The organism is Microbacterium sp. bgisy189, from assembly GCF_965345345.1.
Classification (GTDB): Bacteria; Actinomycetota; Actinomycetes; order Actinomycetales; family Microbacteriaceae; genus Microbacterium.
Map to the genome: position 1 here is coordinate 279,760 of NZ_CBDRMZ010000001.1, position 229,018 is coordinate 508,777.

Consider the following 229,018-nt stretch of genomic DNA (forward strand, 5'->3'; position numbering starts at 1 on the left):
CACCTGACGGATCGGATGGGATTGATTCGCGGATGCCGGTTCTGCGCCCACATGCGGCATGCTAGGACGGATGGTCATCGACGGGGTGGACGTACCGGAGGACGGGCCCGCGAGCGATCACGCGGCCGACCTCCTCGTTCGCATTGCCGACGGCGACCAGCAGGCGTTCGCGGGGCTCTACGACATGCTGTCGTCCCGCGTGTTCGGACTCATCCTCCGGGTACTCGGCGATCGATCGCAGAGCGAAGAAGTGCTGCAGGAGGTCTTCCTCGAGGTGTGGCAATCCGCATCCAAGTTCGCTCCGAATAAGGGGCAAGGACGATCGTGGGTGCTGACGATCGCGCACCGTCGAGCCGTCGACAGGGTGCGGTCCGCGCAGTCGGGCCGAGACCGCGACGTGCGCGTGGGGATGCGAGAGCTCAACACCCCGGTCGAATCGGTCGCCGAGGCGGTCGAACTGCGGATCGAGGGGAGGCGCGTGGCGCAGGCCCTCACCGTGTTGCCGGAGGCGCAGCGTGAAGCGCTCACGCTCGCGTATTACGGCGGTTACAGCCAGAGTGAGATAGCGGCGCTCGTGGGAGCACCACTGGGGACGATCAAGACGAGAATGCGCGACGGACTGCGTCGCCTGCGCACCGAAATGGGGGTGACATCGTGAACGAAGAGGAATTCCGCGTGCTCTCAGCCGGATTCGCGCTCGGTTCGTTGTCGCCCGACGATGCACAGACGTTCCGCATCGCGAGGGAGCAGCATCCCGAGTGGGAGCGGAACGTCGAGATCGACCTCGACACTGCGGGGCGCCTGGGCGATGCCGTCGTCGAGCAGACCCCTCCGCCGGCCGTCCGAGACCGTCTGCTCGCCGCGATCGGTGACCTCCCGCAGGAAGCGAACCGGGACGCTCCCGAGCCTGCGCAGTCCGCACCGCCCACCCGTAGGTGGCGGCGCATCGCCTTCGCGCTCGCCGCCTCGCTCGCGCTGCTCGTCGGCATCGGTTGGGGCGCCGGCACCCTCATCGACCGGTTGGCGGCAGACCCCGCCATGACCGCCCTGACGGCGATCGAAGCCTCCGATGACGCGCGAGAAGCGACCGTCGACATGGGAGACGGTGAGGCGACCCTGCACTGGTCGGAGTCCGTGGGCGACGCCGTCCTCGTCACGGACGGGCTGCCCGTGCTCCGCGACGATCAGACGTTCGAACTGTGGTTCGTCCGCGACGGTGCCGCGATTTCCGCGGGTACGTTCGCGGCGCGGGACGGTGCGGCGACCGCGCTGCTGGAGGGCGAGATGCACGCCGGAGACCTCATCGCCGTCACGGTCGAGCCGGCCGGCGGTGCTCCCGACGGCGTCCCGACGAGCGATCCGATCATGGCGATCGAGACCGCCTGAGCGACCTGCGCAGACTGTCGGAACGCGCTGCCGAGCCTGCCTGAGCGCGCTGCGCTCCCGCATCCCTCTCGGATGGGGCATGCTGGATGGCGTCCCGCGACGAGGAGGAACCCGTGGACGAGACTCCGGCACGCCCGACGGAACCAGCGCCGTCGACCGAGGCGCTGCAGACCATCCAGCACCGCAACTGGACCCGCAACATCGCGATCGCGGTCGTGTCCGCGATCGTGCTGATCGGACTGGGATGGGGTGCGGGCATGATCGCGAATCAGTTCGCGACGCCCGAATCCGAGGTGGCGCTGGCCGAGATCCAGGCGGCATCGGATGCCAGGGAGCAGCCCGCCGAGACCCAGGGCGGCCCCGAGGGCACGGTGTACTGGTCCGAGTCGCTCGACCGGGCCGTGCTGACCGTGAAGGGGCTTCCGGAACTCGGCGACGGCGAGGAGTTCGCGGCCTGGTACTTCACGGAGGAGACGCCCCGCCAGGTCGGCGCCTTCAAGACCGCGTCAGGCGCCGAAGCGGGCTCCGCCACCGTCGAACTCGACGCCGTCTGGCAGGAGGGCGATGTGCTGCAGGTGACGACCGAGGCGTCCGCCGGCCTGTCGTCAGGTGCGCCCGAGGGGGAGGTGCTCATCTCGATCGACAGCGCGACCGGCGAGGACGAGCCCGCCGAGGAAGATACCCTGGACGGGTGAGCTCAGCATCCCGGGACTTCCACAAGCCGGTCCGGCGCCCGGGCGAGACGTTCGATCGGGCGTTCGCCGCAGAGGATCCCGCCGAGGTTTCGCGAGTCGCGCACGCGACGGCATCCGCCCTGCTCACGCGCGTTCGCACGGAGCCGTCGGATGACGTGCTCGAACGCCTGGTCGGCTTCACCGATGCCCACGGCATCGACACGATCGCCGAACTGTGGTCGCGATCCCCGGCGCGGTCGCTGCCGGGCGCGCTGTGGCGGCTGTACCTGCTGCAACTGATGATCCACGACGATGCACGTACCTCCGCCCTGCTGTACGAGCGGGGCAGGGACGCGGTCGCATCGGCCGATGACCTGGTAGCCGGCGCGCCGAATCCGGCGGGCCCGGACGAACTGGTGCAGCTGATCGACACGATCCTGCGGGGTGTCTTCGAGGGGGACTTCGCGGTCGCGCTGGATCGTGCGGCATCCTTCTGCCGTGTGCAGGCATCGGGCGCCGCCGACCTCGCCGACGACTACGACGACACCGAACCCGAGCGCGCGAGCGTGCTGACCACACGCGCCCTGCGGTTGTCGACCTACGCAGAAGACCTCTCGGCGTGCGCGGGCCTCTGGCGCCGCGACGCACTGGCCTGATCGGTCACCTGCGCGGGCTCGCTGCAATACTCGCGGCAAAGAAAGTGCCGGGCCGCAGAAACGCCTCTCGGCGCGAGGCCGCTCGCAGCGGCAGAAGTTGGAGCCCGGGGTTTGCTGCGGCCCGGCACGCTCAAGTCTAACGGAGCCCGCCGCGGCGGTATTCCCGGCGTAGGCTCTGCTCATGGCTTGGCGTTTCGCGCTCATGATCGATCCCGTGGCAGTCGAAGACGACCGCACCGACTTCGCCGACACCTTCACGGTGATCGACCCGTCCGCGCCCGCGTTGACCGTCGGAGAGCTCAGCACGCAGCGCGGCGACGGCATCTTCGAATCGATCGGCGTCGTCGACGGGCACCCGCAGGAGGTGCAGGCGCACCTTGAACGCCTCGCGCACTCCGCGAAACTGTGCGACCTGCCGACCCCGCACCTGGAGCAGTGGCGGCAGGCGGTCACCGACGCAGCCGCAGCATGCGGCGCCGGCGAGGCGGTCATCAAGCTCATCCTGAGTCGAGGCGTCGAGCATGGCCCCGCCCCGACGGCATGGGTCACGGCCGCTGAAGCGTCCGACTTCGCGGCTGCGCGGCGTGACGGCATCCGTGTCGTCACACTCGACCGCGGCTACGCGATCGACGTGCCCGCGAGGGCGCCGTGGCTGCTGCTGGGCGCGAAGACGCTCTCGTACGCCGTGAACATGGCAGCGATCCGCGAAGCGAAGTCTCGGGGCGCCGACGATGCGGTCTTCGTCTCGAGCGACGGGTTCGTGCTCGAGGCGCCGACGGCGTCGCTCATCCTGCGGCGCGGCGACACGTTCGTCACGCCGGCGCCGAACGGCGGCATCTTGCACGGCACGACGCAGTTGAGTCTGTTCGACCACCTCGAGTCGCGCGGCTTCGAGGTGGCGTACGATACGATTCCGGCATCCGACCTGTCTGCGGTCGACGGAGCCTGGCTCGTCTCGTCCGTCCGCCTGGCGGCGCCGGTCGTCGCGATCGACGCGAACGAGATCCCGATGGATGCCGCGTTCACCGCTTCGCTCAACGACTACCTGCTGAGTCCGCGCGACTGACTCGAACGAGACGACGGACCTGTCGCCCGCCGTGCACAACTGCGGGGATCTTCGGCGGCACGCCGGATACCCGGCCGCCGCCGCGGGGTGTCAGCCAGAATCCCCGCAGTTGTGCACGCGCGGGACGTGGCGTGGATGCGAGCGAGCGCCGTGCGGTCAGTCTTGGAGTGCGGCGAGGATGGCTGCTTCGACCGCGGGCCAGTCGTGCAGGACCAGGGCGTAGTCGATCAGCGCGTCGACGCAGCCGACACCGAACACGTCGACCTGTGTGCGCACCGTGAGGCCGTATCGGCGCAGCCGCCAGCGCAGAAGGGATTCGAGTCCGCTGTCCGCATCGTCTCTCGCGAACCCGATGGCGTCGCGACCCTCCTCGTTGACGTGGTGCTCGAGCCATCGGCGCGCCGCGGTCGTCAGCATCCCCTGGCGCAGCGCTGACTCCAGGGCGACGAAGAACGCTTCCACGCCATCGCAGACCAGAATCTGCCGAAGCACCCGTGGTACGTCCGGCTGGGTGAGACGCGGCAGGTCGGATGCATCCCAGTGCTCGACGCATCGGCATCCAGGATGCGCGTATCGGTACCCTCCGCCGCGCATCCAGACGTGCGTACGCTCATCGCCGAGCACCCACAGGCCGAGATGGCGCGCGGCGGACGTGCACGCGAGCACGCCTCCGTGCATCGCGGCAGCACGCAGGTCTTCGCACGCGCCTTCAGCGACATAGACGCCGCGCCGCGCCCTGACGAGGCTCCCCGCGGCGAGTTCGTCAGCCAGGCGGCGGCGTGACAATCCGGATGCACGCAGCGGGCCGATCTGTCGTGGCTGCCGCGGCAGGAAGACATTGTGCTCGCGCTGCCCGAGGGGGGCGCGGGCGTGGTGGTGCTGTACGAGGACGGGCACCTGCTCGAGTTCGCCGCCGCGCACCCCGCAGAGCTCGAGAGGGCGCTCGCGGGACTCACCACCGTGACCGTCGACGACGAGGCGGGCACTGTTGCGACGCTGATTGACGAGTCGCAGGCGCGGGCCGCCGCGAGTATCGCGATCGACCCGGCGCTCGAGGCGGGCCTCGCGCTCATCAAGCTGCGCATCGGTGTGGGTCGCGACCGCCGCGGCGAGGTGGTCAGCGGCGGACTGTTCGTGCGCACCTGGGCGCTGCAGCACCTGGTGCGGGCGTTGCGCGGTCGGCTGCTCGACCCCGATGAGCCGCTGCGCGACATCCTCGAGCCGACTCGGCGCCTCGAGCGCGTGCTGCCGGGGCCGGCGGCGGCGCTCGCCGAGGCGGTCGCGCAGCCGGTCGAGCCAGCGGCGCGAGCCCTGTTCGCGCTGATGCGCCGCGAGCTTGAGCCGGGCTGGCCCGAGTTTCCGAGCAGGGCCGCTGACGTCATCGCCGCCCGCTTCGGGTGGTGAGGGGAGAGCGCCGCGGCCCGGGGCAGGTCGCGGCGCTCTCGCGCTCGGCTAGTTGGTCGTAGTCGGCTGCTTGTCGCCCGCGGGGGCGCCGTCGCCGTCGTCGGCTGCCGCGGCCCGCGCCCGGGCCTTTGCCTCGCGACCGCGTCGTCCCCACACCGGCTCGGCACTCGCAAGCTCCTCCGGGGTCGCCTGGCGGAACGGCGGGGCACCTTCGAGCTCGATCGCGTGGCGCTCCTGCCCGCGGGTGGCCCGCAGGCTCGCGACGATCGACACGGTGATGATGACGGCAACGACCGCGAGCGACACCGAGGTCGGGATCTTGTAGACGTCGAGCAGCAGCATCTTAATGCCGACCCAGATGAGCACGAACGCGAGGCCCAGCTTCAGGTAGGTGAAGCGGTGAATCAGGTCGGCGAGCAGGAAGTACATGGCGCGCAGGCCGAGGATCGCGAAGGCGTTGGCCGTGAACACGATGAACGGTTCGCTGGTCACACCGAAGATGGCGGGAATCGAGTCGACGGCGAAGATGATGTCGGTGATCTCGACGAGCACGAGCACCGCCAGCAGCGGGGTGGCGACGATGATGCCGGCGCGGCGGATGAGGAACTTCTGCCCGTGGTACGCGTCAGTCATCGGCACGAAGCGGCGGAAGGTCTTCAGCACCTTCGAGTTCTCGACGTCGATGTGCTCGTTGCGGGTGCGGATCATCCGGTAGCCCGTGTAGAGCAGGAACGCGGCGAACAGGTAGAGAATCCACGAGAACTGGTCGATCAGCACGGCGCCGGCGGCGATGAAGATGCCGCGAAAGACGAGCGCGCCGAGCACGCCGAGAAACAGCACGCGGTGCTGCAGCTCGCGCGGCACGGCGAAGAAGCTGAAAATGATCGCCCAGACGAAGACGTTGTCGACGGCGAGCGACTTCTCGATGAGGTAGCCGGCGTAATACTGCTGGCCGATCTCGGCGCCGTAGGTCGCCCACAGCCACGCGCCGAAGCCGACGCCGAGCGCGACCCAGACGGCCGACCAGGCGGCGGCCTCCTTCACGCTGATGACGTGCGCCTTGCGGTGCGCGACGAGGTCGATGGCGAGCATCACGAGGATGCCGCTGATCACGGCGAGCCAGAGCCACAGAGGTGCGTCCATGGGGGATCTCCTGATTGGTCGAAATCAGGAGGTCTCTCCCAGACCGGCCTTTGGCCGATCCCGCGTCACCGGAGCCGATGGCGGCTCGTCATGACGATGACGCGCGGGTGTGGGGGTACTCCCCTCCGTGAATGAGTGAAACAGATCTCATACGTTCCGCACAAATCGAATTGAGGATACGCGCGGAGATTCCCAGCTACGCGCCTGCGAAAGCCGACGGGCGTGCACAACTCCGGGGATTCTCGATGACACGCCATGGATGCCGGCCACCTTCCGGCGCGTCGACCAAAATCCCCGCAGCTGTGCTCGCACGAGAAGCGCCAGAAGCGGGAGGGGCGAGAGGGGCGAGAGGGGCGGCGCTCGTTCGAACTCAGCCGAAGCGGCCGGAGACGTAGTCTTCGGTGGCCCGCACCGACGGGGTCGTGAAGATCGTCTTCGTGTCGTCGAACTCGATGAGCTTGCCGGGCTTTCCGGTGCCGGCGATGTTGAAGAAGGCCGTGCGGTCGGACACGCGCGATGCCTGCTGCATGTTGTGGGTCACGATGACGATCGTGTAGTCCTGCTTCAGCTCTTCGATCAGCTCTTCGATCGCGTACGTCGAGATCGGGTCGAGGGCCGAGCAGGGCTCATCCATCAGCAACACCTGCGGCGAGACCGCGATCGCACGCGCGATGCACAGGCGCTGCTGCTGCCCGCCCGAGAGTCCGGAGCCGGGCTTGTCGAGACGGTCCTTGACCTCGTTCCACAGGTTCGCGCCTCGCAGTGAACGCTCGACCAGCGCATCGGCATCGGACTTGGAGATCTTCTTGTTGTTCAGGCGGACGCCGGCGAGCACGTTCTCCTTGATCGACATCGTCGGGAACGGATTGGGGCGCTGGAAGACCATGCCGACCTGACTGCGAACCAGCACGGGATCCACACCGGCGCCGTACAGGTTCTCGCCGTCGAGCAGTACCTCACCCTGCACGTACGCACCCGGAATCACCTCGTGCATGCGGTTCAGCGTGCGCAGGAAGGTCGACTTTCCGCAGCCGGACGGGCCGATGAACGCCGTCACGCTGCGGGGCTCGATCTGGAGCGAAACGCCTTCGACGGCGAGGAAGTCGCCGTAGTAGACGTGGAGGTCGTTGACTTCGATGCTCTTGGACATCTGGTGTTCCTTCGGGTTCTGCGGAAAGCGTTTGCGAGCCGGTTCAGCGGCCCGTCTTGGGGGCGAAGACCTTCGCGATGATTCTCGCGACGAGGTTCAGCACCATGACGATGAGGATGAGGACGAGTGCGCCGGCCCAGGCGCGGTCGACGTAGGCGGATGCGGGGATGCCCTGGTTCATGTACTGGGAGTAAACGAAAACGGGCAGTGAGGCCATGCGCCCCTCGAACAGGTTGTAGTTCATCGAGGTCGCGACACCTGCGGTGATCAGCAGGGGCGCCGTTTCGCCGATCACACGTGCGATCGAGAGCATGACGCCGGTCGTGATGCCGGCGATCGAGGTGGGCAACACGACCTTGGCGATGGTGCGCCACTTGGGGACGCCCAGTGCGTACGCCGCCTCGCGCAACTCGTTCGGGACCAGCCGCAGCATCTCTTCGGTGGACCGCACCACGACCGGGATCATGAGCACGGAGAGTGCCACTGCGCCCATGATGCCCATCCGGGCCCCCGGGCCGAAGAAGAGCGCGAACAGCGCGAACGCGAACAGTCCGGCAACGATAGAGGGGATGCCGGTCATGACGTCCACGAGGAACGTGATGCCCCGGGCGATGCGGTTGCCGTTGCCGTACTCGATCAGGTAGATCGCAGTGAAGATCCCGATCGGGATGGAGATGATGGCGGCTGCGAGGGTGATCAGCAGCGTGCCCGTGATGGCGTGGAGCGCGCCGCCGCCCTCGCCGACGACGTTGCGCATCGAGTGGGAGAAGAACTCCGCCGAGATACCGGCGACGCCGTTCGACACCACCGTGATGGCCACCGACACCAGCGGAACCATCGCGATCGCGAAGGCGATCGCGACGACACCGGTGACGAGCCGGTCAGTGGCCTTGCGGCCGCCCTCGACGATGCGTGAGATCACCGTGATCAGCACGAGGTAGAGCGCACCGGTCACAACGGCCCAGCCGCCGGGGTTGAACGCGGCACCCGCGGAGACCGCGACGAGCGCGAACAGCAGAGCCGAGACCACTGCGGAGCCGCCGAGGAGGGCCCACGGCGCCCAGCCGGGCAGGCGTCCGCTCGTCAGTCGCTGCGCCTGGCGCTTCGCCGAAGGCGAGGGAGCGATCGTGGCAGTCATCAGTTGGCTCCCGAGAATTCCTTGCGGCGGCTGACGATCCAGCGTGCGACCGCGTTTACCGCGAAGGTCACGACGAACAGGATGAGACCGGTCGCGATGAGGACGTTGATGTTGGTGCCGTACGCCTCAGGGAAGGTGAGGGCGATGTTGGCCGGGATCGTGCTCGGGTTCTCGGGCGTGAACAGGCGCAGTGTCACGACGCCGGTGGCCGACAGCACCATGGCGACTGCCATGGTCTCGCCGAGGGCGCGACCGAGGCCCAGCATCGATGCGGACACGATGCCGGAACGACCGAAGGGGAAGACGGCCATCCGGATCATTTCCCAGCGGGTCGCGCCCAGCGCAAGGGCTGCTTCTTCGTGGAGGCGCGGTGTCTGCAGGAAGATCTCGCGACAGATGGCGGTGATGATCGGAACGATCATGACCGCGAGGACCATCGCCGCCGTGAAGATGGTGCGGCCGGTCGAAGAGACGGGGCCCGCGAAGAGCGGGAACCAGCCGGCGTGCTCGACGAACCACGAGTAGACGGGCTGAACGGCAGGGGCAAGCACGAGAATGCCCCACAGACCGAAGACGACCGACGGGACCGCTGCAAGCAGGTCGACGATGTAGCCGAGGCCCTGGGCGAGCCGGCGCGGCGCGTAGTGCGAGATGAACAGCGCGACGCTCACGGAGAGCGGCACCGCCATCAGCAGCGCGAGGAACGACGCCCAGATCGTGCCGAACGCGAGAGGCCACACGTAGTCCCAGAAGTTGGACGACAGCAGCGATGCGGTCTCACTCGTCGCACCCAGGCCAGGAATGGACTGGACGACCAGGAAGATGGCGACGGCGGCGAGCGTCACGAGGATCATGGTCCCGGCCGCCAGCGCGGTACCGGAGAACCACTTGTCCCCCAGGCGCTGTGGGGGCTTGGCGGCCTGCTCGGCCTTCGGGGCCGACGTGGTCGTGGTGGTCATGCGTCCCTGATTTCGTGTGGATGATGCAGAGGCCGCCCGGCGCGACTCGAGGGTCGCGCCGGGCGGCGTGGGGTCACTCTGCGACGATGAGCTCGATCGCGGCGTTGACCTTCTCGCGCAGCGTGTCCGAGATCGGCGCGTTGCCGGCCGCGGCGGCGGCGGCGTCCTGGCCTTCGGCGCTGGCGATGTACTCGAGGTAGCCCTTGACGATGGGGGCAACCGATGCGTCCTGGTACTCCTCGCAGGCGATCATGTAGCTCACGAGGACGATGGGGTAGACGCCGGACTCGGTCGAGGTGCGGTCGAGCTCGATGGCGAGGTCACCCTCGCCGCGGCCCTCTTCGAATGCCGAGGCGTCCACGATCGCCGCTGCGGCCTCGGGCGAGTACGACACGAACTCCTCACCGACCTGGATGGCGGCGGTCGACAGGCCCTCCTCGGCGGCGCGCGACGCGTCGGCGTAGCCGATCGTGCCGTTGCCACCGGAGACGGCCGAGACGACCCCCGACGTGCCCTGTGCAGCCTCGCCGCTGGAGAACGGCCAGACGCCGTCGGGCTCACTCGTCCATGCGTCAGGCGCTGCCTGGAACAGGTAGTCGGTGAAGTTCTCGGTGGTGCCGGAGTCGTCGGCGCGGTGGACCGGGTTCACGGCCAGGTCCGGCAGCTCGACGCCCTCGTTCAGCGCGGCGATCGCCGGGTCGTTCCAGTTGGCGATCTCGCCGGCGAACAGCTTCGCGAGCGTGTCGGCGTCGAGGTTGAGCGAGTCGACGCCCTCGATGTTGAAGATGACCGCGATCGGCGAGATGTAGGTCGGCAGCTCGATGATGCCCGAGCCCTCGACGCAGCCGGCGAACCCGGCCTCGAGCTCTTCGGTCTTGAAGGCGCGGTCAGAGCCCGCGAAGGCGACGGCACCGGCCTGGAAGGACTCGCGGCCCGCGCCGGAGCCGGCCGGGTCGTAGGCGATGGTGACGCCGGAGTTGGCGGTCTGGAAGCCGGCAGTCCATGCCTGCACGGCCACTTCCTGCGACGAGGCGCCGGAGCCGGCGATCTCACCGGACAGCGTCTCGGTCGTGTCCGTGGCGGGGTCGGTGTTCGTGTTGCCGGTGGGCTCATTCGCGGCGCAAGCGGTGAGGGCGAGCGCAGCGACGGCGGTGACAGCGCCCAACTGGGCGATGCGGGTGAGCTTCACGTGAATTCCTTCGGGTGTCAGGGTCATGCCCTTGGTGCAGGGCTCGCCATGACGGTAGACATCGACTCTTACCAGAGTGCGCTGTCCGGGTGAACGGAAGGTGAACGGCTTCGATCCCGCTGGGGCGGCGTTGATCGGTCAGATCTTGGGTTCGTGGGTCTCGATCGACACGATCCCCGAACCGGGGTTGGTGGCCGACAGGTGCACCACAGAGAAGGCGCCGACGGGCAGGGCGGACGCGCTGCCGAGGTATGACCCGCGCATCGTGCCGGTGGCGAGCGCCAGCTCGGCGAGGATGTCGGGCAGCACCGGTCCGTGGCTGCACAGCACGGCGGGTTTGCGTGCCCGCACGCGCTTGCCGACGATGGCGCGCACGTCGCCGTCGCCTGCCTCCCACGCGTCCTGGCCCAGGTGTGGCGTGCGGGTGAGGCTGCGCCCCTGCGCCGCCGCGAACGGGGTGACGGTGGTGACGCATCGGACGGCGTCGCTCGTGATGATCTTTCGCACCCCGAACGCCTGCAGTGGGCCGACGAGTGCGGCGGCCTGCTTCGTGCCGCGCCCGGTGAGGGGGCGCGCGGCGTCTTCGCCGTCCCAGTCCTCGCGCGCGGTCGCTTTGGCGTGCCGCAGGACGACGATGGGGAACGTCTCGAGCACACCGTCGTCGACGAGGCGCAGGAACGCGTCGAGGATCTCGACGTCCACCGGATAGCTCAACTGCGCGCGTGCCTTCTTGGCGGTCATCCACTCCAGCGCCGCGATCTCTTTGTTGGGCACGAACGCCGACGCGCGGATCGCATCGTCGGTCGCTTCGACGGCCCAGTAGTGGACGATCTTCTGCTTCTTGCCCGGCAGACGATACCGCGAGACGCCCACCGGCACGCCCAGCGCGCCCCGGATGCCGGTCTCTTCGAAGATCTCCCGCACGGCCGTCTCGGCGAGCGTCTCACCCGGGTCGACCTTTCCCTTGGGCAGGGTGACGTCGGCATAGGCGGTGCGGTGGATGGCGAGGATGTGCAGCTTTCCCTCGACCATGCGCCAGACGACGCCGCCCGCGGCGTAGACGGCGGTGTCGGTCATCGCACCGCCCGCGCCCGACGGCGCCGCTGCACCGCGTTCATCGTCTTCTCCTGGATGTCGACGAGTGCCTTGCCTGCGGCATCCGTGCTGTGACGGGTCCACTCGCCCTCGGCGCCGAGGCGCCATGAACTCGTGTCGTCGCTCATCGCGAGGTCGAAGAGGTCCAGCAGTTCCTTTTTGTGCACGGGATCGCTCACGCGCACCAGTGCTTCGACGCGGCGGTCGAGGTTGCGGTGCATCATGTCGGCGCTGCCGATGTAGACGTTGGCGTCCTCGTCGGCTCCGAACGCGAAGATGCGCGAGTGCTCGAGGTAGCGCCCGAGAATGGAACGCACCGTGATGTTCTCGCTCACCCCGGGGATGCCGGTCTTCAGTGAGCAGATACCGCGCACCCACACGTCGACCCGGACGCCCGCCTGGCTGGCACGGTACAGCGCATCGATGATCTGCTCGTCGACCATCGAGTTGACCTTGATGCGGATGTGGGCCGGCTTTCCGTCGAGTGCGTGGCGACGCTCGGCGTCGATGTGGCGCAGCAGTCCCTTGCGCAGGTGCAGTGGCGCGACGAGCAGGCGCTTGAACTTCTTCTCGATCGCGTAGCCGCTCAGTTCGTTGAACAGACGGGTGAGGTCGCGCCCAACCTGCTCGTCGGCGGTGAACAGGCCGAAGTCCTCGTAGAGACGGCTGGTCTTGGGGTTGTAGTTGCCGGTGCCGATGTGGCTGTAGCTGCGAAGCATGCCGTCTTCTTCGCGGATCACGTGGAGCAGCTTGCAGTGGGTCTTCAGGCCCACGAGGCCGTACACGACGTGCACACCCGCCTTTTCGAGCTTGCGCGCCCACACGATGTTGGCTGCTTCGTCGAACCGGGCTTTCACCTCGACGAGGGCGAGCACCTGCTTGCCCTTCTCGGCCGCGTCGATGAGCGCTTGCACGATGGGGCTGTCACCGGAGGTGCGGTAGAGGGTCTGCTTGATGGCGAGCACGTGCGGGTCGTTCGCGGCCTGCTCGAGGAACGCCACGACGCTCGTGGTGAACGACTCGTACGGGTGGTGCACGAGCACGTCGTGCTTGCGGATCGCCGCGAACAGGTCGGCGCGACCGTTCTGCTCGGCGGGCTGGAACGCCGGCGCGGTCGACGGCACGTGCGCCGGGTAGTGCAGCTCGGGGCGGTCGATGCGGGCGAGGTCGAACAGGCCGCGCAGGTCGAGCGGGCCGGGGAGGCGGTAGACCTCCTGCTCGGTGATGTCGAGCTCGTCGATGAGCAGCTCGAGCGTCACGTCGTCCATGTCCTCGGTGACCTCGAGGCGGATCGGCGGGCCGAACCGTCGCCGCAGCAGCTCTGCTTCGAGGGCCTGGATGAGGTTCTCGGTCTCGTCCTCCTCGATCACGACGTCCTCGTTGCGGGTGAGCCGGAACGCGTGGTGCTCGAGGATCTCCATGCCGGGGAACAGGTCGCCGAGGTGGTTCGCGATGAGGTATTCCAGCGGCAGGTAACGCGACCGCGCGGCGCCGCCGGGCACCTCGACGAAGCGGGGGAGCATGGGCGGCACTTTGAGGCGGGCGAATTCCTGCCGGCCCGTCTTGGCGTTGCGGATGCGGATCGCGAGGTTCAGCGACAGCCCCGAGATGTAGGGGAAGGGGTGCGCCGGGTCGACCGCGAGCGGCATGAGCACCGGGAACACCTGCGCCTGGAAGTAGTCGTACAGGTCGCTGCGTTCGTCGTCGCTGAGATCGTCCCAGCCGACGACTTCGATGCCGGATTCGGTCATGGCGGGCTTCACCTGGTCAGCCCAGGCGCGCGCGTGACGAAGCTGCAGGCGATGCGCCTCGGTGGAGATGTCGCCGAGGACGTCCAGCGGTGCACGCCCGACGTTCGTGGGGACGGCGAGCCCGGTCACGATGCGACGCTTGAGGCCCGCGACGCGCACCATGAAGAACTCGTCGAGGTTGCTCGCGAAGATGGCCAGGAAGTTGGCCCGCTCGAGCACCGGAAGCGTCTCGTCCTCGGCGAGCTCGAGCACACGCTGGTTGAAGGCGAGCCAGCTCAGCTCGCGATCCTGGTAGCGGTGTTCGGGAAGCTGGGCGTCGGGCGCTTCGACGGCTTCATCGAAGTCGTCGTCGTCCGCGTCGCCCAGACCGGAGTCGATGACATCGGTATCGATCATCCCCTCATCATTGCAGGGTGAGGTGACGAGTGTGTGAACGCGGTCAGGACTGCGACGACGGTGCCGGCGCGCCCTGCGGCTCGGGTACCTGGTCGTCCTCGTACACGTTGAAGCGATAGCCGACGTTGCGCACCGTGCCGATGAGCTGTTCGAGGTCGCCGAGTTTCGCCCGCAGGCGTCGCACGTGCACGTCGACGGTGCGGGTGCCGCCGAAGTAGTCGTAGCCCCATACTTCGCTCAGCAGCTGTTCGCGCGTGAACACCCGGGAGGGGTGGGTCGCGAAGAAATGCAGCAGCTGGAACTCCTTGTAGGTGAGGTCGAGGGGCTTGCCGTGCACTTTCGCTGAGTACGACGATTCGTCGATCGTGATGCCCGAGGTCTGAATGCGGGTCGAGACCTGCTCCGCGTTCTGACGGCCGATCGCGAGACGGATGCGGGCGTCGACCTCTGCGGGCCCGGCGCCGACGAGGATGACATCGTCGATGCCCCAGTCGGTCGAGACCGCCGTGAGCCCGCCCTCGGTGACGACGAGGACGAGCGGGGCATCGAGTCCGGTCGTGTTGAGGATCTTGCACAGCGACTTCGCGCCGACCAGGTCGGTGCGGGCGTCGAGGAAGATGACGTCGGCGTTGGGGGCGTTGACCAGTTGCGCGGGCTCTGCGGGAATCTGGCGCACACGGTGGCTCAGCAGCTCCAGCGCAGGCAGAACGGAGTCGCCGCTGGGAGCGGAACTGAGAACGAGGAGCTGCGCCAAAGGGGGATCCCTCCACGGGATGGCCGAACGTGCCCCTATCCTAGGCCGTCGCCGACGGCCTGCTTCGCGCGGCGGGCGCTCGCTTACGTCACAATGGAGGCATGGCCCTGCCCGAACTCGCTCCGCGCAACACCTTCATCGGTGTCGTCGTCGTCTGGGTCGCAGCCGCTGTGCTCGCGCTGGTGATCGGCATGGTCGCGCCCGCCGACTGGCGCGCCGCCTGGATGCCGCTCGGGTTGGGTGCGTGCTTCTTCCTCGCCTTCGGCATCCAGCTGTCCTACGGCACGTCGCAGGGATTCATCCAGCGCGTCGCAGCGAGCGTGCTCGGCGCGATCGCCGTGATGGGGTTCATCGGCATCGGCTTCGGGCTGGCCACGCTGTTCCCGGCCTGATCGGCGAGGTCTGGGCCGCGGGGTGCCGCGGGCGGCGTAGAGTGGGGGGCATGGACCTGTTCGCGCTCGAACTCTTCTTCGTTGGGCTCCTCGGCCTCGCGTCGCTGGCGATCCTCTTCGTCTCCGGCGTGGTGATCAAGAACCTCTACCGCGGCCAGCGCTGAGCACCGTGATCGAGATTCCGACCGATCTGCCGGCGGACCTCGTTCCGCTGTCATGGCTGCTGGGCGTCTGGGAGGGCACCGGGGTCATCGACTACGAGGCCAGTGGTCACCATTTCACGGGCGAGTTCGCGCATCGTGTGAGCTTCAGTCACGACGGCGGTGACTTCCTGAACTATTCCGCCGGCGCCTGGCTGCTCGGCGACGGCGAGGCCCGAACGCCTCTCGTGGCCGAGACTGGCTTCTGGCGGCTGGCGCGGCCGTCCGCCGACCACGACCCGGGTCCCGGCCTGTTGCCGGCGATGGTCGAGGCCTCGGCGCCGCGCACGGCCGACGATGTCGAGACACTGCGCAACGCCGACGGCGGGTTCGATATCGAGGTCTCGCTCGTGCACTCCGACGGCGTGAGCGAGTTGTACCTCGGTCAGGTAAAGGGCCCGCGCATCGACCTCGCCACCGATGCGGTCGTCCGCACCGCCGGTGCCAAGCACTACGCAGCGGCGACGCGGTTGTTCGGGCTGGTCGACGCGCACCTGTTGTGGGCGTGGGACATCGCGGCGCTCGGCGGCGAGCTCGCGTCGCACGCGTCTGCGCGCTTGGCCCGGGCGGAGTGAGCATCGTGGCAGACGCGTTCGTCGCGCTCCCCGGCGCTGTCTTCGATGAGGTGGGGCTCGTCCACCTCGGTTCGCCGATGCGTGAGCAGCGCGCCCTTGCCGCAGGCACCGCCGTCGCGCCGCTGTCCGACCGACGCGTGCTGACGGTGGCCGGTGAAGACCGGTTGACGTGGCTCGACTCGATCACGTCGCAGGCCGTCGCGCGGCTGCAGCCGGGTGAGAGTTCGGAATTGCTCGTCCTCGATCCGCACGGTCACGTCGAGCACGCCGCGGCCGTCGTCGACGACGGCACCCGCACGTGGCTCATCGTCGATGAGACGGACGCCGAGGGCCTGCTGACCTTCCTCACCCGCATGCGGTTCCGACTTCGCGTCGACCCGCAGGACGTGTCGGCGGCTCATCGCGTGATCGGCGGAACGGCCGACGCGACCGCATCACTCGACGCGGTCGCCGTGTGGCAGGATCCATGGCCCGCGGTGCGCACCGGAGGGTGGGGTTACGCCGCCACCGACCCGCACCCGGGTGCCGAGCGCGACTGGTCGGAGGCGGTGATCACGGCATCCGCGTATGAGGTGCTCGCCGCGTCACGAGCGCCTGAGTCGATCGCCGGGCGCCTCGCGGCCGACGCGCTGCGGATCGCGGCATGGCGTCCGCGCGTCGCCGCTGAAGCAGACGAACGGACGCTGCCGCACGAGGTTGACTGGCTGCGAACGGCCATCCACCTCGAGAAGGGGTGCTACCGGGGGCAGGAGACGGTCGCCAAGGTGCACAACCTCGGCCACCCGCCCCGTCGCCTTGCCGCGCTGCACCTCGACGGCAGTGATGCTGAGCTTCCGTCGCCGGGTGCAGAAGTCCGCCGCGACGGCGAAGCCGTCGGCGCCATCACCTCGGTGGCGCGCCATTTCGAAGAGGGGCCGATCGCGCTTGCACTGCTCAAGCGCACCGTGCCGGTCGACGCCGCGCTGACGGTTGCCCTGGACGGCGAGGGTGAGGTCGCCGCCGCCCAAGAGCAGATCGTGCCGCCTGACGCCGGCCGGACGGCATCGATCCCACGGATGCCGCGACTCTCACGCCGCCGGTGAGCATGAGCGAGGTGCCGCCCACGGCGCCGGTTCCGACGGGATGGCGTTCCCGGTTCGACCTCGCCGCGCGCCTGCACCGCGTGCGCGACTCGCTGCCTGCGATCGCGCAATTGGTCGTCGCCGCGACGCTCGCCTACCTCATCGCCCACATCGGCCTCGGTCACGAGGCGCCGCTGCTGGCAGCGACCGTGACGATCTCCAGTCTCGGGCTCGCGCGTGATGCCCGTCCGCTGCGGGTGCTCGAGACGGTCGTCGGCATGGTCGTCGGCATCCTCGTCGCAGAGCTGCTGCTGGTGCTGCTCGGCGCGGGATGGTGGCAACTCGGCGTCGCGCTGGCGGCGACGCTGCTCGTCGCTCGCGTGCTGTCGTCGCAGTCGGGATTCGCGATCGCGGCGGCCATCCAGTCGCTCATCGTGATGGTCCTGCCCGCCAGCGCGCCGGGGCTGCGTCTGGTCGACGGCGCGATCGGCGGCGTCGTCGCGCTCGTCGTCACGGCCCTCATCCCGCGCAGTCCGCTGCGACGGGCCGTCGCCGACGGTGAAGCGCTGTTCACGGGCCTCGACAACGCGATGGGCACCGTCGCGCAGGCGCTGCTGCGCGGTGACCGTGTGCGCGCCGAACGGGCGCTCGAGAAGGCCCGCGCGCTGCAGGCGCCGCTGGACCAGTGGCGCGGATCGGTCGAAGCCGGTGCGGCGATCGCCCGCATCTCACCGTTCCTCCGGCGGCAGCGCTCAGAGCTGGCCCGGCAGCAGCGCATGCTCACGCACGCCGACTTCGCGACCCGCAATCTCCGCGTCATCGCCCGTCGCTGCGTCTACCTCATCGGCGACGGCGAACACCGACCGGTGGCTGCGGACCTCCTCATCCAGTTGCGCGTCGGGACGGCGCTGCTCGGCGGATCGCTCGCCGACATCTCGCTGCAGCCTGCGGCTCGAGAGGCGATCCGGGCCGTCGCGGCACGACTCGACCCCGAGATCGGCGCGGGCTCGGGCGACCAGAACCTCGTCGCCGCCCTCCGTCCGCTCGCGGTCGACCTGCTGGTCGCGACGGGCATGGAGCCCGCCGACGCCCGCGGCATCCTGCCGTCGTTGTGACCTCGCCGCTGTGCGGTGCCGATCAGTCCGGGCGGACGGCATCCCATGGCACGGTGACTTCACCCAGCCGCCAGCGGGACCGCCCCGACACCGGCCACCCCGCCGATGCAAGGGCATCGAGGGCGGTGCGCCACCGCTGGACCGGTCCGAAGGCGGAGGCAGCGACCGCGCGGGTCCATTCAGCATCGAGCGCGCTCAAGAAGGCGTGGACGCGTTCGCCGTGGACGTTGTGATGGATGAGCGCCTTCGGCAGTCGCTCGGCCGCGATCGCGGGGGCGTCCAGGCCGGTCAACCGCAGTGAGACGGTGAGCGTGCGCGGTGCCGCATCGGCGCCCACCTCGATCCAGGTGCAGATGCGACCGAGCTCATCGCACGTGCCCTCGACGAGCATGCCGCCGGGCTGCAGTCTCGACGTCATGCGGCGCCACGCCCCTGCGACGTCCGCCTCGTCGTACTGCCGCAGCACGTTGAAGGCGCGGATGACCGCCGGCGCACGGTCGCTCGGCACCTCGAAGCCGCCCCGGGCGAACCGCACCCGGGCGTCTGTGGCGAAGTCGGTGAGGCCCTCGCGCACCAGCCGGAGCTGCTGCCTGGCGCGCTCGACCCGCTCGGGGTCGATCTCCAACCCGAGCACCTCGACATCGGGCCTGCTCCGCCGCAGCCGGGCCTCGAGTTCGAGGGCGGTCACCCCGCTCGCGCCGTATCCGAGGTCGACGACGAGCGGGTCATCGGTGCGACGCAGCACAGGATGCCGTGCGATCCACCGATCGATGCGCCGCAGCCGGTTGGTGCCGGTCGTGCCGCGCGTGATCTGCCCGACCGGTCCTGGCGTCATGAGCCCATGATGCCAGGGGTGACGTCGATAGGATGGCGGCATGAGTGCCCCCTACACGCTGATTCTCCTCCGCCACGGGCAGAGCGAGTGGAACAAGACCAACCAGTTCACCGGATGGGTGGACGTGCGCCTGACCGAGCAGGGCCGGTCCGAGGCACAGCGCGGAGGTGAGCTGCTCAAGGAATCGGGCATCCTGCCCGACGTGCTGCACACGTCGGTGCTCAGCCGCGCGATCCAGACTGCGAACATCGCGCTCGACGCCGCCGACCGCCTCTGGATCCCCGTCAAGCGCTCATGGCGCCTCAACGAGCGCCACTACGGTGCGCTGCAGGGCAAGGACAAGGCGCAGACGCTCGAGGAATTCGGCGAGGAGCAGTTCATGCTGTGGCGTCGCTCGTTCGACGTGCCGCCCCCGCCGCTGCCGGCCGACGCCGAGTTCAGCCAGGTCGGCGACCCCCGCTACGCCGGGATCGACGGCGAGGTGCCCGCGACCGAGTCGCTCAAGATCGTGATCGACCGGATGCTGCCCTACTGGGAGTCCGACATCAAGCCCGACCTCGCCGCCGGCAAGACGGTGCTCGTCACGGCCCACGGCAACTCGCTGCGCGGCCTCGTCAAGCACCTCGAAGGCATCAGCGACGCCGACATCGCAGAGCTGAACATCCCCACCGGCATCCCGCTCGTATACAAGCTGGATGCGGACTTCGCGCCGATCGGCGCCGGCGAGTACCTCGATCCGGCAGCGGCCGCGGCGGGTGCCGCCGCCGTCGCCAACCAGGGCAAGCACTGACACGCACGACAAAGCAGCGGGCCCGGATGCCGATCGGCATCCGGGCTCGCTGCTCGTTGCGGCCGGTGTCAGCGCGCGTCGGCGTCGACGACGGTGATCGCGTCGGTGTCGGGCGTCCAGTCGCCGGTCGCGAGGTAGGCGACCTTCTTGGCCACCGACACGGCGTGGTCGGCGAAGCGCTCGAGGTAGCGGCTGGCGAGCGTCGCGTCGACGGTTGCGGCGGCCTCGCCCTTCCAGTTGTCGCTGAGGACCTTCTCGAAGACCGAGATGTGCTTGTCGTCGAGTTCGTCGTCGAGGTTGCGCAGCGTCTCGACGAGCGCGAGGTTCTCAGTGCGCAGCAGTTCGCTGAGCGTGCGAGCCACCTCGACGTCGAGCTCGCCCATCGTTGTGAAGGTGTTCTTGAGTCCCTTGGGGATGGCCCGCTCGGGGAAGCGCATCCGCGTGAGCTGCGCGATGTGCTCGGCGATGTCGCCCATGCGCTCGAGCGACGTGCTCACGCGGAGGGCGGCGACGACGATGCGCAGGTCGCGGGCGACCGGCTGCTGGCGGGCGAGGATCTCGATGGCGAGTTCGTCGAGTTCGACAGCCTTGACGTCGATGATCTGGTCGGCTTCGATGACCTCTTCGGCCAGGCCGACGTCACTGGTCGCGAACGAGCGTGTGGCCTTGTCGATGGCGACCGTCACGAGGTCGGCGATCTCGACCAGACGTGAACGCACGTCCTCGAGCGACTGGTGGAACACTTCGCGCATGGATGGTCCTAACTTGTCTCGTCCCGGGGCGCGCGGCACTGTCCGCGCGCGGCCTCCGAGATCATCCCCCTCGAAGGTTAACGAACGGTGCCGCATCGGTGAACATCGGGCGGTGATCGGCCGTACGGGGCCGAACCGGTCGTTTCGAAGGTCGTCACCCACCGTACGCTGAGAGCCATGGAACCGACGCTGCTGGCGCTGCTGGCGCTCACGCTTGGCGTGGTGATCGGAGCGGCCGTCGTCGGACTCGTGATGATCGCCCTGCGTGCGCGCGACCGCGTGCATGAGGAGTCGTCGCTGGACGTGCCCGACGGTGCTGCCGCCGTTCTCCTGGGCATGGACGACGCCGCAGTCGTCGTGGACGGATCCTTCAAGGTGGTCGCGGCTTCGGGGCCGGCGGCGGCATTCGGCATGACGGAGGGTGAGACCCTCGTCGGCGACGAACTACGGGCGCTGGTGCGGGCGGCGCGAGGGAGCGGGCGAGCCGAATCGGAGACCCTCCGCCTCACGCGCGGCACGCTCCCCGCAGATGATCGCCTCGTCACCGCTCGCGCCAACGTCATCACACCGCGACTGATCCTGCTGCTGCTGCGTGACATCACCGAGCGCGAGCGGGTGGAGGAGATGCGGCGTGACTTCGTGGCGAACACGAGCCACGAGCTGAAGACCCCCGTCGGCGCCATCACGCTGCTCGCCGAGGCGATCGAGATGGCGGCTGATGACGAGGCGCAGGTGCGCCATTTCGCCGGTCGCCTGTCGGCGGAGGCAGGGCGACTCGGTCAGCTCACGAGCCGCATCATGAACCTTTCGCGCCTGCAGTCGGCGCCCGAGCTGTCGGAGCTGCGCGACATCTCGGTCGACGAGCTCGTCGGCTCCGCGATCGAATCGCAGGCCGTCTCCGCCGAGGCGGCCGGCATCACGGTCGTCCGCGGTGGCACCAAGGGGCTGTTCGTGCGCGGCGACGCGCAGATTCTCACCGATGCGATCGCGAACCTCATCGCGAATGCGATCGCGTACTCGCCCGAGGGTGGTCAGGTCGGCATCGGCGTCAAAGACGGTGACGGCACCGTGGAGATCGCCGTGACTGATCGCGGCATCGGCATCCCGGAGGGCGACCAGCAACGCGTGTTCGAGCGGTTCTACCGGGCCGATCAGGCCCGCAGCCGTCGAACCGGCGGGACCGGGCTCGGGTTGTCGATCGTCAAGCACGCCGTCCAGCGTCACGGCGGTGAGGTTGTGCTGTGGTCCCGCCCCGGTCGTGGTTCCACGTTCACGGTCCGGTTGCCTGCCGTGCCGGCGCCGCCCTCGGCGGGGTCCACGAAGAAGAAGAAGAAATCCGCCCGGTCGAAGACTCGGGCGAAGGGAGAGAAGCAATGACCCGCGTGCTGATCGTCGAGGACGAGCCTGATCTGGCCGACCCGCTTGCGTACCTGCTGCGTCGCGAAGGGTTCGAGGTCGAGATCGCCGAGGACGGGCCCACCGCACTCGAGGCGTTCGCCGCGCACGGACCGGACATCGTGCTGCTCGACCTCATGCTCCCCGGTATGGCAGGCACCGAGGTGTGCCGCATCATCCGCACGACCTCGAAGGTGCCGATCATCATGCTCACGGCGAAGGACTCCGAGGTCGACATCGTCGTGGGACTCGAACTCGGTGCCGACGACTACGTGACCAAGCCGTACTCGTCGCGTGAGTTGCTCGCGCGGATGCGGTCGGTACTGCGCCGATCCGACGCCCCCGAGCTCGACGTCGAGGAGCGCGTGCTGGAGGGCGGCCGTGTCACGATCGACATCGACCGCCATACGGTCGCCGTCGACGGCGCAGAGATCTCGATGCCGTTGAAGGAGTTCGAACTGCTCGAGGTGCTGATGCGCAACGCGGGTCGCGTGCTGACCCGCGGCCAGCTGATCGATCGCGTGTGGGGGAGTGACTACTTCGGTGACACAAAGACGCTCGACGTGCACATCAAGCGCATACGATCGCGCATCGAGAAGAGCCCGAGCGAGCCGGTCATGCTGCTGACCGTACGCGGGCTCGGCTACCGCTTCGAGGGTTGAGCGCCCGCTCAGGCAGCGGGGACGAACTCGCTGAGGTACGGCAGCTTGCCGTCGAGCACCGGCACTGCGGTCTCGACGGCGGTGCCGTCGCCTGACTGGAATGACACGTCGACGCCGCCGCCGACCTCGGCGCCGAGTCCTTCGAACAGCAGCGGCGCGGCGCCGTCGACGCCGAGGCTCACGGTGCTGCGAGCGGGAACGTTGACCGTCTGCGTCTGACCGGCGACACCGACGATGAGCGTCTCGGACGTGTCGGTGTCATTGACGACGGCGGCGATGAAGTTGCCGACATCCCCGGTGGGGTCGGAGACGATCAGTGCGTTGCGCACCTTGAGCGGGCCCGACGAGTCGGCGACGTTGACGCCTTCGGCGGGAGAGTAGGGGATCGTGGTCGCCTGCGGCGAGATCATGGCGCATCCAGATGCGCCGAGCACGACGGCCAGTCCCAGGGCGAGCGAGGCGATGGCGCGCTTGTTCACGGATCCTCCAGATAAGTGCAGACGACGACGTGTCCATCCTAACGGGCGCGCGCGTGCGTGCGGGATGCGGTGGGCCCCTGCGCCGGAGAACCTTAGCGTATGTCGCCTGTGGTATTCTGGAGGTTGCCGAAAGGACATAACTGCATGCTTTTTGAGGTTGGCGAGACGGTCGTCTATCCGCACCACGGGGCCGCGACGATCATCGAGGTCAAGGACCGCATCATCAAGGGTGAGACGAAGAAGTATCTGAAGCTCAACGTCACCCAGGGCGACTTGGTCATCGAGGTTCCGGCAGAGAATGTCGATCTGGTCGGCGTTCGCGATGTCATCGGCAAGGACGGCCTTGAGAAGGTCTTCGATGTGTTGCGTGCTCCCTTCACCGAGGAGCCGACCAACTGGTCGCGCCGCTACAAGGCGAACCTCGAGAAGCTCGCTTCGGGCGATGTCATCAAGGTGAGCGAGGTCGTGCGCGACCTGTGGCGCCGTGACCAGGACCGCGGCCTGTCGGCCGGGGAGAAGCGCATGCTTGCAAAGGCACGCCAGATCCTCGTCTCCGAGATCGCGCTCGCGCTGAAGTCCGACGAGGAGCACGCGTCCTCCGTTCTGGACGACGTCCTCGCTTCCTGACCCGACCCGGAGGGCCGTGCGATCGGTAGCCTCGAACGCATGAGCATCATCGCCGCACCGCGCGTGGCCGTCATCGTCGTCGCGGCGGGATCCGGAACGCGTCTGGGCGCCGACATGCCGAAAGCGTTCGTCGGTCTCGGTGCGCACACGATCCTCCGCCACGCGCTCGCGGGCGTGTTCGCGGGCCCGGAGGCGCAAGTCGTGATCGTCGCGCCCGAGGATCGACTCGGTGACGCCCGCACCGACGCCGACGAGGCTGCTGGTTCGAGACGCGACCTCGTTTCGGTGGTCGCCGGTGGCGCGACGCGACAGGCGTCGGTCGCGGCGGGCCTGCATGCCGTGTGGCCCGACGTCGAGATCGTGCTCGTGCACGATGCGGCGCGCGCCTTGACGCCACCCGACGTGTTCGCGCGGGTGATCGAGGCGGTGCGCTCGGGGCAGGATGCTGTACTCCCCGTGCTGCCGGTCGTGGACACGCTGAAGAAGGTCGCGGCATCCACCGTCGTCGCCGCCGTCGACCGCGCCGACCTCGCCGCTGCGCAGACCCCGCAGGGGTTTCGCCGGGACATCCTCGACACCGCCTACGGCGCTGCGGGAGCGGACTTCACCGACGACGCGGCGCTCGTGCAGCACGCGGGCTTTCCGGTGTTCACCGTCCCGGGCGACGAGCGCGCGTTCAAGATCACGACGCCGGCCGACCTCCAGCGCGCCGCGCTGCTCGCAACGCCCGTCACGCCGGTGCATCCGTTCCCTCGTGTCGCCGCGCCCCGGGTCGGGGTGGGCACCGACGTGCACGCCTTCGGCGGTGAGGGCGCGCTCTGGCTCGCCGGGCTGGAGTGGCCCGGCGAGGTGGCGCTGCACGGGCATTCCGACGGCGACGCCGTCGCACACGCGATCGTCGACGCGGTGCTCGCGGCCGCCGGTCTCGGTGACATCGGCACGCACTTCGGCACCGACCACCCCGAGTACGCGGGTGCGCACGCCGACGCGTTCCTCGGGCGGACGCGCGAACTCGTCGAAGCCGCGGGCTACCGGATCGGCAACGTGTCGGTGCAAGTGCAGGCCAATCGTCCGCGGTTCGCGGCACGCCGCGTCGACGCGGAGCAGGTGCTCTCGACGGCGCTCGGTGCACCGGTCGCGGTGTCGGCCACGACGACCGACGGGCTGGGGTTCACCGGCGCTGGCGAGGGCGTAGCGGCGTTCGCCGTGGCAGTCGTGCTCCCCGCGTGAGCGCGACCGTCGTCAGAGCGCCATCGTCATGAAGACCGAGTGGCGGTCCGGGCGGTAGTCGCCGAACGGCTCGCACAGCTCGAAGCCGGCCGAGGCGTACAGCCCGCGAGCAGGCGCGAACGACGCCTGACTGCCCGTCTCGAGCCAGAGCCGCGTCATGCCGCGCTCGCGCGCGTCGTCCAAGATGCGGGTGAGCACGGCGCGGCCGACACCGGTTCCGCGGAAGGCGTCATCCACCCGCATCGACTTGATCTCGCCGCTGCCGTCGCCGAGATCCTTCAACGCCCCGATGCCAGCGAGCCGGTCATCGCTCCAGGCCGACCAGAACCGCACGCCGGGTTCGCGCAGCGCATCGACGTCGAGCACGTGGCAGCTCTCGATCGGTGACGTCGCCCGCATGTCGGCGTGGTGGGCGGCGATGAGCGCCCGCGTCGCCGCACCCGACAGGTCGTCGGCACGCACGTCGAGCACGGGCGCATCGGAGGTTCCGGTCATGCGCACACCGTAGCGCGCGCAGGTTTCGCGCACATCACGCTTCGGCGGCGTACGGCGCGGGGTCTCGCGGTTGCCGCGAGAAGACGGCGAGCAGCACGAGACCGGCGGCAAGGACGAGGATGCCGATGACGGCGCCGCCCGTGAGGGTCTCGCCGAGCAGGAGCACCCCCAGCATCCCTGCCGTGAGCGGCTCGGCGAGCGTCAGTGTGGCGGCGGTCGCGGCCGTGAGCCGCTGCAGTCCCCAGGTGAACAGGGTGTAGGCGACGGCGATGGTCGCAAGGCCCAGCCAGAGCGCCACCGTCAGCCCGCCCGGCGAGGCGAGCCAGCCGAGATCCACGAACAGCAGCGCGAGTGCGCCGCAGATGGCCGAACCGGCTCCCATCGCGCCCGCGACGGTGAACGGGTCCCAGCCGTCATCCATGAGCCGCCGCTGCGCATTCGCGAACACGGCGAACGCCGCCCCGGCGCCCAGCGACCCGACGATGCCGAGCGGATCGGCGCCCCCTGCGCCGCCACCACTGATGGCGAGCACCGCGACCCCGACCGTCGCCAGTGCCGTCGCGGTCATCCACACCCGGCTCGGCAGGCGCCGGGTCATCGCCCATTCGAGCAGTCCCGCCAGCACCGGCGCCGACCCGAGCGCGATGACGGTGCCCACGGCGACCCCGCTGCGTTCGGTGCCGAGGAAGAACAGCGGCTGGTAGGCGGCGAGGCAGACGCCGGTGACGGCCATGAGCGCGAACGCACGGCGTGTCAGCCGGGGCGGTGCGGACTGTCGGGCACGCTGCCGACGGCCGATTCCGAGTCCGATCGCCGCGAGCGCCGTGCCGCCGATCACGAGCCGGGCGACGCCGACCGACAGGGGCGTCGTGTCGCCCGGGCCGAGGGCCTGCGCCGTCCCCGTCGTGCCGAAGAGCACGGCGGCTGCCAGCACGGCGAGGACGGGGATCACGCTTCCAGTTCTACACGCCCTCCGCGTGCTGCCCGTACGGTTGAGGGATGCCGATTCCCGCACCCGTCACCCGCTCGGGCCTGGCCGCTGTCGAGACCTGCTGAGCGGCCCGACGTCATGAATGCTGACCGTCACCACCCGCTGAAGCGCGCGGGCCGCCGGTAGGCTGTTCTGGTGACGGTCCGGCTCTATGACACCAAGGCGCAGGCGCTGCGCGATTTCGCGCCGCTCGACCCGTCGAACGTCACGATGTACGTCTGTGGGGCGACGGTGCAGTCGGGTCCGCACATCGGTCACCTCCGGGCGGCGCTCGCGTTCGACGTGATGCGGCGCTGGCTCGAGCACCGCTTCGGCACCGTCACGTTCGTCCGCAATGTCACCGACATCGACGACAAGGTGCTCGCGAACGCCGTCCACCCCGACGAACCGTGGCTCGACGAGCCGTGGTGGGGCCTGGCGTACCGCATCGAGCAGGAGTTCACGCAGGCGTATGCCGCCATCGGCATCCTTGCGCCGACGTACGAACCGCGCGCGACGGGTTCGATCCCGCAGATGATCGAACTCATCGAGACGCTCATCGCGAAGGGGCACGCGTATGCCGCCGCGGGCAGCGTCTACTTCGACGTGCCGTCGTGGCCTGAGTACGGCGCGCTGACCAATCAGCGGGCCGGCACGCTCGACGCATCGCCCGACACGGATGCCGGCAAGCGCGACCCGCGCGATTTCGCCCTGTGGAAGGCCGCGAAGGCGTCCGAACCGGCCGACGCCACGTGGGCGTCGCCGTGGGGTCAAGGGCGGCCGGGGTGGCACATCGAGTGCTCGGCGATGAGTCGCCGCTACCTCGGCGCTGAGTTCGACATCCATGGCGGCGGACTCGACCTGCGCTTTCCGCACCACGAGAACGAACTGGCCCAGTCGACCGCCGCCGGTGACGGCTTCGCGCGCTACTGGGTGCACAACGGCCTCGTGACCGTCGGCGACCAGAAGATGTCGAAGTCGCTCGGCAACTACGTGCTTGCGGCAGATGTGCTCGAGGGCCGGGACCCGCTCGTGGTCCGCTATGCGCTGCTCGCGGCGCACTACCGGTCCAGCCTCGACATTGGCGACAGCACGTTCGCTGAGGCGGAGGCGTCGCTGGAGCGCATCTCGGCCTTCCAGCAGCGAGCGGTGCGCGCTGTGTTCCCGACCGACGAGGGCGCGTTCGGATTCTTCGGCAGCGAGTACCCGCCGGCGTTCGGCGCGGCAATGGATGACGACCTCGGCGTACCGCAGGCGCTCGCCGCCCTGCACGAGACGGTCCGCGCCGGGAACATCGCGCTCGATGCCGGCGACCTCGATGCGGCACGCGCGGCCCTCACGGCCGTCGCGTCGATGACGGCGGTGCTCGGCATCGACCCGATGACCTCGACCACCCGCTGGAAGGCTGGCGTGCAGCGGGGGATGGGCGCCCTCGACGTCCTCGTGCGCACCATGATCGATCAGCGCGCCGAGGCGCGCGCCAGCAAGGATTGGGCGACGGCCGACCGCATCCGCGACGCGATCGCGGCGGCCGGCATCGCCCTTGAAGACGGTCCCGACGGGACCCATTGGAGTGTGAACCATGGCGAAGTTCGGTAACCCGTCCGCGGGCAAGGGCAAGAAGAAGGGCCCGACGAAGGGCTCTGGCGGCAAGGGACGCCGGTCGCTGGAGGGCAAAGGCCCGACGCCGAAGGCGGAGGACCGCGCCTGGCATCCGGCCGGCAAGCGCAAGGCCGCCCAGGAGCGCTATGTGGCATCCGGTGGCAAGCCGCGCCCGAAGCAGGGGAACGTGAACCGGGCGCCCAAGGCGAAGGCCGGCGACGACACCGAGAACGTCACCGGGCGCAACAGCGTGCTGGAGGCGCTACGGGCGAAGATCCCCGCGACCGCGTTCTACATCGCCCAGCGCGTCGAGATGGATGACCGCGTCAAAGAGATGCTGTCGATCGCGACGCACCGCGAGATCCCGGTGCTGGAGGTCACCCGGCAGGAGCTCGACCGCATGGCCGGGTTCGACGGCGTGCACCAGGGCGTCGCGCTCAAGGTGCCGCCGTACGAGTACGCGCACCCGCAGGACCTGCTCGAGGAGATCATCGAGACGGGGGAGACCCCGCTGCTCGTGGCCCTCGACGGCGTGACCGATCCGCGCAACCTCGGTGCGATCATCCGCTCCACGGCGGCGTTCGGCGGGCAGGGCCTCATCGTTCCGCAGCGTCGTTCGGCGGGCGTCAACTCGGCCGCGTGGAAGACGAGCGCGGGCGCAGCCGCCCGCATCCCGGTCGCGATCGCGCCGAACCTCACGACGACGCTCAAGGAGTTCAAGAAGCAGGGCGTCTTCGTGCTCGGCCTGGACGGAGGCGGCGACGTCTCGCTGCCGGCGCTCGAGCTCGCCGACCGCCCCGTCGTGATCGTCGTCGGCTCGGAAGGCAAGGGCCTCTCGCGCCTGGTCACCGAGACATGCGACCAGATCGTCTCGATCCCGATCTCGTCGGCTACCGAGTCGCTGAACGCGGGGATCGCGGCGTCCGTCGCGCTCTATCAGGTCTCGACGATCCGCGCCGCCGCGGAATGAACTGAGCCGTTTCGGGAAGAATCTCGCAGCGTGACCGGTTGCGTCCCAGCAGAGCCGCTACGAAAGGACACCCCATGACCCGCATCGCTGTACTCGGAGGCACCGGCTACGCCGGCCGTCACATCATCGCGGAGGCCGCAGAGCGCGGGCACACGATCGTATCGGTGGCGCGGAGCATCCCCGGTGAACGGGTGGAAGGTGTGACGTACATCGAGGGCACGCTGCTCGACGTTCCGGCGCTGGCTGCTGAGCTCGAGGGCGTGGACGTGCTGATCTCGGCGATCGCGCCGCGCGGCGACATGCTCGGGCAGGTTCGTCCGAACCTGCACGCGCTGCTGTCGGTGCTGCCGGAGTCGGTGCGCGTCGGCGTCATCGGCGGCGCCGGCGGCAGCCTCGTCGCCGAGGGCGGCCCGCGCGTCATCGACAGCGGTTTCCCCGACGAGTTCAAGCCCGAGGCCGAAGAGGCCATCGGCATCCTCGATGATCTGCAGGCAGACACCACGGGCCGCGATTGGTTCTTCGTGCACCCCGCCGGCGGCTTCGGCGCGTGGGCGCCCGGCGAGCGCACCGGCACCTACCGCATCGGCGGCGACGTGATCGTCACCGACGAGGCCGGCGAATCCTTCATCTCCGGCGCCGACCTGGCCGTCGCCGTGCTCGACGAGATCGAGAAGCCCGCGCACCACCGCGCGCGCTTCACCGTCGGCTACTGATCAGACGAGGTCGCGCCAGTCCAGCGCCTGGGTCTCGGTGCCGGGCTCGGGCACGTCGTCGTCGGACTCGATGACCGGCACCGCGGTCGTCTCGGTGGGCGGGCCCATGACGGTCGCCTCGTCACGGCGGTGGCGCAGCACCTCTTCGACGTACGACCCCAGCGCCTCGGCGAGGGGGACTGATCGGCCGAGTGCCTGCGACTTGTACCAGCGGTGCTCCAGCACCTGGTGGAAGACCTCGGCGGGCTCGAGCTTGGCGCGCAGATCCCACGGGATCGCCTTCACCACCGGTTCGAAGATGCGCGTCAACCACTCGTGGGCGACCATCTCCTCGTCGGAGCCGAGGCGTGAGACGCGCGCCTTGAACTCGTCCATGTCGTTGAGCAGGCGGCGGGCCTGGTTCTCTTCGACGTCGAGCCCGGTGAGGCGGATGAGGCGGCGCTGGTGATGCCCGGCATCCACGACCTTCGGTTGGATCGAGAGCGTCGTGCCGTCGTCGGTCGTCTGGATCGCCATTTCGCCGATGTCGAAGCCCAGCTCGTTGAGGCGGTGCACGCGTTCGGTGATGTGCCACGACTCGTTGGCGGAGAAGGACTCCTGGTCCTTGAGGGCACTCCACAGCGACCAGTACGCCGTGAGGATGCCGTCCGCGATGGCGAGGGCATCCACACCGCCCTCGAGCCTGCCGCCGGCTTCGAGGTCCATGATCTCGCCGGCGATGTTCGTGCGAGCGATGTCGAGGTCGTGCTCGCGCTGCCCGCGGGTCAGGCCGCCTTCATGCAACTCACCGGTCTCGGCGTCGACGAGGTAAGCGGCGAACGCCCCGGCGTCACGACGGAACAGGGTGTTCGACAGCGAGACGTCACCCCAGAAGAACCCGACGTTGTGCAGCCGCACCAGCAGCGCCGCGAGCGCGTCGACGAGACGGGTGGCGGTGTCGGGACGCAGCACCTGCGTGAACAGCGCACGGTAGGGGAGTGAGAATTTCAGGTGCGACGTGACGAGCGCCGCAGGCAGCGGGTTTCCGGCGGCGTCACGACGTCCGTCGATCGCGGCGACCCGGCTCACGCAGGGCACGTCGAGGCGTGAGAGCGAGCCGAGCATCTCGTACTCGCGTCGGGCCATCTCGGCAGTCGTCTCCTTGACCGCGACGACGCTGCCCGACAGGTTCGCGAAGCGGACGAGGTGTCGTGAAATGCCCTTCGGCAGGCTCACCACGATGTCGTTGGTCCATTCACCGAGCGGCGTCGACCAGGGCAGCGCCAGCAGCCCGGCATCCACGCTGCTGGCGGTGATCGTCAGAGAAGCGGGCACGAATCCTCCGGGGAGCAGGGGGCGGAATGCAACGCGGCGCAGGGGGTCTTGCGACCCGCCCGCGCCGCGGTGCGTGGAATTTCGGTCAGGCCGAAGCAATGGCCTTGTCGGTGAGACGCTCGCCCGATTCCTGGTCGAAGACGTGCACGTGGTCCGGAACCGGAGCCAGCACGACCTTCTCGCCGGCGTTCGGGTGGTTGCGGCCGTCGACGCGCGCCACGATGTCGGTGCGCTTGCCCTCGATCTCGGTGTGGCCGTACAGGTAGCCGTCCGCGCCGAGCTCTTCGACGAGGTCGACGTCGACCGTGAGGCCCTGGCCGTCGGCCGGGTTGACCACGAGGTCTTCGGGGCGGATGCCGACCGTGACCTCGGAGCCGTGCGCCTTGCCCAGCGTGTCGGCCTCGATGCGAACGACCTTGTTGCCGAACTGCACGCCGCCCTCCACCAGCGCGGCCGGGAACAGGTTCATGGCAGGCGAGCCGATGAAGCCGGCGACGAACACGTTCTGCGGCTTCTCGTACAGGTCGCGCGGGGTGCCGACCTGCTGCAGCAGGCCGTCCTTGAGCACGGCGATGCGGTCACCCATCGTGAGCGCCTCGGTCTGGTCGTGCGTGACGTAGACGGTCGTGACGCCGAGGCGGCGCTGGAGCGACGCGATCTGGGTGCGGGTCTGCACACGGAGCTTGGCGTCGAGGTTCGACAGCGGCTCGTCCATGAGGAACACCTGGGGCTGACGCACGATCGCGCGGCCCATGGCGACACGCTGACGCTGACCACCCGAGAGGGCCTTCGGCTTGCGGGTCAGGTACTGCTCCAGGTCGAGCAGCTTGGCGGCCTCGAGCACGCGCTGCGCACGCTCTTCCTTGTTGACGCCGGCGATCTTCAGGGCGAAGCCCATGTTCTCGGCGACGGTCATGTGGGGGTAGAGCGCGTAGTTCTGGAACACCATCGCGATGTCGCGGTCCTTCGGCGGGACGTCGGTGACGTCGCGGTCGCCGATGCGGATGGCGCCGGAGTTGACCTCTTCGAGGCCGGCCAGCATGCGCAGCGAGGTGGACTTTCCACAACCGGACGGGCCGACGAGAACGAGGAATTCCCCGTCACCGACCTCGAGGTTGAGCTTGTCGACCGCGGGGCGAGTGCCACCGGGGTACAGACGGGTTGCGTTGTCGAACGTGACTGACGCCATGATTTTCTCCTTCACCGGCAGGTACGTGCCGGACGATCCGTAGTGAATGGATGCGAGACGCTGCCCGCGCGCCCACCATTGGGCGTACCGATCAGTATGCCACGGCGCGGCGCCGAGTTCGCGCGAGTATCTGGGGATTTCTCAGGGGAGGTCGTTAGCATCGTCTGGTCGCAACGCCCGTGCGACATCCGTGCATCTGCACGCCCTGACTGTCGAGAGGTTCCATGTCCAGCGACGAGACCCCGAACGCGCCGGTGGCGCGAGACCGCCGTGAGGCCGTCCGCGAGAAGGCGCAGCAGGTGCACGCCCGTCAGTCCCGCGCGCGTGTGGTGCGTCGTTCGCTGCTGACGCTCAGCGCTGTCGCCGCGGTCGCCGTCGTCGCGGTCGCGGTGACCTGGGCGGTCGCCTCGACGGTGTCTCGTCCGCAACTGTCCCCGTCGAACATGTCGGGTGACGGGTTCGCGGTCGCCTCGATCACGGGTGCCGTCAATGCGCCCGGCACGGTCGAGGATGCCGAAGCGAACCAGTCGGTCGAAGAGGGCGACGCGACCGACACGACCCCCACGGCGACGCCGTCAGCGCTGCCGCAGGTCGAGATCCATGTGTATGTCGACTACCTGTCGCCGGGCGCGCGGGAGTGGCAGCTGGCCAATGCGCCGCAGCTGACCAGCTGGGTCAACGAGGGCGCCGCGACGCTCACCTACCACCCGGTGTCGATGCTCACCGCGAAGTCGAACGGCACGAAGTACTCGCTGCGTGCCGCCGGCGCGGCCGCGTGCGTGGCGACCCACGCCCCCGACACGTTCTACACGTACAACAACGAGCTGCTGTCGAACCAGCCCGAGGTCGACTCGGACGGCATGACCGACGTGCAGCTGGCCGACCTCGCCCAGGCATCCGGTGTCGACGACCCGAAGACGGTGCGCAAGTGCATCGAGAACGGCGACTACATCTCGTGGGCCAAGGAGGTCACCGAACGGGCCGTCTCCGGTATCGACGGAACCGACGACCTGGCGCTGACCGGCACGCCGATGGTGCTCGTGAATGGGCAGCCGTACGTGGGTGCACTCGATGACCCGGCGGAGTTCTCGCAGTTCGTCTCCACCACCGCGAGCGGCGCCTTCTACAAGCAGCAGCTCGAAGAGGCGACCCCGACGCCGACCGCCACCCCGACGCCGTCGGAGTGACCGGAGCCGCGGGCTAGACTTGCGGCAGCCCCGCCGGCTTGGCGCAATTGGTAGCGCACCGTACTTGTAATACGGGGGTTGCAGGTTCAAGTCCTGTAGCCGGCACAGTTTCCTCTTCCGGCGCGCGTAGGCTCGTCTGGTGACCGCCGACGCCCACGCTCCTGCACGGATGCCGGCGTGGTTGGCGCTGTCGAGTGCCGTGCTCGTGGGTGTCTTGACGGCCGTGCAGGCCCGCGCGAACGGCCAGCTCGGGGCGCGCCTGGATGACGGGCTGGTCGCGGCGGCCATCTCGTTCGGGTCGGGGCTGATCATCCTGATCGTGCTGTCGATCGCGCTCCCTGCCGGGCGCCGTGGTGCGCGCCGGTTGGCCGACGGCATTCGGGGCCGCACCCTGCCGTGGTGGATGCTGCTGGGCGGCGCAGCAGGGGCGCTGTCGGTGGCGACGCAGGGCCTGACCGTCGCGATCATCGGCGTCTCGCTGTACACGGTCGGGGCCGTTGCGGGGCAGACCTTGAACGGGCTCGTGCTGGACCGCGTCGGCTACGGGCCGTCCGGCCTGGTCGCGGTGACGGTGCCTCGCGTGGTCGGTGGCGCGCTCATGTTGGCCGCCGTCTTCTTCTCGGTGGGCACCGGCGATGTGCTGGCCACGATCCCGTGGTGGATGCTCGTGCTGCCGTTCGTGGCGGGTGTCGGCATCGCGTGGCAGCAGGCCACCAACGGCCGGCTGCGGCAGCGCGTGGGAACGCCGTTGACGGCGACCCTGGTCAACTTCATCGGCGGCACCGCGATCCTCGTCGTGGCTGCGGTCGTGTCCGTCGTGGTGCGCGGGATGCCCGACTCGGCGCCCACAGACCTGTGGCTGTACAGCGGCGGCGCGCTCGGGGTGGCCTACATCATGCTGTCGGCGGCGATCGTCGCGCATACCGGTGTGCTGCTCCTGGGGCTCGGCGCCGTCACGGGCCAGCTCGTCGCGGCCTTCGTGCTCGATCTGCTGTGGCCTGCCGCGGCGAGTCCCGGCTGGCTCGTCGAGCTGCTCACCGTGATCGTCGCGCTCGCTTCCGTGGCCGTCGCGGCTGTGCCGTGGGGCCGTCGGCGCCGACGCGGCTGAGCAGGATCAGGCCGGCTTCTTGCCCGGCATCCGGGTGACCAGGGGACGCGCGTCGACGGCCTTTCGCCTGCCGCCCTTGGCCTTGGCCGGCTTGCCGCCGACGTACAGCCAGCCCAGCAGCTCTTCGTTCTTGCCGAGCCCGTGGGCCTTGGCGACCGCCTTCGAGCGGGTGTAGCCGCCGGTGCGCCAGATGACACCCCAACCGGCCTCGTCCAGCAGCAGGCTCAGCATGTGGGCGACGCCGGATGCGACGGCCTCCTGCTCCCAGCGGGGCACCTTGTCGCTCTTGCGATAGTGCGCGACGACGGCGATCAGCAGTGGCGCACGCAGCGGCTTGGACGAAGCCCCCTTGTCGCCGTTCGCCTTGTTGATGGCGCGGCCGAGTGTCTCGCGGTCGGCTCCCCGCAACTCGATCAGCCGCCAGGGGCGCAGCGACGAGTGGTCGGCGACGCGGCCCGCGGCGGACACGAGTCGCAGCAGCTCTTCACGGGTCGGTGCGTCGTCGGTCACCTTCGAATAGGACCGACGCGTACGTGCGGCCTCGAGTGCGGTCACTGCTGTTCGGGGGTGAACGCGAGGGAGATCGAGTTCATGCAGTAACGGTCACCGGTGGGGGTGCCGAACCCGTCGGGAAAGACATGGCCCAAGTGTGAGCCGCAGTTCGCGCAGCGCACCTCGGTTCGCACCATGCCGTGCGAGTTGTCTTCGAGCAGTTCGACCGCTTCAGGGCGCACCGACTCGTAGAAGCTCGGCCACCCGCAGTGCGAGTCGAACTTGGTGCCGCTCTGGAACAGTTCGGCGCCGCACGCGGCACACGTGTAGAGGCCCGCGCGCCCTTCATCGAGCAGTTCGCCCGTCCAGGGTCGCTCGGTGCCGGCTTCGCGCAGCACGGCATACTGCTCGGGCGTCAGCTGCTCGCGCCACTGCGCCTCGGTCTTGTCGACGTGGTAGGTCATGGGTGACTCCTTCCCGCTTCTATTCAACCCGACCGGCGGGCTGCGTGTTCCGCGAGAATGAGGCCGATGGACATCGACGAGGCTGCGGCAGTCGCCGAGCGCTACGACAGGTTCGCGTGCGACGAGGCGCCCGGACGCTCCGACCTGTACGCGGCGTGGGCGCGCAGGGTCGCGGACGACCCGGCGCTGTGCGCTGTGCTCGCGAGGGTGCGCCCACAGCGACGGCAGCCACCGCTCGTGTTCGCGGTGGCGCGGCTGCTCGGCGCGCCCGAGACCGACGATCTCGACGCGTGGGCGAACTGGATGCTGACGCACGCCGACGCGCTCGTCGACGAGACCGGCCGCCGATCCCTGCAGACCAACGAGCCGCAACGCTGCGCGGCGCTGCTGCCCGCGCTCAGTCGGATCGAGGGGCCGATCGCCCTGCTCGAAGTGGGTGCGAGCGGTGGCCTGTGCCTCTTTCCCGACCGGTACAGCTACCGATACACGCACGACGACGGGCGGGTGCTTGCGCTCGACCCGACCGGCGGAGCGTCCACCGTGGTGCTGGAGTGTCGGGTGCGAGGGGAGCGGATGCCGCGGGTGCGGGTTCCTGAAGTCGTGTGGCGTGCTGGAATCGACCTCAATCCGCTCGATCCGCGGGACCCCGAGACGAAGCGTTGGTTGACGGCGCTGGTCTGGCCGGGGGAGTCCGGGCGGACCGCCCGCATCGAAGCCGCCGTCGACATCGCGGCTGCCGAACCGCCGCTGCTCGTCGCAGGCGACGCGGCCGACGCGCTGCGCACGCTCGCCGAGGCGGCGCCGAGCGGCGTGACCCTGGTGGTGACGACACCCGGGGTGCTCGCGCACATCCCGGCGGCGAACCGAACCCGCGTCATCGAGACGGCGCGATCGTCGGGCCGCTGGATCACCCTCGATGCGCCAGGGCTGCACACGGGCTGGAACGGCTCGGTCGACGGCATCCGCGACGGTTTCGCGCTGGCGCTCGACGGCGACGTGCTCGCGGCCGTGGACCCACTCGGGCATTGGTGGGAGTGGCACGACGGCACGCGGCCGAAGGGGCGTTAGCGTGGGGACGTGCCCCTCTCCGACCGCGATCTCGCCCTGCTGGACTTCGAGTCCCGCTGGCAGCGCCACGGTGCCGCGAAGGAGGAGGCGGTCCGCGTCGAGCTCGACCTGACCCCCGCCCGCTACTACCAGCTGCTCGAGCGACTCATCGACTCGGAGGACGCCCTCGCGTACGACCCGATGCTCGTGCACCGGCTGCGTCGCGCGCGCCACGCCGGAGAGGCCGAGGGCCGCCGTCGCGCCGCGGTTCTCTCAGGCTCTGCCCGGTAGCATTCTCTGGTGCCGAACCCGCCCGCATCGAAGGACCGCTTCGACGACCTTCCCGACGACGGACGCAGAGTCGGAGCCCACCGCGCCGAGCACCCCCGCATCCGCATGGGACGTCTCGTGCTGTGGTCCGCCGTCGCGACCGTCGTGATCGTCGTGGTCGGCATCGTCGGGGTGCTCTGGGCGACCGGACGACTGAGCCTGACGCCCGCAGCCGTGGCCAGCAGCAGCGCCCTCGCGCCCGTGGAGGCGGTCGTCGACACGTCGTACAGCGTGCTCGTGCTCAACGCGACCGGCCACGCCGGCCTTGCGAACGCCCTGGCCGAAGAGGTCGTCGCGGCCGACTGGACCGAGGACGCGGTCTCGGCGGGAGAAGCCGGCACCGACGACTTCGCGCTGACGACGGTCTACTACGCGGCGCCCGAAGACGAGGCCGCCGCGCGCGGACTGGCCGAGACGATCGGGGGCGCGGAGGTGGCGCTCAACGACGTCTATCAGCCGCTCGACGACCCTGACACGACCGACACCGACGAGGCCGACGTGAAGCAGCTCGTCATCGTGGTCGGACTCGACCGGGCCGGCACCGACTGACCCCGTTTCGTCGCCGTGTTTCACGCGTGTGAACACTTGGATGCGGGCGTGTCAATACTTCTCCGAGCGGCGGAATGCGGCTGTGTGCGCTGGTTAGCATTGCGACGTCCCAACGCATCAGGAGAAACACATGACCCAGGGCACCGTGAAGTGGTTCAACGCGGAGAAGGGCTACGGCTTCATCACCTCCGGCGAGGGGCAGGACGTGTTCGTCCACTACTCGAACATCGAGATGACCGGATTCCGGGTGCTCGAAGAGGGGCAGGCGGTCGAGTTCACCGTCGGCTCCGGCCAGAAGGGCCCGCAGGCCGAGGCCGTCCGCGTCGTCGCCTGACGCCTGCGCCGCCTGTCGCCGCCTCCCTCCCAGCAGCCCGCGCCGTCTCCGTTCGGAGACCCGTTTCGCGCGGCTTGCACTCGCCATGGTCGAGTGCCAGAATGGGTTAGCACTCACGACTGATGAGTGCTAAAGACTGAACGTCACGTCCGGGAGGGACGACACACTTATGGCAAAGATCATCGCTTTCGACGAGGAGGCCCGCCGTGGCCTCGAGCGCGGCCTGAACACGCTGGCCGACGCCGTCAAGGTGACCCTGGGCCCGCGCGGTCGCAACGTCGTGCTCGAGAAGAAGTGGGGTGCCCCCACGATCACGAACGACGGTGTCTCGATCGCCAAGGAGATCGAGCTCGACGACCCGTACGAGAAGATCGGCGCGGAGCTCGTCAAGGAGGTCGCCAAGAAGACCGACGACGTCGCGGGTGACGGCACCACCACCGCCACCGTGCTCGCCCAGGCGCTCGTGCGCGAGGGCCTGCGCAACGTCGCCGCCGGCGCCGACCCCATCTCGCTGAAGAAGGGCATCGAGAAGGCCGTCAAGAGCCTCTCCGACGCGTTGCTCGCTTCGGCCAAGGAGGTCGAGACCAAGGACGAGATCGCCGCGACCGCTTCGATCTCTGCCGCAGACGGCGAGATCGGCGCGCTCATCGCCGAGGCCATCGACAAGGTCGGCAAGGAGGGTGTGGTCACCGTCGAGGAGTCCAACACCTTCGGCACCGAGCTCGAGCTCACCGAGGGCATGCGCTTCGACAAGGGCTACCTGAACCCCTACTTCGTCACGGACCCGGAGCGCCAGGAGGCCGTCTTCGAGGACCCGTACATCCTCATCGCGAACCAGAAGATCTCGAACATCAAGGATCTTCTGCCCATCGTCGACAAGGTGATCCAGGAGGGCAAGGAGCTCCTCATCATCGCTGAGGACGTCGAGGGTGAAGCCCTCGCGACGCTGGTGCTCAACAAGATCCGCGGCATCTTCAAGTCGGCTGCCGTCAAGGCTCCCGGCTTCGGCGACCGTCGCAAGGCGCAGCTGCAGGACATCGCGATCCTCACCGGCGGCCAGGTCATCACCGAAGAGGTCGGCCTCAAGCTCGAGAACGCGACCACCGACCTGCTCGGCCGTGCTCGCAAGGTCATCATCACCAAGGACGAGACCACCATCGTCGAGGGTGCCGGTGACCACGCGCAGATCGAGGGTCGCGTGACCCAGATTCGCCGGGAGATCGAGAACACCGACAGCGACTACGACCGCGAGAAGCTCCAGGAGCGCCTCGCCAAGCTCGCCGGTGGCGTCGCCGTCATCAAGGCGGGCGCGGCGACCGAGGTTGAACTCAAGGAGCGCAAGCACCGCATCGAGGACGCCGTCCGCAACGCGAAGGCAGCCGTCGAGGAGGGCATCGTCCCCGGTGGTGGCGTCGCGCTCATCCAGGCCGGCCAGAAGGCCTTCGGCTCGCTCGAGCTCGTCGGCGACGAGGCCACCGGTGCGAACATCGTCAAGGTCGCCATCGAGGCCCCGCTCAAGCAGATCGCGCTGAACGCGGGTCTCGAGCCCGGCGTCGTCGCAAACAAGGTCTCGGAGCTGCCTGCCGGCCAGGGCCTGAACGCGGCCACCGGCGAGTACGTCGACATGTTCGCCGCGGGCATCATCGACCCGGCCAAGGTCACCCGCTCGGCGTTGCAGAACGCTGCGTCGATTGCCGGCCTGTTCCTCACCACCGAGGCCGTCGTCGCCGACAAGCCCGAGAAGGCGGCGGCTGCTCCGGCAGACCCGACCGGCGGCATGGACTTCTGATCCAGTCCCAAACCGCACGAAGGCCCCCAGCACCTGCTGGGGGCCTTCGTCGTTCCGCGACCGGGTGGATCAGCGGAACATCCCGGCGGCGGCGAGCTCGGTCTGGGCGTACTGCTGGCCCGTGACCGACAGTGCGGTGCTGATGTCGGCGAGGGCCGCATCGAGCTCGCGCTGCGCGGCCCGCCAACGGTCGACGACCGACTGGAACGCGACCGACGCCGTGCCGGTCCAGATGCCCTGCAGTTGCGTGAGCTGTCCGAGCATCGATGCGGTCTCGGACTGCACGCGGTCACCGGTCGCGCGGATCGCGGCGGTGGCCGAAAGGACGGCGTCACTGTCGACGGAGAAGACGGCCATGAGAACTCCTTCTGATTGATGTGTCGGCCACGCTACGCACGCGGCATCCCCACGATCGGCGAGGAGGCCGCATCGGTGGATAACCGGTCGGTATGGCCGATTGTGGAGGAGTCAGTCGTCAAGTTGCAGGCGCGGGATGGGCTGCGTCTCGATGAGCAGGTGCTCGGCCGCGTCCCGCTCCCTGGCGAGCGGGAACGACGCCCGGAAGGTCGCGCCGCCTCCCGGCGTCTCGGTGACCTCGATCGACCCGTGCAGCGCTTCGACGACGGAGGCGACGATTGACAGGCCGAGCCCCGAACCACCGGTCTCGCGCGTGCGTGAGGTGTCGGCCCGCCAGAACCGCTGGAAGATCTTGTCGCGGATCTGCACCGGCACACCCTCGCCGTGGTCGATGACCGCGATCCACCCCATGCCGATGGTCGGGTCGACGCCCACCGACAGCTCGATCGGCGATCCCTCGGGCGTGTAGCGGCGCGCGTTGCCGAGGAGGTTTGCGATGACCTGCCGGATGCGGTTCTCATCGCCCAGCACGACCGGATCGATCACGACGAGCGGCGGTGACGTGACGGCGGCCGGGTCGTCGTCTGATGGCACCGAGATCGGGGCGGTCAGCGCGACACCCGGGTCGGCCACAGGGCGTCGCCGACGCGGAATGAACCGACCTGCGGCGGCGAGGGCACCCGGGCGCTTTGCGGGCGGCTCGGGCGACGCCGCGTCGTCTGTGATGCGTGCCGGTGGCGCGCTGCCGGCCGTCGTGTCGACGAATGTCACCGTGCGGTCGGGGGCAGTCGCCCGCGCGTCGAGGGCGGCATCCCGTGCGATCGGACGCAGATCGACGGGGGAGACTGCGATGTCACGCCGTTCGTCGAGGCGGGCGAGGGCCAGGAGGTCTTCGACGAGCACCCCCATGCGGATCGCCTCCTTCTCGATGCGCTCCATCGACTGCGCGGTCTGCTCGTCGCCCGAGATAGCACCCATCCGGTACAGCTCGGCGTACCCGCGGACGGTGACCAGCGGCGTACGAAGCTCATGGCTCGCATCGCCGATGAACCGCCGCATCTGCTGCACCGAGGCGTCGCGCTGGCCGAGCGCGCGGTCGACACGGTCGAGCATGGCGTTGAGGGCGATCTTGAGCTTGCCGACCTCGGTGCCCGGTGAGATCTCTCCCATGCGCTGGCTGAGGTTGCCCGCCGCGATCGACATGGCCGTCTCCTCGACCTGACCGAGACTGCGGAAGGCGAGCGTCACCAGCCACCGGGTGAGCAGGGCACCGACGATGATCGTCAGCACGGCGAGGATCGAGTAGATGCCGACGTAGTTGGTGACCGTCTGGTTCACGGGCGAGAGGGGCAGCGCCACCATCTGCGTGTAGTTGTCGCGCGCGCCCGCCACGGTGAGCACGTCGACACTGGCGACGAACTGCCTCGAACCCTCGACGGCGATCAGCGGGAAGGGGTCGATGCCGCGCGTCACGGTCTTCTCGAGCGGATACGAGTCGGGGAACGCGGGCGGCAACCCACCGCTGCCGCCGGCGCTCGCGAGCAGTTCGCCTTGAGGGTCGTACACGGCGACGAAGAACTGTGTCGGTGCGGCCGACTCGTTGACAGTGAACGTCGGCACGCCGTCGTCGACCTCGACGGTCATCAGCGTGCTCGCCAGGTCGGTCGAGACGATCGCGCGCAGTTGCTCGTCGATCGCGGCGAGCTGCGCGTTTCGCAGGAACACCATCGTGCCGACGCCGGCGACGACGAGGCCGATCGCGAGCACGGCGACGGTGACCCCGGTGATCTTCGCGCGCAGGCTGACGCTGCGCCACCACGCGGTGACCTTGTCGTTCTTGCTCGCTGCGCCGTTCAGGGTCGCCCCCTGACTGCGTTACTTGCCGACCTTGAGCATGTAGCCGAAGCCGCGCTTGGTCTGGATGAGGGGCTCGGAGGAGTGCGGGTCGATCTTGCGTCGCAGATAGGAGATGTAGCTCTCGACGATGCCGGCGTCGCCGTTGAAGTCGTACTCCCACACGTGGTCGAGGATCTGCGCCTTGCTGAGCACCCGGTTGGGGTTGAGCATGAGGTAGCGCAGCAGCTTGAACTCGGTGGGGCTGAGGTCGATGGATTCGTCACCGACGAGCACGTCGTGGGTGTCCTGGTCCATCGTCAGCTCGCCGGCCTTGATGATCGACTCTTCGTCAGCCTGCATCGTGCGGCGCAGGATCGCCTGGATGCGGGCGACGATCTCGTCGAGGCTGAACGGCTTGGTGACGTAGTCGTCGCCGCCGGCGTTGAGGCCCTCGATCTTGTCCTCGGTCTCGTCCTTCGCGGTGAGGAACAGGATGGGGGCGGTGTAGCCGGCGCTGCGGAGACGCTTGGTGACGCTGAACCCGTTCATGTCGGGCAGCATCACGTCGAGGATGATCAGATCGGGTTCCTCTTCGAGCACAGCCGAGATGGTCTGGGCGCCGTTGGCGACGGCGCGCACCTGATATTCGGCGAATCGCAGGCTCGTGACCAGGAGGTCACGGATGTTCGGTTCGTCGTCCACGACGAGGATGCGCGGTGCGGTCATAGGCCCATACTGGCACCGGTTCTGATCGGTTCGCTGGATATCGGCGCGTCGGGCGAAGATGGAGGCATGACTTCGGATGCGTCAGTCGCGATCGCTCAGCCCGTTCCAGCCCCGCTGCGTACGCCCGCACGGCTGCCGGAGGACGCGCGGACGGGGCTCGCCTTCCACCGCCTCGTGTTCGCTCGGCAGCGCCGTGCGTGGTGGACCCCCCTGCTGACCGGGGTGCTCGGGGCCGCGTTCTACGCGGTGATGTTGGTCGTCTTGCTGGTGCCGCTCGTGGTCATCGCACTGTTCACGCCCGGGTTCGCGGACGAGATGATCGCGATGGGGTCGACGGTTCGGTTCGATCTGGCGGATCCGATCATGTTGACCATCCTGTTGGGGTCGATCGCGCTCATGCTCCCGGCCTACCTCGCCGCCTCTCGCATCGTGAACGGCCGCCGCGTCGGGCACATCTCGTCTGCCGCTGGTCGTTTGCGGTGGCGCTGGATGCTGTTGTGCACCGCGATCGCGGTCGTCGTGTACGCCATCGTGCAGGGGCTGTCGTTGCTGCTGCCGCCGGCGTGGAGCGGTGGCTCCGGCGGTGGCGAGGTGCTGAGCCCGTCCGACAACCCGGCCTTGCTCTGGAGCCTGCTGGCGATCGTGCTGGTGATTCCCGTGCAGGCCGCGGCGGAGGAGTACGTGTTCCGCGGCTACTTGATGCAGGCGATCGGACGATGGCTGCGGCATCCGCTGTGGGCGATGCTGTTGCCGGTGCCGTTGTTCGTCCTTGGGCACCTGTACGACGTGGCCGGTCAGATCAGTGTCGGCATCTTCGCGGTGGCGGCCGGGTGGCTGACCTGGCGCACCGGTGGCCTGGAGGCGGCGATCGCCATCCACGTGGTCAACAACCTCACTGTCTTCCTGCTTGGACTCGCGGGGCTCGTCGATGTGAACGACAGCGGCAGCAGCATCGTGGGGCTCGTGGTGTCGACGGTGATGATCGTCGGGTACGTCGCGGCGATCGAGTGGGTGTTCCCGAAACGCAATCTGCCGCGCACGCTCGTGCTCACTCCGCCCGTGGCTGATGCGTCAATCCAGGCACGCGCGCACGGTGCGTTCCAGCACGGGCCGGATCTCGGCGTTCGGGTCGACGGTCAGGCGGTGCAGGACCAGCCCGTCGGCGGCGGCCATGAAGGTGCGCGCGGCCTCTGACGGCGACGTCGCGCCGACCTGCTGCAGGAGTTGGGTCACCCACGTCAGGAACACCGCGCGCTGCGTCAGCAGTGGTGTGAGCAGATCGGGGGAGTGCGCGCCCTCCAAGAACAGCGCGAAGCGTGCCCTGCTGCGCCCCGCGAATCGCTCGGTCTCTGCGGCGATCATCCCGGTGAAGGCTTCGATCAGATCGTCCGGTGTGTCGATCACCGTATCGGGCGCGTCGCGCAGGTCAGCCCGCTCTCGGTCGGCCAAGTGCGTGACCACGCCCGCGACCAGGGCGTCTCTGGTGCGGAACCAGTTCGATGTCGACCCCTTCGGCAGATCGGCGCGTTCGTCGACGCGTCCGTGCGTGAGCGCGCGGATGCCCTCCTCGCCGACGAGGGAGAGCGCTGCGTCGAGCGCACGGGTGCGTGTTGCTGCCATGGTTCCACGGTAGACGCGGACGCCTCTCCGAGAGAGGTCGTGACACAACACTATAAGCGTAGTATTCTCGTGCCATGGACGGTACGAGCAATGATGCGGTCCCGACGAGCGCGATAACGATGCCCGAGGTGGCTGGGTTCACGCACGAGTTCGTCGACACTCCGGGGCTGCGGACCCATGTCGCGCAGGCCGGCGAAGGCGATCCGGTGCTGATGCTGCACGGGTTTCCACAGCACTGGTGGGAATGGCGGGCGATCGGCGGGGCCCTGGCCGACAGCTATCGGGTCATCTGTCCCGATCTGCGCGGATCGGGCTGGACCCGAGCCGCCTCGCCGCAGATCTCGCACGACGCCATTCGCGGGGACATGATCGGGCTGCTGGACGCGCTGGGGATCGATCGAGTGCGCATCGTGGCGCACGACATGGGCGCCGTCGTCGCCTCGCACCTCGCGTATCAGCATCCCGATCGCGTGCACGCGATGGTCGTGCTCGCCGTTCCGCCCCCGTTCATGCCGGTTACGGTCGGAATGATGCCGGCGTTCCGACACATGCCGCGATTCCGGTTCCACCGGCGAGGCGCCTCACTGGCCTTCATCTTCCGCCCGCCGTACGTCGTGTCCGAGTTGCCACCGGACGTGGTGGCGACGTATCTCGCGCCGCTGGGGCGTCCCGAGGTCGACGCGGCCGTGCGGGAGGTGTACCGCGGACTCGTTGGTGGGGAGGTGCCGAGGCTGATGAGCGGCGCCTACCGCAGGCAGCGGTTGCACGTGCCGAGCCTCTACGCATTCGGTGAGCAAGACCGACCGCTCACCCCGGACTTCGTTCGCCGGCACTGTGGTGACACCTCGCGCTTCGCCGACCGCCTCGAGATCGCCGCGGTGCCGGATGCCGCCCACTTCATGACCGAGGACGCGCCCGAAGTCGTCGAAGCGCTCGTCCGCGACTTCTTCGATCGGGTGGGGTGAGCCGCACGGGTCGCCTCAGGCGGCGAGTTCGTCCGCGTCCAAGATCGTGTAGCTGTAGCCCTGTTCGGCGAGGAACCGCTGCCGGTTCTGCGCGTAGTCCTGGTCGACGGTGTCGCGTGCGATGAGCGTGTAGAAGCTTGCGGTGTGGTTCGACTGCTTCGGGCGCAGCAGGCGTCCGAGGCGCTGCGCCTCTTCCTGGCGTGAGCCGAACGACCCCGACACCTGGATGGCCACGGATGCCTCGGGCAGGTCGATCGAGAAGTTCGCGACCTTCGAGACCACGAGCACCGGGATGCGGCCCTCGCGGAACGCGCCGTACAGCTCCTCGCGTTCGTCGACCGGGGTCGCGCCGGTGATCTGCGGGGCGTCGAGGGCGTCGGAGAGCACCTGGATCTGGTCGAGGTACTGCCCGATCACGAGGATCTGCTCTCCCTTGTGGCGGGCGACCAGATCTCGGACCACCCCGATCTTCGCGTGCGCGGTCGCGGCGAGCCGGTACCGGTCCTCGTCGGTCGCGGCGGCGTATTCGAGTCGGTCGGATGCCGGCAGGTCGATGCGCACTTCGTAGCAGACGGCGGGGGAGATGAACCCCTGCGCCTCGATTTCCTTCCACGGCGCGTCGAACCGCTTGGGACCGATGAGGCTGAAGACGTCGCCCTCGCGCCCGTCCTCGCGCACGAGCGTCGCGGTCAAGCCGAGGCGACGGCGGGCCTGCAGGTCGGCGGTGAGCTTGAACACCGGTGCGGGCAGCAAGTGCACCTCGTCGTAGACGATGAGGCCCCAATCGAGCGCGTCGAGCAGCGCCAGGTGCGCGTATTCGCCCTTCCGCTTCGCGGTGAGGATCTGGTAGGTCGCGATCGTGACGGGCTTGATCTCCTTGGACTGCCCGGAGTACTCGCCGATCTCTTCGGGCGTGAGCGAGGTGCGCTTGAGCAACTCGTCGCGCCACTGGCGGGCGCTGACGGTGTTCGTCACCAGGATCAGCGTCGTGGTCTTGGTGTCGGCCATCGCGGCGGCGCCGACGAGCGTCTTGCCGGCACCACAGGGGAGCACGACGACGCCGGATCCGCCCTCGCTGAAGATGTCGACGGCCTTGCGCTGGTACGGGCGCAGCGTCCAGCCGTCCTCGGCGAGGTCGATCTCGTGCGGGGTGCCGGGCGTGTACCCGGCGTGGTCTTCGGCGGGCCAGCCGATCTTCAGGAGCTCCTGCTTGATGTGGCCGCGCGCCCACGCGTCGACGACATAGGTGTCGGGGGCCGGGTGGCCGATGAGCAGCGGCTGGATGCGCTTGTTCTTCGACACTTCGGCGAGCACCGCGGCATCCGTCGATCGCAGGATGAGGGTGCCTTCGTCATCGCGCTCGATCACCAGGCGCCCGTAGCGGCCGACCGTCTCACGGATGTCCATCGACACCGACGGTGGCACGGGGAAGCGCGACCAGCGGTCGAGAGTGGCGAGCATGTCTTCGGCGTCGTGGCCGGCGGCACGGGCGTTCCAGAGCCCCAACCGCGTGATGCGGTACGTGTGGATGTGCTCGGGGGCACGCTCCAACTCGGCGAAGATCGCAAGCTCGTGCCGCGCGTCCTCCGCCTTCGGATGCGCGACTTCGAGGAGCACCGTGCGGTCGCTCTGAACGATGAGGGGGCCGTCAGCCATAGCGGATCAGTCTACCGGGCGCGCGGACGGTGGGCGCTGTCTTCGTGGGCGTCAGGCGGGGCGGACCGCGGAGATGCTGCGCACCGGCAGGGTGCGCTCGACGTCGGCGGCGGCATCGCGTCCGCGCAGACGGCCGCCGCCGAGACCGGTCGCCTCGAGGGTCACATCGCGGGACGAGCCGTCGGGCAGCTGCACCGTGATGACGAGCGTCGCGCGGGCGCGCACCGCTTGCTCGAGTTCGCGTTCCAGCCAGGCGGCGTCCGCGTCCTGGGCGTGTGCCGCGCGCAACCGCGCGATCAGCGGGGCGTAGTCGCCGCCGGCATCCACCGGCTGCGGGTCGGCCAGGCGTTGCCGATCGAGACGCCGCGGCTGCCCGTCGGCGTCGACGGCGAGCACGGGGTAGCGCGCGTCGGCGAGCATCCAGAACGCGGTGTCGGGCGAGGTGCCCGTCATGAGGGCGTCGCCGTCGCGGACGAGCCCGAGCGGACGCAGGGCCTGGTCGACGCCGACGGCCTCGAGCAGGGCGTGGTCGTCGCTCGTGATGCGCGTGCGGCCCGACCAGTCCGGGCCGATGCGGATGCCGCCGTGGCGTGTCGCGCTGCGATCGATCTCGTAGGCGAGCGGCTGCGGCAACCCGGTGAGCGAGAGCGTCTCAAGGAACGCCCGCATGGATGCCGCCGTCTCACCGGCGGTCAGCGCCGCGCCGAGCGAGTCCGACGTGAAGCGGTAGGTGGATGCCTGTGCGCGCGTCTCGCGGCGGGCCATCGAGCGCAGGCGCATGTCGAGCTGCGGTTCGAGCGGGCCGGGGGCGATGGCGGTCAGGTCGTTCTGCAGGAAGACCTTGTCGACCTCGGCAGGCAGGAGCAGCTGGAGTGCGTCGAGGTCGGCGTCGGTTCCCGCGGCGAGGCCCGCGCCCCACGCGGGCGGCGCGCCGTCGGCGCCGATCATGCCCCATCGGCGCAGCAGCGCACGCAGATGGTCCGCCTGTGCGGGCCACTGCGGATCGAGGGGGTAGGCGTCAGGCCATTGGTCGGGATGCAGCCACCCTGCGCCATCGCGCACGCCGTCGGGAAGTGTCGCCCGCAGCCTGCGGGCGACGGCCTGCCACCTGGTCACGGTCGACGAGTGCAGCCAGGCGGCGCCCTCGCCGGTGACGCGCCACTCGCGTTCGTGCGCGACGAGCAGGCCCGCGCGCTGTGCGATCGCGAGGAGTTCGTCGGCGTCGTCGGGGTCGCGGGCCGCGCGCAGATCGATGAGGCGGCGGCGGTCGGCTGCGCTCAGCGCACCCGAACCGATGCGCCCGAGCGGCGAGACCGTCGTCAGATCGAGGATGTCGGCGAGGGATGCCGCGGCGTCGAATGCGCGTTCGGCGAGCACTTCGTCACCGGTGGGTTCGGTGTGCACCGCGGGCTGCGGGGCGGCGGCATCCAGCGTGCGTCGTACGTCGACGACCGCCGCGAGCAGCTCGCCGTCGGCCGAGGCCATGCCGTGGTCGCGAAGGGCGGTGTGATCGGTGTCGACGGCATCAAGGGCGTCGACTTCGTCGCGGGTCAGTGCGGCGAGTCCGCGGAGGATGGAGGCGGGGTCGAGCAGGGCATCGGCGGCGTCGAAGAAGTCGCCCCACGTCGCCGAGGCTGGGACGCGTCGCTCGGTGAGCAGGCGGGCCAGCTGCGCGTCGTCGAACGCGGCGAGGCTGTTCGCGAGCGCGCGGGCGTCCGACGCGGCCACGTCACCGACCCTTGTTCGCCTTGGCCCGTCGCACGAAGGTCATGATCAGCACCGTCATCAGCATCGCGAACGCGAGGATCGGCGCGATGTAAACGGTCGCGCCGACGACGGGCCAGATGCCCGTTCCGAAGTCGGCCTGCTCCATGCCGGTGGCCGAGCCGATCATGATCGCGAAGAAGCACACGACCGACAGGGCCAGCAGGCCCAACGACATGAATGCGAGGATGCGGTCGATCCGTCGGACCGGAAGGTCCTCGCCCGGGGTGCGTGTGCTCATCCGCTTCAGCCTACTGTGTCGCACTCCGCTCGACAGGCGCGCGGGTACCGTAGGCTGGTTGCGGGGCTGTACGGTCCCGGTTCTTTCATGCCCGCGCGCGGGCCGATCAGCGAGGTATAGCGATGCCCACCGGCAAGGTCAGGTTCTACGACGACGAGAAGGGGTTCGGCTTCATCACCACCGATGACGGCCAGGACGTCTTCCTGCACGCCACGGCCCTCCCCGCCGACACGACGAGTGTCAAGGCCGGCACGCGGCTCGAGTTCGGCGTCGCCGACGGTCGCCGCGGGCTGCAGGCCCTGTCGGTGAGGGTGCTCGACGCGCCCGTCACGATGAGCAAGCGCAACCGTCCCAAGGCCGACGACATGGCCGTCATCGTCGAAGACGTCGTGAAGCTGCTCGACGGCATCGGCGGCGATCTGCGCCACGGGCGTTACCCCAGCGCGTCGCACGGCAAGAAGGTCGCTGCGATCCTGCGCAAGGTGGCCGATGACCTCGACGCCTGAGCCCGAGTCCGCTGCAGCGGTCGTCCCCGACGAGCGGCTGCTCCACGCGCATGACCTCGCGCTCGCGGCGCTCCACGAGATCACTCCGGCCTCGACCGTGGGTGCTCCGGCGGGGCACAGCGTCGAGCCCGACGGCGTGGTGTCGTTGCGGTTCCTCAACCGGCTCGAGGGGTACCCGGGCTGGTTCTGGACGGTGAGCCTCGCGGTGGTCGAGGGTGCCGAGCCGACCGTGCTCGAGGTCGAACTGCTGCCCGGCGAGGCGTCGCTGCTCGCCCCCGAGTGGGTGCCGTGGGCCGTGCGCCTGGCCGAATATCAGGCTGCCCAAGCCGCCGCGGCCGACGAAGACGCCGAGGCGGACGACGAAGACGAAGAGGATGCCGAGGACGACGCCGACGAACTCGGTGACGTCGAAGACCTCGACGCCGCCGACTTCGACGACGACGGCTCGTCGATCCTGCACGCAGGCGACGTCGACGGTGTCGACATCGACGAACTCGACGCCGACGAAGCCGACGACGAGGACTAGCCTCAGCCCTTCAGGCCATCAATCGTGAAGTCGATGCACTTGATGAGCTGACGCACGTCTTCGGGCTCGATCGACACGAACGTCGCGATGCGCAGCTGGTTGCGGCCGAGCTTGCGGTAGGGCTCCGTGTCGACGATGCCGTTGGCGCGGAGGCTCTTCGCGACAGCCGCGGCATCCACCGTCTCGTCGAAATCGATCGTGACGACGACGGGGGAGCGGTCTGCGGCGTCGGCGACGAACGGGGTCGCGAACGACGATGCGTCTGCCCACTCGTAGAGGGCGCTCGACGACTCCGCGGTGCGGGCGCCGGCCCAGGCGAGTCCGCCGTTGCCGTTGATCCACTCGAGCTGCTTATCGAGCAGGTGCAGGGTCGCGACGGCCGGTGTGTTGAGCGTCTGGTTGAGGCGCGAGTTGTCGAGCGCGTTCTTCAGGCTCAGGAACTCGGGGATGTAGCGGCCCGACGCGGCGACGCGCTCGATGCGCTCGATGGCGGCCGGCGAGACGGCGGCGAACCACAGGCCGCCGTCCGACCCGAGGTTCTTCTGCGGCGCGAAGTAGTAGACATCGCTCTCCGAGACCGTGAAGTTGATGCCGCCGGCCGCGCTTGTGGCGTCGATCACCGTGAGGGCGCCCTCGTCACCCACCACGCGGGTGATCGCAGTCGCGACACCGGTGGAGGTCTCGTTGTGGGGCCACGCGTACACGTCGACACCCTCGACGGGCTCGGCCGCGATGCTCGAACCCGGCTCTGCCTTGCGCACGTCGGGCGCCTCGAGCCACGGTGCGGCAGCGGCGCCGGCGAACTTGCCGCCGAACTCGCCGAACACGAGGTTCTGCGCGCGCTTTTCGATGAGGCCGAACGATGCGGCATCCCAGAAGGCGGTCGAACCGCCGTTGCCGACGATGATCTCGTATCCATCGGGCAGGCGGAGCAGGTCCGACAGGCCGCTGCGCACCTCGCCGACGAGGCTCTTGATCGGGGCCTGGCGGTGCGAGGTGCCCATCAGCACCGATCCGGGGCCGACGAGCGAGGCGAGCTGGTCGCCTCGGACCTTCGACGGGCCGCATCCGAAGCGTCCGTCGGTGGGCAGGATCTCGCGGGGCAGCGTCACATGGGCCATGTGTCCGATTGTAGGGCGGCGGGGGGAGGGGCCCCGTCCGTGTGTCGTCGCGAGCAGATAGGCTGGAAAGGACTTGTCAGACCCCGTACCGAGGCTGGAAATGACCGATCTGATCGACACCACCGAGATGTACCTGCGCACGATCCTCGAGCTCGAAGAAGAGGACATCACGCCGCTGCGCGCGCGCATCTCGGAGCGCCTCGGTCACTCCGGCCCGACGGTGTCGCAGACGATCGGGCGCATGGAGCGCGACGGCCTCGTCGTGGTCTCGGACGACCGCACACTCGAACTCACCGGATCGGGTCGGCAGAAGGCCGTCGACGTCATGCGCAAGCACCGGCTCGCCGAGCGCCTGCTGAGCGATGTCATCGGACTCGACTGGGCGTACGTGCACGAAGAGGCCTGCCGCTGGGAGCACGTCATGAGCGAGCTCGTCGAGCGACGCCTGCTCGAACTGCTCGATCACCCGACCGAGTCGCCCTACGGCAACCCGATTCCCGGGCTCGACCAGCTCGGCGATGTGCCCGCGCGCACGTTCGACGAGGGTGTCATCGGACTCGTCCGTCTGCTCAATGAGACGGGCGCTCCGGTCGAGGGCACGGTGCGTCGCCTGGCCGAGCCGGTGCAGGTCGATCCCGAGCTGCTCGGGCAGCTGCGCGGTGCCGGTGTCGTGCCCGGCGCGAGCGGTTCGTACCGCTTCAGCGAGGGCTACGTGCTCGTGCAGATGGACGGAAGCGACGAGGGGCTGGAGCTGCCCGTCGAGGTCGCATCGCACATCTTCCTCGTCGATCCGCGCTGATCCGGCGCGCCGGTCGAGGGGCCCGCGACCCTGGACATCACCGGGGAACAGCCTGGGAGCGATCGCCCTTACGTGACATATTCGTTACCTTCCGGTAGCCTCGGATGGTCCAACGGCGAGAAGCCCGCCCCGGACCGCCGCACGAATTGCCTCATCGGTTCGTCGTTCGCGCGGTGAAGCCCGTCTGTGCCCGACACTGAACGTTCGACGAACCAGCATCCCCCGATGCGGAGGCGCCGGAGGATAGCTTGGCTGAACACAACGATTCGTCGACGGAGACGCCCGATCTCACCCCGACGAGTCCCGCCGATGGCGGACGCCGCTTCGCGCTGCGTCGCCCGGCGGTGAAGACCCCCTCGACCCGTTCGACCGCCGTCGCGAAGCGCTCGCGCCGCGCCGCAGGAAAGCCGCACCCGGTACGCAGCTTCCTCACCGTCACCGCCGTCGCCGGCATGGTCGCCACCGTCGCGATCCCCGCGTTCGCCGCTGCGCGCGGTGTATCTGCCGAGGCCATGACCGTCGAGCAGGTCGCACAGGAGAACGCGCAGTCACTCGTCGTCGCCTCCGAAGCCGAGACCGACTCCCTCGAGCGCGGCAGCTATTCGGCCACGACGCCCGAAGAGATCCAGAAGAAGAAGGACGAAGAGGCGGCCAAGGCTGCACTCGCGGCCCGTCTGGCGGCCTCGGCATCCAGTGGCAGTTCGGCATCGGTGAGCATGTCGGTGCCCAGCTCGATCGCCGCAGCCGGCGACGTCGTGCGCCCGCTCCCGTACTTCAACAACTTCGGAACCCCGTACGCGGGCCACAAGGGCACCGACTACATGGTCGAGGGCGGCACGCCCATCTACGCCATGGCCGACGGTGTCGTCGTCGCCTCGACCGAGAGCGGCCCGGGCTGGGGCGTCTACGTCAAGATCGCCCACAACATCGGCGGTCAGAGCGTCACCTCGCTGTACGCGCACATGACCTACGGCACGCGTCGTGTCTCGGTGGGCGACACGGTCTCGGCCGGTCAGCTCATCGGTCAGGTCGGTGACACCGGCCGTGCCTTCGGCAAGCACCTGCACCTCGAGATCGTCGTGGGCGGCACGTACCAGAACGCCGAGGGCTGGCTCGTCGCCAACGCCGGCTGATCGCCTGGACACGCGACAACGTTCACGTCTCGTTCCGCCTCGTGTGCCGTGGCGTGCATTAGCCTGATCCCGACGCTCGTTCGAGCTGAGGGGGAGAGCCCATGGATGTCACACCCCGCATTCAATCCGTGAATGCCAGGGGCCGCACGGTGTGCGGTCGTTACGTCCTGCGGCATCGTGTGCACGAATGCCACGTCTTCGGTCGTGGAATCAAGGCGCTGTCTTCATGACAGCGCCTTTTTTCGTGCCCGCATCCCGCCTCTTCGCGCACGTCGTCACAGCCGAACAACCGCTGAAGCCGTCACCGGCCGTTCGAGAGGACACTCGATGCGCACCTTGGTGCTGAATGCAGGATACGAACCATTGGCCATCGTGTCGTTCAAGCGAGCCCTCGTGCTCGTGATGAACGACAAGGCCACCGTCATCGAGCATGTGGAGGGGGATCCGGTTTGGGGCACGAGCGACGTGTACGACCGCCCCGCCGTCATCCTGCTCAGCCGCTACGTGCGCGTGCCCGGCGGGCGCCGTGTTCCGGTGACCAGACGCGGCGTGCTGCGCCGCGACGGGCACCGTTGCGCGTACTGCGAGAAGGGCGCCACGACGATCGACCACGTGTTGCCCCGCTCCCGCGGTGGTGCCGACTCGTGGGAGAACCTCGTCGCGTGCTGCCTGCGGTGCAACAACATCAAGGGCGACCGCACGCCGCAGGAGATGAACTGGGAGCTGCGCTGGTTGCCCCAGCCGCCGCGCGGCGCGCAGTGGACGGTGCGGGGAACCGACCGCACCGACCCGACGTGGGAGCCCTATCTGGCCCTCGCCGCCTGATCGCTCTCGCGCTGTGCTCGCGCTTCTTGGCGCCCTGGCATCCACCCCTTTCGGTGAGTCCGTGATTCGAGGCTGAATCGGATGCTGTGGTGTGTTGACTCAGTCTGAAATCGCGGACTCACCGCATGTCGGAGGTCGTCTGTATCTTCGAACCTGACATTGAGAGAATAGAACATCTGTTCTAATCTGTTGAAGTGAGGTCGATCGTGCGGAATGCTGCCGACGCATCCTCTGCCAGGTCCACCACCATGGCAGAGGTGCAGCGACTGCGCGCGCAGCTCGAGCGCGTGCAGGGGCGGCGGATGGATGCGCCCGTGCTGCCGACCCATCCGGCGCTGGCGGGGCTGCTGCCGGGGCGTGGACTGCGGCCCGGTGCGGCGTACTCGCTCGGTCGGTCGATGTCGCTGCTGCTGGCGTTGCTCGCCCAGCCGTCGCAGGCGGGGTCGTGGTGCGGTGTGGTCGGCATGCCGGGGCTCGGGGTCGAGGCGGCCGAGAAGATCGGCGTCGATCTCTCGCGGCTCGTGCTGATCCCCGATCCGGGGGAGCGCTGGCTGGCGGTGACCGCGACGATCGCCGACGTGCTGCCGGTGGTGGCGGTGCGCCCGCCTGCGCGTGCGAAGCATGCCGACATCTCGCGCCTGGCGGCACACCTGCGTGACCGTGGTGCCGTGCTGCTCGTGCAGGGGCCGTGGCCGCAGACCGAGGCGATGATCGACGTCGCCGATCCTCGGTGGGATGGGCTGGGGCACGGACACGGTGTGCTGTCGGAGCGCGAGCTGACGGTCACCGTGACCAGTCGCCGCTTTCCAGTGCCGCGCAGCGAGCGGATGCTGCTGCCCGCACCCGACGGTGGCGTCGTGGCGCGGATGCCGGCGGTGCGGGAGCGCCGGTCGGTTGAGCCGGTGCCGATTGAGCCGGTGCCGATGCGGGCGGTGGGCTGATGGCGATGGATGCCGCAGCACTCACCCGCAGTCTCGTGGTGTGGATGCCGGATTGGCCGGTCGTCGCGCTCACTCGCGACGGTGATGATCCGCCCGATCCGGCGCTGCCGATCGCGGTGTTCTCGAAGGGCACGGTCATCGCGTGCTCGCCGGCCGCCCGCGCCGAGGGGGTGCGGGTGGGGCAGCGTCGCCGTGATGCGCAGTCGCGGTGCCCGCAGGTAGTCGTCGCCGATGCCGATGAGGTGCGGGACAACCGGGTGTTCGCACCGTTGATCGCCCGCCTCGAAGAACTCGCACCGGGCGTGCAACTGGTCGAACCGGGGCTGTGCGTGCTGCACGCCAAGGGTCCCGCCCGCTATTACGGTGGCGAGGCGGCCGCGGTGACGGTGCTGACCGGTGCGTTGCAAGATGCCGGGATCGTCGATGTGCGTGCCGGTGTCGCAGACGGTCCGTTCACCGCCGAGCAGGCGGCGCGGGTCGGCACGGCGGCAGACAGTCCGTTGCGGATCGTGCCGCAGGGGGCGTCGGCCGCGTTCCTGGCGCCGCTGTCGGTCGCGGTGCTCGCCGCGGCGGCGGGCGGCGCCGGTGAGGGCGATGTCGTCGACCTGTTCGCCAGGCTCGGCGTGCAGACGCTCGGGCAGGTGGCCGAGATCGCACCGTCGCTGCTCGTGGACCGGTTCGGACCGCGCGGCGCACGGCTGCACGCGCTCGCCGCGGGGCGCGACGCCAGGCCGGTCACTGCGCGCACGCCACCGCCAGAGCTGGATCGCACGATCGAGTTCGAACCACCGCTCGAGCTCGCCGAACAGGTCGCGTTCGGGGTGCGGGTCGACGCCGACCGGTTCGTCGAGGGGCTCGGCGCGGTGGATCTCGTCTGCACCGAGTTGCGCGTGCAGATCACCGGTGACCGCGGCGAGCACAGCGACCGGGTGTGGCTGCATCCGGGGGCGTTCGATGCGGCGGCGGTCGTCGACCGGGTGCGGTGGCAGTTGGCCGAGCAGCGCCTGTCGAGCGGGGTGGTGCGGGTGCGGATCGCGCCCGAGGCGGTGGATGCGGCATCCCACCACACCGCGACCCTGTTCGGTTCGGGGCCCGAAGAACGCGTACACCATGCGCTCTCGCGCGTGCAGGCGATGCTCGGGCACCGGGGTGTCGTCACGCCGGTGGTCGGCGGCGGGCGGTGGCTGGCCGAACGGCAGGAGCTCGTGCCGTGGGGCGACCGGGTGGTGACGACGCACGACCGGCGGCGACCGTGGCCGGGGAGTCTGCCCGATCCGCTGCCGGCGACCGTGTTCCCGCCCGGGGTCGCGGTGGCCGTGATCGACCGTGACGGTGACATGGTGGCCGTCGATGAGCGCGGCGAGCCGACCGCCGAGCCGGTCGCGCTGGTCGAGTCGGGCCGCACCCGTCGCATCGAGACGTGGGCGGGGCCGTGGCCGGTGATCGAGCGAGGTTGGGATCCCGAGCGTGCCCGAAACGCCCACCGGTTCCAGATCGTCGACCTCACCCAGACCGCCTGGCTGCTGGTGTGCGAAGACGGCGCCTGGCAGGCCGAGGGGCGGTACGACTGACCCCGGTCGTTGAGCGAGCCGAAGGCGAGACGAAACGTCCCAGAGCGCACGAAAGGAGTACGACTGATGGGCTTCAACAACCCGTCCGTCTCATGGTCCGAGATGGAGCGGCTGCTCAGCGGGCGGCGCAAACCGTCTGCCCCGCCCGGTGCCGACGGCGGGGACGGTCCCGCCTGGTCGCACAAGCGCGGGCCGTACGTGCCGCCGCCGATCGTACGGCCCGAGAACGTCGTGCCGTACGCCGAGTTGCACGCGCATTCGTCGTTCTCGTTCCTCGACGGCGCGTCGTCGCCCGAGGACCTTGTCGAAGAGGCGGAACGGCTGGGGCTGCACGCCCTGGCGATCAGCGACCACGACGGGTTCTACGGGATCGTCCGGTTCGCGGAGGCGGCAGAGGCGGTGCAGCTGCAGACCGTGTTCGGCGCCGAGCTGTCGCTCGAGCTGCCCAAGCCGCAGAACGGCGAACCGGATCCTGCAGGTTCCCATCTGCTGGTGCTCGCGCGCGGTGAGGAGGGCTACCACCGGCTGGCCGCCGCCCTCACCCACGCGCAACTCGCCGGCGCCGAGAAGGGCCGGCCGCGCTACGACCTCGACGAGCTCGCCGAGCAGGCAGGTGGCGCGTGGACGATCCTCACCGGATGCCGCAAGGGCGCCGTCCGGCAGGCCCTCGCCGCGGGAGGGGCTGCCGCGGCGGGGGAGCAGCTCGACCTGCTCGTCTCGCGGTTCGGCCGGGATGCCGTCGAGGTGGAGCTGCTCGACCACGGCGGGCCGCGTGATTCGCGTGACAACGACATCCTCGCCGGGCTCGCTCGGGACCGGGGGCTGCCGATCCTGGCGAGCAACAACGTGCATTACGCCGTGCCCGAGCGGGTGCATCTGGCGGCAGCGGTCGCCGCGGTGCGCGCGAACCGGGGGCTCGACGAGATCGACGGCTGGTTGCCCTCGCATGCCGGCGCGCACCTGCGATCGGGTGCCGAGATGGCCAGGCGCTTCCGCCGATACGCCGGTGCGGTCGCGCGTACCGTGACCGTCGCCGACGAGACGGCATTCCCGCTGCGGCGTGCGAAGCCTGCACTGCCGAAGTTGCCGGTGCCTGACGGGCACACGCCGATGAGCTGGCTGCGGCACCTGGTGTGGGAGGCGGTGCCGCGCAAGTATCCGGATGCCTCAGACGCCGACCGCGCCCGCATCGAGAAGGAGCTCGGCGTCATCGAGCAGAAGGACTTTCCGGGATACTTCCTCATCGTGCACGGCATCGTGGCCGAGGCGCGGCGCCGCGGCATCCTGTGCCAGGGTCGCGGGTCTGCGGCCAACAGTGCCGTCTGCTACCTGCTCGACATCACGGCGGTCGATTCGATCGCGTACGACCTGCCGTTCGAGCGGTTCCTGTCGGCGCTGCGCGATGAGGAGCCCGACATCGACGTCGACTTCGATTCGGACCGGCGTGAAGAGATCATCCAGTGGGTGTACCGCACGTACGGGCGGGATCGGGCGGCGCAGGTCGCGAACGTCATCCAGTACCGGCCGAAGAACGCGGTGCGCGACATGGCGAAGGCGCTCGGGCATTCGCCGGGACAGCAGGACGCCTGGTCGAAGCAGGTCGAACGGTGGGACGGCAGCTACAGCACCGGCGACAACGACATCCCCGAGCGGGTGATCGCGTATGCGACCGAGCTGTTGAAGGCGCCGAGGCACCTCGGCATCCATTCCGGCGGCATGGTGCTCACCGATCGGCCGGTGGGTGAGGTGGTGCCGATCGAGCACGCGCGCATGCAGGATCGCACCGTCATCCAGTGGGACAAGGACGACGCCGCGTGGATGGGCCTGGTGAAATTCGATCTGCTCGGGCTCGGGATGCTGGCGGCGCTGCAGTACTGCTTCGATCTGATCGCGGGGGCGACGGGGGAGCGGTGGGAGCTGTCGACGCTGCCGAAGGAGGAGGCCGCGGTCTACGACATGCTGTGCCGGGCCGATTCGATCGGGGTGTTCCAGGTCGAGTCGCGCGCGCAGATGGGGCTGCTGCCGCGCCTGCAGCCGCGCCGCTTCTACGACCTGGTGATCGAGATCGCGCTGATCCGGCCGGGGCCCATCCAGGGCGGGGCGGTGCACCCGTACGTGCGGCGCAAGCTCGGCCGTGAAGAGGTGACGTACGCGCACCCGAAGCTGAAGCCGGTGCTGGAGCGCACCCTCGGCATTCCGATCTTTCAGGAGCAGCTCATGCAGATGGGCATGGCCGTGGGTGGGCTGAGCGGTGAGGATGCTGATCTGTTGCGCCGCGCGATGGGTTCCAAGCGCGGGGTGGAGCGCATCGAGTCGCTCAAGCAGAAACTGTTCGACGGGATGGCGGCGAACGGTCTGGTGGGTGAGGTCGCCGAGGACATCTATGCGAAGGTGCAGGCGTTCGCGAACTTCGGGTTCGCCGAGAGCCATTCACTGTCGTTCGGCCTGCTCGTCTACGCGTCGAGTTGGATCAAGCTGCACTATCCCGCCGCGTTCCTGGCGGGGCTGCTGCGCGCGCAGCCGATGGGCTTTTACTCGCCCGCGACCCTCACCTCCGACGCCCGCCGCCACGGCGTGCAGGTGCGCCGTCCCGACCTCCACGCCTCCCGCGCCGACGCCACCCTCGAACCGGTGGATGCTGCTGGGGAGGGGTTGCGCCCACCCACCGGCCTCCCCACCTGCGCCGACCGCCGCCAGCCGCCCGTCCCGCCGTTCGACCTGTCCGCACCCGACGAGTCCGCCGCGCACCGTCGCGACGGCGCGTTCGCGGTACGGCTGGGGCTCGCATCGGTGACCGGTATCGGCAGTGCGATGGCGGAGAAGATCGTCGCGGAGCGTGAGGCGAACGGTCCGTACCGCGACCTTCGCGACCTGGTGCGCCGCACCGATGCGACGACCGCGCAGCTGGAGTCGCTGGCGACGGCGGGTGCGTTCGAGTGCTTCGGGATCACGCGGCGTGAGGGCATCTGGTTGGCCGGTTCCGCGTCGCAGGACCGTGCCCAGTACCTGCCCGATTCGATGGTGTCGGTGCAGCCGCCGCTGTTTCCCGATCAGACCAGCTACGACGTGCTGGCCGCCGACCTGTGGGCGACCGGCATTTCGACAGACGATCACCCGCTCACCCACTACCGGGCGCAGTTGGATGCCAGGGGCGTGCTCACCTCGCAAGAACTCCGCTCGCACGAGACCGGCCGGCGGGTGGAGGTGGCGGGGCTGGTGACGCACCGGCAGCGGCCGGCGACGGCATCCGGTGTCACGTTCGTGAACCTCGAGGACGAGCACGGCTTGGTGAACGTGATCTGCTCACAGGGGGTGTGGGGGCGGTATCGGCGGGTGCTGCGCGACAGTCCGGCGCTGGTCGTCCGCGGCATCCTGGAGCGTTCGCCCGAGGGGGTGACGAACCTGTTGGCCGACAAGTTCGAGGATCTGCGGGTGGGGATGCCGCATCGGTCTCGTGACTTCCGGTGAACGCACGAGGCCCCGACCCGGACGGATCCGGTCGGGGCCTCGAACGTCGTGGGGCGTCAGGCCTGCTGGGCCAGCGCGAAGCCGACGGAGCCGTCTTCGCCGACGCGTGCGTCGAGCACGCGGTCGTCGAGTGCGACGGCGGCGGCTTCGTCGACGAATACGCGGGCGCCGTCGGTTTCGACGACCTGGTCCTGCGGTTCGGGGGACGGTGCGAGGCTGAGCGCGTAGCCGGTCTCGGGGGCTGCCGCTTCGCTGATGCGCAGGCCGCCGGTTTCGGTCGGGATCTGCGATGCCAGGTTCTTGACGGCGCTGGTGGCGTTCTCGGTGAGTGTGAGCATGGGTGCTCTCCTTCCGTGGATTGCTGCGGACGGGCCACGATTCCGAACCCGGCGCGGGCATGCAACCTGTGACACACCATGGGGTGGTTCTCACACCGGATACGGAGGTTCGGTCACTCGGCCGCCGCGCAGGCCACTCGTGTCGACGCCGATCGGCGTAACGTGAAGCGGGTCGGGCCGAACGTGCGGCAGGGAGGAGCGCTCCAGTGAAATCGATGCGACTCTACGAACAGGGGGGTCTGCGCCGCTATCTGCTCGTCATGGACAAGGGCGACGAGGCGTGCGCTGAGATCACCGGGTTCGCGCGGGACCGCGGCATCCGTTCCGCTGCGCTCACCGCGATCGGTGCCGCATCGCGCAGCGTGCTCGGGTTCCTCGCACCCGGCAGCGAAGCGTACGAGTTCACCACGCGCGACGAACAAGTCGAGATCGGGTCGTTCGTCGGCGATATCGCCTGGGACGCGGATGGTCCGGTACTGCATGCGCACGGTGTGCTCGGGCGCCGCGACGGCAGCGCGCTGGCCGGCCACATCGCGGAACTGCACGTGTTCCCGACGATGGAAGTCACGCTCATCGAGACGCCCGCGAGCGTGCGCAAAGAGCGCGACCCCGACACCGGCCTCGAACTGATCGCGATCGACCGATCGGATGCTGCCGCCGCGGCATCCGCGGACCCGTCGTTGCCGCGTGGGGTGAACCACATCGGGGTGACCGTGCCCGACATCGAGGCGGCCACCGTGTTTCTGCGCGAGGCGTTCGGTGCGCGGGTCGCCTACGACGGTCTCACCCCCGACGACGAGCCGCGCGGCGGCGCCGAGGTGGAGCGGCAACTGGGGTTGCCTGCCGGGGCGCAGATCGTCGCGCAGCGGATGCTGCAGATCGGAACCGGTCCCGGCTTCGAGGTGTTCGAGGTGCACACGCCGCAGCGGCAGGGTGCGACCGGACTCGCCGATCTCGGCTGGGGACACGTCGCGCTGCTGGTCGACGACATCGACGCGGTCACCGGGCGGGCCGTTGCCGCCGGCGCGCACGCGCTGTCGGAACCGCACCCGAACTGCCGGCACGAAGACACCCCCGGAAACGCCAGCGTGTACTTGCGCGCCCCGTGGGGGTCGATCATCGAGCTGCAGACCCTGCCCGGCGGCCACTGGTACGGCACGGGCAGCGAAGTGGAGCTGTGGACACCGCCACCGGCCTGACGCGGCGAACCCGCATCCGCACACTCCGTCCGCCCGACGGGCGCACCGCCGCGCAAGACCCAGCCGAATACGAAGAGTTCTGAGAACGGAGCACACCGATATGTCGAACATCGCCGACTTCTTCGTCGACACCCTCGTCCGTGCCGGCATCACCCGCATCTGGGGACTGCCGGGCGACTCGCTCAACGCGTTCACCGACGCGCTCAGGCGCGACGGCAGCATCCGGTGGTTGCACGCACGCCACGAAGAGGCTGCCGCGTTCGCGGCGGGGGCGGATGCGGAACTCACCGGCGAACTCGCCGTCGTCGCGGGGTCGTGCGGCCCGGGCAACCTGCACTTCATCAACGGCCTGTTCGACGCGAACCGCAACCGGGTGCCGATGCTCGCGATCGCCTCGCACATCCCGTCGGCCGAGATCGGCAGTGGGTACTTCCAAGAGACCCACCCCCAGGAACTGTTCCGCGAGTGCAGTGTGTACGCCGAGCTGGTGGGAGATCCGTCGCAGCTGCCGTGGGTGCTCGAGACCGGGATGCGCACCGCCGTCGAGAAGCGTGGCGTCGCGGTGGTGGTCGTGCCCGGCGACGTGTTCTTCAGCGATGCGCCCGGGCGCCGCGAGACCGCACCGATCCGCGCGACGGCGCCTCGCGTGCTGCCCGCCGATGCCGAGCTGGATGCGGTGGCGGCGCTGCTGAACGATGCCAAGAAGGTCACGATTCTGGCGGGAGCCGGCGTCGCCGGCGCCCACGACGAGGTGATCGCGCTCGCCGAACGGCTGCAGGCGCCGATCGTGCACGCGCTGCGCGGCAAGGAGCACATCGAATGGGACAACCCGTTCGATGTCGGCATGACGGGGCTGCTCGGGTTCTCGTCGGGGTACCGCGCGATGGAGAAGTGCGACGCGCTGCTCATGCTCGGCACCGACTTTCCGTACCGGCAGTTCTATCCGGCGAAGGCGAAGATCGTGCAGGTCGATCTGCGCGGTGAACAGCTCGGGCGGCGTACCCCCATCGACCTGGGCGTCGTCGGCGACGTGAAAGAGACCGCATCCGCCCTGCTGCCGCGCATCGCCGAGGGGCGCAGCTCGAAGCACCTCGACGACAGCGTCGCCCACTACTGCAAGACCCGTAAGGGGTTGGACGAGCTGGCCGTCGATGACGGCAAGGCGCCGATCCACCCGCAGTACGTCGCGAAGCTGCTCGACGAGCTCGCAGACGACGACGCCGTCTTCACCGCGGATGTGGGGAGCCCGGTCATCTGGGCCGCCCGGTACCTCACCATGACGCCGCAGCGGCGACTGATCGGCTCGTTCATCCACGGGTCGATGGCCAACGCCATGCCGCAGGCGCTCGGCGCCCAGGCGATCGACCGGTCGCGGCAGGTGGTGGCGCTGGCCGGCGACGGGGGACTGGCCATGCTCATGGGCGATCTGCTGTCGATTCGGCAGAACGACCTGCCGGTGAAGATCGTGGTGTTCAACAACGCGTCGCTGAACTTCGTCGAACTCGAGATGAAGGCCGCCGGCATCGTGAACTTCGGCACCGACCTCGACAACCCCAACTTCGCCGATGTGGCGCGGTCGGTCGGCATCACCGGCATCCGGGTCGAACAGGGTGCCGACCTGCGTCCGGCGATCGAGCGGATGCTGGCCACCGACGGCCCCGTGCTGCTGGATGTGGTCACGGCGCGCGAGGAGTTGTCGATGCCGCCGTCGATCACACTCGAGCAGGCGAAGGGGTTCACGGTGTGGGCGTTGAAGACGGTGCTCAGCGGCCGCGGTGATGAGCTGCTCGACCTGGCCGACACCAACGTGTGGCGTCGCCTCTTCGACTGACGACCGCGGCAGGCCCCGGTGGTGGGGGTGCTGTACGCGATCTTCTTGCATCCGACGATCGCGGGGCACGCGAACGCGTTGCTTGCTGAGACGCTGTTGGCTGTGCCGCTTGGGACGAGTCTTGCGGGCGCGGTTATCGCGGGGACGGTGGATGCCGTCACGTGGGGTGTCATCGGCGGGTTGGTGCTCGCGATCGCGGCGGTCGGTGAGGTGACGCGTCGGTGTTTCCGGGTGCCGGTGGGTGAGGGGATTCCGCCTGTGGCGTGGGGGTGTCAGAAGGGCGGCGGGTCCGCGGTGCAGCGGAAACCGGTCGGGCTGGTCCACACGGGGTCGTCAGTCGCCGGGTCTCGGTCGAGCGCCCAGAGTGTCTCTTCCTTCACCCGGTGGTGTGGTTCGCACACCGGATCGTTGTTGTGCGCGCTGGTGTGGCCGCCGTCTGTCCATCGGATGCGGTGGTCGATGTCGCAGCGGTGGGCGGAGCGTCCGCATCCGGGAAAGATGCACGTGCCGCGGCGGACGGCCAGCCAGCGGCGGAGTGATTTCGGAACGCGGTAGGTGGTGCGTTCGACGTCGAGCATGGTGCCCGTGATGGGGTCGGTGAGCACGCGGATCCACTGCGTCGCGTCGCCGGCGAGTCGGCGAGCGTCGTCGAGTGGGATCGGCCCGTAGCCGTCGAGCATGGCGGGCTCGTCGCCCTGGCCGAGCAGGCTGAGCGCGGGGATTGTGAGGAACACGGTGGCGCGGGAGCGGGTGGGGTCGCTATCGGTGCCTGTGAGGAGGTCGACGAACGCGTCGGCGCGGAGTTGCGCGAGCGTGCGGGTCTCGTCGGGTGCGCTGTGAAGGGCTCGGGCTCGCTCGTCGAGCTCTTCTTCGATCATGCGGACGCTGGCTGCGGGCAGAAATGCGCTGAGGGTGGCCATGCCGTCGAGGTCGGGGGTGACGAAGATGTCGCGATCGGCTGCGGCGCGTTCGTGGCGGACGTCGAGTGATTCGGCGTGGATGCGTTCGCGGGCGGCGCGTGCGCGGGTGCGGAACCGTCCCGGTGCGAGCCGTGTGGCTGCGTCGGTGATGGCGTCGTCGAATGCCTCCCACGCGCCGGCGGCGTCGGCGGGGAGCGAGTCGGCAAGGGAGGCAGCAGATGCCGCGTTCTGCTCGGACACGTCGCCTGCGGTGTATGCGGCCCAGAGCCGCGGCATCCGTTGGCGAAGCACGCCTGCCCGATGGGCGCGCCCACGCACCGCTTGCTCGGAGAGTTGCACGCGCACGGCGAGGTCGGCGGCTGCTGCGCGGATGGCGAAGTCGCGGCGTTCGGCGCGGACGGTTGCGGCGGAGCGTCCGCGCGGATCTTGCCACAGCGGGTCGTGGGTGGGGTCCGCGCCGACCCACGGGTCGGGGTCGGCGGCTGCGTCGACGAGGAGGTCGTTGAAGGTGCGGTCTTGCTCGGCGACGAGCGCGCGACTGCGGCGGACGAGTTCGGCGACGGGATCGTGATCGAGGAGTTCTTGCTCGACGGCAGGAGGGAACGGCTCTCTGAAGCAATCCAGGTCGTCGCACTCGCCGGCTTCGTAGGCGCGCATCAGTTCGGCGAACCGTGCTTCGACGAACGCGGGATCGCCCAGCAGATCCGCGAGCGGATCGGGGCTGAGGGGAGCATCGGGTCCCCACGCGTTCGGCGAAATGTTCATATCTTCACCCTAGAGAGGGGTTCCGACATTCGCTGAAAGGGACGATCAGCAGCCGGGGCCGGTGGGGTCCTCTTCGCAGGTGTGCTCGACGAGCGCGGTGTGGGCTTCGAAGATTTGAATGTCGACGTCGGCGGTGGGGATGTCGAGGGTGCCGGGCACGGGAATCCAACCGGCGCCGAGGTCGACCTCAGCAGAATAGCGGATGACGGTGTGCGCCGTGTACGTGCCACGTTCGGCGTAGGCGTGGCTCGTGTCTGTCGCGGTCAGCTGGGCTTGGCCGAGCGCGTTCCAGCTCTGGCCGGATGCCGAGGTCGTCTGCGACGTGCCGTCACCGTACACAAACACGAACTCGACCGGCGTGAAGCGGGCCGCGATGTCGAAGCCGAAGAGCTGCCCCGTCGCAGTGTGCACGTCGGCTGGGGCGACGAAGTTGACGGGCATGCCGATCAGGCCGAGCCCGTCGGGTTCGACGATCGTCGTCACCCCGCGCGGTGCGAACGAGACAAGATCGGTGATCGTGACCGAGAACGTCTCGACGGTGTCTTCGGCGGGCTCGTCTTCGTCGGGGTCTTCGGGTGCGGCGTCGCAGTCGTCGAGCTGCTCCTCGATGCGACCGCTGTCGACGCGCCAGCAGAGGGAGTCGGGTGTTGTCTCGTCTGCGTTGGTCGAGCTATCGAACGCATCGCTGCCGCCGCCCGCCTGGAAGTCATCCACAAGACGCGGCGCCCATTCACCGTCTCTTGATGAAGGCGTAATCGCTTCCTCAGTTCGACTGCCAGCGACGTCCAGGGTCCCAGATTGCGTATTCAATGAATTGCTGCACCCCACGCCAGGGATATTGCAGGTAGATTCAGGCGAGACCCCCGTGGCTGCGGATGCTGCGAGTGCCAGACTGGCCAAATAGACCGCTACTCGCATGACGCGCCATCATCGCGATCGGATAGCGCCTCTATACGCCAATGTGCCTCATGCGCCTCGAGTGTCGCTCGCAGCGGCTGAATATCCGGTCGAGACGTACTCACGATGCTGTTGCCGTCCGGATCGACTGCGGTCACCTGCGAGACATCAAGACAGATGTCGAGTGTGGCCTCCGCCACCGTTGATGTGGAAAGGATCTCGACGCTCGTTGGAATGGAGTCGCCTTCCATGGTGATCTCATCGGCGTGGAGTTGGCTATAGGCCTTCTTCGTCCCCTCAAGGGCGTTGCCCGACAGAAACGCGAACACAGGCTCGAAGGTCGTTGGGTCCGAGACGTCGACGTCGTTGACGGCATCCACATAGGCCCGATAGGTCTCCTCCGCCGCCGCGAAGGCCTCTTCTTCGCTCGCGAACCCGGTCGGTGTCGGGGTCGGTTCGGGGGTGGGCGTGCAGCCGGTCGCCAGCATCGCAACGGCAATGGTCGCGAGGGCGAGAGCAGGGGGAGTGCGCCGCGTCATGCACCCCACGGTACCCACCCGCGTGCACGCAAGCCGGGGTTGTCCACAGGCCACCACCGGAGAACCTAGCCCTTCCGCATCTCCCGATACGCGCGCGGGCTCATCCCGTGCGTTCGCCGGAACTGCCGCGAGAAGTAGAAGGCATCGTCCATCCCGACGAGCCGCCCGACCTCAGCCACGGGCAGGTCAGACGTATCCAACACGGACCGCGCACGCGCCATCTTCAGCGCCGTGTGATGCGCGAGCACCCCGCCGCCGGTCGCCTCACGGAACGGCCGCCCTCGCCTTCCCCGCGGGGCTGGATCAATACGACGCGCTCGTCGCTGCGGTTGAGGCGGATGCGACGGATGCCGTGGCTGCAGGCCTGCTCGGCATGTGGCTGCTCGACGCCGGACGCCACGTCGATGCGCTCGACCGGCTGCGCGCCGCGACGGATGCCGGTGCCACCGATCCGGTCGTGTGGCGGAACCTGGCGATCGCGCTCGTGTCGGCGGACGGTGACGATGAGGCGGCGGATGCGGCGCTCGTGCATGCCCTCGAGCTGCGCGACGATGCCCGGCTCGTGTTCGAGCGTGACGTGCTGGCGGTGCGGCGTGGCCTTGGGCCGTGGGAGCGGCTGGCGTTGTTGGAGCGGCATCGGCATCTTCTTGCGGAGCGTGATGATCTGGCCGTGCGCTGGGCGAACCTGTTGCTCGATGTCGGGCGGGTCGATGCGGCGTGGACGTTGCTGACGACCAGGCGGTTCCGCCCGTTCGAGGGTGGCGAGGGGCTGGTGATCGCGGCGTTCGACCGTGCGTCGTGCGCGCTCGCCGAGCGGCTGCTGCCCGAGGCGCCCGCCGAGGCCGCGGCGCTGCTCGAGTCCGGATTCGTGCCGCCCATGACGCTCGGCGAGGGCCGGCACCCGGCGGAGCATCCGGTGCAGCGGTGGGTGCTGCTGGGGCGGGCGCGCGCTGCGATGGGGGATGCCGATGGTGCAGCCGCCGCGTGGCGCGCAGCTGTCGCGTCGACGCCGCTCGCGGTCGCACCGCGCCCCGCCGATGCGCGCACGTTCTGGGAGGGCGTCGCGTTCGTGTCGCTGGGGGAGGAGTCGGCGGCCGAGGTCGTGTGGCGCGCGCTGGATGCCCGCGCGGCCGAGTTACGTGCGGCACCGGATGCCGTCGACTACTTCGCGACGTCAGTGCCCGAGCTGACCCTCTTCGACTCGGGCACGGCCGCAGTGCGCGCGGCCGAGGCCGACGAGCTGGAACGCCTTGCGCGTGGGGGCGGATGCTGGTGGCCGCGGGGTGAGCGGACGACGACGGCGGATAGACTCGATGGGCCAGCCTCTGTAGCTCAATGGAAGAGCAGTTGCGTCCTAAGCAAACGGTTGGGGGTTCGAGTCCCTCCAGGGGCACCGTTTTTTTGCGCTTTGATCTGGTGTTTCACTGAGGTCCGGCCCCATCGATTTCGGCTTTTGCCCACATTCTGCCCACACTTTTTGGGATCTCGGCACCGTGAGGTGCCTGTGCCGGGTGTCTATCAAGGGGCGCCATTAGTAGGGTGTTGCGGGTGGCCGATTTCGGTGCCTGAGCAATTCGCTCAGTACGCGCGGCGGCCTGTCGGGACGCTGAGGGACGTCGGCAAGGCGATCGCACTCGTCGAGACATTGAGGCTGCCGGCGACTGCGTCGAGGTCGTCATCGAAGAGATCCGCGTACGTGTCGAGCGTCATCGCGGCGGGCGTGACCGAGCATCCGCTGCACCGCTTTCACGTTCGCGCCGGAGCCGATCGCGAGTGACGCGGCGGTGTGCCGCAGGTCATGGATCGTGAGCCCGGCGGATCGACGGGTCTATCGCCTGCGCGCGCCGGCTCGCGGTCGCGAACCAGCCTCGCTCATCCCACTCGTTCTTCATGTGCGTGTGACCGTTGCCGAAGAGCAGCCCGTCAGGTGCCTTGCCCGCACAGGCCACGTCGATCAGCGGCGCCAGCCGCTCTGGGTACGGCACCGAGCGCCGCTCGTGGGTCTTGGTTGTGCCGACGTGGACCTCCCACCCGACCAGCACCCCGTTCTCCCGGTAGCGCACGCGGTAGCGGCGGCCCTTCACCGTGTCGCACACCGTGATCGTGCCCGTCGCTACCTCGCTGACTTCGTCGACGCCAGCGTCAGTGTCGCGCCAGTGTCGGACATCGACAGAACGTCGTCAATGAGCTCGATACGAGCTGCGGATAAGAGACGGCGGACGTCGAATCATGGTGGCGGGGAGGCCATCGATCCGTGCATCAGGCCGCGGGCTTTTCGTCCCGTGACTCGAGCTCGGCGAACCGCGCCTGCATGGTCGGGTTGCCCTTGGTGAGCTTCTTCACCGTGAGGGCGGTGGCCTTGTCGTTCGCGAGGCGAAGGTTGTTCTCCGACCCGAGCAGACTCTCTTTGACCCGCTGAAGCCGATCGATGGCGGCGTCGATGTCCTTGATCGCCGCTTCGAATTTGCGCTTGGCGACGTCGTAGTTGCGTCCGAACGCCGACTTGAATTCATCGAGGTCCGACTCGAAGCTCGTGATGTCGATGTTCTGCTTCTTGACCTGCTCGAGCTCGGCCTTCACGAGGATGGTGTCCTGGGCGGCGTTGCGCAACAGAGCGATGATGGCGAGGAAGAACTGCGGCCGGACGACGAACATCTTCGGGTACTCGTGGGACACGTCCGTGATGCCCGTGTACAGCTCGGAGTCCTCCTCGAGCATCGACACGAGAACGGCGTACTCGCAGCCCTTGTCGTTGCGGTCCTTGTCGAGCTTCGCGAGGAAGTCGGCGTTCTTCTTCTTGGTCGTCGACGCGTCGGCTTCGTTCTTCATCTCGAACATGATCGAGATGTACTCGACTCCGTCGTTGCTGAAATCTCGGAAGACGTAGTCGCCCTTCGTGCCACCCGAGGCGTCGTTGTCCTTGCCGAACGCCGCATCCGGAAATGCGAGCGAACGCGCGCGATTGAACTCGGTCTCACAGTGCTGCTCGAGCGTCTCGCCGAGGAGCTTGACCGAGAGCTTCGCCTTCATGTCCTTGTAGCGTTCGATCAGCTCGTCCTTCAGCGCGAGTTCCTTCGAGTGGGACTCTTTGAGGGCGACTTCGTTGACCTTGTGCTCCGCAGACTGGAGGGCGAGCTGGTTCTTCGTCTCGGTGAGTCTCCGCTCGGCGTCCGACACCGCCTTGGCGACGGCGAGTTCCTCGGCGGTGGCGGCCTTCTCGAGGTCGCCATTCAGGCGCTGGATCTGAGCATCCTTCTCCGCGGCGGCAGCCTGCGCCTCCTGCGCGAGCTGTGCGATCGCGAGCGCACGGGCGGATTCGGCACCCTTGAGGTCGGTCCGCAGCCGCTCGATCTCGGCATCCTTCTCGGCGGCGGCCGCCTGTGCGGCCTGGGCCACCTTCGTCACGGCCAGCTCCCGGGCCGAATCCGCGCCGCCGAGGTCGGCCTTCAGTCGCTGGATCTCGGCCTCCCTCTCCGCGATGGCCAGCTGGCCCTGCTGGGTTGCCCTGGCCTCAGCGAGCGCGATCTCGGCCAGCTTGGCCTTGTCCGCCTCCGCGAGACGCGCGTGGAGCTCCTTCTCGAACTCCGCCGTACGCACCTGATTGACGAGGTTGGCGTAGTCCGCCTCATCCACTGTGAACACCGTTCCGCAGTGGGGGCACTTGATTTCGTTCATGGATGATTCCTCCCTGTCGAGTGGCTCGCCTCACTGAATGCGAGCGAGCAGATGTCGAGCCAACACTGTGCAAGTCCCACCCGCGTCCTATGCTTTGGGTGCGCGAGTGATTATGCTTGGAGCATAGCCAAGAAGCGCGCAAAGCGCAAGCAGCATTATTCAGAGAGCATCATTTCGTCTTGGGCGGCGTCGCGTGCGCGACGCGGTCTCCAGGGTGACGCCATTCGGAGAGCCGACTACGACGTTGATAGCATTCGACGCGAACGACCGAAGACGCAGGGGAGCGGCCGGATGCTCGGTTCACAGGACGACTTGGCGTATTGGCCATCGGACATCAATGCCTCGAGCCTGGGGAAGGACGTCGCGCGAGTTCTCGTCGTCGGCCCCGCGACGGATGACACCGCCCGATATGTCGAGTCGCTCCTCGGCGCCGAGACTCGGATTGCCCAGGTCCCCTCAGCTGCTCGAAAGCTGCATAACGGAACCTATGCCGTGCTCGACTCTGTCGAGGGTCTCGCGCTGATCGTGGTTCGGGGCGCGAAGGATTCAACGTCGCCAGCGACCGGACGCATCGACTACGACCACAGCCACCTTGCCGCTGCGTTCGACGTATACGACGACCACTGGCACACGTCTGGGCAATTCCTCGGGGCGTCGACTTTCACCATCGACGATGTCGTCGAGATCGTTGGCCGGAAGAAGATCGGCCGGGTGGTGAATGTGCGACGCGACGCGTCCGGGTACACGATCACGGTCGACGTCGCCGGGACTCTCCAGAGCTATTCCGAGGCCGACCTTCGCAAGCTAAGCGGCGACCCGCGCAGCCCTGAGTTCTGGCTTGATCAAGAGCCGGCAACGGCTCACGTCATTGCGCGAACCTTGTCGTGGATCAAGTTGAATCATCCGCTGACAGACTTCCTCTACTCGTTTGCCGCGACCCGGACGATCTTCAAGCCCTACCAGTTCCTCCCTGCGTTGAAGATCCTCTCGGGATCGACCGGACGCATCCTGATTGCGGATGAAGTGGGTCTCGGCAAGACGATTGAGGCGGGACTGATCTGGACCGAGCTGGAGCAACGGTCACCGATCCGACGAGGACTGATCGTCGTGCCGAGCTCACTCACCGTCAAGTGGCAGCGAGAGATGCGCGACCGATTCATGCGTCCGCTCAAGGTCCTCGGCAAGCCCGAGCTCGCAGAATTCGTCACCGAACTGCGCCAGGGGAGGGACCCGGATCTCGTCGGAATCGTCTCGCTCGAGTCGCTTCGGACGTACCGCGAGATCCTTGAAGAACTGATCACGCTCAGGCCGCGGTTCGATGTGGCCATTGTCGATGAGGCTCACAGCCTTCGGAATCGGAACACGCGGACGTCCGTCGTGGGAGACATCCTCTCGGATCAGGCGGACCATCTGCTGCTCCTGACGGCGACGCCGCTGAACCTCGGCTCTCATGACCTCTTCAATCTGATGCACCTTCTCGACGCAGACGCATTCCCTGACGGCGAGGTGTTCGCCGCGCAGCTGGAACCCAACCGCAACTTGAACCGGATCGCGCGCGAGGTCTCCGACCCAGGCACGCGCTCGAAAAGGAACGCACTTGCCCTCCTCGACCAGATCCCCGAGATGGCTCACGGAGACGCCCTCAGTCGCCGTTCGGACTTCGCCCGGCTGCGCCAGATCCTCGCGGCCTCCGACGGGTTCGACGCCGAGCAGGTGACGTCGGTGAAGCGCCTCGTCGCGGATCTGAACACGCTCGGAAGCGTTCTCAACCGAACGCGGAAAGTCGACGTTCAGGACGAAAAGGCGCTCCGCGTCGTCGACAACATCGAAGTCGAGTGGACCGGCATGGAGAGAGACCTCTACGACGAGATCGAGAGCTTTTACCTCGAGCGCGCACGACGTTCGCGCATGCCACTCGGATTCATCATGCAGATGCCGCTGCGCCAGGCGACGAGCTGTTTGCCCGTGGCACGCGATCGCATGCTCAGGAAGGCGGGCTGGCTCGGCGCAGACGAGAGAGATTCTGAGTACTGGGAGGATGACTCAACTCCTGAGGCCGACGTCGCAGGCCCCACGACTGATGCCACGGCGGGACTTCCAGAGTGGCAGAGTGCCGTCCCCTCGCTCAGCCGCGACTCGAAGCTCGAAGCACTTCGCGCGAAGCTCAGGCAGCTGCGCGACTCGAGCGGCAACCAGCCCGCAGGAGTGATGCCCCGCGTGCTGATCTTCTCGTACTTCCGCGGGACGGTGGAGTACCTCACGGAGCAGCTCGGTCGGGAGTTCAGGACTGAGTACCTGCACGGCGGCGTGCCCATGCGCGACCGGGAAGCGGTCATCGAGCGGTTCCGCGGCGGAACCTTCGACATCCTCATTGCGAACCAAGTCGGGTCTGAGGGCCTCGACTTCCAGTTCTGCAATGTGCTCGTGAACTACGACCTTCCATGGAATCCGATGCAGGTCGAGCAGCGAATCGGCCGTCTCGACCGAATCCTCCAGCAGAGTCCCAAGATCTTCATCTTCAACATGTCGATCCCCGGCACCATCGAGACCGACATCATCGGCCGGCTGTACAGCCGCATCGATCTGTTCACAGAGTCGATCGGAGACCTCGAGCCGATCATGCGGCAGACGATGCAGGAGATTGAGCGGAATGTTCTGGACGTCACACTTTCGCCCGAGCAACGCGAGCGTGAACTCGAGCGCCAGGCACAGGCCGTCGCGCGCAACCGGGCGGATGTGAAGAAGCTCGAAGAGAACAGTGGGCTTCTCGCCTCGATGGGCTCCGTCGAGATCGACGGCCTCACCGATTCCGGCCCCACCTCGGGCCGCTACATCGGAGCGAGCGAAGTCCGCTCGCTGCTGGAGTTCATCGTTTCGAAGCACGGGGGTCGGATTTCGCGAGAGTCCGAGGGCATTGTCACGATCACGGGAACGCCTGAGCTGACCGTGGCGCTTCGCAGGGCGGTATCAAACGCCACCGCCGGATCCTCGCTCGGGGCTGACCTCTTCTGGCGCCTTCGGGACGGCGATCCGGTGAGGGCTTCGTATCGCCCCGTCGAGCTGCCGGACGTCGACCTCATCAGCGCGCGCCACCCTCTTATCCGTCTCGCGGTTGCGGAGCTTGCCGGTGAACCGCTCTCGAGGCCGCAATTCGGCCGGGTTGCATTGTCGGGCGGTCGAAGGGCGTTCCTCGCGCTGGTGACGCTTGTCGAGGGGACCGGGCTCTCAAACACCCGCGAGCTCTGGGTCACCGCGGTCAACCTCGAGTCGCGCGAACGCGACGAGGCTGTCGAGGAGGGTGTCCTGCGTGCACTCGCCGAGGGTGAACTGGCGGACCCTTCGGCAGAGGACCGGCCCCAGCGGCTGCGCGCGCATCTCGGCGTGTTGTCGCGGATCGAAGGCGAACGGATCAGTGCCGCCCGCACTGTGCGCGCGGCCGACAACGAAGCCATGGTCGATGCCCGCATCCGCTCGCAGGAGCACACACTCAAGATCAAGATCGACAACGAGAATCGGATACTTCAGGAGATGGCGGCGAAACGAAGCGATCACAGGATCATCCGCCTTCATGAGGGCCGGCTCCGCGGCCTGCAGGCAGAGCTCGACGCCGTCCGACAGGAACTGGAGCCCAAGCGCAACCTGGTCCTCTCGCACAGCCAGGTCGCCGTCCTCGAGGTCTTCGCCTAGCGGTCAGTCCCCGGAGCGGTCGTAGTACCACTCCTTCTGCGCGGAGGCCTCGCGCGTGCGCGTGATATGCACGGCCTCGTTCCCGCGACCCTTGATGACTGGCCAGCGAGCGATGAACCACTCGGAGACACGGCCGAACCCATCACGCAGGTGAACGCGACCATTCGGCTCGATGCTCATGTGCGCGTTCGGATCCGCTCCGAAGTCGAACGGGATGCCTTCCACGTGCTCGCCATCGATCGTCAGTGGGATCGTCTCGCCGGAAACGGATCGCGCTCGCACGAGTCCCTTCCCATGACGAGGGAGCCGTTGGTCGGCGTTGAAGCGTCGCATGTACTTAACGCTGCCGGTCGACAGCACCTGCAGGCGGTCGTAGAAAGGCGTGTAGGCCTCGTACACAGCGCGCTCGTGCGTCCCTGTCTGATCGGTCCACTCGAGTACGAAGTCGAATCCGGGTCGGTGCAGGTTGAGGCTTTCGTATGCTTCATCGGCTCCGAGGCCGCGGACGATCAACTCTTCAGGGTCGCCGTCACGGTAGATGCGGTCGTGCCCGAACACCTCGCCCAGGAACTCGCCAACGGCCGGGACATGTGACATGCCTCCGGCAAGCAGCACGTATCCGATGCCGTCCTTGAGGTCGTCCTCACCAAGGCGGCGGGCCTGCTCGGGAGTGAGCGTCTGCGCCTCGGTGGAGCCGGCGACTTGGCTCATGAGAGCAGCGCGCGCGACTTCCCACACACGATCCATCGACCGCCTCAACAGCGGCTCGATCGCCTCGGCGACGTCTTCTCGGCGGAGCTCCACGGCTGGGATCGAGATTCGGGGATGCGGAACCACGACGATCGTCTCGTGGAGGGTCGACAGTTGAACCTTGGCTTCGCGAGTGGCGCGCAGCAGCCAGCCCGCCAGATCCGTGCCATGGCCCGGCGCATCGGCGTCGAATCCAGCCTCCGCAAGACGCGTCTTCAAGGTTTCAAGCAGCGTCCGATCGACGAGGTCACCCGCGATCTCGTTACCGTTCGCGGCCTGCACGGCGATGTCTGCGCGGCTCGACAACGCGGCGGCGTTCGCCTTGACTCGCAGGATAGCGATGTCGAGGGTTCCGCCGCCCATGTCGTACACGAGCACCTTGCCGTCGAGTCGATTGCCCTTGGCGAGCTGCCCGTTGATCCACGCGACGCCGGCGGCGATCGGTTCATCGACGAGCGTCGAGTCTCTGACGGGGACGCCCGCGTCGTTCGCGAGTTCGATGAGACGCTTCCGCTGCGGGCCCGTCCACATCGCGGGGCACCCGAGCCGAACTGTTGCGGATTCGTCCGAGACCGAGACGGCGTTGTACGCCGCGCGCTGCACGATCTCGCCGAGGATGTCGCGAATGACATCGTCCGCCTTGAGGATCGTCGTGCGGGCGCCGTCTGAAAGGGTGACGAGCTCCCGATTGTCCGTGATCGCCCGCTTGATGGAACGGACGATCGAGGGTTCGTCGAGGTTCGCGGCGTCGTCGCCGACAGACCACGTCGTTCCACTGAGGCCCGCGATGGATGGGATCCACTTGTTGGTCTGGCCGATCGGGAGTGTCTGTGCGCCACGGGCGGTCGACACCGCCAGAAGTGACGTGGACGTTCCAAAATCCACCCCAACGATGTCACCCATTGATGAAGTCCCCAGTTCCTGAGCCTATTGATCGACCGCGACCAGCGCTTTCACGAGGACTTCTTCAGCGTCCTCGCGAATCCATTTGTACCCGGGCCGTCCGACATGAACGCTGGTACCGGGGGCGGGTCGTCCGCCCGGCGCGTCGTGCAGCGCGGGATCAAAGGCGAGTTCTTGGCCGGCTGCGCCGATCGGCTCGATTCCCTGAATCCTCACGAGCTGCTGGAGTCGCGTGATCAACTGATCCGCGTCCAGTCGGCGCGCTTCGCTTCCGACAGTCGCGAGGATGCGTGCCAGCGCACGGTACGCGTCGCGCTCGGCCTGAACGATCACCGCATCGTGGGCAGTCCCTTGCGATTGGATGGCATCGGTCAGCTGCGACTGAAGGGCCTGCGCGCGTTCGGTCGCCTGGTTGGCTCGCGCACGTTGGGCGGCGAGTTCACTAGAGGCGGCCTCGACCGCATTCTCGAGTTGTGCAACTTCGCCTCTCAGCCCCTCGATCTGCTCGCGTTCAATCAGTCCGTTAAGCCACGCCATCACCGAAGTATCGACACCTGCAACGCGGCGAATCGCGGACACCGCGATGGCGGGGTCGACAGTTGTCGCGACGGCTCTCACGGACAGTAAGCGCAGCAGTCGACTACGGGTTGAGGCCGACGCGACTGCTTCCTCGGAAATCTCGCCAATCCGCGCTCGCCACGAATCGACTCGGGTGAGCCGAGATGCTTCCGAATCTGGGAGAGCAAGAAGGTCGTCTGCGCCCACGCCCCGCAGCCAACCTTCGGATGAGGTCGCAGGATCGGCGGCGGGCAATGCAACGAGGAACCGGAACCGGCCGCTCTCGGCGGTGAGCGGCAGGAGCGACAGGGGCTCCTTCGTCGCAGCGAGCGACTCGACGGGTGCGGCGTGCTTCCGCAAGGCACGCGCCATCGCGTGAGCGAGGCTATCCGCGGCAGGTGTGCATTCGGGGCTGCTCTCTGCAAGAAGCGCTAGTACCGGGCTCGCCTCGAGGAGGCGATCATGTGGTGCGCTCTCGGCCAGCGCTAGCACGACTCGAACATAGTGTGGGAGCGCTGTTCGGCGCTCCGTCGACGACAGATCGCGGATGCGCCGTGACAGCGCATTCAGGACGCTGACGCTCTCTTCATCAGTGACCCACTCAGCAAGCAAATCCTTGGACAGCAGGTCCGCGGTGAGGAGCAGCGACGTGCAAGCCCTGCGACGGTCAGCGGCGTCAAGCTTGCCGAGTGCGGCGCGAACCGACTGAGCGGAGAGTGTCAGCGGTCGCAGCTGTTCGGCGGGCTGATCGAAGAGTGTCTTGGCCAGGCCGCTCGCAACGCTCCCGCCGAAGACGAGTTCAGCGGCAAAGGCGTCGAGCGGGCTCACATCCGTCGACCGCAACTCTCGCAGGAGACCTTCGCGCGCGTCTCCGTCGGTTGTCGCCTTCTTGAGCTCCGCGAGCACCTCGGATGCAGGGCGAGACGTACGGGCGGGAACAGTCTCCGGAGCCGCGGGCTCCGCTGATGTGTCGTCCGTGCCCGACGCACGCCGTTTGCGGGAGCGTTTCCGTGTGGGCTTGGTCTGGGTCGCGACGGACTCGTCGCTCGACTCAGCATCGGCAGGCGAATCGGCCGTCGGCGCCGACGTGCCCGTCAAAGGAACCGACACCGCGTCGGGTTCGTCCTTGCGGTCAGCGTCCGCATCGCGGGCGTCATCGGCGCCGCTCTGCTCGACGGCAGGCGCCACTGCAGTGACTTCTGGATCGCCTGCCTGGTTCGGACTCGCGTCGTCGTTCAGGACGTGACCCCAACGGTCCCGCCAATCCGCCGGGAGGAGAGAGGGGACCTCGACGTCGGGCCCGAGACGCAATTTCGACGCGGGTCCAGGCCCGAGACCGATTCGCTTCCGCAGACGGCCGCGAAGCCGATCCCATCGCTTCTGATCGATCGCGCCGCGCGGGAGCAGGTCGGTTGCCTTCTTGCGAAGGTCGGTCCACTCCATCGAGCTCGGCTGTTCCGCGAGCATCACCACAAGCACATCGGCGGCTGATTCGTCCTGCGACCACAGCTCCTGCCAACGCTCGGGCACAACATGCTGGATGAATCGCGAGCTTCCGAGCGGCGCTTGAAGAAACTCGCCCGAGACGACGGTCTCGGTCGAGCCGTCCTCCCACCGCACGTCGAGGGATTTTCCGGGTTTCGACAGGAGTCTGCCGACGCGAGACGGATCACGACGGGCGAAGACGACGAGCGGCTTGTCAGACACGGATCGAGTCTACGATTCCGCCGTCTTCTGGGAATCTGCGAGAGTGGAGTCCTGATGCGCCAGCTATTCGTCTTCGAGACCGTCGACGTCGACGGCCGTGTTGGCGAGGTCGCTTGCATGACGTCAAGCGAGGCAGACGCGCGGGCAATGCTTCGGGCTGAGGGATATGACGGTGCGCTCCTCGGTGCAGCGCCGCTCGGGGGAGTTCTCCACCTCGCCGGATCGTCGAGTGCGCCGCCGGCTGACGACGGCGGCCGCGGCGATGAGCCTGCGATCGTCGTCGGTCCTGCAATCCCAGAGCAAGCCGTGCCTGCGCCTTCAGCGGAGCCGGGCGACAGCCCCGGTGTCGCCGCGGCAGCGACGCCAGGCGAGTCAGATTCTGCGGCCGAAAGTGCGGTGGGGCGGCTCGAGTCGACAGCCGCACTCGACGCGGTAGCGCGTGATTATGCGCTTGTCAGTCTGTACATGGTCGGGTTGGACGTCGCCTCGATCGCACGCGCGGTCACCGTCACTCCGAGGATTGCGGCTCACCGGATCGGCTTCCACCTGCTCGGAGTCCCCGACGATGGCGTGGATGCCGCCAGCGAGAGCACGATGGTGCTCGAACCTGACGCCGCGTTCGACGCGGTCGACGAAATGTACCTGAACGGAATGTCGGTCTTCGAGATCAGCGAAGCGATCGCGCGGCCGACGTCAGACATTGTCTGGGCGCTTCTCGACGCGCCCTCGCGAGTCGTCGCAGTCACCCGCTCCGTTCTCCAGGCGCTGCGCTCCGATCTAGAGGTGCTCAAGGGTGCGGCCGCAGCGGCCAAGTAGACGGCCCCGTCGGTTGCTTGGCCCCGGTTAGGCCGGCACGGACCGCGATGCCCTCCGAAGCGCCGTGAGCCAGGCGCCGTAGAAGTTGCGGATTGATGCCGGCGAGGGGCGACGGATGCCGGCCGCACCCTGCTTCTTGACCCACTTGTCGTAGTTCGCGAATGTCTGCTGGGTGCCGGACGCCGTGGCGTCGGCGATGAAGTCGGTGATCGACTGCGCGTAGTCCTCCTCGGTGAAGGTGAGGAGCCCCTTCTGTCGACCCTTCTTCGCCGTCGCGAGACCCATGGATGCGAGCGCATCGTTCCAACCGTCATAGCGCTTCTGGATCGTCTGACGAGTGGGCGGCCATGGCTTAGCGCCCTTGGCGGAGGTCAATCCCATGGCGTCGAGCAACTCGCCTCGCAGCTCGTTGTAGCGAGCGCCGGTGATCGTAAGAGTCGGATCTTCGAGCGCCGCACGCTGAGCTGCGCCGATCCGCGCCAGAATCGTCGCGAGTTCTTCGCGCGTCACCGAGGCTTCGACGAGGTGCGTTCCGAGCTCGTCCAGCAGGTCCTGGGAAAGGTTCGCGGCGGCCCACGCGTGATCGGGCTTGAGTCGAAGTTCGGCGCTGAGCAGAAACCACACGCCCGCCTCGAGGGCCACGTTGGAGAAGATGTCGGCGTCGTTGTTCTGATCGAAGACGATGTCCGACTCTCGGAGCGCGTCTTCCGCCAGATCCACATCCATGGCCGGGAACAGCACCGCAAGCCGCGAGATGGATTCGGTGCGCGTGAACCCTTGGTGCGCGAGCTCAGACGCGATCTCGCCGAAGTGGTCGAGGAACGAGTCGCGCCTACGCCCGGCCTCCGCGTCTTTCGCGGCCTGGCGCGCAGCGCGGGATGCCTCGGCGTTGGCTCCACCGAGCTTGACGACAATCTGACGCACTCGTTCGCGCGTCACGCCAAGCTCCGCGCCGATCTCCTGCAATGTCGCGCCATCCGCGTACCGGTCGAGGATGCGCTGATTGCGATCGGTGATCGGTTTGAGGGTATTCATCGCGTGCTGCTTTCGGGTTGGTCGATAACGTCTGGCATCACCATAGACTATGCGCAGAGCAAAATACTACTTGTGCATTGAGCGCTGTGTGTGTCATGCTCAACTCGTCGGGCCGAAACGCCCGGCGGAAAGCACCACATGGCGACTCCGGACGGAGCCGCGTCACCACACAAGAAACCCGGCAGGGCTTCTGGAGAGTCACCATCGACTCGCAGCAGCGCAGGCCGGCCTCGAGCCGGCTTTTCTGTTCCAGAGGCTCTCCTCAACGAAAGAGGACGAGCAATGAACACCACTGACGCAACGACCTTTTCCGCGTTCCACGCGGTCATCAAGTTCGAGAAGCTCGTCGAGCAGACCGTCGAGCGGATCACCCGGTTCTCGGGTTTCGTTCCGGCGCGGCACTTCGTGCCCGTCATCGATGTGATCGACCTGGAGGCGAACCCGCGCTCCTCGAAGGTGGGGCAGGTCACTGCCGCGATCCGCGAGTCGATCGAGAACACCCCGAGCGAGTTTCCCTTCAAGACGAAGGGCATCCTCCTCGGTGCGTCGAGCTATCGCCGGCTCGACCGTGAGCGCATCGGCGTGAACTTCGAGAAGCGCAAGATCGAGGGCATCCTCGACGGCGGCCACAACACGCTGGCGATCGGCCTCCATGTTCTCGCCAAGGCGGGCGTGCCGGACGCTGCGATCAAGAAGGTCAAGGTGTGGGACGACTTCCGTACCCTGTGGCACGAGCAGGCCGAGGCCGTGGATGCCCTGCGGGCCAAGGTGCGCGACGGCGGAACCACAGACCTCGACTTCCTCATCCCCGTCGAGCTCATCGTGCCTTCGGACCCCGACGACGAGGTCGTCACCGAGGAGTTCGAGGCGTCTCTCCTCGACATCTGCGCGGCGCGCAACAACAACGTGCAGCTGAAGGTCGAGGCGAAGGCCAACAAGCGCGGATACTTCGACGATCTCAAGCAGACGCTGCCGTCCTACATCAGCGAGCGCGTCGAGTGGCAGCAGGGCGACCCCAAGCCGATCAAGGTGGCCGACATCGTCGCTCTCGCCTGGATTCCGCTCGGGATGCTGGATCCGATGCCGGCGGCCGACGACGGCAAGCCCGTCGGCGCACCTCTTCCGCAGAACCTCTACCGCAATAAGGGCGACTGCGTGGTGCGGTTCGAGCGCCTGATGAGCTCGCCGGTGGTCACCAAGGAGCATGGCGCCGTCGCTGAGCTCCACAACGTCCCCGTGTTCAGCGCGCTCGCCGTCGCCGGTCAGATTCCGGAGCTGTATGAGCTGATCTATCGCAAGTTCCCGGATGCCTATAACAAGAACGACGGCAAGTACGGCCGCATCACTGCGGTGAGCAAGATGAACCCCGCCAACGCGAAGGCTCCTCACAAGACCCGGTTCACCAACCAGGATGCGAAGTACGCGAGCCCGGAGGGCTTCATCGTCCCGCTCGTGTACGGTCTGTCGGCGCTGCTCGAGCGGCGCGAGGACGGCACGATAGCGTGGAAGACCGACCCGACGGAGTTCCTCAACGACAACCTCGACGAAATCGCGAAGCGCTTCAAGGGCATTATGCAGATGGGTGACTTCGACCCGCAGAAGGTCGGAAAGTCGGGGCCTGCGTACACCATGGTGCGTGACACGTACACGACGCTGCTGCTCGCGGCGAACACGGGGGAGGCCGCCTGATGACTGACGACATCGAGTTCAACGTCGGCCTGGTCGCGATCACCATGCGCGGCCAGGATGTCGACTTCCGCGGCGTCCCGGTTTCAGCCGGGCGCGGCGGCGCCGAGCAGAACGGCAAGCTTCGCGAGGCCGTCATCGAGTCGAGCGACGGGCTGCGGATGACGATCGGATGCGCGGTGTGGGACGACGGCTCTGCCGACGTCCAGCCCCTCGACTTCCTCGCCGGCCCGGACGCGTATCGCCGGCTTGAGGCTGCTGGGCGCATGACGCTCACCGATGCCGGCGCCGGCACGCGAGTGGCGTTGCTGCGCACCCTCAAGTACGGTGATCGCGGCTACCCGTCGCTCGCGTCGGTCACCTGGGAGGAGCTGAGTGAACTGGCGGGCACGGATGCTGCCGACCTCCTGTTGTCTCACGGCGCTCGGGTCGGGGCATATGAAGACCTGAGGCCGCAGCCCCGCCAGTACCGCGAGCACCCCGCTTTCGCGGTGGCGGAGGATGGGCTCGAAGCCGTCTTCGCCGCATTCGCGATTACACGGGTGATCCCGATCATGAAGGGCTTCGGCCGTGAGGGTGGAGTGGAGGCGTTTCACTGATGGGTGCATATGTAGTGGAGTACCCCGAGCGCGACACCTACGGCGAGGTGATGAAGGGCTACTTCTCGCTCATGCGGGGATTTGGGCTCGAGTTCGCAAACCGGAGCCACGCGACGCTCTCACCGACGTACGGTGCGCGGTGGTTCGAGGAGTACGTCGCGCGGCGCAAGGCGGAGGACCCGGTCCACGTCAGGGGCAGGCTGTCGCCGGCAGACCCGAGCTTCTTCCTCAAGGAGTTCCGGCTCGCTCCTGAGAGCGTGTATCGAGACGTGATACCCGCCACCCTCGAGCTGCTGAATCTGTCGAAGAAGCTCATGGACATCCGCAACACATGGATGCATTTCGGTGACGAGCCGACGGCGCTGCAGCTGAGGGAGGCTGCCGAATACCTCCGTGACTTCGGAGCCAAGTCTTCGATGGGGGTTGCGGGTCCGGCAACTCGCATGATCAAGCGGATCGATCGGATCCGCACGGGTCAGTACCAGGCGGCAGGCGCCGAGGATCCGGCCGTTATCGCGAATCCCATGGTCTCTGACGCGGCCGAGCCGCCGGCTGAGATCCCGCTTGAACCGTTGGCGGACGAGCCCCGGCCGCCGATCGGCTCACGTTGGCGAGGCGACCTCCCCGACCGGCGTGTCCGCGTGACCAAGACTCGCGACGTGGTCGACATCTCGACGGGGGCTTCGCTTCGCAACGAGATCGCCGGCGACCTCCGCGAGAAGGTGCGCCAGTGGACCTCTCCTCGTCCGCTCGGTGACCTGTGGGTCGCGTCCGATGGCGCAATCGGCGGTTTCGTCGAAGGACAGGAGCGCCTCCTCGGCTACACGGGCGAGGATCCCGCGGGGGAGACCGCCCGGGGATTCCTGGTGAAGAGGTTCTACGACGTCCGCGACGACAGGCTCGTCGACATCGATTCGGGAGCGTTCCTCAGCGATACGGTGGGAGCGGAGTGCGCCGCGCAGGCGCGTGAGATCGAGGACGCCGTGGTCGGAGTGATGGAGCCTGGGGGTACCATCCGTGTGACCAACTACGGCGACGTGCTGTACCTCGACGAGACCGGAACGTCGCGCATCGCAGTCGCGACACCGAAGACGTGGTTCCCGGGTCACCTGGGCTAGGAGAGATCGAGTAGATGACTGGGGGAGCAGCGGTGCAGCTCACTGGCGCGCGCACAATTCCATGGACGACGAAGCTGCCCGAAGGCTTGACGCCGGTCGAGGTGGTCTTCGGTCAGGACGACACGGGCGACGTGGGCGAGGTGCAGGTCGCGGTCGCGACAGCGACTGCGCGGCCGACGAAGGCGCTCATGGATGCCGCGTGGAAGACACGCGGCGCGAACACGGCGATGCCCGTGCTGGTCGTCGCGGTGCAGGGCGAGTCAGCTTGGGTATACCCCGGCTCGGGTGATGTGCTCGGCCCCGCACCGGTGGGGTCTGCGACGCGGCAGCTGCAGTCGGTGCTCGACGAGCCGAACGTGATGGCTGCGCAGGTTCGCCTGAACACCGTCGAGCGGGCCCTCAGCTCGGGCGAGGCGGTCGGTTTCTCGAACCAGTTCCTGTTCGCGAGCTACCACCTTCGGGTGAACGTCCCGCGGCGCGCCGACTGGGCTGCGTCGCAGGCAGCAGCGGAGCCGATGCTATCCAAGCAGGGCAAGGAACTCATCTCAGCGCTGGGCTTCACCGCCGACCCGGTGAGCAATGCGTCGGGGAGCGCGCTGGTGCTCCGTGCCGCTTCTGGCTCTCGACGCGCCATCGCGGTGCTGCTGGACGAGAGCGAGAACTTCGACCAGAAGAGCCCGGCGTATCAGCTGTCCCCGGTCGCGCATGGTCTGGAGCTGGCGGGCCGTGAGGAGGTGCCGTGGCTGGTCGTCATGCGCCAATCGACGTTGCGACTGTACCCCGGGCGTGACGGGGTCGGTGTCGGCCAGCGCGGTCAGTCGGAGACCTACTTCGAGCTCGATCTGGCGCTCCTCGACCCGACCTTCTCCGCACTGCTCCCGCTAATTTTCTCGGCTGACGCGCTTGAGAAGGGCGGGTCCGCCGACCAGATCCTGGACGGCTCCGGACGCTACGCGGCCGAGCTGGGGGCGAACCTTCGCGATCGTGTTTACGAGGGCGTGGTTCCTGCGCTCTCGATCGCCATCGCGCAGCGTTTGCCGCAGTTGGGGCTTCGGATCGACGCGGACGGGCTGAAGGTCGCCTACGCCCTGACACTTCGGATCCTCTTCCGGATCCTCTTCCAGGCCTATGGCGAAGACAGCGAGCTCCTGCCCGCAGGTCGCAACCCCAACTACGACGCGAATTCGTTGCAGAAGTTCGTGAAAGAGAACCTGGATACGGATGCCGGCGAGTTCGGTTCGTCTTCCTCGGTCTGGCTCGACCTCGTGCAGGTCTGGGATGCGATCTTCAACGGCAACAAGCAGTGGGAGGTGCCCGCCTACGGAGGGAGTCTGTTCGACCCTGCGACCGAGGAAGGGGAGCTCCTGACGAAGCTCTCGCTACCCGACTCGGTTCTTGGTCCTGCACTTCAGGCGATGCTCACCGAAGTAACCGAGGACGGAACCCGCGGACCCGTCGATTTCCGGTCATTGCAGGTGCGCGAGTTCGGCACGATCTACGAGGGACTGCTGGAGTCGTCATTGTCGCTTGCCGAGGTGAACCTGACGGTTGACGCAAAGGGCGCCTTCGTGCCTGCGAAGGAGGGCGATGCGATCTCGGCACTCGCGGGCACTCCGTACTTCCACTCGGCATCGGGGGAGCGGAAGGCGACCGGGTCGTACTTCACTCCGAAGATCGTCGTCGACCACCTGATCGAGCGCTCGGTCGAACCCGCGCTCGGCGCGCACCTCCAGAAAGTCAAGGTACTGGTTGAGGAGGGCAAGGAGCGCGAGGCCGCGAATCTCTTCTGGGACTTCCGCGTCGCAGACCTCGCCATGGGCTCCGCCCACTTCCTCGTGGCCGCCGTCGACAAGATCGAGCGGGGGATGCGCGACTTCCTCACCGTCACCGATATGCCGCGCGTCCGTGCCGAGCTGGCGCGCCTCGCCGACAAGGCGCGAGAGGCGCTCGGCGATGACGTCGAAGCGGCCGGGGCGATCACCGAGGCCCAGCTGCTTCGCCGCCAGGTCGCGCGCCGCTGCATCTACGGACTCGACATCAACCCGCTCGCCGTCGAGCTCTCGCGTCTCGCGCTGTGGATCCACACGTTCGTTCCGGGACTCCCGATGTCGAGCCTCGACCACGGACTCGTGCTCGGCAACTCTCTGACTGGCATCGGCACGATCGAAGAGGCGCTCGACGCTCTCGACCCGAAGCGCGCTCCCGGTCAGGGGACGTTCTTCGACGACGTGATTCTCGACGAGCTTGCCCGCGCTAAAACCCGACTGGCTGACTTCGCTGCCGCAAGCGAGGCCGACAAGTCGGAGGTAGAAGCCGGTGCCAAGCTCCTCGCAGAAGCGAAGGAAGCGAGTGAGACGGTGCGCCGCATCTTCGACGCAGCAGTCGCGGTCCGGATCGGGGATGTGCCGGCGCAAGCGATCCTCACGACCGACGATCTCGACGACCTCGTCTCGAACCCGGCAGTGGCGGATACCGCCACTCGGCTGAGCCCCGCACACATGCCGTATCTCTTCCCCGAGGTATTTCTGCGCGACAACGCGGGCTTCGATGTGCTGGTAGGCAACCCCCCTTGGGAAGAGGTCATGGTTGAGGAGCCGAAATTCTGGCTCCGCGTTCGTCCTGGGCTTCTTGGACTCAAGCCCGCTGAGCTGAAGGCCGAGATCGCGCGGCTGCGTGTCGATCGGGCAGATCTGCTTGCTGAGCTACAGCGCGAGGTCGATGCGGTCGACGCGTTGCGAAAGGTCCTGCTGTCAGGGCCGTATCCGGGACTCGGCACTGGGGATGTGGACCTTTACCAGGCGTTCGCATGGCGATTCTGGCAGTTGTTGAGGGACGGGGGAGTTCTTGCCCTGGTGACTCCGCGCTCTCTCATGAATGCCGCAGGCAATGGACGTTGGCGTGCTGCGGTCATGCCGCGAGCGATCACCGAAGTCGTGACGCTCACGAACAGCGGGAACTGGGTATTTGAGAATGTCGATGGGCGATACTCCTTCGCGCTTAGCGCCATCCAAAGGGCTGAACGCACCGGGGGGATCATCCGAATGGCCGGGCCGTTCTACTCAGAATCGGAGTTCATCGGCCAAAGAGACGGGCTCGGTGAGCTGACGTTCGAAGCGCTCACGGCAGCTAGTGGTACGGCGGCGCTGCCGAACCTTCCAGATCCGGCAAGCGTCGAGGTATTCGCGCAGTTGCGGACCTCGCCTCGTCTGGATTCACGGCGGACGGGGTGGGACTTCCGACCGGTCGCTGAGTTCCATGCCACAAACGATCGTTCGACATTCGACGACGGAGAATTCGCGCCCGGCAAGCTACCAGTTCGTGGCGGTGCGGGCTTCGACCTGTGGACCCCTGAGACCACCGAAGTGTACGCATGGTCGGCTCCCGCCACGGTCGAGGCCGCACTTCAGGCCAAGCGCCAGCGTCAGGTGGGGCTCAAGTCGTCGGCGTTCTTTGGGAAGGGGTCGACCTGGTCATCGGACCCTGCGACGCTCCCGTTTCGATCCCCGCGGATCGCGTTCCGGGACGTAACGAATGCGACGAACACGCGAACAAGCATCGCCGCACTTGTTCCGCCGAATACGCTCCTGACAAATGCAGCTCCGTACGTATTCCGATACGACGGCGACGCGCGTGCCGAAGCATATTTGCTGGCGGTGCTGTCGACAGTTCCGCTCGATTGGTATGCCCGCAAGTATGTCGAGCTGCACATGAACCTGCACATCTTCAACGCGCTTCCCGTACCGTCGCGACCGGACGGATCGCTCTGGGCACGCAGGGTGGTCGAAATTGCTGGGCGTCTCGCAGCCGTCGATGAGCGATACCGCACGTGGGCCAATGAGGTCGGGGTCGAAGTTGGCACCGCGAACGATGCGCCAACTAGGTCCGATCTGATCGCCGAACTTGACGCCCTCGTCTCTCTGCTATACGGCCTTACGGAGGACCAGGTGAAGCACATCTTCAAGACATTCCACCGCGGATGGGACTATCAACCTCGCCTTGACGCTGTGCTCGCGCACTACGCCGCATGGAAGGACCGCTGACATGGTGAAGCCAGACAAGGCCAGCGCGAAGGACCTTTTCGACAGCAAGGTCCACTACGAGATTCCGCCCTACCAGCGCCCGTACGTATGGAACGAGGAAGAGCAGTGGGCGCCGCTCTGGGACGACATCGTGCGTGTTGCCGAGAGTCACATCCGTACTGACGACGACAAGCGCACGCCTACTGCGTCGCACTTTCTCGGCGCGGTCGTGTTTGAGCTGACAGAAGCGCGCGCCGCGGGGATCGACCACTACGACGTCATCGATGGGCAGCAGAGGTTGACAACGCTGCAGATCCTGCTCGACGCCGCCGAGCAGGTCATGGCGGAGCGAGCGCTCGAAGACGAGTCTGAGGTCTTGAGCGATCTCATCCTCAATAGCCAGCCGCGCTATAAGGGCACGCCGGAGCGGTTCAAGCTCTGGCCATCGCGTGCTGACCGATCCGCGTTTGAGAGTGCGATGGATCCGACGGGTGCGCCGGCAGATACCTCGCACCAGATAGTGAAGGCGCACCGATTCTTTGTAGCCGAGGTCGAGCGCTGGGTGTCTGGGGCGCCGGATGAGATGGGAGAGCTTCCTCCAGGGGACGAGGCAATGCGCGCAGCCGAGCTCTGCGAGACGCTCTCGCGTCGACTCATGTTCATCACGATCGACTTGAGCGAAGAGGATGACTCCCAGTTGATTTTCGAGACGCTCAACGATCGGGGCACGCCGCTCCTCAAGGCAGATTTGATCAAGAACTGGGTGTTCCGCGAGGGCAAGAAGATCGGCGCGGATGTCGATTATTGGGCCTCGAACGTTTGGGATGACTTCGACACCGAGTGGTGGCGCGCAGAGATCGCTCAAGGTCGTCTCGTGCGCTCGAGAGTCGACATCTTCCTTCAGTACTGGCTGACAATGCGCACCCTCGACGAGGTGAAATCCGACCTGGTCTTCCGCCTCTTCACCGACTACGCGTCGAGCCGCATGAAGGACGTCGACAGCGCCGAGTCCTTCCTCCGCGAACTGCGCGCCGACGCCGACACCTATCGCAACCTTGCTGCGCTCGAGGCGGCCACGGCTGCGGGTCGATTCCGAATCCAGGTCATCGAGGCGATGGAGCTCGCCGCCACGATGCCGGTCTTCCTCTGGTTCATCTCCGAGAATCACGGCATCCCAGACCAACAGGTTGCGCTCGGGCTCGAAGCACTCTCGAGCTGGGCAATCCGCCGGACTCTACTGCGCCTGACGTCGAAGGACGTCAACCGGCTGATGATCGCCATCCTCAAGGAACTCGCCGCCGTCGACCCCGCCGAGTCCGGGCAGACACTTCACCGTTACCTGTCAGCCCAGACGGCTGACTCGCGCTTCTGGCCCTCCGATGAGGAGCTCGCGGAGATGCTCCCGACACTGAAGATCTACGGACAGATCAAGCAGTCCCGATTGCGGGCAGTGCTCGGAGAGATCGAACACCACCGGCGGTCGCTCACCCCTATGCACGAGAGCGTCCCCGTCCCGAGCGGTCTGTCCATCGAGCATGTGATGCCGCAGGAGTGGCGATCGAACTGGGACTCCGACCCGAAGCTCGACCAGGAGGCCGCGCAGAAGCGCGATCATCGCGTGAACCGGCTCGGGAACCTGACATTGACGACGCAATCGCTCAACAGCTCGCTGTCGAATCGTCCGTGGACCGACGCTGCGGCGGAGGGCATGAGCCAGGGAGGGCAGGCGGGCAGGGGAAAGCGCGCCTTGCTGCAGTCGTTCAGCCTGCTGGTCCTCAACAAGGAGATCGTCGACGACCACGCAGCTGAGTGGACTGAGGATGACATCGTTGCGCGGTCGAAAGCGCTCACGGACGACATCATCGCTATCTGGCCGGGACCCGACACCGCCATCCAGGCGCAAGAGTACGAACGTGCACGGGCAGAGAAGGGCTGAGAGAGTGACAGAGCAGCTTCCCGTCTTCGCGACCAATCGGATCGCGCCGCAGATGACGGTCGGCGAGGAGATCAGCCGACTCTTCCGCGTGAATCGTGATGCGCTCGCCGTACCTCCGAGTGCCGCGATCGCCACTGCATACCTCAATCCCGCAGGCTTTCTCCTCCTGGCGGATGAGCTCGAGAGGCTTCCGCGCATCCGCATCCTTCTCGGAGCGGAACCCATTCCCGATCCTCAGATCCGTCTCGAACCCGACCAGACCGCCACGCACCGGCTGCGATCGGCACTGGCAGATCACGACAGCTGGCTCAAGGCCGAGCGGGATTCTCTCGGGTTTGACCTGAAAGCTACGTCTTCCGCACAGCGGTTGGTCTCGTGGCTGCGCGCTGCGGATGAGAAGGGCGAGCCCGTCGTCGAGATCCGTCGCTTCACGGGCGGGTTCCTTCACGGAAAGGCCTTCATCAGTCAGCATCCCACGCACCCGGCGTTCCTCGCTGGATCCAGCAACCTCACACTCGCCGGTCTCACGCGCAACGCCGAGCTGAATGTCGGTGCATCGGGCACGCACGGGTCGACCCCTCAGGTGATCGACTGGTTTGAGGAGTGCTGGGCCGATGCCGAGGACTACGACCTTGCGGCTCTCTATGAGTCGCTCTGGGCGCCTCACACGCCCTGGACGGTGTTCCTTCGAATGCTGTGGGAGCGCTATGGCGCTCACCTCGACGAAGAGAAGCCGGGGCCGACGCGTTTCGAGCTCACCCGGTTCCAGGCTGATGGCGTGAAGCGCATGAAGCGGCTTCTCGACGAGATCGGCGGTGTGCTCGTCGCGGATGAGGTCGGTCTCGGCAAGACATACCTCGCTCTCGAAGTCATCGCCGCCGCTTCCGAGGAACGTCGCCAGCGCGTTCTGATCGCCGCACCGGCCGCGCTCAAGTCGAGTGTGTGGGAGCCCATCCTGGATCGCTATGACCTCAGCCGACGCGTCAAGGCGTACTCCTACGAAGAGATCCGCAACCGGATGAACCCGGACGACCCGCGGCACGACGAGTTCGCCGACAGTGCGGAAGATGCCGCCCTCATCATCGTCGATGAGGCGCACAACCTGCGCAACGCCAGCGCCGCTCGCTCAGAAGCGCTCGACAAGATCATCCTCGCGGGCAAGCATCCGAAGAAGGTCGTGCTGCTCACGGCGACCCCCGTCAACAACTCGCTCATCGACCTCGAGACGCTCGTCAAGTACTTCATCCGTGACGACGCGCGATTCGCCTCGATCGGTATCCCGTCCATTCGTCAGTACATCAGGCACGCGCAGAAGCTCGACCCGGACGCTCTCACTCCGGGCCATCTGTTCGACCTCATGGACCAGGTCGCGGTGCGACGCACGCGGCGCTTCGTGAAGGAGAACTATCGCGGCGAGACCATCGCCGGGCCCGGGGGCAAGAAGATCGCCGTCGAGTTCCCCGATGCGGTGGTTCGCCGGGTCGACTACGAACTCGACGCGCCCGGCGAAGCCCTGGTGGACGCCGTCACATACGGGCTCCACATCCCTGAGGCGGAAGCGCACGCGGCGTCCTTCACCGTGCGCCGCGCCGACGACCGCCGGCTGCTGCTCTCGCGCTATGCGCCGAGCGCCTACCTCAAGTCGGAGCAGCTTGACGGCACCCAGGTCACGAACATGGGACTTCTGCGATCCGCGCTGCTCAAGCGTCTCGAGTCCTCGCCCCGAGCGCTCGCGAGCACGCTCGGAGTGCTCATCGCCACGCACGAGTCCTTCCTCTCGGCGCTCGACAAGGGATACGTGCTGATCGGAGGTGCCCTGCGCGACTACGTCAACTCCGAATCGGAAGACCTCGACGAGATCGTCGAGGGGCTCGACTCCGACGCAGAACACCAGGCAACCCCCGCATCCGACTTCCACGCTGACCTCCTGCGTGACGATGTCGAGCGAGATCTCACGCTCATTCGTGAGCTGCGAGGCTTGGCGCTCGACGCCGCGCACGGCCAGGAGCCGAAGGCGCAGCGGCTGTTCGACGAGCTCGGTGTGATTGCCAGTGCAGCAGCGCCGGTCAGCCCGCGGGGTATCTCGTCCGAGGACCGACGCAAGGTCATCATCTTCTCGACGTATGCCGACACGATCCGCGATGTTCACAATCGACTCGCCGAGACACTCGACAACATTGGCGACGAGCACCCGTTGGCGCCCTACCGAGGCCGGCTCGCCCCTGCAATCATCGGTGAGTACGCCTCGGGCAAGACCGGTGGAGTGAGCCAGATCGCGCGAGCCGCGGCGATCGCCGGATTCGCCCCGCGTACAGCGGGCCGGTTGGATGACGAGGGCAACCCGCGCGACGCGGACAAGTACGACATCCTTCTCACCACGGATGTCCTCGCCGAGGGCGTGAACCTGCAGCAGGCGGCCGAGATCATCAACTACGACCTGCCGTGGAACCCCATGCGCATTGTTCAGCGACACGGACGTGTCGATCGCATCGGCAGTCAGCATCCTGAGATCCATCTCGGTGTCTTCTTCCCCGCCGAGCATCTCGATGAGTTCCTGCACCTCGAAGAGACGCTCACCCGCAAGCTCAAGCAAGCGGATGCAGCCGTGGGCACGGGAGTTGTCCTGCCCGGAGTGTCGGCATTCGCTCCGAGGGATCACTACGATCCCGACCTGATCGCGCACGAGATCGAGGTGCTGGTCAACGAGGGCGGCGGTTCGGCCGCTGGATCCGGCGAGGAGTATCGACGTCGGCTGTCGAACGCGCTCGCCGCGGACCCTGCGTTGCGTGGACAGCTGGAGGACCTTCCGCACGGCGTTGGCAGCGGATTCGTGAACCCGAAGGCCGCCGAGAACGTCTATGTGTTCTGCATGCGCATGGGCGAGGGAGGCGAATCACGCGTGTGGTTCCGCAACGTCTACGCGGACCCCGCCTGGAACGTGGCCGTGGATGAAGACGGCAATCTGCGGGTGGAGGACGACACGCTGCGCTCGCTTGACTCAGCTGACCCCGGGCGGCCCGACCGGGAGCGCGAACTCACGGACCAAGCGTTCCGCGGCGCGTACGAGGCATGGGCAGTCGCTCGCGAAGACGCGCACCTTGAGTGGATGCGAAGCACGGACCCCAATGCGATCGCCGGCGCGATTCCGCGGGCATTCCGTGAGGCATCCGGTCTCGTGCTCCGGCATGGACAGCACCTTGGTGCGGCGAGGCAGGGAGAGGTGCTGCGACGGTTGAACTCCGTGCCCAGCACCAAGGCGAAGAACCGCATGCGCAACGTGCTGCAGGAAAGCGGCACGAACGCCGAGAAGGTCGACCGGATCATCGGTGTGCTCGACGAGTTCGGCATCCAGCCGGCGGCGAAGGTGGAGCCTCTGCCCGTAATCGAGCTCGACGACATTCGCTTGATCGCCTGGATGGCGGTTTCGGGAAGCGCTGAGGGAGACCAGTGACCGAGGCGGAGCGCGTGACAGGGAATGTGAACCCGGAGCTCGCGCTCCGCGTGTTCGAGTTCGGGGCTTCGCGCCCCGGTCAAGTCGACGTGGTCAGCGATGACGCGCGCGGATGGATGGCTCTCGAGGAGTCGCAGAGCACCTTCGCCTTCGCTGAAGTCGAGGGCGATGAACTGCGGGTCCTGCCGTTCCTTGGCGACGTCGATGTGGCGCGCGCGTTGCCCTTCGTTCAGTCGATCGATGAGTCCTGGCTCGACGGTTCCTACGAGATCGTGATCCATGGAACTGCGGCGCGCGAACTCGAGAGCGCGCGGTTCATCGATGAATGCCTTGAGCGTGCCCGCGAGCATTGGTACCGGACAGTCGTGCCGGCGTCGCCTTCTGCCCGATCCGAGGTCGACGCGCCCTCGACGGAGCCTGCCGCCGTTGAGGTGGTCACGGATTCGACAGCGCCGGATACCGAGGCCCCTTCGGTCCCGCAGCCCGCCACGATCGCGCGACTGCGTGCGGACATCAGTCCGGAGTGGTCGTGGGCTTCGGCCAATGCTCGCATCCCGCAGATCGCCGATGTCGTCGTCGAGCTCGCGGAACCCGCGGAACACGCTCGGCTCACAGTGACGCTTCGCGATGCAGACATCGTGTTTGGGACCACGGTTGTGCACGATGGCGAGCTGCCGGCGGGCGCCGTTCGAGTCCGCGACGTGTGCGTACCTCTGTCAGCAAGAGTGATGTCGCAGGTCGATGACCGGCGCGGCGCCATTTGCGAGATCGTTCTCGAGGTTGAGGATCAACCGGTCGCTCGTATCGACGAAGCCGTCGACGTTCAGCCGCGCGACTTGTGGAACTGGCGTGGGGATCCGCTTCGGGCACGGCAAGGGCGGGTGCGCGGCAGCGGGCTCGCGCGATCTCTTCTCGCATCGTTCGTGCGGCCGAATCATCCTTCAATCACCGCTCTCGCGCGCGAGGCGGCTGACCTGCGCGGGCGTCAAGCAGGCGAGGCATCCTTCCACGCCTTCCAGCTGATCGGCGATGATGTCCCGCGGGCAGTAGACGCGTCCATCACGGCTATCTACGAGACGCTTCGCGCGCGCCGTATCGCGTACTCAGAACCTCCGCCCCATTGGGACTACAAGGGTGTCGGTCAGCGGATCCGAGACCACGGCGATGTAGCGCACGGAGGTTTGGCGACGTGCATGGACAGTACCGTGTTGACTGCCGCAGTCATCGAGGATGTCGGCCTCAACCCTGTCCTCCTGCTTGTACCCGGGCACATCTTCGTCGGCTTCTGGCGACGCGATCCCGAAACGAGCGGGAAGAACGGTGTGCCCCCGTGGTATCCAGGTCAGGCGATCGTCGATGACGCTTCTCGAATCACGAACCTCGTCGATTCTGGATACCTCGGCGTGATCGAGACCACTGCGTTCACCGTGGGCAAGAACCTCGATGCGTCGGCCGCGCGTACCGAAGCGCGGATGGCTATCGCGACGGATGACGTGACGCTCATCGATGTCGCGTTGGCGCGCGGGCTCGGCGTGTCACCGCTCCCTGCCGTGATCGAACGGCCCGACGGGGACACGGAGATATATGAGTACCGCGTCAACGTCCCCGCCGCCGTCACCGTCGTTGAGGCTGACGCTCCCGAGGCGGCAGTCCGGGAGCGCCGCATTGACGCGCACCCGCCGCGCTACCGCACCTGGAAGTCGTCGTTGTTCAGTCTCAACGCGACGAACGCGTTGTTGAACCTCGGAAGCAACGCACGCGTGCAGCCGGTCGCGGTACCCGCAGCGGCACTCGGCGAGCTCGAGGACATGCTCAACCAGGACAAGACCTTCACGGTGCGGGGTGGCTCAGACCTGCCGGAAGTTTGGCTTGCTCAGGGGCGAGTGAATGCCCACAACATGCTGCGTTCCGGTGACTCGGACGACGAGTCCGACCTCACCCGCGCCATGCGGGATCGAAAGCTGTACGTGCAGCGGACTCGCATCGTCGACAACCGGGTGACAGGTACGCCGACCGTCCGCGAATTGCGCACGATGGCCCACAACTCCAAGACCGCTCGCGAAGAGCGCGGCATGAACCCGCTCTACCTGTGCATCGGAATCCTTCGGTGGCAGCACTCGCCGGGCAAGAGTGCCGACGCGCCTCTGATCCTGGTTCCTGTCAACTTGGTAGGTACCCGCGGTGGTCAGGAGTTCACGCTGTCGCTCGACGCAACACAGCAGACGACGACGAACGCAGCGCTTATCGAATGGCTGCGCCGCGAACACGGCTTGACGATCCCGGGGCTCGCAGAGCCGATCGCCGACCGAGCGGGCATCGACGTCGAGGCGGTCATCGCGGACGTTCGCGATGCGCTGCTCGGGCACAGCGGCACGCTCCAGGCGCAGGTGCTCGCCGAAGCCCGGCTCGCGACGCTCGACCTCTCGGCGTTCCGAATGTGGCAAGACCTCAACACCCATGCGGACCGCTACCTCGAGCGACCGATGATCCGTCACCTTGTCGAGACGCCGACCGAGGAGTTCCAGGATGCCGCCGCTGCGGCGTCCGCGGATCCGTCGGTCGACGAGGTGGAGCAGCTCGAGACCCCCATTCCCGCGGATTCGACGCAGAAGCGCGCCGTTCTCTGGGCCAAACAGGGTCGGACGTTCGTGTTGCAGGGCCCTCCCGGCACCGGCAAGTCGCAGACGATCACGAACATGGTCGCCGAGTGTGTGCTATCCGGCATGCGGGTGCTGTTCGTCGCCGAGAAGGGCACGGCCCTTGCTGTCGTGCAACGCCGCCTCGATGACATCGGGCTGAGCCCTTTCACGCTCAATCTGCACCACGAGGGCTCGAACTCGGTCGAAGTGCGAGCGTCTTTGCAGCGCGCGCTCAACGCAAGCGTGAACCCCGATGCGCTGGCGATGGAGGGCGCGCGGCGCCGACTCCGCAACGCTCGATTCGAACTCACCCAGTACCCGGCATCCCTTCATGCGCGCAATGCGGCAGGTCACTCGGCGTACAGCGCTCGCGACGAGCTCCTCGTCCTCGGCGATGGCGCAGTCATCCCCGTGCCGATCGAGTCGGTCGCGCACCACGCGGAGAGCCTGGGAGCGGTGCGCGAGACGTTCCATGACGTGCAGCGATGGACGAGTGCAGCGCGGGTGCGGCCGCACCACCCCTGGCGATTCGCCGGAGTGGGCGCGGGCGATCCGTTCGATGTTGATCTGGTTCGCGGTGCGCTCGAGCAGATCCTCGCCGGTGTCCGGTGGGCCGATACTGCGCAGGGTGACCTCCGAGCGGCGCTGGAGGAGATCACGCACCCGCGTCAGTTCGAGACTCTCGTGCTTGCCGCGAACCCTGCGTTGCCGCGCGGGGCAGAGCTTGGTTGGGTGCTCGACCCTCAGTGGGTCGATGGCGCCCCGTCCACCCTCTCAGGGTGCGAACAGGCAGTTGAGGGGTGGCGCCCCAGCCTGCGAGGCTTCCCGCACGGGGTGATCGATCTCGACCTTCCTTCGATCGCATCAGCGCTCGAAGCGGCGACCGCCTCGGGATTCATGGGGCGGAAGGCGCGGCAAGCGGCCGCGCTCGCGCCTCTGGCGGCGATCGCTCCGGCCGGGCTCGAAGTCACCGCTGCGTCCGCGCCCGACCTGCTCAAAGGTCTCATTGCCGCACGTGACACTGCGGCGCAGATTCGCGCCTCGCTCGCGGCGATCCCCGGATTCGCAAATGTGGTGCCCTCGAACCCCTTCGCGCCTGGTGCATTCGGGGGCGCGCGCGCGCGCCTCGCGGAGCTTGCTGCTGCGACCTCCGGCCTTCGCGGATCGGACGGTTGGACGCTACGCGTGCGCGCGCTCGCTGAGGCCGGCCAGCTCGACGGTCAGCTCGAGCACCTGCGGGCATTCGCGGACGCGTGGGCGACGGTCATACGCGAGCTCGTCGTTCAAGATGATGACCTCGCAGAGTGGCTGTCCGGCGAGCCTCTGAGCGCGGCCACACGCCGCCACGCCGACGAGTGGAAGCGCGACGCCGACTACGAGCGGCTCCTGGGTCTGCAGCAGTGGTGCGCGCTCGTGAGGCGTTTGGAGTGCATGCGAGCCGCGAGGCTGCAGGATGCTCGCGCGCAGTTGCTCAACGGCAAACTGCCTGCCGATGGGGTCGAAGACGCGCTCGCGCGCGGCATTGCGGCCGCCTCGCTGGCAGAACGTACGCGTACCTCGGGGCTGGATCGCTTCGACGCCGTCGCTCACGACGACCGCGTCGAGGCATATGCCACCGCACAGACGGAGGTGCGCGCCCAGTGGGTCACCGACGCCCCGAATACGATGCTCGAGCGTCGTGGGGGCGGCGGTCGCGGCGCACACACCGGTGGGCTGGAGCGAGAGCTCGAGAAGACGACTCGTCGGCTCGGGACGCGGGCGATTCTTCGCAAGTTCGGCGACGCAGTGCAGCAGCTTACCCCGCTCGTGCTCGCCAGCCCCGCGTCGGTGGTCGACCTCATCGACCCCCAGCTGATGGAGTTCGACCTCGTCATCTTCGATGAGGCTTCGCAGATCACGGTGCCCGAAGCAATCGGCGCACTCGGTCGAGCTCGTGCGGCCATCATCGTCGGTGACAGCAAGCAGATGCCGCCCACGCGTCGTGTGGGTGGCGGCGCGAGTGACGAGGAGATCGAGGACGCTGACGCCGATGAGATCCTCGAAGATCAGGAATCGATCCTGTCGGAGTGCGAGCTCGCCCGCGTCCCGACGCTGAGCCTGAGCTGGCACTACCGCAGCCAGGACGAGCAGCTCATCGCCTTCAGCAACCGGAAGTACTACAAGGGCGATCTGTCGAGCTTCCCGACGCCGACGCTGCTGTCATCCGAGACGGGAATCGAGTTCCGCCGGGTGGCGATGCCCGGCCCGGACGCCCACGCCGAGGCACGTGGGTACACCACTGTGCCCGCCGGTTTCGAAGACGGTCGCTACCTCCGCGCCGGCAGCAAGATGATCGAACTGGCGGGCGGCATCCGGGCAGGAGCGAACACCAACCCGGCAGAGGCGTTCGCTGTGGTCGATGCCGTGCGCGAACTGATCGCCGCGGCGGGAGAGCGCAAGCCATCGATCGGGATCGTGACGTTCAATGAGCGCCAGCGGGAACTGATTGAAGACCTGCTCATCCAGAGCAACGACCGCGGCATCCGTGCGGCTATGGACGAACAGAAGATGGGTCGCAACGACGTCCTGTTCGTCAAGGCGCTCGAGCAGGTGCAGGGCGACGAACGCGACATCATCATCTTCTCGGTGGCGTTCTCAAAGCAGAAGCCCAGCAACCGGATCCCGACCAACTTCGGCCCGCTCTCGAACAGTGGAGGTGAGCGGCGCCTCAACGTCGCGGTGACGCGAGCGCGGCGGAAGGACATCGTCTTCTGCAGCTTCGACCCCACAGACCTGAACGTGGAAGGCTCCGCATACGACGGTCCGAAGCACTTCAAGGACTTCCTGGTCGATGCGGCCCGCTCTGGAGGCGCCGCGATCGAGGCGCCCGGTCGGGTTGCGATTCGCGATCGTCACCGTGACGACATCGCGGAGGCGCTACGCGCGGCGGGACTTCACGTCATGACCGATGTCGGAATGTCGAACTTCCGGCTCGACCTCGTGCTCGCACGGCCCGAGTCGCCCGACCGGCCGGTTCTCCCGGTGCTCCTCGACGGGGAGAGCTGGACGCGTCGCTCCACCGTGTCGGATCGTGACGTTCTGCCGCTGGAAGTCCTGCGCGGCCTCATGGGGTGGCCCGCGGTTGCGCGCATCTGGTGGCCCATGTGGATGCAGAACCGCGAGACCGTGGTTGCACAGATTCTCGAGCAGATGGATGCTGCCGAAGAAGCCTTCGCTACGCCGGATACCGTCGCGGAGGTGGATGCAGAGGCGAACCCCGCTCCGCCCGTTGCGCCGACTCCGGAGCCCGCTGCGGACGTGTCTGCTGACGAGACGGCGTTGGAGCCCACGCAGTTCAGGTCGATAGATGTCGGCGTATCGAGAGTCGACCTCGTGCGTCCCATCAAGCCGGTCGCAGACGAGCCGGCTCCCGACGTAGCCGAGCCAGCGGTCGCGGATGAATCCTCGAGTAGCGGATCAGGTGAATCAGCTCGAGCGAGTCGAGACGGGGTGTTCGTCCCCGCGCACGCGAACGTCGTCGGTTCACGCGAAGTTCTCGACGATCTGCCCCGGCGCTCCTCGGCCGCGGCAGTTCGGGCGCAGATCCTCGATGTGATCGATTCCGAGGGTCCGGTCGAACTCGCTCGTCTGACGCGCATCGTCGCTCGACGGTTCGGGCTCAACGCGGTCCGCGCAGCGCGCGCTGAGGAGATCGCGCGGCTCGTACCGCGCGACCGCCTGAAGAAGAGCCGCCTGGGGGCATTCGCATGGCCCGAAGTGCTCGACCCGCAAACGTGGGAGGGCTACCGGAGCGCCGACAAGGACGGCTCACGGTCACTGGATGAAGTCGCCCCTGAAGAAATCAGGAACGCGATGATCGCAGTCCGGCAGCTCGCACCGACGCTGGACGACGAAGGAGTCCTTCGCCGAACCGCGGAGGTCTTCGGGATCGTCCGCTTGGGTGCTCTGGTGAAGGCACGGCTCTCCGCGGTCTACCGCAGTCTGCCCGAGTAGATGCGGTGGGTTTCTTGTGTCGGTGCTCGGGTCGGTGACATCTCTATTCGCAAAGCATAGGCTAGTGCTTGCGCATCGCAGGGAGCATGAGCTATGCTGATAGCATAACTCCCCTATTGCGATGCGAGGAACCATGAAGTTCAACACCCAACTCGATGTCAACGCCGTCGCGCTCGACGTCGAAGACGACGTCACGATCATGCTTGACATCGACGCGCCGGCCATCGATGCGCAGCGATCCCGCTCCGTCGCCTCGCTGCAGGTCGTTCTCGACCGAAGCGGTTCGATGTCGGGTGCGCCGTTGCAGGGAGCGAAGGACGCGCTGATCGCCCTGGTGCGGCGGTTGGAGCCGTCGGACAACTTCGGTCTGGTCGCATTCGACAACGAAGCGCAGATCGTCGTTGCCGCGGGACCGCTGCTCGACAAGGAAGACGCGATCGCGCGCATCCGGAGCCTATCTCCCGGTGGCTCAACCGACCTCGGGTCGGGGCTGCTGAGGGGCTTGCGCGATCTCAAGCGAGTCGCCCGCGACGGCGGCACACTGCTGGTCATCTCGGATGGGCACGTGAACGCCGGGCTTCGCGACGTCGACGACTTCGCGCGGGTCGCCGAGCACGCGCGGGAGGCCGGCGTCGTGATCTCGACACTGGGCTACGGAGAGCACTACGACGAGACGCTGCTTTCGGCGCTCGCGCGCTCCGGTGCGGGCAACCACGTGTTCGCAAGTGACCCGGACGCGGCGGGAGCTGCCATCGCCGGCGAGGTCGACGGCCTGCTGGCCAAGGTCGCGCAGGCCGTGACGCTCACCCTCGTTCTCGAGCCTGCGGTGGCGATGGTGCGGCTGTACAACGACCTTCCGAGCCAGGCGCTTGCGGACGGTCGCATCATGATCGAGATCGGCGACCTGTACGCGGAGGAGAAGCGTCGTCTCCTGATCAAGCTCAAGGTGCCCGGCAAGTCCGAACTCGGAGCGGCGAAGATCGCGTCGCTGGAGGTCGCGTACGTCGAACTCTCCGCCATGGTCGAGTACACCGCGAAACTGCCCGTCGTGGTCAATGTCGTCCCCGGCGATGAGGCTGCGAGGCGACTTGCTCACCCGGTGGTCGAGTCCGAGAAGCTGTTTCAGGATGCGCAGCAGGCGAAGAAGCTCGCCTCCGAGGCATTCGAGCGCGACCAGGTCGCGTCAGCCCGTGCACATCTCGTCGAGGCGAAGTCCCACCTCAGCCGGGCCCTGGAGCTGGCGCCGGCGGAGTCCGCGCTGGGCATCAGGGACGAGATCTCATCGGTCGACCGCATGACTGCTATGGCAGCCGAGCAGTCGACGCAGTACATGTCGAAGCTCAGCCGGTCGTCGTACCACCAGATGAACCGCAAGCGTGGTCGCACGGATGCGACCGATGCCGACGGGTCGGTCGCCGGGTGAGCCGACTGCCTCAGCGCTGTGTGCGGCTGCGGTCTTCGACGACGCCCTGCATCACCCGGGTCTGCACCTTGTTGAGCGCCTCCATCCGCACGGAGGAGGGGAGTGACTCCAGCGCGTGGACCGCCCCGTCGATCGCTTCGTCGAGCGAAGTTGGAGCCGTTCGGGCAGGGGAGCCAGCGGAGCGCATGGTGGGGAGGCTCTCCGCGGTGTCGAACAAGTCGTCGAGCGACATCCCGAGCACACGCGACAACGTCACCTGGTGCTTCGCGGATGGGAGCCGGTACCCCGTTTCGATCTGCGCGACGTACGGGTACGAGAGGTCGGTGGCCTCCGCCAGCTCCTTGCGGCTCATTCCGAGCTCCTCGCGCCGCGCCGCGATGCGTTTGCCGAGCGCGAGATCCCCGGTGCGTGGGGAGGAACCTGTTGCGCGCGGTTCGGGGCTGTCAGAAGGCATGCATCTATGCTCTCAGAACAGACGATCTCATGCAATCGGAAAGAAGTTGGCAGATTGGGGCTCGGCGACAGCCGTGCTCGTTCCTGTAGTCCGACCGAAGGATGGCGATGTTTCTCCTGCCTGACGGCACCCTCGTGACAAGCGCAAGCGACCTGACGCTGGCGTCGAACTGCGAGTTCGCGTTCCTACGCAGACTCGATCAACTCCGGGGCCGCATCGAGCGAATCGATGCAAAGGTTGACGCCCTCCTGGACCGCACGGCGGCGCTCGGCGGCGCACACGAGATGCGCGTACTCGAGGCATACCGCGCGCAGTTCGGTGACGGGGTTGCTGAAATCGAGCGACCGGATCCGCTGACCCTCGACTCGATGTCGGAAGCCGCCTCCGCCAGCCTAGGCGCGTTCGCCAGCGGGAAGGACGTCGTCTTCCAAGCGACGATGTTCGATCTCGACCCTGCCGCGAACACAGCCTTCGTCGGATTCGCGGACTTCATCGTGCGCCAGCCAGACGGAACCTATCGGATCGAAGACACGAAGCTCGCCCGGTCGCCCAAGGTGACGGCGGTCCTGCAACTCGCAGCCTATGCGGACCAGTTGAGTCGTTGCGGCGTGCGCGTCGACGAGACGGTCTCCCTCCTGCTCGGCGACGGTACCCCGTCGGAGCACCGCGTCGATGACCTGCTGCCGGTGTACCGGCTGCGCCGTCGACGGCTGCTCGAGCTCATCCGGCTCCGCGACCGCGAGGCTGCCGGCAGCGACGGTGCGCCGGTGGCCTGGGCAGACTCCAGATTCTCCATCTGCGGCGCCTGTGACCACTGCGCCGCGGAGATCGCGACGAACCGTGACGTGCTTCTGGTGGCCAATCTTCGACGCGCGCAACGCGAGCGGCTCCTGGCCGCCGGCATCCGCACGATCGACGACCTCGCGGTGAGCTCCGGGCCAGTCGACGGGATCGGCCAGCGCACGCTCGCGACTTTGCGAGCTCAGGCCGCGCTCCAACTGCAAGCGATCGAGGGCGAAGCTCCTCCCTTCTCCCTCGTCGACGCCTCTTCGATCAACTCGCTGCCCGCCCCCAATGAGGGGGACATCTTCTTCGACTTCGAAGGCGACCCCCTCTATACCGAGGGCGGGGGCGCAGCATGGGGACTCGACTACCTCTTCGGCCTCGTGGAGGCGGATGGGACGTTCCGGTCGTTCTGGGCACACAACTTCGCCGAAGAGGGGCAAGCGCTCCGTGAGTTCCTCGAGTACCTGACCGAGCGGCGCCGGCGACACCCCCAGATGCACGTCTACCACTACGCGTCCTACGAACGGACACACCTCGCGGAGTTGGCCATTCGCCACGGCTATGGCGAAGAGATCGTCGACGACCTCTTTCGGCAGCACGTGCTGGTCGACCTGTACCCGGTGGTCCGCTCGTCGGTGAGGGTGGGGTCGCCGTCGTACTCGATCAAGAAGCTCGAGCCGCTCTACATGGGCGACGATCTGCGCGACGACGATGGCGTCACGAACGCCGGGGACTCGATCGTCGAATACGCGCACGCTGTCGAGCTTCGGGATGCGGGCGACCTGGACGCCTATGCACAGAAGCTCCGCAGCATCGAGGACTACAACGCGTATGACTGCCGGTCGACGCTGCGGTTGCGTGACTGGCTTCTCGCGCTGACGCCGATCGGCGACCGCACGCAGCCGTCGCCCGCCCCCGAGCCGCGAGTGCTTTCGGACCAAGCCCGCGAAGCGATCGAGCTGGCGGATGAGCTTCTCGCACTCGCGGGCGACCCCGTGACGGCGCAGCAGGACCCTGAGCGGATGCCGATCGCGCTCGCCGCAGCTGCCGTCGGCTACCACGCCCGGGAAGACAAGAAGACGTGGTGGGAGCACTTCGGCCGGCTCCTCGCCCCCGTCGACGAATGGATCGATCAGCGCGGCGTGTTCGACGTGCAGCGCACGGAAGTTGAACGCGACTGGTACAAGGAAGGTCGGCAACGGAACCTGCGCCGTCGGTTGCGGCTGACGGGCCAAGCGGCGCCCGGGTCTCTGTTGAAGGCGTCGACTCAGCCCAACTCGTACCTCCTGTACGACGTAGATTCCGACGCGCCGCGAACCGACTTCGACGACCCGGGCGCCAGGGTCGCCCGGAAGGTCGCGATCGACGCGGTCGGTGAAGATTGGCTGACCGTGACCGAGGTGCTGGGCAAGGACGATGAGCCCTTCTCGGATCTCCCCATCGCGCTGACGCCCGGGCCGCCGATCGACACCAAGGTGCAACGCCAGGCGATCGCGGAATGGTGCCGTGCAGTCGCGAGCGATCTGCCCGACTGGCCGGCGGATGCGGCATCCGACCTCCTTCGTCGAGTGCCGCCGCGGACAACGTCGGAGGCGCTTCCGCAAGCGGACGTTCTTGATGCCGCGACACTCGCGACGGCCCTGCGAAGCGTCGACCGCTCCTACCTGGCGGTGCAGGGACCGCCCGGAACGGGGAAGACGCATGTCGGCGCTCACGCGATCGTGCAACTCGTACAGTCGGGATGGCGAGTCGGTGTCACGGCGCAGTCGCACGCGGTGATCGACAACTTCCTCGACGCGGTCGTCAGGGCCGGGGCGGACGTCGATGCAATCGCCCACGTCGCTGGCGAGAGTTCGACAGCGGTGAAGTCGGCCGAAATCTTGGGGTGGGCGGCCGACCAACCTGCGGGATACGTCATCGGCGGGACGTCTTGGGTCTTCTCGAACGCCAATCAAGTTCCGCGCGGCGAGCTTGACCTCCTGGTCGTCGACGAGGCGGGGCAGTTCTCCCTCGCGAACACGATTGCGGTATCGGTCGCCGCCCAGCGGCTGCTGCTCCTCGGTGACCCGCAACAGCTTCCGCAGGTATCTCAGGGCGTGCACGCTCAGCCGATCGATGAGTCCGCGCTCGGATGGATCGCGGGCGGTGAGTCGGTGCTGCCGGCGCGATTCGGATACTTCCTCCCGCTCACCCGAAGGATGGACGCGGCGCTTACGGCACATGTCTCGCACCTGTCGTATCGGGGGGCTTTGCACGCGTACGACGGCAATGCCGGCCGACACCTCTCCGGGGTCAAGTCGGGACTCCATGTTGAGCAGGTCGCTCATCGTGGGAACGCCGTCTCCTCGGTCGAGGAGGCGGGAGCCGTTGTCGACCAGGTGCGCGCGCTCGTGGGATCACCGTGGACGGACCTCGGGGCAGGACGCGAGGCGGACCCACTCCGGGCGGAGGACATCATCGTGGTGACGCCCTACAACGCGCAGCGCGAGCTCGTTCTTGCACAACTTGCGCAAGCTGGGTACGTCGGGGTTGAGGTAGGGACCGTTGACAAGTTCCAGGGGCGCGAAGCGGTGATTGCGATTCTGTCGATGTCGGCGTCATCCGCAACGGATGCGCCGAGAGGTATGGAGTTCTTGATCAACCGAAACCGACTCAACGTGGCGATCTCGCGTGCCCAGTGGGCGTCGGTCCTCATCTACTCACCAGGTCTGCTCGAACACCTGCCGGCGAGTATCGACGGGCTCAAGGAACTGAGCGCGTTCGTCACGCTGGTCGGCGCTGATGGCGGGCAGTGACGCGCGCACCTCGAAACACATGATTGAACCCGATGAACTCGCAAGTCGCTGTTAGCCTCCACTCATGACCGAACATGCGCCGGCGGGATGGTTCCCTGATCCCTTCGGGCGACACGAGCACCGTTACTGGGACGGAGCTCAGTGGACTGAACATGTCGGCTCCCATGGCCGCCAGTCGGTCGATGCTCCTGTCATCCCGCCGCCGTCTGCTGTGGTGCCCCAGGCGGCGGCGGCGAACCATCAGGCTGGCGGTTCGCTTCCCCTCGCCAATCGGAAGATTCAACGACAACTGCAGAAGCTCGGGGTGGGCGACTCCGGCGTCTCCGGCGGAGGCACACTATTCACCGAGCGGGTCCTCGTGGTGAACCAGAAGGCGAAGCTGTTCGAACGGAAGGCCGAGTACACGGTCTTCAATCAGCACGGTCACCGCGTGGGCGGCGTCCGAGAATTCGGGCGGAGCATGTCGCGGATGGCTGTCGGACGCGACAACGCGACGAAGCGTTTCCAGATCGTCGACCGCGATGGACGGTCGGTGCTCACATTGACGCGACCCGCGACCGTGCTCAAGTCCAAGGTCACGGTCATGCGCGACGACGGCTCGGCGGTGGGACAGATCACGCAGGAGAACCTGGGCGTCATGGCATCAGTGCTCGGTGGCCGTTTCAACGTCCGATTCCGGATGGAGTCCGCGGGGCAGGTCATCGGCTCAATCAACGCCGAGGACTGGCGGGCGTGGGACTTCAGCATCCAGGACCCGCACGGAGACGAGCTCGCCCGCATCACGAAATCGTGGGCGGGATTCGGTCGGGAGAACTTCACCAAAGCGGACAACTATGTGTTGGAGATTTACAGATCACTCGAGGATCCTCTCCTGTCCCTCGTCGTGTCGGCCTCGCTCGTTGTGGACACAGTTCTCAAACAGAGCAGCGACGCCAAGAACGTGCGCTGACACAGGGGGAGGGGGCGACGTGCCGCCCGGAGGCTCAGCGCGCGGGGGCCGTCATTCAGCGGGCGAACATCGGTCACCGTATCGAGGGCGTCTGGCGGTGGTCCGCACAACATTGATGCGCAAACAGAGCGGAATGGACACCTATGGAGACTGCGATTGAGCTTGTCAGCGACGGTCAGAGCCTCGCGATCGTGGGCCAGCCTGACGATGTCGAGCGTTTCATGCTCTCGTCGGGGCTTGCCAACTTGCCCGGGCGTAAGCTCGACTTGCATCGGGTGAACGCGCTCGGAAGCGGTGCCGGGGCAGTCGTGCAGGTCGGCTCCGAGGCCGCTGCCAACTCCGGTCGATGGGTGAAGCTCACCAAGGAATCGGCCGAGGCAGTCAAGGAGTTCGGGTTGATGCCGACCAAGGCCCCGGGTGTGAGCCACGCAATGATCGGCAAGCCCGGAGAGGTCCAGAAGTGGCTGCAGATCGACATGGTCGGCTTTGGGCTCCTTTCCGGGCCATTCGCACTGACTGCGATCGCCACGATGATGCAGCAGCAGGCGATGCAGCGTCAGATGGATGAGATCGTTGAGTACCTCCATGAACTCAACGAGAAGGTCGATGACATCCTGCGCGCCCAGAAGGACGCGGTGCTCGCAGACATGATCGGTGTCGACCTCATCATCGAAGAGGCCTTGACCGTTCGCGGTCATGTGGGCCGCGTCTCCGACGTGACGTGGTCCAAGGTGCAGGCGACAGGCATGACAATCGCGCGCACACAGGCCTACGCACTGCGCCAACTCGATGCGATCGCTGACAAACTGAAGAAGAAGTCGGACTTCGGGGATGTCGCCCTCGCCACGCGTGCTGCCGAACCGCAGGTGCGGGAGTGGTTGGCGGTGCTCGCCCGCACGTTTCAGCTGCAGGATGGCGTCGGCGTGCTCGAACTGGACAGGGTCTTCGACGCGTCTCCCGAGGAACTCGACGATCACCGACTTGGTGTGATGGCCGCGAGAGAGAAGCGGCTCGATCTCGTCGGGCGGAGCACAGCGAGACTTATCGCACAAATGGAACAAACGGTCCGCGCGGCCAACGGTCGCATGCTGCTGAACCCCCTCGATTCGCCAGCAGCGGTCAGATCGAGCAAGCAGGTCGCTATCGGACTGTTGGATTTCAGAACCCGCCTCGGCCTCGAAGGGCAGGACGCAGATCTCGAGGCCAAGCGATGGCACCAGGCGGCGAGCGAGGCCGGCGAGAAGATTCTGACCACGGTTGCCGGCGGCGCCTCGGCAGCTGGGCGAGCCGGCGCGGAAGCCCTCGATCGGGTCGCCGGCGTGTTCCGCGAGGTAGACCTCGATGGGGACGGCATCGCCGATCCGTCTCGTGCTTCCACAGCTCTCGCCGGGGTGAAGAAGTCCGCGTCGGCGATCGCAGGTGGTGTGGCTGCGCGCCTCAAGCGATCTGGTGCCGGCGGTGACGGAAACTCGTCGGTGGAATCCGAAGGCTGACCGGGCCTCGTTCGAGATGCCGACGCGTTGTGCCTACGAGCGGGCCGCGAGCAGCGTCTCGACGAGCCCCACCAACTCCTCAACCACCCCATCCAGCGACTCATCCTGTCGCGCCTCGGCCTGAAACACCCCGTCCACGACCTGCTTCGCGGCGAATGGCAGCTCGACGCTGCGCATGGTCTTGACCATGCCGAGCACGGCGAGCACGGGTAGCATCCCGACGACGCCGCGGGTGCCGCCTGAGAGCCCGCCGTAGCTGACGAAGCCGATCGGCATCCGCTTCCACTCGCGAGCGAGGTAGTCGATCGCGTTCTTCAGCGCGGGCGCGTACGAGTGGTTGTATTCGGGCGTCACGGCGATCACGGCATCCGCCTTCGACACACGCTCGCTCCACGCGATCGTGTGCGGCTTCGTGTACTCGTGGGTGCTCGGATGCTTCGGCTCATCCATGAACGGCAGCGCCAACTCGCGCAGATCGACGTGATCGACCTCGACATCGTCACGCTCTGCCAGGCGATCGAGCACCCACCGGGTGATCGGCTCACCGAGACGAACCGGACGAACGGATGCCGTGATCACCATGATGCGTGTCATGTTCCGATCGTGGCACACGCGCCCGCCGGTGTCAGTGCGCCGCGTCGTACGCCTCGAGCACCGCCGCCGGAACCCGTCCCCGCTCAGACACGGTGTAGCCGTTCTCCGCCGCCCACACGCGGATCGGCGCGTAATCGCGCTGGCCGGCGCGGCGTTGGACCCGGCCACTGCCCGAACCGGATGCTCGCGGTGTCGATGGGCGGGATGCTGAGACACGGCGCGCGGCGGAGATATACGGCTGGAGCGCGTCACGGAACGACGCGGCGTTCTCATCCGTCAAGTCGATCTCGAACGCGGTGCCATCGAGCGAGAACAACACCGTCTCACCCTCACCGACCTCCAGCACGGTCCCATCGAGGTCGTCGACGAGCTGATGCACGATTCTGCGGGCCATTTTCTGAGACTACTGATCGTGGGGCGTTTCGTCTCGCTTCGCTCGCTCAACGGGCAGGGCGTGGGGGGTGTGGGTCTCGATACACCGCAGCTTCGCTGCGGCACTCGACCACCGGAAGTCCAGCGCGGCGCGGGGGGGGGTGGGTCTCGATACACCGCAGCTTCGCTGCGGCACTCGACCACCGGGGGTGGGGCGTTTCGTCTCGCTTCGAGCGCTCAACGACCGGTTAAGGGAGGAGGCCGGCGCGGCGGGCCTTGGCGACGGCGGCGTGGCGGGTCGAGGCGTCAAGCTTCGACATCGCGGACTGCAGGTACGACTTCACGGTGCCCTCGCGCAGCACGAGCGTCGCGGCGATCTCGGCATTCGTCGAACCGAGCGCAGCACACGCCAGCACATCCACCTCGCGCGGCGACAACCGCACATCGAGCAGCTCATCGGCCGGCGGCTCCTCCTGCGTGAGCCCCGCCATGCGGCGCTCCAAACGCTGCAGGCGCGCACGGATGCCGGCATCCCGCACATCGGCAGAGATGCCACGCAACTCTGCGAACAGCTCGCGCAGCGACTCCTGCGTCGAACCGGGTAGCACCGTCTGTGCGGGCGCCGCGGGGGAGACGAGCGCCAACCGGCGCTGCACCTCATCGCGCACCCGCAACTCGACCGCGAAGTCCGACGCGACCGACAGCGCGCTGCGCGCCGCCTGATCACCCAACTGCGTCTGACCCCACGCACCGGCGTACAGCACGCCGCGGGCGCGCCCCGCCACCATCACGGGCACCGCGAACAGCGTCGAGATGCCCTCACCGAGAATCGCGCGGTCATAGTCGTGCGTGATGTGCCGCGAAGACTTGTAATCGAGCGCCAGGCGCGGGCGGTGCTCCACGAGCGCCCGACCGCCCAGGCCACGCGTGGCATGCACCACGAGGCCGTCGATGTACGGCGTGCGGGCACCGGCGACCGACGTCACCTCAACGGTGTCATCGTGCTCGAATCCGCCGAACGCGACCGGAAAACCGGTGCGGGTGGCCATCGCGCCGACAGCGCGGGCCAGCAGGTCGGCATCGGATGCGAGGCCGCTCGTCGCCATCGCGTACCTACTTCCGGGGGTGACTCCTACGACGCCCCCACTCGTATCGTCAACGGTACCATCGCGTCCGCCAGCGTCGGCGTGCGCGAGATCTCATGAGGCAAGGAGGCCACATGTCCGGATCGCACTCCGCCCCCACGGGCGCGATCGACTACGTCGAGGTCGAAGAATCCCCCCGGTTCCAAGAACTCAAACGCAAACACCGCAGCTTCGTCTGGCCCATGACCGTCGCGTTCCTGGTCTGGTACTTCACCTACGTGCTGCTCTCATCATTCGCCCCCGAGTTCATGGCGACCCGCGTCAGCGGTGACATCACGATCGGCCTGCTGCTCGGCCTCGGCCAGTTCGTGACCACCTTCGCGATCACGATGGGCTACGTCGCCTTCGCCAACCGCAAACTCGACCCGATCTCCTCCGAGATCCGCGACGAGCTCGAAGCGAAGGAGCCCACCGCATGACGACGCTCGCAGCGGCGGCATCCACCGTCGAGAACAACCCCATCCTGAACATCACGATCTTCGGCGCGTTCGTCGCCGTGACGCTGTTCATCGTCATCCGCGCCAGCCGCAACAACAAGACCGCCGCCGACTACTACGCCGCCGGCCGCTCGTTCACCGGCCCGCAGAACGGCTTCGCGATCTCAGGCGACTACCTGTCGGCCGCATCGTTCCTCGGCATCGTCGGCGCGATCGCCATCAACGGCTACGACGGATTCCTCTACTCCATCGGATTCCTCGTCGCCTGGCTCGTCGCCCTGCTGCTGGTCGCCGAGCTCATGCGCAACACCGGCAAGTTCACGATGGCCGACGTACTCTCGTTCCGCCTCAAGCAGGGACCGGTGCGGATGGCCGCGGCCATCACGACCCTCGCGGTCTGCTTCTTCTACCTGCTCGCCCAGATGGCAGGCGCCGGCGGGCTCGTCTCGCTGCTGCTCGGCATCAGCGACCAGATCGGGCAGTCCCTCGTCGTCGCCGTCGTCGGCGTGCTGATGATCGTCTACGTGCTCATCGGCGGCATGAAGGGCACCACCTGGGTGCAGATCGTGAAGGCGTTCCTGCTCATCGGCGGCGCCCTCGCGATGACGATCTGGGTGCTCGCGATCAACGGGTTCAACCTCAACACCCTGCTCGAGTCGGCCGTCGCGGCAGCCTCCGCCGACCCGCAGGACGCGATCCTCGGCCCGGGCCTGCAGTACGGCGCGAACCCATGGGACTTCATCTCGCTCGCCCTCGCGCTCGTGCTCGGCACCGCGGGTCTCCCGCACGTGCTGATGCGCTTCTACACCGTCCCGACAGCGAAAGAAGCACGTCGCTCGGTCGTATGGGCGATCTGGCTGATCGGCCTGTTCTACCTGCTGACCCTCGTGCTCGGCTACGGCGCAGGCGCCCTCGTCGGCCCCGAGGTCATCAAAGCCGCCCCCGGCGGTGTGAACTCGGCAGCCCCGCTGCTGGCCAACGCCCTCGGCGGACCGCTGCTGCTCGGATTCATCTCCGCCGTCGCGTTCGCCACGATCCTGGCGGTCGTCGCAGGCCTCACCATCACGGCGGCAGCCTCGTTCGCGCACGACATCTACGCGAACGTCGTGAAGAAGGGCAACGTGCCGCCCGACGGTGAAGTGAAGGTCGCCCGTCGCACAGTGATCGTCATCGGTGTGCTCGCGATTCTCGGCGGCATCGGCGTGCAGGGGCAGAACGTCGCGTTCCTCGTGGCGCTCGCCTTCGCGGTCGCCGCCTCCGCGAACCTGCCGACGATCATCTACTCGCTGTTCTGGCGCGGGTTCACCACCCGCGGCGCGGTGTGGAGCATGTACGGCGGACTGGCCGCAGCCGTCATCCTCATCGTGCTCTCGCCCGTGTTCTGGGGCACCGAGACGAGCGTGTTCCGCAACGTCGGCACCGCCATCTGGCCGATGAACAACCCGGGCATCGTGTCGATCCCGCTCGGGTTCTTCCTCGGCTGGCTCGGGTCGGTCACCGCCAAGAAGAAGGAGGACCCGGTCAAAGCCGCCGAGATGGAGGTGCGCTCCCTCACCGGCTACGGCGCCGAGAAGGCCACCGAACACTGATCGGATGCCGCACGCGGCGCGGCCCCGGACCACTCCACTGCGGGAGGTTCGGGGCCGCGCCTTGTTGTGCCGGCGGCGGCCTACTCGCCGCCGGACGTCTGTGCTTCGACCGGCGGTGTCGCGACCTTGGCCTCTGCCACCCTGGCCTCCAGGTCGAGCAGGAACCGCTTGATCTCGGGGTGACCGCCGTACTCGCCGATCGACCCGTCCGATCGCACGACGCGATGCGCCGGCACCACGATCGAGATCGGCGTCTTCGCGCACGCCGACCCCGCCGCGCGGTGTGCGCCGGGGGATCCGGCCATGATCGCCACCTCGCCGTACGACGCCGTCTGGCCGTACGGAATCTCGCGCACCGCCTGCAACGCCGCGCGGGTGAACCCGTCGACGAGCCGCCAGTCCACGGCGAGGTCGAAGTCGGTGCGCTCGCCGTCGAAGTACTCATCGAGCTGCTCGCACACGGCGGCGGTGGCCGCGGCATCCGAGCGGGGGACCGCGCCCAGCAGCACGCTGAGGGATGCCAGTTCGTCATCGTCCGGGCCGTCGAGCACGTGCAGGGCGACGAGTCCGGCATCCGTCACCACGACGAGGGCGTCGCCGATCGGGGTCTCATGCACGGTGTGGAAGGCGTCGGTCATGGCTCAATCCTGCTGGTCGCCGCAGACCTTCGCTGTGACTGGTGTGACAGGTGGGGACAACAGGCCGGATCGGGCGGCTGTGGAGGAGGCGGCGAGGCGGTGAATCGTGCGAAACCCTGCCGTTCTCCGGGCAAACGACAGGCGGTCGACCTACGCTGTCTCGTGTGTGGCGAGCAGAAGGCGAAGCCGTGCCCGACCCGAATGAGGCCGAGCACGCTCGCTCAGTGACCCCCGGAGACCTCGACATGGCTGAACCCGACGTGCACGTCGCACACGTCGCCGAACCCGAGCGCACCCGCCTGCGACTCGAAGCCGCGCACCTGGGTGGCCGCTCCACGCTGCTGCACTACAGCGACGCGGGCGACGCCGGCATCGACATCACGACCGCCCACCCCGGCAGCCTGCCGCAGTTCATCACCGGCCGCTCGACGCTGCTGTCGAACCTGTTCCGCGACGAGGTCGCCCTGCGCTCCGCCCGCATGGCCGCCGAACGCATCGCCGCGAAAGACGTCGAACTGCGCACCGCACGCGGGCTCGATACGGTGCACCTCGCCGTCGGCATCGCCGCCTGGCGCGTCGGCGGCGTCTCCTACACCGCGCCCGTGCTGCTGCGTCCCCTCGCGATCCGCCGCCACCACGCCGACTTCGATCTCAAGCTGCGCGGCGCGTTCACCATCAACCCCGAACTCGTCGAAGCCGTGCGCGTGCACTACGGCATCGACCTCGACGGCCGCGCGCTCGCCGCGCTCGCCTACGACGAGAACGTCTTCAAGCCGCAACCGGTCATCGACCACCTGCGGGCCCTCACCTCGCACATCGAGTCGTTCTCGGTGCAGCCGCGCCTGGCGGTCTCGACCTTCGCCGACGTCGCCTCGCGCACCGAACGCGACCTCGCCGACCTTGACCACCCCGTGCTCAACGCCCTCGCCGGTCACGAAGCCGACCGCGAACGGGTCTCGACCGTCGTGCGCTCTTCGGAGCCGCTGTCGGCCGACGAACGGCCCCCGGCATCCGACCGGCTGCTGCTCGATGCCGACGCCGAACAAGAAGCGGTGCTCGCCCGCATCGTCGCCGGCCAATCGCTCGTCGTGCGCACCCTGCCGGGCACCGGCGGCACGCAGACCGTCATCAATGCGGTCGGCGAACTCGTCCGCGCCGGCAAGCGCGTGCTCGTCGTGAGCGCCCGACGCTCCACCCTCGAGGGCGTGCGGCACCGCCTCAGCGGCATCGGCCTGGCAGGCCTCGCCGTTTCGCCGTCGCAGACCGCCCGCGACCTCATTCGCGCCATCGCGCGCAATGAGAAGGCCACACCGCCCAAGGTCGGCGAAGTCGACGACGCGTTGCTGCGGCTTCGCACCGTGCTGCGCGACTACCGCGGCGCGCTCACGCAGCCGCATCCCCAGATCGGCGTCTCGCCGCTCGAAGCGGTGCGCACCCTCGCGACGATCGCGCGCCGCGACCCGCAGCCCGCAGCCGCGACCCGCTTCGACAGCTCGACGCTGCAGACCCTGTCGACCCGCCGCACCGAAGCCGCGACCGCGCTTGCGACCGCAGCCCGCCTCGGCGAGTTCCGCTTCGGCCCCGACGACTCGCCCTGGTACGGCGTCGCGTTCGCGACGACCGAAGAGGCCAAGGCCACCCACGCCCTGGCCGGTCGCCTGCACCGCAGCTCGGTGCCGGGGGTGCTCGAACGCGGGTACGAACTCATCGGGCAGACCCGCATGCGCCCGTTCACGACGGTCAGCGAACTCGGCGGCTACGTGCACCTGCTGCAGGGCATCCGCGCCTCGCTCGACCGGTTCAGCCTCACCGTGTTCGAACGCCCCCTCGGCGAACTCATCGACGCGCACGGTCACCGCCGCGACGCACCCAACATGACGGGCGCCAACCGTCGCCGCCTCAAGCGCCTGTCGAAGGAGTACGTGCGCCCCGGCATGCACGTCACCGACATGCACGAATCGCTGCTGCGCGTGCAGCAGCAGCGCGCGCAGTGGCAGCAGTTCGTCGAACCCGGCGTCATGCCCGAGATCCCGATCGGCCTCGACGAGGTCGCCAACGCCTGGCAGCGCGTCGACGGCGACCTCGCCCAATTGGATGCCGCCCTCGGACGCACCGTGCCCCTGGCGAGCCTGCCGATTCCGCAGCTGCTACGCACCCTCGCGGGCCTTGCCGCGGAATCCGACGTGTTCGACAATCTCGTCGAGCGAGCCTCGCTGCGCACCCAGCTCGCCGACCTCGGGCTCGAGGGCCTGCTCACCGAACTGTCGGTGCGGCACGTGCCAGAGGACCAGGTCGCGACCGAGTTCGAGTTCGCCTGGTGGCAGTCGGCGCTCGAAGCCATGCTGCGGGGCGACCGCGCCCTGCTCGGTGCCAATACGTCGGTCGTCGACCGGCTCGAGCGCGACTTCCGCCTCGTCGACGAAGCCCACGCGGCCTCGTCGGGGCCGCTGCTGGCATCAGAGCTCGCGAAGCGGTGGAAGATCGCGATCGTCGACGAAGCCGGTGAAGCGAACGCCCTCAAAAAGCTCCTGCGCGGGGGCACCGCGACACCCGCAGAACTCATCGGCTCGGCGCCCACCCTGCTGCGCACCCTCGCGCCGGTGTGGCTCGCCTCGCCCTACGAGGTGTGGCAGATTCCGTCGCAGCCCCGCTTCGACGTCGTCATCATCGCCGACGCCGGCGCTCTGTGCCTGGCAGAGGCCGCGCCCGCACTGCGCCGCGCCGAGCAGGTCGTGTTGTTCGGCGACCCCGTCACGCAGAAGCCGACCCCGTTCCGCGTCGCGGCGGGGCACGTCGAGCCGAACGAAGACGAGCCCGAGATCGAACCCGACGAAGAGAGCGTCTTCGAACGCCTCTCGCACCTCGTGCCCGTCGAGACCCTCACCCGCAGCTACCGTGCCGGCGGCGAAGATCTCGCCGAACTCGTCAACGACGCTTTCTACGACGGCAATATCGTCTCGCTGCCGTGGGCCGGCTCGTACCTCGGCCGCGGCAGCCTCAGCGTCGACTACGTCGAAGGCGGCACCGGCGCACCCGACCCCGTCACGGGTGCCGTCGAAAGCCCGGATGCCGAGGTCGCCCGCGTCGTCAACCTCGTCGTCGAGCACGCCGTCAACCGCCCGACCGAATCGCTCATGGTCGTCACCGCCTCGACCAAACACGCAGCGCGTGTGCGCGCCGCCGTCGACGCAGCCTTCGCGGGCCGCTCCGACGTCGCCGACTTCGTCGGTCGTGACACCGCCGAACCGTTCGCCGTCCTCGGCCTCGAAGAATCGGTCGCCGAAAGCCGCGACCGCGTCATCTTCTCGCTCGGATTCGGCCTCACCAAGCACGGCCGCGTGCTCAGTGACTTCGGCGACCTGTCGACCCCCGACGGCGAACGGCTGCTCACGGTCGGCATGACCCGCGCCCGCCGCTCGATGGTGATCGTCTCGTCGATCCGCCCGTCCGCGTTCGATGAGGGGCGCCTCGATTACGGCGCCTCCACCCTCATGGGCATCCTCGGCGGCATCGCCGCCCGCGCCCGCGAGGCCCGCCTCGAAGACCTCGCCGACCCGCTCACCCTTACGCTCGCACAGCACCTGCGCGGGCTCGGGGCCTCGGTCGATGTCGACTACCGCGGGTTGCTGCCGCTGGTCGCGCAGTACCGCGGCAAGGCGGTCGTCGTCGAGTCCGACCCCGAAGCGACCGGCGAATCGCTGCGCGAATCGCTGCGCCTGCGCCCGCAGATCCTTCGCCGCCTGGGCTGGCACTACGTGCGCGTGCACGCATTCGACCTCTACAGTGACCCGGCCGGTGTCGCGTCGCGGGTCGCCGCGATCCTCGGCATCGAGCCGCAGACGCCGATCGCCGACACGGCCACCCAGCCCATCGATGTCACCGAATGACCGTCAGCGCATCGTGCGGGTCGCGGGTTCGCGTCGCGCACAGCTGACGCCCGCACCCGGCACCAGTGCCGAGCCCGCGCCCGTCGACGAACGCGCGCGACGGGCAGCATCCACGCCCACGCCTGCGGCCGCGCCGGGACAGACGAATGCCCCGACTCCCGCGGTGCGGGGAGCCGGGGCATCCGGTCCGAATGACGAGCGGATGCGGAACGAGGTTCCGCCCCACTACTGAGCAGTCGGTGCGTCTGGTCAGACGGCCTTGTTCTTCTCGAGCAGGTCGCGGATCTGCACCAGCAACTCCTGCTCGGTGGGAGCGGGCTCCTCCTCGACGATGCCGGCCTTCGCAGCCTGGCGTTCCTTCCACTTGTTCATCGGCATGACGAACGCGAAGTAGACGACGAGCGCGACGGCGAGGAAGCTGATGATCGCCGTGATCAGGTCGCCGAGCGGGAAGGTGACCTCCTGGCCGTAGATGCCGATGAAGGTCGGACCGACCGTGCCGTCTTCGCTCGGTGCGTAGAACAGTGCGACGAGCGGCGTGATGATGCTCGCGACGACCGCGTTGACGATGGCCGTGAAGGCACCACCGATGACGACGGCGACCGCGAGGTCGATGACGTTGCCGCGAAGAATGAAGTCCTTGAAGCCCTGGATCATGGCGCCTCCTTGTGTGCTCCGGCCGCAGCCGGGGGGATACCGGCTGGTCGCCGGGTCAGGTTCCCGCGGATGCGGGGGAGGCGGTCGCCTCGGGCTTCGATGATGGCGAAGAACTGGACTTTTCACCAGAAGGCGTGCCGTTTTTGCTCGAACCGGTGCCCGCGCCGCTTCCTGATCCGCCGCTCGATCCACCGCGGGAATCGGTGCGGTAGAAGCCCGACCCGTTGAAGGTGACCCCGATCGAGCCGTACTGCTTGCGCAGCAGGCCGCCGCACTGCGGGCACTCGGTGAGGGAGGCGTCCGAGAAGGACTGGACGGCGTCGAAAGCGTGACCGCACTGCGTGCAGGCATAGGCGTAGGTAGGCATGAGACCTCTGAAGGATCAGGTCGCGTCGGCGAGCGTGAGGGTTCGGGTGGGGGTGACGACGCCGTTCACCGGCTGGTCGTGCAGGTCGCGGGGGACCTCGTCCAGCAGCTCGGAGTCGAAGATGACGGCATAGACGGGCGGGCGCCTCTGCATCGAGCCGAGGGTCTTGTCGAAGTAGCCGCGGCCCCAGCCCAACCGCATCCCGGTGCGGTCGACGGCGGCGGCCGGAATCACGAGCAGGTCGACGTCGTCGAGCGCGAGCGGGCTCAGCACCTCGCTGTCGGGCTCGGGCACGCCGGCCAGGCCCTGCACCTCGCCGCCGTCGCGCTCGGCGACCGCCCAGTCGAGCAGGCCGTCGGCGCGCGTGATCGGCAGCAGCACGCGGATGCCGCGGGCCGTTGCCGCCGCGATGAACTCGCGTGTGCCCGGTTCGGTCGGCGACGACAGGAAGCACGAGATCGAACGGGCGGCGTGCGCATCGACGAGTGCGTCGAGCTGGGTCTTCAGCCCAGCGGCGGCTTCTTCGAGGGCCAGTTCCGAGCGCTGTTGGCGACGTTCCCGCAGGTCGGCGCGCAATGCGCGCTTCGCACCATCGATGTCGCCGGTCATGCGTCGATTGTAGGCGGGCTACAGGCGCGCCCCCGACTCGTATGCCGTCTCGTTCACGAACGCGTTACATCGAGTGGATAGGGTAGCGCCATGCCCCAGAAGCGAATCAAGGCCGTCATTCCCGCCGCAGGATTGGGGACGCGGTTCCTCCCCGCGACCAAGGCGATGCCGAAGGAGATGTTGCCGGTCGTCGACAAGCCGGCCATCCAGTACGTCGTCGAAGAGGCCGTCTCGGCGAACATCGATGACATCCTCATCATCCTCGGGCGCAACAAGAACAACATCTCGAACCACTTCGACTCGGTGCCCGAACTGGAGCACAACCTCACCAACAAGGGCGACCTCGACCGGCTGCGCCGCGTGCAGGCCTCCAGCGAACTCGCCGACATCCACTTCGTGCGTCAGGGCGAGCCCAAGGGGCTCGGCCACGCCGTGCTGCGCGCCAAGGGCCACGTCGGCGATGCGACCTTCGCCGTCATGCTCGGTGACGACCTCATCGACGAGCGCGACGAACTGCTCACGACCATGATCGACGAGAACGAGCGCACCGGCCTCACCGTCGTCGCCCTCATGGAGGTCGACCCCGACAACATCCACATGTACGGCGCGGCGGCGGTCGAGCCGACCGACAACCCCGATGTCGTCAAGGTCACCGGTCTCGTCGAAAAGCCCAAAAAGGAGGACGCTCCCTCCAACTACGCCGTCATCGGCCGGTACGTCCTCACCCCCGACGTGTTCGAGGTGCTCGAGCGCACCGAACCCGGCCGTGGCGGCGAGATCCAGCTCACCGATGCGCTGCAGGAACTTGCGACGACGAGTGGCGTTTTGGGCGTCGTCTTCCGTGGCCGCCGGTACGACACCGGCGATAGGCTGGACTACATCAAGGCCATCGTGCAGCTGGCCGTGGACCGCGAGGACCTCGGCACCGACCTGCGTCCCTGGCTGAAGGACTTCGCGGCCGAAATCTGACGCCGCCGCGATGCGGCCACGGCTCGAAGGGGATCGGATGGACCTGACGGTACCCCGACGGCACGGCCCCATCTCGATCCGGCTCGTGCGGCAGCGCGACGCACGCACGCTGCAGAACGAACTGCTCAGCAACCGCACCTGGCTGCGGCCATGGGAGGCGACCAACCCCGACGGCGCGGTCTCGTTCGACATGCGCGCGGGCGTCCGGCGACTGCTGCAGCAGTACCGCGACGGTGGCGGCGTGCCGCTCGTCATGGAGTACGAGGGCGAGATCGCGGGGCAGCTCAACGTGTGGGGCATCGCGCGCGGGTCCCTGGCATCCGCCACGATCGGGTACTGGGTGAGCGAACGGTTCGCCGGTCACCAGATCACGCCGGTGAGTGTGGCGCTCGCGACCGACCTCTGCTTCAACGAGATGCGCATCCACCGCATGGAGATCTGCATCCGTCCTGAGAACCGTGCCAGCCTGCGCGTGGTCGAGAAGCTCGGCTTCCGCTACGAAGGCCTGCGCCGTCGCTACATCCACATTGACGGCGACTGGCGCGACCACTACGCGTTCGCGCTCGTGCGCGAAGAGGTGCCGAACGGGGTGCTCGGCCGGTGGGTGAGTGGACAGGTGCCGCCGGATGCCGCATCCATCCCGCCCGGTGACCGCCTGGCGATCTGACCGGCACCGGTGAAGGTTCGAGTTCAACTCGAACGTCAGACACGCGGTGTGGCGCCGCGGATGCGGACACGTCGGGACGTAGCGTTATCGCCATGGACGGACAGGTGCTCGGCGGTGGTGTGATCGTGCTCGTCGCGGTGGCGCTCTGGCTCGTGTACCTGCTGCCGTCGTGGCACGGCCGTCACCAGTACGAGGCCGCCGAACGCAACGCCGTGCGCCTCAACCAGGCGCTGCGGGTGCTCGCCGAGACGAGCGAGACCCCCGACGAGGTGCGTTTCGAACTGAACGCCCGCACCGCGCACGCGCAGCAGAAGCTCGCCAAGCAGGTGCAGACCGAGCGGCACGAGGCGCAGCTGCAGACCTCGCGCGCCGAGGCTGAGACCGAGCGGGCCACCGCCCGCGCCCAGGCCGCCGCCGCGATCGCCGAAGCCGCCGCCCGCCGTGAGCAGGCACGCGTCGACGAAGCCGCCGCCCGGGCCCTTCCCGCCGCCCGCCGCGCACGCACCCGCCGACGCGTGCGGCTCGTGGCGACGCTTGTCGGTGTCGTCGGTGCCGCCGTCGGGGTCTGGGGCGGGATCATCGTCGTCACCGGGGGAGCGCAGCTCGTGCTCTGGACCGGGGTCGCCGTCGCCGCGCTTGCAGGTCTCGCCCTGCGTCGCATGTCGACCGTGCAGCGGCAGGCCGCCGCACGCGTCGCCGCGCCGATCGTCGCCGAGCGCATCGCCGCCGACATCCAAGATCTCGAGGTCTCCGACCCGCGCGCCTCGTGGACGCCCCGTCCGCTGCCGCGCCCGCTCGCCTCGTCGAGCGGTTCGCGCGCCGCCGCCGTGCTCGACCAGGCCGCCGCCCGCGAGGCGCTGCGCCGCGTGGCCCTCGACGACGCGATGCGCGCCCGCGCCGAGCAGAACCGTCCGCCGTCGATCGACACCGCCCGCCGCGCCCGCCCCGAGCAGGCGCCCGCAGCCGTGACGGCCGCCGCCGACGACTCGGTCATCGAGGCGCACGTGCGTGACCTGTTGGAGCGCCGCGCCGCCGGAATGTGACCCCGTTCGCGCGGATGCCCGTCATGCGCGTGATAGTGTTGTGGGGTTGTCCGGGCCTGTGGCGCAGTTGGTAGCGCGCTTCGTTCGCAATGAAGAGGTCAGGGGTTCGAATCCCCTCAGGTCCACCACCGAAAACCCCCGCTCGCCGGGGGTTTTCTGCGTCCTCCTTCGATGCCCTGATGCGGGTCGGTAGGATCGGCCGAGATGAGCGAGCCCGCACCCACCGCGACCGAATCGATCCTGTCGGCGCCGTTGCCGCCGCGCCGCCCCGAGACGGGGCAGGGGTCGTGGGCGCTCGGCTTGCTCGCCCTCATCCCGATCCCGGTCGTGGGGCTCGTGATCGCCGCCGTCGCGATGCTCGCGTCGTACCGGTCGATCAAGAAGCGGGTGAACACCGTCGTGGCCCGCAACGCCCGAAACGCCGCCAACTGGGGGCTCACGGTGCTGACGGTCCTCTCGGCGCTGTGCATCTGGGTCATCGTGAACTTCGCGGTGCACGGCGACCACCCCGAACCCAGCTGGGCACCGCTGCTGCCGCTCGCCGCCGGTGCGGCGCTCTTCGGCATCCACCTCGCCGTCACGATCGCCGGCATCCTGCTCGCACGCCGAGGCCGTGTCTTCGGCTCGTGGATCGCGATCCCGTACCTCCGGGTCGTGCAGACCCCCGACACGGAATGAGACGCAATCCGTCAGCGCTATACCTCGTGACAACGAGGAGAATGAAGCCATGACCACCGACACCGGAACCATCACCACCGTCGACGGCGCCGAGACCGCAGTGCTCGCGGGCGGCTGCTTCTGGGGCGTCGAGGAGCTCATCCGCCGCCAGCCCGGCGTCCTGCAGACGCGCGTCGGCTACACCGGCGGCCAGAACGACCACGCCACCTACCGCAACCATGCCGGCCACGCCGAGGCGGTCGAGATCGTCTTCGATCCGTCGCAGACGACGTACCGCGACATCCTGTCGTTCTTCTTCCAGATCCACGACCCGTCGACGCTGAACCGTCAGGGCAACGACATCGGCACGAGCTACCGGTCGGCGATCTTCCCGACGACACCGGAGCAGGCCGCCGTCGCCCGCGACACGATCGCCGACGTCGACGCGTCGGGGCTGTGGCCGGCGCCCGTCGTCACCACGATCGAGGCATCCGGCCCGTTCTGGGAGGCAGAGCCCGAGCACCAGGACTACCTGCAGCGCATCCCCAACGGCTACACGTGCCACTTCGTGCGCCCCGGCTGGGTGCTGCCCGCCCGCGACGAGGCCGCGTCGGCCTGACGGTTCGGCGCGATGCCGTGCGTGGTATCAGCGCACGGTGTCGCGCCCTCCTCCCTTGTGCGCCGGTGCTGGGCCGGCGCACGCCGAAAGGCGCGACACAAGGGGGACACGATGGCTGACCGCATCACACACGATGAGATCGCGCAGCGCTTCGCAGATTCAGGGGCGATCGACTTCAACGCCGCAGGCAAGTTCTTCGCCGAGATCGGGCCGGTGCTCGCTCAGCAGGACGACGGGCTGCACGGCGTGCTGGTCGGGCGTTACAACCTGCTGGCCTGCATGCTGACGGCGCGCGACCTCGACAAGGTCATCGGGCTGCGCGACATCGCGCGCATCTCGGACGTGCTCGACGTCACGCGGCAGCAGTGACCGCAGCATCGACACTGTCGGCCGGCCACGCGACGGATGCCGCCGTGTGGCCGGTCGACGACCTGCTGCGTCGGGTGCTGCGTGCCCTCGACCTGGCACTCACCGTCGTCGAGGCGTTCGGTCACGACGGCTACGAAGACCCCGTCCACCCCGAGCTCGGGTTCGGGCCCGAGAAGGTCGTGGCCGAGGCCGCGATGCTCGCCTACGCGGCGGGTACGTCGACCGACGACCCACGCGTGGCCGCAAGGGTGGCGAGACTGACCTCGGCTCTCGGGCCGCTTGCGCGCTCCGACGAGGCGCTCGCGGATCTGCTCGTGCACCCGTTTCGCGTCACCAAGCGCGTGGTGCCTCACGTGCTGCTGCGCGAGCTCGGCCTGCCGCACGACGCGTTCGACGCTGTCGCGGCACCGCGGTTCGAGCGGCTCTTGCGGTTCTCGTGCGAAGCGCCGCAGCCCGTCATGGCCGAGCGGGCCTGGATCGCCCGGCGCTGGTCCGGCGCCGACGCTGCCTTCGTCGATCCGCACGGCCCGTTCTCGAAGCCGTTCGACCTCGCCGATCACTCCCGCGAGTTCGCCTACGGCCTCACCCACCTGATCTTCTACGTGACCGACTTCGGCCGAGAGCCCGGGGTCGTCCTCGGCAGGCGCGTCGACGAGCTGCTGCGCGATGTCGACGCGCTCGTGCTGCGCTATCTGGATGCCGCCGACTACGACCTCGTGGCAGAACTCCTCACCGCCTGGCCCATGTTGCGGCAGCCGTGGTCGGCGACGGCCCGCTTCGCGTGGCGGGTGCTCACCGCGGCAGAGGATGCCGTCGGCGTGCTGCCCTGCTTCAACCTCGACCTCGATCGTCTCGATGCGCTCGCACCGGCCGAGCAGACCCGGTATGCCCGGGCGATGTCGTACCACACGGCCCTCGTGATGGGCCTGCTGTGCGCCGTCAGCCTGCGGGACGGGGCGACGCCCGTCCGCCGGATCAGCGCGGATGCCGGGAGTGCCGCCGTCGCAGACGAGGTCTTCGCGTTGCTGGCGCCCAACGGTGCGCACTGGCCTGACGAGTTCGCGAAGCTCGACCCCGCCGAACGTGCCGCGCTGGGGCCGGCGCTGGTCAGACTCGGGCTGCTGCGAGCCGTTCGGAACGCCGACGCGCCGTCGATCCAGCGACTCCTGGCGCTCGCGGAGCGTCAGGGCATCGCGCTCGGGCCGGTCGGCGCGATGGCCGTCGACCTCATGGGCGCGCTTTCGGGCGCCGCGCGGTTCGCGGGAGAGCCGTAGCGGCGTCGCGATCCCACGACTGCGCCAATTCGCGGCATCCGCGCCATCGATCGGTGGCGCAGGTGACGGAATGTGGCGCAGTCGTGTGACGTGGCTGGGCTCTCCGCGCGCCTCACGCCGACGCGGCGGCCGCAGCCCGGGCCGCGGCGGGCAGTGCGTCGAGGATGCGCTCGACGGCGCCGTCGTCGTGGGATGCCGAGAGGAACCACGCCTCGAACACCGACGGCGGCAGGGAGACGCCGGCATCGAGCATCGCGCGGAAGAACGGCGGGTAGCGGAACGCGTCCTGCGCCTTCACCTGCGCGTAGTCGCGCGGCGGGTCGGCGCTGAACGCGATCGAGAACAGGTTGCCGGCGCGCTGGATGCTGTGGGCCACGCCCTCGGCGGTCAACGCGGTGGAGGCGGCGTCGGCGACAGTGACGGATGCCGCGTCGATGACGGCGTACGCATCGGTGTTGAGGTGCTGCAGCGTCGCGAGGCCCGCCGCGACGGCGAGCGGATTGCCGCTGAGCGTGCCCGCCTGGTACACCGGGCCGAGCGGGGCGAGCAGGTCCATCAGCTCGGCGCGTCCGCCCAAGGCTGCAAGCGGCAGGCCGCCGCCGACGACCTTGCCGAACGTGAGGATGTCGGGGGTGAACGCCACCGGGTCGATGCCCCACCAGCCGGCGGACGACACGCGGAACCCGGTGAGCACCTCGTCGAGGATCAGCAGCGCACCGTGGGCGTGCACGATATCGGCGAGGGCCGCGTTGAACCCGGCGTCCGGCGGCACGAGCCCCATGTTGGCGGCCGCGGCTTCGACGATGACTGCGGCGATCTCGCCGCCGCGGGCCGCGAAGGTCTCACGCACGGCGTCGAGGTCGTTGTACGGCAGGACGAGCGTCTGCGCGGCGACAGCGGCGGGGACACCGGCGGAACCGGGCATCGCGAGGGTCGCGACCCCGGAGCCGGCCTCGGCCAGCAGCCCGTCAGAGTGGCCGTGGTAGTGGCCGGCGAACTTCACGATAAGGTCGCGACCGGTCGCGCCGCGTGCGAGCCGGAGCGCCGTCATGGTGGCTTCGGTGCCGGTGGAGACGAGTCGGAGCTTCTCAACCGGGCGGGCGCCGTCGCGGTCGAGCCGGGCGCGAATGAGCTCGGCCAGCTGCGTCTCGCCCGGCGTAGAGGCCCCGAACCCGAGGCCGTGGGCCGCTGCCTGCTGCACGGCATCCACGACGGCCGGGTGCGCGTGCCCGAGAATCGCGGGGCCCCACGAGCCGACGAGGTCGACGTATTCGCGACCCTCAACGTCGGTGACGTACGCGCCGCGGGCGGAGGTGAAGAACCGGGGGTCGGCGCCGACCGAGCCGAACGCGCGAACGGGGGAGTTGACGCCGCCGGGCATGGCCTGGCGGGCGCGGGCGAATTCTTCGGCGTTCGTGGTCATCGCAGCCATCCCGCAATCTCGGTCGCCCAGTAGGTCAGCACGGCATCGGCCCCCGCGCGCTTGATGCCGAGCACCGACTCCTCGATCGCCCGGCGGCGGTCGATCCAGCCGTGCGCGGCAGCGGCCTCGATCATCGCGTATTCGCCCGACACCTGGTACGCCCACACCGGCACGGGGGAGGCTGCAGCGGCGTCGGCGAGCACGTCGAGGTAGCTCATCGCAGGCTTGACCATCACGACATCCGCACCCTCGGCGACGTCGAGTTCGATCTCGCGCAGCCCCTCGCGGCGGTTCGCCGGGTCCATCTGGTACGTACGGCGGTCGCCCTCCAGCGAAGACTGCACCGCCTCGCGGAACGGGCCGTAGAACGCCGACGCGTACTTGGCCGCGTAGCCGAGGATCGCGGTGTCGGTGTGGCCCGCCTCCTCCAGCGCGTCGCGCACGGCGGCGACCTGGCCGTCCATCATGCCCGACAGGCCGAGCAGCTCGGAGCCGGCGTCGGCCTGTGCGAGCGCCATGTCGCGGTAGCGCACGAGCGATGCGTCGTTGTCGATGCGGCCGTCGGCGTCGAGCACACCGCAGTGGCCGTGGTCGGTGAACTCATCCAGGCACAGGTCGGTCTGCACGACGAGCGCGCCGCCCGCCTCGGCGACCGCGACCCGGGTCGCGACGTTCAGGATGCCGCCGGGGTCGGTCGCACCCGACCCGGTCGCATCTTTGTGCTCGGGCACCCCGAACAGCATGATGCCGCCGACGCCCGCAGCTGCGGCATCCGTGATCGCCCGCTTGAACGAGTCGAGGGAGTGCTGCACGACGCCCGGCATCGACGAGATCGGCACCGGCTCGCTCGCCCCCTCGCGGATGAACATCGGCAGGATGAGGTCGGCGGGGTGCAGGCGGTGCTCCGCGGTGAGGCGCCGCATGGCGGGGGTGGCGCGCAGGCGCCGGGGACGGTCGATCATGTCAGGCCTCGGTTGTGTTCGGTGCAGTCGTGAGTGCGGCGGCGCCCGCGGCGAGCAGTTCGTCAGCGGCACGCACGGCGAGCTCGGCCGGGGCGTCGCGGTCGGGCCACGCAGCGGCGTGGGATGCCGTGAGCACCGTCGTGCCGTCGTGGCTGTAGACGCGGGCGGAGAGGAACAGCAGCTCATCCTCGATGAGCGCGTGCGCGCCGACCGGTGCCGAGCAGCCCGCCTCCAGTCGGGCGAGCACGCCGCGCTCGGCTTCGGCTGCGGCGCGAGTGGGGGTGTGGTCGATCGCGCGGACGAGGGGCTCCTCGCCGCGGCGCACCTCGATCGCGAGCGCACCCTGCGCCGGGGCGGTGGGCCACGCGTCGAGGTCGAGGTATTCGGTGACCACGTCGGTCTCGCCGAGGCGGCTGAGGCCGGCGGCGGCGAGGATCACGGCATCCAGTTCACCGTCGGCGACGAACGCGAGCCGGGTGCCGACGTTGCCGCGGATGTCGACGACCTCGACGTCAGGACGCTTGGCGCGCAGCTGCGCGGCGCGGCGGGGCGAGCCGGTGCCGACGCGGGCGCCGGGCGGCAGGGTGTCGAGGGTGAGGCCGTCGCGGGCGCAAAGCGCATCGCGTGCGTCTTCGCGGGCGGGAACGGCGGCGACCGAGAACGCCGGATGCGGCGCGGTCGGCAGGTCCTTGAAGGAGTGGACGATGACGTCGACGTCGCCCGCTTCGAGCGCGTCGCGCAGGGCGCCCGTGAACAGCCCCGTGCCGCCGGCCCTCGAGAGGGGCTCGCGGGAGCGGTCGCCGTGCGTCGTGATCGTGATCAGCTCGGTCGCGCGCCCCGTCGCGGCCGTGATCGCGTCAGCGACGTGCCCCGTCTGGGTGAGGGCGAGGGCGCTGCCCCGGGTGCCGATGCGCAGGGGAGCAGAGTGCATGCATCCATCCTCCCCCGGTGCGGGAGCGGCGGCAAACCGGGCGGCGCCTGGCGGGCCGGCGCCGCGGCCCACCGCCGCTCTTCGCGCGCGGCGCCGCCCGCTCGCCTGTCACGTTCGGCGGTCGCGGGGCGTGGATTGTGACAGGTGAGCGGGGCACGGTGCCGCTCAGCTGTCACGATCGCGGGTCGCGGGGCGTGGATTGTGACAGGTGAGCAGAGCACGGTGCCGCTCAGCTGTCACGATCGCGGGTCGCGGGGCGTGGATTGTGACAGGTGAGCAGTCGGCGTTGCGTCAGACGAGCAGGCCCATGACGGTGCGGTGGGCGTGCGCGATGATGCCGGCCAAGCCGGAGCCGGCGACGGTTTCGCCGACCGTGGGGAGGGCGGATGCCGTGGGGAGGGTGGATGCCGGGGCCGGTGCCGGGCGGGTCCACTCGATGCGGGCGAAACCGTCGACCGCGTCGAATCGACCGCCCAGCAACGCTTCGGCGTCGGCGCGCGCCACAGCCTCGAGGCCCGTGGGCTCGACGTCGTACGACAGGCGCACGACGTGCCGGTCACCCGCGGCCTCACGCAGCCACGCCCACTTCGTCGTCGCATGGGTGAGGGCCCGCGCCTGGATGCCGGGGGCCCCGTGCGCGACGAGCAGCCCAGACCCGCGGGGTGCCGCGTCGAGCCACGACGCGTCGACGACGAGCGTCGCGAGCACGATCCGCCGGCCGGGTGCCGCCGGCGCGGCGACCCCGGGCGCGGCGACGATCGCGCGACCGGCCACCGCGGTGGGGTCGTCGACGCGGGATTTGAGACGGATCTCCACACCCGTCTGGCGCGCGTCATCCGCGAGGGCGGTGATGAGTCGGTGCATGCCGCCGCGGATGCCGGCGACGGCCGATCCCGGGGGCGCCGCGGCGCGGACGGCGGCGATGGCGGGGCCGAGGCGGCCGTGCTCGGCGAGGGCGGCGGGCAGCCCGGGGTGCGCGCGCGCGACGGCCAGCTCGTCGGGGTGGAGCGAGTGCACGCCGTGCACGACGGGTGCGACGAGTCGGTCGAGCAGGTCGGCGCCCATGCGCTGCCGCACGAGCTCGCCGAGAGATTCGGGCAGCTCGTCGGTTGCGGGCTCGGCATCCCACGCCGCCGCGCGAGCCGCGGCATCCGCGCCGATCACCGCGATCACGTCGGACGCGAGCGGGTCGACGGGGATGCCGAGCAGACCCGTCGCCGGCAGCTGCACCGCGTCGCCGGCCGCCGGTTGCAGCCAGGCGGGTCCCGGCCGCGGCGCGACGATGTCGTCGCCGAGACCGAGTTCGCCCAGGAGCGCCGCGACCGTCCCGCCACGCACCGCGAAGCTCTCGGCACCGGCATCCAGCACCAGGCCTGCGACCTCGTGGGCGGCGACGGGGCCGCCGAGGCGATCGGTGGCCTCGTGCAGCACGACCGACGCGCCAGCACGGGCGAGCGCCCGCGCCGTCACGAGCCCGGCGACACCGCCGCCGATGACCTCGAAGTCCGCGTGCACTGCGCCCACCACCGCCCCGCTCAGAGCGAGTGAACGAGTTCGACCAGGCGGGTCAGCACCGTCGGATCGGTCTCGGGCGGCACGCCGTGACCGAGGTTCACGATGTGCGCCGGGGCCGTCTTGCCGCGCTCGACGACCTCGCGCGCGTGCGCTTCGAGCACGGACCACGGCGCGAAGAGCAGCGCCGGGTCGATGTTGCCCTGCAACGGCACGCCACCGCCGAGGCGACGCGAGGCCTCATCGAGCGGCAGACGCCAGTCGACGCCCATGACATCGGCGCCGATGCCGTGCATCGTCGGCAGCAGCTCACCGGTGCCGACGCCGAAGTGCACGATCGGCACGCCGAGCGCCTTCGCGTGAGCGATCGCATCGGCCGAGTGCCGCACGACGTGCTCGGTGTAGTCGCGGACGCTGAGTGACCCCGCCCACGAGTCGAACAGCTGCCCGGCCGAAGCGCCCGCCTCGATCTGTGCCGCCAGGAACGCGCCGGTGATGCGGGCGCACCATGCCAGCAGCGCCGCCCAGGTGTCCGGGTCGGAGTGCATGAGCGCGCGGGTGCGCAGCTGCTCCTTCGACGGCCCGCCTTCCACGAGGTAGGAGGCGAGCGTGTACGGGGCGCCGGCGAACCCGATGAGCGGCGTCGCGCCGAGGGATGCGACGGTGAGGGCCACGGCATCCCGCACCGGCTGGAGCGCTGCGGGGTCGAGTTCGGGCAGGGCGGCGACCGCGGCGGCGTCGCGCACCGGCTCGGCGAGCACGGGGCCGCGACCGGGCACGATCGTCACGTCGACACCGGCCTGTCGCACCGGGATCACGATGTCGCTGAAGAACACCGCGGCATCCACGCCGTGCCGACGAACCGGCTGCAGCGTGATCTCGGCCGCCATGTCGGGGGTGAGGCACGCGTCGAGCATGTCGGTACCCATGCGCAGTTCGCGATACTCGGGCAGCGAACGCCCCGCCTGCCGCATGAACCAGACCGGCAGGGTCGCGGGGCGATTGCCGCGCAGTGCCTCCAGAAGGGGGGACCCGGCCACCCTTCCATCACGCAGGGGATGGGAATCGGACAGCGTTGGGGACCCGTTCAGCGACACAGCGTTAACATTAGTTCCGTGCTCCTGTGCCTTTCCGCCAACCACCGGAATGCGGGTCTCGACGTGCTCGAGGCCCTCTCCGTCGGTGCGCCGCAGGCCACACGCACCCTCGTCGACGACGTCGCGTTCGTCTCGGGAGCCGTCGTCCTCGCGACCTGCAACCGCTTCGAGGCCTACCTCGACATCGATGAGCCGCTCACCGGTGGCGCCGCCGTCGCGTCGGAATCGGTTGTGGATGCCATGGCCGCAGCCAGCGGGCTCACCCCTGACGAGCTGCGGACCTCCGTGCACGTGCACGAGGGCGATCGGGTCATCTCACACCTGTTCTCGGTGACGAGCGGGCTCGAATCGATGGCCGTGGGTGAAGACGAGATCTCGGGTCAGGTGCGCCGCGCGCTCGACGACGCCCGCACCGAGGGAACGTCGTCGAGCGACCTCGAGCGCCTGTTCCAGAAGGCGCTGCACACGAGCCGTGGCGTACGCAACCGCACGTCGCTGCGCGGCGCGCACCGCTCGCTCGTGCGGCTCGCGCTCGACCTCGCCTCCAGCCGCATCACCGACTGGTCGAAGGCCCGCGTGCTCGTCGTCGGCACCGGCCGCTACGCCGCCCGCACGGTCGGCGCCGTCCGCGCCCTCGGCGCAGACGACCTGCGCGTGTACTCGCCGTCGGGCCGCGCCGCAGCCTTCGCATCGACGCACGGGCTCGTCGCAGAGCCGTCCTTCGCGGATGCCGCGCATCAAGCCGACGTGGTCATCACCTGCACGACCGATGCCGTCGTCCACGCCGACGCGTTCGCACCCGGCCACCGCGTGCTCGTGATCGACCTGGGGCTGCCCCGCAACGTCGACGCCGAGGTCGGCGCCGTCGACGGGGTCGAACTGCTCGACCTCGAAACCATCAAGTTGCACGAGCCGCTCGCCGAGTTCGACGCGCACGCCCACGCCCGCGCGCTCGTGGGGGATGCGGCATCCGAATACGCCGCCGACATCGCCGCCGGCCCCGCCATCACGGCACTGCGCCGCGAAGTGCACGCCCTGCTCGACGCCGAGATCGCCAGGGCCCGCGCCCGTGGCGCCGGAGACGAGACCGAAGCGGCGCTGCGCCACCTCGCGGGAGTGCTGCTGCACGGCCCCTCCGTCCGCATCCGCGACCTCGCGCTGCAGGGGCGCATCGCCGAGGTCGAACAGGCCATGCGAACCCTGCACGACATCGCCGTGCCGCCGGCCGTGACCCCCGCCGTCACCCGCCCCGACGAGCGCGAACAGTCCGCCTGACCCGGCTCTTGCCAGGGGTGTTCAGGCGCGGCGGAACGTGAAGTAGCCGACGACGACGCCCCGTGTGACGACACCTTCGCCGGTGCCCCACATCTTCTGGGAGGTGGACGCCCCGGTCTGCACGAACGTGTATCCGGTGTGCTCGAGGCGCCAGCCGATCTGCTCAACGTGCGTGAGGAAGTAGCCGACGTGGTCGTCGCTGCCGATGAGGTTCTCGCTCGACCCCCACGATGACTGCGCGCCGCCCAGCCCGCTCACTTCGAACTGCAGGTGCAGCACGGTGTCGCCGCGGTCGAAGGCCTCATGGGCCTGGTGCATCATCCGATCGGCGGCGTCCTGCGCGGGCATCGTGCTCCTCTGACTCGGGACTGTGGCGGTTCAGGCCTGTTCGCGCGCCCGCAGATCCTTGCGGAGGATCTTGCCGGAGGCGGACTTCGGCACCTGGTCGATGAACTCTACCCGGCGCACCTTCTTGTGCGGCGCGACGTTGTCGGCCACGAACGCCATCACCTCGTCGGCGGTCAGCCCCGAATCGGGCACCGCAACGATGAACGCCTTCGGAATCTCCTGCTTCTCGTCGTCGAGGACGCCGATGACCGCGGCATCCATCACCTTCGGGTGCCCCAGCAGCAGCGCTTCGAGCTCAGCCGGAGCGATCTGGTAGCCCTTGTACTTGATGAGCTCCTTGAGTCGGTCGACGATCGTGTACCAGCCGCGTTCGTCGTGCGTCGCGATATCACCGGTGTGCAAGAAGCCGTCGGCGTCGATCGTCTCGGCCGTCGCATCGGGGCGGTTCAGGTAGCCGAGCATCACCTGCGGACCCTTGACCCACAGTTCGCCCGGTGCGGTCACACCGTCGTCGCCGAACTCGGTGATCTCTGCCCCCGTCTCGGTGTCGACGAGCTTGCAGATCGTGTTCGGCAGCGCGACACCGACCGAGCTCACCGGCACGTCGTCCCGCGTGTAGGGCATGGCGTGCGAGACCGGCGAGAGCTCACTCATGCCGTACCCCTGGAACATGCGCGCATGGATGCGGCTCCCCGCCAGCTCCGCCGTCTCGCCGTCGAGGGGTGCCGCGCCCGAGAACACCGAATGCACGGTCGAGATGTCGAACGTGTCGACGATGGGGTGCTTGGCGAGCGCCACCGCGATCGGGGGCGCGATGTAGAGGTACGTGCACGCGAAGGCCTGGATGTTGGTGAGGAACTGCTCCAGATCGAACCGCGGCATCGTGACCAGGCTCGCCCGTTGCCGCAGCGCCAGGTTCAACAGCACCGTCATGCCGTAGATGTGGAAGAACGGCAGCACCGCCAGCACCCGGTCGCTGCCTTTCAGGTCGATGTTCACGCGGCACTGCTCGACGTTCGCGACGAGGTTGCGGTGGTTCAGCATGACGCCCTTCGGGACGCCCGTCGTGCCCGACGAGTACGGCAGGACGGCGACGTGCGTGGCCGGGTCGAAGATCACTTCCGGTGGCGACTGCTGTTCGGTGAGCAGTTCACGCAGGTTCGGGTGTCCCTCGGCGCCGTCGAGCACGATGAGGTGGTCATCGGCGATGCCGACGGATGCCGCGGCCTCCTTGGCCTGGGGGAGCAGCGGGCTCACGGTGATGAGCCAGGTGGCGCCGGCATCCGTCAACTGCTTCGCGATCTCACCCGCCGTGTACAGCGAGTTGATCGTCGTCACGACACCGCCGACGCGCAGGATGCCGTGGAACACCGTCGCGAACGCCGGCACGTTCGGGCACAGCAGCCCGACGACCGTGCCGACCTCGGCGCCGCGCGCGGCAAGTGCCCCCGCGAAGGCGTTCACCTGGGCGCGCAGCGCACCGTAGGTCGTCTCTGCGGCCGTTGCCGGATCGATCAGTGCGACCCGTGTGAGCTCGTCATCGGTGAGCGAGCCGAACAGGAAGTCGTAGATGCCCTGGTTCGGAATCTCGACGTCAGGGAAGGGGCTGGTGAACACGGATCGTCTCCCTCGAAGATCACTCCCCGGCCTCGTCGCCGGGATTCGATCCTCTCACCGGTGGCACTCGGGATCAACCGCCGCGGGACTGGGTTTCGACCCGTGTGATCCGCGCGTCAGACCAGCGCGTGGGCTCCTGCCTGGAGGCGTGCCGCAGCGAGCGCTTCGGCCGCCGCGAGCGGCGTCGTGCCGTCGTGCTCGGCGCGGTCGAAGATCGTGCGGATCGTGTCGCCGATTCCTGCGACGCGCGCGAACACCTCATCGCGCGAACCGAGATGCTTGGCGACCAGGTCGAGGTAGATGACCCCGCCCGCGTTCACGACGAAGTCGGGGGCGTAGAGGATGCCGCGGTCTGCCAGACGCTGCGCCCCGCTGTGGGCGGCGAGCGGGTTGTTGGCCGGGCCGCACACCGCGCGCGCATCGAGCGCGTCGATCGTCTCGTCGTCGAGCACCCCGCCGATGCCGGCGGGCACGAACACCTCTGCGGGCACCGTGTGCTCGGTGCCGGGTGCGACCCACGTCGCGCCGAGCTCGGCGGCCAGGTGCAGTTTGTCGGGATTGACGTCGGTGACCGTGAGCGCGGCACCCTCCGTCGACAGGCGCACGGCGAGGCGGCTGCCGACCTGGCCGAGGCCCGAGATCGTGATGCGACGACCGGCGACGTCGGGGGAGCCGGTCACCCGCTCGAGCGTCGCGCGCAGCGACTCGTAGACGCCGAGGCTCGTCGGGCCGGCAGGCTCGCCCGAACCGCCGACGGTGTCGGGCAGGCCCACGACGTGCTCGGTGCGCTCCGAGACGACGAGCATGTCGCCCGTGGTCGAACCCACGTCTTCCGCCGTGCGGTACAGGCCGCCCATCAGCTCGACCGCGTCACCGAGGTCGAGGAAGGCGGCGCGACGGCGTTCGGCATCGAGCACCGTGCCGGGCGGCAGAGCGATGACGGACTTTCCGCCACCGGCATCCAGTCCCGCGGCCGCGTTCTTCAGCGTCATCGCGGCCGACAGTCGCAGGGCGTCGCCGAGCGCATCGCTCCAGTGCGGGTAGGTCCACAGCCGGGCGCCACCGAGGGCGGAGCCGAGGACGGACGAGTGCAGGGCGACGGTGATGAACAGGCCACTGCGCCGTCCGGTGATCACCTCCACGCGCTCGTGGGTGACATCGGGCAAGGGCAGAGCGTGGGTCATCGCGTTCTCTTTCGGCCGGCCTTGTGGGCGTGCACTCGCGGCCCGCGGCGTTGCGGGTCCATGACCATTGTGCGCCTGATCGCGTCGATTTGCGAGCAGATTCGCTGCGCGATGGCTCGCGAGATTGCGCGAACTGTCGCGAAACGGCCCTCCGGGCGACAGTTTCGGCAATCTCGGCGGCGGGGTGGATGCGGTCAGGCGAGGCCGACGTGCCCGCACGCCGCGCACCTGCGCAGATGCACCCACCAGCCGTCCACCGCGTCGCATTCGGCGCAGCCATCGCCCGAAGGCGGTGCCGTCGTGTCGAATCGTGTGTCCGTCATGTGGTCAGGCTGCCCATCCGGCGGCCACTATGCTCGGGTCCCGACACGGGGTGCCGATGCGTTCGCGCGGCGGCTGAGATCACACCCGTCGAACCTGATCTCGATCATGCGAGCGAAGGGATGTCGCCGATGAGCGTGCACCTGACCACACCGTCCACCCATACAGCCACCCCCGCCGGGCCCCCGGAAGGCCGGTCGCGACGCGCAGTCGCCGCGGCATCCATCGGGACCGTGCTGGAGTGGTACGACTTCTTCCTCTACGGCACCGCGGCAGCCCTCGTCTTTCCGACGCTGTTCTTCACGCGTGAAGAGCCGCTGACGGCGATCCTGCTGTCGTTCGCCGTCTACGCCACCGGCTTCATCGCGCGACCGATCGGCGGACTCGTCTCGGCGCACTTCGGCGACCGCATCGGCCGGCGGCGCACACTGCTCGCGACCCTCTTCGTCATGGGCACAGCGACCGCGCTCATCGGCGTGCTTCCGACCTACGAGCAGATCGGCGTCGCGGCCCCCGTGCTGCTGGTCGTGTTGCGATTCGCACAGGGCGCTGCCGCCGGCGGGGAGTGGAGCGGTGCCGCGCTGCTCGCCCTCGAGAGTGTCGGCACGCGCCGCGCCGTGGCCGGCGCGCTCGTGACGAGCGGACTCTACGTCGGGCTCATCCTGGGCAGTCTCGCGTTCACGATCGTCGCAGCCGCCGTCGGTGACGAGGGCCTGCTCGCGTGGGGATGGCGGCTGCCGTTCCTCGCCGGCGGCGCCCTGGTGCTGCTCGGACTGTACCTGCGCACACGCGTCGCCGAGACCCCCGAGTTCGACCGGGTCGTCGAAGGCGGCGACCGCGAGCGCGCGCCGCTGCGGGCCGCGCTCGTGGCGCCGCGCAACGTGTTCGCCGTGTTCCTCGTCCGGTTCGGCCAGAACGTGAGCTTCTACGTCGTCTCGGTGTTCTGCCTCGGCTACGCGACCACGGTGCTCGGCATGCCGAAGACCGTCACCCTCACGGCGCTTATGGTCGCCGCCGCCGTCGCCGCCGCGCTCTGCCCGGTGTGGGCGCTGCTGATCCGGCGCGCCGCGTGGGTCACCGGGGGAGCGCTCGCAGCGCTCGCAGTGCTCGCGGCACCGCTGTTCGTCGTGCTCGACACCCGTGACGCGACGCTCGTCGTCGCGGTGCTCACGCTCATGATCGGCATCGTCAACGCCGCTGCCGACGGCGTGCAGCCGGCCTGGCTCGCGTCGCTGTTCGACCCCGCGGTGCGTTACTCCGGCATGACGATCGGTCGCGAAGCGGCGGGAATCGTCGGCGGCGGACTCGCGCCGCTCGCGGCCACCGCGATGGTCGCGGCGACCGGCCACTGGTGGCCCGTCGCGACGCTCATGGCACTGGCGGCGCTCGTGGGCGCGGTCGGCGCGGTCATCGCGCGCCCCGTCACCCGCTGACGTCGGCTCAGACCAGCGCGAGCGCGCGGTGCACCGAGGCGACGGCACTCGAGACTTCGCCGGCGGCGGCGGCGGCACGCTTCATCGACCCGCGGCGCACGTCACCGGCGGCGAACACCCGTGGCGTCGACGTCTCGAACGGCAGCGGCTCGCGGCCCACGTGCTGCCAACGTGCGAGGGTCTGCACCTGCACATCGGTGCCGGTGCGGATGAACCCCTCGGCGTCGCGATCGAGCTGCGCGATCCAGTCGGTCGCGGGCTGTGCACCGATGAAGCAGAACAGGCCGCGGGCGTCGACCTCGCCGACTGTGTCGATGCCGACGGATGCCAGTGACCGTTCGCCGCCGAGCGACACGACGTTCAAGGCCATGCGCACCCGGATGCGGGGGTCTTCGGTGAGCCTTCCGACCAGGTATGACGACATCCGCGCGCCGAGATCGTCGCCGCGCACCACGAGGTCGACGGGGCAGTCGTTCGCAGCGAGATACAGCGCCGCCTGCCCGGCGGAGTTGGCACCGCCGACCACGACGACCGGTCGCCGGCGACCTGCCGCAGTTCGAGCGGGGTGGCGGCGTAGTAGATGCCGGCGCGCTCGAACTCGTCCCAGCGATCCAGCTGCAGACGGCGGTACGCGGCGCCCGAGGTGACGATCGCCGACCGTGCGCAGATGATGCGGCCGTCGGCGAGGGTGATGTCGAGGTTGTCGCCGGACTGCTCGAGCGAGACGGCGGCGCACGGTGCGTACACGCGCACGCCGAACTTCAGCGCCTGCAGCGTCGCCTGGCCGATCAGGTCGCCGCCGCCCATCAATTTCAAGGTCATCGCCGCCGTGCTGTTGCGCAGCCCCTCGCGGCGCGCCCACAGGGCGTGCAGCAGCAGGTCGCACAGCTCGTCGTCCTCGTCCATGAGCGCGCGCAGGTCGGCGCGGCTGACGAGGTGCACGAGTCCCGCTTCGGCGACCCGCAGCGACAGGAAGGGACGCTGCCCGTTGAGCGCGCCGAGTTCGCCGATGAAGGTGCGGCGGCCGCCGGTGCCGATGATCTCTTCGTCGATCCACTTCAGCTTCTCGCGCACGACCTCGACGAGCGCTGATTCGACGACGACGAGCGCCGGACCCTCCTGCCCTGCACGCACCAAGAACTCGCCGACTTCGGCGTCGTGCGGCGTCGCGTGCGATCGCAGCTTGTCCCACTGCTCGTCGGTCAACGTGGGATTCATGACGGTGCCGGATTCGTGCATGTTCGACACACTCGTCACCCGACCCGTGCCCGGGATCGGGGCCCGATCTGCCGTGCGCGAACACGGCTTAGGCTGAAGCGGTGACCGCGCCCGAAGACCTCTCGCCCCGCAGCCGACTCGTCCATGATGCGCTTCGCGCCAAGGGCATCGCCGGTGAGATCGTCATGCTGCCCGATGCCGCATCCACCGCCGTGCTGGCCGCGCAGGCCCTCGGCGTCGAGGTCGGCGCGATCGCCAACAGCCTCGTCTTCCAGTGCGACGACGCACCGCTGCTGGTGATGACCAGCGGTGCGCACCGCGTCGACACGGCCGCGCTCGCCGAACGTCTCGGCACCGGTCCGATCCGCCGGGCGACGCCCGAGCAGGTGCGCGATGCGACCGGGCAGGCGATCGGCGGCGTCGCACCCACGGGCCACCCCGCCCCGCTGCGCACGGTCGTCGATGCCGACCTGCGCGCGTTCGACGAGATCTGGGCTGCCGGCGGCACACCGCACACCGTCGTTCCGCTCACGTTCGACGAGCTGGTCGCGCTCACCGGTGCCACCGTCGCCGACGTCGCCTGAGCGCCCCCTCACGCACCCCCGGCGATGCGCGCGCAGGTCACGGCGGCAGCGGCCGACCATGCCTGCGGACGGCACGCGGCCGGATAGGGCGCGGGTGCCGGACGACCGGCTTCACCGGACGCGTCCCCGGCGTAGAGCTCCGGCATCCGATATTCGAACGACTCGGCCGCCTCACGAGACTGTGGCGTGGAGGCGGGGCGGCACTATCGCGCGTACAGGCGACGGGAGAGGGTCGATGCCGCGTCCGTCACCGCGGCGACGAGCACCTGTTCATCGCGATCGGCGTCAGCGGGCCACGTGACGGCGACGGCGGCGGCGGGCCAGCCGGCGTGATCGCGCACGGCAACGCCGACCGATCGCAGGCGCGTTGTGACCTCGCCGTCTTCGGCGGCGTGCCCCGCGGCGCGGACCCGCTGCAGAACGGGTCGTAGCTCCGACAGCCGCCGGGGCCCGCGGCCGGTGCGGTCGGCGAAGGCCCCGGCATCCGGGAACAGCGCCCGCACCTGCGCGGCGGGCAGCAGCGCGAGCATCGCCCGCCCCGTCGCGGTGAGATGCGCGGGCAGCCGCACGCCCACGTCGGTCACGAGGGCGGGCCGGCGCGGCGCCCGCTCCTCGACGATGTACAGCACGTCGCGCCCGGTCATGACGGCCAGGTGCGCGCTCTCACCGACCCGGTCGGCCAGCGCCGCGACGAGCGGTCGACCGATGCGCGCGAGCGGTTCTTGCCGGGCGAACCCGCCGGCGAGTTCGAACGCGGCGGTGCCGAGTCCCCAGCGGCGCTCGGCCTCGAGGTGCACGACGAACCCGTGGGCAGCCATCGCGGCCAGCAGGTGATAAACGGTCGATCGAGGGATGCCGAGGGCATCGGCGATCGTGCGCGCGGCGACAGGGCCGCGCTGGCGCGCGAGGTAGCCGAGCATTCGCAGCGTCTGGTCGGCGGCCGGCACCTGCGGCTTGTCTGGGATCACAGACACATGATGCCATCCACCCTGTGGCGACGCGCACCGCGGGGGAGTGGAATCGGAGCATGCCTCCGATCGAGACCGTCACCGTCGGCGCCCGCCCGCTCACCCCGGCCGAGCTCGTCACCGTCGCCCGCCACGACGCCACCGTCGTCATCGACCCCGCCGCGCTCGCCCGTGTCGCCGAGACCCGCGCCCTCGTCGAGCGCCTCGCCGACGACCCCGAACCGCACTACGGCATCTCGACCGGATTCGGCGCGCTCGCCACGACCTTCATCGCACCGGAGCGTCGCCGGCAGCTGCAGGCGAGCCTCATCCGGTCCCACGCCGCAGGCACCGGTGCTGAGGTCGAGCGCGAGGTCGTGCGATCGATCCAGCTGCTGCGCCTGCAGACCCTCGCGACCGGCCGCACCGGCGTCCGCCCCGTCGTCGTCGAGACATACGCCGCCCTCCTGAACGCCGGCATCGCGCCCATCGTGCGCGAGTACGGATCGCTGGGCTGCTCCGGTGATCTCGCACCGCTCTCGCACATCGCGCTCGCGGCGATGGGCGAAGGCGAGGTGCGCGACGCCGAGGGGCACCTGCGTCCCGCCGCCGATGTGCTCGACGAAGCCGGGATCGTCCCGCTCGTGCTGGAGGAGAAGGAGGGCCTCGCCCTCATCAACGGCACCGACGGCATGCTCGGGATGCTGCTGCTCGCCCTCCACGACCTCGACGTGCTGCTGACGACCGCCGACGTCGCAGCGGCCCTCTCGATCGAGAGCCAGCTCGGCACCGACGCCGTCTTCGCCGCCGACCTCATGGCGCTGCGCCCGCAGCTCGGCCAGGCCGACTCCGCCGCGAACCTCCGCGCCTTCCTCGCCGATTCGCCGGTCGTCGCGAGCCACCGCGACCCCGCCGTGTGCACCCGTGTTCAGGACGCCTACTCACTGCGCTGCTCGCCGCAGGTGCACGGCGCCGCCCGCGACACCATCGACCACGCCCGCACGATCGCGGTGCGAGAGCTGTCGGCCGCCGTCGACAACCCGGTCATCACCCCCGACGGCCGGGTCGAATCCAACGGCAACTTCCACGGCGCGCCGGTCGCGTACGTGCTCGACTTCCTCGCGATCGCCGTCGCCGACGTCGCCTCGATCTCGGAGCGCCGCACCGACCGGGCGCTGGACCGCACCCGCAGCCACGGCCTGCCGCCGTTCCTCGCGGACGAGGTCGGCGTCGACTCGGGTCTCATGATCGCGCAGTACGCCGCAGCCGGCATCGTCTCCGAGCTCAAGCGCCTCGCGGTGCCGGCATCCGTCGACTCGATCCCGTCATCGGCGATGCAGGAGGACCACGTGTCGATGGGCTGGTCGGCCGCCCGCAAGCTGCGCCGCGGCGTCGACGGGCTCGCCCGTGTGCTCGCGATCGAGGTCATCACCGGATGCCGCGCCCTCGACCTGCGCGCCCCCCTGCAGCCCGGCCCCGCCACCGGCGCCGTCCGCGACCTGCTGCGCACCGTCGTCGCGGGCCCCGGCCCCGACCGATTCGTCTCGCCCGACCTGGAGACGGCAACCGACCTGGTGCTGTCGGGCGCTATCGCCGCGGCCGCGGTGGCTGCGGCATCCACTTCTTCGGAGATTCACGCAACTTCGGAGGCCACGCCGTGAATCCGTCCGACGCTGTACAGATCACCGAAGAACGAACGGCGACGCCAAGGGAGGCAGCCATGACCACGACCCGCACCGTCCGCGCGCCGCGCGGACCCGAGCGCACGGCGAAGAGCTGGGGTGCCGAGGCCGCCAAGCGGATGCTGATGAACAACCTCGACCCCGAGGTCGCCGAGCACCCCGAAGACCTCGTCGTCTACGGCGGCACCGGCCGCGCCGCCCGCAGCTGGGAGGCGTACGACGCGATCATCCGCACCCTCGACGAGCTCGAGCCCGATGAGACGCTGCTCGTGCAGTCCGGCAAGCCGGTCGGCGTGTTCCGCACGCACGAGTGGGCGCCGCGCGTGCTCATCGCCAACTCGAACCTCGTCGGCGACTGGGCGACGTGGCCCGAGTTCCGGCGCCTCGAATCGCTCGGCCTCACGATGTACGGCCAGATGACCGCCGGGTCGTGGATCTACATCGGCACGCAGGGCATTCTGCAGGGCACCTACGAGACCTTCGCCGCCGTCGCCCGCTCGCTCGGCCGCGACTCGCTCGCCGGCACACTGACCCTCACCGCCGGCTGCGGCGGGATGGGCGGCGCGCAGCCACTCGCGGTCAAGCTCAACGACGGCGCCGTGCTCATCGTCGACGTCGACGAATCGCGCCTGGCCCGCCGCGTCGCGCACGGGTATCTCGACGAGTACACGACCGACCTGGATGCCGCGGTCACCCGCGTCAGCGCTGCCCGCGACGCCGGCGAGGCGCTCTCGGTGGGGGTCGTCGGCAACGCCGCCGAGGTGTTCCCCGAACTGCTGCGCCGGCAGGCATCCGGTGACGTGCAGATCGACATCGTCACGGACCAGACCAGCGCCCACGACCCGCTCGCATACCTGCCGGTGGGCGTCGCGTTCGACGACTGGAAGGCCGACGCCGAGCGCGACGCGGAGGATTTCACCCGCCGCGCCCGCGAGGCGATGGCCGAGCACGTCGAGGCGATGGTCGGGTTCCAGGATGCCGGGGCTGCCGTCTTCGACTACGGCAACTCGATCCGCGCCGAGGCGAAGCTCGGCGGCTTCGAGAACGCGTTCGCCTTTCCGGGGTTCGTGCCCGCCTACATCCGGCCGCAGTTCGCCGAAGGCCGCGGCCCGTTTCGCTGGGTGGCGCTGTCGGGTGATCCCGAGGACATCGCCAAGACCGACCGCGCCGTGGCAGAGCTCTTCCCCGACAACGCCGGGCTCGTCCGGTGGCTCGAGAAGGCGGGGGAGACCGTGCACTTCGAGGGACTCCCTGCCCGCATCTGCTGGCTCGGGTACCAGGAGCGGCACCTCGCCGGGCTGAAGTTCAACGAGATGGTCGCGTCGGGCGAGTTGAAGGGTCCGGTCGTCATCGGCCGCGATCACCTCGACGCCGGTTCGGTGGCGTCCCCGTACCGCGAGACCGAGGCGATGGCCGACGGATCAGATGCGATCGCCGACTGGCCGCTGCTGAACGCGCTGCTGAACACGGCATCCGGCGCATCGTGGGTCTCGATCCACCACGGCGGCGGGGTCGGCATCGGCCGCTCGATCCACGCCGGCCAAGTCACCGTCGCCGACGGCACGGAGTTGGCCGCCGAGAAGCTCGCGCGGGTGCTCGTCAACGACCCCGGCACCGGCGTCATGCGGCACGTGGATGCCGGCTACGACCGCGCCCGCGAAGTCGCCGCCGAGCGCGGCCTCAACGTGCCGATGGCGGAGACCCAGTGACCGCGACGCTGCTGACGAACATCGGCGAGCTGACGACGAACGTCGCCGCCGACGGCGACCCGTGCGGCACGCTGCACGACGCGGCGCTGCTGATGGAGGACGGCCGCGTCGCGTGGGTCGGCCCGGCGAGCGAGGCGGGGGACGTTTCGTCTCGCTTCGCTCGCTCAACGACCGGTGGGGTCACCTCGGTCGTTGAGCGAGGAGCGCAGCGACGAGACGAAACGCCGCTCGAGGTCGTCGACGTCGGCGGTCGAGCGGTCATCCCGGGGTTCGTCGACAGCCACACGCACCTCGTGTTCGGGGGCGACCGGGCCGACGAGTTCGAGTCGCGGATGGCCGGCATCCCGTATGTCGCCGGCGGCATACGACGCACCGTGGCGGCGACACGGGCCGCGTCCGACGACGAGCTGCGTGCCAGGCTGCTCGGCTTCGTGGCCGAACTCCACGCGCAGGGCACCACGACGTTCGAGGTGAAGACGGGCTATGACCTCACCGTCGAGGGGGAGGCGCGACTCGCCCGACTCGCCCGCGAGGTGACAGACGAGGTCACCTTCCTCGGCGCGCACGTCGTTCCGGCCGAGTACGCCGACGACCGCGACGGCTACGTCGACCTCGTCACCGGTCCCATGCTCGAGGCCGTGAAGCCGTACGCGAAGTGGTTCGACGTGTTCTGCGAGACGGGTGCGTTCACCCCCGCCGAGACCCACCGCATCCTGCTCGCGGGCATCGGCGCCGACCTCCTGCCGCGCCTGCACGCGAACCAGCTCGGCTACGGCGAGGGGGTCGCGATCGGCGTCGAATACGGGGTGTGGTCGGTCGACCACTGCACCTACCTGTCCGACGACGACGTCGCAGCGCTCGCGGGCTCCGACACGGTCGCGACACTGCTGCCGGGGGTCGAGTTCTCGACGAAGCACCCGTACCCCTCCGCGCGTCGCCTCATCGATGCCGGTGTGACGGTGGCGCTCGCGAGCGACTGCAACCCCGGCACCAGCTTCACGAGCTCGATGCCGCTCATGATCGCCCTCGCCGTGCGCGAGATGGGGATGACGCCCGGCGAAGCGGTCTGGGCTGCGACCGCCGGCGGCGCGAGGGCACTCAACCGCACCGACGTCGGCCAGCTCGGCGTCGGCGCGCGGGCGGACCTCGTCGTGCTCGATGCCCCGACGCGCGTGCACCTGGCCTACCGGCCCGGCGTGCCGCTCGTGCGCGACGTCTTCAAAGACGGCGCGCCGGTCTGACGCCGCGCGGCCACCTCACCGCGGCGAGTCGAAGCTCCACTCGTCGGGGTCGATCGCTGACGCGACGTCCCAGTCGTCACTCGTCCACGTGAATGTCGCGACGGCGCACGTCGGCATGTGGCCGATGCCGCCACCCGACAGCCGTTCGGCGAGCACCGTCATCCCGGGATCGTGCGCGACGACGGCGACGGCGTCCGCACCGGATGCCGCGGCTGCCGCGAGCAGTGTGCGCTCCGGGGCGCCGTACAACTGCTCGTCGAGCACCGGGTCAAGGCCGAACGCGTCGCCGAAGTAGCCCGCAGTGGTGCGGGCGCGCACTGCGGTCGAGGCGAGGATCGCATCGAGGCGAAGGCCCGTCCCGTGCAGGCGTGCTGCCATCACGGGGGCATCTCGAAGCCCACGCTCGTTCAGCGGCCGGTCGTGGTCGTCGAGCCCGGGGTCGCCCCAGTCGCTCTTGGCGTGGCGAATCAGCACGAGCGTGGTCACACGGTCTCCTTTCGGGCGCCGAGGCCCGCCAGCAGGTCGAGCACGCAGAGCGCGGCGAGCCGCACCGTACGTCCGTCGGGCACATCGGCGGTCGCGTCGACCTCGACGATGTCTGCCCCGACCACGCGCGCATCTGCCGCGGCTCGGCGCACCAGGTCGCGCAGTTCCCACGCCTGCAGACCGCCGGGCACCGATGCAGGGCAGCCCGGCGCGACCGACCGGTCGCACACGTCCACGTCGATGTCGAGATGAACGCGCGAACCGGCAACGTCGAGCGCTTCGGCCATGACGTCGGCGGTCCCGCGGCGTCGCACCTCGTCGAGTCCGATGACGCGGATGCCGTAGTCCGCCGCGCGGCGAGCGTAGGCCGCTGAGTTCGCGAAGTCCGCAATGCCGATCTGCACGATGCGTGCCGGGTCGAGGCCCTCCTCGATCAGGCGGCGGACGGGGGAGCCGTTGGATGCGCCGTCACGCAGATCGAAGTGCGCGTCGAGGGTGATCAGTCCCGTCGCGCCGAGCCCTTGCGCCGTCGCGAAGGTGATCGAGTTGTCGCCGCCGAGCGCGATCAGCAGACCGGCATCCAGCGCACCCACCCGCTCGCGCACTCGCGCCTCGCCGGCGTGCCCATCGGGATCGGCGACATCGCCGGCGTCGGCGATCGTCAGAACCTCGTTCAGGTCGACCGGCGGCGGGCCCATGACGGTGGGGCTGTAGCGGCGCAGCGCCTCGCGCACGGCGCCGGGGGTCGCGTGTGCACCGGTGGGCGACAGCGACGTGCGGAACGCCGGGATGCCGAGGATCACGGCATCCGCCCGCCCCGAAGGGCGGGGCCAATCGCCGGCGCGCGGCCAGAGCGGATCGACACTGAGTGCAGGACGGATGCTGTTCATCAGCCGAGATACACCCATGCTTCGCGGCCGCTGGCGAGCGTGACCCGCTCGCGGTGGAACAGCGACATCTCGAACTCGTCGGCGGCGTCGACCTCGTCGTCGGTGAGGTGCAGCACGCGGCCGGTCACCTTGTCGCGGGCTGTGCCGGTGCGGCGCAGCATCGGATGCACGGTCATGCCGGTGCGGTCGCTGAAGCGTGTGTCGCGGATCTCGACGTAGTCGGCGGTGTAGCCGGGGAGCACGTCGGGCTCGGTCTGAACGACGCGCCCGAACGTGTCGAGCTGGAGCTCGGGCTGCTGGAGCGCTCCGTAGCTGAACAGCAGTGCACCCTGCCCGGTCTCCATGGGTCCAGGCTACCCGGGAGCAGGTCCGCAGACGAGGGCGATCAGCCCAGGAATGCGTGTGCGATCGTGAAGATCACCAGGCCCGCCAGGGCGCCCACGATGGTGCCGTTGAGGCGGATGTACTGCAGGTCGCGGCCCACCATGAGCTCGATCTTCTCGGTGGTCTCGGCCGGGTCCCACTTCTCGACGGTGTCGGTGATGATCGAGGCGAGGTCGTGGCGGTAGCGGTCGACGAGGAAGACGGCGGCGTCGGTGATCCTGTCATCCACGCGCCGCTGGAGCGCCTCGTCGGTGGCGAGGCGCTCGCCGATCTCACCGAGCGCAGCGGCCGCGCGGCGACGCAGACCGCTCTCGGGGTCGGCGAGCGAGGCGAGCAGGCCGTTCTTCGCCGTGTTCCACGCCTCCGCGGCGAGTTCCCGCACGCGCGGACTGTCGAACACGGCGCTCTTGGCGTCTTCGAGACGCCCGATCGTCGCCGGGTCGTGCTGCAGATTGTCGGCCAAGCGCGCCAGGTACCCGTCGACGGCTCGCCGAGCCGGGTGGTCCGGGTCGGCCTGCACGGCCGCCGTGAACTTGACGGCCTCGTGATAGACCGTGTCGTCGACGAGCCGCATCGCGACCGACGGCACCCACGAGGGCAGACGGCGCGAGACGAGCCCCGTGAACGCCTCACGGTTCGCGGCGAGCCACGTCGCGATGCTGTCGACACCGAGGTCGACAGCGCCGCGGTGCGCGTCGGCGGTGACCACCCGGTCCAGCCAGCCACCCAGTGTCGGGCCCCACTCCGGGCTCAGCAGGTGCTCGCGGGCGAGGTCGCTGATGAGGTCTTGCACCTCGTCGTCGCTGAGCGCGGTGAGGATGCCCGAAGCGACCGTCGCGCCCTCGGCGGCGATCTTCTCGGCGTTGCCGGGCTCGCGCAGCCACTCGCCGGCCTTCGCCGCAATGCGTGTGGATTCGAGCTTCGCGCGCACGACATCGGAGGCGAGGAAGTTCGTCTCGACGAATTCACCGAGGCTCCGGCCGATCTCGTCCTTGCGGCGGGGAATGATCGCGGTGTGCGGAATCGGAATCCCGAGTGGATGCCGGAACAATGCGGTGACCGCGAACCAGTCCGCCAGTGCACCGACCATGCCGCCCTCAGCCGCGGCCCGCACATACGCCCACGCGGGCATCGTCTGCTGCAGCGCGAACGCGATCACGAACAGGATCGCCATCGCCGCGAGTGCGCCCAGCGCGACGCCCTTCATCACCCGCAGGCCACGTCGACGCTCCTGGTCGGCGGGACTCAGCAGGTGCGGCGGGGTGCTCGGCATCCCGACATCCTCGCACGCGGGTTATCCTTTCCGCGTGATCGACGACATCCGCAAGCGCGCCCTGCACCGAACGAGCATCATCGAGGGTCAGGTGCGGGGGCTGGCGAAGATGATCGAGAACGAGGACTACTGCATGGACATCATCGCCCAGTCCCGGGCTGTGCAGAAGGCGCTCGCCTCGCTTGACAAACTGCTCGTCGAGAACCACCTGCGCACCCACGTCGCCCACATGTTCGAAGCGGGCGGCGAGCAGCGGGAGCAAGCCGTCGCCGAACTGTTGAAGGCGTACGACTTCGACGCGCGCTGAACCCATGAGCGACAGTCCTGCCCTCGGCGCCCGCGCCGAACTCGCAGCCCTCGCCGTGCGGGTACGCCGCGGGGGAGCGGCCCTGCCCGAACTCGCAGCGCTTCCCACGGCAGAGGATCCGCGTGCGGCCGCGGTGCTGATCCTGTTCGGTGTGCTCGACGACCTGCCTGCAGGTCGCGACGCGGACGATCCCGCCGTCTCGCGCGACCTCGACGTGCTGCTGCTCGCGCGCGCCGAGTCGCTGCGCTCGCATCCGGGACAGGTCGCCTTTCCGGGCGGACGCGTCGACCCGAGCGATCGTGACCCGGTCGCGGCAGCGCTCCGTGAGGCGACCGAGGAGACCGGCCTGGATGCCGGCGGTGTCGAGGTGCTCGGCGCGCTCGAAGACGTGCCGCTTGCCTACTCCGGTCACCTGGTCACGCCGGTGCTCGCGTGGTGGCGGCATCCGTCGGCGGTGCGCGTCGTCGACGAGGCCGAGTCCTCGGCCGTGTTCCGCGCTCCGGTGGCCGACTTGCTGAACCCCGAAAATCGCGGCGTGACGGTCATCCGACGAGACGGTCAGGAGTGGCGTGGGCCTGCGTTCCTGCTGCCGGCACGGGGCGCCGAACCCGAGCACCTGGTGTGGGGGTTCACGGGCATGCTGCTCGACGGCCTGTTCACGCGCCTCGGCTGGACCGAGCCGTGGGATGCCGACCGCGAGATCCCGCTGCCGCCCGGCGTCGGCACCTCAGCCGACGACACCGGCACCTGACCGAGCCGCTCAGGGGAGTGGGCCGAGCCAAGCGGTCGCGACCGTGCTGTGCGCCGACTCCGGGTCGGAGGGGTGGAACATGCCGGCCAGCACGTCGCGGTACAAACGGCTGAGCTCGCTGCGGGTGAAGTACGACGACCCGCCCGCGACGAGCATCGCGTCGTCGACGACCCGCTTGGCGGTGGTGACGGCGCGGTGCTTGAGCCCGCTGAGCTTCGCGAACCACTGGCCGCCATGGTCGACGAGACCATCCACGTCGCCGGCGATCGCGTCGATCTGCGGCGGCAGCGCGTCGTAGGCGAGCGCCATGTCGGCGATGCGCCAGCGGATGTCGGGGTCTTCGCTGTACGGGGATCCGGTCTTCTTCGACGTGCGGGTTTTGACAGTCGCCACGGCGACCTCGAGCGCCCGCCGCGCGATGCCGGTGTAGACGGATGCCAGGAGCACCTCGAAGACGCTGAAAATGCCGAACACGAGCGGGTCGGGATTCGGGCCTGGTGCAATGCGGCGCACGACCCGGTCAGCGGGGGCGACAGCGCCGTGCAGTTCTGTCGTGCGCGATTGGGTGCCGCGCATGCCGAGGGTGTCCCAATCGTCGCGGGTGACGACGGCATCGGTGCGGGGAACGAACGCGTAGACCATCTTCGGGCTGTCGGGGCTCGTGGTGTCGAGGCCGTGCAGGCCGAGTTGGGTCCACACGGGTGCGAGCGATGTGAAGATCTTCGTTCCCGTGAACGCATAGCCGCCGTCGGACTGCGGGACGGCATCCGTGTCGCTGCCGAAGAGGACGAGGTCGTTGCCCGCCTCGCTGATGCCGAACGCGAACACCTCGCCCGACGCTGCGCCTTCCTGCACGAAGCGGAGGTCATCGATGCCGCGGTCCTCGAGCACCTTGGCGACGCCGGTCCACACCAGGTGCATGTTGACCGCGAGGGCGGTCGCGGGGGCGGCGCCGGCCAGTCGCTGCTGCAGCACCGCCGCTTCACGCAGGCCGAGGCCCGCACCGCCGCGCGCGGTCGGAACGAGGATTGAGAGATACCCCGCGGCGCGCAGGTCGGCGAGGTCCTCCTCGGGAAAGACGTTGTCGCGGTCGACGGCGGCAGCCCGACCGCGGATGCGCTCGAGCAGGTCGTCTGGCAGGTGGTCGGTCGGGGAGAAGGTGCTCACGCTCTCCATCTTCGTCCCATCTGCGGCGGTCAGGGTCGCCGGTCTGCCTCCGACGCCCAGCGTTCGGCGGTGTCGATGAGCACGTCCCATGAGGCGTCGAGGTCGGCGCCGGGCGGATAGCGGTCGGCGATCTCGAGCACGATCAGCCCGTGCGCCCACGCCCACAGGGCGCGGGATCGTGGGTGGTGGTCGACGTCTTCGCCGAGCAGACGCAACAGCGGCAACATCGCCGCAACTTCATCCTCGGCGACCGATAGTCGTTCCCGGTCGAGAGGTCGGGCCGTCATGAGGCGGTACCGCTGGGGCTTGGTCGCGGCGTACGCCCGGTACACCTGCGCGAACCCGCGCGCACCGTCCGCATGTGCGAGCGCCGCGCCGAACTCGCGGAACGCTTCCGCGATGAGCGCCGCCTCGACATCGGCGATCCCGTCGAAGTGCTTGTAGAGGCTCGGCGGCTTGATGCCCGCCGCCCGTGCGAGTTCGCCGACGCCGAACCGTTCGAGTCCGACGGCTTCGAGCACGTCGCCGGCGAGGGTCGTGAGTGCGATTCGGCGGTCGGTCGCAGTCATCGCGCCACCGACCCGGCCGCTGCGCGGTGGGCCGAGCGGATGCTGCCGTCGGGCTCGCGAGGCCCGTAGCCGGCGACGCGGTCGATCGCGATGTGGAGCAGCCACGCGCACCCCGCGACGAAGGCGAGCGCCGAGAACACGATGCCGACCAGCATCGTCACAACGGGCAACCACGGATTGTGGAGCAGGTTGTAGAACGCGACACGGCTCGGGCGCAGTCGACCGGGGCGACCCGGGTCGAACGCGCCGATCAGTGCGACGTCGGGAAGGATCGCGGCGGCGAGGATGGTGCCGCCGAACAGCCAGCCGTGCTTGACCGACTCGAAGATCGCGAACCCGAGGAGGGCGAGCGCGAGGAGCGACCAGAGTACGCGAGGAATCGTCATACGGCTAATAGTATTAGCCCGCCTCTCGACCGTCAAGGCGGGGGAGGAGCAGGATGGATGCATGATCTCGACCGACCTCGCCCTGCGGCTACGTGCGGCAGGACTCGTGTGGCGACCGGCATCCGGCGATCGCTTCCAACTCGACGAACCCGAATTCGAAGCCGACGTCTTCACCGTGAGTGAGATGACGATCGAGCCGAAGGCGTACCCGACCGGCGCGATCCTCGCGTTCAACGGAACCACCGAATGGGCCCTCGACTCGGTCGCGCTCGAAGACACGCTGTGGCTGCCGAGGGAGGATCAGCTGCGCGACATGCTGCGCGGCGCCTTCCGCGCACTGCGGCGACTGCCCGACACCCACGTCGTCGAGATCGAGCTCGACGGAGCGTCGCTGGGGTTCGAGCATCCGCTGCCGGAAGATGCGTACGCGCTCGCCGTGCTCGCGATGCTGACCCGCATCGCCTGAAGGCTCAGGCCAGGGCGTCGCGCACGTGGCGCATGGTGTCTTCGGGGCGATCGCGGTGCGGTGAGTGCCCGGCGCCGAGCACGGTCGAGACGGTCACGACCCTGTTCGCGCGCACCTCGTCGGCAAGGCTCGGACGGAAGATCGAATACACCGCGGGGTCGCTCGCGATGACATGCGTGGGCACCGTCAGACGGGATGCCGCGGCCCGGACGTCCCACGGCTGGTTCTGTGCACTGGTCTGCTCGACCGCCCACCGGCTCGCCTGCTGCGCCGACAGCGCCTTCAACTCGATGTCGTGCGGGTGCCAGTCGGGATGTTCGGCGCGCACGGCATCCTGCGATGGATCGGCGAACGAACGCTCCTGGCTGTTGCGCACGACATTGCGGTCGCGACCCTTCAGATGGATCGCCGGGTCGATGAGGATGAGCCGGCGCGTCCACGCCGGCGTGCTCGCACTCGCGACGGTCGCCGCCGCACCGCCCAGGGAGTGCGCGATCACGAGATCCCACGGCTCGTCATCGGCCGGAGCCGTGTGCACGAGGTCGGTCGCGTAGGCGTCGATCGTGTAGTCGAGGGTGCGGGGGGCCGTGCCGTGGCCGCGGAGGTCGACGGCATCCGCCCGCCAGCCGGCTCCTGCGAGCTCGACGCCGTACCGCCACATGAGCGCACCGTTCGAGCCGAGCCCGTGCACCAGCAGTGCGTGACGGGTGGCGTGCGGTGAACCCCAGGACAGGCGCGGGAGCGTGACGGGTGCGACCATGCTGTCAGCCTACGAGGCCACCCAGTCGCCGCCGAAACCACACGATTTCGCCGAGCCCACACGATCTTGCGCGCGGAACCGTGTGGGTTCGTGCAAGGTGTGAGGGTTCGCGAGAGGTCCGAAGCATCCGGGTCAGGTGATGACGGGCACCGGTTCGGTGTCGGGGATGGGACTCACGTCGCGGCCGCGGAGGTCGGGGAACCCGCGCACGCAGGTCACGGCGACGATCACGCCGACGACGGCGAACGCGGCGCCCGCGATGAAGGCGCCGACCGGCCCGACACCGTCGATGAGGAATCCCGCGACCGCAGACCCCGCCGCCGCGCCGATGAGCTGACCGGTGCCGATCCAGCCGTACGCCTCGGCCGTCTCGCTGAACTTCACGCTCGCCGACGTCATCGCGAACATGACCGCGAGGGCGGGGGCGATGCCGACGCCCGCGATGAACAGGGAGGCGCCCAGCCACCACACCGTGAGCGAGATCATCGTGAGGCTGAGGCCGACCGCGACGATCGCGAGGCGACGCGCCATCGCCCAGCGCCCGATGGGGATGTGCCCGAAGGCAAGGCCGCCGGCGAGGCTGCCGACGGAGAAGACCGCGAGCACGAGCCCCGCCTCGAGCCCGTCATGGCCGAACGCCGCGACGACGCCCGCCTCGACCGCCGCGCACGCGCCGATCAGGAGGAAGCCGACGATCGTGGCCAGCAGCACGACGGGCTTGGCGAGCACCTTGCCGAACGCGCGGCGGCTGCGCGGGATGCGCACTCGACCGACCTCGGGGGAGAGGATGAACCACGCGCCGCCCCCGGCCAGGATGACGGCGATCAGCAGCAGCGCGGGCACCGTGCCCGCCTGCGTCGCGACGAGCGTGATCACGACGGGCGCGAGAATCCAGATGATCTCTTGCAGACTGGCATCCAGCGAGAACAGCGGTGTGAGCTGGCGCGAGGTCACGAGCTTCGGATAGATCGTGCGCACCGCGGACTGCACGGGCGGTGTCGAGGTGCCGGCGATGAGGCCGAACACGATGTAGCCGGGCAGTTCCATCGGAAGCAGCGCGAGTGCGAGGATCGCGGCGACGCACACGGCCGAGGTGAGGGTGAGTACGCGGCGGATGCCCCATACGCCCATCCAGCGGCTCGTCACCGGCCCCGAGACCGCCTGGCCGATGGATGCCGCCGCAAGCACGAGGCCGGCAGCCCCGTACGAACCGGTGACCTGTTCGACGTGCAGCAGGATCGCGAGGCTCGTCATGCCGTTGGGGAATCGCGCCGTCAACTGTGCCGCGATGATGCGCGCCACGCCCGGTGCGCGCAGCAGCTCCCGATATCCCGCCACGACTCCAACGGTAGTCCTCGGACGGGGCGAGTCCGTGCGGACGGAGAGGTGTGATCCGCGACACGCCGACGACACGCCGAAGCGCGATTTCCACAGGCCGGCGGATGTCGGAGCCCCCTCGTAGCGTCCAATCTGTGGACAGGTCGAGAGGCGCTCGACGAAAAGGCCCGGATTCAGGCCCTTTCCAGGTTCGCGACGGCGTGCCGAGGCTGTGGATGAATCGGTGGACAACCTGTGTTGAACATGGGGAAAGCGGGGGAAAACTACAGTGATGTAACTACTATCCCTTGTGGTGCACCCCAATGTCCGTACCCATATGTAGTATTGGACTCCCGGCGGGCACCTGCCGGACATGAACAAGATTTCGAGGGGAGAAACGGGTCGACATGGCGATCACCGTCTACACGAAGCCGTCTTGCGTGCAGTGCAACGCGACGTACCGGGCACTGGACTCGAAGGGCATCGATTACGAGATTCTCGACCTGTCGGAGGACCCGGCTGCGCTCGAGCACGTGAAGAGCCTGGGCTACCTCCAGGCCCCGGTCGTCGTCACCGACGAAGACCACTGGTCGGGCTTCCGTCCCGACAAGATCGACGAGCTGGCTTCGCGCCTGTAAGCCGCGGCGGCGCAGACATGCTCACCGCAACGCACGCGCCGCTGCTCGTCTACTTCTCGAGCGTCTCCGGAAACACGGCGCGTTTCATCGAGAAGCTCGGGATGCCGTCCGTCCGCATCCCTCTGCATGCCACCGACCCGGCCGTGGTGGTCGACGAGCCGTTCGTGCTCGTGACCCCCACGTACGGCGGCGGCCAGGGCAGAGGAGAAGAGAAGGGCGCCGTCCCGAAGCAGGTGATCAGGTTCCTCAACGACGAGCGAAACCGCACGCATCTGCGCGGAGTGATCTCCGCGGGCAACACCAACTTCGGCGAGCACTTCTGTCTCGCCGGCGACATCATCAGCCGCAAGTGCGATGTGCCCCACTTGTACCGGCTTGAACTTTTCGGCACACCCGACGACGTCGCCGCTGTGAGCGACGGATTGGAACGATGGTGGAAGCGACAGTGACCGACATGGCCTTCAAGAGCGAGGCGCGTTTCGAGGGCATGGACTACCACGCCCTCAACGCGATGCTCAACCTGTACGGCGAGGACGGCAAGATCCAGTTCGACGCCGACAAGCGTGCCGCGCGGGAGTACTTCCTGCAGCACGTGAACCAGAACACCGTGTTCTTCCACTCGCTCAAGGAGCGCCTCGACTACCTCGTCGACAAGGAGTACTACGAGGGCGCCGTCATCGAGAAGTACCCGTTCAAGTTCATCCAGAAGCTCAACGACTTCGCCTATTCGAAGAAGTTCCGTTTCGAGACCTTCCTCGGCGCGTTCAAGTACTACACGAGCTACACGCTGAAGACGTTCGACGGCAAGCGCTACCTCGAGCGCTTCGAGGACCGCGTCGTGATGACGGCCCTGGGCCTCGCCGACGGCAACCAGGACCTCGCGATGGAGCTCGTCGACGAGATCATCGCCGGCCGCTTCCAGCCCGCGACGCCGACCTTCCTCAACACCGGCAAGGCCCAGCGCGGCGAGCTCGTCAGCTGCTTCCTGCTGCGCATCGAAGACAACATGGAGTCGATCGCCCGCGGCATCAACTCCGCCCTGCAGCTGTCCAAGCGCGGCGGCGGCGTCGCCCTGCTGCTGAGCAACATCCGCGAGTCGGGTGCGCCGATCAAGCAGATCGAGAACCAGTCCTCGGGCATCATCCCCGTCATGAAGCTGCTCGAAGACAGCTTCAGCTACGCCAACCAGCTCGGGGCCCGCCAGGGCGCCGGTGCCGTCTACCTCAACGCGCACCACCCCGACATCATGCGGTTCCTGGACACCAAGCGTGAGAACGCCGACGAGAAGATCCGCATCAAGACGCTCTCGCTCGGTGTCGTCGTGCCCGACATCACCTTCGAGCTCGCCAAGAATGACGAGGACATGTACCTGTTCTCGCCGTACGACGTCGAGAAGGTCTACGGCGTGCCCTTCGGCGACGTCTCGGTCACCGAGAAGTACCGCGAGATGGTCGACGACGCGCGCATCAAGAAGACGAAGATCAACGCGCGCGAGTTCTTCCAGACCCTCGCCGAGATCCAGTTCGAGTCGGGCTACCCGTACATCATGTTCGAAGACACGGTGAACAAGGCCAACCCGATCAAGGGTCGGATCAACATGTCGAACCTGTGCTCGGAGATCCTGCAGGTCAACACGCCGACGACGTACAACGAAGACCTCTCGTACGACCAGATCGGCAAGGACATCTCCTGCAACCTGGGCTCGATGAACATCGCCCTGGCGATGGACGGCCGCGACCTCGGCAAGACCGTCGAGACCAGCATCAGGGCGCTGACCGCGGTGAGCGACCAGAGTCACATCCGCTCGGTCCGCTCCATCGAGGACGGCAACGACCGCTCGCACGCGATCGGCCTCGGGCAGATGAACCTGCACGGCTACCTCGCCCGCGAGCACGTGCATTACGGCTCGGAAGAGGGCCTGGACTTCACGAACATCTACTTCTACACGGTCCTGTTCCACGCGCTGCGCGCGTCGAACGCGATCGCGATCGAGCGCGGCACGACCTTCGACGGGTTCGCCGACTCGACGTACGCGTCGGGAGAGTTCTTCGACAAGTACATCGAGCAGTCGTGGGAGCCGCAGACCGAGAAGGTCAAGGAGTTGTTCGCCGGCATCCACATCCCCACGCAGGAGGACTGGACGGCGCTGAAGGCCAGCATCCAGGAGCACGGCATCTACAACCAGAACCTGCAGGCGGTGCCGCCGACCGGTTCGATCTCGTACATCAACAACTCGACGAGCTCGATCCACCCGATCGCGTCGAAGATCGAGATCCGCAAGGAAGGCAAGCTCGGCCGCGTCTACTACCCGGCGCCGTTCATGACGAACGAGAACCTGGAGTACTACCAGGACGCGTACGAGATCGGCTACGAGAAGGTCATCGACACGTACGCCGCCGCCACCCAGCACGTCGACCAGGGCCTGTCGCTGACGCTGTTCTTCAAGGACACCGCCACCACGCGCGACATCAACAAGGCCCAGATCTACGCCTGGCGCAAGGGCATCAAGACGATCTACTACATCCGTCTGCGGCAGCTGGCACTGGAGGGCACCGACATGACCGAGTGCGTCTCCTGCATGCTCTGAGCTGCGTTTCGCCTGCCTCCACTCGCTCAACGACCAAGGACACGCAATGACCCCCGAGCCGCTCAAGCTCATCGATCACGTCCAGGCGATCAACTGGAACCGCATCCAGGACGACAAGGACCTCGAGGTGTGGAACCGCCTCGTGAACAACTTCTGGCTGCCCGAGAAGGTGCCGCTGTCCAACGACATCCAGTCGTGGAACACGCTCACCCCCGAAGAGCAGACCCTCACGATGCGGGTGTTCACCGGCCTGACACTCCTGGACACCATCCAGGGCACGGTCGGCGCCGTCTCGCTCATTCCGGATGCCATCACTCCGCACGAGGAGGCCGTGTACACCAACATCGCCTTCATGGAGTCGGTGCACGCGAAGAGCTACTCGTCGATCTTCTCGACGCTGTGCTCGACGAAGGAGATCGACGAGGCGTTCCGCTGGTCGGTCGAGAACCCGAACCTGCAGCGCAAGGCATCCATCGTCATGGATTACTACCGCGGCGACGAGCCCCTCAAGCGCAAGGTGGCCTCGACCCTGCTGGAGTCGTTCCTGTTCTACTCGGGCTTCTACCTGCCGATGCACTGGTCGAGCCGCGCGAAGCTCACGAACACGGCCGACCTCATCCGCCTCATCATCCGTGACGAGGCCGTGCACGGCTACTACATCGGCTACAAGTTCCAGAAGGGACTTGAGCAGGTCACCCAGGCCGAGCGCGACGAACTCAAGGACTACACGTTCTCGCTGCTGTACGAGCTCTACGACAACGAGGTGCAGTACACGCAGGACCTCTACGACGCCGTCGGCCTCACCGAAGACGTCAAGAAGTTCCTGCACTACAACGCCAACAAGGCGCTCATGAACCTCGGCTACGAGGCGATGTTCCCCTCGAGCGTGACGAACGTGAACCCCGCCATCCTGTCGGCGCTCTCGCCCAACGCGGACGAGAACCACGACTTCTTCAGCGGCTCGGGCTCGTCCTACGTCATCGGCAAGGCCGTGGCGACGGAGGACGACGACTGGGACTTCTAGTCTCGAGTTTCTGACTCCGACCCGAAACGGCCGGTGAGAGGCCCGGAACCGCAGGACTCTGCGGATTCGGGCCTCTCTCGTGCCTTCTCTCGAGAGACAGAGGAGGACAGCAATGAACAGGAACGTCCGTTCGGTGTGGCACGGGGGTGGCACGCGCCCACCTGCTTGGGGAGCCCGCAATCTCCCGCTCACGGGCGTTGCCCCTATAGGGATCGACGGCAAGGACCTTGAGCCTGTGTGTGGGGTAGGCTCCGCGACTTCTCCTAGGGAAAGGTCATCAAGAATGACGTACCTCATTCCTTCTCTGCCCGAAGACCCGGAAGCGTCCGTTCAGTGGACGAGCAGCTCAGAGTCCACGTACCGATTCACCAACGTCGGACCTGGTCGGTGGATCGTCCCACCGTCGAAATGATCACGCCTTTGAAGCGCGTCTGAGTCGCGCAGGTGGGTACTTCGATTTCTGGACCGAGCGCGGTAATCCCAGTTTCACCGCTACGTCCATCTCGCTCGGAGAGGTCTTCTCGAAGTTCCTTTGAGCGACCGTGGCGCTGCGCGTGATCGGGTCCACCGGGGATCGCCGACGGCCAACGCGTGCCCGCAAAGCACGCTCACCGCGCAATGCACGTTTGAGGATCCCGATGTCACGTCGCGGCGGTCGCTCGGTAGCGGTGAGCAAGCGTGGCGAAAGCGTCTCGTAGTTCGGGTGGGCCGATGACTTCAATCGGCACTTCGAACCGGCCGAAGGAGGCGGCGAGGGAACCCCAGGACCAGGACCCGGATTCCAGGATCGTTCGGCTCGGCCCGGCCGCGCGCGCGGTCCCATCGCCGATGAATGGCAGGGCAGCCTCGATGGGGAGATCAAGGATCACGGAACCCTGGCACGCCCATTTGTTTGTTTCGGAGCCCTTGAATCGGGCCGAGACGAACTCTTCGACATCACCGCCGGGAACGTCTCGTTGCGGGAAGTGTGGCCCGGTGGGTGTGCGTGGGGTGATTCGTTCGACGCTGAACAGTCGCCAGTCGTCTCGCTCGATGTCCCAGGCGAGGAGGTACCAGTGTCCCTGCGCGTTGACGAGGTGATGCGGCTCGACGCGACGCGGAGGACCGAACCCGTCGGGGGCAGGTTGTTGGCGTGGCGCATAGTCGAAGCGCAGCAGGACTCGGTCGCGGATCGCTCTTGCGAGCTCGACGAGCAGCTCGAGGGGCACCGCGGTCGGCGCGGGGCCGCCCGGCCGTTGCGCGACGGCGACGATCGCGAGCGCATCGAGCCGATGCCGCAGTCGCGACGGCATGACCTGCCGGATAGTCGACAGTGCCCGAGCCGCTGGTTCGTCGAGGTCGGCGCCGACAACGCTCGCGGTCTGCAACGCGATGGCGACCGCGATGACCTGAGCGTCATCGAACAGCAGCGGGGGCAGTTCGGCGCCCGCGGCGAGCCGGTACCCACCATCAGGGCCCATGGTGGCCTCGATCCGGTAGCCCATCTCGCGGAGGCGCTCGATGTCGCGCCGCACGGTGCGGTCGCTGATCTCCAACCGCTCGGCAAGCAACGAGCCCGGCCAGTCACGCTGGGTCTGCAGCAGCGACAGCAGATTCAGCAGGCGAGTGGTCGTGGACATGCTCGAAGAGTAACTAAAGTCTAGGACTGAAACAGACCTACTCATGATGCATCGTCGATGTTGCGGACGCCAGACGGGCACGCACCGACGACAGGAGCATTCATGACCATCCAGACCACCACTCACCTGAACTTCCGCGGGGACGCCCGGGCGGCTCTTGAGTTCTATCAGTCCATCTTCGGCGGCCACCTCGTCGTCAACACGTACGCCGAGTTCGGCATGCCGGCCGAACTGCCCGGTGCCGACAATGTCGTGTTCGGCCTCGTCGCGGCCGCGAACGGCTTCCGCATCATGGGTTACGACGTCCCGGGTTCCAGCGAAGGAGGCCTTATGGGCGGGGGTGCCACCCGGCGCGAGAACCACACCACCGTGACGGAGCAGGCGCTGTTCGTCTCGATCAGCTCGGACAGCCTCGAAGAACTGCAGGGCTACTGGAAGGGCCTCGTGGTCGACGCCGAGATCGTCGAGCCGCTCGCCGCATCCGCCTGGAGCGCCGGCTTTGGCATGCTCACCGACCGCTTCGGTGTCACCTGGAGCATCTCGGTCTCCTGAGCGCTACCGCCGGCGGACGAGGACTGGGACTTCTGACGCGGGGTGGATCAATGCCGCGCAGCGGCGTTGATGCGCGCCGGGTCAAGGTTGAGTAGCCGCCGGAGGCGGCGTATCGAAACCCAGCGGGTGCGTTGAACCAGCGTGAGGGTGGATGCTTCGGCATCCGCCCTCATTGCGTTCAGCCGTAGTTCGGCAACTGCTGCAGCGTCCACCTGTTGCCATCGGGGTCGGCGAAGGTCACGAAGCGGCCCCACGCCTGCTCGTCGACACGGTCGGCCTCGACACCGGCTTCACGCAGTAGTGCGAGCTCGATCTTCCAACCCATGGCTGCCCCCTTGTTCGCGCCCTTGCGTGAACGCAGCGGTAGGCCTGACCACCGACACAGTCGACCCGTCACTACCATGGTGCCTATGCCCCAGGAGAGACCGCGCTTCAGCCCCGTCATCGCGCTGCTGGCGGTCTCGGCGATGTGGGAGGGGCAACTCGCCGCAGCCCTGAAAGACCTGGGTATCTCCACGCGGAAATTCGGCCTCCTCGGCCACGTCGCCGCAGAGCCCGGCATCTCGTTCTCCGAACTCGCCCGCCGCTCGCACATCACGGTGCAGTCGGCCCACACCGCCGTTCGTACGCTCGTTGACGATGGACTCGTCGCGGATGCCACGGCGCACGCCGGCGCCGCCTCAGACCTGCGCGTGACCGAGAAGGGAGACCGCGTCCTCGCGCAGGCGCGACAGCGGCTCGCAGAACTCGACCGTGCGTTGTCGGACCGGTTGCCGGCCGTCGCGACCTCGCTCGACGGGATCCGCGCGGGGATCGTGTGACCTCGTTCCGAGAGGTCGCGCGCACTGCGGCACGGGTCAAGCTCGCGGCCCTGCTCGGCGCGGCCGGCGTCGCGCACCTCACCACCCTGCGCCGCGGGTTCCGCATCACGGTGCCCGATTGGGCGACGAAGCTCCTGCGCACAGACAAGGACACGATCGTCGTCGTCTCGGGCGTCGTCGAGATCCTGCTCGCGGTAGCCCTGCTGGTGCTGCCGGGGGAGCGGCGCCGGGTCGGGCTTGCCGTGGCGGCGTTCTTCGTCGCGGTCTTCCCCGGCAACGTGCACCAATGGCGCACCGGACGCTCCGCTCCCGGGCTCGACACCGACGCGAAGCGACTCGCGCGCCTGTTCCTGCAGCCGCTGCTCGTCGTGTGGGCCGCCTGGTCGACGCGGCGCTAGGTTTCGATACACCGCCGCTGCGCGGCGGCACTCAACCACCGGATGGTGCACGCGCCGCTGCGCGGCGGCATCCTCGGGTGCGAGCCGTCACGCGACTGCGCCAACAATCAGCAGCTGCGGCATCGATCGATGGCGCGGATGCCGGGAACTGGCGCGGTCGTGGTGCGTCGGGACGCGATCAGAGCTTCAGGTATGCTGAAGGTATGTTCCGAACCCCCTACACGCTGTTTCGCGCGCTCGCGATCGCCGAGATGTTCTCGTGGACGCTGCTGATCGCGGCGCTCATCGTCCGCGCCATCACCGACTGGGGGCTCGCCGTCACGATCGGCGGCGGCATCCACGGGTTCGTCTTCCTCAGCTACGGGGCCACCGCGATCCTCGTCGCCCTCAACAACCGGTGGAAGGTCGCCCCGACGATCCTCGCGATCGCCTCGGCCGTGATCCCCTACGCGACGGTGCCGGTCGAACGCTGGCTGCACCGCCGCGGGCTGCTCGAGGGAAACTGGCGCACCGAGTCCACCGGCGACGACCGCTGGTACGACCCGCTGCTGCGTTGGTTTCTGCGCCGGCCGTGGGCGCTTGCGCTCATCATCGTCGGCGCGATCGTTGCGTTGTACTCCGTGCTGCTGATGGTCGGCCCACCCGGGGGCGGCGACCACTGACGCTCAACGTCGCGGGGGTTGTGGTTTCGATACACCGCGACTTCGCCGCGGCACTCAACCGCCGGATCGTCGGGTGGAGACCGTCACGGTGAACTTCGGGTCGCGGGCGATCTGCTCGGTCGGGCCGACCAGGCGCTCCAGGGCGGGGCGGTAGCGCAGCGACGAATTCCACACGCACCAGAGCTGGCCATCGGGTCGCAGTACGCGCGCCGCATCCGCGAACAGGCGCGGTGCCAGCAGGTCGGTGACGGCTGCGCCCGAGTGGAACGGCGGGTTCAGCGCGATGAATGACGCGCTGCCATCCGGCACGGCACCCAGCAGGTCGTCGCGCACGACGCGAACCCGCTCGGCGACGCCGTTCGCGGTGACCGTCGCCATGGCAGAGGCGACTGCGGCAGCCGACTGATCCGACGCGTACACCCGCGCGGACGGATGCCGCATCGCCAGCGTCGCCGCGATGACACCGGTGCCGCACGCGAAGTCGATGAACGGATCATCGGCGGTGCCGCCCGGCAGGTCGGCGGGCAGATGTGCGAGCAGCATCCGCGTGCCGATATCCAGCTTGGCGCCCGCGAACGCCCCGCCGAACGCGCGGATCTCGAGCCCGTCGACCCGTGCCGCCTGAGGCTCGGGGTCGCGGCCGGCGCGCGGTTCGCGCGCGATCAGCACGCGGGACTTCTGACGTGCATGGGTGACGTCGAGCCGCCCGAACGAGGCGCGCAGCACGTCGTTCATGGCGACGCTCATGTGCTTGATGCGCCCGCCGGCGAAGACGACGACGTCGGGGGAGGCGTGTGCGGCGATGAGCCCTGCGATATCGGCCAGCGCATCGAGCGAGCGCGGCAGTCGCAGCAGCACGACGCGTGCACCGCGGACGAGTTCGGCATCGAGCCGAAGTGACACGGTTGCGCCGGTCAGCCCGAGGTCGGCGGCGTTGAGGGCGAGCGCACGTTCGCCGGTGAGCGCGTCCTGGTGCACCCGGATAGGTGCGCGTTTCGTCTCGCTGCGCTCGCTCAACGACCGGAAGGGGGCGGGTGCGCGTTTCGTCTCACTGCGCTCGCTCAACGATCGGGAGGTCGCTGACGCGAGCGCGAGGGCGCCGTACGCGTCGCCGATGACGACGACCTCGCCCGAGCCGACAGCGTCGCGCGCATCCGCAGACTCGTCGAGGAGCAGCCGGTCGGCGGCGTCGAAGGCCGGCAGATCGGGCGCTTCGATGTCGGGTCGGCGTCGCAGCCGATCGAACGCGAAGCTCACTCGGTCGCGTCCTCGGCGTACCGCAGGTGCGCGTCAGACGCGACGCATTCATCGCCGATACGGATGCCGCGGGCCAAGCGACCCTCACCGCGCAGGCGTTCGAGCTCCACCACGGCCCGGCGGCGCAGCTCCCACGGGTCGATCGTGTTGACGTGCACCTTCGTGCCGCCCTCGAAACCCGCAGGGTTCGAGATGCGCCACTTCAACACCACACGCCACGGCATCGGCCACGCGGCCTCCGGCGGCCGGTAGTGCCACTCCTCGTTGGTCGGCACGAGCGGTCCGGTCGCGGCATGCAGGGCGTGCACGAGGTCGGAGACGGCCCGGATGCCGGCATCCGAATGCTCTTGCGGCAGGTTCGCGTCCGACGTCGAGTAGACCTCGAACGCCGGGTAGCGGTGCCCGACTCCAGCGAAGGCGACCGCCCCGCCGTTGGCTGCGACGAGCAGCCGCTGCTCGACCGCGAGGTCGGCGATGCGGTGCTGGTACAGGTTGTGGTCGGATGCCAGCAGTCGCAGCTCACGGTCGACCTGCGGCCCGTGTTCGTCGATCGCGACGAGCTGCTTGTGCAGGTGGTCGAACGAGGCGCCCGCCGGCCGCAACCAGTTCTGGAAGACCGCGACGTACGCGGCGTGCGGTTGCGCCGCCTGGATCTCGGCGAGCGAACGCACCGTGAACGCGATGTAGGCGGCGTGCTCGTCGGGGGTGAGCTCGCCGGACGAGACGAGCTGGTCGTCATGGGTCGCGCCGTCGACGACGTGCCGTCGAGCGACGATCACGTCATGCGACCCGCCGAGTAAGTCGAGCGCCGCCTCTTCGAGCGACGGGGCGACGCCTGACGCAGCGGCGCGGATCGCGGCGAGCGTCTCGACATGGGCGCGGCCCTGCGGCGTCGACAGGTAGTCCTGCGCCCACTCGAACACGCGCGCGGGCTGCCGGAACCCGTGGTTCTCGCGCCAGTACTCCGCCGAGACGATCTCGAACAGGTTCGCGAACCGGCGGAACTCGGCGACCGTGTCGTGGAGGTTCGCCGCCGGGACGGCCCGCACCTCCTCGAAGTCCGGCCCGACCAGCCGTGCCTTCTCGGGGGTGGTCTCGAGGTACCGGTCGCTGCAGAACGCGCATAGCTGCTCCGCATCGCCCGTGTCGAGCCTGCGCGGCGTCGGACGTGGTGCTGCGAGCGGGCGGTGCGCCCGGCCGGGTACCGTCCAGACGCGGGTGCCCGTCAGCGGCCCGATCTGCTTGACCGTGCCGTCGGGCATCCGCACGATCGCCTGCTTCGCGTCGTCGCTCACCCTTCCACCCTACTCAGGTGAGAATGGTCTCATGCGGGTGGTGGTGCTGACGGGGGCAGGGATCTCGGCCGAGAGCGGCGTGCCCACCTTTCGTGATGCAGATGGGCTGTGGGAGGGCCACGCCGTCGAAGACGTCGCGACGCCCGAAGCGTTCGACCGCGACCCCGACACCGTGCAGCGGTTCTACGACGCGCGGCGCCGCGCCCTGGCATCCGTCGAACCGAACCCCGCCCACCGGGCCCTCGCGCGGCTCGAAGGCGCCCTCGGCGACGACCTGCTGCTGGTGACACAGAACGTCGACGACCTGCACGAGCGGGCGGGATCGCAGCGCCTCGTGCACATGCACGGCGAGCTGCTGCGGGCGCTGTGCGCGTCATGCGGCGCCCAGCCGATGTGGGATGCCGATCTCATCGACGCCCCGCCGTGCCCGGCGTGCGGCGTCACGGCACTGCGACCGGACGTCGTCTGGTTCGGCGAGATGCCGTACGGGCTCGACCGCATCGAACAGGCCGTCATCGGATGCGACGTGTTCGCGGCGATCGGCACGTCGGGCGCGGTCTACCCGGCGGCCGGCTACAGCGCCCTGGCCGCGGCCTTCGGCGCGCACACGGTCGAGCTGAACCTCGTGCCCACCGACGCGCTCACACCGTTCGACGAGGTACGCACCGGGCCCGCGTCGATCACGGTGCCCGCGTGGGCCGATGAGCTCATCGCCGCGGCATCCGCCTCGACAGGCCGCGCCGAGTCAGATGGAATGGAGCGATGAAGACGGTTGCCCGCATCGCCCTCGCCGCCGCCATGCTGTTCGCCGGCATCTCGCACCTCACCTTCGCCCGCCGGGACTTCCAAGCGCAGGTGCCAGAGGTGCTCACGCAGGAGTTCGGGCTCGACGCCGACGACGTTGTCGTCGTCTCGGGCGTCGTTGAAGTGGCCTTCGGTGCCGCCCTGCTCGCCCTGCCACGGGAGCGCAGCCGCATCGGCGCACTGCTCGCGGCATTCTTCGTCGCCGTGTTCCCCGGCAACGTCGACCAGTGGGCACGCCGCCGTTCGGCGTTCGGGCTGGACACCGACCGAAAGCGGTTCGTCCGCCTGTTCTTCCAGCCGGTGCTGATCGTGTGGGCGTGGTGGTCGACGCGACCTGACCGTCAGCGCGGGTAGACGACGCCGATCTGGCGGCGCACCTCGTCGAGGGTGCCCATGATGCGGATGCTCTCGTCGAACGGCAGCAGGTCGCTGTCGTGCCTGCCGTCCGCGATGAGCTGCTCGGCGTACAGCGCCTGATACTGCATGCCCCGGCCCTCGACCTGCGACACGTAGGTCTCGCGCACCGTGCCGTCGGGCGCGGTGACACGGAACGAGGTCGGCGTGTACCAGACCCGGTCGATGTCGATCCGCGCCTCCGTGCCGATGACGTGCGCCGTGTTCGGCCCCGCGGCGCGCGCCGACGACAGGGTCGTCGAGACGGCGCCACCGGCGTGCGTGAAGATCGTGGCGACCTCGGCATCCGCCCCCGTCTCGCCCAGACGCCCCGCGGCGGTGATCGTCTCGGGTGCGCCGAGCACGTCCCACGCGAACGACACCGGGTAGATGCCGAGGTCGAGCAGCGCCCCGCCGCCCAGTTCGAGGGCGTTCAGGCGGTGGGTCGGGTCGTCGGTGATCTTCTGCGTGTGGTCGGCGTGCAGCGCCCGCACCTCGCCGAGCGCGCCGTCTGCGAGGAGTTCGCGGATGCGCAGCATGTGCGGCAGGTAGCGCGTCCACATCGCCTCCATTGCCAGCACGCCCCGGTCGGCCGCGAGGTCGCCGATCGCGCGGGCCTGGTCGGCGTCGAGGGTGACGGGCTTCTCGATGAGCACGTGCTTGCCGTGCTCGATCGCCAGCGCCGCGTTCTCGAGGTGCGCCGGGTGCGGCGTCGCGACGTAGATGATGTCGACGCCGGGATCTTCGGCCAGCTCCTGATACGAGGCGTGCGCGCGCGGGATCTCGAACTGGCGGGCGAACGCGTTCGCCGATGCGGCCGAACGCGAGCCGACGGCGGCGACATAGAGCCCTGCGGTGCGCAGATCGCTCGTGAACGCGTGGGCGATGCCGCCCGTGGCGAGGATTCCCCAACGAAGACCGGTCATGCTTCGAGCCTAGGGGTGCTGCGCGGTGAAAGTACGCTCGTAACGTGTTCCCCGCATCCGTCGACCGCTTCCGCGAGCTGCTGCAGATCCCGACCGTCTCGCACGCCGACGAGACCCTGATCGATCCGGAGCCGTTCGACCGGTTCCACGCGGCGCTCGAACGCCTCTACCCGCGCCTGCACGGGGTGCTGGAGCGCGAGGTGATCGCGGGTCATTCACTGTTGTACCGCTGGGCGGGATCGGCCTCCGGCGAACCCCTCGTGCTCATGGCGCACATCGACGTCGTGCCCGTCGTCGACGACGAGTGGGATCGCCCCGCGTTCGACGCCGAGATCGTCGGCGAGGGCGAGGATGCCGAGATCCACGCGCGCGGCGCGATCGACGACAAGGGGTCGCTCGTCGCGATCCTCGAAGCCGTCGAGCAGCTCGTCATCGACGGCTTCACGCCGGTGCGCGACGTGTACCTCGCGTTCGGGCACAACGAAGAGACTGCCGGCGACGGGGCGCAGGAGATCGTGCGAGTGCTGCAGGGCCGCGGCATCCGTCCCGGGCTGGTACTCGACGAGGGCGGCGCCGTCGTCGACGGGGTGATTCCCGGGGTGACGGTGTCGACCGCGATGGTCGGGGTCGCAGAGCGCGGCGTCATGACGGTGCTGCTCACTGCGCGCGAGGGCGGCGGGCACGCCTCGACCCCGCCCGCCGTGCCCGCGACCGCGCGGCTGGCGCGTGCGATCGACCGGCTGCACCGGCATCCGTTCCCGACACGGCTCGCGCCGCCGGTCCGCGCCATGTTCACCACGATCGCCCCGCACGCCCCGCAGCCGCTGCGCTGGGTGTTCTCCAACCTCGGGCTGCTGGGGCCGGCGCTCGCTGCGGCGTTCCCGCGCCTCGGCCCCGAGATGAACGCGATGGTGCGCACGACCGCCGTCGCCACGCAGCTGTCGGGTGCGCCGGGCGAGAACGTGCTCGCGACGACAGCACGTGCTGCCGTCAACATCCGTCTGCTCACTGGCGATACCGTCGACGGTGCAGCCGCCCGCGTGCGACGCATCATCGCCGACCCCGCCGTGGAGATCGAGGTGCGCCACGGCTCCGACCCGTCGAAGGTGTCGCCGTGGAAGGGCGAGGCGTGGCTGCGGATCGCGCAGGCCGTCGCCGACGGGCTCGGCGAGCAGATCGTGACGACGCCGTACATCCAGCTCGGCGCGAGCGACAGTCGCTGGTTCACCGCGATCAGCGACCACGTCTACCGCTTCACCCCGTTCCACCTCACCCGCGCCGAGCGCGACGCGCTCCATTCGCACAACGAGCGCATCCGGGTGGCCGTGTGGCTGCGGGGGATCGGCTTCTACCGCGAGCTGCTGCGCGGCAGCTGACGGCCCGTAGCCGTCAGGGGACGAGGACGATCTTGCCGACCGTGCCCGCTTCGAGCAGGCGGTGCGCTTCGGCGGCCTGGTCGAGCGGCAGGTGCGGACCGATCTCGACCGAGGCGCGGCCCGCGGCCAGCAGCGCGAGTGTCACGGGGATCGCCTCCGTACGCCAGGCGAGCTGCTGCGCCGTGAGCGGATGAGGGCTGCCACCGCTGAAGGCACGGATGCCGAGGTCGTCGGCGTCGGCGCCCCGCACGATCGTGGCAATGCGATCGCGGTCGGCGACGAGGTCGAGCGAGACCTGCAGGGCCTCGTCAGTGCCGGCGGCGTCGATCGCGACGGTGACCTCTTCTGCGAGGTCCCGCACCCGGTCTGCGAGGCCGTCGCCGTACGCCACGGGTTCGGCGCCGAGCGCCCGCACCCGGTCGGCCCGGGCATCGCTGGTCGTGGCGATCACGCGGGCGCCCCACAGCACCGCGAACTGGATGATGGCCTGCCCGACCGCGCCCGATCCGCCGTGCACGAGCAGGGTGTCGTCGCTGCCGACCGCGAGCGACCGCAGGGCCTGGTAGGCGGTCGCGAACGGGATGCCGATGCCTGCGCCCTCCGCCGCACTCACCTGCGGGGGTCTGGGCGTGACCTTCGCGGCGTCGAGGGTCACCTCGGCCGCGTACGTGCCGCCCGCGAAGGCGATGACTACGGCATCCCCGACTCGCAACCCCTCTACACCGGGTCCGACCGACGTGACGATGCCGGCGGCGTCGGCTCCGACACGGCGCGGTTCGGTGAACGGGCCGCTGGGGCGGATGCCCGCGCGCAGCTTCGCGTCGATCGGATTCACACCAGCCGCCTGCACGCGCACGGTCACCTCGCCGTCGCCGGGCGGGGCGAGCTCGACGTCGCCGGCGGTGAGGACCTCGGGTCCTCCCAGCTCGCGGTGGGTGATGGCGGTGGTCGTGGTGGTGCTCATGGTGACCGCAACCGTACCCTGCGGACGGCTATTCCACTCAGGCGCCGGCGAGGGCTTTGGCGATGCGCTGGGGGGAGACGGGTTCGGCGGTGCCGAGGCGCTGGGCGAACAGGCTCACGCGGTACTCCTCGAGCAGCCAGCGGGTGTGCACGAGGTGTGCGGGGGCGTCGGCGGGCAGCGGGATGGTGCCGCCGGCGTCGGTGAAGGATGCTGCGGCCTTCTCGAACTCGGTCATCCGCTGCCGGTCGCGGCCGGGGTTGTCGGCCAGGCCCGCAACCCGCTCGACCGCGGCCTGCAGATAGCGAGGCAGGTGAGCGAGCCGGGCGGTGCCGGTGCGTGAGACGAACCCGGCAGGCAGGAGGCCGGCGACCTGCTGCTTGACGTCGCCGAGCGCGGCGAGCAGCGTCATCGAGTTCTGCGACTTCACGGCGCGTTCGACGTCGCGCTGCAGCACGAGGATGCGGGCGACGAGCGACACCGTCTGGAACAGTTCCTCGACGACCGCCGAAGACAGCGCGTCGCGTACCCGATCGAACTGCGCCGGCGTGCGGACGTCGGGTTCGGTGCGGGCCATGACGGCGTCGGCGACGGCGACCCTGGCGTCCTCGATGAGGGCCTTCGCGGACGGGTACGGGGATGCCGCGAGTGCCAGCTTTTCGGCCGACGTGAGGTGCTCGAGCACGTACGCGGCGGGGGAGGGGACGGCCAGCAGCAGCAGGCGCCGCACACCCGCGTGGGTGAGACGGGCGGCCCGCTCGGGCGTCGCCTCGATGCGCAGGGCGACCGACTCCTTCTCGTCGACGAGCGCCGGATAGCCGCGCACGACACCGCCGGCGACCTTCGTGTCGACGACGGTGGGGAGGTCGCCGAGATCCCAGGTGGTGAGGCCCGTGCGTTCGGTGACGGAGGGGCCGGTGCCGCCCGTGTGGACGGGGCGTTTCGTCTCGTCGCTGCGCTCCTCGCTCAATGACCGGGGACTGGCGGGTGCGGCGAGCTTCTTCGCGACCGACGCCCGGGCACGACCCGACAGGCGGGCCTGTAGATCGGCGAGGTCGCGCGAGCTGCCGACGGTGCGGCCGCGTTCGTCGACGGCGCGGAACGAGACCGAGAGGTGTCCGGGCACCCGCTCCAGTTCGAAGTCGGCGGCGGTGACGGGCTGGTTCGCGACGCGCTGCACGCGGGCCGCGAGCGCTTCGCGGAGGGATGTCGGGGGCAGACCGTCGTGCGACTCCGGGCCGCTGCCGGCGAGCTGCTCCGAGAACGTCGCCGCCCAGTCCGCGGCAGGGACGACGTTGCGGCGGATCGCCTTCGGCAGCGCCCGCAGCAGACCTGTGATGAGCTCGTCGCGCAGGCCCGGCACCTGCCAGTCGAACCCGTCGGGTCGCAGCTGTGCGAGCAGGGCAAGGGGCACGACGACGCTCACGCCGTCGTCGGGCGCGCCCGGCTCGAACCGGTACGTCAGCGACAGCACCTGATCGCCCTGCCGCCACCGCGTCGGGAACTCGCGTTCATCCGCCCGCTCGGACTCACCGACGAGGTCGGCCTCGGTCATGTCGAGCAGCTTCGGCGTGCGAGTCGACGCCTCCCGCCACCACGTCTCGAACGAGCGCACGTCGAACACGTCGCGCGGCACCCGGGTGGCATAGAACGCGTACACGGTCTCGTCGCCGGCGAGCAGGTCGCGGCGGCGCTCCCGCTCCTCGACCTTCTCGAGTCGGCGGCGCAGCTCGAGGTTGCGCCGCTCGAACGCGGTCAGCCGCTTGTCGAGGTGCGCGACGTTCCACTCGCCCTCCACGAGCGCGTGCCGCAGGAACAGCTCGCGGGCGAGCTCCCGGTCGATGCGGGCCAGCTGCACGCGGCGTCGCGGGATGATCTCGACCCCGAACAGTGTCACCTTCTCGGCGGCGACGGCCGCCCCGGCATCCTTCGACCAGTGCGGGTCGCTGAGCGACCGGTTCGCGAGGTCACCGGCGAGCTCCTCAGCCCACGCCGGGTCGATCTGCGCGACCGTGCGCGCGAACAGGCGGGAGGTCTCGACGAGCTCGGCTGCCATGACGGCATCCGGTGTCGCCTTCTTCAGGCCCGAACCGGGGAAGACGGCGAACGAGGTGCCGCGGGCGCCGCGGAACTCGGGCAGCGGCTTGCGCTTGCCCTTCGTGTCGGTGCGGAGGCTCCGGGTGTCGAGGATGCCGATGTGGGACAGCAGCCCCGACAGGATCGCGCGGTGCACGGCATCCGGGTCGGCCGCGCCGCCACCGGCGGGCTGGGGGTCCTTCGTCTTCAGCAGTGCGCGCAGCTGCCGGTGCACGTCGAACCACTCCCGTACCCGGACATAGTTCAGGTGCTCCGAGCGGCAGAGCTTGCGGAACGCGCTGGAGCCGAGCGCTCGCTGCTGTTCCTGCAGGTGGTTCCACAGGTTCAGGAGCGTCAGGAAGTCGCTCGTCGGATCCGTGAAGCGGGCGTGGTACCGGTCGGCCTGCTCGCGCTGCTCGACAGGGCGCTCCCGCACATCCTGGATCGACATGCCCGCCACGATCGGCATGACCTCGCGCAGCACGCCGCGGCGCTGCGCCTCCAGCAGCATCCGCGCGAAGCGCGGGTCGATCGGCAGGCGGGCGATCTCACGCCCGAGTTTGGTGAGCGTCGCCTCGCCGCGGCCGCGCGAGACGGCACGCAGTTCGACGAGCAGGTCGAACGCCGCCTTCACGCCGCGCGAATCGGGCGGGGTGAGGAACGGGAAGGCGGTGATGTCGCCGAACCCGAGCGCGAGCATCTGCAGGATGACCGATGCGAGCGAGGTGCGCAGGATCTCGGGCTGGGTGAACTCGGGCCGCGAAGCGAAGTCGTCTTCGGCGTACAGGCGGATCGCGATGCCCGCCGACGTGCGTCCCGCCCGGCCCGAGCGCTGCTGCGCCGAGGCCTGCGAGATCGCCTCGATCGGCAGCTGCTGCACCTTCGAGCGGGCGCTGTAGCGCGAGATGCGCGCGGTGCCGGCATCCACGACATAGCGGATGCCGGGGACGGTCAGGCTCGTCTCGGCGACGTTCGTGGCGAGGATGATCCGGCGCCGCACGCCACTGAGCTTCGACGGCTCGAACACGCGGTGCTGTTCGGCGGCCGAGAGGCGCCCGTACAGCGGCAGCACTTCGGTCGGTCGGGCATCCTTCGCGTACATGCCGCGAACGGCATCCGCCGCATCCCGGATCTCGGCCTCACCGGGCAGGAACACGAGCACATCGCCGTCGGCCTCGCGGTCGAGTTCGCGCAGAGCAGCGAGCAGGCCGTCGACCTCGTCTTCGGTCTGCTCCTCGCCTTCCTGGCTCTCAGTGACGAGCGGGCGATACCGGATCTCGACCGGGTACGTGCGCCCCGACACCTCGATCACCGGCGCCGGGGTCTCATCGGCGGCGGCGAAGTGCTTCGCGAAGCTCTCTGGGTCGATCGTCGCCGAGGTGATGATGACCTTCAGGTCGGGGCGCTCTGGCAGGATGCGGGCCAGGTACCCGAGCAGGAAGTCGATGTTCAGCGACCGCTCGTGCGCCTCGTCGACGATGATCGTGTCGTAGCGCCGCAGCAGCCGGTCGCGGTGGATCTCGTTGAGCAGGATGCCGTCGGTCACCAGCGCCACCTGTGTCTCGGCGGAGACCTGGTCGGTGAAGCGCACCTTGTAGCCGACCGTCGAGCCCAGCGGCACCTGCAGTTCCTGCGCGATGCGCTCGGCGATCGTGCGCGCGGCGATCCGGCGGGGCTGGGTGTGCGCGATCGACGTGCGCCCGAGTTCGAGGCAGATCTTCGGCAGCTGCGTCGTCTTGCCCGACCCGGTGGCCCCGGCGACGATCACGACCTGGTGGTCTGCGATGGCGCGCGCGATCTCATCCCGCGCTGCACTGACGGGCAGCTCCGGGGGATAAGCGATCACGGGCGTAGGCATAGCGTTCCATCGTATCGAGCCGGCGCCGCGGCCCGGGCCCTCACCTGCGCGCCTACGCTGGAAGGATGAGCATCCCCACTGTTGAACTCAACGACGGCGTCCGCATTCCGCAGCTCGGCTTCGGCGTCTTCAAGGTCGACCCGGCTGATACCGAGCGCATCGTCACCGACGCCCTCGAGGCCGGCTACCGCCACATCGACACGGCCGCCATCTACGGCAACGAAGAGGGGGTGGGCCGCGCGCTCGCCGCCAGCGGCATCCCGAGGGACGAGCTGTTCATCACCACCAAACTGTGGAACGACCGGCAGGCCGGCGACGAGCCGTTGGCCGCGATCGACGAGAGCCTAGCCAAGCTCGGCCTCGAGCAGGTCGACCTGTACCTCGTGCACTGGCCGGCACCCAAAGGCGGCAACTACGTCAACGCGTGGGAGAAGATGGTCGCCATCCGCGACGCCGGCAAGACCCGGTCGATCGGGGTCAGCAACCACCTGCCCGAGCACCTGCGCGACATCATCGCGGCGACCGGTGTGACCCCCTCCGTCGACCAGATCGAGCTGCACCCGGCGTACCAGCAGCGCGATGTCACCGACTTCGCGGCAGAACTCGGCATCCGCATCGAGGCGTGGGGACCGCTCGGGCAGGGCAAGTACCCGCTGTTCGACGAGACCCCCGTCGCGGCTGCGGCAGCCGCGCACGGCAAGACCCCGGCACAGGTCGTGCTGCGCTGGCACATCCAGGAGGGCAACATCGTCTTCCCCAAGTCGAACAGCCCGGCGCGCATCCGCGAGAACCTCGACCTGTTCGACTTCGAACTGACCGCCGACGAGCAGGCGGCCATCACCGCGCTCGAGCGCGGCGGCCGCGTCTCGGCGCACCCCTCCGAGGTCAACTGACGCAGCCGGCTGCCCGGCGACTACACCCAGCCGGGCAGCCAGTTGTGGAGGCGGTAGAACTCGTACGGAATCTGTATCGCCGACCACAGCGGGTACCAGAACACCGCGAGCACGACCGCGACACCCAGGAACACCAGCACGACCCGCTGCCCCGACTGGCGTCGCTCGCGGCTCTGCGTCGGTGCGCCGGCGATCTCACGCAGCGCGAAGACGAGCCCCAGCAGCAGGAACGGGTACATGACGACCGTGTAGAACTGGAACACTGTGCGCTCGGGGAACGCCAGCCACGGCAGCCAGGTCGCCGCCACGGCGACGAGCACGAGCGCGTGACGCCAGTCACGGTGCAACGCGAACCGGTAGACGAGCCAGATGAGCGCGACGATCGATGCCCACCACACGATCGGATTCGGCATCGAGTAGAGGATGTCCAGGCATCCACTCGCGGACGCACACCCGTTCTGCCCGTCCGCCGTGCTGGCGGCATACATCGAGGTTGGCCGCACGAGCAGTGGCCACTGCCACGCAGGGCTCATGTAACTGTGCGCCGTCGACATCTGCGCCATCGAGTTGTAGATCGTCTCGTGGTACCGCCACAGGCTCTGCAGCGACAGCGGCAGCCAGCCGAACACCCCCGACGCAGTATCGGCTTCGACGGCGTGCCGCTGGTACCCGCCGTCGGTCGCGAACCACCCGGCCCACGACGCGAGGTAGACGGCGAGGGCGACGGGCACCAGGAGGATGAAGGCGACGACGCCCTGCCGCACGGCATCCAACGCCCACCACGGCAAACCGAGACGACGACGCTCCAGTGCGTCGGTGATGACGAGCCACAGGCCGATCGCGGCGAGCACCCACACGCCCGACCATTTGACGGCGCACGCGGCGCCCGCGGCCACCCCGGCGGCGACGACCCATGGGCGTGCCCACAGCACGGGACCCCGATCCGGCGACAGCGCGGCGCGCGCAGCCGTCGCGTCGGCGCGTTCCCGGAGCCGTGGGAAGTACGACTGCCGATCGCGCACGGCGAACCACACCGCCAGCAGCGTGAACAGTGTCAAGAAGATGTCGAGCAGTGACACCCGGCTCATCACGATGCCGAGCCCGTCGATCGCGAGCAGTCCCGCCGCGACACCCGCGAACACGAACGATCCGGTGAGCGTGCGCGCCAGCAGGTACAGCACCAGCACGCACGCGGTGCCGGCCAGGGCCGCCGAGATCCGCCAGCCGAACGACGACTCCGGTCCGAACAGCCACATGCCCAGCCCGATGAGGTACTTGCCGAGCGGGGGATGGACGACGAAACTGCCCTCGCCGGTGAAGATGTCGGTCTCGCCGGCGGCGAAGCGTTCGTCGGCGCCGTCGGGCCACGTCGACGCGAAGCCCAGCATCCACTGGCTCCAGGCGTCCTTCACGTAGTACGTCTCGTCGAAGACGAGGGTGTGCGGGTGCCCCAGATTCCACAGTCGCAGCACGGCCGCCAGCATCGTCACGAGCACCGGCGTGAGCCACTCCCACCGCCCCAGCAGGGTCGCGTCGTCGAGCACGCGGCGTCGCCACGCGTCGTACCGGGAGCGGCGCGGCGCCGGCAGCAGCGGCGGGGCGGAGGCGGTCACGACCCCAGCCTATGCTGGGGCGGTGATCATCCTCGCGGCGACCCCGATCGGCAATCTGGCGGACGCGTCGGCACGACTGCGCACGGCGCTCGCCGAGGCGACCGTGATCGCCGCCGAAGACACCCGCACAACGCAGCGACTGCTGCAGGCGCTCGGCATCGACAACCGACCCCGGCTGATCGCGCTGCACGACCACAACGAGAAGGCCCGCTCGGGAGAGCTCGTCGAACTCGCGCGCGAGCAGGATCTGCTCGTGCTGTCGGATGCCGGCATGCCCACCGTCAGCGACCCCGGCTACGGGCTGGTGGCGGCTGCCGCTGCGGCAGGGGTCGAGGTGACCGCGCTGCCCGGACCGAGCGCCGTCGTGACCGCGCTCGCGGTCGCCGGGCTGCCCACCGATCGGTTCACGTTCGAGGGGTTCCCGCCGCGCAAGCCGGGGGAGCGGCGCAAGACGTTCGCCGCGTTGCAGCACGAGCAGCGCACGATGGTCTTCTTCGAGGGTCCATCACGCCTGGCCGACACGCTCGAGGCGATGGCAGCGGCCTTCGGCGAGGACCGTCCGGCCGCGGTGTGTCGCGAACTCACGAAGCTGCATGAGGAGGTCCGTCGCGGACCGCTCGGCGAATTGGCCGGCTGGGCGCAGGGCGGCGTGCGCGGGGAGATCGTCGTCGTGGTGGGCGGTGCGGGGGTACGAGATGTCGCGCCCGAGGACGCGGTCGCGCAGGTGCTGGCACTGGTCGCCGACGGCATCCGGTTGAAGGATGCCGCCGGCGAAGTGGCGTCGCAGACGGGGATGTCCTCGCGAGAGCTGTATCAGGCGGCGCTCGCCGCCCGAAAGGCGTGACGCGAGCCCTCACGTTTGTGACGAGCCCTCACGATCTGTGCGCGCAGATCGTGAGGGCTCGTCGAGAGTGTGAGGGCTCGTCGCCCGGGGTCAGCCCTTGACCGATCCGGCGGTCAAGCCGCCGATGATGTAGCGCTGCAGCGTCAGGAACAGCACGAGCACGGGGATCGACGCGAGCAGGGCACCGGCCGCGAACAGTCCCCAGTTGCTGGCGAGCTGATTCGAGACCCACTGGTACATGCCGACCGCGAGGGTCCAGTTGTCTTCGGAGACCAGGATGATCTTCGAGATGATGTAGTCGCCGAATGCGGCGATGAACGCGAGCAGTGCCACGACCGCGAGGATCGGGGTCACGAGCGGCATGATGAGGCGCCAGAAGATCTGCGCGTGGGTCGCGCCGTCGATCTTGGCCGACTCGTCGATCTCCATGGGGATCGTGTTGAAGAACCCGTACATCAGGAACGTGTTCACACCCAGCGCGCCACCGAGGTACACGCAGATGAGGGCGATCTTCGAGTTGAGTCCGAGGAACGGGAACACCTCGCCGAGCGCAAGCAGCATGAGGAAGATCGCGACGAACGCGAGCGCCTGCGGGAACATCTGGATGATGAGCAGCGCCGTGAGGCTCGCACGGCGTCCCTTGAAGCGGAAGCGTGAGAACGCGTAGGCGGCGGCGGCGCCCATGATGACGGCGCCGAATGCCGAGGCGCCGCCGACGAGCAGCGTGTTGCCGTACCAGGTCCAGTACGCAGTGCCGCCGAGTGCACTGAAGTTCGAGAGGTCGAAGGTCGCGAACAGTGTGTTGCTCGCCGCGAGGCTGCCGCCGGGGTTGAACGCCGCCGAGACGACGTAGACGAGCGGGAACATGGCGTAGAAGAGGATGACCGCGGCCACCAAATACTTCCAGCCCACCTCCGACAGCCAGCGCTTGCGGCGGGCACCGGTGCGATTGGGGGCAGGTCTCGTGCGTGCGGGCGCAGCCTGCGTCGTTGTCGACATCACTGGTACTCCTCCAGCTTCTTGGTCTGTCGGAAGGCGATCGCCGAGATCACGCCGACGACGATGAACACGAGGATCGACAGTGCGCTCGCGAGACCGTAGTCGGCCGCGCCGCCCGAGACGCCCGAGATGTCCCAGATCGCCGAGATGAGGATGTCGGTCGATCCGAGCGCGTACGGTGCGCCGGGGATTGCCGGGCCACCGGCGTTGAACATGTAGATGATCGTGAAGTTGTTGAAGCTGAACGCGAACGACGAGATCAGCAGGGGAGCGGTCGCCACCAGCACGAGCGGCAGGATGATCGAACGCAGCTGGCGGAATCGACCGGCGCCGTCGATGGATGCCGCTTCGAGCGCGTCGGCAGGAAGCGCCTGCAGCGCGCCGGTGCACACGAGGAAGTAGTACGGGTACGTCAGCCACACGTTGACGAACAGCACGGCACCGCGGGCGAGCCACGGGTCGCCGAGCCAGTCGATGTTGGTGCCGCCGAAGAAGAACTCGTTGATGACGCCGAACTCGGCGTTGAACATGCCACGGAACAGCAGCGCCGACATGAATGCGGGGAACGCGTACGGGAGGATGAACAGCGTCCGCAGGATCTTGCGCCCCTTGACGCGCTCGTCGTTGAAGATGAGTGCGAACACGAGGCCCAAGGCGAACGGGATGACGACCGACAGCACCGCCCACACGAACGTCCAGAGCGTCACCATGGCGAGCGGCTCGACCATGTCACGGTCGGTGAACAGGCGCAGGAAGTTGTCGAAGCCGACGTTGACGACCCACCCGGTGCTCAGTTCCGTGCCGTCATCGGCGGCGAAGGTGCCGCGGTCGGTCGCGTGATAGACCTTGCCGGTCGCCGTATCGGTGATGGTCTGGGCCTGCTCGTCCCATTCCAGGGTGGACAGGTAGACGGCACCGCTCGCGCCGTCGCGGGTGCGGATCGACCCGTCGTTGGGGTCGTCCGAGACGGGGACGCGCAGGGCGAGGACGAGCGCCTGGGTGTCCTGCTGGACGAGTTCGCCACGGGGCACGATGTTCCAGCCGGGCACCTCGGTGGGGGCGCCGCTGGCGGGCGCATCGCCGACGGATTCGAGGGGGCTGTCGGCAGAGCCGACCTTCACTTCGCCGTCTTCGACGACCGCGAAGCCGTAAACCCCGTTCTGCTCGACGACGGCCAGCGGCAGGGTCGCGCCGCCTTCGACACGGCGCTCACCCTGGCTGAGTGCGGCGCTGACGGCCTGCTCCTGCGAACCGACGTGCCCGGCGCCGTAGTTGGTGAAGGCGATGTATGCGGTGTAGCCGAAGATGAAGACCTGGAAGATCAGCAGGAACGCGAGTCCCGGCAGCAGGTACTTCAGCGGCAGCGACCGCTTGGTGAAGTAGATGATGTCGGCGGCGACCAGCAGGACGATCGCAGCACCGGCGATGATCCAGGACTCTGCCTGGATCGCGGCGAAGATGCCCATGAGGCCGAAGGCGTTGATCACGCCCATGATGGCGAGCTTCACGAGGAAGCCCCATCCGAGTCCGCTCCAGCGCCGTCCGTGCGGCTCGGCCCCGGCCGAGCGCGGCGGCGTCTGGTCCGGGGGAGTCGCGCTTTCCGCGACGGTGCCCTGCGTGACCGACATGTGCATCTCCTTCAGGAAAGGGGTGGGGTCCCGGGTCGGGAGGCGAACCTCCCGACCCGGGAAGGGGATCAGCCGATCGTGGCCTCGAGGTCTGTGACCATCTTCGACCAGGTGCCGGCTGCGTCGGCGCCCTTGATGATCTGCACCTGGGCGGCGTTCCAGACGTCCCAGACGTTGCCCATCTCGGGGATCGACGGCATCGGCACGCCGTTCTGCGACGAGGCGAGGAAGCCGGCGATGACCGGGTCGGACGAGACCTCTTCAGCCAGCGAGCTCCACGCCGGGATGCGCGGGTCGGCCTCGTAGAGGGCCTTCTGCGCGTCGTCGGTCGCGAGGTAGCTCACCAGGAAGTCCTGGGCGACCAGCGCGTTCTGGCTCTGGCTGCTCAGGTAGAAGCCCTGCACGCCCACGAACGGCGAAGCGGTTTCGCCGCCGGCCGAGGGGATCGGGTTCACCGTGATGTTGACGCCCTGCGCGGTGAGGGTCTCGACGGCCCACGGACCCTGGACGGTGTACGCGGCCTGGCCGGACGCGAACAGCTCGTTGTTGGTGTCGTAGTCGATCGTCGTGGAGATGTTGCCGGTGCCGGTCTCGCCCTCGGCCTTGAGCCACTCGGCGAACGCGGTGCCGGCGTCGCCGCCCATGCCGATCTCGGTCGTGTACGAACCGGAGTCGTCCTGCACGAAGACGGGAGCGCCGAAGGAGGTCTGGAAGCCGTACATCGTGTACGCGTCGCCGGTCTGGCCACCCGTGTTGATGACGAACGGACGCTCCGCGCCGCCGGCCTCAGCCGCCGCGATCATGTCGTCGAAGGTCGCGGGAGCGTCTTCGCCGACGAGGTCGGTGTTCTGGATGAGGGCGATCGTCTCGAGCGAGTAGGGCAGTGCGTAGAGCTGGCCCTCGTAGGTCATCGCGTCGAGCGCGACCTGCTCGAACGAGCCCGCCGTGTCACCGAGGTCGAGCGTGTTGACGACACCGGCCTGGACGAGCGCGCCCAGCCAGTCGTGTGCACCGATCGTGATGTCGGGGCCTTCGCCGGTGGGGACCTGGTTGATGAAGTCGTTGCGGATGTCCTCGAAGTTCTTCTGGACGAGCTCGACGGTTGCGCCGGTCTCCTCCTCGAACACCGCGGCGGCTGCTTCGATCGCCGGCTGACGGTTTTCGTCGGTCCAGACCGTCAGCGTCACGCCGCTGTAGTCGGCGGCAGGTGCCTCGGACTCGGTCTCGGTGGGGGTGGTGGTGCCGCCGCCGCAGCCGGCGAGCAGGAGCGTGGTGGCCGCCAGAGCGGCGACGCCGATGCCCATCTTGCGCATGGATTTTCCTTCCGGAGGTGGTCGATCCTGCGGGCCTCGGGTGAGATCGCGCCGTCACGACCGGTGGTGGATGCCGCGGCCGAACGGTCGCGGCGGGTCTCTCTCAGTGCTGCTTCGCGGGGGTTCCCGCAGAGAAGCGGTCGATCATCGACCACCTCCCGATGCTGTGTGCGGTTCGCGGACGACGGCGACGTCGCCCGGCTGGAGCACCAGCATGCCCCGGATGTCGTCCTGTGTCAGCAGGTTGACGCCCGAAGTCGGTAACGAAACGGCATCCGTTCCGTGGTTGATGGCGACGAGGTAGTCGGCATCGACGCCGCGACGACGGATGGCCTCCACCCCCGTCGGAAGCTCCGCGGGCGCGATGCCCGCGTCGGCGTACACCTCGGTCATGATGGCCGCGAGGCCGTCTGCGTCGGGGCGCGTGCTGATGTACCAGCCGATGCCCGCGCCGTGGCGGTGACGGGTGATCGCGGCGCCGCCTGTGCCCGGGCCGTCGGTGTAGACACCGCGGGTCTCGGCGCCGACGAGGGTGAGATCTTCCTGCCACACGTCGACCGTGAGCGTGCTGCCGCCGAAGTCCACACCGCCGGTGTCGCCTTCGCGCAGCGGCAGGTGCTCCTCGACAGTGACGCCGAGCGCGGGGGCGAGGGGAGCGAGAAAACCACCCGAGTGCACGGCGTCGTTCTCGTCGACGACGGCCGAGAAGAACGAGACGACGAGGGTGCCGCCCTGCTCGACGTAGCGGTTGAGGTTGTCGGCATCAGCGCCGCTGAGCAGGTACTGCGCGGGTGCGATCACGAGCTTGTAGCCGCTCAGGTCATGACCGGGGAGGGCGAAGTCGACGGTGATGTTGTCGCGCCACAGTCGCTCGTAGAACGCGCGGATGCGTTCGGCGTGGCCGACGTCGACCGACGGGCGCCATTCGAGGTCCTGCGCCCAGAACGACTCGAAGTCCCACAGCACCGCGACATCGGCGTGCACGCGCGAGCCGAGCACCTCGTCGAGGGTGCCGAGCTTGGCTCCCAGGTCGACGACCTCGCGGAACACCCGGGAGGTCTCGCCGGCGTGCGGCAACATCGCGGAGTGGAACTTCTCGGCGCCCGAGCGTCCCGCCCGCCACTGGAAGAAGAGGATGCCGTCCGCGCCGCGTCCCACGTGCGACAGCGAGTTGCGTGCCATCTCACCGCGGCGCTTTGCGACGTTGCGGGGCTGCCAGTTCACAGCCGAGGTGGAGTGCTCCATGAGGATCCACGGCGCGCCGCCGCCGACCGAACGCGTGAGGTCGGCGGCGATCGCCAGGCCGATCTCCCCCTCTTCGTCGGCGGCCCACAGGTAGTGGTCGTCGGAGACGATGTCGACTTCGCGTGCCCACGCCCACAGGTCGCAGCCGTTGTGCTGGTTGGCCATGAAGTTGGTCGTGATCGGCCGGTCGCTGTGCGCGCGGATCGCGTCGCGCTCGGCGACGAAGCAAGCGCGCAGCTGGGAGTCGGTGAAGCGGGCGAAGTCGAGGCGCTGGGCCGGGTTGATGACGCTCGGCGCGGTCGCCGGGGCGCCCACGTGCGCCCATTCGCCGTAGTGCTGGCCCCAGAACGCGGTGCCCCACGCGGCATTGAGGGCGTCGAGTGTGCCGTACCGCTCCTGCAGCCACAGCCGCCATTCGCGCACCGAATGGTCGGAGAAGTCCTCGCCGACCGGCACACCGTACTCGTTGTGCACGTGCCACAGCACGACGGCGGGGTGCGAGCCGTAGCGCTGCGCCAGTTCGGTCGCGATGCGCACGGCGGCGTCACGGTAGGCGGGCGCGGAGTGCGAGGCCATGCCGCGCGAGCCGAAGCCCAGCGGCACGCCGTCGGCGGTCACGGCGCGCGCATCGGGGTGGTTCGCGAAGAACCATGCCGGGGGAGAGGCAGTGGGGGTGCCGAGGTCGACGGCGATGCCGTTCTCGTGCAGCAGTTCGATGATCTCGTCGAGCCACGAGAAGTCGAACTCGCCCTCGCGCACCTCGATGAGGGCCCACGAGAAGATCCCGATGCTCACGAGGTTGACGCCGGCCTCCCGCATGAGGCGCACGTCGTCGCGCCAGACCTCGCGAGGCCATTGCTCGGGGTTGTAGTCACCACCGAAAGCCATCGATCGCAGGTCGGGCCAGACGGCTGAACTCATGTCGGTTGACGCTTCCTCGGGTCGGTGGTGTCGTCCGCGCCCGGAATCGGACTGTTACCGGTTCCAGGGTGCTGTCCACGATACGTCCGGCCGGCGTTCGTGTCATCCTTCGTTATCGAACTGTGACCGGTCACAGCTTCGTGCTGTGCGCGGCGTCGACGGCGCGATAGAGTCGCCGACGTGAATGGGAGCAGCGACGCGCTTCGCAAACCGACGATCCGCGATGTGGCGGCGGTCGCGGGTGTTTCGCACGGCACGGTCTCGCGCGTCATCAACGGCGGGCACTGGGTGTCGGCAGAGGCGCGCGCCGCGGTCGAAGCGGCGATCCGCGAGACCGGATACACCGCCAACCACGCAGCGCGCTCGCTCGCCACGGGTCGCTCCGGATCGATCGCCTTCCTGCTGACCGAGCCCCAGCATCTGCTCTTCGCCGACCCGACGTTCGCCCTGCTGCTGCGCGGTGCGACCGAAGCGCTCGCCCGCAAGGGGATGACCCTCGTCCTGCTCATCGCCGACTCCGCCGACGAGCGGGCGAACGTCGAGCGATACGTGCGCGCCGGACACGTCGATGGCGTGCTGCTCATCTCGTCGCACGAATCGAACCCGCTGCTGGCGTCCCTCATCTCGGCCGGCGTCCCGACCGTGTGCAGCGGTGTGCCGCTGGGTGACCGCGCGCACGTGCCGACGGTCTCGGTCGACGAAGCGGCCTCCGCTCGGGAGATGACCCGGTACCTCATCGACCGCGGGCACGAACACATCGCCGTCATCACCGGCCCCGACGACACCCCCGGCGGCCGCTACCGACTGCTCGGGTTCCGAGAGGTCATGGGGGACCGCTTCGATCCCGATCTCGTCGAACAGGACGTCTACTCGAGCGAAGCGGGGGCCGCGGCCATGACGCGGCTGCTCGAGCGGCAGCCCGACATCGACGCCGTGTTCGCGGCATCCGACGTGATGGCGGTCGGCGCGATCGCTGCCATCCGCCGTTCGGGGCGTCGCGTGCCCGAAGACGTCGCAGTCGCCGGATTCGACGACTCGGGGCTCGCCGAGACCCACGACCCCCCGCTGACGACGATGCGGCAGCCGTGGGCCGACATCAGCGCGACCATGGTCGAGATGGTGCTCGACGTCATCGGCGGCACGACACGCACCTCGGTCGTGCTGCCCACGACGCTCGTGGCCCGCGACAGCGCCTGAAGCCGGCATCCAGACCCGTCACACGCTCTCGGCACCCGTCGCCGAGAACTAGAATCCTCAGGTGAGCACCGCCAGCAGCTTCTACATCACGACGCCGATCTACTACCCGAGCGACGTGCCCCACATCGGGCACGGCTACACGACCGTGGCCGTCGACGCGCTCGCGCGCTGGCACCGCCAGGCCGGCGACGACACCTGGATGCTGACCGGCACCGACGAGCACGGCCAGAAGATGATGCGCGCCGCCGCGGCGAACGGCGCGACGCCGCAGGAGTGGGTCGACAAGCTGGTCACCGAGTCGTGGTTCCCCGTGCTCGAGACCCTCGACGTCGCCAACGACGACTTCATCCGCACGACGCAGCCCCGCCACGAGGAGCGCGTGAAGGAGTTCGTGCAGGCCATCTACGACCGCGGCTACATCTACGCGGGCGAGTTCGAGGCGCTGTACTGCGTCGGGTGCGAAGAGTTCAAGACCGAGGCCGAGGTGCTGCCTGGCACCGGTGAGTTCGAGGGCCTCAAGGTCTGCGCCATCCACTCCAAGCCGCTCGAACTGCTGCAGGAGAAGAACTACTTCTTCAAGTTGAGCGAGTTCCAGGACCGGTTGCTGGAGCTCTACCGCTCGGTGCCCGACTTCGTCCGCCCCGACTCCGCGCGCAACGAAGTGATCTCCTTCGTCAAGAACGGCCTGAAGGACCTGTCGATCTCCCGATCGACGTTCGATTGGGGCATCACCGTGCCGTGGGACGAGTCGCACGTCATCTACGTGTGGGTCGACGCCCTGCTCAACTACGCGACGGCCGTCGGCTTCGGCACCGACGAGGAGCAGTTCGCACGCCGCTGGCCCGCATACCATGTGGTCGGCAAGGACATTCTGCGCTTCCACGCGGTGATCTGGCCCGCAATGCTCATGGCTGCGGGCGTCGAGGTGCCCCGTGGCGTCTTCGCGCACGGCTGGCTGCTCGTCGGCGGCGAGAAGATGTCGAAGTCGAAGCTGACCGGCATCGCGCCGACCGAGATCACCGACGTGTTCGGGTCGGACGCCTACCGGTTCTATTTCCTTTCGGCGATCGCGTTCGGGCAGGACGGATCGTTCTCGTGGGAAGACCTCTCGGCGCGCTACCAGGCCGAACTCGCCAACGGCTTCGGCAATCTCGCCTCCCGTACGACCGCGATGATCAGCCGCTACTTCGACGGCGTCGTCCCCGAGCAGGGCGAGCCGACTGAGGCTGACATCCACATCCAGCGCGTCGTGGCGCGGGCGGCAGGCGATGCGGATGCCGCCATGGAGCGGTTCCGGCCCGACGAGGCCATCGATGCGATCTGGACGATCGTCGACGCCCTCAACGGCTACATCACCGAGAACGAGCCGTGGGCGCTCGCGAAGGACGACGCGCAGCGTGCACGTCTGGGCACCGTGCTCTACACGGCGGCCGAGGGCTTGCGTGCGCTCGCTGTCCTGCTGTCGCCGTTCATGCCGCAGGCGACCGCGAAGCTGTGGGATGCGCTCGGCATCGACGGCGCGCTGGATGCGCAGCCGATCCGTGACGCCGGCATGTGGGGCCAGCTGCCCGCGGGCACGACCGTCGGTGCCCTCGCGCCGCTGTTCCCGCGCGTCGAGCAGCCCGCCTGAGATGACCGAGGCAGATCCGAGCCAGTACGTGCGTCAGCGGGAGAAGGGCGCGCGCGACGTGACCTATCCGGTCGCTCCCGAACCGCTGTCGGTCGCCGTCTACGACAACCACGCCCATCTCGAGATCGAGGACGGTGAGCAGCCGCTCTCGCTCGACGAGCAGCTGGCCAGGGCCGCCGAGGTGGGTGTCGCCGGGGTCGTGCAGGCCGGCGGCGACATCGATTCGAGTCGGTGGTCGGCGTGGGCGGCGCAGCAGCATCCACGGGTGCTCGCCGCCGTCGCGATCCACCCGAATGAGGCGCCCGCTTACCAGGCGGCCGGCCGTCTCGATGAGGCGATCGGGGTCATCGACGAGCTCGCCGGACAGCCTCGTGTTCGTGCCATCGGCGAGACCGGGCTCGACTTCTTCCGCACCGACGAGGCCGGCCTGCCCGCACAGTTCGAGAGCTTCGAGGCGCACATCGACCTCGCCAAGCGCCACGGCATCGCGATGCAGATCCACGACCGCGATGCGCATGACGCCGTGCTCGAGACGCTGTTGCGGGTGGGTGCGCCAGAGCGCACCGTCTTCCACTGCTTCTCGGGCGATGCCGAGATGGCGCGTATCGCGGGTGAGCGCGGGTATTGGCTCAGCTTCGCGGGAAACGTCACGTTCAAGAACGCCCAGAACCTGCGCGACGCCCTGGCCGTCACACCGATCGAGCGCATCCTCGTCGAGACCGACGCGCCGTTCCTCACGCCCACGCCGCACCGCGGTCGCCCCAACGCGCCGTACCTGGTGCCGGTGACGGTGCGGTTCATGGCCGCCGAGCTGGGAGCGGACCTCGACGAGTTCTGCGCGCAGATCGCGTCGAACACCCTCGCCGTCTACGGCGCGTTCGAAGACTGATCGTTCAACCGCACGGCCGTCAGCCACGCCATTGCCGCCGATGCGGACAGTCCGTCATCCCACTCGGTGCGCTCGCGCGCGAGCGCTTCGGCGCGCGCGAGCTCGTCTTCGCCGATGATCGCCGAGTACAGCATCACGTAGTCTCCCAGCGCGCCGCTGAATCCGGACTCGCCGCCGGCTTCTGCCACGAGCTCTGCGACCCGTTCCGCGTCGGTGGGGAGGTACTCGAGCGACACGGCCGACAGTGGCAGCAACTGGATGCCGAGAATTGCCGACGGTTCTGGACTGAACCACGTCGCGTAGTCGCGCTTGCCGCCCCAACTGAGGGAGAGCATCGTGTGCTCGAATCCGTCCGGCAGTCCGCTGAGGTCGGGATCGAGCCACAGCCGCGCGGCTGCGTCCGCCTCGGCAGACAGCAGCCACGTCGCACGTGAGGCGAGCTCGTCGTTCTCGCGCGCCTGCGCCCACAGCGCGAGGCCGTTCCACGCGCCGACCCCTTCAGAACTGGACTCCTGGTTGTTGCCGTCGGCGAACACGCTGAGACCGCCGGCCCAGGAGTGACCGCGATAGGGGTCGAACACTCGGAGCGCGGGCATCTCCTCCGATCCCGCCGCCACATCGGCGGCCAACACGTCGAGCACCGCTGCCATCTCTTCCACCAGTTCTGGGCGTTCGGCGGCGAGTGCTGCGCCGGCCGTGAGGAAGTAGCCGTAGTGGAAGTGATGGTCGTTGCCCTCCTCCGAACCGAACGACGGCATCTTCCCGACCACGAGGTCGAGCCGGTCGTCGAACACGAAGCACCGCTCCGCGCGCTGCGTGCACGCGTCCGCGTCGAGCCACGGGAGCAGCTCGGCCTGCAGTTCGTCCGCGATCGCGGCGGCGAGATCGGCATCGTCGAGGGCACGTGCGAGCGAGAGCATGGTGCCCAACCGTGCGAGGGCCTTGCCGCCGTAGTAGGTGTCGGCCGGGACGTCGGCGGTGTCGGCCAGATCGGCGCGCAAGAGCCCGAGCAACTCCTCTCGGTCATCGGAGGCGATCCCGGTGAGGTCATACCCGGCCGCGGGATCGACGGAGGGCACCGACCATGCCAGCTCGGTGGCGGCGCACGCCGGCGCATCGCCGTACGCGGTCTGGAAGGTGCCCAGCGAACACTCGAGGCCCACGTCGTGCCCGCCGAACGGGACCAGCACCGTGGCATCGGTCCCCGTGTACCGCAGTCGTGTCGCGGCTGTCTCCTCGTCAACGGTGTACGAGACCTCCACTCCGGTGATCGGATCGTCCAGCGCCTCCCGCCACTGCTCGATGGCGCCGTCGGCGGGAACCGGGAACACCTGCACGGTCGCGCCGTCGTCCACGCGCAGCCCGTCGCCATCGGGTTGTGCACCGGGCGCGAGGATGCCGTACTCCACGCCCGCCACCGTCGTGGACCAGAGACCGTCGCCTGCTTCGACAAGCGGCGCCTCGATGGCGAGGGTGAGATCGCGCTGCGAAACGATTCCTGCGACCGGCGAGCCTTCGGCGAGTGTGACCTCGGCCGAGACGCCGTCGGCGTCGGCGTAGGCGAGGGTTACGGCGACCGCGTCGGCGGCGACGACGGTGACCTCCTCAGCGCCCAGGCCGACCGATACCCCGTCGGCGAACGGCGCTGCGATTGTCGTGGCGCTCGCGGTGACGCTGGGGAGCGCCACCGTGAATCCGTCGGTGCGAGGGGCGACCGCGAGCGGGTAGGGGAACACCGGCTGCAGTTCGTCGGCGAACACGATGCTCGAATACCACCGGCTGGTGGGCACGATGACGTGGTCGGCGAGTCGCAGCGGGGCGGCGTCAGAGACCGATTCGGTCGGCAACGTCGAGACGGACGAGGTCGGGGCCGGCGTCGGCTGATTCCAGTCGTCATCGGGGGCCGACACGCACGACGCGCACAGCGCCAGCACGCCGGCCGCGGCCAAGATGACGGTGAGCGGTCGCCGCATCACAGGCCGATCTTCCGCAACAGGTCGCCGAACGCGTCGGAGATGCCGGCCAGCGGACCGTCGTCGCGCAACCTCAGCGTGACCGTGACGGGCGTCCCCGACTGGAACAGCCCGGTCGCCGTTTCGTCGGCGAGTTCCGCGCTGTCGATGCTCACCGTCGACAGTGCCTGTCCGTCGGCGGTCGCGACATCCACACTGCTCACGGCGCCGACGAGTGTCTCGCCGCTGGGCAGGAGGATCTCCGCCTCTGCGTCGGTGGCGATTCGGACGTAGTCGCGCGCGGTGAGCACGAAATCCGCGTCGACGGACAGCGTGCGCTCGCGGTCGATGGTCGCCAGGACGCTCCCGGCGGGCGCGAACCCGCCCTGCACGACCGAGACGTCGGTGACGGTGCCGGCGACGCTGGCCACCACGGTGGTGGTGCCGTCGTCGGCCACGTGCTCGGAATCGACCGTGTACCCCGAGGCGATGTCGAGCTGCAGTGCGAGCGACTGCACCGCGAACAACGGGTCGCCCGCTGCGACGGCGTCGCCGTCGTGCACGTACAGCTCGGTGACGGTGCCGCCGTAATCGGTGCCGACGGCGTATGCGTCGGCGACGATCTCGGCGCTGGTGGACTGCGCCGAGTTCTGACGCTGGTTGAACACGATCGTGCCGACGGCGACGAGCGCGACGACGATGATGAGTCCGAGGGTGAGCTTGAGTCTGCTGGCCCAGGTCATGAGATACCTCCGAGGCGGGCGTCGGCGTGCCGGCGTCGGGAGGCGGCCTGCTCTCGCGGCGCCGGTCGGGCGATGACGGTGATGGGATCTGTGGGGGTGGGTTCGGTTGAGACGTCGGGGAGCGGCCGGGGTCGGCGGCGCAGATGCAGTTCGCGCAGCGCTGCGCCGAGGAAGGCGCCGAGGATGACGGTGTTCGTCGCGTTCCAGGCCATCGCGAGCGTCACGGTGCCGTTGTCGATGTCTCGCCACACCGCGACGACGGTCGTGAGGGCGAGGAAGACGAAGCACAGCGTCTGCGGGATGATGAAGTTGAACGGCGAACGGGTGGATGCCGACCCCGTCACATGCCAGCCCTCAGACTTGCCCGTGATCACGTTCCACAGCGCCTTGGTGTAGATCGGGAACGACACCGTTGCGAGTGTCAGGGTCTCCCATCGGAACGAGCCCACCGCGAACCACGCGAGCAGGATCTGGATGACGTAGAACCCGGCGTAGTACAGCGCCCACGTGAACACCGAGATGTCCAGGTGCATCGGCCGCAGATCGAAGTAGATCTCCAGCGGCGGCACGAGCAGCAGCAGCAGGGGACAGATGCCGGTGAGGTAGAAGGTGGCCGTCACGAGGTACTGGATGCGCTGGTCCATGGTCAGTCGCCGGCGGATGCTCAGCGGATTGTGCTGCAGCAGGATTTCGAAGCCACCGGACGCCCACCGCAACTGCTGCTTGCTGTACGCCTCGACCGTCTCGGGTGCATCTCCGACTGCGAGCACATCGGGGATGAACACCGATCGCCAGCCACGCTCGTGCAGCATCAGCGCCGTCCACACGTCCTCCGACTTCGAGTCGGTGTACATGCCGCCGATCTCGTCGATCGCGGCGCGGCGGAACACCACGTTGGTGCCGACGCAGAACGCCGCATTGAACCGGTTGCGACCGGGCTGGATGAAGCGGTAGAACACCGTCTGCATATAGGCGGCCCCGCGGGCGATGACGGTGTGCAAGTTGCCGTACGCCTGTGGCGTCTGCACGAAGGCGACGGTGCTGTCGGTGAAGAACGGGACCGTCTCCACCAGGAGGTCGGGCTTGGGCACGAAGTCGGCATCGAGGATGACGAAGTAGTCGCCCTTCGCGATCGACAGTGCGTGATTCACGTTCCCTGCCTTCGCCCCGTTCGAGCTCAGTCGTCGCACGTACCACGCTCCGACCTCCGCGGCCAGCGCCTTCACCTCGTCGGAGCGTCCGTCGTCGAGAATCCAGGTGCGATGCCGGCCTCGCATCGCGACGGCCGCCGTGACGGTGCGGCGGACGGCATCGAGGTCTTCGCCGTAGACCGTGATGAACACATCGATCAGCACCTCGCGGCCGCCGAGATGCACGGCATCGTCGCCGTCGTCCGCGCGAGGCATCAGCAGTGCACGGGCGGCGTGATAGGCGAAGTCTCTCGGGTCGTAGCCACTGGAGAGAATCGTCCACATCGCCAGGAGCGCGTGGAAGACGAGGATCGTCTCGGCGACGATGACCATGACGTACGGGATCGCGTCGCCGCGGTTGCCCGGATTGAGCAGGAACGCCGCATACGCGAGGATGCCGATCGTTCCGATGATCACCAGGAGCACCATGACGGGACTGGCGGCACCTCGATAGTGACTGTTGCGCCGGATGACGCGAATAGCGTCGCTGTCGGTTTGGACCATTGGACTCCCCCAGAAAGTCATTCGGTCGATCAAAGCCGCAGCCTCGTTGCCGCACTCGCTATGTTCGCCTCCACATGAGACAGGGGAGTGCCGGGCACGTAAACGACTGGTGACGACGGGCTGGCAGAGTGCCGACCGTCTGCTGGGTACAGTGATCTTCATGCCCGTGACCCTGCTCGGAGCCGCCGAAATCCGCACGCTCGCCGCTGCGCTCGACGTGACCCCGACGAAGAAGCTGGGGCAGAACTTCGTCGTCGATGCGAACACGGTTCGCAAGATCGTGCAGGCGGCATCGGTCACCGCCGACGACCGGGTCGTCGAGATCGGTCCGGGGCTGGGGTCGCTGACCCTCGCGATCCTCGAGACCGGAGCCCCCGTCACGGCCGTCGAGATCGACCATCGCCTGGCCGAACGGCTGCCTGCCACGGCAGCAGCGCATGGCGTCGCGACGGGCGCGCTCACGGTGGTCGACGCCGACGCCCTGCACGTGCACGAGCTGCCGGGGGACCCGAACGTGCTGGTTGCGAACCTGCCCTACAACGTCAGCGTGCCGGTGCTGCTGCACTTCCTCGAGACCTTCCCCGGTCTCGAGCGCGGCGTCGTCATGGTGCAGGCCGAGGTGGGGGAGCGGCTGGCCGCAGCTCCAGGCTCGAAGGTCTACGGCGCGCCGAGCGCGAAGGCTGCCTGGTATGGCCCGTGGCGGCTCGCCGGCACCGTCTCTCGCCAGGTGTTCTGGCCGGTGCCCAACGTCGACAGCGTGCTGGTGGGCTTCACCCGCAACCCCGAACCGCGAGGGACAGAAGACGAACGCCGCCGCACGTTCGCCGTCATCGATGCGGCCTTCCAGCAGCGTCGCAAGATGCTGCGGCAGGCGCTCTCGTTGGTATTGGGCGGGTCGGCGGCATCGGCATCCGAGATCCTCGAACGGGCCGGCGTGGCACCGACCGCGCGCGGCGAGCAGCTCACCGTCGACGACTTCCACCGCATCGCCGAAGTCGCCGCGGGTCGCTAGCCTGGACAGGTGACCGACACCGAACGCTTCCCGCCCTCCCGCGGCGGCGACCTGCACCGCCCCTACACCGCAGCCGACGACCGCTACGAGGGTTCTTCGTACCGCCAGGTGGGCTCATCGGGGCTGTATCTGCCGCCGATCTCGCTCGGCCTGTGGTGGAACTTCGGCGACAACATCCCCTTCGACAACCAGCGCGCCCTCCTGCGCCACGCGTTCGACCGGGGCATCACGCACTTCGACCTGGCGAACAACTACGGGCCGCCCTACGGCTCGGCCGAGACGAACTTCGGCCGCATGATGCGCGAGGACTTCGCGCCGTACCGCGATGAGCTCATCATCTCGTCGAAGGCCGGCTACGACATGTGGCCGGGTCCCTACGGCACCCAGGGCTCACGCAAGTACCTGATCGCGAGCGCCGAGCAGTCGCTGCAGCGCATGAGCGTCGACTACGTCGACATCTTCTACTCGCACCGCCCCGACGCCGACACCCCGATCGAAGAGACCGTGGGCGCCCTCGACACGCTCGTGCGCCAGGGCAAGGCGCTCTACGTGGGCATCTCGTCGTACAGCGCCGAACGCACCGCTGCGGCGCAGGCCGCCGCGCGCGAGCTGGGCACACCGCTGGTGATCCACCAGCCCGCGTACTCGGTCCTCAACCGCTGGGTCGAGGACGGACTGATCGATGTACTGCGGCAGGAGGGCATGGGCGCGATCGCCTTCACCCCGCTCGCGCAGGGACTGCTCACCGGCAAGTACCTCGGCGACGGCACCGCGGAGCGTGCGCAGCAGCGGTCGTCGATGTCGGGCCGCGACCAGCTCAGCGAGAAGGGCCTCGCGACGCTGCGCAGCCTCAACGACATCGCGCAGCGTCGCGGACAGTCGCTCGCCCAGATGGCGATCCAGTGGGTGCTGCGCGACCCTGTGGTCACCTCTGCGCTCATCGGCGCCTCGCGTGCCTCGCAGCTCGACGAGAACCTCGCAGCCCTCGACGGGCCCGCGTTCGACACCGAAGAACTCGAGCAGATCGACGCGCTGTCCGACGGCATCGATGTCGATCTGTGGGCGGACTCGACCGCACTGTGAGCCACGGCGCGACGCTTGACCGGGTGCTCGTACGGGCACCCGGCAAGCTGAACGTGTTCTTCGCGGTCGGCGACGTGCAGCCTGACGGCTACCACGATGTCGCGTCGGTCTATCAGGCCGTCTCGGCCGTCGAAGAAGTCGTGGCGACACCATCCGACGATTTCACGATCGCGGTGACGGGCTCCGTCGATGTCGAAGGTGTGCCGCTCGACGACCGCAACCTGGCGATCCGCGCGGCACGGCTGCTGGCGAGCGAGACCGGCTACACCGGCGGGGTCCATCTCGTGGTCGACAAACACGTGCCGGTTGCGGGTGGCATGGGAGGCGGTTCGGCCGACGCCGCAGCCGCGCTGGTCGCATGCGACGCGCTGTGGCGCACGGGCCTGCCGGTCGCGCGGCTGCACGATCTGGCATCCCGGCTCGGTGCAGACGTGCCGTTCGCGCTGCTCGGGGGCACTGCCGTCGGCACCGGTCGCGGCGACCAGCTCAGCCCGGCGTTGGCGCGTGGGCGCTTCGATTGGGTGCTCGTGACCGACGGTGAGGGGCTGTCGACGCCCGTCGTCTACGGCGAGCTCGATCGCCTGCGGGCGCAGCGTCGCCCCGACATCGCGCCCGATGCAGGCGACCCCGTCGTCGACCCGCAGGTGCTGCAGGCGCTCCGCGCGGGGGATGCCGCAACGCTGGCCCGCGCTGCCCGAAACGATCTGCAAGCGGCCGCGTGCGCCTTGCGCCCCGCGCTGGCCGACCTCGTCGCGGACGGGATCGGGCACGGCGCGTTGACGGGGCTCGTGTCGGGATCGGGCCCGACGGTCGCGTTCCTCGCAGCAGATCCCGATGCCGCAGCCATGATCGGCGAGCGGCTCGCAGAAGAAGGACACGATGTCCGGCACGTGCACGGACCCGTCGGTGGAACGAGAGTGGTGAGCGCATCATGACGCAGGACTGGACGACGCGACCCGTCGATGAGACCTCGGCTGCCCGACTGCGGGACGGAGGGCTCGACATGCGCCTCGTCACCGGCGACGCCGTGCGGCCTTGGCTGCAGGCGGTCGCGCGTGGGTTTCAGGGGCCCGAGTCCAGCGAGGAGCAGCTCGACGCGTCGGTGGTTCGGAACGCGGACAAGCGGATCACCGGCATCTACGACGCATCGGCGCCCCATCCTGACGTGCCCGTGGGCACGGTCGACTCGTGGATCGGCGAGCTGACGCTCCCGGGTCGGACGACGCTGCCGGCTGCTGCCATCAGCGCCGTCACGGTCGCCCAGACGCACCGCCGTCGTGGGATCGCCCGGGCCATGCTCGAAGGCGAACTGCGCGCGGCCGTCAGCGCCGGGGTGCCGATCGCGATGCTCACCGTCTCCGAATCCACCCTCTACGGGCGCTACGGGTTCGGCGTCGCGACGACGGCCTGCACGATCGAGATCGACGTCAAGCGTGCGGATTGGGTCGGGCCGCGGCCAGGTGGCCGCGTCGACCTCATCTCGCGCGAGTCGGCACGCGACCTCGTCGCCGAACTGCACGACCGCGTCAGGCTGAGTCGTCCCGGCGACATCTCGCTGCCCCCGGGGCACGAAGACCGCTTCACCGGCACGGCGCCCGACGCGAAGGAGGGCGGCAAGGTGCGCTGCGTGCGCTACGCAGACGCAGACGGTGCCGCACGCGGCATCCTCACCTACACGGTGTCCGAGAACCACGACGATTTCACAAAGGCGAAGATCGACGTCGTGACCCTCATCACCGAGACCGACGACGCGGCGGCGGCGCTCTGGCGCTACCTCGTCGACCACGACCTCGTCGGCACGGTCAGCGCCTCGCTGCGCTCACCAGACGATCCGGTCGTGTGGATGATCGACGACGTTCGCGCGGCGACCCGCACGCTCGAAGACCATCAGTACCTGCGCGTGCTCGACGTGCCGGCCGTCTTGCAGGCGCGACGGTATGACCGCGTCGGCCGCGTCGTGCTCGAGGTGACAGATCCGCTCGGCATCGCCGAGGGCCGATACCTGTTGCAGACGAACGAGTCCGGCGCCGGCTCCGTTTCGGCCGCGCCGGATGATGCCGCGACCGACGTGCGGCTGGGAGTCTCCGAGCTCTCCTCGGCGGTGCTCGGCTCGGTCGACCTGCGCACGCTCGCACGTGCCGGCCGGGTGACCGGTTCGGGTGTGTCGGCGGCTGCGGCGTTGCTGTCATGGCCCGAGGCGGCCGTGCTCGGCATCTGGTACTGACCGAGGCTGTGATGGGGACTTCTCCCCATCGACCCGGTGCATGCGGGTGCATACGCTGGTTGTTCCCGCTGCGTCCGCCCGGGCGCGCGAGGGTCGACCCGACGACCTCTGGAGGAAGTCCATGACGCAGATTCGTGCCACGTCGGAATCGCTCGCCGGTGTCGCCGGTCAGCTCACGGCAGGGGCGCGCTCGATCCGTTCGCAGTTGGCCAATCTGCGCTCACTCGTCGACGGTCTCGTCTCGGGTGAACTGGGCACGTCGGACCGGTTCACCGAGCTCACGACCCAATGGGATGACGCCGGCGGGCAGTTGACGGCATCCCTCGAAGAGCTCGGCCGACTTCTCGACGCCGACGCCCACGCCTACGCCCACGCTGAGGACGCTCCGACTCCCGCCGTGGACCGCAGCGCCGGCCCGCGTCCCTAGACTGGAAGCCCGAACGAAGGAGGGGCGTCCCCATGGCGCATCTGCTGGGCGCCGAGGGGCTGCACCTCGAGTATCCGACCAAGGTCGTCTTCGACGGCGTGAGTCTCGGCATCGACGAGGGCGACCGCATCGGCGTCGTCGGACGCAACGGCGACGGCAAATCGAGTCTGCTGCGCATGCTCGCGGGGCTCGCTGAACCGGATGCCGGTCGTGTGACCGTCCGCGGCGGTGTGCACGTCGGCGTGCTCGACCAGGCCGACGTGCTCGATGACACCCTCACAATCCGCGAGGCGGTCGTCGGTGACACCCCCGACCACGAATGGGCCGGCAGTGCCCGCATCCGCGACGTCATCTCGGGCCTCCTCGGCGACCTGGAGTGGGACGGTCCGGTGCAGGGCCTGTCGGGTGGGCAGCGACGACGCGTGTCGCTCGCCGCCTTGCTGGTCGGCGACCATGACGTGCTGTTCCTCGACGAGCCCACCAACCACCTCGACGTCGAGGCGATCGCCTGGCTTGCCGCGCACCTGAAGACGCGGTGGGCTGCGAACGCGGGCGGGCTGCTTGTCGTCACGCACGACCGTTGGTTTCTCGACGAGGTGTGCACGACGACGTGGGAGGTGCACGACCGCATTGTCGAGCCGTTCGAGGGCGGGTACGCCGCGTACATCCTGCAGCGCGTCGAACGCGACCGGCAGGCGGCCGTGATCGAACAGCGCCGGCAGAACCTCGCGCGCAAGGAGCTCGCCTGGCTGCGGCGCGGCGCGCCTGCGCGCACCTCGAAGCCGAAGTTCCGCATCGACGCGGCGAACGTGCTCATCGAGGACGTTCCCGAGATCCGCGACAAGGTCGACCTCGCCTCGCTTGCCGTCTCCCGACTCGGGAAAGACGTCGTCGACCTGCTGGATGCCTCCGTCGCCTACGGCGAGACGCGCGTGCTGGCGGATGTCGAGTGGCGGCTCGCGCCGGGGGAGCGCACCGGCATCCTCGGTGTCAACGGCGCCGGCAAGTCCACCCTGCTGGGGCTGATCTCCGGCGAGGTGCAGCCGACCGGTGGCCGCGTCAAACGCGGGAAGACGGTGCAGGTCGCAACCCTCACGCAGCGGCTCGATGAGCTGGAGGAGCACCTCGACGATCCGGTGCGCGTCGTCATCTCGCGGCTGCGCACGACCTACACGTTCGGATCGGGGTCGAAGGCGACTGAACTGACTCCGGGTCAGCTTCTCGAGCGGATGGGCTTCTCGAGCGCGCAGCTCTCGACCCCGGTGAAGGATCTGTCGGGTGGGCAGAAGCGCCGCCTGCAGCTGCTGCTGATCCTGTTGCAGCAGCCGAACGTGCTGATCCTCGACGAGCCGACCAACGACCTCGACACCGACATGCTCGCGGCGATGGAAGACCTGCTCGACTCGTGGCCGGGCACCCTCATCGTGGTTTCGCACGACCGGTACTTCCTCGAGCGCGTCACCGACCAGCAGTACGCGATCCTGCCAGGTGCCGACGGCGTCGGGCGGCTGCGGCACCTGCCGGGGGGCGTCGACGAGTACCTGCGGCGGCGCGCCGAGCAGCGTGCGCGTCCGGTGGCATCCGGCCCATCCACGAACGGTTCGACGCAGCCCGCAGTGCCCGCGCTCTCGGGCGCCGACCTGCGCGCGGCGCAGAAGGAGCTCGCGGCGACCGAACGGCGCATGCAGAAGCTGCAGCAGGATGCCGTGACCCGCCGCGACCGGCTCGCCGACCACGACCAGGCCGACTATGTCGGACTCGGCGAGAAGATGGCCGAGATCCAGGCGATCGAGTCCGAGGTCTCAGCGCTCGAGGACCGCTGGCTGGAGCTGTCCGAGCAGCTCGGCTGACCGCGGGCCGCTCGCCTGTCACGAACGCGGCGCTGCGGCCCGTGATCGTGACGGGCGAGCAGTCGGCGTCGCGGTCGATCGACGCGGGGTGGCCTCAGGCGTCGAAGCCGAGGCTGAGTTTGCGCAGCAGGCCGGCGAGCCGGTCGCGGTCGGCGCGGGCGAGCACGCCGAGCAGGTGCGCTTCGGCGTCGACGAGGCGCGTGATCGCGGCATCCACGCGCGTGCGGCCGTCTTCGGTGAGGGTGACCAGCACGCTGCGACCGTCGCCCGGGTCGGCTTCGCGGCGCACGAGACGGCGCCCGACGAGTCGGTCGATGCGGTTCGTCATCGTGCCGCTGGAGACCAGCGTCTGCTGCAGCAGCTGCTTGGGGCTCAGCTGATACGGCTCGCCCGCGCGGCGCAGCGCAGAGAGCACGTCCCACTCCCACGGCTCCAACTCGCTGCGGCGGAACGCCTCGCGACGGGCGCGGTCGAGGTGCCGGGAGAGCCGGTCGACGCGCGAGAGCACTTCGAGCGGGGAGAAGTCTAGGTCGGGGCGCTGAGTCACCCACGCGCCGACGATGCGATCGACCTCGTCGTGTTCGGCGCTCATCCCGCCATCCTCCCACCGGAGGCGCATTCGCAGCGCGATGTGTCGGTGGCTGATTCCCTGGCCGATCCCCTGGAACCGGTCACAGTTCGGTAACGGAACCGGCCGACCAGTACCGCGCAAGCGCTCGCGCACGGCACCCTGTGACCGGTAACAGTTCTCCCGGGCGCGATGCCGCGTGCGGGGATCGACGACGATCGGAGACACCCGTGCGTTCCACCCCAGGCCACCGTCCCAGCCGCGCAGCCGTCGCCGCGCTCGCGACGGCAGCCCTCGCAGCACCGTTGATCGCAGCGACCCCGGCATCCGCCGCCGACGGGCCGGTCGAGGCCGGCATCGTCGTGAAGAAGGTCGAGAACCTGCCCACCGACTTCATCAACGGTGTCGACGTCTCGTCCGTGCTGTCGCTCGAGGCGTCCGGCGTCGTGTTCCGCGATGCCGACGGACAGGTCGCGGACCTGTTCGACGTGCTCGCCGACCACGGCATCACCGACGTGCGGGTGCGGGTCTGGAACGACCCGTTCGACGCCGACGGCAACGGGTACGGCGGCGGCGACGTCGATGTCGCCCGGGCCGTCGAAATCGGTGAGCGCGCGACGGATGCCGGCCTGGGCGTGCTCGTCGACTTCCACTACTCCGACTTCTGGGCCGACCCCGCCAAGCAGCAGGCGCCGAAGGCGTGGGCATCGCTCGATGTCGCAGCGAAGGCCGACGCGGTCACCGCGTTCACGACCGACGCGCTCGAGCAGTTCGTGACCGCCGGCGTCGACGTGCAGATGGTGCAGGTCGGCAACGAGACCAACGGCGCCGTCGCAGGCGTCACCGGGTGGGCGGGGATGTCGCAGATCTTCGCAGCGGGCTCCGCGGCGGTCCGCGACGTCACGCCAGACGCGAAGGTCGCTGTGCACTTCACCAACCCCGAGTCCAGCGGTCGCTACGCCGGGTATGCGGCACAGCTCGACAACTACGACGTCGACTACGACGTGTTCGCCTCGTCCTACTACCCGTATTGGCACGGCACGACGACGAACCTCACCTCGGTCCTGTCGCAGGTCGCCACGACCTACGGCAAGGAGGTCATGGTGGCCGAGACGTCGTGGGCGACGACCCTCGAAGACGGCGACGGACACGGCAACGTGATCGACCTGGCGAGTGAGGCGACCCAGTATCCGCTCAGCGTGCAGGGGCAGGCCACCGCCGTCCGCGATGTCATCCAGGCAGTCGCCGACGTGGGCGAGGCCGGCATCGGCGTCTTCTACTGGGAGCCGGCCTGGCTGCCGGTCGGTCCGCCCTCGCAGCTCGAGCAGAACAAGCTGCTGTGGGAGCGCGACGGGTCGGGCTGGGCCTCGAGTTACGCGGGGGAGTACGACCCCGAGGATGCCGGCCACTGGTACGGCGGGTCGGCCTGGGACAACCAGGCGATGTTCGCCGCCGACGGCACACCGCTCGAATCGCTCAATGTCTTCTCCTACGCCCGCACCGGTGCCGTCGCGCCCCGCGAGGTGGTGTCGGTCGCATCGCCGACGATCACCGTCACCGACGGCGATCAGATCGTGCTGCCCGAGACGGTCGACGTGACCTACAACGACGACAGCACCGAAGCCGAGCGGGTCACGTGGTCCGATGAGGCCGACTACATCTCCGGTCCCGGCGAGTACACCGTCGGCGGCACCACGGCATCCGGCCACGCTGTGACGGCGACGGTCATCGTGCAGGCCGTCAACGCGCTGCGGAACCCCGGGTTCGAAGACGCAGACGTCTCGATGTGGCAGTCCAGCGGCACGGCGCTGCGGTTGCGCGCCACCGATGACCCGCGGTCGGGCACCCGATCGGCGCACTTCTACGCCGCGAGCGCGTACACCTTCACGCTGTCGCAGACGGTGACGGGGCTGCCCGCCGGTGACTACACCGCGTCGGGCGCGCTGCAGGGCGACGGTGAGGGTGACACCGGCAGCGTGACGCTCACGGTGCGCTCCGGTGCTCAGACCCAGGATGCCGGCTTTCAACTGCGCGGCTGGCGCAACTGGTCGACCCCGACGACGGATGCCGTGAGCGTCCAAGACGGCGGATCGGTGACGGTCGAGATCTCGGCATCGCTGCCGGCCGGCGCGTGGGGCACGATCGACGATCTCGTCCTGACGCGCGCGGCCGCAGTCGGCGTCGACACCTCGGCGCTGCAGGCCGCCGTCGACCGGGCCGAAGCGATCGACCGCGACATCGTCACGGCCGACTCGCTGGCGGACCTCGACGCCGCGCTCCGCATCGCAGACACGGTGCTCGCATCGCAGCGACCTGACGCCGATCTCGTCGACGCCGCACTCACGCGGCTCGAGGCCGCACTCGACGCGCTCGAACTGGTGGGGGCAGAACCCGCCCCGACCGTGCTCCCGGTCGCGATCGATGCGGTCGAAGGGGAGTCGATCGCGCTGCCCGACACCGTCGACGTGCGCCGATGGAACGGCGTCGTCGAGGCCGTTCCGGTGAGCTGGTCGGATGCCGCGCTCGCCGCGATCGAAAGCTCTGGCGTGTACGAGATCCCCGGCACGACCGACACCGGCGCCGCGGCGGTCGCAACCGTGACCGTGACGGCCAAGCAGTGGGTCGTCGACCCCGGCTTCGAAGATGCCGACGGCGAGGCTTGGACGATCGCCGGGGCGGGGGCGAGCAGAGGCGCGACGGCGGATGCCGCAGCCGGAGACCGAGCGGTTTCGTTCTGGGCGGACGCCGCCTACACGTTCACGGTCAGCCAGCGCATCACCGCCGTGACGCCCGGCACCTACACGCTCAGCGCGACGGCGCAGGGTGACGGTGAGGCGGCTGGCGACAGCATCCGCGTCGTCGCCCGCGCCGGCGACGCCGAGGCCGGCGCCGACCTCGCCCTGACGGGGTGGCAGGTGTTCGACACCGCGACGACCGAACCGATCACCGTGGGCGCCGACGGCATCCTGACGGTCGCGGTCGAGGCGTCGCTTGCGGCAGGGGCATGGGGCACGATCGACGAGATCCGGCTGCAGCGTGCGGGCGAACGGGTCGACACCGACGCCCTCGCAGCCGACGCCGCGCAACTCGCCGCACTCGTCGCCTCCGACTACACGCCGTGGTCGTTCGCTCCGGTGGCCGATGCCGTCGCCGTCGCGCAGGTGCTCGTCGCGGCCGACTGGCCCGCAGCCGAAGCCGTCGCGGCAGCCGTGGCGCGCCTCGCCGAGGTGCGCGCGGGACTCGTCCAAACCGATGCCGACACCGCGACCGCAGCGCCCGCGCGCGGTGCGCTCTCGCACGACAACGGCTGGGACACGGGTCTTCGCGACGGCGACTACCGCATCACGATGAACCTGTGGTGGGGGCAGAACGCCTCGTCGTTCCGCCTCTACGAGAACGGCGTGCTGATCGCGACCGTGCCGCTGGAGTACCGCGGAACGAAGGCGCAGCTCGCGACCGTGCCGATCACCGGTCGCGCCAACGGCACCTACGCCTACACGGGCGTGCTCGTCAACACGCAGGGCGAGACGGCGGTCACGCCGGTCACCGTCAGCGTGACGGCGGCGAACCCCGGCATGCCCGTGCTCAGCCACGACAACCGCGACCGCGACGGCGCCTACACCGTGACGGCCGACATGTGGTGGGGCACCAACGCGACGTCGTATCGGTTCTACGAAGACGGAGAACTCGTCTCCGAGGGCTCGCTGACCGCGGCAACGCCCGCAGCGCAGCGTGCCCGGCTCACGGTCGACGGGGCATCCGTCGGCACCCACACCTACCGTGTCGTCTTCGCGAACGCGGCGGGGGAGACCACGAGCCGCGACCTCGAGGTCGTCGTGCGGCGCTGACCGGCGCTGACGCGCTGCGGACGGGCGGGCGCATGGCAGACTTGTCGGGCGCCCGCCCGCCCGCGGGCGGCGCGTTCCGCCGTGGTGTAATGGCAGCACGACAGCCTTTGGAGCTGTGAGGTCTAGGTTCGAGTCCTGGCGGCGGAGCATGACACAGAACACGCTCGACAGCTCGCTCGCGGTCGTCATCCTGGCCGCGGGGCAGGGCACGCGCATGAAGTCGTCGCTGCCGAAGGTGCTGCACCGCATCGGCGGGCGCCCGCTCGTCGGTCACGTGCTCGACACCGCGCGCGACCTCGCGCCGCAGCGCGTGCTCGTCGTCGTCCGCCATGAACGCGACCAGGTCGCCGAAGCCGTGCTCGGGGTCTCGCCCGAGGTGGTCGTCGTCGACCAGGACGAGATTCCCGGCACAGGCCGTGCCGTCGAGGTCGCGCTCGATCAGCTCGACGGCTTCGACGGCGACGTGCTGGTCCTCAGCGGTGACGTGCCACTGCTGGACGCAGACACGCTCGCCGCGCTCATCGACGCGCACCGCACCGCAGCCGCGGCAGCGACCCTGCTGAGCGCGATCGTCGACGACCCGACCGGCTACGGCCGTGTCATCCGCGATGCCGACGGCGGTGTCGACCGCATCGTCGAGCAGAAGGATGCCACCGCCGAGGAGGCCGCAGCGCGCGAGATCAACGCCGGCGTCTACGTCTTCCGCGCGACCGAGCTGCGCACCGAACTCGCCCGCGTCGGCACCGCCAACGCGCAGGGGGAGAAATACCTCACCGACGTCATCGGGCTGCTCCGCGGCGACGGGTTGACGGTCTCCGCCACGGTCGCGGCCGATGTCGCGGTCACGCTCGGCGTCAACGACCGTGCCCAGCTGGCGGATGCCGGCAAGCGCCTCAACGCCCGCACGGTGCGCCGCTGGCAGCTCGCCGGCGTCACGATCCAAGACCCCGACACGACGTGGATCGACGTGACCGCCACGCTCGCCCCCGACGTCACGGTGCTGCCGAACACCCACATCCAGCGTGCGACGACGATCGCCGCGGGCGCGGTGGTGGGCCCCGACACGAGCCTCGTCGACTGCGAGGTCGGCGAGGATGCGCGTGTCACCCGCACCGACGCGACGCTCGCCGTCATCGGCGCCGGCGCGACCGTCGGTCCCTTCGCCTACCTGCGGCCGGGCGCCGTGCTCGGCGACGGCGGCAAGGTGGGCACGTTCGTCGAGATCAAGAACTCGACGATCGGCGCCGACAGCAAGGTGCCGCACCTGTCGTACATCGGCGACACGACGATCGGTGAGCGGGTGAACCTCGGTGCCGGCGCGATCACCGCGAACTACGACGATCTCGCCAAGCACCGCACCGAGATCGGCGACGAGGTGCATTCCGGCTCGCACAACGTGTTCGTCGCGCCCGTTAGGATCGGTGATGGCGCCAAGACCGGCGCGGGAGCCGTCATCCGCAAGGACGTCCCGGCCGGCGCACTGGCCTTGAGCGTCGCCCCTCAGCGCAACGTCGAGGGGTGGGTCGAGAAGAACCGACCGGGGACGGGCGCGGCAGATGTCGCAGCCCGAGCCCGGTCCGCACAGAAGGCGGACGATGGCGCGCAACAAGAAGGCTGAGCTCGAGCGGGACGACATCGCCCCGGGCCTCGTGGTCAAGACCAAGAAGCGACTCGTCGTCGCCTCGGGCAGTTCGCACCCCGAACTCGCCCGTCAGGTCTCACAGGAGCTCGGCACGGAGCTGGCGCCCACCGAGCACCGCGTCTTCGCCTCCGGCGAGATCCTCACCCGCTTCGAGCGGTCGGTTCGCGGATGCGACATCTTCCTCATCCAGTCGTTCGGTCCGCCCGTCAACGAGTGGATGATGGAGATGCTCATCATGCTCGACGCGGCCAAGCGTGCGTCGGCCAAGCGCATCACCGTCGTCGCGCCGTACTACCCGTACTCGCGGCAGGACAAGAAGGGTCGCGGTCGTGAGCCGATCAGCGCACGCCTGGTCGCCGACCTGTTCAAGACCGCCGGCGCCGACCGCGTCATGAGCGTCGACCTGCACGCGGCGCAGATCCAGGGCTTCTTCGACGGCCCCGTCGACCACCTGTTCGCCAAGCCCGTGCTGCTCGACTACTTCGAGCAGAACCTGTCGCCCGAGGACCGTGAGAAGCTCACCGTCGTCTCGCCCGACACCGGTCGTGTGCGGGTCGCTGACACCTGGTCGGACAGTCTCGGTGCACCCCTGGCGATCATCCACAAGCGCCGCGACCCGAACGTCGCCAACCAGGTCACCGTCGCCGACATCGTCGGAAACGTCGAGGGCCGGGTGTGCCTGCTCGTCGACGACATGATCGACACCGGTGGCACGATCGTGAAGGCCGCGCAGGCGCTCAAGGCGAACGGTGCCGAGCGGGTCATCGTCGCCGCCACCCACGCCGTGTTCAGCCACCCCGCCGCCGAGCGTCTGCAAGACGACTCGGTCGACGAGGTGGTCGTCACCGACACGCTGCCGCTGCCGGAGGAGAAGCAGTTCCCGGGGCTCACGGTCCTGCCGATCGCTCCGCTGCTGGCCCGCGCGATCCGCGAGGTGTTCGAGGACGGCTCGGTCACCAGCATGTTCGACGGCGCGGCCTGATCAGCGCCACTGCACCCTTCGGCTTTCCACGCTGACGCAGAGGAATGCCATAGGGAATGCCGTGACTTCACGGTTAGCGTGGGGGCATTCCCGCACCGGAGATCCCGCCGGACAGGGCACGACCTCAGGAGGACCGTCATGATCCGCACCACCGCCGTACCCGGCGAGGTCCGCGTCGGCGCAGTCGCCGCATCCGTCGTCGGCGTCGCGTTGCTCGCCGGGTGCGCCGGCGCAGCCGCCACCGAGAGTGACACCACAGACACCTCCAGCGACACGTCGACGACGGAAACCACCGACTCGTCGACAACGACGGATTCGGGTGAGAGTGACTACGCCGACGGCACGTACACGGCCGAGGGCAGCTACTCGCCGCAGGCCGGCACGATCGAGACCATCTCGGTCACGCTCACGCTCGAGGACGACGTCATCACCGCCGTCGAGGTGACCGGCGACCCGCAGGCCCGTGAGTCCGAGCAGTATCAGTCGGAGTTCATCGGCGGCATCGCCGACGTCGTCGTCGGGGTCGACATCGACGAGATCTCGGTCAGCAAGGTCGCCGGGTCATCGCTCACCAGCGGCGGCTTCAACGACGCGGTCGAGACGATCAAGTCCGAAGCAGCCGCGTGATGAGCGCGCCGGCATCCGAATGGCGCTTCGACGCGATCGGCACCGGCTGGACGATCCACACCGAGGCGCCGTTGCCGAGCGACGCGCGGACAGCCGTCACGACGGTCGTCGAGGCCTTCGACCGTGACTGGTCGCGATTCCGCGACGACTCGCTCATCGCCGCGCTGGCGCGCGAGGGCGGCACCGTGCCTGCGCCGTCCGACACCGCCGGGATGCTGGACGCCTACGTCGCACTGTCCGAGGCGACAGGCGGCGCAGTGAACCCGCTCGTGGGCGAGGCGCTGGCCCGGCGCGGCTACGACGCGCGTTATTCGCTCGTCGACCGCGGGGCAGAGCCGGCGCCCGCCGACTGGCGCAATCTGCTCACCTGGAGTGCGGCCGAGCTCTCCGTTGCACGACCCGCCACGATCGACGTCGGCGCGCTCGGCAAGGGGCGCCTCGTCGATGTGGTCGGCGCTGCGCTGGAGTCCTGGATCGCCGGCGACATCACGATCGACGCGAGCGGCGACCTCGCCATCACCGGCACCGAGCGGGTCGCGCTCGAGCACCCGTACGACGCGACGCGTGCGATCGGCGTCTGGGAGGTCACCGACCGGGCGCTGTGCGCGTCGGCCGTGAACCGGCGCGCGTGGGGTGACGGACTGCACCACGTGCTCGATGCGCGCACGGGCGAGCCGGTGCGAACGATCGCGGCGACGTGGGCAGTCGCTCCCGACGCGATGCACGCCGATGCGATCGCGACGGCGCTGTTCTTCGACGGGGGCCCGAAGCTTGCGCACCAGTGGGGTGTGGAGTGGGTGCGCATGACGACGGACGGCAGTGTCGAATGGTCGCCCGGTTGCGGCGCCGACCTGTTCGTGCGGCGATAGCGTGGAATCATGCTGAGCACGCTCACGACGGTCTGGAACCGCGTCTACGCGATCATCGGTCGCGTCTCGATGTACCGACTGGTCTTGCTGCTGCTCGGGGCGCTGGCGGTGCTCGCCCTCGCACTCTCGCTGTTCCAGGCGATCGCGTACGGGCCGCTCGAGCTCATCGCCGCGGCGATCGTGCTGTCGGTCGCCGCGGCTGCGACCGATGCCGTCGCGCATCGCATCCTCGGCAAAGCGTGGCGGCTGGAGTCGTCGCTCATCACCGCGCTCATCCTGCTGTTCGTGCTGCGACCGTCGCTGGAACCGCTTGAACTCACCGGGCTTGCGATCGCGGCGGTTGTCGCATCGGCGTCGAAGTACCTGCTGGTCTGGCAGGGCCGTCACATCTTCAATCCGGCCGCGGTCGGGGCCGCCGTGTTGACGATCGTCAGCACCTGGCTCCCCGAGCTCGGCGCCTCCGCCTGGTGGGTGGGAACTCCGGCGCTGGCCGCGCCGGTGATCGTCGCTGGGCTCATTGTGCTGCTTCGCACGGAGAAGGTGCGCGTCGTCGGCCTCTTCGTGGTGATTGCGCTCGTCGTCTCCTTTGCGACGACGGCGTTCGCGTATGTCGACGCGGGCGTCTCGTTCGACGTCGGCACGATCGTCTCGCAGCTCGTGTGGAGTTCGCCGTACCTTTTCCTCGGCGCGTTCATGCTGTCTGAGCCATTGACGCTCCCGCCGCGTCGTTGGCAGCAGTGCGTCATCGCTGCGGTCGTCGGTGTGCTCGCCGGATGGCCGGGACTGTTTGTCCTCTTCAGGGTGAGCCCCGAGCATGCCTTGCTGATCGGCAATCTCGTCGCGTTCCTGTTCTGCTTCCGCTCGGCCGTGCGGCTCGAGTTCGTCGAGCGCACCGTGCTCACGCCGACCGTGCGTGAACTCACCTTCCGCGCCGGCCGCGGGGTGCGCTTCGCTCCGGGGCAGTACCTCGAGCTCGAGGTGCCGCATGCGCACGCGGACGCGCGCGGCACGCGGCGCGAGTTCAGCATCGTGTCGGCACCCGAAGAGCTGCCGCTCGTGAAGATCGCGCTGCGCGAAGGGTCGCAGTCCAGCTACAAGAAGGCGCTTGCGCAGGTCGAGGCAGGACGGATGCTGCCGGTGACCGGCATCTGGGGGGACTTCGTCCTGCCCGCGAAGCCTTCGACCCCGGTCCTCATGGTCGCTGCCGGCATCGGCGTGACACCGTTCGTGTCGCAGCTGCGTCACCTGCGTCATGCCGCGCAGCAGCGCGATGTGGTGTTCGTGTACGTCGCAGGCGGTGCCGAAGAACTCGCGTTCCGCGACGACCTCGAGGCGTCTGGTGTGCCGGTGATCATCGTCACGAAGACCGAGCCGTCCTCCCTGCCCGGGCACTGGCGTTGGGCGGGAGGTGGGCGCCTGACCGCCGACAGCCTCGTCGAGCTCGTGCCTGACATCGCCCACCGCCACGCCTACATCTCTGGACCTCCCGGGCTGATCGCAGATCTCGCGCCCGCGCTTGAGAAGGCGCACGCGATCACGACCGACGCGTTCTCCGGGTACTGATGCCGGCCGGCTCACTAGCTCGAGGCGCTCGCTGCCGACCTGGCCGCCTGGACCGAATCGGTGCGCGCCTGACCCCGGCCGTCAGGCCGAAGGATCTGCGGGGCGTGCCGGCAGCCGGACCTCGAACGTGGTCGACCCGGGTTCGCTCGTGACGTCGATCCGTCCGCCGTGCGCGTCGACGATCGCCTTCACGATCGACAGCCCGAGTCCCGTGCCGCCGGTTTGCCGAGCCCGCGACACGTCGGCGCGCGCGAACCGTTCGAACAGGGCGTCGCGGACGGCGGGATCGATGCCGGGGCCGTCGTCGTGCACGCGCAGCACGGCCTCGCCGTCTTCCACGGCGACCGAGGCGGTCACCCGCGTGCCCGGGGGCGTGTGCACACCGGCGTTCGCGAGCAGGTTCACCGCCACCTGCTGCAGTCGCGCCGCGTCGGCTGCGACGACAACGGGTTCTTCGCCGGCGTCGATGAGCCACTCGTGGTCGGGGCGCGCGGCCTGCGCATCGGCGACGGCGTCGATCGCGAGGCGGGTCAGATCGACCGCGCCATAGACGAGTTCTTTGCCCTCGTCGAGTCGTGCCAGCAGCAGCAGATCTTCGACGAGTGTCGTCATGCGCAGCGACTGCGCCTGGATGCGTTCGAGCGACTGCTCGGTGTTCTGCGCGGTTGCTTCGGCCTGCGCCTTCACGGCGCGCGCCGTGCCGGTCGCTTCGCGCTGCTGACGGATGCCGCGCAGCGACAGCTCCGAATAGCCGCGGATGGATGCCAGCGGTGTGCGCAGTTCGTGGCTGGCATCCGCGACGAACGCGCGCATCCGCTCTTCGTTGCGCTGCCTTGCCGCGAGCGAGGTGTCGACGTGGTCGAGCAGGGTGTTCAATGCGGCGCCGACACGGCCGATCTCGGTGCGTTCGTCGGCCTCTTCGGCCGGCACACGGTGCGCGATCGACACCGCGCCCTGCGCGAGCGGCTGCGAGGCGACGCGCGTCGCAGTCTCGGCGACGGCGCGCAGGGGCCGCAGGGAATGACGGATGACGAGCGAGATGACGGCGGCGAGCAGCAGCAGGCCGCCCGCGGTGAGCAGCGCCACGGTCGTGAGGATGCGTCCGATCGTCGAGGTCAGGTCGGAGGTCGGCTTGCCGGTGATGACCCACAGGCCCGAGGGGTCGCTGTCGGACTGGACCCGGTATTCACCGACGCCGTCGATCGTGACGGTGCTCATGCGCGGATCCTTCGCGCCGTCGACGACTTGGTCGACCTGATCCGATGTCAGTTCGACCACTTCGCGGTCGGCGTTGATGTAGGCGCCGGTCGTGCCGGCGAGATTGCGCCCGACCAGCAGCGTGCCCTCATCCTGTGGACTCGCCTCCAGGACTTCGGCGGCCGTGTTGTACGCCGTCCAGCGCACCCGGATGTCCTGCACCGATGCATCGAGATTCTCGCGGAGGATCGTGCCGAGAATGGCGCCGGTCGCGAGGCCCACCGCGATGAGGATGAGTGAGACGAAGCTCACGACGGTGACGATGAGGCGTGTCTGCAGGCTCCAGCGACGACGCCGTGCCACGGGTACCGCGGTCACTGTGGGGCTTTGATCATGTAGCCGACGCCGCGGACCGTGTGGATGAGCGGATCGCGGCCCGCGTCGAGCTTCTTGCGCAGGTACGAGATGTACAGTTCGACGACGCTGGAGCGGCCGCCGAAGTCGTAGTTCCAGACGCGGTCGAGGATCTGCGCCTTCGAGACGACGCGACGCTGGTTGCGCATCAAGAACCGGAGCAGCTCGAACTCCGTCGCCGTCAGTTCGATCTCCTCGCCGTCGCGCTCGACCTCGTGCGAGTCCTCGTTCAGCGTGAGGTCTCCCACCCGAAGGATCGGGTCGGCGCCGCTTGCGAGTGCGGTGCCGGCGCGACGCATGAGACCGCGCAGCCGGGCGACGACCTCTTCGAGGCTGAAGGGCTTCGTGACGTAGTCGTCACCGCCGGCGGTGAGACCGGCGACACGGTCGGCGACGGCATCCTTCGCCGTGAGGAACAGCACCGGCACCTCGTTGCCGCCCTGCCGCAGTCGCTGCAGCACCGCCATGCCGTCGAGGTCGGGCATCATGATGTCGAGCACCATGGCGTCGGGGTCGAATTCGCGCGCGGCGGTGAGGGCGTCGAAGCCCGAGCCCGCGGTGCGGACCTCCCACCCCTCCATTCGCAAGGCCATCGACAGCAGGTCGGTGAGCATCTGCTCGTCGTCGACGACGAGCACGCGCAGGGGCGACCCGTCGGGACGGTGCAGGGCGGTGGCTGTGGCGGCGGGAGCGGTCATGGTCTCCATTGTGGACACATATCTATGAGATGCCTATGGCATCGGCTATGCGTGGGCTGAGAGTCCCGCACTCTCGCGCATAGCTCACGCCCGCGCGTGCTGCTCGCCGATGAGCCCACCGGACAAGGGCGTGGTGAAGGACATCACGCGCTGATCATCCCCGTGCATGCAGCGAGGGCCGCCGGATCATCCGGCGGCCCTCGTGGTGTCTGTCATCGCAGCGTCAGTGCGTGTCCTCTGCCTCGATCTCGGAACGGTCGCCCGACCACAGGGTGTGGAAGGTGCCTTCCTTGTCGATGCGGCGGTAGGTGTGGGCGCCGAAGAAGTCGCGCTGGCCCTGGATGAGGGCCGCGGGCAGACGTTCGGCGCGCAGCCCGTCGTAGTACGACAGCGACGAGCTGAACGCGGGGGCGGGGATGCCGGCGCCCGCGGCGACCTGCACGATCTCGCGCCACGACGACTGGGCGCGCTGCAGTGCCTCGACGAAGTAGGGGGCGGTCAGCAGCACCGGCAGTTCGGGCTCGGCCGCGTAGGCGTCGGCGATGCGGTTGAGGAACTGGGCGCGGATGATGCAGCCGGCGCGCCAGATCTTGCTGACGGCGCCGAGGTCGATCGTCCAGCCGTACTGGGCGGCGCCGGCGCGGATCTCGTCGAAGCCCTGCGAGTACGCGACGATCTTCGACGCGTACAGGGCCAGGCGCACCTGCTCGATGAACGCGTCGGCGTCAGCGACCGTGAACTCGCCCTCGGGGCCGGGCAGGTCGCCCGAGACGGCACGCTGCTCGCGGTGGCTCGACAGCGACCGTGCGAAGGTCGCCTCGGCGATGCCCGAGACCGGCACGCCGAGATCCAGCGCGGTCTGCACGGTCCACGCACCGGTGCCCTTGGCGCCGGCGGAGTCGAGGATGATGTCGACCAGCGGCTGCCCGGTGGCGGCGTCGGTCTGACGCAGCACCTCGGCGGTGATCTCGATGAGGTAGCTCTCCAGCTCGCCGGTGTTCCACTCGGCGAAGATGTCGGCGATCTCCGCCGGGGTCTTGCCGGTGCCGCGGCGGATGAGGTCGTACGCCTCGGCGATGAGCTGCATGTCGGCGTACTCGATGCCGTTGTGCACCATCTTCACGAAGTGCCCGGCACCGTCGTGGCCCACGTGCGTGACGCACGGCTCGCCCTCGGCGACGGCCGCGATCGAGCGCAGGATCGGACCGAGCGTGACCCACGCCTCGTCCGGGCCGCCGGGCATCAGCGACGGGCCGAGGAGTGCGCCCTCTTCACCGCCCGAGACGCCCATGCCGACGAAGTTGAAGCCGCGTTCGCGCACGGTCTGCTCACGGCGGATCGTGTCGGTGAACAGCGCGTTGCCGCCGTCGATGATGATGTCGCCGGGCTCGAACACGTTCATGAGCTCATCGATGACGGCATCCGTCGGACGGCCGGCCTTGACCATGATGATCGCGGTGCGCGGCTGCTGCAGCGACGCGGCGAACTCCTGGTACGAGAAGGCCGGGACGAACTCCGCCTCGGGGTGCTCGGCCACCAGGTGCTCGGTCTTCTCCGCGCTGCGGTTGAACACCGCCACCGTGTTGCCCTCGCGGGATGCCAGGTTGCGGGCGAGGTTCGACCCCATCACCGCAAGCCCGACCACGCCGATGTTCGCTGCGTTCTCGGTCACTCGTACTCCTGTCTCCGGTCGCTTTCCAGCCTAGATGCTGGCATGTGCGTGTTACACCGCGGGGGCGTGACGCTCACCGCGGCGCGGCAGGCCGTGTGAGCAGAAGCCACGTGACAGCATGACCCCATGCGGATCGTCGTGATGGGCCCGAGCGGATCGGGCAAGTCGCTCGTCGGAGCCGCGCTCGCGGCGCGGCTGGGGGCACGTTTCACCGACGGCGACGACCTGCACCCGAAGGCGAACATCGCCAAGATGCGGGCCGGTGTGCCGCTCGAAGACGCGGACCGCGAGCCGTGGCTGGATGCCGTCGCACACACGCTCGTGCGCACGGCGCCCTCGGTGGTGGCGTGTTCGGCGTTGCGCAGGTCGTATCGCGACCGCATCCGTCAGACCTGCGTCGACGCGTGGTTCGTCGAACTGGTCGTGCCCGCGACCGATCTGCACGAGCGGATGTCGCGACGCGACCACTTCATGCCGCCGGCGCTCCTGGCATCGCAGCTCGAGCTGCTCGAACCGCTCGCCACGGACGAAGCGGGGATGCGCATCGACGGCACCGGAGCCCTCGAAGGGCTCGTCGCGCGTGTCGCAGCGGTGCGCAGCGTGCGGACGAATCAGTCCTTGTAGCTGCCCGAACGGCCGAGCGACCACAGCGCTCCGAACGCGCCGATCGTGGCGCACACCGACATGACGCCGATGAGCCAGCCGAGCGCGTGCGACATCCAGCCGTAGTCCATGGGGTTCTCCTCCTCGATCGGGCGTGTTCATCGTATCGGGGTCGCTGGTAGACTGAGGACGAACTTCGGCGAGGGATGCATCTGCATCCGTGATCGACGCGGTGAAGCAGGCACTTGCGGCTTTCCTCACGCGCACGCGTTCGAGTCGAACCACAGACCCCGTATCTGGGCTGCAACAGCCCGCAAGGAGAAACAGACATGTCGACTGAGACCGACACCAAGGTCGTCGCCGAACTGCGCGAGCAGTTCGGCAAGGGCTTCGCCCGCCGCCTGCGCGCCGCAGGTCAGATCCCCGCCGTCATCTACGGCCACGGCACCTCGCCCGTGCACGTCGCGCTGCCCGGCCACCAGGTCAGCCTGCTGGTGCGCCGCGCGAACGCCTTGCTCGAGCTCGTCATCGACGGCAAGCAGCAGCTCACGCTGGTCAAGGACGTCCAGAAGGACCCCGTGCACCAGATCATCGAGCACATCGACCTCCTCGTCGTGAAGAAGGGCGAGAAGATCCAGGTCGACGTGCCCGTCTCCGTCACCGGTGAGCCCTTCTCCGGCACGATCGCCACCCTCGAGCACACCTCGGTCACGCTCGAGGTCGAGGCCACCCACATCCCCGAGCACGTCGTCGTCGACGTCGAGGGCCTCGAGGAGGGCGCGCACATCACCGCCGCCGACCTCACCCTGCCCAAGGGCGCCGCGCTCGTCGCCGACCCCGAGACCCTCATCGTCGCCGTCACGCTGCCGCCGGCACCGGTCGAAGAGGATGAGGCGACCGAGGAGACCGAGGGCGACGCGTCCGAGGCAGCCGAGGCCGAGGCCGAGGCCGCCGAGTAATCGCGGACACGCACACACGCACGACGCCCGTCGCCGCCGCACCAGGTGGCGGCGGGCGTCGTCTTCGAGAGGATGCCGATGGTCGACACCTGGATCGTCGTCGGGCTGGGCAACCCCGGCCAGCGCTATGAGGCGACGAGGCACAACGTCGGTCAGATGGTCGTCGACGAACTCGCCTCCCGCCGCGGCGAAACGCTGCGAGCCCACAAGAGCAACGCCCGCGCGGCCGAGTCATGGCTGCGCCCCGGCGCGGCGAAGATGGTGCTCGCCAAGCCGAACAGCTTCATGAACGTGTCGGGCGGCCCCGTCTCGGCGCTGGCCAAGTTCTACGGGGTGCCCGCGGAACGCATCGTCGTCGTGCACGACGAACTCGACATCCCCTTCGACACCCTCAAGCTCAAGACCGGCGGCGGCCACGGCGGTCACAACGGCGTGCGCGACGTCGCCAAAGCGTTGGGCACCCCGGACTTTCCTCGGGTGCGCGTCGGGATCGGCAGGCCTCCCGGCCGCCAGGACCCCGCCGACTGGGTGCTCGACCCCTTCTCGAGCGCCGAGCGCGCAACGCTCACGCACCTCATCGCCGATGCCGCCGACGCCGTCGAGCAGCTCATCGACGAGGGGCTCACCTCAGCGCAACAGCGCTACCACGCGCCGCGCGACTGAGCCGGATCAACCGGCGCTGGCGACGCCGAGGATCGCGGCGACCGCGCCGATGAACAGGACGGGGCCCAGCGCGGCGATCACGATCGCCACCACCCCGAACGCGCGCCCGCGGCGCCGGGCCACGGCGACCCACCCCAGCACGAACCCGGCCACGCCGAGTGCCGTGCCGATCCAGAACGCCAGCTCACCCGCCAGCACGTCACCCGCAACGGGACTGAACAGGCGTGGGTCGAACGTGCCTGAGGCGGCCAGATCTGGCCCGACCGTCGCGGCGACGCGAAGCGCGACCACCACACCGATGATCCCTGCGCCGATCGTCGCGAGCGCCGCGAGCACCAGCGCGATCACGCCGAGCGTCGCCGGGCCGGCGGGCTCGGGAACACGGGCGTAGACCGGTGGCAGCGCGGGCGCGGCCGCGGTCGGATACGTGTACGGCGCGGCGGGGGCGGTGAACCCCGGCGCGGGCCCGCTCGGCGGCGGAGGCTGGGTCATGCGCCCATCTTAAGAGGCGCCGCACGGTCGGTCGGGCCGGGTGTCGGGGCTGCCGCGTAGACTTCTGCGGTGACAGTTCCCGGGATCGTGCGCGCCCTCGCGCAGGAAGACGCGCTGCATCCGGCGATGGCGGCATCCCGCACCGATGCGGAATTCTCGCTCGTCGAGGGGCTCGATGCACCGCTCATCGCCGCACTGCTCGAGCGACGTCGCGCAGCCGGCGAGACCGCCACGATGCTCGCCGTCGCGCCCACAGGACGCCGTGCCGAAGCACTGGGAACCGCGCTCGAGGCCCTGCTGCCGGGCGTCGACGTCGTGCATTTTCCGGCGTGGGAGACCTTGCCCCACGAACGGTTGAGTCCGAGCACGGAGACCGTCGGCCGCCGCCTCGAAGTGCTGCGACGGCTCGCAGACACCGGTCGCCCCGTCGTCGTCACCGCGTCGGTGCGCGCAGCGCTGCAACCGCTCGCCGCAGGCCTCGTCTCGGCAGGCGTCGTCGAACTGCGCGTGGGCGCGCGAGGCCTCGAACTCGAGGAGACCGTCAAGCGGCTCGTCGAACTCGCGTACCACCGCGTCGACATGGTCGCGCGGCGCGGGGAGTTCGCTGTGCGCGGCGGGATCCTCGACGTGTTCCCGCCGACATCGGCCCACCCGTTCCGCGTCGAGTTCTTCGGCGACGAGGTCGATCAGATCCGCGCCTTCTCCGTGGCCGACCAACGCTCCCTGCCAGGCGACGTGCAGTTCGTCGAGCTGCCGCCCAGCCGCGAACTGCTGCTGACCGAGGACGTCCGGCTGCGCGCACTCGCGCTGCAGGACCGATTCCCGGGCCTTCGCGGCATGCTCGAGAAGATGTCCGAAGGCATCCCCGTCGAGGGCATGGAGTCGCTCCTGCCGGCACTCGTCGACAGCGTCGTACCCCTGCTGGACTACCTGCCCGATGGCGCGCCGGTGGCGCTTCTCGATCCGGAGCGCGCCGTGACGCGCGCCCTCACGCTCGGCGAAACGAACCGTGAGTTCCTCGACGCCGCGTGGAGCGCCGCCACTGCCGGCGCCGACACGCCCGTCGACCTCGGTGCGGGCGACTTCTTGACGCTGCCCGACCTGCGTCAGGCCGCGGCCGATCGCGGGGGGCGCTGGTGGTCCTTCAGCGCGTTCGACTCCGGCGCGGCCGACGCCGTCGCCGAAGGGCTCAGCGACGAGGACGGCACGCTCCGCGTTCCCGGCACCCCGGTGCCGTCGTTCCAGGGCAGCGTGGACGGCGCCGTCGGGCACGTGCAGGCGCTGCTGGCCGACGGCTGGCGCGTCGTCGTCACCGCGACCGGCTCGGGTCTCGTCGACCGCGCACACGATGTCCTGTCGGAGCGAGGCGTCGCTTCGCGCGTCGTCGACGGCCTTGAGGCCGCTCCAGAACCGGGCGTCGCCCACCTGGCTGTCGCGCGCCTCGAACGCGGATTCCAGATTCCGCAGGCCCGGCTCGCCGTGCTCACCGAATCGGAGTTCTACGGGCGCACGATCGGCGGCGACACACGCGTCGTGAAGAAGCTCGCGTCGCGCCGACGCAACGTCGTCGACCCGCTGCAGCTGAATCCCGGCGACCCTGTCGTGCACGCCACGCACGGCATCGGCAAGTTCGTCGAACTCGTGCAGCGCGAGGTGTCCTCGGGTGGACGCAATGCGGTCAAGACCACGCGCGAGTACCTCGTGCTCGAATATGCGCCGTCCAAGCGAGGGTACCCGGGCGACAAGCTGTTCGTGCCCACCGATCAGCTCGACCAGCTCTCGCGCTACGTCGGTGGCGAAGCCCCGGTGCTGTCGAAGATGGGCGGCAGCGACTGGGCGGCGGCCAAGGGCAAGGCGCGCAAGGCCGTGCGCGACATCGCCGTCGAACTCGTCAAGCTGTACTCGGCGCGCATGTCGTCGAAGGGGCATGCTTTCGGCCCCGATACACCGTGGCAGCGCGAGCTCGAAGAAGCGTTCCCGTTCGCCGAGACTGCCGATCAGCTCCAGACGATCGACGAGATCAAAGCAGACATGGAGCGGCCGATTCCGATGGACAGGCTCCTGTCGGGCGATGTCGGCTTCGGCAAGACCGAGGTCGCCGTGCGCGCCGCGTTCAAGGCCATTCAGGAAGGCAAACAGGTCGCGATGCTCGTGCCCACGACCCTCCTGGTCAAACAGCACCTCGAGACCTTCACGGAGCGTTACGCGGGATTCCCGGTCAAAGTGCGCCCGCTCTCGCGCTTCCAGACCGACAAGGAGGCGCGCGACACCCTCACGGGGCTGCTCGACGGCAGCGTCGACATGGTCATCGGCACCCACCGCATCCTCACCGAGAAGGTGGTCTTCAAAGACCTCGGCCTCATGATCATCGACGAGGAGCAGCGCTTCGGCGTCGAACACAAGGATGCGCTGAAGAAGCTCAAGACCAACGTCGACATCCTCGCGATGAGTGCGACACCCATTCCCCGCACGCTCGAGATGGCCGTCACCGGCATCCGCGAGATGTCGACGCTCCAGACCCCGCCCGAGGACCGGCATCCCATTCTCAGCTACGTCGGACCGCGCAACGACAAGCAGGTCGCCGCGGCCATCCGTCGTGAGCTGCTGCGTGAAGGGCAGGTCTTCTACGTCCACAATCGCGTGCAGTCGATTCAGCGCGTCGCATCGCAGCTCGCCGAACTCGTGCCCGAGGCGCGGGTCGTCGTCGCGCACGGCCAGATGGGGGAGCACCAGCTCGAACAGGTCGTCGACGACTTCTGGGAGCGCAAGGCCGACGTCCTCGTCTCGACGACGATCATCGAGACCGGCCTCGACATCTCCAACGCGAACACGATCATCATCGATCGCGCCGACAAGTACGGGCTCAGCCAACTCCACCAGCTGCGCGGCCGCGTCGGGCGTGGCCGCGAGCGCGCCTACGCCTACTTCCTCTACGACGACATGAAACCCCTCAGTGAGACGGCAGCCGACCGACTCGAGACCATCGCGGTCAACAACGACCTCGGCAGCGGCATGCAGGTCGCGCTGAAAGACCTCGAGATCCGCGGCGCCGGCAACCTGCTGGGCGCCGAGCAGGCCGGTCACATCGCCGGCGTCGGCTTCGACCTGTACCTGCGCATGATCGGGGAGGCCGTCGCGACCTTCCGCGGCGAAGAGACCGAGGGCCCGGCCGAGCTGCGCCTCGAACTTCCCGTCGAGGCGCGCGTGCCCGAGTCGTACATCGACAGCGAACGACTGCGCCTCGAGGCGTACCAGAAGCTGTCGGCCGCCGCGGCGATCAGCGCGAAAGACGATGCGATCGACCTCGTCATCGAAGAGCTGCGCGACCGATACGGTGAACCGCCGGCATCCGTCGAGGGTCTCTTCTCGGTCGCTCGCCTTCGTCGTCGAGTCGCCCAGTCGCAGCTCACCGATGTCGTCGCGATGGGACCGAACCTCCGGATCGCGCCCGCGCGACTGCCCGATTCCATGCGCGTCCGCCTGCAGCGCCTGCACCCGAAGGCCAAGGTGCTCTCGGGTGGGGAGGCGATGATCGTGCCGTTGCCGACGGCAGACGGCGCGCCGCTCGCAGACGCCGACCTCATCGCCTGGGTGAGGCAACTGCTCGATCAGATGTTCCCGCTGCCGGTCGCCGATCCCGAGCCCGCGGCCTGAACCGCAGCCGCTATTGTGGCGCCATGCGCTACGAGCACCTCGGGGCGCGGCCCCGCATCCACCCCGACGCCGTGATCGCACCGACGGCTGTCATCTCGGGCGACGTGACGGTCGGCGCCGGCAGCCAGGTGTTGCACGGCGTCGTGATCACGGCCGAGGGCGGCCCCGTGACCCTCGGCGAGAACGTCATCGTCATGGAGAACGCACTCGTGCGCGCCAGCGCCGTGCATCCCGTGCACATCGGGTCGCACGTGCTCGTCGGGCCGATGGCATCGGTGGCGGGCGCGACGATCGCCGACGAAGTGTTCCTGGCGACCGGCACACGCATCTTCAACGGTGCACGCATCGGGCGGCGCAGCGAGGTGCGCATCAACGCGGTCGTGCACCTGCGCACGGTGCTGCCGGAGGGCTCGGTCGTGCCGATCGGCTGGGTCGCCGTCGGTGACCCGGCGCGGATGCTCTCACCCGACCGGCACGACGAGATCTGGGAACTGCAGCAGGAACTCGACTTTCCGGGGTTCGTCTTCGGTCTCGACCGCGACACCCCCGACCTGATGGTTCAGCTCACCGAGCGCTACGCTGCCGCGCTCTCGCGCCACGCGCTCGACCGCCCCGCCGACTGACCCGAACTCGGTGACTCACCCGGTGTTCTGCAGACCCGCCGACACGCCGCTGACCGACAGCAGCAGCAGCCGCTGCCAGTGCGGGGGCGCCTGCTCGGATTCGTCGGAGCGCAGCGCGCGCAGGGCACGCAACTGCAGCAGCGAGAGCGCGTCGACGTAGGGGCTGCGCATCTTGACCGCGCGTTGCAGCACGGGCTTGTTGGCGAGCAGTCCGTCGCCGCCGACGATGCGGGTCACCCAGTCGCGGGTCAGCAGCATCTCGTCCATCACGAGGTCGGCGAGGTCGTCGCGATCACCGAGCGCCAGGTAGCGGCGGGCGATGCGGGGGTCGGCCTTCGCGAGCGACATGCCGACGTTGTCGATCATGGTGCGAAGCAGTGGCCATTCCTCGTACGCCCGCCGCAGCAGCGCCTCGTCGCCGACGGCCTCAAGTGCCGTGCCGAGCCCGAACCAGCCGGCAAGGTTGATGCGCGCCTGCGACCACGCGAACACCCACGGAATCGCCCGGAGGTCTTCGAGGGACTCGACCGACAGTCCGCGGCGGGCCGGGCGGGAACCGAGCGCGAGCAGGCCGATCTCCTCCATGGGGGTCACCGTCGCGAACCACTGCGCGAACCCGTCCGCCTTCACGAGCGAGAAGAAGCGCTCGCGGGATGCGCTGTCCATCGCGGATGCGACCTCGGCGTAGCGCTGCGCAGCTTGACGGTTGCGCTTCTCGTTCGAGGGCGCCGATGCGAGCAGGGTCGCCGCGGCGACCTGGTCGATGTGGCGCATCGCGATGGCGGGGTCGCCGTAGCGCGCGAAGATCACCTCGCCCTGCTCGGTGAGCTTGAAGCGGCCGTCGACGGAGTGCGGCGGCTGCGCGAGGATCGCGGAGTTCGCCGGGCCGCCGCCGCGACCGAGCGCTCCGCCGCGGCCGTGGAAGAGGGTGAGTTCGATGCCCTGTTCCTGCGCCCACGCCGAGATCTTCGCCTGCGCGTCGTACAGGGCGAGGTTCGCGGCGACGGGGCCGACGTCCTTCGACGAGTCGGAGTAGCCGAGCATCACTTCGAGTCGGTTGGCGGTCTCGGCCAGTCGCTGCGCGAACGCTTCGTGCTGCACGACCTCGGCCATGATCTGCGGTGCCGCCTGGAGGTCGGCGAACGTCTCGAACAGCGGGATGACGTCGAGCACGGGCAGGGTGCCCTCTGCGCCGACGGCATGACGCGCGAGGCGGTACACCGTGACGAGGTCCTCGGCCGATTGCGTGAACGAGACGATGTAGCGACCGGCGGCGCGCGGGCCGTAGCGCTTCTGGATCTGCGCGATCGCCCGGAAGACGTCGAGCACCTCGCGGGCCTGGTCGCTGAGCGCGCCGCCTGCCTCGCACTCGGCGAGCACCTTCGCGTGCACGGCGGAGTGCTGCCGCACTTCGAGTTCGGCGAGGTGGAAGCCGTAGGTCTCCACCTGCCAGAGCAGCTGCTGCAGATGCCCGTACGCCTGTCGGGGCGCCCCCGCGGCGACGAGCGACGCCTGCACGGTGCGCAGGTCGGTGAGCAGGTGCTCGGGGTTGCGATACGCGAGGTCTGCGTCACGGTCGCGGGTTGCTGCGATGCGCCGGGCGATGAGCATCATGACGCGCTTGTGCGGCTCGCCGGGCGCTCGGGTGACGATGTCGCTCGCGGCATCCTCGTCGGCGGCCGCCAGGCGGTCCCACAGCAGCACGAGGGCGTCCGACGGTGGCGTCGTGTCGGCGGCGAGGGTGAGGCCTCGCGCGATACGCGAGGCGCTGCGCTCGAGTCCGATGAGGATATGCTCCGACGCGATCGCGGCGGCCTTCTTGGTGACCGACGCCGTGACGAAGGGGTTGCCGTCGCGGTCGCCGCCGACCCAGGTACCCAGGCGCACGAAGGGGCGGACGACGGGGGAGCGGCTGCCGGCGCCGGGCCCCTGAAGGGCGTCGTCGACACGGCGGTACACGTGCGGGATCGCCGTGTAGAGCGTTTCGTCGAAGACGGCCATGATCGAGCGCACCTCGTCGACGGGCGTCGGCTTCTCTGCGCGCAGCGGGGCAGTGCGCCACAGCGTGTCGATCTCTTCGAGCATGCGGCGCTCGGCGCGGCGCTGGTCGGCGCCGCCGTCGATCGCCGAGTCGTGCTCGCCCAGCAGCGTCTCCAGGCGCCGGATGCTGGTCGAGACCGCACGCCGGCGCGCTTCGGTCGGGTGCGCCGTGAAGACCGGGTGGAAGCGCATGTTCTGCAGTCGACGCAGTGCGGTGTCGTCGCCGACTTCGGCGGCGAGCCGTACGAAGGCCGCGGCGACCGAGTCGGTCACCTGCTCCCGGTCGGGCCGTCCGTCGCGTTCGCGCAGGACGCGGACGCGCTGACTCTCTTCGGCGAGGTTCGCGAGGTGGAAGTAGGCGGTGAAGGCGCGGGCGACCTCGTCGGCGCGGTCGACCGAGAACGAATCGGCGATCGCGGCGGCATGCTCGAACGCCTCGGGGGACTCGTCGGTGTACGCGGCGATCGTGGCCTGCCGGAGTCGCTCGACGTCTTCGTACAGTCCCGCCGATCCGCTCTCGCGCAGCACGCGGCCCAGGAGTGAGCCGAGCAGGCGGACGTCGGCGCGCATCTGCTCGGGCAGCTCCTGCTCGGCGTCGGCACGGCCGACCAGATCGAGGGCTTCGGTCGGGGTGGGTTCACGCATCCCTCCACGCTAGTGCGCCCGTGTTTCCCGCCGATCACGCGTTACGCTGGATGCTGGTGCGCCGGGAAGTCTGGTCGGCATTCCTGCTCATCGACCCTGGAAAGGCTCCTATGCGCCTGCTGCGCTCTGCACGTTTCCCCGCGATCATCCTCCTCGCCGCCGCGGCGCTGGGATTGATCCTCGCCAACTCTCCGATCGCCGACGGGGTGCAGGCCGTCAAACACGCGTACGTCGGCATCCCCGGCCTGCTGCAGATGGATGTCGGCCACTGGATCGCCGACGGACTGCTCGCGGTCTTCTTCTTCGTCGTGGCCGTCGAGTTGCAGTTCGAGTTGACCAGCGGTCAGCTCAATTCCGCCAAGAAGGCCCTCCGTCCTGCGATCGCCGCTGCCGGCGGCGTGCTCGTGCCCATCGCTGCCTACCTCGCCTTCGCACACGGCACCGATGCCGCGTCGGGCTGGCCGATCCCGACGGCGACCGACATCGCGTTCGCGCTGGGAGTGCTCGCCGTGTTCGGCAAGGGGCTGCCGTCGGCTTTGCGCGTGTTCCTGCTGGCGCTCGCGATCCTCGACGACATCGTCGGCATCGTGCTCATCGCGGTGCTGTTCACGAGCGACGTGAACTTCTTGTACCTGGGGCTCGCGGTCGTCGGCGTCGTCATCTTCCGCATCCTGAGCGGCCAGCTCGACACACGCGGCCGCGTCCCGGCCGGCATCGCGCTGGTGCTCGTCGGTATCCTCACCTGGTACTTCGTGTACCAGTCGGGCGTGCACGCGACCATTGCGGGCGTCGCCCTCGGACTCGTCATGATCCAGCAGCCGGCGCTGCAAGCGCGTCACCATCTCGAGCCGTGGGTCAATGCGATCGTGCTGCCGCTGTTCGCGTTCGCCTCGGCATCCGTCGCGATCCCCGCGGTGCGCGCGAGCGAACTGTCGCCCGCGTTCTGGGGCGTGCTCGTCGCGCTCCCCATCGGCAAGATCGTCGGCATCACCGCCGCAGGGTGGATCTCGCAGCGCGTCGGCCGCCACGAGGGCGATCCGCCGCCACTTGCCGTCGGCGATCTGCTCGCGGCCGGCGCGCTCGGCGGAATCGGGTTCACCGTCTCGCTGCTGCTCTCCGAGCTCGCATTCGCGGGCGAGGCGGAGATCCGTGATCAGGCGACGCTCGGTGTGCTCGCAGGCTCGATGGTCTCGCTGATTCTGTCGGGCGTGCTGGTGTCGTGGCGCGCGATGCACCACCGCCGGATCGCCGTCGCGCAGGAGCAGCCGGCGTGACCGATCCGCTGCGGCAGGCCGCCGAGACGATGCGCGCGGTGCGCGACCGGTGCGTGTGGTCGCAGCAGATCACGCATGAAGATCTCGTGCCCTACCTGCAGGAGGAGGCGGCCGAGCTGATCGACGCCGTCGAAGCCGGCACGCGTGACGATCTGCGCGAAGAGCTCGGCGACCTCCTGTGGCAGGTGCTCTTCCACGCCGAGATCGCCTCGCGCGACGAGGCCGCGCCGTTCACCATCGACGACGTCGCAGACGGCCTCGTCGAGAAGATGGTGCGGCGTCATCCGCACGTCTTCGCGGATGCCGTGGCGACGACACCCGAAGAGGTACTCGTGCACTGGAACGCGGCGAAGGCGGCCGAGAAGCGCACCCGCACGAGCGTGCTCGACGGGGTCTCGCATCACATGCCTTCGCTCGCCCTCGCGCAGAAGCTGCTGGGCAAGGCGACCGCTGTCGGGGTCGGCGCCACGCCCACGCAGCCGGTCGGCAGCGAGGCGGAGTTGGGCGAGGCGCTGCTGGCACTCGTGGCGACGGCGCGCGCGAACGGCTGGGACGCCGAACGCGCATTGCGGCAGCGACTTCGTGGCCTCGAGGGAGACGTGCGCACGGCAGAAGCGGGGGAGCGGCCCGCCGACCTGGAACAATAGTCCGGTGCCCACCGTGAACCCGCCGCGCGGCATGCGCGACTTCCTCCCCGCCGACAAGGCCCGCCGCGAGCGCGTGCTCGCCGTCATCCGCGAGCGCTACCGCGCCCACGGCTTCGACGAGATCGAGACCCCGGTCATGGAGGACCACGCCCGACTGCACGCGGGTATCGGCGGCGACAACGAGAAGCTCGCCTTCAACATCCTCAAGCGAGGGCTGGATGCCGACGCCGTGCGCGCCGGCGCCGACGACCAGGCTGCGCTCAGCGACCTGGGTCTTCGCTACGACCTGACGGTGCCGCTGGCGCGCTTCTACGCGACCAACCGCGGCCAGCTGCCGACGGTGTTCCGGTCGATCCAGATCGCACCGGTCTGGCGGGCAGAGCGCCCGCAGAAGGGGCGCTATCGCCAGTTCATGCAGTGCGACATCGACATCATCGGTGACGCGTCCGGTCGCGCGGAGGCCGAGCTCATCGTCGCGAGCCTCGACACGCTCGACGCGCTCGGGCTCGAAGGCGGCAGCATCCGTATCAACGACCGCCGCCTGCTCGATGGGATGCTCGACGTGTTCGGGTTCTCGCCCGACGAGCGCCCAGGTGTGCTGATCACGATCGACAAGCTCGACAAGATCGGTCCCGACGGCGTGACCGCTGAGCTGCGCGAGCGCGGCGCGACGGATGCCGCCGTCGACGCCTTCGATGCGTTCCTGACCCGTCCGCAGCTGCTCATCGCGCGCCCGTTCGGTGCGGAGCAGATCCGCGCCGCCCTGCCTGATGGGATCGCCGACGAGGCCGTCGACGCCCTCATCGCCATTGGAGACGCGGTGGCGGGAGCCCGGGGCGGCGATGTTCCGCTCGTGTTCGATCCGTTTCTCGTGCGCGGCATGGGGTACTACACCGGCACGATCTTCGAACTCGCCCACCCGAGTGTCGACTCCTCGCTCGGCGGCGGTGGTCGCTACGACGGCATGATCGGTCGGTTCCTCGGCCAGGACGTTCCGGCCGTCGGCTTCTCGATCGGTTTCGAGCGCATCGTCGACCTCGTCGCGGCGGGCGACGAGCAGGGGAGCGCGGCGATCGTGCTCGTCCATGATCGTGACGTTCCGGTCGCCGAACTGGTCGCGCTGAAGAGCGCCTTGGTGGCCGAGGGAGCGCGGGTGCGGCTCGAGCAGCGCACGAAGAACCTGAAGGGGCTGCTGGAGCGGGCGGCCCAGGACGGCTACACCGCGTTCGCGACCGTCCGTGCCGGCGCTGCACGCGCTGACCTCGAGGTCAAGCCGCTGGACTGACGCTGCCGCCCCGGGTCGTCTCGACCGGGCACAGCAGGACTGGTAGCGTGCGTCCACGCGCCGTCGCGTCGTCTGGGCGGCCGGAAGGAGCGACGTGAGTCAGACCAATGCGGCCCCGCCGCAGGCACGTGAGCAGTGGACCGGGCAGGTCGGGTTCATCCTGTCGGCCATCGGGTCGGCAGTCGGCCTCGGCAACATCTGGCGCTTCCCGGGGGTGGCGTACGAGAACGGCGGCGGGGCGTTCCTGATCCCGTATCTCGTCGCGCTGCTGACCGCCGGTATTCCGATCCTGTTCCTCGACTATGCGATCGGTCACCGCTTCCGCGGATCCGCACCCACGGCGTTCCGCCGACTCGGGGGCCCTCGTGGCCGCTGGCTCGAATCGCTGGGGTGGTTCCAGGTCGCGATCGCGTTTGTCATCGGGCTGTACTACACCGCCGTCATCGCCTGGGCGCTGAGCTTCTTCGTGTTCTCGTTCGACCTGCGCTGGGGGGACGACCCCGAGGCGTTCTTCCTCAAGGACTACCTGCAGGTCTCCGACCCCGGCCTGAGCATGACGTTCGTGCCGAGCGTGCTCATTCCGCTCGCACTCGTGTGGATCGCGACGATCATCGTGCTCGCGCTCGGCGTCGCCAAGGGGCTGCAGCGCGTCAACGTGATCGCCCTGCCGGTGCTGCTGATCGCCTTCGTCGCGCTCGTGGTCCGTGCCCTGTTCCTCGACGGTGCGGCGGATGGCCTGAACGCCTTGTTCACGCCCGACTTCTCGGCACTCGCTGATCCGAACGTGTGGATCGCGGCGTACAGCCAGATCTTCTTCTCGCTGTCGATCGCGTTCGGCATCATGGTCACCTACGCGTCGTACCGCAAGCGCCGTTCGAACCTCACCACGCCGGGCCTGGTCGTCGCGTTCTCGAACTCGTCGTTCGAGATCCTCGCCGGCATCGGCGTGTTCGCGACGCTCGGGTTCTTCGCGTTCGAGCAGGGCGTGGAGGTGTCAGAGCTGGACGGCATCGCAGGCCCCATCCTCTCGTTCGTCACCTTCCCGGCGATCGTGTCCGAAATGCCGGGCGGCACGATCTTCGGCGTGCTGTTCTTCGGCGCGCTCGCCCTCGCCGGCTTCACATCGCTCGTCTCGGTGCTGCAGGTGGTCTCCGCCGCCGTGCAGGAGAAGTTCGGGCTGACGCCCCGCTCGGCGGCTCTCATCATCGGCGGCGGCTCGGCCGTGCTGTCGATTCTCGGCTTCTCGACCACGACGGGGCTCATCACCCTCGACACCGTCGACCAGTGGGCCAACAACATCGGCATCGTCGCATCGGCGATCCTCGTCACGATCCTCGTCATCTGGGTGTTCCGGCGGGGAGAGGAACTGCGTTCGCACCTCAACCGGCTCTCGACCTTCCGCGTCGGTCGCGTGTGGGTGCTGCTGCTGGCCGTCGTTGCACCGATCGTGCTGGGCTACATGCTCATCCAGCGGATCATCACACTCGTCGTCGACGGCTACGAGGGCTACCCCGCCGACTATTTGCTGTATTTCGGCTGGGGCACCGTGGTGTTCCTCGTGATCGCGGCGGCCGTCATGACGTTCCTGCCGTGGCGCCGGAAGCCCGATGACTTCACGCCTTGGCCGGCGTTCGAGAAGGAGGTCCGTCGATGACCCCGATCGCCATCACCTTCCTGGTGCTCGCCCTCGTGATCGTGTGGGGCGGGCTGCTGGTGAGCGCACTCATGCTCGCCCGTCGCCCCGAGCTGACCGACTACCCGCCGGGCGGCACCGACGACCACCGTGAGGATGCCGGCGTGATCCAGCACGACACGTGAGCGCCCTCACGGAACCGGGCCTGATGGAGCCGGTGAACGCTCAGGCGGCTTTCGCTGCCGTGACCCGCTGCTTCTCGCGCACATAGACCTCGCGTCGAACGCGCGCGACGACGTCGCCGTCGCTGTCGGTGATGTCGGTCTCGAACCACTCGAGCACCTTCGCGCCGCCGTGGGCGCGTTCGCGCAGGTCGGCGACCTTCGCAGGGGACACCTCGAAGCGCGCCGTCAGCACGCCGCGGCCGGGCTTGACGAACTCGATCTCACCCTTCGTGTCCCACACGACGTAGTCGCGGCCGAGCTGATGCATGACCAGCATGAAGAAGTACGGGTCGGTCATCGCCGACATCGATCCGCCGAACGCCGTCTTCACGTAGTTGCGGGTGAGCAGGTTCACGTGAAGCTCGACGACCGCCTCGGTCCAGTCCTCCGAGAAGCGGCGCACGCGAATGCCCGCGCAGAGGTTCGGGATCCAGAGGCTCATACCGATGGCGAGACGACGGGGCGTGATGCGCATGCCGCAAGTGTGCGGGTGTCCACTGTCTCTCGAGCCATCGCTTGTGTGACAACCACAATGCGAATGCCGACGTGATGCCGTCGCGTTGGGAGCTTGACGCGTCCGAGGCGGGGCGGGTTGGCTGGTGCCATGACCGAACCGACACCCACGCCTGCGGGCTGGCAGGCCGTCGACCGCTACTTCGCCGACACGCTCGTCGGGCACGACCCCGACCTCGAAGCGGCCGTCGCCGCCCAGCACGAGGCGGGGATGCCGGCAATCGAAGTCGCGCCGGTGAACGCGAAGTTCCTGCACCTCCTGGCGCGGATCGCAGGGGCACGGCGCGTGCTCGAGATCGGGACGCTCGGTGGGTACTCCACGATCTGGCTGGCGCGGGCCGTGTCAGAGGGCGGCGAGGTCGTCACGATCGAGGCCGAGCCCGACAATGCGGCCGTGGCGCGGCGCAGCCTCGAGCGCGCGGGCGTCGCACACAGGGTGCGCATCGAGATCGGTCGCGCCGCCGACGTGTTGCCGCGGCTTTCGGGGGAGGCGCCGTTCGACCTCGTCTTCATCGACGCCGACAAGGAATCGAACACGATCTACCTCGACTGGGCGGCCAGGCTCGGGCGGCCCGGCACCGTCATCGTCGTCGACAACGTGGCACGTTCTGGCAAGGTCGCCGACGCGCACACGACCGACTCGCAGATCGTCGGCGTGCGCGCGGGCCTCGAGATGCTCGGCACCGATCCGCGCTTCGATGCGACCGCGCTGCAGACCCTCGACGCGAAGGGGTGGGACGGCGTCGCTGTGGCCATCGTGCGCTGAAGCGACACGGGACTGCGGCGGGCCGCGCTGATCACTAGACTCGGGTGCGGACCGACGACGCTCCGAGATTCATCCTCCACAAGCAAGGAGTCCCCTGTGGCATTGATCGAGGCTGTAGGCGCCCGCGAAATCCTGGATTCGCGCGGCAACCCGACCGTCGAGGTGGAGGTGCTGCTCGACGACGGCATCGTCCAGCGCGCGGCCGTCCCCTCCGGCGCCTCCACCGGCGCATTCGAAGCGTACGAGCTGCGCGACGGCGACAAGAGCCGCTACGGCGGCAAGGGCGTGCTCAAGGCGGTCGCGGCTGTCATCGACGAGCTCGGCCCGGCGATCGAGGGCGTGGATGCCAGCGAGCAGCGCGTCGTCGACGAGATCCTCATCGGTGTCGACGGCACCGAGAACAAGGGCCGCTGCGGCGCCAACGCGATCCTGGGCGTCTCGCTCGCCGTTGCGAAGGCCGCTGCTGACAGCTCGGACCTGCCGCTGTTCCGCTACCTGGGCGGCCCGAACGCGCACGTGCTGCCCGTTCCGCTGTTCAACGTCATCAACGGTGGCGAGCACGCCGACAACGGCATCGACATGCAGGAGTTCTTCCTCGCGCCCATCGGCGCGTCGAGCTTCTCCGAGTCGCTGCGCTGGGGCACCGAGGTCTACCACGTCCTCAAGGGCGAGCTGAAGGCTGCGGGCTACGCCACGGGCCTCGGCGACGAGGGTGGCTTCGCCCCCGACCTCCCCAGCAACCGTGAGGGCCTCGAGTTCCTCGTCAAGGCGATCGAGAAGGCCGGCTTCAAGCCGGGCTCCGAGATCGCCCTGGGTCTGGACGTCGCGGCGACGGAGTTCTTCAACGACGGCGTATACCGCCTCGACAACAAGGACTGGAACGCCGACGAGCTGACCGACTACTACATCGACCTCGTCGACAGCTTCCCGATCGTCACGATCGAAGACGCCCTCGCCGAGGACGACTGGGACAACTGGACCGCGCTCACCGAGAAGCTCGGCAGCAAGGTCCAGCTCGTGGGCGACGACCTGTTCGTCACCAACCCGCAGCGTCTGGCCGACGGCATCGCCCGCGGTGCCGCCAACTCGCTCCTGGTCAAGGTGAACCAGATCGGCACGCTCTCCGAGACGCTCGACGCGATCTCGGTCGCGCACCGCGCCGGGTACACCACGATGCTCTCGCACCGTTCGGGTGAGACCGAAGACACGACGATCGCCGATCTGTCGGTCGCGGTCAACGCGGGTCAGATCAAGAGCGGCGCGCCCGCACGCAGCGAGCGCGTCGCGAAATACAATCAGCTTCTGCGCATCGAAGAAGAGCTGGGTGACGCGGCGGAGTTCATCGGCCGCGCAGCCTTCCCGCGCTTCAAGGGCTGACAGACCGCACCAGACAGAAGGGGGAGCCGTGACACGACGACCGGCTCCCCCTTCTGCTGTCCGCAGCGGTTCCGGCGCGCCGTCGAACGAGCGACGCCGCGTCGACGTGCGCGACTGGGTCGGCGGCATCCGCTTCTCGGCGTTCACGGCCATCATGCTCGGACTCGTCGTCCTCGCGGCCTTCGTGCTCGTGCCGACGATCGGCACCTACCTCGACCAGCGGCAGCAGATCGCGGCACTCGAAGAGGCCGTGCAGGTGACCGAACAGCAGGTCGCCGACCTCGAGGCCGAGCGCGAACGCTGGTCGGACCCGGCCTACATCACGGCGCAAGCGCGTGAGCGGCTCTACTACGTCACTCCGGGCGAGGTCGTGTACCTCATCGACAACGACCTGCCGGCGGCCGAGCGCCCGCAGGAGCAGGATGCCGTCAGCGACGAAGTCGCCGAGACGCGCACCGACTGGATGTCTCAGCTCGTTCGATCCGTCACCGGCGCCGGCCTGGCGCAGACGGCGACCACGGCCCCCTGAGCATCCTCGCGGCCTCGGCCGCTACCCTAGTGCGAGTGAGTGCCACTCTGACGCCTGCCACCGACCGTGACCTCGACGTCATGCGCGGTCAGCTCGGACGCCCCATGCGCGGCGTGGTCGGCGTCGCAGCCCGCTGCGTGTGCGGCAACCCCACCGTGGTGGCGACAGAGCCCCGGCTCCCGGACGGTACGCCCTTCCCGACGTTCTACTACCTGACGCACCCTGGGGCGACGGCCGCGATGAGCGCGCTCGAGGCGACGCACGTCATGCGAGAGCTCGCGCAACTGCTCGCCGACGACGAAGACATCGCGGCGGGATACGCGCACGCGCACCGCGCCTACCTCGCCGACCGTGCGTCGTACGGCGAGGTAGAGGAGATCGACGGCATTTCCGCCGGCGGCATGCCGACCCGCGTGAAGTGCCTCCACGCCCTCGCGGCGCACAGCCTCGCCGCAGGCCCGGGCGTGAACCCCATCGGCGATCGTGCGCTCGAACTCGGCGATTGGTCGCCCGAGCGCTGCGTGTGCACCGATCCCGGAGGCGGGTCGTGATCCGACGGGTCCTGCCCGCCGCCGTCGCCGCGGCGCTTGCGGTGACATTGTTGACCGCGGGAGCGGCCGCACCCGAGCCGACGCCGGACCCCATCCGGGCCGCCGAATACTGGCTCGAGGACTACGGCGTCACCGAAGCCTGGAAGACGACGCGCGGCGCTGGCACGACGATCGCGATCATCGACACCGGCATCGCACGCGATCCGGAGGAGTTCGCGGGCGCCGTCGCAGGGGGCGCCGACTTCTCCGGCGTCGGGGCGTCCGATGGCCGCTCGCCGGTCGGCGCGGTCGACGCCAACCACGGCAGCTGGGTCGCATCCCTCGCGGCCGCCCGCGGTACGGGTGAGGACACCGGCATGATCGGCGTCGCCCCCGCCGCGAAGCTGCTGTCGCTGTCGGTCGGATTCGGGGCGACCTCCTCGGTGCCCTTCGTCGATCAGGTCGCCGAAGCGATGCACTGGGCCGTCGACCACGGTGCCGACGTCATCAACCTGTCCTTCACGACGAACACGCTCGACTGGGACCGCAGCTGGGACGACGCGTTCCTCTACGCCTACGAGCACGACGTCGTCGTGGTCGTCGCAGCGGGCAACCGGGGCAGCGGCACCGACCGCGTTGGCGCCCCGGCGACGATTCCGGGCGTGCTGACCGTCGGTGGTGTCGACAAGACCGGTAAGGCCAGCGTCGAGGCATCGACGCAGGGCATCACGATCGGCATCTCGGCGCCCAGCGAGCAATTGCGCGGTGTCTCGGCGGACGGTCGGGTCGTCAGCTGGAACGGCACGAGTGGCGCAGCGCCGATCGTGGCCGGCATCGCCGCGCTCGTGCGGTCGGCCTATCCCGACCTGGATGCCGCGAACGTCATCAACCGCATCATCCGCACGGCGACCGCGGTGCCGAACGGCAGCCGAGCCCTCTACGGGTACGGTCTCATCGACGCCGAAGCTGCGGTGTCGGCCGATGTCGCGGCCGTCACGACCAATCCCATGGGTGACCTCAAGGAATGGGTGCGCGTCAACCGACGCGCCGAAGCGGGACCGCAGGCGACCCCGACGGTGACACCGGTGACCGTCGAGGCGCTGCCGCCCGCCGAGGGGCCGACCGAGCGCTCCTCCTCATTGCTTCCGTCGGCCGAGACGCTGCGCTACGGCACCGTCCCGCTCGTCGGTGCGACGCTGACGGCTATACTGGTGGCGCTCGGCGTCACCGCTGCTGCCCGGCGAGTCAGATCGGCGCGCAATTCCGCGCGCGCCGAGCCGTTGAACCAAGGAGCACCACCCCAGTGACCAGCACCGTGCCCAAGATTCTTGTCGTCGGAGGCGGCTACGCGGGCTTCTACACCGCGTGGAAGCTCGAGAAGCACCTCCGCAAGGGCGAAGCCGAAGTCACGATCGTCGACCCGCTGCCGTACATGACGTACCAGCCGTTCCTCCCCGAGGTCGCAGCCGGCGAGATCGAAGCACGCCACGTCATCGTCGGTCACCGTCGTCACCTCAAGAAGACGCGTGTGGTCACGGCCAAGGTCACCGGCATCGACCACGCGAACAAGACGGCGACCATCACGCCCGCCGACGGCGAGCCGTGGCAGGAGTCGTACGACCAGATCGTCGTCACCGCGGGTGCGGTCTCGCGCACCTTCCCGATCCCGGGCATCGCCGACAACGCGATCGGCCTGAAGACGATCGAAGAGGCCGTCGCGATCCGCGACCGCATCCTCACCAACTTCGACCGAGCCTCGAACCTCCCCGCCGGTCCCGAGCGCGATCGGCTGCTGACGACCGTCGTCGTCGGCGGTGGTTTCGCCGGCATCGAGGTGTTCGCCGAGACCCGTGCGCTGGCGTCGTCGCTGCTGAAGGACTACCCGCAGCTCCGCTTCGAAGACACGCACTTCCACCTGATCGAGGCGATGGGTCGCATCATGCCCGAGGTGTCGCTGCCGACGAGCGAGTGGGTCCTCAAGGACCTCGCCAAGCGCGGCGCGAACGTGCACCTCGACACCCAGGTCACCGGCGCTGTCGACGGCAACGTCGAACTGTCGACCGGTGAGGTCATCCCGACAGACCTGATCATCTGGACCGCCGGTGTCATGGCGAACCCGACCGTGGTGCGCGGCAGTGACCTGCCCGTCGAGGAGCGCGGTCGCATCGCGACCCGCGCAGACCTGCGCGTGGGTACCCCCGAGGCGTTCGTCGAGGGCGCATGGGCTGCCGGTGACGTCTCCGCCGTCCCCGACCTGAGCGGTGGCGGCGTGGGTGGGTACTGCGTGCCCAACGCACAGCACGCGGTGCGTCAGGCGAAGCTGCTCGCCAAGAACCTCGTCGCCGTCCTGCGCGGCGAACTGCCCCGCGAGTACGTGCACCACAACCTCGGTGCGGTCGCAGGTCTCGGTCTGTACAACGGCGTGTTCCAGTCCGGAAAGATCGCGCTCAAGGGCTTCCTGGCGTGGTGTGCACACCGGGGCTACCACGGCATGGCCATGC

The 229,018-nt window shown here is 68.7% G+C and carries 199 protein-coding genes, 4 tRNA genes, 3 pseudogenes and 1 riboswitch (1 of these 207 cut by a window edge); of the genes and pseudogenes, 117 read left to right on the forward strand and 89 right to left on the reverse strand.

Annotated elements, in window-relative coordinates; all coding sequences use genetic code 11:
- Positions 1-58: 58 nt before the first annotated feature.
- The 5 genes from sigK to ACSF8R_RS01425 all read left to right on the forward strand — a co-directional run bounded on the left by sigK (position 59) and on the right by ACSF8R_RS01425 (position 3,782).
- Positions 59-658 (forward strand): ECF RNA polymerase sigma factor SigK, encoded by a 600-nt coding sequence (sigK, locus tag ACSF8R_RS01405; RefSeq protein ID WP_434810057.1) that lies wholly within the window; start codon positions 59-61, stop codon positions 656-658.
- Positions 655-1,386 carry an anti-sigma factor gene (locus ACSF8R_RS01410; RefSeq protein WP_434810058.1) on the forward strand — a complete coding sequence of 244 codons (732 nt, stop codon included), beginning with the start codon at positions 655-657 and terminating at the stop codon, positions 1,384-1,386. Before sigK ends, ACSF8R_RS01410 begins: the two co-directional genes overlap by 4 nt.
- Positions 1,387-1,499: 113 nt before the next feature.
- Positions 1,500-2,081 carry an anti-sigma factor gene (locus ACSF8R_RS01415; RefSeq protein ID WP_434810059.1) on the forward strand — a complete coding sequence of 194 codons (582 nt, stop codon included), beginning with the start codon at positions 1,500-1,502 and terminating at the stop codon, positions 2,079-2,081.
- A complete protein-coding gene (locus ACSF8R_RS01420; protein ID WP_434810060.1) occupies positions 2,078-2,716 on the forward strand; it encodes a DNA-directed RNA polymerase subunit beta in 639 nt (212 codons plus the stop codon). Before ACSF8R_RS01415 ends, ACSF8R_RS01420 begins: the two co-directional genes overlap by 4 nt.
- Positions 2,717-2,897: 181 nt before the next feature.
- Positions 2,898-3,782 (forward strand): aminodeoxychorismate lyase, encoded by an 885-nt coding sequence (locus ACSF8R_RS01425; RefSeq protein WP_434810061.1) that lies wholly within the window; start codon positions 2,898-2,900, stop codon positions 3,780-3,782.
- Positions 3,783-3,938: 156 nt separating this feature from the next.
- Here ACSF8R_RS01425 and ACSF8R_RS01430 read toward each other — a convergent pair whose 3' ends face one another.
- Positions 3,939-4,568: a hypothetical protein gene (locus ACSF8R_RS01430; RefSeq protein ID WP_434810062.1), complete on the reverse strand. Its 630-nt coding sequence runs from the start codon at positions 4,566-4,568 to the stop codon at positions 3,939-3,941.
- A 54-nt stretch (positions 4,569-4,622) separates the two neighbouring features.
- Between ACSF8R_RS01430 and ACSF8R_RS01435 the strand changes: the two genes are divergently transcribed.
- Positions 4,623-5,186, forward strand: a complete 564-nt coding sequence (locus tag ACSF8R_RS01435) for a hypothetical protein (RefSeq protein WP_434810063.1) — start codon at positions 4,623-4,625, stop codon at positions 5,184-5,186.
- 48 nt (positions 5,187-5,234) lie between these two features.
- On the opposite strand, the gene ACSF8R_RS01440 is transcribed toward ACSF8R_RS01435, so the two are convergent.
- From ACSF8R_RS01440 to ACSF8R_RS01475, 8 genes are all read right to left on the reverse strand, one after another.
- Positions 5,235-6,329, reverse strand: coding sequence for a TerC family protein (locus ACSF8R_RS01440; protein WP_434810064.1), 1,095 nt, complete (start codon positions 6,327-6,329; stop codon positions 5,235-5,237).
- 370 nt (positions 6,330-6,699) lie between these two features.
- On the reverse strand, positions 6,700-7,479 hold the full coding sequence (pstB, locus tag ACSF8R_RS01445; RefSeq protein WP_434810065.1) for a phosphate ABC transporter ATP-binding protein PstB: 780 nt from the start codon (positions 7,477-7,479) through the stop codon (positions 6,700-6,702).
- Between the two features lie 43 nt (positions 7,480-7,522).
- On the reverse strand, positions 7,523-8,617 hold the full coding sequence (gene pstA / locus ACSF8R_RS01450) for a phosphate ABC transporter permease PstA (protein WP_434810066.1): 1,095 nt from the start codon (positions 8,615-8,617) through the stop codon (positions 7,523-7,525).
- Complete coding sequence (gene pstC / locus ACSF8R_RS01455; RefSeq protein WP_434810067.1) at positions 8,617-9,576, reverse strand: phosphate ABC transporter permease subunit PstC; 960 nt, start codon at positions 9,574-9,576, stop codon at positions 8,617-8,619. The genes pstA and pstC overlap by 1 nt, the downstream gene beginning before the upstream one ends.
- A 73-nt stretch (positions 9,577-9,649) precedes the next feature.
- On the reverse strand, positions 9,650-10,765 hold the full coding sequence (gene pstS / locus ACSF8R_RS01460) for a phosphate ABC transporter substrate-binding protein PstS (RefSeq protein WP_434810068.1): 1,116 nt from the start codon (positions 10,763-10,765) through the stop codon (positions 9,650-9,652).
- A gap of 138 nt (positions 10,766-10,903) precedes the next feature.
- On the reverse strand, positions 10,904-11,842 hold the full coding sequence (locus ACSF8R_RS01465) for an NUDIX hydrolase (RefSeq protein WP_434810069.1): 939 nt from the start codon (positions 11,840-11,842) through the stop codon (positions 10,904-10,906).
- Entirely contained in the window at positions 11,839-14,007 is a 2,169-nt protein-coding gene (locus tag ACSF8R_RS01470) for an RNA degradosome polyphosphate kinase (RefSeq protein WP_434810070.1), read from the reverse strand. Before ACSF8R_RS01470 ends, ACSF8R_RS01465 begins: the two co-directional genes overlap by 4 nt.
- 43 nt (positions 14,008-14,050) lie before the next feature.
- Positions 14,051-14,761: a response regulator transcription factor gene (locus tag ACSF8R_RS01475; RefSeq protein WP_434810071.1), complete on the reverse strand. Its 711-nt coding sequence runs from the start codon at positions 14,759-14,761 to the stop codon at positions 14,051-14,053.
- 101 nt (positions 14,762-14,862) lie between these two features.
- Between ACSF8R_RS01475 and ACSF8R_RS01480 the strand changes: the two genes are divergently transcribed.
- The 4 genes from ACSF8R_RS01480 to ACSF8R_RS01495 all read left to right on the forward strand — a co-directional run bounded on the left by ACSF8R_RS01480 (position 14,863) and on the right by ACSF8R_RS01495 (position 18,104).
- Positions 14,863-15,153: a hypothetical protein gene (locus ACSF8R_RS01480; protein ID WP_434810072.1), complete on the forward strand. Its 291-nt coding sequence runs from the start codon at positions 14,863-14,865 to the stop codon at positions 15,151-15,153.
- A 169-nt stretch (positions 15,154-15,322) separates the two neighbouring features.
- Positions 15,323-15,928 carry an FABP family protein gene (locus ACSF8R_RS01485; protein WP_434810073.1) on the forward strand — a complete coding sequence of 202 codons (606 nt, stop codon included), beginning with the start codon at positions 15,323-15,325 and terminating at the stop codon, positions 15,926-15,928.
- A 5-nt stretch (positions 15,929-15,933) separates the two neighbouring features.
- A complete protein-coding gene (locus ACSF8R_RS01490) occupies positions 15,934-17,010 on the forward strand; it encodes a YgfZ/GcvT domain-containing protein (RefSeq protein ID WP_434810074.1) in 1,077 nt (358 codons plus the stop codon).
- Positions 17,011-17,012: 2 nt separating this feature from the next.
- Complete coding sequence (locus tag ACSF8R_RS01495; protein ID WP_434810369.1) at positions 17,013-18,104, forward strand: FUSC family protein; 1,092 nt, start codon at positions 17,013-17,015, stop codon at positions 18,102-18,104.
- 22 nt (positions 18,105-18,126) lie between these two features.
- Here ACSF8R_RS01495 and ACSF8R_RS01500 read toward each other — a convergent pair whose 3' ends face one another.
- Positions 18,127-18,939 (reverse strand): class I SAM-dependent methyltransferase, encoded by an 813-nt coding sequence (locus ACSF8R_RS01500; RefSeq protein WP_434810075.1) that lies wholly within the window; start codon positions 18,937-18,939, stop codon positions 18,127-18,129.
- Between the two features lie 40 nt (positions 18,940-18,979).
- On the opposite strand from ACSF8R_RS01500, the gene ACSF8R_RS01505 reads away from it, so the two are divergent.
- A complete protein-coding gene (locus ACSF8R_RS01505) occupies positions 18,980-19,729 on the forward strand; it encodes a phosphoglyceromutase (RefSeq protein ID WP_434810076.1) in 750 nt (249 codons plus the stop codon).
- A 68-nt stretch (positions 19,730-19,797) separates the two neighbouring features.
- On the opposite strand, the gene phoU is transcribed toward ACSF8R_RS01505, so the two are convergent.
- A complete protein-coding gene (gene phoU / locus ACSF8R_RS01510) occupies positions 19,798-20,481 on the reverse strand; it encodes a phosphate signaling complex protein PhoU (RefSeq protein ID WP_434810077.1) in 684 nt (227 codons plus the stop codon).
- A 177-nt stretch (positions 20,482-20,658) separates the two neighbouring features.
- Between phoU and ACSF8R_RS01515 the strand changes: the two genes are divergently transcribed.
- The gene (locus ACSF8R_RS01515) at positions 20,659-21,858 is read left to right on the forward strand and encodes a sensor histidine kinase (protein WP_434810078.1); all 1,200 of its coding nucleotides are present in this window, start codon (positions 20,659-20,661) and stop codon (positions 21,856-21,858) included.
- Positions 21,855-22,538 carry a response regulator gene (locus ACSF8R_RS01520; RefSeq protein ID WP_434810079.1) on the forward strand — a complete coding sequence of 228 codons (684 nt, stop codon included), beginning with the start codon at positions 21,855-21,857 and terminating at the stop codon, positions 22,536-22,538. The genes ACSF8R_RS01515 and ACSF8R_RS01520 overlap by 4 nt, the downstream gene beginning before the upstream one ends.
- 8 nt (positions 22,539-22,546) lie before the next feature.
- On the opposite strand, the gene ACSF8R_RS01525 is transcribed toward ACSF8R_RS01520, so the two are convergent.
- Entirely contained in the window at positions 22,547-23,017 is a 471-nt protein-coding gene (locus ACSF8R_RS01525; RefSeq protein ID WP_434810080.1) for a DNA modification methylase, read from the reverse strand.
- Positions 23,018-23,161: 144 nt separating this feature from the next.
- On the opposite strand from ACSF8R_RS01525, the gene ACSF8R_RS01530 reads away from it, so the two are divergent.
- On the forward strand, positions 23,162-23,644 hold the full coding sequence (locus tag ACSF8R_RS01530; RefSeq protein ID WP_434810081.1) for a CarD family transcriptional regulator: 483 nt from the start codon (positions 23,162-23,164) through the stop codon (positions 23,642-23,644).
- A 39-nt stretch (positions 23,645-23,683) separates the two neighbouring features.
- The gene (ispD, locus tag ACSF8R_RS01535; RefSeq protein WP_434810082.1) at positions 23,684-24,874 is read left to right on the forward strand and encodes a 2-C-methyl-D-erythritol 4-phosphate cytidylyltransferase; all 1,191 of its coding nucleotides are present in this window, start codon (positions 23,684-23,686) and stop codon (positions 24,872-24,874) included.
- Between the two features lie 12 nt (positions 24,875-24,886).
- Here the strand turns inward: ispD and ACSF8R_RS01540 are convergent, their stop codons facing one another.
- Positions 24,887-25,369, reverse strand: coding sequence for a GNAT family N-acetyltransferase (locus tag ACSF8R_RS01540; RefSeq protein WP_434810083.1), 483 nt, complete (start codon positions 25,367-25,369; stop codon positions 24,887-24,889).
- A gap of 34 nt (positions 25,370-25,403) precedes the next feature.
- Positions 25,404-26,321 (reverse strand): DMT family transporter, encoded by a 918-nt coding sequence (locus ACSF8R_RS01545; RefSeq protein WP_434810084.1) that lies wholly within the window; start codon positions 26,319-26,321, stop codon positions 25,404-25,406.
- A 174-nt stretch (positions 26,322-26,495) separates the two neighbouring features.
- On the opposite strand from ACSF8R_RS01545, the gene cysS reads away from it, so the two are divergent.
- The 3 genes from cysS (at position 26,496) to ACSF8R_RS01560 (ending at position 29,624) form a co-directional block, all read left to right on the forward strand.
- Positions 26,496-27,938 carry a cysteine--tRNA ligase gene (cysS, locus tag ACSF8R_RS01550; RefSeq protein WP_434810085.1) on the forward strand — a complete coding sequence of 481 codons (1,443 nt, stop codon included), beginning with the start codon at positions 26,496-26,498 and terminating at the stop codon, positions 27,936-27,938.
- Positions 27,922-28,911, forward strand: a complete 990-nt coding sequence (gene rlmB, locus ACSF8R_RS01555) for a 23S rRNA (guanosine(2251)-2'-O)-methyltransferase RlmB (RefSeq protein ID WP_434810086.1) — start codon at positions 27,922-27,924, stop codon at positions 28,909-28,911. The genes cysS and rlmB overlap by 17 nt, the downstream gene beginning before the upstream one ends.
- A gap of 74 nt (positions 28,912-28,985) precedes the next feature.
- Positions 28,986-29,624 carry an NAD(P)-dependent oxidoreductase gene (locus ACSF8R_RS01560; protein ID WP_434810087.1) on the forward strand — a complete coding sequence of 213 codons (639 nt, stop codon included), beginning with the start codon at positions 28,986-28,988 and terminating at the stop codon, positions 29,622-29,624.
- Here ACSF8R_RS01560 and ACSF8R_RS01565 read toward each other — a convergent pair whose 3' ends face one another.
- A complete protein-coding gene (locus tag ACSF8R_RS01565) occupies positions 29,625-30,938 on the reverse strand; it encodes a DUF4032 domain-containing protein (RefSeq protein ID WP_434810088.1) in 1,314 nt (437 codons plus the stop codon).
- An 85-nt stretch (positions 30,939-31,023) separates the two neighbouring features.
- Positions 31,024-32,127, reverse strand: coding sequence for an ABC transporter ATP-binding protein (locus ACSF8R_RS01570; protein WP_434810089.1), 1,104 nt, complete (start codon positions 32,125-32,127; stop codon positions 31,024-31,026).
- A 224-nt stretch (positions 32,128-32,351) separates the two neighbouring features.
- On the opposite strand from ACSF8R_RS01570, the gene ACSF8R_RS01575 reads away from it, so the two are divergent.
- The 3 genes from ACSF8R_RS01575 (at position 32,352) to ACSF8R_RS01585 (ending at position 34,422) form a co-directional block, all read left to right on the forward strand.
- The gene (locus tag ACSF8R_RS01575; protein WP_434810090.1) at positions 32,352-33,314 is read left to right on the forward strand and encodes a DsbA family protein; all 963 of its coding nucleotides are present in this window, start codon (positions 32,352-32,354) and stop codon (positions 33,312-33,314) included.
- Positions 33,315-33,346: 32 nt separating this feature from the next.
- Positions 33,347-33,419, forward strand: a tRNA-Thr gene (locus tag ACSF8R_RS01580).
- A gap of 64 nt (positions 33,420-33,483) precedes the next feature.
- On the forward strand, positions 33,484-34,422 hold the full coding sequence (locus ACSF8R_RS01585) for a DMT family transporter (RefSeq protein ID WP_434810370.1): 939 nt from the start codon (positions 33,484-33,486) through the stop codon (positions 34,420-34,422).
- A gap of 6 nt (positions 34,423-34,428) precedes the next feature.
- On the opposite strand, the gene ACSF8R_RS01590 is transcribed toward ACSF8R_RS01585, so the two are convergent.
- Both ACSF8R_RS01590 and msrB read right to left on the reverse strand, forming a co-directional pair.
- A complete protein-coding gene (locus ACSF8R_RS01590; protein ID WP_434810091.1) occupies positions 34,429-34,977 on the reverse strand; it encodes a nitroreductase family protein in 549 nt (182 codons plus the stop codon).
- Positions 34,974-35,378 (reverse strand): peptide-methionine (R)-S-oxide reductase MsrB, encoded by a 405-nt coding sequence (gene msrB / locus ACSF8R_RS01595; RefSeq protein WP_434810092.1) that lies wholly within the window; start codon positions 35,376-35,378, stop codon positions 34,974-34,976. Before msrB ends, ACSF8R_RS01590 begins: the two co-directional genes overlap by 4 nt.
- Positions 35,379-35,444: 66 nt before the next feature.
- On the opposite strand from msrB, the gene ACSF8R_RS01600 reads away from it, so the two are divergent.
- From ACSF8R_RS01600 to groL, 5 genes are all read left to right on the forward strand, one after another.
- Positions 35,445-36,446 carry a DUF2332 domain-containing protein gene (locus ACSF8R_RS01600; RefSeq protein WP_434810093.1) on the forward strand — a complete coding sequence of 334 codons (1,002 nt, stop codon included), beginning with the start codon at positions 35,445-35,447 and terminating at the stop codon, positions 36,444-36,446.
- A 9-nt stretch (positions 36,447-36,455) separates the two neighbouring features.
- Positions 36,456-36,716, forward strand: coding sequence for a DUF3263 domain-containing protein (locus tag ACSF8R_RS01605; RefSeq protein WP_434810094.1), 261 nt, complete (start codon positions 36,456-36,458; stop codon positions 36,714-36,716).
- A 9-nt stretch (positions 36,717-36,725) separates the two neighbouring features.
- Positions 36,726-37,304 carry a LytR C-terminal domain-containing protein gene (locus tag ACSF8R_RS01610; protein ID WP_434810095.1) on the forward strand — a complete coding sequence of 193 codons (579 nt, stop codon included), beginning with the start codon at positions 36,726-36,728 and terminating at the stop codon, positions 37,302-37,304.
- 130 nt (positions 37,305-37,434) lie between these two features.
- Positions 37,435-37,638, forward strand: a complete 204-nt coding sequence (locus tag ACSF8R_RS01615; protein WP_434810096.1) for a cold-shock protein — start codon at positions 37,435-37,437, stop codon at positions 37,636-37,638.
- Between the two features lie 169 nt (positions 37,639-37,807).
- On the forward strand, positions 37,808-39,427 hold the full coding sequence (groL, locus tag ACSF8R_RS01620; RefSeq protein ID WP_434810097.1) for a chaperonin GroEL: 1,620 nt from the start codon (positions 37,808-37,810) through the stop codon (positions 39,425-39,427).
- Between the two features lie 69 nt (positions 39,428-39,496).
- Here groL and ACSF8R_RS01625 read toward each other — a convergent pair whose 3' ends face one another.
- The 3 genes from ACSF8R_RS01625 to ACSF8R_RS01635 form a co-directional block, all read right to left on the reverse strand.
- Positions 39,497-39,784, reverse strand: a complete 288-nt coding sequence (locus ACSF8R_RS01625; RefSeq protein ID WP_434810098.1) for a WXG100 family type VII secretion target — start codon at positions 39,782-39,784, stop codon at positions 39,497-39,499.
- Between the two features lie 111 nt (positions 39,785-39,895).
- On the reverse strand, positions 39,896-41,512 hold the full coding sequence (locus ACSF8R_RS01630) for an ATP-binding protein (protein ID WP_434810371.1): 1,617 nt from the start codon (positions 41,510-41,512) through the stop codon (positions 39,896-39,898).
- 147 nt (positions 41,513-41,659) lie between these two features.
- Positions 41,660-42,346: a response regulator transcription factor gene (locus ACSF8R_RS01635; RefSeq protein ID WP_434810099.1), complete on the reverse strand. Its 687-nt coding sequence runs from the start codon at positions 42,344-42,346 to the stop codon at positions 41,660-41,662.
- A gap of 489 nt (positions 42,347-42,835) precedes the next feature.
- Between ACSF8R_RS01635 and ACSF8R_RS01640 the strand changes: the two are divergent.
- Positions 42,836-43,228: pseudogene (locus tag ACSF8R_RS01640) on the forward strand (CPBP family intramembrane glutamic endopeptidase); the annotation flags it as partial.
- Positions 43,229-43,417: 189 nt separating this feature from the next.
- Here ACSF8R_RS01640 and ACSF8R_RS01645 read toward each other — a convergent pair.
- Positions 43,418-43,966, reverse strand: coding sequence for a TetR/AcrR family transcriptional regulator (locus ACSF8R_RS01645; protein ID WP_434810100.1), 549 nt, complete (start codon positions 43,964-43,966; stop codon positions 43,418-43,420).
- 119 nt (positions 43,967-44,085) lie between these two features.
- Between ACSF8R_RS01645 and ACSF8R_RS01650 the strand changes: the two genes are divergently transcribed.
- A complete protein-coding gene (locus ACSF8R_RS01650) occupies positions 44,086-44,931 on the forward strand; it encodes an alpha/beta fold hydrolase (RefSeq protein WP_434810372.1) in 846 nt (281 codons plus the stop codon).
- A 15-nt stretch (positions 44,932-44,946) separates the two neighbouring features.
- Here the strand turns inward: ACSF8R_RS01650 and ACSF8R_RS01655 are convergent, their stop codons facing one another.
- From ACSF8R_RS01655 to ACSF8R_RS01665, 3 genes are read right to left on the reverse strand one after another with little or no spacing between them, the layout of a single operon-like run.
- Positions 44,947-46,587 (reverse strand): DNA repair helicase XPB, encoded by a 1,641-nt coding sequence (locus ACSF8R_RS01655; RefSeq protein ID WP_434810101.1) that lies wholly within the window; start codon positions 46,585-46,587, stop codon positions 44,947-44,949.
- A 51-nt stretch (positions 46,588-46,638) separates the two neighbouring features.
- A complete protein-coding gene (locus ACSF8R_RS01660; RefSeq protein ID WP_434810102.1) occupies positions 46,639-48,315 on the reverse strand; it encodes a helicase-associated domain-containing protein in 1,677 nt (558 codons plus the stop codon).
- A gap of 1 nt (position 48,316) precedes the next feature.
- Complete coding sequence (locus tag ACSF8R_RS01665; RefSeq protein WP_434810103.1) at positions 48,317-48,592, reverse strand: multidrug ABC transporter ATPase; 276 nt, start codon at positions 48,590-48,592, stop codon at positions 48,317-48,319.
- 122 nt (positions 48,593-48,714) lie between these two features.
- On the opposite strand from ACSF8R_RS01665, the gene ACSF8R_RS01670 reads away from it, so the two are divergent.
- Positions 48,715-49,098, forward strand: a complete 384-nt coding sequence (locus ACSF8R_RS01670; protein ID WP_434810104.1) for a cold-shock protein — start codon at positions 48,715-48,717, stop codon at positions 49,096-49,098.
- The gene (locus tag ACSF8R_RS01675; RefSeq protein ID WP_434810105.1) at positions 49,082-49,624 is read left to right on the forward strand and encodes a DUF3027 domain-containing protein; all 543 of its coding nucleotides are present in this window, start codon (positions 49,082-49,084) and stop codon (positions 49,622-49,624) included. Before ACSF8R_RS01670 ends, ACSF8R_RS01675 begins: the two co-directional genes overlap by 17 nt.
- A 2-nt stretch (positions 49,625-49,626) precedes the next feature.
- Here ACSF8R_RS01675 and serC read toward each other — a convergent pair whose 3' ends face one another.
- Entirely contained in the window at positions 49,627-50,745 is a 1,119-nt protein-coding gene (gene serC / locus ACSF8R_RS01680) for a phosphoserine transaminase (protein ID WP_434810106.1), read from the reverse strand.
- Between the two features lie 100 nt (positions 50,746-50,845).
- Here serC and ACSF8R_RS01685 point away from each other — a divergent pair, with 100 nt between their 5' ends.
- The 6 genes from ACSF8R_RS01685 to ACSF8R_RS01710 all read left to right on the forward strand — a co-directional run bounded on the left by ACSF8R_RS01685 (position 50,846) and on the right by ACSF8R_RS01710 (position 59,482).
- Positions 50,846-51,544, forward strand: coding sequence for a metal-dependent transcriptional regulator (locus ACSF8R_RS01685; RefSeq protein WP_434810107.1), 699 nt, complete (start codon positions 50,846-50,848; stop codon positions 51,542-51,544).
- 248 nt (positions 51,545-51,792) lie between these two features.
- Positions 51,793-52,677, forward strand: coding sequence for a M23 family metallopeptidase (locus tag ACSF8R_RS01690; RefSeq protein WP_434810108.1), 885 nt, complete (start codon positions 51,793-51,795; stop codon positions 52,675-52,677).
- Positions 52,678-53,004: 327 nt separating this feature from the next.
- The gene (locus ACSF8R_RS01695; RefSeq protein WP_434810109.1) at positions 53,005-53,502 is read left to right on the forward strand and encodes an HNH endonuclease; all 498 of its coding nucleotides are present in this window, start codon (positions 53,005-53,007) and stop codon (positions 53,500-53,502) included.
- 248 nt (positions 53,503-53,750) lie between these two features.
- Complete coding sequence (locus tag ACSF8R_RS01700) at positions 53,751-54,443, forward strand: hypothetical protein (RefSeq protein WP_434810110.1); 693 nt, start codon at positions 53,751-53,753, stop codon at positions 54,441-54,443.
- Between the two features lie 5 nt (positions 54,444-54,448).
- Positions 54,449-56,014 carry a DNA polymerase Y family protein gene (locus ACSF8R_RS01705; RefSeq protein WP_434810111.1) on the forward strand — a complete coding sequence of 522 codons (1,566 nt, stop codon included), beginning with the start codon at positions 54,449-54,451 and terminating at the stop codon, positions 56,012-56,014.
- Positions 56,015-56,080: 66 nt separating this feature from the next.
- Positions 56,081-59,482 carry an error-prone DNA polymerase gene (locus ACSF8R_RS01710; RefSeq protein ID WP_434810112.1) on the forward strand — a complete coding sequence of 1,134 codons (3,402 nt, stop codon included), beginning with the start codon at positions 56,081-56,083 and terminating at the stop codon, positions 59,480-59,482.
- A 56-nt stretch (positions 59,483-59,538) separates the two neighbouring features.
- Here ACSF8R_RS01710 and ACSF8R_RS01715 read toward each other — a convergent pair whose 3' ends face one another.
- Positions 59,539-59,820 carry a HesB/IscA family protein gene (locus tag ACSF8R_RS01715; RefSeq protein ID WP_434810113.1) on the reverse strand — a complete coding sequence of 94 codons (282 nt, stop codon included), beginning with the start codon at positions 59,818-59,820 and terminating at the stop codon, positions 59,539-59,541.
- A 215-nt stretch (positions 59,821-60,035) separates the two neighbouring features.
- On the opposite strand from ACSF8R_RS01715, the gene ACSF8R_RS01720 reads away from it, so the two are divergent.
- Positions 60,036-61,019, forward strand: a complete 984-nt coding sequence (locus ACSF8R_RS01720) for a PCC domain-containing protein (protein ID WP_434810114.1) — start codon at positions 60,036-60,038, stop codon at positions 61,017-61,019.
- Between the two features lie 100 nt (positions 61,020-61,119).
- Positions 61,120-62,850, forward strand: coding sequence for a ubiquinone-dependent pyruvate dehydrogenase (gene poxB / locus ACSF8R_RS01725; protein ID WP_434810115.1), 1,731 nt, complete (start codon positions 61,120-61,122; stop codon positions 62,848-62,850).
- 272 nt (positions 62,851-63,122) lie between these two features.
- On the opposite strand, the gene ACSF8R_RS01730 is transcribed toward poxB, so the two are convergent.
- From ACSF8R_RS01730 to ACSF8R_RS01750, 5 genes are all read right to left on the reverse strand, one after another.
- Positions 63,123-64,535 (reverse strand): DUF222 domain-containing protein, encoded by a 1,413-nt coding sequence (locus ACSF8R_RS01730; RefSeq protein ID WP_434810116.1) that lies wholly within the window; start codon positions 64,533-64,535, stop codon positions 63,123-63,125.
- 45 nt (positions 64,536-64,580) lie between these two features.
- On the reverse strand, positions 64,581-65,249 hold the full coding sequence (locus ACSF8R_RS01735) for a hypothetical protein (RefSeq protein WP_434810117.1): 669 nt from the start codon (positions 65,247-65,249) through the stop codon (positions 64,581-64,583).
- A 194-nt stretch (positions 65,250-65,443) separates the two neighbouring features.
- Complete coding sequence (locus tag ACSF8R_RS01740; protein WP_434810118.1) at positions 65,444-65,971, reverse strand: hypothetical protein; 528 nt, start codon at positions 65,969-65,971, stop codon at positions 65,444-65,446.
- Positions 65,972-66,036: 65 nt separating this feature from the next.
- A complete protein-coding gene (locus tag ACSF8R_RS01745) occupies positions 66,037-66,192 on the reverse strand; it encodes an AraC family transcriptional regulator (protein ID WP_434810119.1) in 156 nt (51 codons plus the stop codon).
- A gap of 2 nt (positions 66,193-66,194) precedes the next feature.
- Positions 66,195-66,884 carry a hypothetical protein gene (locus ACSF8R_RS01750; RefSeq protein WP_434810120.1) on the reverse strand — a complete coding sequence of 230 codons (690 nt, stop codon included), beginning with the start codon at positions 66,882-66,884 and terminating at the stop codon, positions 66,195-66,197.
- Positions 66,885-67,292: 408 nt separating this feature from the next.
- Here ACSF8R_RS01750 and ACSF8R_RS01755 point away from each other — a divergent pair.
- Positions 67,293-67,364 (forward strand) — tRNA-Arg (locus ACSF8R_RS01755).
- 282 nt (positions 67,365-67,646) lie between these two features.
- Here ACSF8R_RS01755 and ACSF8R_RS01760 read toward each other — a convergent pair.
- The 3 genes from ACSF8R_RS01760 to ACSF8R_RS01770 all read right to left on the reverse strand — a co-directional run bounded on the left by ACSF8R_RS01760 (position 67,647) and on the right by ACSF8R_RS01770 (position 69,646).
- Entirely contained in the window at positions 67,647-67,775 is a 129-nt protein-coding gene (locus tag ACSF8R_RS01760) for a hypothetical protein (protein WP_434810373.1), read from the reverse strand.
- The gene (locus tag ACSF8R_RS01765; protein ID WP_434810121.1) at positions 67,768-68,067 is read right to left on the reverse strand and encodes a hypothetical protein; all 300 of its coding nucleotides are present in this window, start codon (positions 68,065-68,067) and stop codon (positions 67,768-67,770) included. The genes ACSF8R_RS01760 and ACSF8R_RS01765 overlap by 8 nt, the downstream gene beginning before the upstream one ends.
- 163 nt (positions 68,068-68,230) lie before the next feature.
- Entirely contained in the window at positions 68,231-69,646 is a 1,416-nt protein-coding gene (locus ACSF8R_RS01770; protein WP_434810122.1) for a DUF2130 domain-containing protein, read from the reverse strand.
- 51 nt (positions 69,647-69,697) lie between these two features.
- Here ACSF8R_RS01770 and ACSF8R_RS01775 point away from each other — a divergent pair, with 51 nt between their 5' ends.
- Positions 69,698-73,333 (forward strand): helicase-related protein, encoded by a 3,636-nt coding sequence (locus ACSF8R_RS01775; RefSeq protein WP_434810123.1) that lies wholly within the window; start codon positions 69,698-69,700, stop codon positions 73,331-73,333.
- 3 nt (positions 73,334-73,336) lie between these two features.
- On the opposite strand, the gene ACSF8R_RS01780 is transcribed toward ACSF8R_RS01775, so the two are convergent.
- The gene (locus ACSF8R_RS01780; RefSeq protein WP_434810124.1) at positions 73,337-74,986 is read right to left on the reverse strand and encodes an Hsp70 family protein; all 1,650 of its coding nucleotides are present in this window, start codon (positions 74,984-74,986) and stop codon (positions 73,337-73,339) included.
- Between the two features lie 24 nt (positions 74,987-75,010).
- Positions 75,011-77,251: a hypothetical protein gene (locus ACSF8R_RS01785; protein ID WP_434810125.1), complete on the reverse strand. Its 2,241-nt coding sequence runs from the start codon at positions 77,249-77,251 to the stop codon at positions 75,011-75,013.
- Between the two features lie 465 nt (positions 77,252-77,716).
- On the opposite strand from ACSF8R_RS01785, the gene ACSF8R_RS01790 reads away from it, so the two are divergent.
- Positions 77,717-78,067, forward strand: coding sequence for a hypothetical protein (locus ACSF8R_RS01790; RefSeq protein ID WP_434810126.1), 351 nt, complete (start codon positions 77,717-77,719; stop codon positions 78,065-78,067).
- 27 nt (positions 78,068-78,094) lie between these two features.
- On the opposite strand, the gene ACSF8R_RS01795 is transcribed toward ACSF8R_RS01790, so the two are convergent.
- Positions 78,095-79,102, reverse strand: a complete 1,008-nt coding sequence (locus ACSF8R_RS01795; protein ID WP_434810127.1) for a sigma factor-like helix-turn-helix DNA-binding protein — start codon at positions 79,100-79,102, stop codon at positions 78,095-78,097.
- Between the two features lie 282 nt (positions 79,103-79,384).
- On the opposite strand from ACSF8R_RS01795, the gene ACSF8R_RS01800 reads away from it, so the two are divergent.
- The 8 genes from ACSF8R_RS01800 to ACSF8R_RS01835 all read left to right on the forward strand — a co-directional run bounded on the left by ACSF8R_RS01800 (position 79,385) and on the right by ACSF8R_RS01835 (position 99,966).
- Entirely contained in the window at positions 79,385-80,791 is a 1,407-nt protein-coding gene (locus ACSF8R_RS01800; RefSeq protein WP_434810128.1) for a hypothetical protein, read from the forward strand.
- The gene (locus ACSF8R_RS01805; protein ID WP_434810129.1) at positions 80,791-81,387 is read left to right on the forward strand and encodes a hypothetical protein; all 597 of its coding nucleotides are present in this window, start codon (positions 80,791-80,793) and stop codon (positions 81,385-81,387) included. Before ACSF8R_RS01800 ends, ACSF8R_RS01805 begins: the two co-directional genes overlap by 1 nt.
- On the forward strand, positions 81,387-82,505 hold the full coding sequence (locus tag ACSF8R_RS01810; RefSeq protein WP_434810130.1) for a hypothetical protein: 1,119 nt from the start codon (positions 81,387-81,389) through the stop codon (positions 82,503-82,505). The genes ACSF8R_RS01805 and ACSF8R_RS01810 overlap by 1 nt, the downstream gene beginning before the upstream one ends.
- A gap of 14 nt (positions 82,506-82,519) precedes the next feature.
- A complete protein-coding gene (locus ACSF8R_RS01815) occupies positions 82,520-86,545 on the forward strand; it encodes an Eco57I restriction-modification methylase domain-containing protein (RefSeq protein ID WP_434810131.1) in 4,026 nt (1,341 codons plus the stop codon).
- Complete coding sequence (locus ACSF8R_RS01820; RefSeq protein WP_434810132.1) at positions 86,502-88,460, forward strand: DUF262 domain-containing protein; 1,959 nt, start codon at positions 86,502-86,504, stop codon at positions 88,458-88,460. The genes ACSF8R_RS01815 and ACSF8R_RS01820 overlap by 44 nt, the downstream gene beginning before the upstream one ends.
- Positions 88,461-88,464: 4 nt before the next feature.
- Complete coding sequence (locus ACSF8R_RS01825) at positions 88,465-91,911, forward strand: SNF2-related protein (protein WP_434810133.1); 3,447 nt, start codon at positions 88,465-88,467, stop codon at positions 91,909-91,911.
- 1,208 nt (positions 91,912-93,119) lie between these two features.
- A complete protein-coding gene (locus tag ACSF8R_RS01830; protein ID WP_434810134.1) occupies positions 93,120-98,543 on the forward strand; it encodes a DUF4011 domain-containing protein in 5,424 nt (1,807 codons plus the stop codon).
- Between the two features lie 133 nt (positions 98,544-98,676).
- On the forward strand, positions 98,677-99,966 hold the full coding sequence (locus ACSF8R_RS01835) for a vWA domain-containing protein (protein ID WP_434810135.1): 1,290 nt from the start codon (positions 98,677-98,679) through the stop codon (positions 99,964-99,966).
- Between the two features lie 10 nt (positions 99,967-99,976).
- Here the strand turns inward: ACSF8R_RS01835 and ACSF8R_RS01840 are convergent, their stop codons facing one another.
- Positions 99,977-100,420 carry a helix-turn-helix domain-containing protein gene (locus tag ACSF8R_RS01840; RefSeq protein WP_434810136.1) on the reverse strand — a complete coding sequence of 148 codons (444 nt, stop codon included), beginning with the start codon at positions 100,418-100,420 and terminating at the stop codon, positions 99,977-99,979.
- A gap of 107 nt (positions 100,421-100,527) precedes the next feature.
- Here ACSF8R_RS01840 and ACSF8R_RS01845 point away from each other — a divergent pair, with 107 nt between their 5' ends.
- The 3 genes from ACSF8R_RS01845 to ACSF8R_RS01855 all read left to right on the forward strand — a co-directional run bounded on the left by ACSF8R_RS01845 (position 100,528) and on the right by ACSF8R_RS01855 (position 106,443).
- Positions 100,528-104,001 carry a TM0106 family RecB-like putative nuclease gene (locus ACSF8R_RS01845; RefSeq protein ID WP_434810137.1) on the forward strand — a complete coding sequence of 1,158 codons (3,474 nt, stop codon included), beginning with the start codon at positions 100,528-100,530 and terminating at the stop codon, positions 103,999-104,001.
- 64 nt (positions 104,002-104,065) lie between these two features.
- Positions 104,066-104,950: a phospholipid scramblase-related protein gene (locus ACSF8R_RS01850; protein ID WP_434810138.1), complete on the forward strand. Its 885-nt coding sequence runs from the start codon at positions 104,066-104,068 to the stop codon at positions 104,948-104,950.
- A 143-nt stretch (positions 104,951-105,093) separates the two neighbouring features.
- A complete protein-coding gene (locus tag ACSF8R_RS01855; RefSeq protein ID WP_434810139.1) occupies positions 105,094-106,443 on the forward strand; it encodes a hypothetical protein in 1,350 nt (449 codons plus the stop codon).
- Positions 106,444-106,476: 33 nt separating this feature from the next.
- Here the strand turns inward: ACSF8R_RS01855 and ACSF8R_RS01860 are convergent, their stop codons facing one another.
- The 3 genes from ACSF8R_RS01860 to ACSF8R_RS01870 form a co-directional block, all read right to left on the reverse strand.
- On the reverse strand, positions 106,477-107,037 hold the full coding sequence (locus ACSF8R_RS01860; protein WP_434810140.1) for an NADPH-dependent FMN reductase: 561 nt from the start codon (positions 107,035-107,037) through the stop codon (positions 106,477-106,479).
- Positions 107,038-107,068: 31 nt separating this feature from the next.
- Positions 107,069-107,431, reverse strand: a complete 363-nt coding sequence (locus tag ACSF8R_RS01865) for a histone-like nucleoid-structuring protein Lsr2 (RefSeq protein ID WP_434810141.1) — start codon at positions 107,429-107,431, stop codon at positions 107,069-107,071.
- A 226-nt stretch (positions 107,432-107,657) separates the two neighbouring features.
- Positions 107,658-108,515 carry a LuxR C-terminal-related transcriptional regulator gene (locus ACSF8R_RS01870; protein ID WP_434810142.1) on the reverse strand — a complete coding sequence of 286 codons (858 nt, stop codon included), beginning with the start codon at positions 108,513-108,515 and terminating at the stop codon, positions 107,658-107,660.
- A gap of 113 nt (positions 108,516-108,628) precedes the next feature.
- On the opposite strand from ACSF8R_RS01870, the gene ACSF8R_RS01875 reads away from it, so the two are divergent.
- Positions 108,629-108,973 (forward strand): DUF485 domain-containing protein, encoded by a 345-nt coding sequence (locus tag ACSF8R_RS01875; protein ID WP_434810143.1) that lies wholly within the window; start codon positions 108,629-108,631, stop codon positions 108,971-108,973.
- Positions 108,970-110,580, forward strand: coding sequence for a solute symporter family protein (locus tag ACSF8R_RS01880; RefSeq protein ID WP_434810144.1), 1,611 nt, complete (start codon positions 108,970-108,972; stop codon positions 110,578-110,580). The genes ACSF8R_RS01875 and ACSF8R_RS01880 overlap by 4 nt, the downstream gene beginning before the upstream one ends.
- Positions 110,581-110,660: 80 nt before the next feature.
- Here ACSF8R_RS01880 and ACSF8R_RS01885 read toward each other — a convergent pair whose 3' ends face one another.
- Positions 110,661-111,218, reverse strand: coding sequence for a methylated-DNA--[protein]-cysteine S-methyltransferase (locus ACSF8R_RS01885; RefSeq protein ID WP_434810145.1), 558 nt, complete (start codon positions 111,216-111,218; stop codon positions 110,661-110,663).
- Positions 111,219-111,463: 245 nt separating this feature from the next.
- Here ACSF8R_RS01885 and ACSF8R_RS01890 point away from each other — a divergent pair, with 245 nt between their 5' ends.
- Positions 111,464-115,105 (forward strand): AAA family ATPase, encoded by a 3,642-nt coding sequence (locus ACSF8R_RS01890; protein WP_434810374.1) that lies wholly within the window; start codon positions 111,464-111,466, stop codon positions 115,103-115,105.
- A 249-nt stretch (positions 115,106-115,354) separates the two neighbouring features.
- Here the strand turns inward: ACSF8R_RS01890 and mscL are convergent, their stop codons facing one another.
- The 3 genes from mscL to ACSF8R_RS01905 are packed head-to-tail and all read right to left on the reverse strand — an operon-like array spanning position 115,355 to position 116,738.
- On the reverse strand, positions 115,355-115,762 hold the full coding sequence (mscL, locus tag ACSF8R_RS01895; RefSeq protein WP_434810146.1) for a large conductance mechanosensitive channel protein MscL: 408 nt from the start codon (positions 115,760-115,762) through the stop codon (positions 115,355-115,357).
- A 55-nt stretch (positions 115,763-115,817) separates the two neighbouring features.
- Complete coding sequence (locus ACSF8R_RS01900; protein WP_434810147.1) at positions 115,818-116,129, reverse strand: FmdB family zinc ribbon protein; 312 nt, start codon at positions 116,127-116,129, stop codon at positions 115,818-115,820.
- Between the two features lie 15 nt (positions 116,130-116,144).
- Complete coding sequence (locus ACSF8R_RS01905) at positions 116,145-116,738, reverse strand: 5-formyltetrahydrofolate cyclo-ligase (protein ID WP_434810148.1); 594 nt, start codon at positions 116,736-116,738, stop codon at positions 116,145-116,147.
- A gap of 90 nt (positions 116,739-116,828) precedes the next feature.
- Here ACSF8R_RS01905 and galU point away from each other — a divergent pair, with 90 nt between their 5' ends.
- From galU to ACSF8R_RS01945, 8 genes are all read left to right on the forward strand, one after another.
- On the forward strand, positions 116,829-117,707 hold the full coding sequence (galU, locus tag ACSF8R_RS01910) for a UTP--glucose-1-phosphate uridylyltransferase GalU (protein ID WP_434810149.1): 879 nt from the start codon (positions 116,829-116,831) through the stop codon (positions 117,705-117,707).
- Positions 117,708-117,744: 37 nt separating this feature from the next.
- Entirely contained in the window at positions 117,745-118,374 is a 630-nt protein-coding gene (locus ACSF8R_RS01915) for a GNAT family N-acetyltransferase (protein WP_434810150.1), read from the forward strand.
- Between the two features lie 92 nt (positions 118,375-118,466).
- Positions 118,467-119,417: a large exoprotein gene (locus ACSF8R_RS01920; RefSeq protein ID WP_434810151.1), complete on the forward strand. Its 951-nt coding sequence runs from the start codon at positions 118,467-118,469 to the stop codon at positions 119,415-119,417.
- Positions 119,418-119,469: 52 nt separating this feature from the next.
- Positions 119,470-119,545 (forward strand) — tRNA-Ala (locus ACSF8R_RS01925).
- 76 nt (positions 119,546-119,621) lie between these two features.
- Positions 119,622-120,095, forward strand: coding sequence for a hypothetical protein (locus ACSF8R_RS01930; RefSeq protein ID WP_434810152.1), 474 nt, complete (start codon positions 119,622-119,624; stop codon positions 120,093-120,095).
- Between the two features lie 49 nt (positions 120,096-120,144).
- Positions 120,145-120,693: a peptide-methionine (S)-S-oxide reductase MsrA gene (gene msrA, locus ACSF8R_RS01935; RefSeq protein ID WP_434810153.1), complete on the forward strand. Its 549-nt coding sequence runs from the start codon at positions 120,145-120,147 to the stop codon at positions 120,691-120,693.
- A gap of 111 nt (positions 120,694-120,804) precedes the next feature.
- Positions 120,805-121,062 carry a hypothetical protein gene (locus tag ACSF8R_RS01940; RefSeq protein WP_434810154.1) on the forward strand — a complete coding sequence of 86 codons (258 nt, stop codon included), beginning with the start codon at positions 120,805-120,807 and terminating at the stop codon, positions 121,060-121,062.
- The gene (locus ACSF8R_RS01945) at positions 121,059-122,336 is read left to right on the forward strand and encodes a DUF6895 family protein (RefSeq protein ID WP_434810155.1); all 1,278 of its coding nucleotides are present in this window, start codon (positions 121,059-121,061) and stop codon (positions 122,334-122,336) included. The genes ACSF8R_RS01940 and ACSF8R_RS01945 overlap by 4 nt, the downstream gene beginning before the upstream one ends.
- 112 nt (positions 122,337-122,448) lie before the next feature.
- Here ACSF8R_RS01945 and hemL read toward each other — a convergent pair whose 3' ends face one another.
- The 5 genes from hemL to hemE form a co-directional block, all read right to left on the reverse strand.
- Complete coding sequence (gene hemL, locus ACSF8R_RS01950; protein WP_434810156.1) at positions 122,449-123,768, reverse strand: glutamate-1-semialdehyde 2,1-aminomutase; 1,320 nt, start codon at positions 123,766-123,768, stop codon at positions 122,449-122,451.
- Positions 123,756-124,721 (reverse strand): porphobilinogen synthase, encoded by a 966-nt coding sequence (gene hemB / locus ACSF8R_RS01955; protein WP_434810157.1) that lies wholly within the window; start codon positions 124,719-124,721, stop codon positions 123,756-123,758. The genes hemL and hemB overlap by 13 nt, the downstream gene beginning before the upstream one ends.
- A 1-nt stretch (position 124,722) precedes the next feature.
- Positions 124,723-125,652, reverse strand: a complete 930-nt coding sequence (gene hemC / locus ACSF8R_RS01960) for a hydroxymethylbilane synthase (protein WP_434810158.1) — start codon at positions 125,650-125,652, stop codon at positions 124,723-124,725.
- A gap of 291 nt (positions 125,653-125,943) precedes the next feature.
- Positions 125,944-127,176: a protoporphyrinogen/coproporphyrinogen oxidase gene (locus tag ACSF8R_RS01965; RefSeq protein WP_434810159.1), complete on the reverse strand. Its 1,233-nt coding sequence runs from the start codon at positions 127,174-127,176 to the stop codon at positions 125,944-125,946.
- 11 nt (positions 127,177-127,187) lie between these two features.
- On the reverse strand, positions 127,188-128,237 hold the full coding sequence (hemE, locus tag ACSF8R_RS01970) for a uroporphyrinogen decarboxylase (protein ID WP_434810375.1): 1,050 nt from the start codon (positions 128,235-128,237) through the stop codon (positions 127,188-127,190).
- Between the two features lie 42 nt (positions 128,238-128,279).
- Here hemE and ACSF8R_RS01975 point away from each other — a divergent pair, with 42 nt between their 5' ends.
- Positions 128,280-129,536, forward strand: coding sequence for a glutamyl-tRNA reductase (locus ACSF8R_RS01975; RefSeq protein WP_434810160.1), 1,257 nt, complete (start codon positions 128,280-128,282; stop codon positions 129,534-129,536).
- A 21-nt stretch (positions 129,537-129,557) separates the two neighbouring features.
- Here ACSF8R_RS01975 and ACSF8R_RS01980 read toward each other — a convergent pair whose 3' ends face one another.
- From ACSF8R_RS01980 to ACSF8R_RS01995, 4 genes and pseudogenes are all read right to left on the reverse strand, one after another.
- On the reverse strand, positions 129,558-129,884 hold the full coding sequence (locus tag ACSF8R_RS01980) for a hypothetical protein (protein WP_434810161.1): 327 nt from the start codon (positions 129,882-129,884) through the stop codon (positions 129,558-129,560).
- Positions 129,885-129,914: 30 nt separating this feature from the next.
- Complete coding sequence (locus ACSF8R_RS01985) at positions 129,915-131,501, reverse strand: AMP-binding protein (RefSeq protein WP_434810162.1); 1,587 nt, start codon at positions 131,499-131,501, stop codon at positions 129,915-129,917.
- 116 nt (positions 131,502-131,617) lie between these two features.
- Complete coding sequence (locus ACSF8R_RS01990; protein ID WP_434810163.1) at positions 131,618-132,685, reverse strand: Glu/Leu/Phe/Val dehydrogenase dimerization domain-containing protein; 1,068 nt, start codon at positions 132,683-132,685, stop codon at positions 131,618-131,620.
- A 203-nt stretch (positions 132,686-132,888) separates the two neighbouring features.
- Positions 132,889-133,008 (reverse strand): annotated as a pseudogene (locus ACSF8R_RS01995) (UBP-type zinc finger domain-containing protein); the annotation flags it as partial.
- Positions 133,009-133,044: 36 nt separating this feature from the next.
- A riboswitch (TPP riboswitch) is annotated at positions 133,045-133,146 on the forward strand.
- On the opposite strand from ACSF8R_RS01995, the gene ACSF8R_RS02000 reads away from it, so the two are divergent.
- Positions 133,138-134,439, forward strand: coding sequence for an MFS transporter (locus tag ACSF8R_RS02000; protein WP_434810164.1), 1,302 nt, complete (start codon positions 133,138-133,140; stop codon positions 134,437-134,439). It overlaps the preceding riboswitch by 9 nt.
- Before the next feature lie 7 nt (positions 134,440-134,446).
- Here the strand turns inward: ACSF8R_RS02000 and ACSF8R_RS02005 are convergent, their stop codons facing one another.
- Positions 134,447-135,742 carry an NAD(P)/FAD-dependent oxidoreductase gene (locus tag ACSF8R_RS02005; protein ID WP_434810376.1) on the reverse strand — a complete coding sequence of 432 codons (1,296 nt, stop codon included), beginning with the start codon at positions 135,740-135,742 and terminating at the stop codon, positions 134,447-134,449.
- 16 nt (positions 135,743-135,758) lie between these two features.
- On the opposite strand from ACSF8R_RS02005, the gene ACSF8R_RS02010 reads away from it, so the two are divergent.
- Positions 135,759-136,241 carry a YbaK/EbsC family protein gene (locus ACSF8R_RS02010; RefSeq protein ID WP_434810165.1) on the forward strand — a complete coding sequence of 161 codons (483 nt, stop codon included), beginning with the start codon at positions 135,759-135,761 and terminating at the stop codon, positions 136,239-136,241.
- Positions 136,242-136,444: 203 nt separating this feature from the next.
- Here the strand turns inward: ACSF8R_RS02010 and ACSF8R_RS02015 are convergent, their stop codons facing one another.
- Positions 136,445-137,161: an IclR family transcriptional regulator gene (locus ACSF8R_RS02015; protein WP_434810377.1), complete on the reverse strand. Its 717-nt coding sequence runs from the start codon at positions 137,159-137,161 to the stop codon at positions 136,445-136,447.
- Between the two features lie 107 nt (positions 137,162-137,268).
- Here ACSF8R_RS02015 and hutH point away from each other — a divergent pair, with 107 nt between their 5' ends.
- The 3 genes from hutH to hutI are packed head-to-tail and all read left to right on the forward strand — an operon-like array spanning position 137,269 to position 141,820.
- The gene (gene hutH / locus ACSF8R_RS02020) at positions 137,269-138,849 is read left to right on the forward strand and encodes a histidine ammonia-lyase (protein ID WP_434810166.1); all 1,581 of its coding nucleotides are present in this window, start codon (positions 137,269-137,271) and stop codon (positions 138,847-138,849) included.
- A 59-nt stretch (positions 138,850-138,908) separates the two neighbouring features.
- Positions 138,909-140,579 carry a urocanate hydratase gene (gene hutU, locus ACSF8R_RS02025; protein WP_434810167.1) on the forward strand — a complete coding sequence of 557 codons (1,671 nt, stop codon included), beginning with the start codon at positions 138,909-138,911 and terminating at the stop codon, positions 140,577-140,579.
- Positions 140,576-141,820, forward strand: a complete 1,245-nt coding sequence (hutI, locus tag ACSF8R_RS02030; protein WP_434810168.1) for an imidazolonepropionase — start codon at positions 140,576-140,578, stop codon at positions 141,818-141,820. The genes hutU and hutI overlap by 4 nt, the downstream gene beginning before the upstream one ends.
- A gap of 15 nt (positions 141,821-141,835) precedes the next feature.
- On the opposite strand, the gene ACSF8R_RS02035 is transcribed toward hutI, so the two are convergent.
- Genes ACSF8R_RS02035 through ACSF8R_RS02050 form a run of 4 tightly spaced genes read right to left on the reverse strand, consistent with a single transcriptional unit; the run spans position 141,836 to position 144,853 of the window.
- Positions 141,836-142,306, reverse strand: a complete 471-nt coding sequence (locus ACSF8R_RS02035) for a SixA phosphatase family protein (RefSeq protein WP_434810169.1) — start codon at positions 142,304-142,306, stop codon at positions 141,836-141,838.
- On the reverse strand, positions 142,303-143,196 hold the full coding sequence (locus ACSF8R_RS02040; protein WP_434810170.1) for an arginase family protein: 894 nt from the start codon (positions 143,194-143,196) through the stop codon (positions 142,303-142,305). The genes ACSF8R_RS02035 and ACSF8R_RS02040 overlap by 4 nt, the downstream gene beginning before the upstream one ends.
- Positions 143,196-143,540 carry a gamma-glutamylcyclotransferase family protein gene (locus ACSF8R_RS02045; RefSeq protein WP_434810171.1) on the reverse strand — a complete coding sequence of 115 codons (345 nt, stop codon included), beginning with the start codon at positions 143,538-143,540 and terminating at the stop codon, positions 143,196-143,198. The genes ACSF8R_RS02040 and ACSF8R_RS02045 overlap by 1 nt, the downstream gene beginning before the upstream one ends.
- 41 nt (positions 143,541-143,581) lie before the next feature.
- The gene (locus tag ACSF8R_RS02050; protein ID WP_434810172.1) at positions 143,582-144,853 is read right to left on the reverse strand and encodes a DUF445 domain-containing protein; all 1,272 of its coding nucleotides are present in this window, start codon (positions 144,851-144,853) and stop codon (positions 143,582-143,584) included.
- Positions 144,854-144,887: 34 nt separating this feature from the next.
- Between ACSF8R_RS02050 and ACSF8R_RS02055 the strand changes: the two genes are divergently transcribed.
- Positions 144,888-145,160: a metal-sensitive transcriptional regulator gene (locus ACSF8R_RS02055; protein WP_434810173.1), complete on the forward strand. Its 273-nt coding sequence runs from the start codon at positions 144,888-144,890 to the stop codon at positions 145,158-145,160.
- 4 nt (positions 145,161-145,164) lie between these two features.
- A complete protein-coding gene (locus ACSF8R_RS02060; protein ID WP_434810174.1) occupies positions 145,165-145,911 on the forward strand; it encodes an NUDIX hydrolase in 747 nt (248 codons plus the stop codon).
- Positions 145,912-145,920: 9 nt separating this feature from the next.
- Here ACSF8R_RS02060 and ACSF8R_RS02065 read toward each other — a convergent pair whose 3' ends face one another.
- Genes ACSF8R_RS02065 through ACSF8R_RS02075 form a run of 3 tightly spaced genes read right to left on the reverse strand, consistent with a single transcriptional unit; the run spans position 145,921 to position 148,033 of the window.
- Complete coding sequence (locus ACSF8R_RS02065; RefSeq protein ID WP_434810175.1) at positions 145,921-147,087, reverse strand: acyl-CoA dehydrogenase family protein; 1,167 nt, start codon at positions 147,085-147,087, stop codon at positions 145,921-145,923.
- A 20-nt stretch (positions 147,088-147,107) separates the two neighbouring features.
- Positions 147,108-147,647 (reverse strand): TetR/AcrR family transcriptional regulator, encoded by a 540-nt coding sequence (locus ACSF8R_RS02070; protein WP_434810176.1) that lies wholly within the window; start codon positions 147,645-147,647, stop codon positions 147,108-147,110.
- Positions 147,644-148,033, reverse strand: a complete 390-nt coding sequence (locus tag ACSF8R_RS02075) for a DUF4260 family protein (protein WP_434810177.1) — start codon at positions 148,031-148,033, stop codon at positions 147,644-147,646. Before ACSF8R_RS02075 ends, ACSF8R_RS02070 begins: the two co-directional genes overlap by 4 nt.
- A 61-nt stretch (positions 148,034-148,094) precedes the next feature.
- Between ACSF8R_RS02075 and ACSF8R_RS02080 the strand changes: the two genes are divergently transcribed.
- Positions 148,095-148,499, forward strand: a complete 405-nt coding sequence (locus ACSF8R_RS02080) for a pilus assembly protein CpaE (protein ID WP_434810178.1) — start codon at positions 148,095-148,097, stop codon at positions 148,497-148,499.
- Positions 148,500-148,503: 4 nt separating this feature from the next.
- On the opposite strand, the gene ACSF8R_RS02085 is transcribed toward ACSF8R_RS02080, so the two are convergent.
- Positions 148,504-149,259, reverse strand: a complete 756-nt coding sequence (locus tag ACSF8R_RS02085; protein ID WP_434810179.1) for an alpha/beta fold hydrolase — start codon at positions 149,257-149,259, stop codon at positions 148,504-148,506.
- A 132-nt stretch (positions 149,260-149,391) separates the two neighbouring features.
- Positions 149,392-150,597 carry an MFS transporter gene (locus ACSF8R_RS02090; protein ID WP_434810180.1) on the reverse strand — a complete coding sequence of 402 codons (1,206 nt, stop codon included), beginning with the start codon at positions 150,595-150,597 and terminating at the stop codon, positions 149,392-149,394.
- A 386-nt stretch (positions 150,598-150,983) separates the two neighbouring features.
- Here ACSF8R_RS02090 and ACSF8R_RS02095 point away from each other — a divergent pair, with 386 nt between their 5' ends.
- The 4 genes from ACSF8R_RS02095 to nrdF are packed head-to-tail and all read left to right on the forward strand — an operon-like array spanning position 150,984 to position 154,825.
- Complete coding sequence (locus ACSF8R_RS02095) at positions 150,984-151,214, forward strand: redoxin NrdH (RefSeq protein ID WP_434810181.1); 231 nt, start codon at positions 150,984-150,986, stop codon at positions 151,212-151,214.
- Positions 151,215-151,231: 17 nt separating this feature from the next.
- Positions 151,232-151,663 (forward strand): class Ib ribonucleoside-diphosphate reductase assembly flavoprotein NrdI, encoded by a 432-nt coding sequence (gene nrdI, locus ACSF8R_RS02100; protein WP_434810182.1) that lies wholly within the window; start codon positions 151,232-151,234, stop codon positions 151,661-151,663.
- 5 nt (positions 151,664-151,668) lie between these two features.
- Positions 151,669-153,801, forward strand: coding sequence for a class 1b ribonucleoside-diphosphate reductase subunit alpha (nrdE, locus tag ACSF8R_RS02105; RefSeq protein ID WP_434810183.1), 2,133 nt, complete (start codon positions 151,669-151,671; stop codon positions 153,799-153,801).
- 46 nt (positions 153,802-153,847) lie between these two features.
- Positions 153,848-154,825, forward strand: a complete 978-nt coding sequence (nrdF, locus tag ACSF8R_RS02110; RefSeq protein ID WP_434810184.1) for a class 1b ribonucleoside-diphosphate reductase subunit beta — start codon at positions 153,848-153,850, stop codon at positions 154,823-154,825.
- Between the two features lie 641 nt (positions 154,826-155,466).
- Here the strand turns inward: nrdF and ACSF8R_RS02115 are convergent.
- Positions 155,467-156,444, reverse strand: coding sequence for a helix-turn-helix transcriptional regulator (locus ACSF8R_RS02115; RefSeq protein ID WP_434810185.1), 978 nt, complete (start codon positions 156,442-156,444; stop codon positions 155,467-155,469).
- Positions 156,445-156,546: 102 nt separating this feature from the next.
- On the opposite strand from ACSF8R_RS02115, the gene ACSF8R_RS02120 reads away from it, so the two are divergent.
- Positions 156,547-156,996: a VOC family protein gene (locus tag ACSF8R_RS02120; RefSeq protein ID WP_434810186.1), complete on the forward strand. Its 450-nt coding sequence runs from the start codon at positions 156,547-156,549 to the stop codon at positions 156,994-156,996.
- Positions 156,997-157,174: 178 nt separating this feature from the next.
- On the opposite strand, the pseudogene ACSF8R_RS02125 reads toward ACSF8R_RS02120, so the two are convergent.
- Positions 157,175-157,303 (reverse strand): annotated as a pseudogene (locus ACSF8R_RS02125) (glyoxalase); the annotation flags it as partial.
- A gap of 103 nt (positions 157,304-157,406) precedes the next feature.
- On the opposite strand from ACSF8R_RS02125, the gene ACSF8R_RS02130 reads away from it, so the two are divergent.
- The 3 genes from ACSF8R_RS02130 (at position 157,407) to ACSF8R_RS02140 (ending at position 158,877) form a co-directional block, all read left to right on the forward strand.
- A complete protein-coding gene (locus tag ACSF8R_RS02130) occupies positions 157,407-157,817 on the forward strand; it encodes a MarR family winged helix-turn-helix transcriptional regulator (RefSeq protein ID WP_434810187.1) in 411 nt (136 codons plus the stop codon).
- Positions 157,814-158,215 (forward strand): hypothetical protein, encoded by a 402-nt coding sequence (locus ACSF8R_RS02135; RefSeq protein ID WP_434810188.1) that lies wholly within the window; start codon positions 157,814-157,816, stop codon positions 158,213-158,215. Before ACSF8R_RS02130 ends, ACSF8R_RS02135 begins: the two co-directional genes overlap by 4 nt.
- 203 nt (positions 158,216-158,418) lie before the next feature.
- On the forward strand, positions 158,419-158,877 hold the full coding sequence (locus tag ACSF8R_RS02140) for a DUF3817 domain-containing protein (RefSeq protein WP_434810189.1): 459 nt from the start codon (positions 158,419-158,421) through the stop codon (positions 158,875-158,877).
- A 54-nt stretch (positions 158,878-158,931) separates the two neighbouring features.
- Here the strand turns inward: ACSF8R_RS02140 and ACSF8R_RS02145 are convergent, their stop codons facing one another.
- Together ACSF8R_RS02145 and ACSF8R_RS02150 are read right to left on the reverse strand one after the other, a co-directional pair.
- The gene (locus tag ACSF8R_RS02145; protein ID WP_434810190.1) at positions 158,932-160,134 is read right to left on the reverse strand and encodes a class I SAM-dependent methyltransferase; all 1,203 of its coding nucleotides are present in this window, start codon (positions 160,132-160,134) and stop codon (positions 158,932-158,934) included.
- The gene (locus ACSF8R_RS02150) at positions 160,131-161,429 is read right to left on the reverse strand and encodes a DUF4921 family protein (protein ID WP_434810191.1); all 1,299 of its coding nucleotides are present in this window, start codon (positions 161,427-161,429) and stop codon (positions 160,131-160,133) included. Before ACSF8R_RS02150 ends, ACSF8R_RS02145 begins: the two co-directional genes overlap by 4 nt.
- Positions 161,430-161,460: 31 nt before the next feature.
- Between ACSF8R_RS02150 and ACSF8R_RS02155 the strand changes: the two genes are divergently transcribed.
- Both ACSF8R_RS02155 and ACSF8R_RS02160 read left to right on the forward strand, forming a co-directional pair.
- Positions 161,461-162,195, forward strand: coding sequence for an NAD-dependent deacylase (locus ACSF8R_RS02155; protein WP_434810192.1), 735 nt, complete (start codon positions 161,461-161,463; stop codon positions 162,193-162,195).
- A complete protein-coding gene (locus ACSF8R_RS02160) occupies positions 162,192-162,587 on the forward strand; it encodes a DoxX family protein (RefSeq protein ID WP_434810193.1) in 396 nt (131 codons plus the stop codon). Before ACSF8R_RS02155 ends, ACSF8R_RS02160 begins: the two co-directional genes overlap by 4 nt.
- On the opposite strand, the gene ACSF8R_RS02165 is transcribed toward ACSF8R_RS02160, so the two are convergent.
- A complete protein-coding gene (locus tag ACSF8R_RS02165) occupies positions 162,575-163,552 on the reverse strand; it encodes a Gfo/Idh/MocA family protein (RefSeq protein ID WP_434810194.1) in 978 nt (325 codons plus the stop codon). The genes ACSF8R_RS02160 and ACSF8R_RS02165 overlap by 13 nt on opposite strands.
- 44 nt (positions 163,553-163,596) lie before the next feature.
- Here ACSF8R_RS02165 and ACSF8R_RS02170 point away from each other — a divergent pair, with 44 nt between their 5' ends.
- Positions 163,597-164,928: a M20/M25/M40 family metallo-hydrolase gene (locus ACSF8R_RS02170; protein ID WP_434810195.1), complete on the forward strand. Its 1,332-nt coding sequence runs from the start codon at positions 163,597-163,599 to the stop codon at positions 164,926-164,928.
- A 13-nt stretch (positions 164,929-164,941) separates the two neighbouring features.
- Here the strand turns inward: ACSF8R_RS02170 and ACSF8R_RS02175 are convergent, their stop codons facing one another.
- Positions 164,942-165,892: a quinone oxidoreductase family protein gene (locus ACSF8R_RS02175; RefSeq protein ID WP_434810196.1), complete on the reverse strand. Its 951-nt coding sequence runs from the start codon at positions 165,890-165,892 to the stop codon at positions 164,942-164,944.
- Between the two features lie 37 nt (positions 165,893-165,929).
- Positions 165,930-169,823 carry an ATP-dependent RNA helicase HrpA gene (hrpA, locus tag ACSF8R_RS02180; protein ID WP_434810197.1) on the reverse strand — a complete coding sequence of 1,298 codons (3,894 nt, stop codon included), beginning with the start codon at positions 169,821-169,823 and terminating at the stop codon, positions 165,930-165,932.
- 65 nt (positions 169,824-169,888) lie between these two features.
- Here hrpA and ACSF8R_RS02185 point away from each other — a divergent pair, with 65 nt between their 5' ends.
- A complete protein-coding gene (locus ACSF8R_RS02185) occupies positions 169,889-170,716 on the forward strand; it encodes an aldo/keto reductase (RefSeq protein ID WP_434810198.1) in 828 nt (275 codons plus the stop codon).
- Positions 170,717-170,736: 20 nt separating this feature from the next.
- On the opposite strand, the gene ACSF8R_RS02190 is transcribed toward ACSF8R_RS02185, so the two are convergent.
- Complete coding sequence (locus ACSF8R_RS02190; RefSeq protein ID WP_434810199.1) at positions 170,737-172,329, reverse strand: dolichyl-phosphate-mannose--protein mannosyltransferase; 1,593 nt, start codon at positions 172,327-172,329, stop codon at positions 170,737-170,739.
- A 22-nt stretch (positions 172,330-172,351) separates the two neighbouring features.
- Here ACSF8R_RS02190 and rsmI point away from each other — a divergent pair, with 22 nt between their 5' ends.
- Positions 172,352-173,173: a 16S rRNA (cytidine(1402)-2'-O)-methyltransferase gene (rsmI, locus tag ACSF8R_RS02195; protein ID WP_434810200.1), complete on the forward strand. Its 822-nt coding sequence runs from the start codon at positions 172,352-172,354 to the stop codon at positions 173,171-173,173.
- Between the two features lie 90 nt (positions 173,174-173,263).
- On the opposite strand, the gene ACSF8R_RS02200 is transcribed toward rsmI, so the two are convergent.
- The 4 genes from ACSF8R_RS02200 to ACSF8R_RS02215 all read right to left on the reverse strand — a co-directional run bounded on the left by ACSF8R_RS02200 (position 173,264) and on the right by ACSF8R_RS02215 (position 179,279).
- Positions 173,264-174,172 carry a sugar ABC transporter permease gene (locus tag ACSF8R_RS02200; RefSeq protein ID WP_434810201.1) on the reverse strand — a complete coding sequence of 303 codons (909 nt, stop codon included), beginning with the start codon at positions 174,170-174,172 and terminating at the stop codon, positions 173,264-173,266.
- On the reverse strand, positions 174,172-175,800 hold the full coding sequence (locus ACSF8R_RS02205) for an ABC transporter permease subunit (protein ID WP_434810202.1): 1,629 nt from the start codon (positions 175,798-175,800) through the stop codon (positions 174,172-174,174). The genes ACSF8R_RS02200 and ACSF8R_RS02205 overlap by 1 nt, the downstream gene beginning before the upstream one ends.
- A 68-nt stretch (positions 175,801-175,868) precedes the next feature.
- Entirely contained in the window at positions 175,869-177,113 is a 1,245-nt protein-coding gene (locus ACSF8R_RS02210; RefSeq protein ID WP_434810203.1) for a sugar ABC transporter substrate-binding protein, read from the reverse strand.
- 144 nt (positions 177,114-177,257) lie between these two features.
- Positions 177,258-179,279 carry a beta-galactosidase gene (locus tag ACSF8R_RS02215; RefSeq protein ID WP_434810204.1) on the reverse strand — a complete coding sequence of 674 codons (2,022 nt, stop codon included), beginning with the start codon at positions 179,277-179,279 and terminating at the stop codon, positions 177,258-177,260.
- Positions 179,280-179,459: 180 nt separating this feature from the next.
- Here ACSF8R_RS02215 and ACSF8R_RS02220 point away from each other — a divergent pair, with 180 nt between their 5' ends.
- The 3 genes from ACSF8R_RS02220 to ACSF8R_RS02230 all read left to right on the forward strand — a co-directional run bounded on the left by ACSF8R_RS02220 (position 179,460) and on the right by ACSF8R_RS02230 (position 182,995).
- Positions 179,460-180,476, forward strand: coding sequence for a LacI family DNA-binding transcriptional regulator (locus ACSF8R_RS02220; protein WP_434810205.1), 1,017 nt, complete (start codon positions 179,460-179,462; stop codon positions 180,474-180,476).
- Between the two features lie 61 nt (positions 180,477-180,537).
- A complete protein-coding gene (metG, locus tag ACSF8R_RS02225; RefSeq protein ID WP_434810206.1) occupies positions 180,538-182,106 on the forward strand; it encodes a methionine--tRNA ligase in 1,569 nt (522 codons plus the stop codon).
- A 1-nt stretch (position 182,107) separates the two neighbouring features.
- Positions 182,108-182,995: a TatD family hydrolase gene (locus ACSF8R_RS02230; RefSeq protein ID WP_434810207.1), complete on the forward strand. Its 888-nt coding sequence runs from the start codon at positions 182,108-182,110 to the stop codon at positions 182,993-182,995.
- On the opposite strand, the gene ACSF8R_RS02235 is transcribed toward ACSF8R_RS02230, so the two are convergent.
- The 3 genes from ACSF8R_RS02235 to ACSF8R_RS02245 are packed head-to-tail and all read right to left on the reverse strand — an operon-like array spanning position 182,974 to position 187,309.
- The gene (locus ACSF8R_RS02235; RefSeq protein WP_434810378.1) at positions 182,974-184,968 is read right to left on the reverse strand and encodes a glycosyl hydrolase; all 1,995 of its coding nucleotides are present in this window, start codon (positions 184,966-184,968) and stop codon (positions 182,974-182,976) included. The two genes, ACSF8R_RS02230 and ACSF8R_RS02235, sit on opposite strands and share 22 nt — an antisense overlap.
- On the reverse strand, positions 184,968-185,690 hold the full coding sequence (locus tag ACSF8R_RS02240; RefSeq protein ID WP_434810208.1) for a biotin/lipoyl-binding protein: 723 nt from the start codon (positions 185,688-185,690) through the stop codon (positions 184,968-184,970). The genes ACSF8R_RS02235 and ACSF8R_RS02240 overlap by 1 nt, the downstream gene beginning before the upstream one ends.
- Entirely contained in the window at positions 185,687-187,309 is a 1,623-nt protein-coding gene (locus ACSF8R_RS02245; protein ID WP_434810209.1) for a glycosyltransferase, read from the reverse strand. The genes ACSF8R_RS02240 and ACSF8R_RS02245 overlap by 4 nt, the downstream gene beginning before the upstream one ends.
- 235 nt (positions 187,310-187,544) lie before the next feature.
- Between ACSF8R_RS02245 and rsmA the strand changes: the two genes are divergently transcribed.
- The 6 genes from rsmA (at position 187,545) to ACSF8R_RS02275 (ending at position 193,980) form a co-directional block, all read left to right on the forward strand.
- Positions 187,545-188,396 (forward strand): 16S rRNA (adenine(1518)-N(6)/adenine(1519)-N(6))-dimethyltransferase RsmA, encoded by an 852-nt coding sequence (gene rsmA / locus ACSF8R_RS02250; RefSeq protein WP_434810210.1) that lies wholly within the window; start codon positions 187,545-187,547, stop codon positions 188,394-188,396.
- A 9-nt stretch (positions 188,397-188,405) separates the two neighbouring features.
- Complete coding sequence (gene mgrA, locus ACSF8R_RS02255; protein WP_434810211.1) at positions 188,406-189,479, forward strand: L-glyceraldehyde 3-phosphate reductase; 1,074 nt, start codon at positions 188,406-188,408, stop codon at positions 189,477-189,479.
- Entirely contained in the window at positions 189,455-190,414 is a 960-nt protein-coding gene (locus tag ACSF8R_RS02260; protein ID WP_434810212.1) for a 4-(cytidine 5'-diphospho)-2-C-methyl-D-erythritol kinase, read from the forward strand. Before mgrA ends, ACSF8R_RS02260 begins: the two co-directional genes overlap by 25 nt.
- The gene (locus ACSF8R_RS02265) at positions 190,411-191,703 is read left to right on the forward strand and encodes a GNAT family N-acetyltransferase (protein ID WP_434810213.1); all 1,293 of its coding nucleotides are present in this window, start codon (positions 190,411-190,413) and stop codon (positions 191,701-191,703) included. The genes ACSF8R_RS02260 and ACSF8R_RS02265 overlap by 4 nt, the downstream gene beginning before the upstream one ends.
- Before the next feature lie 121 nt (positions 191,704-191,824).
- Entirely contained in the window at positions 191,825-192,130 is a 306-nt protein-coding gene (locus ACSF8R_RS02270; protein ID WP_434810214.1) for a WXG100 family type VII secretion target, read from the forward strand.
- Between the two features lie 32 nt (positions 192,131-192,162).
- On the forward strand, positions 192,163-193,980 hold the full coding sequence (locus tag ACSF8R_RS02275) for an ABC-F family ATP-binding cassette domain-containing protein (RefSeq protein ID WP_434810215.1): 1,818 nt from the start codon (positions 192,163-192,165) through the stop codon (positions 193,978-193,980).
- A gap of 94 nt (positions 193,981-194,074) precedes the next feature.
- On the opposite strand, the gene ACSF8R_RS02280 is transcribed toward ACSF8R_RS02275, so the two are convergent.
- Complete coding sequence (locus ACSF8R_RS02280) at positions 194,075-194,572, reverse strand: MarR family winged helix-turn-helix transcriptional regulator (protein ID WP_434810216.1); 498 nt, start codon at positions 194,570-194,572, stop codon at positions 194,075-194,077.
- Between the two features lie 206 nt (positions 194,573-194,778).
- On the opposite strand from ACSF8R_RS02280, the gene ACSF8R_RS02285 reads away from it, so the two are divergent.
- From ACSF8R_RS02285 to ACSF8R_RS02315, 7 genes are all read left to right on the forward strand, one after another.
- A complete protein-coding gene (locus ACSF8R_RS02285) occupies positions 194,779-198,396 on the forward strand; it encodes a glycosyl hydrolase 53 family protein (protein WP_434810217.1) in 3,618 nt (1,205 codons plus the stop codon).
- A gap of 75 nt (positions 198,397-198,471) precedes the next feature.
- Positions 198,472-198,543 (forward strand) — tRNA-Gln (locus ACSF8R_RS02290).
- 1 nt (position 198,544) lies between these two features.
- A complete protein-coding gene (gene glmU, locus ACSF8R_RS02295) occupies positions 198,545-200,014 on the forward strand; it encodes a bifunctional UDP-N-acetylglucosamine diphosphorylase/glucosamine-1-phosphate N-acetyltransferase GlmU (RefSeq protein ID WP_434810218.1) in 1,470 nt (489 codons plus the stop codon).
- Positions 199,992-201,020: a ribose-phosphate diphosphokinase gene (locus ACSF8R_RS02300; protein ID WP_434810219.1), complete on the forward strand. Its 1,029-nt coding sequence runs from the start codon at positions 199,992-199,994 to the stop codon at positions 201,018-201,020. The genes glmU and ACSF8R_RS02300 overlap by 23 nt, the downstream gene beginning before the upstream one ends.
- Positions 201,021-201,158: 138 nt before the next feature.
- Entirely contained in the window at positions 201,159-201,647 is a 489-nt protein-coding gene (locus ACSF8R_RS02305; RefSeq protein ID WP_434810220.1) for an FMN-binding protein, read from the forward strand.
- Entirely contained in the window at positions 201,647-202,516 is an 870-nt protein-coding gene (locus ACSF8R_RS02310) for an FAD:protein FMN transferase (protein WP_434810221.1), read from the forward strand. Before ACSF8R_RS02305 ends, ACSF8R_RS02310 begins: the two co-directional genes overlap by 1 nt.
- A gap of 9 nt (positions 202,517-202,525) precedes the next feature.
- Positions 202,526-204,079 carry an FAD-dependent oxidoreductase gene (locus ACSF8R_RS02315; protein WP_434810222.1) on the forward strand — a complete coding sequence of 518 codons (1,554 nt, stop codon included), beginning with the start codon at positions 202,526-202,528 and terminating at the stop codon, positions 204,077-204,079.
- Positions 204,080-204,160: 81 nt separating this feature from the next.
- On the opposite strand, the gene ACSF8R_RS02320 is transcribed toward ACSF8R_RS02315, so the two are convergent.
- The 3 genes from ACSF8R_RS02320 to gndA all read right to left on the reverse strand — a co-directional run bounded on the left by ACSF8R_RS02320 (position 204,161) and on the right by gndA (position 208,060).
- Positions 204,161-205,639 carry a sensor histidine kinase gene (locus ACSF8R_RS02320; protein ID WP_434810223.1) on the reverse strand — a complete coding sequence of 493 codons (1,479 nt, stop codon included), beginning with the start codon at positions 205,637-205,639 and terminating at the stop codon, positions 204,161-204,163.
- An 11-nt stretch (positions 205,640-205,650) separates the two neighbouring features.
- Positions 205,651-206,388 (reverse strand): response regulator transcription factor, encoded by a 738-nt coding sequence (locus ACSF8R_RS02325; protein ID WP_434810224.1) that lies wholly within the window; start codon positions 206,386-206,388, stop codon positions 205,651-205,653.
- A 223-nt stretch (positions 206,389-206,611) separates the two neighbouring features.
- Complete coding sequence (gene gndA / locus ACSF8R_RS02330; protein WP_434810225.1) at positions 206,612-208,060, reverse strand: NADP-dependent phosphogluconate dehydrogenase; 1,449 nt, start codon at positions 208,058-208,060, stop codon at positions 206,612-206,614.
- Between the two features lie 126 nt (positions 208,061-208,186).
- Between gndA and ACSF8R_RS02335 the strand changes: the two genes are divergently transcribed.
- Positions 208,187-208,684 (forward strand): gluconokinase, encoded by a 498-nt coding sequence (locus ACSF8R_RS02335; protein ID WP_434810226.1) that lies wholly within the window; start codon positions 208,187-208,189, stop codon positions 208,682-208,684.
- Here ACSF8R_RS02335 and ACSF8R_RS02340 read toward each other — a convergent pair.
- The gene (locus ACSF8R_RS02340) at positions 208,672-208,794 is read right to left on the reverse strand and encodes a hypothetical protein (protein WP_434810227.1); all 123 of its coding nucleotides are present in this window, start codon (positions 208,792-208,794) and stop codon (positions 208,672-208,674) included. The two genes, ACSF8R_RS02335 and ACSF8R_RS02340, sit on opposite strands and share 13 nt — an antisense overlap.
- 198 nt (positions 208,795-208,992) lie before the next feature.
- Here ACSF8R_RS02340 and ACSF8R_RS02345 point away from each other — a divergent pair, with 198 nt between their 5' ends.
- On the forward strand, positions 208,993-209,622 hold the full coding sequence (locus ACSF8R_RS02345) for a 50S ribosomal protein L25/general stress protein Ctc (RefSeq protein WP_434810228.1): 630 nt from the start codon (positions 208,993-208,995) through the stop codon (positions 209,620-209,622).
- 78 nt (positions 209,623-209,700) lie between these two features.
- Complete coding sequence (gene pth, locus ACSF8R_RS02350; RefSeq protein WP_434810229.1) at positions 209,701-210,285, forward strand: aminoacyl-tRNA hydrolase; 585 nt, start codon at positions 209,701-209,703, stop codon at positions 210,283-210,285.
- A gap of 6 nt (positions 210,286-210,291) precedes the next feature.
- Here the strand turns inward: pth and ACSF8R_RS02355 are convergent, their stop codons facing one another.
- Entirely contained in the window at positions 210,292-210,777 is a 486-nt protein-coding gene (locus ACSF8R_RS02355; RefSeq protein WP_434810230.1) for a hypothetical protein, read from the reverse strand.
- A 126-nt stretch (positions 210,778-210,903) separates the two neighbouring features.
- On the opposite strand from ACSF8R_RS02355, the gene mfd reads away from it, so the two are divergent.
- Positions 210,904-214,431: a transcription-repair coupling factor gene (gene mfd, locus ACSF8R_RS02360; RefSeq protein ID WP_434810379.1), complete on the forward strand. Its 3,528-nt coding sequence runs from the start codon at positions 210,904-210,906 to the stop codon at positions 214,429-214,431.
- Between the two features lie 23 nt (positions 214,432-214,454).
- Positions 214,455-215,054 carry a gamma carbonic anhydrase family protein gene (locus ACSF8R_RS02365; protein WP_434810231.1) on the forward strand — a complete coding sequence of 200 codons (600 nt, stop codon included), beginning with the start codon at positions 214,455-214,457 and terminating at the stop codon, positions 215,052-215,054.
- Between the two features lie 15 nt (positions 215,055-215,069).
- Here ACSF8R_RS02365 and ACSF8R_RS02370 read toward each other — a convergent pair whose 3' ends face one another.
- A complete protein-coding gene (locus ACSF8R_RS02370; RefSeq protein ID WP_434810232.1) occupies positions 215,070-217,739 on the reverse strand; it encodes a phosphoenolpyruvate carboxylase in 2,670 nt (889 codons plus the stop codon).
- Positions 217,740-217,849: 110 nt separating this feature from the next.
- Between ACSF8R_RS02370 and nhaA the strand changes: the two genes are divergently transcribed.
- From nhaA to ACSF8R_RS02395, 5 genes are all read left to right on the forward strand, one after another.
- Positions 217,850-219,013: a Na+/H+ antiporter NhaA gene (gene nhaA / locus ACSF8R_RS02375; protein ID WP_434810380.1), complete on the forward strand. Its 1,164-nt coding sequence runs from the start codon at positions 217,850-217,852 to the stop codon at positions 219,011-219,013.
- Between the two features lie 29 nt (positions 219,014-219,042).
- Positions 219,043-219,660 carry a MazG family protein gene (locus ACSF8R_RS02380; RefSeq protein WP_434810381.1) on the forward strand — a complete coding sequence of 206 codons (618 nt, stop codon included), beginning with the start codon at positions 219,043-219,045 and terminating at the stop codon, positions 219,658-219,660.
- A gap of 31 nt (positions 219,661-219,691) precedes the next feature.
- The gene (hisS, locus tag ACSF8R_RS02385; protein ID WP_434810382.1) at positions 219,692-220,945 is read left to right on the forward strand and encodes a histidine--tRNA ligase; all 1,254 of its coding nucleotides are present in this window, start codon (positions 219,692-219,694) and stop codon (positions 220,943-220,945) included.
- Between the two features lie 94 nt (positions 220,946-221,039).
- Positions 221,040-222,599: a sodium-dependent transporter gene (locus tag ACSF8R_RS02390; RefSeq protein ID WP_434810233.1), complete on the forward strand. Its 1,560-nt coding sequence runs from the start codon at positions 221,040-221,042 to the stop codon at positions 222,597-222,599.
- Complete coding sequence (locus ACSF8R_RS02395; protein ID WP_434810234.1) at positions 222,596-222,763, forward strand: methionine/alanine import family NSS transporter small subunit; 168 nt, start codon at positions 222,596-222,598, stop codon at positions 222,761-222,763. The genes ACSF8R_RS02390 and ACSF8R_RS02395 overlap by 4 nt, the downstream gene beginning before the upstream one ends.
- A 40-nt stretch (positions 222,764-222,803) precedes the next feature.
- On the opposite strand, the gene ACSF8R_RS02400 is transcribed toward ACSF8R_RS02395, so the two are convergent.
- On the reverse strand, positions 222,804-223,277 hold the full coding sequence (locus ACSF8R_RS02400; RefSeq protein WP_434810235.1) for a DUF4442 domain-containing protein: 474 nt from the start codon (positions 223,275-223,277) through the stop codon (positions 222,804-222,806).
- A 129-nt stretch (positions 223,278-223,406) separates the two neighbouring features.
- Between ACSF8R_RS02400 and ACSF8R_RS02405 the strand changes: the two genes are divergently transcribed.
- The 6 genes from ACSF8R_RS02405 to ACSF8R_RS02430 form a co-directional block, all read left to right on the forward strand.
- Positions 223,407-224,081, forward strand: a complete 675-nt coding sequence (locus tag ACSF8R_RS02405; protein ID WP_434810236.1) for an O-methyltransferase — start codon at positions 223,407-223,409, stop codon at positions 224,079-224,081.
- A gap of 96 nt (positions 224,082-224,177) precedes the next feature.
- Complete coding sequence (gene eno, locus ACSF8R_RS02410) at positions 224,178-225,458, forward strand: phosphopyruvate hydratase (protein ID WP_434810237.1); 1,281 nt, start codon at positions 224,178-224,180, stop codon at positions 225,456-225,458.
- Between the two features lie 28 nt (positions 225,459-225,486).
- Positions 225,487-225,987 (forward strand): FtsB family cell division protein, encoded by a 501-nt coding sequence (locus tag ACSF8R_RS02415; protein ID WP_434810238.1) that lies wholly within the window; start codon positions 225,487-225,489, stop codon positions 225,985-225,987.
- 80 nt (positions 225,988-226,067) lie between these two features.
- Positions 226,068-226,538, forward strand: a complete 471-nt coding sequence (locus ACSF8R_RS02420; RefSeq protein WP_434810383.1) for a DUF501 domain-containing protein — start codon at positions 226,068-226,070, stop codon at positions 226,536-226,538.
- Positions 226,535-227,824, forward strand: coding sequence for a S8 family peptidase (locus tag ACSF8R_RS02425; protein WP_434810239.1), 1,290 nt, complete (start codon positions 226,535-226,537; stop codon positions 227,822-227,824). Before ACSF8R_RS02420 ends, ACSF8R_RS02425 begins: the two co-directional genes overlap by 4 nt.
- An 8-nt stretch (positions 227,825-227,832) precedes the next feature.
- Positions 227,833-229,018: the 5' portion of an NAD(P)/FAD-dependent oxidoreductase gene (locus ACSF8R_RS02430; RefSeq protein ID WP_434810384.1), read on the forward strand. It continues 287 nt past the right edge of the window; only the first 1,186 of its 1,473 coding nucleotides appear in the window; the start codon lies at positions 227,833-227,835; its stop codon lies off the right edge, out of view.

Bases quoted from the DNA above. Each gene is read 5' to 3' on its own strand.
- hrpA (WP_434810197.1), bottom strand. From the start codon at position 169,823: ATGCCTACGCCCGTGATCGCTTATCCCCCGGAGCTGCCCGTCAGTGCA.
- ACSF8R_RS02140 (WP_434810189.1), top strand. From the start codon at position 158,419: ATGTTCCGAACCCCCTACACGCTGTTTCGCGCGCTCGCGATCGCCGAG.
- hemC (WP_434810158.1), bottom strand. From the start codon at position 125,652: ATGCACTCTGCTCCCCTGCGCATCGGCACCCGGGGCAGCGCCCTCGCC.
- ACSF8R_RS01815 (WP_434810131.1), top strand. From the start codon at position 82,520: ATGACTGGGGGAGCAGCGGTGCAGCTCACTGGCGCGCGCACAATTCCA.
- ACSF8R_RS02420 (WP_434810383.1), top strand. From the start codon at position 226,068: ATGCGCGGTCAGCTCGGACGCCCCATGCGCGGCGTGGTCGGCGTCGCA.
- ACSF8R_RS02160 (WP_434810193.1), top strand. From the start codon at position 162,192: ATGAAGACGGTTGCCCGCATCGCCCTCGCCGCCGCCATGCTGTTCGCC.
- ACSF8R_RS01875 (WP_434810143.1), top strand. From the start codon at position 108,629: ATGTCCGGATCGCACTCCGCCCCCACGGGCGCGATCGACTACGTCGAG.
- ACSF8R_RS02335 (WP_434810226.1), top strand. From the start codon at position 208,187: ATGCGGATCGTCGTGATGGGCCCGAGCGGATCGGGCAAGTCGCTCGTC.
- ACSF8R_RS02045 (WP_434810171.1), bottom strand. From the start codon at position 143,540: ATGGAGACCGGGCAGGGTGCACTGCTGTTCAGCTACGGAGCGCTCCAG.
- ACSF8R_RS02080 (WP_434810178.1), top strand. From the start codon at position 148,095: ATGATCTCGACCGACCTCGCCCTGCGGCTACGTGCGGCAGGACTCGTG.
- ACSF8R_RS01695 (WP_434810109.1), top strand. From the start codon at position 53,005: ATGCGCACCTTGGTGCTGAATGCAGGATACGAACCATTGGCCATCGTG.
- ACSF8R_RS01585 (WP_434810370.1), top strand. From the start codon at position 33,484: ATGCCGGCGTGGTTGGCGCTGTCGAGTGCCGTGCTCGTGGGTGTCTTG.
- ACSF8R_RS02175 (WP_434810196.1), bottom strand. From the start codon at position 165,892: ATGAGCACCACCACGACCACCGCCATCACCCACCGCGAGCTGGGAGGA.
- ACSF8R_RS02085 (WP_434810179.1), bottom strand. From the start codon at position 149,259: ATGGTCGCACCCGTCACGCTCCCGCGCCTGTCCTGGGGTTCACCGCAC.
- ACSF8R_RS02065 (WP_434810175.1), bottom strand. From the start codon at position 147,087: ATGGAGAGCGTGAGCACCTTCTCCCCGACCGACCACCTGCCAGACGAC.
- nrdI (WP_434810182.1), top strand. From the start codon at position 151,232: ATGCTCACCGCAACGCACGCGCCGCTGCTCGTCTACTTCTCGAGCGTC.
- ACSF8R_RS02245 (WP_434810209.1), bottom strand. From the start codon at position 187,309: ATGGTGCTCCTGGTGATCATCGGAACGATCGGCATCCTCGCGTATGCG.
- poxB (WP_434810115.1), top strand. From the start codon at position 61,120: ATGTCGAACATCGCCGACTTCTTCGTCGACACCCTCGTCCGTGCCGGC.
- ACSF8R_RS01865 (WP_434810141.1), bottom strand. From the start codon at position 107,431: ATGGCCCGCAGAATCGTGCATCAGCTCGTCGACGACCTCGATGGGACC.
- serC (WP_434810106.1), bottom strand. From the start codon at position 50,745: ATGGCCCATGTGACGCTGCCCCGCGAGATCCTGCCCACCGACGGACGC.
- ACSF8R_RS01810 (WP_434810130.1), top strand. From the start codon at position 81,387: ATGGGTGCATATGTAGTGGAGTACCCCGAGCGCGACACCTACGGCGAG.
- ACSF8R_RS02405 (WP_434810236.1), top strand. From the start codon at position 223,407: ATGACCGAACCGACACCCACGCCTGCGGGCTGGCAGGCCGTCGACCGC.
- ACSF8R_RS02120 (WP_434810186.1), top strand. From the start codon at position 156,547: ATGACCATCCAGACCACCACTCACCTGAACTTCCGCGGGGACGCCCGG.
- ACSF8R_RS01905 (WP_434810148.1), bottom strand. From the start codon at position 116,738: ATGACCGGCGACATCGATGGTGCGAAGCGCGCATTGCGCGCCGACCTG.
- ACSF8R_RS01920 (WP_434810151.1), top strand. From the start codon at position 118,467: ATGGACGGACAGGTGCTCGGCGGTGGTGTGATCGTGCTCGTCGCGGTG.
- ACSF8R_RS02185 (WP_434810198.1), top strand. From the start codon at position 169,889: ATGAGCATCCCCACTGTTGAACTCAACGACGGCGTCCGCATTCCGCAG.
- ACSF8R_RS01645 (WP_434810100.1), bottom strand. From the start codon at position 43,966: ATGGCAGCAACACGCACCCGTGCGCTCGACGCAGCGCTCTCCCTCGTC.
- ACSF8R_RS01860 (WP_434810140.1), bottom strand. From the start codon at position 107,037: ATGACACGCATCATGGTGATCACGGCATCCGTTCGTCCGGTTCGTCTC.
- hemB (WP_434810157.1), bottom strand. From the start codon at position 124,721: ATGATCGACCGTCCCCGGCGCCTGCGCGCCACCCCCGCCATGCGGCGC.
- ACSF8R_RS01465 (WP_434810069.1), bottom strand. From the start codon at position 11,842: ATGACCGACACCGCCGTCTACGCCGCGGGCGGCGTCGTCTGGCGCATG.
- ACSF8R_RS02015 (WP_434810377.1), bottom strand. From the start codon at position 137,161: ATGCTCGGCTACCTCGCGCGCCAGCGCGGCCCTGTCGCCGCGCGCACG.
- glmU (WP_434810218.1), top strand. From the start codon at position 198,545: ATGACACAGAACACGCTCGACAGCTCGCTCGCGGTCGTCATCCTGGCC.
- mscL (WP_434810146.1), bottom strand. From the start codon at position 115,762: ATGATCCAGGGCTTCAAGGACTTCATTCTTCGCGGCAACGTCATCGAC.
- sigK (WP_434810057.1), top strand. From the start codon at position 59: ATGCTAGGACGGATGGTCATCGACGGGGTGGACGTACCGGAGGACGGG.
- nrdF (WP_434810184.1), top strand. From the start codon at position 153,848: ATGACCCCCGAGCCGCTCAAGCTCATCGATCACGTCCAGGCGATCAAC.
- ACSF8R_RS01440 (WP_434810064.1), bottom strand. From the start codon at position 6,329: ATGGACGCACCTCTGTGGCTCTGGCTCGCCGTGATCAGCGGCATCCTC.
- ACSF8R_RS01780 (WP_434810124.1), bottom strand. From the start codon at position 74,986: ATGGGTGACATCGTTGGGGTGGATTTTGGAACGTCCACGTCACTTCTG.
- ACSF8R_RS02345 (WP_434810228.1), top strand. From the start codon at position 208,993: ATGTCGACTGAGACCGACACCAAGGTCGTCGCCGAACTGCGCGAGCAG.
- ACSF8R_RS01845 (WP_434810137.1), top strand. From the start codon at position 100,528: ATGTTTCTCCTGCCTGACGGCACCCTCGTGACAAGCGCAAGCGACCTG.
- ACSF8R_RS01885 (WP_434810145.1), bottom strand. From the start codon at position 111,218: ATGACCGACGCCTTCCACACCGTGCATGAGACCCCGATCGGCGACGCC.
- ACSF8R_RS01720 (WP_434810114.1), top strand. From the start codon at position 60,036: ATGCGACTCTACGAACAGGGGGGTCTGCGCCGCTATCTGCTCGTCATG.
- ACSF8R_RS02070 (WP_434810176.1), bottom strand. From the start codon at position 147,647: ATGACTGCGACCGACCGCCGAATCGCACTCACGACCCTCGCCGGCGAC.
- ACSF8R_RS02155 (WP_434810192.1), top strand. From the start codon at position 161,461: ATGCGGGTGGTGGTGCTGACGGGGGCAGGGATCTCGGCCGAGAGCGGC.
- ACSF8R_RS01775 (WP_434810123.1), top strand. From the start codon at position 69,698: ATGTCGAGCCAACACTGTGCAAGTCCCACCCGCGTCCTATGCTTTGGG.
- ACSF8R_RS02075 (WP_434810177.1), bottom strand. From the start codon at position 148,033: ATGACGATTCCTCGCGTACTCTGGTCGCTCCTCGCGCTCGCCCTCCTC.
- ACSF8R_RS02280 (WP_434810216.1), bottom strand. From the start codon at position 194,572: ATGAGCGCCGAACACGACGAGGTCGATCGCATCGTCGGCGCGTGGGTG.
- ACSF8R_RS02400 (WP_434810235.1), bottom strand. From the start codon at position 223,277: ATGCGCATCACGCCCCGTCGTCTCGCCATCGGTATGAGCCTCTGGATC.
- ACSF8R_RS01795 (WP_434810127.1), bottom strand. From the start codon at position 79,102: ATGAATACCCTCAAACCGATCACCGATCGCAATCAGCGCATCCTCGAC.
- ACSF8R_RS02060 (WP_434810174.1), top strand. From the start codon at position 145,165: ATGAGCGACAGTCCTGCCCTCGGCGCCCGCGCCGAACTCGCAGCCCTC.
- ispD (WP_434810082.1), top strand. From the start codon at position 23,684: ATGAGCATCATCGCCGCACCGCGCGTGGCCGTCATCGTCGTCGCGGCG.
- ACSF8R_RS02165 (WP_434810194.1), bottom strand. From the start codon at position 163,552: ATGACCGGTCTTCGTTGGGGAATCCTCGCCACGGGCGGCATCGCCCAC.
- ACSF8R_RS01855 (WP_434810139.1), top strand. From the start codon at position 105,094: ATGGAGACTGCGATTGAGCTTGTCAGCGACGGTCAGAGCCTCGCGATC.
- pstC (WP_434810067.1), bottom strand. From the start codon at position 9,576: ATGACCACCACGACCACGTCGGCCCCGAAGGCCGAGCAGGCCGCCAAG.
- ACSF8R_RS01635 (WP_434810099.1), bottom strand. From the start codon at position 42,346: ATGACCGCACCGCGCATCCTCGTCGTGGACGACGAACCGAACATCCGT.
- ACSF8R_RS02040 (WP_434810170.1), bottom strand. From the start codon at position 143,196: ATGAACAGCATCCGTCCTGCACTCAGTGTCGATCCGCTCTGGCCGCGC.
- ACSF8R_RS01770 (WP_434810122.1), bottom strand. From the start codon at position 69,646: ATGAACGAAATCAAGTGCCCCCACTGCGGAACGGTGTTCACAGTGGAT.
- ACSF8R_RS02050 (WP_434810172.1), bottom strand. From the start codon at position 144,853: ATGCCGAGCACCCCGCCGCACCTGCTGAGTCCCGCCGACCAGGAGCGT.
- ACSF8R_RS02215 (WP_434810204.1), bottom strand. From the start codon at position 179,279: ATGAGTTCAGCCGTCTGGCCCGACCTGCGATCGATGGCTTTCGGTGGT.
- ACSF8R_RS02395 (WP_434810234.1), top strand. From the start codon at position 222,596: ATGACCCCGATCGCCATCACCTTCCTGGTGCTCGCCCTCGTGATCGTG.
- ACSF8R_RS01630 (WP_434810371.1), bottom strand. From the start codon at position 41,512: ATGGTGTTCCTGCGAAACGCGCAGCTCGCCGCGATCGACGAGCAACTG.
- ACSF8R_RS01570 (WP_434810089.1), bottom strand. From the start codon at position 32,127: ATGGCGTCAGTCACGTTCGACAACGCAACCCGTCTGTACCCCGGTGGC.
- ACSF8R_RS01790 (WP_434810126.1), top strand. From the start codon at position 77,717: ATGGTCGGGTTGGACGTCGCCTCGATCGCACGCGCGGTCACCGTCACT.
- ACSF8R_RS01705 (WP_434810111.1), top strand. From the start codon at position 54,449: ATGGATGCCGCAGCACTCACCCGCAGTCTCGTGGTGTGGATGCCGGAT.
- ACSF8R_RS01915 (WP_434810150.1), top strand. From the start codon at position 117,745: ATGGACCTGACGGTACCCCGACGGCACGGCCCCATCTCGATCCGGCTC.
- hutU (WP_434810167.1), top strand. From the start codon at position 138,909: ATGACCACGACCCGCACCGTCCGCGCGCCGCGCGGACCCGAGCGCACG.
- hemL (WP_434810156.1), bottom strand. From the start codon at position 123,768: ATGGCTGCGATGACCACGAACGCCGAAGAATTCGCCCGCGCCCGCCAG.
- ACSF8R_RS02230 (WP_434810207.1), top strand. From the start codon at position 182,108: ATGACCGAGGCAGATCCGAGCCAGTACGTGCGTCAGCGGGAGAAGGGC.
- ACSF8R_RS02115 (WP_434810185.1), bottom strand. From the start codon at position 156,444: ATGTCCACGACCACTCGCCTGCTGAATCTGCTGTCGCTGCTGCAGACC.
- ACSF8R_RS01800 (WP_434810128.1), top strand. From the start codon at position 79,385: ATGAACACCACTGACGCAACGACCTTTTCCGCGTTCCACGCGGTCATC.
- ACSF8R_RS01715 (WP_434810113.1), bottom strand. From the start codon at position 59,820: ATGCTCACACTCACCGAGAACGCCACCAGCGCCGTCAAGAACCTGGCA.
- ACSF8R_RS01940 (WP_434810154.1), top strand. From the start codon at position 120,805: ATGGCTGACCGCATCACACACGATGAGATCGCGCAGCGCTTCGCAGAT.
- ACSF8R_RS01835 (WP_434810135.1), top strand. From the start codon at position 98,677: ATGAAGTTCAACACCCAACTCGATGTCAACGCCGTCGCGCTCGACGTC.
- ACSF8R_RS02200 (WP_434810201.1), bottom strand. From the start codon at position 174,172: ATGTCGACAACGACGCAGGCTGCGCCCGCACGCACGAGACCTGCCCCC.
- ACSF8R_RS01655 (WP_434810101.1), bottom strand. From the start codon at position 46,587: ATGGCTGACGGCCCCCTCATCGTTCAGAGCGACCGCACGGTGCTCCTC.
- ACSF8R_RS01670 (WP_434810104.1), top strand. From the start codon at position 48,715: ATGCCCACCGGCAAGGTCAGGTTCTACGACGACGAGAAGGGGTTCGGC.
- ACSF8R_RS02325 (WP_434810224.1), bottom strand. From the start codon at position 206,388: ATGACCGCTCCCGCCGCCACAGCCACCGCCCTGCACCGTCCCGACGGG.
- ACSF8R_RS01515 (WP_434810078.1), top strand. From the start codon at position 20,659: ATGGAACCGACGCTGCTGGCGCTGCTGGCGCTCACGCTTGGCGTGGTG.
- ACSF8R_RS01890 (WP_434810374.1), top strand. From the start codon at position 111,464: ATGGCTGAACCCGACGTGCACGTCGCACACGTCGCCGAACCCGAGCGC.
- ACSF8R_RS01520 (WP_434810079.1), top strand. From the start codon at position 21,855: ATGACCCGCGTGCTGATCGTCGAGGACGAGCCTGATCTGGCCGACCCG.
- ACSF8R_RS01500 (WP_434810075.1), bottom strand. From the start codon at position 18,939: ATGACGCCAGGACCGGTCGGGCAGATCACGCGCGGCACGACCGGCACC.
- ACSF8R_RS01700 (WP_434810110.1), top strand. From the start codon at position 53,751: ATGGCAGAGGTGCAGCGACTGCGCGCGCAGCTCGAGCGCGTGCAGGGG.
- phoU (WP_434810077.1), bottom strand. From the start codon at position 20,481: ATGCGCGAAGTGTTCCACCAGTCGCTCGAGGACGTGCGTTCACGTCTG.
- ACSF8R_RS01930 (WP_434810152.1), top strand. From the start codon at position 119,622: ATGAGCGAGCCCGCACCCACCGCGACCGAATCGATCCTGTCGGCGCCG.
- ACSF8R_RS01615 (WP_434810096.1), top strand. From the start codon at position 37,435: ATGACCCAGGGCACCGTGAAGTGGTTCAACGCGGAGAAGGGCTACGGC.
- ACSF8R_RS02205 (WP_434810202.1), bottom strand. From the start codon at position 175,800: ATGTCGGTCACGCAGGGCACCGTCGCGGAAAGCGCGACTCCCCCGGAC.
- ACSF8R_RS02270 (WP_434810214.1), top strand. From the start codon at position 191,825: ATGACGCAGATTCGTGCCACGTCGGAATCGCTCGCCGGTGTCGCCGGT.
- ACSF8R_RS01805 (WP_434810129.1), top strand. From the start codon at position 80,791: ATGACTGACGACATCGAGTTCAACGTCGGCCTGGTCGCGATCACCATG.
- ACSF8R_RS02305 (WP_434810220.1), top strand. From the start codon at position 201,159: ATGATCCGCACCACCGCCGTACCCGGCGAGGTCCGCGTCGGCGCAGTC.
- ACSF8R_RS02130 (WP_434810187.1), top strand. From the start codon at position 157,407: ATGCCCCAGGAGAGACCGCGCTTCAGCCCCGTCATCGCGCTGCTGGCG.
- ACSF8R_RS02265 (WP_434810213.1), top strand. From the start codon at position 190,411: ATGACGCAGGACTGGACGACGCGACCCGTCGATGAGACCTCGGCTGCC.
- ACSF8R_RS01480 (WP_434810072.1), top strand. From the start codon at position 14,863: ATGGCCCTGCCCGAACTCGCTCCGCGCAACACCTTCATCGGTGTCGTC.
- ACSF8R_RS01665 (WP_434810103.1), bottom strand. From the start codon at position 48,592: ATGAGCACACGCACCCCGGGCGAGGACCTTCCGGTCCGACGGATCGAC.
- ACSF8R_RS02380 (WP_434810381.1), top strand. From the start codon at position 219,043: ATGCGCGCGGTGCGCGACCGGTGCGTGTGGTCGCAGCAGATCACGCAT.
- ACSF8R_RS02315 (WP_434810222.1), top strand. From the start codon at position 202,526: ATGCTGAGCACGCTCACGACGGTCTGGAACCGCGTCTACGCGATCATC.
- nrdE (WP_434810183.1), top strand. From the start codon at position 151,669: ATGGCCTTCAAGAGCGAGGCGCGTTTCGAGGGCATGGACTACCACGCC.
- ACSF8R_RS02235 (WP_434810378.1), bottom strand. From the start codon at position 184,968: ATGCGGCGACCGCTCACCGTCATCTTGGCCGCGGCCGGCGTGCTGGCG.
- ACSF8R_RS02275 (WP_434810215.1), top strand. From the start codon at position 192,163: ATGGCGCATCTGCTGGGCGCCGAGGGGCTGCACCTCGAGTATCCGACC.
- ACSF8R_RS01505 (WP_434810076.1), top strand. From the start codon at position 18,980: ATGAGTGCCCCCTACACGCTGATTCTCCTCCGCCACGGGCAGAGCGAG.
- groL (WP_434810097.1), top strand. From the start codon at position 37,808: ATGGCAAAGATCATCGCTTTCGACGAGGAGGCCCGCCGTGGCCTCGAG.
- rsmA (WP_434810210.1), top strand. From the start codon at position 187,545: ATGCCCGTGACCCTGCTCGGAGCCGCCGAAATCCGCACGCTCGCCGCT.
- msrA (WP_434810153.1), top strand. From the start codon at position 120,145: ATGACCACCGACACCGGAACCATCACCACCGTCGACGGCGCCGAGACC.
- ACSF8R_RS02300 (WP_434810219.1), top strand. From the start codon at position 199,992: ATGGCGCGCAACAAGAAGGCTGAGCTCGAGCGGGACGACATCGCCCCG.
- mfd (WP_434810379.1), top strand. From the start codon at position 210,904: ATGGCGGCATCCCGCACCGATGCGGAATTCTCGCTCGTCGAGGGGCTC.
- pth (WP_434810229.1), top strand. From the start codon at position 209,701: ATGGTCGACACCTGGATCGTCGTCGGGCTGGGCAACCCCGGCCAGCGC.
- ACSF8R_RS01530 (WP_434810081.1), top strand. From the start codon at position 23,162: ATGCTTTTTGAGGTTGGCGAGACGGTCGTCTATCCGCACCACGGGGCC.
- ACSF8R_RS02240 (WP_434810208.1), bottom strand. From the start codon at position 185,690: ATGACCTGGGCCAGCAGACTCAAGCTCACCCTCGGACTCATCATCGTC.
- ACSF8R_RS01650 (WP_434810372.1), top strand. From the start codon at position 44,086: ATGCCCGAGGTGGCTGGGTTCACGCACGAGTTCGTCGACACTCCGGGG.
- ACSF8R_RS02355 (WP_434810230.1), bottom strand. From the start codon at position 210,777: ATGACCCAGCCTCCGCCGCCGAGCGGGCCCGCGCCGGGGTTCACCGCC.
- ACSF8R_RS02340 (WP_434810227.1), bottom strand. From the start codon at position 208,794: ATGGACTACGGCTGGATGTCGCACGCGCTCGGCTGGCTCATCGGCGTC.
- pstA (WP_434810066.1), bottom strand. From the start codon at position 8,617: ATGACTGCCACGATCGCTCCCTCGCCTTCGGCGAAGCGCCAGGCGCAG.
- ACSF8R_RS01625 (WP_434810098.1), bottom strand. From the start codon at position 39,784: ATGGCCGTCTTCTCCGTCGACAGTGACGCCGTCCTTTCGGCCACCGCC.
- ACSF8R_RS01685 (WP_434810107.1), top strand. From the start codon at position 50,846: ATGACCGATCTGATCGACACCACCGAGATGTACCTGCGCACGATCCTC.
- ACSF8R_RS01470 (WP_434810070.1), bottom strand. From the start codon at position 14,007: ATGATCGATACCGATGTCATCGACTCCGGTCTGGGCGACGCGGACGAC.
- ACSF8R_RS01740 (WP_434810118.1), bottom strand. From the start codon at position 65,971: ATGACGCGGCGCACTCCCCCTGCTCTCGCCCTCGCGACCATTGCCGTT.
- ACSF8R_RS01850 (WP_434810138.1), top strand. From the start codon at position 104,066: ATGACCGAACATGCGCCGGCGGGATGGTTCCCTGATCCCTTCGGGCGA.
- ACSF8R_RS01540 (WP_434810083.1), bottom strand. From the start codon at position 25,369: ATGACCGGAACCTCCGATGCGCCCGTGCTCGACGTGCGTGCCGACGAC.
- pstB (WP_434810065.1), bottom strand. From the start codon at position 7,479: ATGTCCAAGAGCATCGAAGTCAACGACCTCCACGTCTACTACGGCGAC.
- ACSF8R_RS01710 (WP_434810112.1), top strand. From the start codon at position 56,081: ATGGGCTTCAACAACCCGTCCGTCTCATGGTCCGAGATGGAGCGGCTG.
- ACSF8R_RS01560 (WP_434810087.1), top strand. From the start codon at position 28,986: ATGACCCGCATCGCTGTACTCGGAGGCACCGGCTACGCCGGCCGTCAC.
- ACSF8R_RS02095 (WP_434810181.1), top strand. From the start codon at position 150,984: ATGGCGATCACCGTCTACACGAAGCCGTCTTGCGTGCAGTGCAACGCG.
- ACSF8R_RS02310 (WP_434810221.1), top strand. From the start codon at position 201,647: ATGAGCGCGCCGGCATCCGAATGGCGCTTCGACGCGATCGGCACCGGC.
- ACSF8R_RS01425 (WP_434810061.1), top strand. From the start codon at position 2,898: ATGGCTTGGCGTTTCGCGCTCATGATCGATCCCGTGGCAGTCGAAGAC.
- ACSF8R_RS01600 (WP_434810093.1), top strand. From the start codon at position 35,445: ATGGACATCGACGAGGCTGCGGCAGTCGCCGAGCGCTACGACAGGTTC.
- galU (WP_434810149.1), top strand. From the start codon at position 116,829: ATGCCCCAGAAGCGAATCAAGGCCGTCATTCCCGCCGCAGGATTGGGG.
- ACSF8R_RS01575 (WP_434810090.1), top strand. From the start codon at position 32,352: ATGTCCAGCGACGAGACCCCGAACGCGCCGGTGGCGCGAGACCGCCGT.
- nhaA (WP_434810380.1), top strand. From the start codon at position 217,850: ATGCGCCTGCTGCGCTCTGCACGTTTCCCCGCGATCATCCTCCTCGCC.
- ACSF8R_RS01880 (WP_434810144.1), top strand. From the start codon at position 108,970: ATGACGACGCTCGCAGCGGCGGCATCCACCGTCGAGAACAACCCCATC.
- ACSF8R_RS01675 (WP_434810105.1), top strand. From the start codon at position 49,082: ATGACCTCGACGCCTGAGCCCGAGTCCGCTGCAGCGGTCGTCCCCGAC.
- ACSF8R_RS01750 (WP_434810120.1), bottom strand. From the start codon at position 66,884: ATGCTCCGCCGGGTGCCGGCCCTCGCCGAGCGTCATGGGCGGCACGAA.
- ACSF8R_RS02370 (WP_434810232.1), bottom strand. From the start codon at position 217,739: ATGCGTGAACCCACCCCGACCGAAGCCCTCGATCTGGTCGGCCGTGCC.
- rlmB (WP_434810086.1), top strand. From the start codon at position 27,922: ATGGCGAAGTTCGGTAACCCGTCCGCGGGCAAGGGCAAGAAGAAGGGC.
- ACSF8R_RS02365 (WP_434810231.1), top strand. From the start codon at position 214,455: ATGCGCTACGAGCACCTCGGGGCGCGGCCCCGCATCCACCCCGACGCC.
- ACSF8R_RS02210 (WP_434810203.1), bottom strand. From the start codon at position 177,113: ATGCGCAAGATGGGCATCGGCGTCGCCGCTCTGGCGGCCACCACGCTC.
- ACSF8R_RS02000 (WP_434810164.1), top strand. From the start codon at position 133,138: ATGAGCGTGCACCTGACCACACCGTCCACCCATACAGCCACCCCCGCC.
- ACSF8R_RS01900 (WP_434810147.1), bottom strand. From the start codon at position 116,129: ATGCCTACCTACGCCTATGCCTGCACGCAGTGCGGTCACGCTTTCGAC.
- ACSF8R_RS01730 (WP_434810116.1), bottom strand. From the start codon at position 64,535: ATGAACATTTCGCCGAACGCGTGGGGACCCGATGCTCCCCTCAGCCCC.
- ACSF8R_RS01495 (WP_434810369.1), top strand. From the start codon at position 17,013: ATGAGCGAGGTGCCGCCCACGGCGCCGGTTCCGACGGGATGGCGTTCC.
- hutH (WP_434810166.1), top strand. From the start codon at position 137,269: ATGCCTCCGATCGAGACCGTCACCGTCGGCGCCCGCCCGCTCACCCCG.
- ACSF8R_RS01870 (WP_434810142.1), bottom strand. From the start codon at position 108,515: ATGGCGACGAGCGGCCTCGCATCCGATGCCGACCTGCTGGCCCGCGCT.
- hisS (WP_434810382.1), top strand. From the start codon at position 219,692: ATGCGCGACTTCCTCCCCGCCGACAAGGCCCGCCGCGAGCGCGTGCTC.
- ACSF8R_RS01980 (WP_434810161.1), bottom strand. From the start codon at position 129,884: ATGCCCGCGCAGGACGCCGCCGATCGGATGATGCACCAGGCCCATGAG.
- msrB (WP_434810092.1), bottom strand. From the start codon at position 35,378: ATGACCTACCACGTCGACAAGACCGAGGCGCAGTGGCGCGAGCAGCTG.
- ACSF8R_RS01840 (WP_434810136.1), bottom strand. From the start codon at position 100,420: ATGCCTTCTGACAGCCCCGAACCGCGCGCAACAGGTTCCTCCCCACGC.
- ACSF8R_RS01745 (WP_434810119.1), bottom strand. From the start codon at position 66,192: ATGGCGCGTGCGCGGTCCGTGTTGGATACGTCTGACCTGCCCGTGGCT.
- ACSF8R_RS01990 (WP_434810163.1), bottom strand. From the start codon at position 132,685: ATGACCCACGCTCTGCCCTTGCCCGATGTCACCCACGAGCGCGTGGAG.